Source organism: Bacteroides sp. f07 (genome assembly GCF_042854785.1).
GTDB lineage: Bacteria > Bacteroidota > Bacteroidia > Bacteroidales > Bacteroidaceae > Bacteroides.
In genome coordinates this window covers 346,029-576,714 of record NZ_BAABXI010000002.1, presented here as the reverse complement: position 1 = coordinate 576,714, position 230,686 = coordinate 346,029, and the positions used below count along the sequence as shown (strand labels likewise).

General features: G+C 43.2%; 171 protein-coding genes, 1 tRNA gene and 3 pseudogenes (2 of these 175 only partly in view). 67 read left to right on the top strand and 108 right to left on the bottom strand.

The genetic code is table 11. The annotated features are described in order from the left end of the window. The 7 genes from ACGHVY_RS17265 to ACGHVY_RS17235 form a co-directional block, all read left to right on the top strand. Nucleotides 1-1,377: the final stretch of a SusC/RagA family TonB-linked outer membrane protein gene (locus tag ACGHVY_RS17265; RefSeq protein ID WP_390600189.1), read on the top strand. It extends 1,689 nt beyond the left edge of the window; 1,377 of the gene's 3,066 nt are visible here — the last part of the coding sequence; the start codon falls outside the window, past its left edge; its stop codon occupies nucleotides 1,375-1,377. Between the two features lie 12 nt (nucleotides 1,378-1,389). Beyond that, the gene (locus tag ACGHVY_RS17260; RefSeq protein ID WP_390600186.1) at nucleotides 1,390-2,919 is read left to right on the top strand and encodes a RagB/SusD family nutrient uptake outer membrane protein; all 1,530 of its coding nucleotides are present in this window, start codon (nucleotides 1,390-1,392) and stop codon (nucleotides 2,917-2,919) included. 32 nt (nucleotides 2,920-2,951) lie between these two features. Continuing rightward, complete coding sequence (gene bglX, locus ACGHVY_RS17255; RefSeq protein WP_390600183.1) at nucleotides 2,952-5,261, top strand: beta-glucosidase BglX; 2,310 nt, start codon at nucleotides 2,952-2,954, stop codon at nucleotides 5,259-5,261. 51 nt (nucleotides 5,262-5,312) lie between these two features. Next, complete coding sequence (locus tag ACGHVY_RS17250) at nucleotides 5,313-6,716, top strand: glucoamylase family protein (RefSeq protein WP_390600180.1); 1,404 nt, start codon at nucleotides 5,313-5,315, stop codon at nucleotides 6,714-6,716. Nucleotides 6,717-6,799: 83 nt separating this feature from the next. Then, nucleotides 6,800-7,141: a DUF6932 family protein gene (locus tag ACGHVY_RS17245; RefSeq protein WP_390600177.1), complete on the top strand. Its 342-nt coding sequence runs from the start codon at nucleotides 6,800-6,802 to the stop codon at nucleotides 7,139-7,141. A 105-nt stretch (nucleotides 7,142-7,246) separates the two neighbouring features. Beyond that, on the top strand, nucleotides 7,247-7,741 hold the full coding sequence (locus ACGHVY_RS17240; protein WP_390600174.1) for a helix-turn-helix transcriptional regulator: 495 nt from the start codon (nucleotides 7,247-7,249) through the stop codon (nucleotides 7,739-7,741). 5 nt (nucleotides 7,742-7,746) lie between these two features. After that, entirely contained in the window at nucleotides 7,747-9,393 is a 1,647-nt protein-coding gene (locus ACGHVY_RS17235) for a KGGVGR-motif variant AAA ATPase (RefSeq protein WP_390600171.1), read from the top strand. Between the two features lie 12 nt (nucleotides 9,394-9,405). Here ACGHVY_RS17235 and ACGHVY_RS17230 read toward each other — a convergent pair whose 3' ends face one another. Continuing rightward, entirely contained in the window at nucleotides 9,406-11,973 is a 2,568-nt protein-coding gene (locus ACGHVY_RS17230) for a TonB-dependent receptor domain-containing protein (RefSeq protein WP_390600168.1), read from the bottom strand. 242 nt (nucleotides 11,974-12,215) lie between these two features. Then, a complete protein-coding gene (locus ACGHVY_RS17225) occupies nucleotides 12,216-12,674 on the bottom strand; it encodes a hypothetical protein (RefSeq protein ID WP_390600166.1) in 459 nt (152 codons plus the stop codon). Nucleotides 12,675-12,913: 239 nt separating this feature from the next. Here ACGHVY_RS17225 and ACGHVY_RS17220 point away from each other — a divergent pair, with 239 nt between their 5' ends. The 4 genes from ACGHVY_RS17220 (at nucleotide 12,914) to ACGHVY_RS17205 (ending at nucleotide 18,882) form a co-directional block, all read left to right on the top strand. Beyond that, on the top strand, nucleotides 12,914-13,246 hold the full coding sequence (locus tag ACGHVY_RS17220) for a hypothetical protein (RefSeq protein WP_390599314.1): 333 nt from the start codon (nucleotides 12,914-12,916) through the stop codon (nucleotides 13,244-13,246). After that, on the top strand, nucleotides 13,212-14,207 hold the full coding sequence (locus tag ACGHVY_RS17215; RefSeq protein WP_390599313.1) for a transposase: 996 nt from the start codon (nucleotides 13,212-13,214) through the stop codon (nucleotides 14,205-14,207). Before ACGHVY_RS17220 ends, ACGHVY_RS17215 begins: the two co-directional genes overlap by 35 nt. A 987-nt stretch (nucleotides 14,208-15,194) precedes the next feature. Beyond that, the gene (locus ACGHVY_RS17210) at nucleotides 15,195-17,306 is read left to right on the top strand and encodes a BT4734/BF3469 family protein (RefSeq protein WP_390600163.1); all 2,112 of its coding nucleotides are present in this window, start codon (nucleotides 15,195-15,197) and stop codon (nucleotides 17,304-17,306) included. 277 nt (nucleotides 17,307-17,583) lie between these two features. After that, nucleotides 17,584-18,882, top strand: coding sequence for an ATP-binding protein (locus tag ACGHVY_RS17205; protein ID WP_390600161.1), 1,299 nt, complete (start codon nucleotides 17,584-17,586; stop codon nucleotides 18,880-18,882). Between the two features lie 92 nt (nucleotides 18,883-18,974). On the opposite strand, the pseudogene ACGHVY_RS17200 reads toward ACGHVY_RS17205, so the two are convergent. From ACGHVY_RS17200 to ACGHVY_RS17180, 5 genes and pseudogenes are all read right to left on the bottom strand, one after another. Beyond that, nucleotides 18,975-19,142, bottom strand: a pseudogene (locus ACGHVY_RS17200) (endonuclease/exonuclease/phosphatase family protein); the annotation flags it as partial. 54 nt (nucleotides 19,143-19,196) lie between these two features. Beyond that, nucleotides 19,197-20,051, bottom strand: coding sequence for a DNA/RNA non-specific endonuclease (locus ACGHVY_RS17195; RefSeq protein ID WP_390600158.1), 855 nt, complete (start codon nucleotides 20,049-20,051; stop codon nucleotides 19,197-19,199). A 115-nt stretch (nucleotides 20,052-20,166) separates the two neighbouring features. Continuing rightward, nucleotides 20,167-22,203 (bottom strand): DUF6359 domain-containing protein, encoded by a 2,037-nt coding sequence (locus tag ACGHVY_RS17190; protein ID WP_390600155.1) that lies wholly within the window; start codon nucleotides 22,201-22,203, stop codon nucleotides 20,167-20,169. A gap of 20 nt (nucleotides 22,204-22,223) precedes the next feature. Next, nucleotides 22,224-23,066: a DUF5689 domain-containing protein gene (locus ACGHVY_RS17185; protein ID WP_390600154.1), complete on the bottom strand. Its 843-nt coding sequence runs from the start codon at nucleotides 23,064-23,066 to the stop codon at nucleotides 22,224-22,226. Nucleotides 23,067-23,113: 47 nt separating this feature from the next. Next, complete coding sequence (locus tag ACGHVY_RS17180) at nucleotides 23,114-25,642, bottom strand: TonB-dependent receptor (protein ID WP_390600151.1); 2,529 nt, start codon at nucleotides 25,640-25,642, stop codon at nucleotides 23,114-23,116. A gap of 200 nt (nucleotides 25,643-25,842) precedes the next feature. Here ACGHVY_RS17180 and ACGHVY_RS17175 point away from each other — a divergent pair, with 200 nt between their 5' ends. Both ACGHVY_RS17175 and ACGHVY_RS17170 read left to right on the top strand, forming a co-directional pair. Next, on the top strand, nucleotides 25,843-26,868 hold the full coding sequence (locus ACGHVY_RS17175; protein ID WP_390600150.1) for an endonuclease/exonuclease/phosphatase family protein: 1,026 nt from the start codon (nucleotides 25,843-25,845) through the stop codon (nucleotides 26,866-26,868). Continuing rightward, on the top strand, nucleotides 26,865-28,058 hold the full coding sequence (locus ACGHVY_RS17170) for a DNA/RNA non-specific endonuclease (RefSeq protein WP_390600148.1): 1,194 nt from the start codon (nucleotides 26,865-26,867) through the stop codon (nucleotides 28,056-28,058). Before ACGHVY_RS17175 ends, ACGHVY_RS17170 begins: the two co-directional genes overlap by 4 nt. A 76-nt stretch (nucleotides 28,059-28,134) precedes the next feature. On the opposite strand, the gene ACGHVY_RS17165 is transcribed toward ACGHVY_RS17170, so the two are convergent. The 14 genes from ACGHVY_RS17165 to ACGHVY_RS17100 form a co-directional block, all read right to left on the bottom strand. Beyond that, a complete protein-coding gene (locus ACGHVY_RS17165) occupies nucleotides 28,135-31,167 on the bottom strand; it encodes a hypothetical protein (protein ID WP_390600146.1) in 3,033 nt (1,010 codons plus the stop codon). A 22-nt stretch (nucleotides 31,168-31,189) separates the two neighbouring features. Next, nucleotides 31,190-33,490, bottom strand: coding sequence for a hypothetical protein (locus ACGHVY_RS17160; RefSeq protein WP_390600145.1), 2,301 nt, complete (start codon nucleotides 33,488-33,490; stop codon nucleotides 31,190-31,192). Nucleotides 33,491-33,540: 50 nt separating this feature from the next. Next, a complete protein-coding gene (locus tag ACGHVY_RS17155; RefSeq protein WP_308744788.1) occupies nucleotides 33,541-34,107 on the bottom strand; it encodes a DUF3575 domain-containing protein in 567 nt (188 codons plus the stop codon). Nucleotides 34,108-34,114: 7 nt separating this feature from the next. Further along, entirely contained in the window at nucleotides 34,115-35,176 is a 1,062-nt protein-coding gene (locus tag ACGHVY_RS17150) for a fimbrillin family protein (RefSeq protein WP_308744787.1), read from the bottom strand. Nucleotides 35,177-35,181: 5 nt separating this feature from the next. After that, nucleotides 35,182-36,255, bottom strand: a complete 1,074-nt coding sequence (locus ACGHVY_RS17145; RefSeq protein WP_308744786.1) for a fimbrillin family protein — start codon at nucleotides 36,253-36,255, stop codon at nucleotides 35,182-35,184. A gap of 18 nt (nucleotides 36,256-36,273) precedes the next feature. Next, nucleotides 36,274-37,497, bottom strand: a complete 1,224-nt coding sequence (locus ACGHVY_RS17140; RefSeq protein WP_390600141.1) for a fimbrillin family protein — start codon at nucleotides 37,495-37,497, stop codon at nucleotides 36,274-36,276. A 45-nt stretch (nucleotides 37,498-37,542) separates the two neighbouring features. Beyond that, entirely contained in the window at nucleotides 37,543-38,874 is a 1,332-nt protein-coding gene (locus ACGHVY_RS17135) for a hypothetical protein (RefSeq protein ID WP_390600139.1), read from the bottom strand. A 31-nt stretch (nucleotides 38,875-38,905) separates the two neighbouring features. Then, nucleotides 38,906-40,210 carry a hypothetical protein gene (locus ACGHVY_RS17130; RefSeq protein WP_390600138.1) on the bottom strand — a complete coding sequence of 435 codons (1,305 nt, stop codon included), beginning with the start codon at nucleotides 40,208-40,210 and terminating at the stop codon, nucleotides 38,906-38,908. After that, complete coding sequence (locus tag ACGHVY_RS17125) at nucleotides 40,207-41,439, bottom strand: DUF3575 domain-containing protein (RefSeq protein ID WP_390600136.1); 1,233 nt, start codon at nucleotides 41,437-41,439, stop codon at nucleotides 40,207-40,209. The genes ACGHVY_RS17130 and ACGHVY_RS17125 overlap by 4 nt, the downstream gene beginning before the upstream one ends. A 408-nt stretch (nucleotides 41,440-41,847) precedes the next feature. Then, a complete protein-coding gene (locus tag ACGHVY_RS17120; protein WP_390600962.1) occupies nucleotides 41,848-43,140 on the bottom strand; it encodes an MgtC/SapB family protein in 1,293 nt (430 codons plus the stop codon). A 55-nt stretch (nucleotides 43,141-43,195) separates the two neighbouring features. Next, on the bottom strand, nucleotides 43,196-43,663 hold the full coding sequence (locus tag ACGHVY_RS17115; protein WP_308744781.1) for a CYTH domain-containing protein: 468 nt from the start codon (nucleotides 43,661-43,663) through the stop codon (nucleotides 43,196-43,198). 106 nt (nucleotides 43,664-43,769) lie between these two features. Continuing rightward, nucleotides 43,770-44,822, bottom strand: coding sequence for a porin (locus ACGHVY_RS17110; RefSeq protein ID WP_390600133.1), 1,053 nt, complete (start codon nucleotides 44,820-44,822; stop codon nucleotides 43,770-43,772). 450 nt (nucleotides 44,823-45,272) lie between these two features. Then, nucleotides 45,273-46,389 (bottom strand): peptide chain release factor 2 gene (gene prfB / locus ACGHVY_RS17105; RefSeq protein WP_308744778.1). Its coding sequence is split into 2 segments (ribosomal slippage): nucleotides 45,273-46,325 and nucleotides 46,327-46,389, totalling 1,116 coding nucleotides; the frame shifts between segments, so codons are not numbered across the junction. Nucleotides 46,390-46,473: 84 nt separating this feature from the next. Then, nucleotides 46,474-48,285 (bottom strand): AMP-dependent synthetase/ligase, encoded by a 1,812-nt coding sequence (locus ACGHVY_RS17100; RefSeq protein ID WP_390600130.1) that lies wholly within the window; start codon nucleotides 48,283-48,285, stop codon nucleotides 46,474-46,476. A 110-nt stretch (nucleotides 48,286-48,395) separates the two neighbouring features. Here ACGHVY_RS17100 and ACGHVY_RS17095 point away from each other — a divergent pair, with 110 nt between their 5' ends. Continuing rightward, nucleotides 48,396-49,463, top strand: a complete 1,068-nt coding sequence (locus tag ACGHVY_RS17095; protein ID WP_390600128.1) for a M20 family metallo-hydrolase — start codon at nucleotides 48,396-48,398, stop codon at nucleotides 49,461-49,463. Here ACGHVY_RS17095 and ACGHVY_RS17090 read toward each other — a convergent pair. Together ACGHVY_RS17090 and ACGHVY_RS17085 are read right to left on the bottom strand one after the other, a co-directional pair. Continuing rightward, nucleotides 49,460-49,600, bottom strand: a complete 141-nt coding sequence (locus ACGHVY_RS17090; protein ID WP_390600127.1) for a hypothetical protein — start codon at nucleotides 49,598-49,600, stop codon at nucleotides 49,460-49,462. The two genes, ACGHVY_RS17095 and ACGHVY_RS17090, sit on opposite strands and share 4 nt — an antisense overlap. An 18-nt stretch (nucleotides 49,601-49,618) precedes the next feature. Continuing rightward, complete coding sequence (locus ACGHVY_RS17085) at nucleotides 49,619-50,254, bottom strand: HU family DNA-binding protein (RefSeq protein ID WP_308744770.1); 636 nt, start codon at nucleotides 50,252-50,254, stop codon at nucleotides 49,619-49,621. Nucleotides 50,255-50,586: 332 nt separating this feature from the next. Here ACGHVY_RS17085 and ACGHVY_RS17080 point away from each other — a divergent pair, with 332 nt between their 5' ends. Further along, a complete protein-coding gene (locus ACGHVY_RS17080; protein ID WP_390600125.1) occupies nucleotides 50,587-51,945 on the top strand; it encodes a VapE domain-containing protein in 1,359 nt (452 codons plus the stop codon). Nucleotides 51,946-52,145: 200 nt separating this feature from the next. On the opposite strand, the gene ACGHVY_RS17075 is transcribed toward ACGHVY_RS17080, so the two are convergent. The 5 genes from ACGHVY_RS17075 to dut form a co-directional block, all read right to left on the bottom strand. Beyond that, a complete protein-coding gene (locus tag ACGHVY_RS17075; protein ID WP_390600124.1) occupies nucleotides 52,146-53,276 on the bottom strand; it encodes an aldose epimerase family protein in 1,131 nt (376 codons plus the stop codon). 179 nt (nucleotides 53,277-53,455) lie between these two features. Beyond that, nucleotides 53,456-54,763: a murein hydrolase activator EnvC family protein gene (locus ACGHVY_RS17070; protein ID WP_390600121.1), complete on the bottom strand. Its 1,308-nt coding sequence runs from the start codon at nucleotides 54,761-54,763 to the stop codon at nucleotides 53,456-53,458. After that, the gene (locus ACGHVY_RS17065) at nucleotides 54,760-55,326 is read right to left on the bottom strand and encodes a DUF4292 domain-containing protein (protein ID WP_308744766.1); all 567 of its coding nucleotides are present in this window, start codon (nucleotides 55,324-55,326) and stop codon (nucleotides 54,760-54,762) included. Before ACGHVY_RS17065 ends, ACGHVY_RS17070 begins: the two co-directional genes overlap by 4 nt. After that, complete coding sequence (locus tag ACGHVY_RS17060) at nucleotides 55,323-57,167, bottom strand: tetratricopeptide repeat protein (protein WP_374047368.1); 1,845 nt, start codon at nucleotides 57,165-57,167, stop codon at nucleotides 55,323-55,325. The genes ACGHVY_RS17065 and ACGHVY_RS17060 overlap by 4 nt, the downstream gene beginning before the upstream one ends. Then, the gene (dut, locus tag ACGHVY_RS17055; protein ID WP_308744765.1) at nucleotides 57,164-57,598 is read right to left on the bottom strand and encodes a dUTP diphosphatase; all 435 of its coding nucleotides are present in this window, start codon (nucleotides 57,596-57,598) and stop codon (nucleotides 57,164-57,166) included. Before dut ends, ACGHVY_RS17060 begins: the two co-directional genes overlap by 4 nt. A 124-nt stretch (nucleotides 57,599-57,722) precedes the next feature. Here dut and ACGHVY_RS17050 point away from each other — a divergent pair, with 124 nt between their 5' ends. Next, nucleotides 57,723-59,069, top strand: coding sequence for a deoxyguanosinetriphosphate triphosphohydrolase (locus ACGHVY_RS17050; protein WP_308744764.1), 1,347 nt, complete (start codon nucleotides 57,723-57,725; stop codon nucleotides 59,067-59,069). On the opposite strand, the gene ACGHVY_RS17045 is transcribed toward ACGHVY_RS17050, so the two are convergent. Together ACGHVY_RS17045 and ACGHVY_RS17040 are read right to left on the bottom strand one after the other, a co-directional pair. Beyond that, nucleotides 59,041-60,054, bottom strand: a complete 1,014-nt coding sequence (locus ACGHVY_RS17045) for a GNAT family N-acetyltransferase (protein WP_390600118.1) — start codon at nucleotides 60,052-60,054, stop codon at nucleotides 59,041-59,043. The genes ACGHVY_RS17050 and ACGHVY_RS17045 overlap by 29 nt on opposite strands. A 26-nt stretch (nucleotides 60,055-60,080) precedes the next feature. After that, nucleotides 60,081-60,899: a 1-acyl-sn-glycerol-3-phosphate acyltransferase gene (locus ACGHVY_RS17040; RefSeq protein ID WP_390600116.1), complete on the bottom strand. Its 819-nt coding sequence runs from the start codon at nucleotides 60,897-60,899 to the stop codon at nucleotides 60,081-60,083. Nucleotides 60,900-61,157: 258 nt separating this feature from the next. Between ACGHVY_RS17040 and ACGHVY_RS17035 the strand changes: the two genes are divergently transcribed. After that, nucleotides 61,158-61,661, top strand: coding sequence for an RNA polymerase sigma factor (locus ACGHVY_RS17035; protein WP_073346814.1), 504 nt, complete (start codon nucleotides 61,158-61,160; stop codon nucleotides 61,659-61,661). Nucleotides 61,662-61,702: 41 nt separating this feature from the next. Here ACGHVY_RS17035 and ACGHVY_RS17030 read toward each other — a convergent pair whose 3' ends face one another. Next, the gene (locus tag ACGHVY_RS17030) at nucleotides 61,703-61,981 is read right to left on the bottom strand and encodes a hypothetical protein (RefSeq protein ID WP_308744763.1); all 279 of its coding nucleotides are present in this window, start codon (nucleotides 61,979-61,981) and stop codon (nucleotides 61,703-61,705) included. 30 nt (nucleotides 61,982-62,011) lie between these two features. On the opposite strand from ACGHVY_RS17030, the gene mraZ reads away from it, so the two are divergent. The 14 genes from mraZ to ACGHVY_RS16960 all read left to right on the top strand — a co-directional run bounded on the left by mraZ (nucleotide 62,012) and on the right by ACGHVY_RS16960 (nucleotide 78,353). Then, nucleotides 62,012-62,482, top strand: a complete 471-nt coding sequence (gene mraZ, locus ACGHVY_RS17025) for a division/cell wall cluster transcriptional repressor MraZ (RefSeq protein WP_308744762.1) — start codon at nucleotides 62,012-62,014, stop codon at nucleotides 62,480-62,482. Further along, nucleotides 62,469-63,383 carry a 16S rRNA (cytosine(1402)-N(4))-methyltransferase RsmH gene (gene rsmH, locus ACGHVY_RS17020; protein ID WP_308744802.1) on the top strand — a complete coding sequence of 305 codons (915 nt, stop codon included), beginning with the start codon at nucleotides 62,469-62,471 and terminating at the stop codon, nucleotides 63,381-63,383. The genes mraZ and rsmH overlap by 14 nt, the downstream gene beginning before the upstream one ends. A 6-nt stretch (nucleotides 63,384-63,389) precedes the next feature. Then, the gene (locus ACGHVY_RS17015) at nucleotides 63,390-63,746 is read left to right on the top strand and encodes an FtsL-like putative cell division protein (RefSeq protein WP_007756538.1); all 357 of its coding nucleotides are present in this window, start codon (nucleotides 63,390-63,392) and stop codon (nucleotides 63,744-63,746) included. Nucleotides 63,747-63,818: 72 nt separating this feature from the next. Continuing rightward, on the top strand, nucleotides 63,819-65,948 hold the full coding sequence (locus ACGHVY_RS17010; RefSeq protein ID WP_308744801.1) for a penicillin-binding transpeptidase domain-containing protein: 2,130 nt from the start codon (nucleotides 63,819-63,821) through the stop codon (nucleotides 65,946-65,948). A gap of 29 nt (nucleotides 65,949-65,977) precedes the next feature. After that, complete coding sequence (locus tag ACGHVY_RS17005) at nucleotides 65,978-67,426, top strand: UDP-N-acetylmuramoyl-L-alanyl-D-glutamate--2,6-diaminopimelate ligase (RefSeq protein ID WP_390600112.1); 1,449 nt, start codon at nucleotides 65,978-65,980, stop codon at nucleotides 67,424-67,426. Between the two features lie 54 nt (nucleotides 67,427-67,480). After that, nucleotides 67,481-68,749 carry a phospho-N-acetylmuramoyl-pentapeptide-transferase gene (gene mraY / locus ACGHVY_RS17000; protein ID WP_308744760.1) on the top strand — a complete coding sequence of 423 codons (1,269 nt, stop codon included), beginning with the start codon at nucleotides 67,481-67,483 and terminating at the stop codon, nucleotides 68,747-68,749. Nucleotides 68,750-68,864: 115 nt separating this feature from the next. Then, complete coding sequence (gene murD, locus ACGHVY_RS16995; RefSeq protein ID WP_308744759.1) at nucleotides 68,865-70,199, top strand: UDP-N-acetylmuramoyl-L-alanine--D-glutamate ligase; 1,335 nt, start codon at nucleotides 68,865-68,867, stop codon at nucleotides 70,197-70,199. A gap of 79 nt (nucleotides 70,200-70,278) precedes the next feature. After that, a complete protein-coding gene (locus tag ACGHVY_RS16990) occupies nucleotides 70,279-71,604 on the top strand; it encodes an FtsW/RodA/SpoVE family cell cycle protein (protein WP_308744758.1) in 1,326 nt (441 codons plus the stop codon). 54 nt (nucleotides 71,605-71,658) lie between these two features. Continuing rightward, on the top strand, nucleotides 71,659-72,780 hold the full coding sequence (gene murG / locus ACGHVY_RS16985; protein ID WP_390600109.1) for an undecaprenyldiphospho-muramoylpentapeptide beta-N-acetylglucosaminyltransferase: 1,122 nt from the start codon (nucleotides 71,659-71,661) through the stop codon (nucleotides 72,778-72,780). Between the two features lie 80 nt (nucleotides 72,781-72,860). Continuing rightward, nucleotides 72,861-74,237, top strand: coding sequence for a UDP-N-acetylmuramate--L-alanine ligase (murC, locus tag ACGHVY_RS16980; protein WP_390600107.1), 1,377 nt, complete (start codon nucleotides 72,861-72,863; stop codon nucleotides 74,235-74,237). 5 nt (nucleotides 74,238-74,242) lie between these two features. After that, entirely contained in the window at nucleotides 74,243-74,980 is a 738-nt protein-coding gene (locus ACGHVY_RS16975; protein ID WP_390600104.1) for a cell division protein FtsQ/DivIB, read from the top strand. A 78-nt stretch (nucleotides 74,981-75,058) separates the two neighbouring features. Further along, nucleotides 75,059-76,510: a cell division protein FtsA gene (ftsA, locus tag ACGHVY_RS16970; RefSeq protein ID WP_390600102.1), complete on the top strand. Its 1,452-nt coding sequence runs from the start codon at nucleotides 75,059-75,061 to the stop codon at nucleotides 76,508-76,510. Nucleotides 76,511-76,556: 46 nt separating this feature from the next. After that, nucleotides 76,557-77,867 (top strand): cell division protein FtsZ, encoded by a 1,311-nt coding sequence (gene ftsZ / locus ACGHVY_RS16965; RefSeq protein WP_390600100.1) that lies wholly within the window; start codon nucleotides 76,557-76,559, stop codon nucleotides 77,865-77,867. 36 nt (nucleotides 77,868-77,903) lie between these two features. After that, on the top strand, nucleotides 77,904-78,353 hold the full coding sequence (locus ACGHVY_RS16960; RefSeq protein ID WP_390600098.1) for a GatB/YqeY domain-containing protein: 450 nt from the start codon (nucleotides 77,904-77,906) through the stop codon (nucleotides 78,351-78,353). Between the two features lie 265 nt (nucleotides 78,354-78,618). Here the strand turns inward: ACGHVY_RS16960 and ACGHVY_RS16955 are convergent, their stop codons facing one another. The 7 genes from ACGHVY_RS16955 to ACGHVY_RS16925 form a co-directional block, all read right to left on the bottom strand. Next, nucleotides 78,619-80,100, bottom strand: a complete 1,482-nt coding sequence (locus tag ACGHVY_RS16955) for a glycoside hydrolase family 30 beta sandwich domain-containing protein (protein WP_390600095.1) — start codon at nucleotides 80,098-80,100, stop codon at nucleotides 78,619-78,621. An 81-nt stretch (nucleotides 80,101-80,181) separates the two neighbouring features. Then, nucleotides 80,182-81,732, bottom strand: coding sequence for a sulfatase (locus tag ACGHVY_RS16950; RefSeq protein WP_390600093.1), 1,551 nt, complete (start codon nucleotides 81,730-81,732; stop codon nucleotides 80,182-80,184). A 293-nt stretch (nucleotides 81,733-82,025) separates the two neighbouring features. Beyond that, entirely contained in the window at nucleotides 82,026-83,699 is a 1,674-nt protein-coding gene (locus ACGHVY_RS16945; protein WP_390600091.1) for a RagB/SusD family nutrient uptake outer membrane protein, read from the bottom strand. Between the two features lie 22 nt (nucleotides 83,700-83,721). Then, nucleotides 83,722-86,484, bottom strand: coding sequence for a SusC/RagA family TonB-linked outer membrane protein (locus ACGHVY_RS16940; RefSeq protein WP_390600089.1), 2,763 nt, complete (start codon nucleotides 86,482-86,484; stop codon nucleotides 83,722-83,724). 38 nt (nucleotides 86,485-86,522) lie between these two features. Further along, a complete protein-coding gene (locus ACGHVY_RS16935) occupies nucleotides 86,523-88,355 on the bottom strand; it encodes a RagB/SusD family nutrient uptake outer membrane protein (RefSeq protein WP_390600088.1) in 1,833 nt (610 codons plus the stop codon). 17 nt (nucleotides 88,356-88,372) lie between these two features. Continuing rightward, a complete protein-coding gene (locus tag ACGHVY_RS16930; protein WP_390600086.1) occupies nucleotides 88,373-91,516 on the bottom strand; it encodes a SusC/RagA family TonB-linked outer membrane protein in 3,144 nt (1,047 codons plus the stop codon). A gap of 362 nt (nucleotides 91,517-91,878) precedes the next feature. Further along, entirely contained in the window at nucleotides 91,879-93,090 is a 1,212-nt protein-coding gene (locus tag ACGHVY_RS16925) for a glycoside hydrolase family 88 protein (protein ID WP_279120234.1), read from the bottom strand. Between the two features lie 250 nt (nucleotides 93,091-93,340). Between ACGHVY_RS16925 and ACGHVY_RS16920 the strand changes: the two genes are divergently transcribed. Next, nucleotides 93,341-97,396, top strand: coding sequence for a two-component regulator propeller domain-containing protein (locus tag ACGHVY_RS16920; protein ID WP_390600084.1), 4,056 nt, complete (start codon nucleotides 93,341-93,343; stop codon nucleotides 97,394-97,396). Nucleotides 97,397-97,429: 33 nt separating this feature from the next. On the opposite strand, the gene recO is transcribed toward ACGHVY_RS16920, so the two are convergent. Continuing rightward, complete coding sequence (gene recO / locus ACGHVY_RS16915; protein ID WP_308746258.1) at nucleotides 97,430-98,158, bottom strand: DNA repair protein RecO; 729 nt, start codon at nucleotides 98,156-98,158, stop codon at nucleotides 97,430-97,432. Between the two features lie 140 nt (nucleotides 98,159-98,298). Here recO and ACGHVY_RS16910 point away from each other — a divergent pair, with 140 nt between their 5' ends. From ACGHVY_RS16910 to ACGHVY_RS16875, 8 genes are all read left to right on the top strand, one after another. After that, the gene (locus ACGHVY_RS16910) at nucleotides 98,299-99,258 is read left to right on the top strand and encodes a tyrosine-type DNA invertase cluster 3b (protein ID WP_308746259.1); all 960 of its coding nucleotides are present in this window, start codon (nucleotides 98,299-98,301) and stop codon (nucleotides 99,256-99,258) included. 350 nt (nucleotides 99,259-99,608) lie between these two features. Continuing rightward, the gene (locus ACGHVY_RS16905) at nucleotides 99,609-100,232 is read left to right on the top strand and encodes a DUF3575 domain-containing protein (RefSeq protein ID WP_308746260.1); all 624 of its coding nucleotides are present in this window, start codon (nucleotides 99,609-99,611) and stop codon (nucleotides 100,230-100,232) included. 22 nt (nucleotides 100,233-100,254) lie between these two features. Continuing rightward, entirely contained in the window at nucleotides 100,255-101,307 is a 1,053-nt protein-coding gene (locus tag ACGHVY_RS16900; protein WP_390600081.1) for a DUF3868 domain-containing protein, read from the top strand. A 12-nt stretch (nucleotides 101,308-101,319) separates the two neighbouring features. After that, on the top strand, nucleotides 101,320-101,883 hold the full coding sequence (locus tag ACGHVY_RS16895) for a DUF3575 domain-containing protein (protein ID WP_390600079.1): 564 nt from the start codon (nucleotides 101,320-101,322) through the stop codon (nucleotides 101,881-101,883). 11 nt (nucleotides 101,884-101,894) lie between these two features. Further along, entirely contained in the window at nucleotides 101,895-102,086 is a 192-nt protein-coding gene (locus tag ACGHVY_RS16890; protein ID WP_308746263.1) for a hypothetical protein, read from the top strand. A gap of 47 nt (nucleotides 102,087-102,133) precedes the next feature. Continuing rightward, complete coding sequence (locus ACGHVY_RS16885; protein ID WP_390600077.1) at nucleotides 102,134-103,549, top strand: hypothetical protein; 1,416 nt, start codon at nucleotides 102,134-102,136, stop codon at nucleotides 103,547-103,549. Nucleotides 103,550-103,574: 25 nt separating this feature from the next. Next, complete coding sequence (locus tag ACGHVY_RS16880) at nucleotides 103,575-105,068, top strand: Mfa1 family fimbria major subunit (RefSeq protein ID WP_308746265.1); 1,494 nt, start codon at nucleotides 103,575-103,577, stop codon at nucleotides 105,066-105,068. A gap of 34 nt (nucleotides 105,069-105,102) precedes the next feature. Then, the gene (locus ACGHVY_RS16875) at nucleotides 105,103-106,077 is read left to right on the top strand and encodes a FimB/Mfa2 family fimbrial subunit (protein ID WP_390600075.1); all 975 of its coding nucleotides are present in this window, start codon (nucleotides 105,103-105,105) and stop codon (nucleotides 106,075-106,077) included. Between the two features lie 1,143 nt (nucleotides 106,078-107,220). Here the strand turns inward: ACGHVY_RS16875 and ACGHVY_RS16870 are convergent. Beyond that, nucleotides 107,221-108,456: an acyloxyacyl hydrolase gene (locus ACGHVY_RS16870; protein WP_390600959.1), complete on the bottom strand. Its 1,236-nt coding sequence runs from the start codon at nucleotides 108,454-108,456 to the stop codon at nucleotides 107,221-107,223. After that, nucleotides 108,449-109,393 (bottom strand): hypothetical protein, encoded by a 945-nt coding sequence (locus ACGHVY_RS16865; protein ID WP_390600073.1) that lies wholly within the window; start codon nucleotides 109,391-109,393, stop codon nucleotides 108,449-108,451. Before ACGHVY_RS16865 ends, ACGHVY_RS16870 begins: the two co-directional genes overlap by 8 nt. 149 nt (nucleotides 109,394-109,542) lie before the next feature. On the opposite strand from ACGHVY_RS16865, the gene ACGHVY_RS16860 reads away from it, so the two are divergent. The 4 genes from ACGHVY_RS16860 to gyrB all read left to right on the top strand — a co-directional run bounded on the left by ACGHVY_RS16860 (nucleotide 109,543) and on the right by gyrB (nucleotide 114,320). Continuing rightward, nucleotides 109,543-111,282, top strand: coding sequence for an ATP-binding protein (locus ACGHVY_RS16860; protein WP_390600071.1), 1,740 nt, complete (start codon nucleotides 109,543-109,545; stop codon nucleotides 111,280-111,282). A 511-nt stretch (nucleotides 111,283-111,793) separates the two neighbouring features. Further along, nucleotides 111,794-111,865: transfer RNA gene (locus tag ACGHVY_RS16855), tRNA-Glu, on the top strand. A gap of 43 nt (nucleotides 111,866-111,908) precedes the next feature. Beyond that, complete coding sequence (rpsT, locus tag ACGHVY_RS16850) at nucleotides 111,909-112,163, top strand: 30S ribosomal protein S20 (protein WP_077152561.1); 255 nt, start codon at nucleotides 111,909-111,911, stop codon at nucleotides 112,161-112,163. 198 nt (nucleotides 112,164-112,361) lie between these two features. After that, nucleotides 112,362-114,320, top strand: a complete 1,959-nt coding sequence (gyrB, locus tag ACGHVY_RS16845; RefSeq protein ID WP_390600069.1) for a DNA topoisomerase (ATP-hydrolyzing) subunit B — start codon at nucleotides 112,362-112,364, stop codon at nucleotides 114,318-114,320. A gap of 174 nt (nucleotides 114,321-114,494) precedes the next feature. Here gyrB and ACGHVY_RS16840 read toward each other — a convergent pair whose 3' ends face one another. From ACGHVY_RS16840 to gpmI, 9 genes are all read right to left on the bottom strand, one after another. Further along, entirely contained in the window at nucleotides 114,495-116,744 is a 2,250-nt protein-coding gene (locus ACGHVY_RS16840; protein WP_308746396.1) for a glycoside hydrolase family 3 N-terminal domain-containing protein, read from the bottom strand. A gap of 41 nt (nucleotides 116,745-116,785) precedes the next feature. Beyond that, nucleotides 116,786-118,297, bottom strand: coding sequence for a fimbrillin family protein (locus tag ACGHVY_RS16835; protein WP_390600067.1), 1,512 nt, complete (start codon nucleotides 118,295-118,297; stop codon nucleotides 116,786-116,788). Nucleotides 118,298-118,320: 23 nt separating this feature from the next. Continuing rightward, on the bottom strand, nucleotides 118,321-120,066 hold the full coding sequence (locus ACGHVY_RS16830) for a fimbrillin family protein (RefSeq protein ID WP_390600065.1): 1,746 nt from the start codon (nucleotides 120,064-120,066) through the stop codon (nucleotides 118,321-118,323). Between the two features lie 30 nt (nucleotides 120,067-120,096). After that, entirely contained in the window at nucleotides 120,097-121,044 is a 948-nt protein-coding gene (locus ACGHVY_RS16825) for a family 16 glycosylhydrolase (RefSeq protein WP_390600063.1), read from the bottom strand. Between the two features lie 12 nt (nucleotides 121,045-121,056). After that, the gene (locus ACGHVY_RS16820; protein WP_390600061.1) at nucleotides 121,057-122,355 is read right to left on the bottom strand and encodes a hypothetical protein; all 1,299 of its coding nucleotides are present in this window, start codon (nucleotides 122,353-122,355) and stop codon (nucleotides 121,057-121,059) included. Nucleotides 122,356-122,382: 27 nt separating this feature from the next. Continuing rightward, nucleotides 122,383-125,517 (bottom strand): glycoside hydrolase family 2 TIM barrel-domain containing protein, encoded by a 3,135-nt coding sequence (locus tag ACGHVY_RS16815; RefSeq protein WP_390600059.1) that lies wholly within the window; start codon nucleotides 125,515-125,517, stop codon nucleotides 122,383-122,385. Between the two features lie 289 nt (nucleotides 125,518-125,806). Continuing rightward, complete coding sequence (locus tag ACGHVY_RS16810; protein ID WP_390600057.1) at nucleotides 125,807-127,513, bottom strand: DUF6377 domain-containing protein; 1,707 nt, start codon at nucleotides 127,511-127,513, stop codon at nucleotides 125,807-125,809. Nucleotides 127,514-128,033: 520 nt separating this feature from the next. Next, nucleotides 128,034-128,615, bottom strand: coding sequence for a DUF3109 family protein (locus ACGHVY_RS16805; RefSeq protein ID WP_308746403.1), 582 nt, complete (start codon nucleotides 128,613-128,615; stop codon nucleotides 128,034-128,036). Between the two features lie 66 nt (nucleotides 128,616-128,681). Beyond that, nucleotides 128,682-130,196 carry a 2,3-bisphosphoglycerate-independent phosphoglycerate mutase gene (gene gpmI, locus ACGHVY_RS16800; RefSeq protein ID WP_308746404.1) on the bottom strand — a complete coding sequence of 505 codons (1,515 nt, stop codon included), beginning with the start codon at nucleotides 130,194-130,196 and terminating at the stop codon, nucleotides 128,682-128,684. Nucleotides 130,197-130,346: 150 nt separating this feature from the next. Here gpmI and ACGHVY_RS16795 point away from each other — a divergent pair, with 150 nt between their 5' ends. Together ACGHVY_RS16795 and ACGHVY_RS16790 are read left to right on the top strand one after the other, a co-directional pair. Beyond that, nucleotides 130,347-132,257 (top strand): TlpA family protein disulfide reductase, encoded by a 1,911-nt coding sequence (locus tag ACGHVY_RS16795; protein ID WP_390600053.1) that lies wholly within the window; start codon nucleotides 130,347-130,349, stop codon nucleotides 132,255-132,257. A gap of 228 nt (nucleotides 132,258-132,485) precedes the next feature. Beyond that, the gene (locus ACGHVY_RS16790; protein WP_390600050.1) at nucleotides 132,486-133,415 is read left to right on the top strand and encodes a magnesium transporter CorA family protein; all 930 of its coding nucleotides are present in this window, start codon (nucleotides 132,486-132,488) and stop codon (nucleotides 133,413-133,415) included. Between the two features lie 114 nt (nucleotides 133,416-133,529). On the opposite strand, the gene ACGHVY_RS16785 is transcribed toward ACGHVY_RS16790, so the two are convergent. From ACGHVY_RS16785 to ACGHVY_RS16775, 3 genes are all read right to left on the bottom strand, one after another. Then, the gene (locus tag ACGHVY_RS16785) at nucleotides 133,530-134,981 is read right to left on the bottom strand and encodes a DUF5723 family protein (RefSeq protein WP_308746407.1); all 1,452 of its coding nucleotides are present in this window, start codon (nucleotides 134,979-134,981) and stop codon (nucleotides 133,530-133,532) included. Nucleotides 134,982-135,161: 180 nt separating this feature from the next. Beyond that, entirely contained in the window at nucleotides 135,162-135,764 is a 603-nt protein-coding gene (locus ACGHVY_RS16780) for a ribonuclease HII (protein ID WP_308746408.1), read from the bottom strand. Nucleotides 135,765-135,876: 112 nt separating this feature from the next. Next, complete coding sequence (locus tag ACGHVY_RS16775; RefSeq protein ID WP_390600048.1) at nucleotides 135,877-138,081, bottom strand: sodium-translocating pyrophosphatase; 2,205 nt, start codon at nucleotides 138,079-138,081, stop codon at nucleotides 135,877-135,879. Between the two features lie 279 nt (nucleotides 138,082-138,360). On the opposite strand from ACGHVY_RS16775, the gene ACGHVY_RS16770 reads away from it, so the two are divergent. After that, nucleotides 138,361-140,550 carry an alpha-galactosidase gene (locus ACGHVY_RS16770; protein WP_390600045.1) on the top strand — a complete coding sequence of 730 codons (2,190 nt, stop codon included), beginning with the start codon at nucleotides 138,361-138,363 and terminating at the stop codon, nucleotides 140,548-140,550. Between the two features lie 229 nt (nucleotides 140,551-140,779). Here the strand turns inward: ACGHVY_RS16770 and ACGHVY_RS16765 are convergent, their stop codons facing one another. The 8 genes from ACGHVY_RS16765 to rimP form a co-directional block, all read right to left on the bottom strand. Then, a complete protein-coding gene (locus ACGHVY_RS16765) occupies nucleotides 140,780-141,991 on the bottom strand; it encodes a cysteine desulfurase (RefSeq protein ID WP_390600043.1) in 1,212 nt (403 codons plus the stop codon). 19 nt (nucleotides 141,992-142,010) lie between these two features. Beyond that, entirely contained in the window at nucleotides 142,011-143,354 is a 1,344-nt protein-coding gene (gene sufD / locus ACGHVY_RS16760; RefSeq protein ID WP_390600041.1) for a Fe-S cluster assembly protein SufD, read from the bottom strand. An 89-nt stretch (nucleotides 143,355-143,443) separates the two neighbouring features. Then, nucleotides 143,444-144,196, bottom strand: a complete 753-nt coding sequence (gene sufC / locus ACGHVY_RS16755) for a Fe-S cluster assembly ATPase SufC (protein ID WP_024986010.1) — start codon at nucleotides 144,194-144,196, stop codon at nucleotides 143,444-143,446. 109 nt (nucleotides 144,197-144,305) lie between these two features. Continuing rightward, entirely contained in the window at nucleotides 144,306-145,760 is a 1,455-nt protein-coding gene (sufB, locus tag ACGHVY_RS16750; protein WP_308746413.1) for a Fe-S cluster assembly protein SufB, read from the bottom strand. After that, nucleotides 145,738-146,268 (bottom strand): CvpA family protein, encoded by a 531-nt coding sequence (locus ACGHVY_RS16745; protein WP_308746414.1) that lies wholly within the window; start codon nucleotides 146,266-146,268, stop codon nucleotides 145,738-145,740. Before ACGHVY_RS16745 ends, sufB begins: the two co-directional genes overlap by 23 nt. A 113-nt stretch (nucleotides 146,269-146,381) precedes the next feature. Next, nucleotides 146,382-149,519: a translation initiation factor IF-2 gene (infB, locus tag ACGHVY_RS16740; RefSeq protein ID WP_390600039.1), complete on the bottom strand. Its 3,138-nt coding sequence runs from the start codon at nucleotides 149,517-149,519 to the stop codon at nucleotides 146,382-146,384. 55 nt (nucleotides 149,520-149,574) lie between these two features. Next, nucleotides 149,575-150,867 carry a transcription termination factor NusA gene (gene nusA / locus ACGHVY_RS16735; RefSeq protein WP_390600037.1) on the bottom strand — a complete coding sequence of 431 codons (1,293 nt, stop codon included), beginning with the start codon at nucleotides 150,865-150,867 and terminating at the stop codon, nucleotides 149,575-149,577. A gap of 2 nt (nucleotides 150,868-150,869) precedes the next feature. After that, nucleotides 150,870-151,337 (bottom strand): ribosome assembly cofactor RimP, encoded by a 468-nt coding sequence (rimP, locus tag ACGHVY_RS16730; protein WP_390600035.1) that lies wholly within the window; start codon nucleotides 151,335-151,337, stop codon nucleotides 150,870-150,872. A 172-nt stretch (nucleotides 151,338-151,509) separates the two neighbouring features. Between rimP and ACGHVY_RS16725 the strand changes: the two genes are divergently transcribed. Then, on the top strand, nucleotides 151,510-151,905 hold the full coding sequence (locus ACGHVY_RS16725; RefSeq protein WP_390600033.1) for a hypothetical protein: 396 nt from the start codon (nucleotides 151,510-151,512) through the stop codon (nucleotides 151,903-151,905). Nucleotides 151,906-151,944: 39 nt separating this feature from the next. On the opposite strand, the gene ACGHVY_RS16720 is transcribed toward ACGHVY_RS16725, so the two are convergent. After that, nucleotides 151,945-152,646, bottom strand: coding sequence for a SprT family zinc-dependent metalloprotease (locus tag ACGHVY_RS16720; protein ID WP_390600031.1), 702 nt, complete (start codon nucleotides 152,644-152,646; stop codon nucleotides 151,945-151,947). A 129-nt stretch (nucleotides 152,647-152,775) separates the two neighbouring features. Between ACGHVY_RS16720 and ACGHVY_RS16715 the strand changes: the two genes are divergently transcribed. After that, nucleotides 152,776-153,558, top strand: coding sequence for a head GIN domain-containing protein (locus ACGHVY_RS16715; RefSeq protein ID WP_390600030.1), 783 nt, complete (start codon nucleotides 152,776-152,778; stop codon nucleotides 153,556-153,558). A gap of 94 nt (nucleotides 153,559-153,652) precedes the next feature. On the opposite strand, the gene ACGHVY_RS16710 is transcribed toward ACGHVY_RS16715, so the two are convergent. Further along, the gene (locus tag ACGHVY_RS16710) at nucleotides 153,653-155,398 is read right to left on the bottom strand and encodes a tetratricopeptide repeat protein (RefSeq protein ID WP_390600028.1); all 1,746 of its coding nucleotides are present in this window, start codon (nucleotides 155,396-155,398) and stop codon (nucleotides 153,653-153,655) included. Between the two features lie 512 nt (nucleotides 155,399-155,910). Between ACGHVY_RS16710 and ACGHVY_RS16705 the strand changes: the two genes are divergently transcribed. Further along, a complete protein-coding gene (locus ACGHVY_RS16705; RefSeq protein WP_390600026.1) occupies nucleotides 155,911-156,246 on the top strand; it encodes a hypothetical protein in 336 nt (111 codons plus the stop codon). 188 nt (nucleotides 156,247-156,434) lie between these two features. Here ACGHVY_RS16705 and ACGHVY_RS16700 read toward each other — a convergent pair whose 3' ends face one another. The 9 genes from ACGHVY_RS16700 to ACGHVY_RS16660 all read right to left on the bottom strand — a co-directional run bounded on the left by ACGHVY_RS16700 (nucleotide 156,435) and on the right by ACGHVY_RS16660 (nucleotide 167,019). Beyond that, nucleotides 156,435-156,914 (bottom strand): hypothetical protein, encoded by a 480-nt coding sequence (locus ACGHVY_RS16700; RefSeq protein WP_390600023.1) that lies wholly within the window; start codon nucleotides 156,912-156,914, stop codon nucleotides 156,435-156,437. Further along, nucleotides 156,904-157,413 carry an RNA polymerase sigma factor gene (locus ACGHVY_RS16695; protein ID WP_390600022.1) on the bottom strand — a complete coding sequence of 170 codons (510 nt, stop codon included), beginning with the start codon at nucleotides 157,411-157,413 and terminating at the stop codon, nucleotides 156,904-156,906. Before ACGHVY_RS16695 ends, ACGHVY_RS16700 begins: the two co-directional genes overlap by 11 nt. A 61-nt stretch (nucleotides 157,414-157,474) precedes the next feature. Continuing rightward, entirely contained in the window at nucleotides 157,475-158,248 is a 774-nt protein-coding gene (gene argB / locus ACGHVY_RS16690) for an acetylglutamate kinase (RefSeq protein ID WP_390600020.1), read from the bottom strand. A gap of 57 nt (nucleotides 158,249-158,305) precedes the next feature. Next, nucleotides 158,306-160,198: a biosynthetic arginine decarboxylase gene (gene speA, locus ACGHVY_RS16685; protein WP_308743930.1), complete on the bottom strand. Its 1,893-nt coding sequence runs from the start codon at nucleotides 160,196-160,198 to the stop codon at nucleotides 158,306-158,308. Nucleotides 160,199-160,268: 70 nt separating this feature from the next. Further along, a complete protein-coding gene (locus ACGHVY_RS16680; protein ID WP_390600017.1) occupies nucleotides 160,269-161,339 on the bottom strand; it encodes a hypothetical protein in 1,071 nt (356 codons plus the stop codon). Between the two features lie 10 nt (nucleotides 161,340-161,349). After that, a complete protein-coding gene (locus tag ACGHVY_RS16675) occupies nucleotides 161,350-163,116 on the bottom strand; it encodes an HSP90 family protein (protein WP_390600015.1) in 1,767 nt (588 codons plus the stop codon). 9 nt (nucleotides 163,117-163,125) lie between these two features. Continuing rightward, the gene (locus tag ACGHVY_RS16670; protein ID WP_390600013.1) at nucleotides 163,126-165,627 is read right to left on the bottom strand and encodes a tetratricopeptide repeat protein; all 2,502 of its coding nucleotides are present in this window, start codon (nucleotides 165,625-165,627) and stop codon (nucleotides 163,126-163,128) included. 221 nt (nucleotides 165,628-165,848) lie between these two features. Beyond that, nucleotides 165,849-166,376 carry a shikimate kinase gene (locus tag ACGHVY_RS16665; RefSeq protein ID WP_308743926.1) on the bottom strand — a complete coding sequence of 176 codons (528 nt, stop codon included), beginning with the start codon at nucleotides 166,374-166,376 and terminating at the stop codon, nucleotides 165,849-165,851. Between the two features lie 40 nt (nucleotides 166,377-166,416). Next, nucleotides 166,417-167,019, bottom strand: coding sequence for a nitroreductase family protein (locus tag ACGHVY_RS16660; protein ID WP_390600011.1), 603 nt, complete (start codon nucleotides 167,017-167,019; stop codon nucleotides 166,417-166,419). A 139-nt stretch (nucleotides 167,020-167,158) separates the two neighbouring features. Between ACGHVY_RS16660 and ACGHVY_RS16655 the strand changes: the two genes are divergently transcribed. Together ACGHVY_RS16655 and ACGHVY_RS16650 are read left to right on the top strand one after the other, a co-directional pair. Further along, nucleotides 167,159-167,794, top strand: coding sequence for a viroplasmin family protein (locus ACGHVY_RS16655; protein ID WP_390600009.1), 636 nt, complete (start codon nucleotides 167,159-167,161; stop codon nucleotides 167,792-167,794). Between the two features lie 81 nt (nucleotides 167,795-167,875). Next, a complete protein-coding gene (locus ACGHVY_RS16650; protein WP_390600007.1) occupies nucleotides 167,876-169,576 on the top strand; it encodes an ArnT family glycosyltransferase in 1,701 nt (566 codons plus the stop codon). 36 nt (nucleotides 169,577-169,612) lie between these two features. Here the strand turns inward: ACGHVY_RS16650 and ACGHVY_RS16645 are convergent, their stop codons facing one another. From ACGHVY_RS16645 to ACGHVY_RS16620, 6 genes and pseudogenes are all read right to left on the bottom strand, one after another. Further along, on the bottom strand, nucleotides 169,613-170,563 hold the full coding sequence (locus ACGHVY_RS16645; protein WP_308743922.1) for a glycosyltransferase family 2 protein: 951 nt from the start codon (nucleotides 170,561-170,563) through the stop codon (nucleotides 169,613-169,615). Then, on the bottom strand, nucleotides 170,560-170,940 hold the full coding sequence (locus ACGHVY_RS16640) for a GtrA family protein (protein ID WP_308743921.1): 381 nt from the start codon (nucleotides 170,938-170,940) through the stop codon (nucleotides 170,560-170,562). Before ACGHVY_RS16640 ends, ACGHVY_RS16645 begins: the two co-directional genes overlap by 4 nt. Before the next feature lie 9 nt (nucleotides 170,941-170,949). Further along, nucleotides 170,950-172,926 (bottom strand): LTA synthase family protein, encoded by a 1,977-nt coding sequence (locus ACGHVY_RS16635; protein WP_390600004.1) that lies wholly within the window; start codon nucleotides 172,924-172,926, stop codon nucleotides 170,950-170,952. A 16-nt stretch (nucleotides 172,927-172,942) separates the two neighbouring features. Next, the gene (locus ACGHVY_RS16630; protein WP_308743919.1) at nucleotides 172,943-174,778 is read right to left on the bottom strand and encodes an ABC transporter ATP-binding protein; all 1,836 of its coding nucleotides are present in this window, start codon (nucleotides 174,776-174,778) and stop codon (nucleotides 172,943-172,945) included. A 190-nt stretch (nucleotides 174,779-174,968) separates the two neighbouring features. Continuing rightward, nucleotides 174,969-175,109 (bottom strand): annotated as a pseudogene (locus ACGHVY_RS16625) (ATPase); the annotation flags it as partial. A gap of 60 nt (nucleotides 175,110-175,169) precedes the next feature. Continuing rightward, a complete protein-coding gene (locus ACGHVY_RS16620; protein WP_308743918.1) occupies nucleotides 175,170-177,257 on the bottom strand; it encodes a BT4734/BF3469 family protein in 2,088 nt (695 codons plus the stop codon). Nucleotides 177,258-177,865: 608 nt separating this feature from the next. Here ACGHVY_RS16620 and ACGHVY_RS16615 point away from each other — a divergent pair. Continuing rightward, nucleotides 177,866-178,477: an HU family DNA-binding protein gene (locus tag ACGHVY_RS16615; protein WP_308743917.1), complete on the top strand. Its 612-nt coding sequence runs from the start codon at nucleotides 177,866-177,868 to the stop codon at nucleotides 178,475-178,477. A gap of 280 nt (nucleotides 178,478-178,757) precedes the next feature. On the opposite strand, the gene ACGHVY_RS16610 is transcribed toward ACGHVY_RS16615, so the two are convergent. From ACGHVY_RS16610 to glf, 15 genes are all read right to left on the bottom strand, one after another. Next, nucleotides 178,758-179,732: a glycosyltransferase gene (locus ACGHVY_RS16610; protein ID WP_308743916.1), complete on the bottom strand. Its 975-nt coding sequence runs from the start codon at nucleotides 179,730-179,732 to the stop codon at nucleotides 178,758-178,760. Nucleotides 179,733-179,747: 15 nt separating this feature from the next. Next, on the bottom strand, nucleotides 179,748-181,553 hold the full coding sequence (locus tag ACGHVY_RS16605; protein WP_279096590.1) for a thiamine pyrophosphate-binding protein: 1,806 nt from the start codon (nucleotides 181,551-181,553) through the stop codon (nucleotides 179,748-179,750). Between the two features lie 18 nt (nucleotides 181,554-181,571). Beyond that, complete coding sequence (locus ACGHVY_RS16600) at nucleotides 181,572-182,510, bottom strand: glycosyltransferase family 2 protein (RefSeq protein WP_308743915.1); 939 nt, start codon at nucleotides 182,508-182,510, stop codon at nucleotides 181,572-181,574. A 185-nt stretch (nucleotides 182,511-182,695) separates the two neighbouring features. Continuing rightward, entirely contained in the window at nucleotides 182,696-183,271 is a 576-nt protein-coding gene (locus ACGHVY_RS16595; protein ID WP_390600000.1) for a hypothetical protein, read from the bottom strand. A gap of 161 nt (nucleotides 183,272-183,432) precedes the next feature. Then, the gene (gene tnpC, locus ACGHVY_RS16590; RefSeq protein WP_195473342.1) at nucleotides 183,433-185,022 is read right to left on the bottom strand and encodes an IS66 family transposase; all 1,590 of its coding nucleotides are present in this window, start codon (nucleotides 185,020-185,022) and stop codon (nucleotides 183,433-183,435) included. 73 nt (nucleotides 185,023-185,095) lie between these two features. After that, entirely contained in the window at nucleotides 185,096-185,464 is a 369-nt protein-coding gene (gene tnpB, locus ACGHVY_RS16585; RefSeq protein ID WP_167511782.1) for an IS66 family insertion sequence element accessory protein TnpB, read from the bottom strand. Further along, complete coding sequence (gene tnpA / locus ACGHVY_RS16580) at nucleotides 185,448-185,780, bottom strand: IS66 family insertion sequence element accessory protein TnpA (RefSeq protein ID WP_390597428.1); 333 nt, start codon at nucleotides 185,778-185,780, stop codon at nucleotides 185,448-185,450. The genes tnpB and tnpA overlap by 17 nt, the downstream gene beginning before the upstream one ends. Nucleotides 185,781-186,653: 873 nt before the next feature. Further along, nucleotides 186,654-187,040 (bottom strand): GtrA family protein, encoded by a 387-nt coding sequence (locus ACGHVY_RS16575; RefSeq protein WP_308743913.1) that lies wholly within the window; start codon nucleotides 187,038-187,040, stop codon nucleotides 186,654-186,656. Nucleotides 187,041-187,051: 11 nt separating this feature from the next. Next, the gene (locus ACGHVY_RS16570) at nucleotides 187,052-188,827 is read right to left on the bottom strand and encodes a hypothetical protein (RefSeq protein WP_390599998.1); all 1,776 of its coding nucleotides are present in this window, start codon (nucleotides 188,825-188,827) and stop codon (nucleotides 187,052-187,054) included. 1 nt (nucleotide 188,828) lies between these two features. Then, nucleotides 188,829-189,719, bottom strand: a complete 891-nt coding sequence (locus ACGHVY_RS16565; RefSeq protein ID WP_279096601.1) for an NAD(P)-dependent oxidoreductase — start codon at nucleotides 189,717-189,719, stop codon at nucleotides 188,829-188,831. Between the two features lie 10 nt (nucleotides 189,720-189,729). Continuing rightward, a complete protein-coding gene (rfbG, locus tag ACGHVY_RS16560) occupies nucleotides 189,730-190,803 on the bottom strand; it encodes a CDP-glucose 4,6-dehydratase (protein WP_279096602.1) in 1,074 nt (357 codons plus the stop codon). An 11-nt stretch (nucleotides 190,804-190,814) separates the two neighbouring features. Continuing rightward, nucleotides 190,815-191,594 (bottom strand): glucose-1-phosphate cytidylyltransferase, encoded by a 780-nt coding sequence (rfbF, locus tag ACGHVY_RS16555; protein ID WP_279096604.1) that lies wholly within the window; start codon nucleotides 191,592-191,594, stop codon nucleotides 190,815-190,817. Between the two features lie 26 nt (nucleotides 191,595-191,620). Beyond that, nucleotides 191,621-192,964, bottom strand: a complete 1,344-nt coding sequence (gene rfbH, locus ACGHVY_RS16550; protein ID WP_308743910.1) for a lipopolysaccharide biosynthesis protein RfbH — start codon at nucleotides 192,962-192,964, stop codon at nucleotides 191,621-191,623. A gap of 137 nt (nucleotides 192,965-193,101) precedes the next feature. After that, nucleotides 193,102-194,133 carry a galactofuranosyltransferase gene (locus ACGHVY_RS16545; RefSeq protein ID WP_390599995.1) on the bottom strand — a complete coding sequence of 344 codons (1,032 nt, stop codon included), beginning with the start codon at nucleotides 194,131-194,133 and terminating at the stop codon, nucleotides 193,102-193,104. 1 nt (nucleotide 194,134) lies between these two features. Continuing rightward, nucleotides 194,135-195,256, bottom strand: a complete 1,122-nt coding sequence (gene glf / locus ACGHVY_RS16540; protein WP_279096611.1) for a UDP-galactopyranose mutase — start codon at nucleotides 195,254-195,256, stop codon at nucleotides 194,135-194,137. A gap of 113 nt (nucleotides 195,257-195,369) precedes the next feature. Here glf and ACGHVY_RS16535 point away from each other — a divergent pair, with 113 nt between their 5' ends. Then, complete coding sequence (locus ACGHVY_RS16535) at nucleotides 195,370-196,512, top strand: glycosyltransferase family 1 protein (RefSeq protein WP_308743909.1); 1,143 nt, start codon at nucleotides 195,370-195,372, stop codon at nucleotides 196,510-196,512. Here ACGHVY_RS16535 and ACGHVY_RS16530 read toward each other — a convergent pair. Beyond that, on the bottom strand, nucleotides 196,502-197,494 hold the full coding sequence (locus ACGHVY_RS16530; RefSeq protein ID WP_390599992.1) for a polysaccharide deacetylase family protein: 993 nt from the start codon (nucleotides 197,492-197,494) through the stop codon (nucleotides 196,502-196,504). The two genes, ACGHVY_RS16535 and ACGHVY_RS16530, sit on opposite strands and share 11 nt — an antisense overlap. 105 nt (nucleotides 197,495-197,599) lie before the next feature. Between ACGHVY_RS16530 and ACGHVY_RS16525 the strand changes: the two genes are divergently transcribed. Genes ACGHVY_RS16525 through ACGHVY_RS16515 form a run of 3 tightly spaced genes read left to right on the top strand, consistent with a single transcriptional unit; the run spans nucleotide 197,600 to nucleotide 200,654 of the window. Beyond that, on the top strand, nucleotides 197,600-198,577 hold the full coding sequence (locus tag ACGHVY_RS16525; RefSeq protein WP_279096618.1) for an SDR family oxidoreductase: 978 nt from the start codon (nucleotides 197,600-197,602) through the stop codon (nucleotides 198,575-198,577). 7 nt (nucleotides 198,578-198,584) lie between these two features. Continuing rightward, a complete protein-coding gene (locus ACGHVY_RS16520; RefSeq protein ID WP_279096620.1) occupies nucleotides 198,585-199,874 on the top strand; it encodes a nucleotide sugar dehydrogenase in 1,290 nt (429 codons plus the stop codon). Between the two features lie 9 nt (nucleotides 199,875-199,883). Further along, entirely contained in the window at nucleotides 199,884-200,654 is a 771-nt protein-coding gene (locus ACGHVY_RS16515; RefSeq protein WP_279096623.1) for a lipopolysaccharide kinase InaA family protein, read from the top strand. On the opposite strand, the gene ACGHVY_RS16510 is transcribed toward ACGHVY_RS16515, so the two are convergent. Genes ACGHVY_RS16510 through ACGHVY_RS16495 form a run of 4 tightly spaced genes read right to left on the bottom strand, consistent with a single transcriptional unit; the run spans nucleotide 200,644 to nucleotide 204,198 of the window. Further along, nucleotides 200,644-201,615, bottom strand: a complete 972-nt coding sequence (locus tag ACGHVY_RS16510) for a glycosyltransferase family 4 protein (RefSeq protein ID WP_279096625.1) — start codon at nucleotides 201,613-201,615, stop codon at nucleotides 200,644-200,646. The two genes, ACGHVY_RS16515 and ACGHVY_RS16510, sit on opposite strands and share 11 nt — an antisense overlap. A gap of 12 nt (nucleotides 201,616-201,627) precedes the next feature. Then, nucleotides 201,628-202,539, bottom strand: coding sequence for a glycosyltransferase family 2 protein (locus ACGHVY_RS16505; RefSeq protein ID WP_279096628.1), 912 nt, complete (start codon nucleotides 202,537-202,539; stop codon nucleotides 201,628-201,630). A gap of 18 nt (nucleotides 202,540-202,557) precedes the next feature. Beyond that, the gene (locus ACGHVY_RS16500) at nucleotides 202,558-203,589 is read right to left on the bottom strand and encodes a glycosyltransferase family 9 protein (protein ID WP_308743907.1); all 1,032 of its coding nucleotides are present in this window, start codon (nucleotides 203,587-203,589) and stop codon (nucleotides 202,558-202,560) included. A 3-nt stretch (nucleotides 203,590-203,592) separates the two neighbouring features. Next, on the bottom strand, nucleotides 203,593-204,198 hold the full coding sequence (locus tag ACGHVY_RS16495; protein ID WP_308743906.1) for a DUF4254 domain-containing protein: 606 nt from the start codon (nucleotides 204,196-204,198) through the stop codon (nucleotides 203,593-203,595). Nucleotides 204,199-204,315: 117 nt separating this feature from the next. On the opposite strand from ACGHVY_RS16495, the gene pdxB reads away from it, so the two are divergent. Continuing rightward, nucleotides 204,316-205,362, top strand: a complete 1,047-nt coding sequence (gene pdxB, locus ACGHVY_RS16490; RefSeq protein ID WP_390599988.1) for a 4-phosphoerythronate dehydrogenase PdxB — start codon at nucleotides 204,316-204,318, stop codon at nucleotides 205,360-205,362. A gap of 29 nt (nucleotides 205,363-205,391) precedes the next feature. Here pdxB and purN read toward each other — a convergent pair whose 3' ends face one another. After that, on the bottom strand, nucleotides 205,392-206,015 hold the full coding sequence (gene purN, locus ACGHVY_RS16485) for a phosphoribosylglycinamide formyltransferase (protein ID WP_390599986.1): 624 nt from the start codon (nucleotides 206,013-206,015) through the stop codon (nucleotides 205,392-205,394). 98 nt (nucleotides 206,016-206,113) lie between these two features. On the opposite strand from purN, the gene ACGHVY_RS16480 reads away from it, so the two are divergent. From ACGHVY_RS16480 to rnc, 3 genes are read left to right on the top strand one after another with little or no spacing between them, the layout of a single operon-like run. Further along, nucleotides 206,114-206,350 carry an acyl carrier protein gene (locus ACGHVY_RS16480; protein WP_002558672.1) on the top strand — a complete coding sequence of 79 codons (237 nt, stop codon included), beginning with the start codon at nucleotides 206,114-206,116 and terminating at the stop codon, nucleotides 206,348-206,350. A gap of 15 nt (nucleotides 206,351-206,365) precedes the next feature. Beyond that, a complete protein-coding gene (fabF, locus tag ACGHVY_RS16475) occupies nucleotides 206,366-207,628 on the top strand; it encodes a beta-ketoacyl-ACP synthase II (RefSeq protein WP_308743901.1) in 1,263 nt (420 codons plus the stop codon). Next, nucleotides 207,594-208,511 carry a ribonuclease III gene (gene rnc, locus ACGHVY_RS16470; RefSeq protein WP_308743900.1) on the top strand — a complete coding sequence of 306 codons (918 nt, stop codon included), beginning with the start codon at nucleotides 207,594-207,596 and terminating at the stop codon, nucleotides 208,509-208,511. The genes fabF and rnc overlap by 35 nt, the downstream gene beginning before the upstream one ends. A gap of 13 nt (nucleotides 208,512-208,524) precedes the next feature. On the opposite strand, the gene ACGHVY_RS16465 is transcribed toward rnc, so the two are convergent. Continuing rightward, nucleotides 208,525-209,535: an ATP-dependent 6-phosphofructokinase gene (locus ACGHVY_RS16465; RefSeq protein ID WP_308743899.1), complete on the bottom strand. Its 1,011-nt coding sequence runs from the start codon at nucleotides 209,533-209,535 to the stop codon at nucleotides 208,525-208,527. A gap of 136 nt (nucleotides 209,536-209,671) precedes the next feature. On the opposite strand from ACGHVY_RS16465, the gene ACGHVY_RS16460 reads away from it, so the two are divergent. Further along, nucleotides 209,672-211,183 (top strand): GH3 auxin-responsive promoter family protein, encoded by a 1,512-nt coding sequence (locus tag ACGHVY_RS16460; protein WP_308743898.1) that lies wholly within the window; start codon nucleotides 209,672-209,674, stop codon nucleotides 211,181-211,183. A 161-nt stretch (nucleotides 211,184-211,344) separates the two neighbouring features. Here the strand turns inward: ACGHVY_RS16460 and mnmA are convergent, their stop codons facing one another. Next, nucleotides 211,345-212,457, bottom strand: coding sequence for a tRNA 2-thiouridine(34) synthase MnmA (gene mnmA, locus ACGHVY_RS16455; protein ID WP_390599983.1), 1,113 nt, complete (start codon nucleotides 212,455-212,457; stop codon nucleotides 211,345-211,347). 52 nt (nucleotides 212,458-212,509) lie between these two features. Here mnmA and ACGHVY_RS16450 point away from each other — a divergent pair, with 52 nt between their 5' ends. From ACGHVY_RS16450 to cysS, 3 genes are all read left to right on the top strand, one after another. Beyond that, nucleotides 212,510-215,560 carry a DEAD/DEAH box helicase gene (locus ACGHVY_RS16450; RefSeq protein ID WP_390599982.1) on the top strand — a complete coding sequence of 1,017 codons (3,051 nt, stop codon included), beginning with the start codon at nucleotides 212,510-212,512 and terminating at the stop codon, nucleotides 215,558-215,560. A 94-nt stretch (nucleotides 215,561-215,654) separates the two neighbouring features. Beyond that, nucleotides 215,655-216,467 carry a Cof-type HAD-IIB family hydrolase gene (locus ACGHVY_RS16445; RefSeq protein ID WP_390599980.1) on the top strand — a complete coding sequence of 271 codons (813 nt, stop codon included), beginning with the start codon at nucleotides 215,655-215,657 and terminating at the stop codon, nucleotides 216,465-216,467. A gap of 59 nt (nucleotides 216,468-216,526) precedes the next feature. Further along, nucleotides 216,527-218,008 (top strand): cysteine--tRNA ligase, encoded by a 1,482-nt coding sequence (cysS, locus tag ACGHVY_RS16440; RefSeq protein ID WP_390599978.1) that lies wholly within the window; start codon nucleotides 216,527-216,529, stop codon nucleotides 218,006-218,008. A 139-nt stretch (nucleotides 218,009-218,147) separates the two neighbouring features. On the opposite strand, the gene ACGHVY_RS16435 is transcribed toward cysS, so the two are convergent. From ACGHVY_RS16435 to ACGHVY_RS16425, 3 genes are all read right to left on the bottom strand, one after another. Further along, a complete protein-coding gene (locus ACGHVY_RS16435; protein ID WP_390599976.1) occupies nucleotides 218,148-221,009 on the bottom strand; it encodes a chondroitinase family polysaccharide lyase in 2,862 nt (953 codons plus the stop codon). Between the two features lie 41 nt (nucleotides 221,010-221,050). Continuing rightward, on the bottom strand, nucleotides 221,051-222,601 hold the full coding sequence (locus tag ACGHVY_RS16430) for a sulfatase (RefSeq protein ID WP_390599974.1): 1,551 nt from the start codon (nucleotides 222,599-222,601) through the stop codon (nucleotides 221,051-221,053). 127 nt (nucleotides 222,602-222,728) lie between these two features. Next, nucleotides 222,729-223,931 carry a glycoside hydrolase family 88 protein gene (locus ACGHVY_RS16425; protein ID WP_308743891.1) on the bottom strand — a complete coding sequence of 401 codons (1,203 nt, stop codon included), beginning with the start codon at nucleotides 223,929-223,931 and terminating at the stop codon, nucleotides 222,729-222,731. 141 nt (nucleotides 223,932-224,072) lie between these two features. Between ACGHVY_RS16425 and ACGHVY_RS16420 the strand changes: the two genes are divergently transcribed. Beyond that, complete coding sequence (locus ACGHVY_RS16420) at nucleotides 224,073-224,483, top strand: PaaI family thioesterase (RefSeq protein WP_175631231.1); 411 nt, start codon at nucleotides 224,073-224,075, stop codon at nucleotides 224,481-224,483. Nucleotides 224,484-224,598: 115 nt separating this feature from the next. On the opposite strand, the gene ACGHVY_RS16415 is transcribed toward ACGHVY_RS16420, so the two are convergent. Continuing rightward, nucleotides 224,599-225,468 carry a DUF3108 domain-containing protein gene (locus tag ACGHVY_RS16415; RefSeq protein WP_390599973.1) on the bottom strand — a complete coding sequence of 290 codons (870 nt, stop codon included), beginning with the start codon at nucleotides 225,466-225,468 and terminating at the stop codon, nucleotides 224,599-224,601. Beyond that, nucleotides 225,419-227,329, bottom strand: a complete 1,911-nt coding sequence (locus ACGHVY_RS16410) for an Ig-like domain-containing protein (protein ID WP_308743886.1) — start codon at nucleotides 227,327-227,329, stop codon at nucleotides 225,419-225,421. The genes ACGHVY_RS16415 and ACGHVY_RS16410 overlap by 50 nt, the downstream gene beginning before the upstream one ends. Nucleotides 227,330-227,668: 339 nt before the next feature. On the opposite strand from ACGHVY_RS16410, the pseudogene ACGHVY_RS16405 reads away from it, so the two are divergent. Further along, nucleotides 227,669-228,272: pseudogene (locus ACGHVY_RS16405) on the top strand (DNA-binding protein). A 204-nt stretch (nucleotides 228,273-228,476) separates the two neighbouring features. Here ACGHVY_RS16405 and ACGHVY_RS16400 read toward each other — a convergent pair. Further along, nucleotides 228,477-230,006 (bottom strand): right-handed parallel beta-helix repeat-containing protein, encoded by a 1,530-nt coding sequence (locus ACGHVY_RS16400; RefSeq protein WP_390599971.1) that lies wholly within the window; start codon nucleotides 230,004-230,006, stop codon nucleotides 228,477-228,479. An 84-nt stretch (nucleotides 230,007-230,090) separates the two neighbouring features. Then, nucleotides 230,091-230,686, bottom strand: partial view of a RagB/SusD family nutrient uptake outer membrane protein gene (locus ACGHVY_RS16395; RefSeq protein WP_390599969.1) — the final stretch only. 1,000 nt of this gene lie beyond the right edge of the window; 596 of the gene's 1,596 nt are visible here — the last part of the coding sequence; its start codon lies off the right edge, out of view — the gene reads right to left on this strand; its stop codon occupies nucleotides 230,091-230,093.

Here is a 230,686-nt window from a genome sequence, read left to right as displayed (position 1 = left end):
ACTGCCACCAACGGAAGTACACAATGGGAACGTAGCACTTTATCCATGCTCGCACGTGTCATTTACAATTACAAAGGCAAATACCTGTTCAACGGGTCGTTCCGCCGGGACGGTTCTTCAGCGTTCTCCTACACGGGCAACGAATGGCAGAACTTCTTCTCACTGGGCGGCGGCTGGCTGATGAGCGAAGAAGAATTCATGAAAGATATCAAGTGGCTGGATATGCTGAAGATTAAAGCATCTTACGGTACGCTGGGAAACCAGAACCTGGACAAGGCCTACCCTGCCGAACCGCTGTTGAGCAACGCTTACTCTGCCGTATTCGGCAAGCCTTCCATCATCTACCCGGGATACCAACTGGCATATCTACCCAACCCGAATCTCCGCTGGGAAAAGGTAGAAGCCTGGGAAGCCGGATTTGAGACGAACCTGCTCCGCAACCGTCTGCATTTCGAGGGTGTTTATTACAAGAAGAACACCAAAGACCTGCTGGCAGAAGTTCCCGGCATCTCCGGAACAGTTCCGGGCATCGGCAACCTTGGACAGATTCAGAATAAAGGTGTGGAAATGGCAGTAACCTGGCGTGACCAGATAGGCGAATGGGGATATACCGTCAGTGCCAACCTGACCACTATCAAGAACGAAGTAAAGAGCCTCGTGCAGGAAGGATATTCCATCATTGCCGGAGACAAGCAGCAGAGTTATACGATGGCAGGTTATCCTATCGGCTATTTCTACGGATACAAAGTGGCGGGAGTTTACCAGTCACAGGCCGACATCAACTCATCCCCTGAGAATACGCTTGCCACAGTCACCCCCGGCGATTTGAAATTTGCAGATGTCAACGGTGACGGCAAGATTACCCCGGAAGACCGTACGATGATAGGTAATCCTACCCCGAAAGTAACTTATGGTTTCTCTCTCGGAGTGAACTACCGCAACTGGTCGCTGGACATCGACATGATGGGACAAGGCGGAAACCAGATTTTCCGCACATGGGACAACTACAACTTTGCCCAGTTCAACTACATGGAACAACGTCTGGGACGCTGGCACGGTGAAGGAACCTCCAACAGCCAGCCATTGCTGAACTCCAAACATTCCATCAATATGCTGAATTCGGATTATTACATTGAAAGCGGTCGTTTCTTCCGCATCCGTAATGTACAACTGGCTTATGCATTTGACAAAAGCCTGCTCGCAAAAATCCGCCTGCAAGCTCTCAAAGTATATGTCAACATACAGAACCTGAAAACGTGGAAGCATAACACCGGATATACCCCCGAACTGGGCGGCACCGCCACCGCATTCGGAGTAGACAACGGCAGTTACCCTGTACCGGCAGTTTATACATTCGGAATCAACTTAACATTCTAAAACTATAATCATATGAAACTGGATAAATATATATTTTCAGCCCTTATTGCCGCTACCACACTGTTTCTGGGCAGTTGCAGCGACTTTCTCGACCGCAGTCCGCAAGGACAGTTCACCGAAGACGACAATCCCAACGCACTCGTCAACGGTAAGATTTACAATGTTTACACAATGATGCGTAATTATAACATTACTGCCGGGCCTCCCGCATTCGCCATCCACTGCTTCCGTTCCGAAGATTCGGAGAAAGGAAGTATAGCCAGCGACGGTTCCGACGTAGCGGAAATGTACGATGATTTCATATATACTGCGAACAATGGCCTGCTGGGCGCCTACTGGGGACAGAATTATGCCATCATCTACCAGTGCAATGACATTCTCAAATCCATTGCAGATAAAGAGACTGCCGGACAAACGGAAGCTGAAGATATTATCAACAAAGGCGAGGCCTCTTTCTTCCGTGCTTACTGCTACTTCAATCTGGTAAGGGCTTTCGGCGAAGTGCCTCTCGTGACGTACAAAATCAACGACGCTTCGGAAGCCAATATTCCGAAAACAACCGCCGATAAAATCTACGAGCAGATTGACAACGACCTGAAAACCGCTGAGGAATCACTGCCGGAAACGTGGAGCACCGAATACCTCGGACGCCTGACCTGGGGAGCCGCACGTTCCCTGCACGCCCGTACCTATATGATGCGCAACGACTGGAACAATATGTACACAGCCTCTACCGATGTCATTAAAAAAGGGCTTTACAATCTGAGAACCCCGTACAATGAGATATTTACGGACGAAGGCGAAAACAACGGCGGCTCCATCTTCGAACTGCAATGTACCGCCACCGCCGCCCTTCCTCAAAGTGATATTATCGGCAGCCAATTCTGCGAAGTACAAGGTGTGCGCGGAGCAGGTCAATGGGACTTGGGATGGGGATGGCACATGGCAACAGAATATATGGCGGAAGCCTACGAACAGGGCGACCCGCGTAAAAACGCCACCCTGCTCTACTTCCGTCATTCGGACGACGACCCGATTACTCCCGAGAATACCAACGAGCCTTACGGCGAATCCCCGGTTTCTCCGGCAACGGGCGCTTACTTCAACAAGAAGGCTTATACCGACCCGGCTTTGCGTAAAGAATATACCAACAAAGGTTTCTGGGTAAATATCCGTCTGATCCGTTATGCAGACGTATTGTTGATGGGAGCCGAATCCGCCAATGAAAAAGGCATCCCCGGCGAGGCCATCGACTATCTCGAACAGGTACGCGCACGTGCCAGGGGCACGAATACCAACATATTGCCAAAAGTAACGACTACCGACCAGGGAGAACTGCGTGAAGCCATCCGTCACGAACGCCGCGTGGAACTGGGCATGGAATTTGACCGTTTCTACGACCTGGTTCGTTGGGGCATCGCCAAAGAAGTGTTACATGCAGCCGGAAAAGTCAACTATCAGGACAAGAATGCCTTACTTCCATTACCTCAGACTGAGATAGACAAGTCCAAAGGAGTGCTGGTACAAAACCCGGATTATTAATATAACATGAAACAATAATATAATAGAACGATATGATAAGTAAAAAAACAATATTGTCACTTCTTCTTCTCGCTACCGGATTCCTGACTGCCACGGCACAAAAGTCGCCGCAGGATATGAACCGTTTCATCGACGTATTGATGAAGAAGATGACGCTGGAAGAAAAGATAGGTCAATTAAACCTTCCCGTCACCGGAGAAATCACCACCGGACAAGCCAAGAGCAGCGATATTGCCGCTAAAATCAAAAAGGGCGAAGTAGGCGGACTGTTCAACCTGAAAGGAGTGGAAAAAATACGCGAAGTACAGAAACAGGCAGTGGAACAATCCCGTCTGGGCATTCCGCTATTGTTTGGCATGGACGTTATCCACGGATATGAGACAATGTTCCCTATCCCGCTCGGTTTGTCTTGTACCTGGGATATGGCAGCCATCGAAGAGTCTGCCCGCATTGCAGCCGTAGAAGCCAGCGCCGACGGAATTTCCTGGACATTCAGCCCGATGGTGGACATCTCGCGCGACCCTCGCTGGGGACGTGTATCCGAAGGGAACGGCGAAGACCCGTTCCTCGGCGCCATGATTGCCGAAGCAATGGTACGCGGCTATCAGGGAAAGAACATGCAACGCAATGACGAAATCATGGCGTGCGTGAAACACTTTGCCCTGTACGGTGCAGGTGAAGCAGGACGTGACTATAACACCGTGGATATGAGCCGCCAACGGATGTTCAATGACTATATGCTGCCTTATGAAGCAGCCGTCGAAGCCGGTGTAGGCAGCGTAATGGCATCGTTCAACGAGGTGGACGGAATACCTGCCACCGCCAACAAATGGCTGATGACGGACATCCTTCGCGGACAATGGGGATTCAACGGCTTCGTTGTAACCGACTATACCGGAATTTCCGAAATGATAGACCACGGTATCGGCGACCTTCAGACCGTATCCGCCCGTGCCATCAATGCCGGAGTGGATATGGACATGGTCAGCGAAGGTTTCGTAGGAACATTGAAGAAATCCGTCGAGGAAGGCAAAGTATCTATGGAAACATTGAATACCGCCTGCCGCCTCATCCTGGAAGCCAAATACAAACTCGGTCTGTTTGACAATCCTTATAAATATTGCGACCCGAAACGTCCGGCACGCGACATCTTTACGAAAGCGCACCGTGACGCAGCCCGCAGAATAGCTGCCGAAAGTTTCGTCCTCTTAAAGAACGACAGCCCCGACGGAAACCCGAACGGGAATCCGTTATTGCCATTCAACCCCAAAGGGAATATCGCCGTTATCGGCCCGCTGGCCGACAGCCGCAGCAATATGCCGGGTACATGGAGCGTAGCTGCCGTGCTCGACCGTTGTCCTTCATTGGTAGAAGGACTGAAAGAGATGACCGCCGGAAAAGCGAATATCATGTATGCCAAAGGAAGCAACCTGATTAGCGATGCCGCCTACGAAGAACGTGCAACGATGTTCGGCCGTTCACTGAACCGTGACAACCGCACAGACCAGCAGTTGCTGGACGAAGCCTTGAACGTAGCCCGCCGGTCGGATATTATCATCGCAGCCCTCGGCGAATCTTCGGAAATGAGCGGTGAAAGCAGCAGCCGTACGGATTTGAATATCCCCGACGTGCAACAGAACCTGCTGAAAGAATTATTAAAGACAGGCAAACCGGTAGTACTTGTACTATTCACCGGCCGGCCGCTCACGCTGAACTGGGAACAGGAGCACGTACCTGCCATCCTGAATGTATGGTTCGGTGGTAGCGAAGCTGCTTATGCTATCGGCGATGCCCTCTTCGGCTACGTCAACCCGGGCGGCAAGCTGACCATGACTTTCCCGAAGAACGTCGGTCAGATACCTCTTTACTATGCGCACAAGAATACCGGACGCCCGTTGGGACAGGGCAAATGGTTCGAGAAGTTCCGCAGTAACTACCTGGATGTGGACAATGACCCGCTTTATCCGTTCGGATACGGACTTTCTTACACCACTTTCTCTTACAGTGATATTGACCTGAGCCATTCCAGCATGGATATGAACGGTTCACTGACCGCAGCAGTGGAAGTTACCAATACCGGCACATGGCCCGGCTCGGAAGTCGTGCAACTCTATATCCGTGACGTAGTAGGCAGCAGCACCCGTCCCGTGAAAGAGCTGAAAGGTTTTCAGAAGATATTCCTGCAACCGGGAGAAATGAAAATTGTCCGCTTCAAGATTGCACCGGAGATGTTGAGGTATTACAACTATGACCTGCAACTGGTAGCTGAACCGGGCGACTTTGAAGTGATGATTGGCACGAATAGCCGGGATGTGAAAACCGCTAAATTCACGTTAAACTAAACTTGTAGGCACGGTAATCCGTGCCTAATTTAATAAACTATTACCCTGATTATGAACGATAAATATAAAAGACTCGCAACAATGAGCGCACTCCCTCTCATGCTGCTGTTCTTGTCCGCCGTTGCCCTGACTTTCCAAAACTGTAAAGGGAAAAGCAAAAGCGACAACCTTTCCGCCGTCACCGATTCACTGTCGGACGATGCCTTGATGGATACCGTCCAACGACGTACCTTCCTCTATTTCTGGGAAGGCGCGGAACCGAACAGCGGTCTTGCTCCCGAACGCTATCATGTAGATGGTGTATACCCGCAGGACGATGCCAACGTAGTCACTTCCGGTGGCAGCGGCTTCGGCATCATGGCTATCCTTGCCGGAATAGACCGCGGCTACGTCACCCGTGAAGAAGGACTGGCACGCATGGAACGCATCGTCTCCTTCCTCGAAAAAGCCGACCGCTTTCACGGGGCTTATCCGCACTGGTGGTATGGCGATACCGGAAAAGTGAAACCTTTCGGACAGAAAGACAACGGCGGTGACCTCGTAGAAACCGCCTTCCTTATCCAAGGACTTCTTGCCGTACACCAATATTACGCAGACGGCAACGAGAAAGAAAAAGCACTCGCCCAACGCATCGACCAAATCTGGCGTGACGTCGACTGGAACTGGTACCGGAAAGGCGGGCAAAACGTCCTCTACTGGCATTGGAGCCCCACTTACGGCTGGGAAATGAATTTCCCCGTACACGGTTACAACGAATGCATGATTATGTATATCCTTGCCGCCGCTTCGCCAACGCACGGAGTACCTGCCGCCGTCTATCATGACGGATGGGCACAGAACGGCGCCATCGTCTCTCCACATAAAGTAGAAGGAATCAAACTTCATCTCCGCTACCAGGGAACAGAAGCCGGCCCGCTTTTCTGGGCACAATATTCGTTCCTCGGACTCGACCCCGTCGGGCTGAAAGACGAATACTGCCCCAGCTACTTCCACGAAATGCGCAACCTGACATTAGTCAACCGTGCCTATTGCATCCGCAACCCCAAACATTATAAAGGTTTCGGCCCCGATTGCTGGGGACTGACCGCCAGTTACTCCGTAGACGGATATGCCGCCCACTCACCCAACGAGCAGGACGACAAGGGAGTCATCTCTCCTACCGCCGCCCTCTCATCCATCGTCTATACACCGGAATATTCCATGCAGGTGATGCGCCACCTCTATAATATGGGCGACAAAGTATTCGGTCCCTTCGGATTCTACGACGCTTTCAGCGAGACGGACAACTGGTATCCGCAACGCTACCTCGCCATCGACCAGGGCCCTATCGCCGTCATGATTGAGAACTACCGTACAGGCTTGTTATGGAATCTCTTCATGAGCCATCCCGATGTACAGGCAGGACTGACGAAGCTGGGTTTTAATACCAACAAACAGGATGTGAGACAGAAATAGATGTGAGACAGAAATAAAACTATCCATCCTTCAATATCCTGGTATTTTTTTCTATATTTGCACAACAGAAATGATGTGTGATTATGGAATTTAATAAAGAAGGATATTTGCCTGAAGGAATTCACACGCTCAGTTGGGAAGAATTTGAAATAACCTTCGGATTCAGCCCCAAACGTAAAGAACTGCTGGAAGGTTTACTTCAAGTTATAAATATACTAAAGATTTGCGGTTGCGAAGCTATCTATATCGACGGTAGCTTCGTCACCGACAAACTGGAACCCGACGACTGGGATGCCTGCTTCAAAGGAAGTGCACAATCTCTTAAGACACTGAAAAGACAAGAGCCTTGCCTGCTCCTCACTGACGATTATAAACTGCGGGAAACGCAAAAACAAAAATTCAAAGGAGAGCCTATTCTTCTATAGCCTTTATGCAGGCTTGAATATCAAGCCTATCTGGATTTCTTTCAAGGAATAAAAGGAGCAAAGAGGAAGAAAAAGGGAATAATAAAAATAAATCTGAACTAAGATATGATTAAGAACGAAAGCCAACTGACACGCGCCAAACAGGAAATGGAAGAGTTGCTGGATGCCTTGTATCAGATAAAAGGAGAAGAACTGACCGACCGTATGCAAAAAGCAGCATACTACTGCCGTTTGAAAGACTTGAGTTCGGAAATCGAAGAATTCGAGAAACTAAGAAACCGGCAATACCTGTCTTTCACAAACGAAAACCTTCCTAAATCTATCATAGCCTTGCGTATAGCTTCCGGATACACCCAAAAGGAACTGGCAGACAAAATAGGAGTGCCGGAACAACAAATCCAACGCTATGAACAACAAGAATATGGTAAAGTTAAATTTGAACGAGTCGTACAAATCATACGGGCACTCGCTAAAAAATGCGAATTGAACTTTCAACTTAGTGCCTCCGGCCAAATTCCTGCTCCATTCCAACAGACGGAAGAATCAGCCAGAGCCACTCGCATCGCCAAAGAAAGAGCTTCACTCATGCTAATCATATAAGAGTTATGAAAACATTTACTTTTTATTCATACAAAGGAGGAGTCGGACGAACATTGGCGTTAGTCAACATAGCCAATCGCTTGGCTGAATTTGGAAAGAAAGTGTGTATCCTCGACTTTGACTTGGAAGCTCCGGGGTTGCAAAGCAAATATGCCAAAGAACTTCAACAGCCTATCGACAAAGGATTGGTGGATTATATTTATTCATATGCCGTGGAAAATGTACAGCCCCGTCATATATCAGATTATATGGTTGACATTCGTTTAACCAACGCAATAAATACCATCCATTTATGTGCGGCAGGCAATGTTGACTCAAGTGATTACTGGAAAAAACTCGCACGCATCAATTGGTGGAACTTATTCTACGCAGAAAACAGTTACGGCATTGATTTCTTTCTGAACCTGAAGAAACAGATAGAAGAGGAACTGGCTCCCGACTTCTTACTGATAGACTCCAGAACAGGAATCACGGAAATGTCCGCTATCACGATGTCCTTGCTTGCCGACGACGTTGTCTTTCTAGCTGCCAATAACGAAGAAAACATCAAAGGCTGCTGTAAAGTCCTGAACTCGCTCTCGGCACCGGAAAACAACCTGCTGGGAATCAAGAGGACCTATCATTTTGTCCTGACCCGTATCCCTCTACCGGACAGTCCCGATGAAAAAGTAAAACATAATATCATTGTAGAGCAAAAGACAAATATCATCAAAGAATGTCTAGCACAGAATGGCATCACCCTCGAAAGTGCGAATGTAATCCATTCGGACCGCTGCCTGGAAGAGAACGAGCTTTGCAACACTTCTTATATATACGAAGTCTCCAAAACTTCTTCCGTCAAAGAATATATGGCCTTGTATGATTCTTTGGTAAAGAATTATTTCTCAAAAGAAGACCTTGTCACTTTTGACGGATACAAGCAGCTTCAGTTAGAAGTAGACAAAGCATTACGCTACTATAAAGAAAACGATACCCGTTTCATAGAACAAGCAGAATTGCTGATTGAGAAATATCCCAATTTTTCTTATGGATATTCATTCCTAAGCAACTATTATTATGCTCGTTTCGAACTTCAGAAAGCATTGGAATTTGCAAGTAAAGCGACTAAGACCCTTGGTCCTGAACTGTTCTCTATCCAACTAAAAGAGGTTTACTTGAACTTTCTGTTAGGAAATTATCGGAAAAGTGAAACCCTCCTGAATAAGATTTATGACGAAGGTTATGAGCTTGCACAATTTCTCAAGATACAGATAGAGCACGTCCTCTATCACAATGAAGAAAAAGACATGGAAGCGATTGCCCAATTAATAAAAGCCCATCCGGATAATGCAATATATTATAACGAAGAGGCAGCAATGTACAATTTCTATAAGAAATACGACAAAGCTCTGGAATCGGTCAACAAAGCCTTCGAAATCGACTCGGAACTGGATATAATATATATCACTCTTGCAGAAATCAAATATCGCATGAATGAGAAACTTGACTTCTACAGAAATATAGAACTTGGCCTGAAATACAACTACGACCTGCGTTGGGTGAAGTATGATGCAATGTTCTATATTTACAAAGAATGTCTCGAAGATGAAAGATTCCTAGCCATACTGGATAAATATGACATAAGACACATCATATCCTTCTGGCTAAGTTGAGCAGTGGTGGTCTTACTGACCACCTCCGCCACCGGCACTTCCTCCACCGCCCTCACCACCTCTCACATCATCATTACTGATGCTGCGGGCAGCTTTCTTCACGCTGGCTTTCAGCTCTCCAATCCGGTAGCCGATACTGAACCCGACATAACGGTTCGGATACTTTCCGCTACTCTTCGATATAAAATTGTCGCCTTTCGTATGGCTGTTATACGTTCTGTACTTCTCAAAGACATTGCTGCAATATAGGTTCAGGCTGAGACGGTCGTCCTTCAGGAACGAACGGTTCACTCCGATGCTGTAATACTGGTAGCCGGAACCTTTTCCCTGTAAACTGATATACGGAGTCCCCCCGCCTCCATTCAGGCTCAAACGAATTTTCAAAGGAAGCGTATGCTGGATACCTCCGTGGCAGGAAGCGTTCCATCCATAATTGTGCAACCCTTGCGCCTCACTCTTCAAATCCCTGTAACTTCCGCGCCCGTTCACGTAAATACGTGTTTTGGAAGAAGCGTTCCAGTTCAGATAAAGGGACAATCCGGTATCCCGATTCTTGCCGATATTATCATAAGTGCTGTACATAGCCCCGTCCGGCGCCCTGTGTTCCGGATTATTGTCAAAGATTTCTCCGTCCTCATTGTTTATCAGCCGGCTTACCCTCTCTATCCCGTTATTGCCGAATGAATGGCGCAACGAAACGTTTATATTGAACTTGGCACTGAAATTACTGTACGCAATATCAAAAGCATGGCTTTTCTCACTCTTCAAGTCCGGATTTCCCTGACTGATAGACATCGGGTCTTGATTATTAAAGTAAGGATTCAGACTCCAGATTCCCGGACGCCAGATGCGCATATTATAACCGGCACGCAGATTCTGCGTCTTGCCGATTTTCATCCCCAAAGAGACGGACGGAACCAAATCGCTGTAATTCGTATGGAAATTCTCACCCGGCCCTACGATATATTTCACCCGTTGTATGGTCTGTTCATAACGTACTCCCGGTTTGAAAGAGAAGTCCTTATACTTCAATGTATATCCCACATAGGCTGACAAGATATGGTTCAGATGACGGTACTCACTGCTTCGGTTTTCATTGTACACATAGTCGTCGCTCCCGCCTGCCGCCTCATAGAGCGCGTTGTCACTGCTATTACGGCGGAAAATATATTTCGCCCCCGTCTCAACGGTATGCAATTTCCCTATCGGAGTCGTATAATCTACCTGGAAAGTCTGCTCCATCGTATTCGTCTTTCCGTCCGAATGATAATTTTCCAACCGCAATCGCTCAGCCAGTTCGTCTTTCTGTTCGTCGGGAAATATATCCAGATAAACATTGTTAGAATTATCAGTTTGAGGTTGCGTATTTATCTTATAGGATAAGGTAAGCATCCGTTGTTTATTCTTCCGGGAAGTACGCTGATAATCTATATTCCCATTTATGGAATACCACGAATTTTCACTATGCCCATCCGTCCGGTAACGATAAGCAACGTCCTCATGATCCGTCCTATACATTACCGTATTTCCGTTATTGTTGCTCTTATCACTGCTGCCATACATCCCGAAAGCCACCGTCAGCAGCCTCAACGTATCAATCTCATAGCTCGCTTCCAAATTGCCATACTGAAAATTCCCTTTTGACTTGGAACTGCTTTGAGATTCGAGAAACTTCTCGTCCCTCGTTCCCGGCTCGTAATTCTCACGGTAACTGTCCGAGTAGCTGCGCGGACGATTATTATAATCATAATTATAATTGACGGAAACAGTCATCTTACCCTGTTTCACCATCGCATAAGTACCGGCCCCGACTCCGTTATTACTGGCATTTCCCCGAAATGTAGCCGTATATCCCTCGAATCCGCTACCCACCGTAACGATATTCAGAATACCGCCTACGCCTTCCGCATCGTACTTCGCCCCCGGCGAGGTAATCACCTCAATATATTTAATAGTATTTGCCGGCATACTTTTCAGTACTTCTTTCGGATTATTGCTCATCATGTTATTCGGCTTTCCGTTCACATGTATCTTGAAACTGCTGCTTCCGTTCACCTGCACATTATCTTCCCCATCTACCGTCACCAAAGGAACTTTGCGCAGCATCTCCAGAATACTGTTCGACTTGGAGTCAGGGTCATCTTCAATATTATATTCAATCTTATCCACATCTACCTTCACCAAAGGTTTCTGGGCGACAACTTCCACTCCCTTCAGCTCATTATTGGCTTCCGAAGAATACAACGTCCCGAAGTCAACGACTTTCGTAGACGACTTCAAAGTAAAGTCCCTCACAACCGGCGCTTTACCAATCGAAGAAATGCTAATCACATAATCTCCGGCAGGTATATTCAGTTTCTCCTGAAATTTACCACTCGCCCCGGTCACCGCCATTTTTACAGCTTTGTCGGGAGCATTTTTCTTTGTAATCCTGATAGTTGCATACGGTTCTCCCTCTTGGCTTAACGAATCCAAAAGCACGCCTTTGATTGTAAAAGAAGGGTCTACAGCTTTTTGCGCCCACCCCGTCGCAAATGTAGCAAACACGAATAGTAATAGTAGCAACAGTCTGTGTTTCATGACTAGAATTATTTAGTTTTTTTATTTATTAGACGCAGCATATACTCAAATGCTGCAAACGTGGGGATAAAAGTAGATGGTTTTCCGCCAGTTACGAAACATTCGGAGTTAAGAAAATAAAACGAATAGATAAAATATATTACTACAATCTTGTTCCCAACTATTCTAAATCATTCCGAATCCCCCTAAAATCAATCCAAATCATCCTAATGCTTCCAAGACTCCTAATGCTTCCAAGGCTCCTAAGATTTCCAAGACTTCCTGTTTGCCAATAACCGTTTCAGACTTCTATGCAGTTTTTCCGCCCAACCGTCCCGAAAAGTGTCTCCATATTCTGCAAACACTTTCTTACAATCCCTTATCCGGTCGTTCTGCATTTTCATTGCCACCTGTATCTGGTCTATCTTGGCTATTTTCTCTCTTTGCCGCAGAAGTTCTTTATCTTGGTCGCCAATGATTTCGACATACAAATCGCAAATCCTCGTTTTCTGCATGCATAGCTCTTCCAATGTGTCGACATACTCGGACGTAATTCCTTTCTTCATCCGGCACAGAAATTCCTGAAAACTTCCTTCGTCAATGACAGGGGAAGGCTCACCATACCCCACAGAAAATCTTTTCATTTCCGCCCAAAGCAAAATAACTTCTTTATTGAATCCATACTTCGCTGCTGCTTTCTCTACGCTAATCCATTTCGGCATAATGCATTTGTTTTAATGTGTTCCACAATAAAAATAAAGAGTATTGTTTGTTTATGTGGGACAACGAGCATCCACGATTTCTGTATTTCGGACGGGTGGGGATTGGTTAGGTTAAGTTTTGGCGCATGGTAATAAACCTGTGTATGTGAGATGAAATTTTTACCTTTGCAGAAGTAAAAAGAACTGCAATGGAAAAGAATCCGTATATAGAACTGGCCGAGTGCCTGCTGCCCGAGGAAATGGTTGAATACTTTGAAGTGGTCAAGGTTGAAAAAACCAAAGAAACACTTGATGTGACACTGGAAGAACGTGACAATGGAGTTGACGGCTATGAGGCCGGACAGCTACGTCCCAACGGGTTCTACGAGGAAAGCACAGTGCGGGACTACCCGGTCAGAGGCCGGAAGATGACCTTTCACGTCAAGCGTCGCCGTTGGGTTGAGATTGAGACAGGTAAGAGCGTTTCAAAACGCTGGGACATAGTAGCTGAAGGCACCCGCTTCTCGAAAGAGTTCGCGGCTTTTTTAAAAGGTATGCTTGGACAGATACCCGATTACGGGCCGCTCTCTTGAGTGGTTCTTCGATATTGACGGAGACCTGTTCGAGCGTCAGTACAAACGCCATCTGAGCGGTTACTGGCAATGGAAAGACACCGCAGAGGGACTACATGCCGAGCAATGGCGTGTCTTCCCTGAAAACATCGGAGAACACCTGAGTATTGATGAGACATCATTGAGTAATGGCGAACTATATACGATTGTTACCAACAAAGCAGCTCACGGGCGAAAACATTCCATAGTGGCCATAGTACTTGGAACTGACTCTGATACGGTACTGCACGCATTAAGACAGATTAACAGTCGTCTGCGCAACAAGGTGATTGAGATAACTCTTGATCTGGCCGACAGCATGCACCGTATATGCCGCTATGCTTTCCCTAGGGCAAAGCGCGTTATTGACCGCTTTCATGTTCAGAAGCTGGCGCTGGAAGCCGTGCAGGAGATACGCATCAAGCATCGCTGGGACGCCGTAAATGCTGATACCGAAGCGCGTGAACAAGCAAAATTATCAGGCGAGAAGTATGTGCCTGAACGGCTTCCAAATGGCGACACTCTCAAGGAGCTACTTGCCCGTGGACGTTATGCATTGTTCAAATCCCCTGATAAATGGACTGAATCCCAACGGCAGCGCATTGATCTGATGTTCTCGCTCTATCCTGATCTTAAAGAGGCATACTGGTTATCTCAGCATCTCAGAGCAATATTTTCTAGCAAGAAATCCACTCCCGATACCGCCCGGCTCAATCTTGCTCGTTGGTATAATAAGGTGGCTGAATCAGGTTTTAAGTCTTTCAACACCATCGCTGCTACCTTTTACGAACACTCCGATGAAATAATAAACTTCTTTGATAACCGATCTACAAACGCATCCGCCGAGTCCATCAACTCTAAAATAAAGGCATTCAGAGCCAAACTACACGGTGTCAACGATACTAAATTCTTTATCTTCCGCCTTTGCAATCTATACGCATAAACACAGGTTTATTACCATGCGCCTAAGTTTTTGGGGTAAACAAACCGGCCGGATACAAGAAAGACGTGAATGCTGTTGTACCATTATCCAGAATCAAGGCTAGCGACACCCTCCTAAAAGATAATGATGACAACAGACATCCACGCCAGTTGTTTATATATAACACATCCGTTACGGATATGTTGATATAAGCCGTTCGCGTGGAATATCTGCCGCATCATCTCTCTTTAGTAAAATCGCTAAATTTTGATTCTGAGAGATGAAACTTTACATATTCCCTAAATAATAAAAACCGCTTTCCGCAAGTTTCACCACGCTGATGAGCAGAAAGCGTATTGCAAAGATAGATGTTTTTTTTGAAATGCTGTGGAAATATGGGAATAAATGCAAGAAGTTCCGTATATTTCCCCTCTCTACTATATACAAAAGTGAGAATCCTCTTTCAACCTATCACCACCGTCCTGAAACTCCTTATCCATCGTACTTACAGAACGGTGATAGGTTGTCGGCAACCTATCACTTTATCTATCACCTATCACCGTCCGCCAGAAACAAAACCGGCATGCAAACAGAAGCCCACGTGCAAATAAAAGTATCAACAAGGGCTACATTCCGTTTCCTGCCGTGAAACCACTATTTCCCCGGCAGGAAACTTTAGTTTCCAGCGCTTGACACTGTAGTTTCCAACCCTTGAAACTTTAGTTTCCAAGGCTTGAAACTAAGTGTTTCATTACTTGAAACGAAGTGTTTCTCGGTGAGAAACAAAGTGTTTCAAGCCTTGGAACACTTTGTTCCACTACATGATGCAACCAACCCCTCTGTACAAAACAAACAATAGGCAAGCACTAAGGAATATCTGAAAGAAGCGAATGAAGATTATAAACATAACCGAGCAATAATAAGTGCGAAATAACTTGGCAGACTGGATAATAAAGTCTACCTTTATCAGCCTTTAATGAAAAAGGAGAAACAACAAATACATTTAACATGAAACTTACTTTGATGCGGGACTACGGCGAAACGTCAACTATGCGGACGCTGGATATAAACCTACAAATAGAAGCGATGAAGCATGAGACGAAAGCCCGCCCGATTAGCAATCTTCGGACAAATATACGTTACGCATCACCCGACTCTACACTGGAAGAAGCCCAGCGACTGACCAAGGTCATCCCGGCAGCCAACTTCCGCAAAACAGCCAATGGCGCACAAATGACCGAATACAACGGTATTGTGCAAATAGAAGTCAACCACCTGGCAAACCGGACGGAAGTAAACCGCGTGAAACAGGAAGCGGCAGAACTTACGCAAACTTTCGCCGCCTTCATGGGTTCCGGCGGACATTCCGTAAAAATATGGCTGCGCTTCACACGCCCGGACAATTCACTACCCAAAAGCCGGGAAGAAGCGGAAATATTCCAAGCCCACGCCTACAGAAAAGCAGTCAGCCTGTACCAACCGGCTCTCTCCTACTCCATCGAACTTAAGAACCCTACTTTGGAGCAATTCTGCCGGCAAACCTACGACCCGGAACTTTATTACAACTCTGATGCCACCGTCATCTACATGCGTCAACCGCTGGAAATGCCGTCGGACACCACCTACAAAGAATCCGTACAAGCGGAAACATCGCCATTCAAACGGTTGATTCCGGGCTACGATAGTTTCGATACCTTGTCCGCCCTCTTCGAGAGCGCCCTAAGCAAGGCTTATCAATCATTAAGCGAACTCCAGCCCAACGTACATCTCCATTCTGACGAAGACCTCAAGCCACTGTTAGTCCGCCTTGCGGAAAATTGTTTTCAGGCAGGCATACCGGAAGAAGAAACTGCCCGTTGGGCCATCGCTCATTTCTACACCAAAAAGAAAGAGTTCCTTATCCGCCAGACCGTACAAAACATATATACCCACGCCAAAGGATTCGGACAGAAATCTCCCTTATCAACAGAACAGGAACTGGAGCTTCGCACGGAAGAATTTATGCAACGCCGATATGAATTTCGTTACAACACAATGACAACCGTAACGGAATATCGCGAACGGAACACTTTTTGTTTCTGTTTCCGCCCCATCACCAACCGGGTACAAAACAGCATCGCCATGAACGCCCGCTTGGAAGGACTCAGCCTTTGGGACAGGGACGTCGCCCGCTACCTGAACTCCGACCGCATCCCGATATTCAATCCTATCGAGGATTTTCTCTTCGGAGTGGACGTCCGTTGGGACGGTCGCGACCGGATTCGTGAACTGGCTGCCCGCGTCCCTTGCAACAATGGCTACTGGCCTGACTTGTTCTATCGTTGGTTTCTAAGCATGGTAGCGCACTGGCGTCACACTGACCGCAAGTACTCCAATTGTACGGTACCATTGCTTGTCGGTCCGCAAGGCTATCGAAAATCTACTTTTTGCCGGAATCTGTTACCGTCCGAATTACAGATATATTACACGGACCACATCGACTTCAGCAACAAAAGGGATGCCGAACTATCTCTAAACCGTTTTGCGCTCATCAACATGGACGAATTCGACCAGAACGGAGTGCATCAACAGGCTTTCCTGAAGCATATCATCCAAAAACCGGTGGTCAACACCCGCCGCCCCCGTGCCACAGCCACGCAGGAGATGCGCCGCTATGCTTCATTCATCGGCACAAGCAACCACAAGGATTTACTGACCGACACTTCCGGCAGCCGGCGCTATATCGTCGTCTACTTAACTGCTCCCATTGACTGTTCCCCCATTGATTATGAGCAGCTTTATGCGCAAGCGATGCACGATATTTACAGAGGAGAGCGCTACTGGTTCGACACCGAGGACGAAAAAGTGATGACTGAAGGCAATCAAGAATTTCAGGTTATGCCTATCGCGGAGCAATTATTCCACCAATATTTCCGTGCTGCCCGGGAAGACGAGGAAGAATACGAGCAACTTCTCGCCATTGAGATACTGGAACAGGTACAGCATGACAGCAGGATACATATATCAAATTGTAATATTATTCAGTTCGGAAGAATATTGCAAAGGAATCAAGTGCCTTCCGTGCATGCCAAACGGGGAAATGTCTATAAAGTGGTCCGAATCAAGCCAAAAAGAGAATAAATATACAGTTTTCCAGGACGGTGATAGGTGATAGATGAGGTGATAGGTCAGAGACAACCTATCACCGTTCTGTAAGCACGATGAACAGGGAGTTTCAGAAGGGTGGTGATAGGTTGAAAGAGGAATTGGTGAAATCACTATGAAGCGAAAGTTAGAATATGGCAAATCACAGAAGTTTCCTTCTCAGACGGAAACTTTTCTCAAAATCTTTCCTTTTCAAACGGAAACTTTTTGCTATCTTTATCCGTTGAAAACGAAAACTTAAAATATTTGCCGTATGAGCCTAAGACAAATTCTCCAATCACTTATTGCCCTCAAGCAAAAAGAACTTCCTTTTGAAGTCATCCCACGTGAACTGGAATTACCCTTAAACAGTAAGAAGATTATTACAATCCCCGGAGTTAGACGTTGTGGCAAATCCTCTTTAATGATGCTGGCAATTAATGCACTAGTAGAAAGTGGTGTCCGTAGAGAACAAATTCTATGGATAGGCTTTGATGATGAACGTCTATATGATATGCAAACTAAAGATTTGGACGAAATCATCCAGGCTTATATGGAAATGTACCCAGACATCCCTATCGATACTGTCTATATGTTTTTTGACGAAATACAGATGATCAAAGACTGGGAACTTTTTGTCCTCCGCCTGTTCAAGACTTACTGTAAGAATATCTACGTATCCGGCAGTAATGCACAAATGTTGTCGGAAGAACTAGCTACCGCTCTTCGGGGATGGCCACTCGAATATGAGGAATTCCCTCTTTCATTCAAAGAATTCTGCCTGTTTAAGAAAATCGATATAGACCCTTATACGGAAAGCGGAAGGGCTAAGTTGAAAGTTACTTTTAAGGAGTATAATGGCGGAAGTGCTTTTCCCGAAGTTGTTCTCCAAAAAGAACAATCCATAAAAGATCGAGAATTGCAAAGTTATTTTAATACAATGTTATTCAGAGATTTGATAGAGCATTATGAGCTGAGTAATCCGAGCATGATCCGGTACTTTTTAAAAAGAGTCATGTCCAACCTGACAAAACCGACTTCGACCAATAGTGTTTTCAATGATTTGAAGTCGCAGGGGATAAAGGTGGCTAAAGATACTTTGTATGAACTATTGGAACATGCCTGCTCCATCTTTATGTTTTTTAAGGTTCCCAAATATACTTCTTCTATAATACAGGAGAATAACTCTCTTTCCAAATATTACATAATAGATAATGGTTTGCGCTCATCCGTATTGTTACCCCAAAGTGGAGATGAGGGAAAGCTATTAGAAAATTCTGTATATCTTCATTTACGTAGAAAAAAGACACCGAATGAGAAAATATACTATTACAAAGGAGAAAAAGAATGTGATTTCGTAATTCAAACAGAAGAGCATATCTCCTCACTGATACAAGTCACCTGGCTACTAAATTCACATAATACCGCACGGGAAATTGGCGGAATATTAGACGCTTACAAGACTACCGGTTGCAAGAATTGTATAATTGTCACCTTCGAACAGGAAGAAAAGATAGAAACAGAAGGGATAACAATCTCTGTTGTTCCCGCCTGGAAGTGGATGTTACAATAGTTGTTTTCATACTTAGGGATACTGTAAATGCATAGATTCAAACAACACCAAGTTATTCAAATCTATGCATTTACAATATAATAAGAATACTATTAACGTATTTCTTTCACAAAATAAATCAAGGCCGGCAAGTGGTCACTATATCCATTTATAAAAGTATTACTGGAGAAAGTACGCCACGGGTATCCTTTGCGTTTTCCTTCTTGTGTTGTCAGGAAATCACGGTTAAATATTTCCGCTTTCCAGAATTTCAAAGAACTTTCCTTATCAAACGGAAACTTTTTATTATCTACGGTGATAATAAAATTAAAAAATTATTCTAACCCAGGCCAGGCTTTTGTTGAGTAAGTGGCTTCAAGTGCATTTTCCAAGTTATCATTAAGATTGGGAAAGAAATCAATTCCTGTTTTTTCTTCCAGTTCATCTATAGATAATACATAGTCGGCTAGCTTTATTGTTTTTGATGGTTTGCTGTCGGTGTGTTCCATCCAAAAGGCTATCGCTTTAAAAGAATCTCCCTTCTTAAACAACAAAGCCATATAATAGTATTTTGGAACGGGCTTACTACGGTCACCACCTATATACTCTTTAACCTGTTCTTCTTTATCAATCGTTCCACCTTTTACCACATACAAAGTATCCGAAGCTGTGCAACTACGCCCCCATGACTGTACTTGCCCTTCCAACGCTAACCAAACACCTGTATTGAATGCATTCCGTTGCGGACTCATATTGGTGTAATAGAATGTTTGTTCATTTACTTCACGAGAATAAAGTCGGTCGGCGGATGCGCAAAGATGTCCCCGGTCATAACCTTTTCTTCCAAAGTCTGCTTGTACACGCTGATACTCTGAAGCAACAGAAGGGTCTGCGTCAAACGGTTCATTACTACGATCTACATTTTGCTGTTTTGTTTGGTTATCAAACCGAAAGGCAATCCAACGGGAGTGTTTCTTACTTTTATCATATTCCATACTAAAAGTGGTTATTTTCTGCCCGTTGAAAGTAGTAGAGTGAGTTATGAATACATCATTTGTACCATTGCGAAGAGCCGGAAGTTCTACGATGCCGGTGGCGAAATTATTGGAATCGTAATTGTCATCTTTATCACAAGAAAATAAGCTTATGCATAATAAACTTAACAAAAAATACCTTGTTAAATACCTCATCTCTCTATTTTTAGAATAATCCATCATACATATATTTTCTATATAAAAGAAAAAATCTCAAAGAGAAAAGTTACATTCTCCCTTTGAGATCTTTTCGCTATATTACCCTATGCTACTACTTAAGTTTTACTCCAAAGACTGCACCACGCTCTTTGTCAGTCGAGAACTTAATCTTAGAATTAGCAGTAGTACCAATCAAAGTATACTCATGATAGTCTGTATCAGCAACGGGAACAATTGTAAAAGCACTTCCCGAACCTGAAAAGCCTGTATTTGCAGTCAGACTTACTGTCTTTGACACTTCACCACCTTCAAAAGAACCTCCTCCTACAATCTCTACAGTTAGGCTTGTACCGTTCTTACCTGTCCATCCAACAGAATAAAAAGACAGATGTGTTTTCGCCGCTCCTAGAACATCAGAAGTCCATGTTCCAGCAACACCATTTTTTCCTAATTTCAAAGCAGCAAATTCATTTACAGTACAAGTATAATAGAAATTGTCTTTTGAGTCAGAAGCAGCAGGCATAGATATATTACTTTCATATGGAGCTAACTCAGGAGAGGGTTCTGTTCCTCCACCATCTACAATCCCTCCATTCTCTGTTTTTAAACTAGCATCATCAACCAAAAAATCGATTCCAATCGTTTTAGAATTCATAATCACCAAACATATCTTTTGTTCCTCTTCCAAAGTAAATGTATAACTTTTTGCAATCCATTCTGTATTAGTTATATTATTCACATAATCATCATACTTATAATCGCTACCACCAATTGTTCCATCAGCACCAACTATTGCATACCCTAAACGGGCACTTGCATTTTCTACTGTAGCAGCTTTCAAATAGGCACTAAATGTATAAGTACCGGCTTTCAATGTCATTTCTGTACTACCTAAACGTTTATTTGCAGTAGTAGTTCCTTTTACCAAAACAGAATAATTTCCATTTCTTTTATCAGTAGATTGTTCAAGGGTTGCATTGCTTGCCGTAGATGCAGATTTCCAATTTACAGGATAACCTTCTGCCCAATCTTCAAAACCTCCATTCGTCAATAATTCAGTACCACCTCCAGGTTGTTCAGGTCCAGGACCTTCACTCGGTTCTACACCCACATACAAATTATCAATCTGATAAGTTCCGCTAGCTACTTCACCACCAACATATTTAAAGCCAATGAAACCTACTTTATCACCAATGTTTGTAAGATCAGCCGTCAAAGTCTTAGCGTCAGAATACCCCTCAGCATTTTGAGGCAAAGTACCAACATCCAATAGAGTCTGTTTTAAATTATTGCCATCTTTTTCAAGGAAATAAACTTCCAACTTATTACCATCTTTATAATAAGCTGATATACAATCAAAAGTAACTTTCTTCACATCCATTTGAGCTATATTCACAGCAGGAGTAACAAACCATGAAATAACCGAAGCCACTTTACTTCCGTAGGCAGTTGCCTGAATCAAACCATTACCATTAAAAGGTTTACCCCGCCAAGTTCTAGCACCAACTTCTGCAAAATTCACATATCCTTCTTTTACATACTCTTTATCATTTTCCGCATCGTCAAACGTATTAACCACTTGGCTTACCGGATTAGACGGATCAAGTAACTCAGCTAAGCTACCACTCGGTTGTTCAGAACCTCCTTCTCCTATCTCAGTTCCATCCAACACAGCCGCAGTAGCCGACTTCAGTCCTGCTACACCAAAATATTTTTCCAATGAGCCATAAATCATTACGATCTTACCCAAATTTCCTGCATTGTCCTTCAAGTTCAATGCTGTACGAACATCAGAGCCACCTACCAATTGTACAGGAATACAATTTTTATAATTAGTTTCATTCGGTGTATCTGCAATCAATATATTTGAAGCTATTGTGAAAGGAGCCTCAAACTTGCTCTCCGTAGCAATAGTTTTTCCTTCTCCATCTACACAACCTACAATATATCCTTGTACCCAAGCAATAGAACCATCCTGTTTTTTCTGTGCAGTTTCAATATTATATGGATCTTCCTTAGTGCCACCACCTGTAAGCCCCGGAACATCACCTTCTCCCAATATATCATAAGGAGCAGGAACATCACTACATGAACTAAATGTAAACACCGCAAGCAGTGTTAAGAATAAAGCATTTAGAATCTTTTTCATAATTATATGTGTTAATTGAATTAATTATTTCGTTTGATATCGCTTAAAGTACGAACAACAACCTCCCACTGGTTATTATAACGTAACAAAATACCTGTAATATTCACACTACCTTGCGGCATTATCTCCATTGAGAAGTTTGCGTAAGCACTAGTATAAAGGAACAAGTTACTTCCACTCTCTGTACCATCAGCATAAGTGAAATAACGCTTTACGGAACCTTCATCACCAGGAGCGTAGGTTGCTGTTCCGTCTGCTTCGGAAAGCTTTACGTTTTTAAAAGTCACCAATACCGGTGCTGCCTTTAAATCAATAGCAGCAAGCTCGGCAGGTGTACTAACCTCAATCGGTTTCAATTCCTCATAATACAGCTTCGGTTCATTAATCAGACGAACATGCTGTTTCCATACATACTCAGGCATACGTCCAACTGAGTTATTATAAACAGTACCAATTTGCGCCTGCTTACGGTAGCTACCTATCTGCAAACCTTTACAATCGATTACCACTTTCTGACCTACCGGACAAAATGCATACAAACCGGTTGCATTAACGCCAATAACAATAGCACCAGTTTCGTCGGCCACGACCAACTTCTTGTACAGATTACCACTCTCGTCATCACAGGTAATTACACCTTCAATACGGGTTTCACCTTCAATAGTAGTATAGGTATCTGTACTCGTATCTATAAAGTCATTATATTTTTCTTTCAATGCAGCGATTGAAATTGTGCGCCCTTCCGGAATAGAATTATTGCCATAGGCATTACCTGTTACCGGGTCATCATAATTCTCGCAAGAAGTAAGAACTGCACCACATAACAGCAATCCGGTACATAATATAGATAGTAATTTCTTCATAATCGTTTCTTCCTTTCTTTTTGTTTTGGATTGATAACTACACATTCTTAAAATCTATAACCAATATTCAAGAAAGCATTGAACGGGAACGCATAGAAATACTTGGAGTTCTTAGAGAACTTATAAATACGCGCGTCACCGTCTTTGTAATTATCATCACGGTTTTGTTCAAAGCCACCCGTACGGAGATCTGTATTATTCAAGATATTAGTCAGACTCAGGTTAAGGCTAATACTCTTGCCATTACGCAAACGAATAAATTTTCCGATAGAAGCATCAAGCATAAATCCTCCGTCCAGTTTTTCCTGTCCCGGAACATTAAGAACCGGATTACCGTTAGCATCTACGCCTGCACCATTCTTATCCAATACACTTCCAAGGCGACGATAGCTTGAGAAGTCAATGTATACACGATCATAGTAGTTACCTGTCAAGTTAAAGAACCAACCATTTATGTTATAATCCAAGGCAAGGCTATAAGCAGATAACGGTGTACCATTTGCATGTAGACCTTTTGTATAAACACGATCTAGATTTGACTCGTTTTCACTTTCGTATGTCAACACAGCATCAGGGTTATTTGTATATTTAGCGTCACTCCAAGTACCAATAGCGGTCAATGAAAGTTCACTTGTCAGCTTAAATGTAGCTGCCGCTTCTACACCCCAATGTTCCTTTTCAATACCGTTCATAGAAAGATAAGTAAAACGTGCTTCACTGTCATTATAGAATGCATCCATTTCCACCTGATTCTGGAAGCGTGTATAATAACCGGTCAAACGTCCCATTACCCATGAAGTATTGAAATTGTAAGTCAGATCACCACCGAAAATACGTTCTGTTTTCAAATCTTTCACAAAATCATTCTTAATACGCGGAGCAATGAAAGAGTTATAGGCAAGCGGTGCACGATCTTCATAGCCTGCATTCAATGTAAATGAATGGTTGCCATTGATAGCCCAACTTAATCCTGCTTTTACTCCTCCTTCCAGAAACTTGGCAGTACCACTACTACCCAATGACTTCAATGGAGCACGTCCGTTTCTCATTTGTCCGTCACGGAACATTTGTGTAGACCCAATCTTACCGGATACGAAATAATTGAGCGAACCGGCATTGTTTCCTTGATAACGTATCCAAGCACTCTGTTTATTTACATAAATATTATAATCGTAACCAAACTTATCGCCTTCACCGATACGACGGTTCGGATTATCGAGGTCATTCTGTACCATAGTAGAACTTGCGCCATGATCACGCACTGCAAACTTATCAACATCAGTATAGAGTTGCGCACCCAACAAATCCTTCATTTTTTTATAGTGCATACCTTTCGTTGTATTCACCGCGATTCCCGCAACATAACTGTTACGTTCATTCCATTGATGATTGAATACTGAGCTAAAGTTGAATGCCAACTGGTCATCATGACGTTCTTCCACATAATAGAGTGCTTCCTTGCCCAATGAATTGGCTTGTTTATTGGCAAAATAAAGAGCATCCCAATCCAATTGACGATAAGCCTTATTATTCTTCCAATTATCAGTTACTTCATTAAATTGCTGCAACTCGTCAGGAGTAGGAACTGATTCCCATACGTCAAAGATAGAACTAGGTAACTTCTTATAATAATCCGGACGTGGATCTGCCGCATTACCATTCCACCCCAAAGCACTCTTGCCATAATTAGAATACTTGAATCCTGCACTTGTCACCAACTTCTTATTATCATCAATATTGAAGTTCCAAGAAGCGATAGCCGACGGTTCAAACTGACGCACAATGCGTGCATTTCGTTTCTCACCATTTTGATACCCCCAGTTTGGATTGTAATAATGGCTATTGGCCAAATAATAAGCTTCCTCAGTCGCTGCCATTTGTTGACCTCTCTCTGTAGGTGTTCCCCATGTAGCTAAAGAAAGACTGTGGCGTTCATTAAAAACTTTCTCTGCACCAAGGAAATAAGAGAAAGAGTTATACTTAATACCTTCAATATTACCTTCATTCCCCCAACGATATCCCAATGAACCGGTAAACGCCCAGCCATTGTTCATCAAACCAGTGGAATAAGTGTACATTCCACGCAAAATGTAATTACGGTTACTACCTGATAATGTGAGTTTTGATCCGGCTGCATACTGACTGGCACGTAAATTAATATTAGTAGCTCCCCCTATCGCGCCAAAAGTAAAATTATTGACTTCAAAAGGACCGATACCTTCTTTATTACGGGTCGCGTCATTTAATCCCCCGATTAATCCGTAGCTGAAACGTCCTGTTTCTACATCATTGAATTGTACCCCATTGATGTACATATCGCTATATTGGGAATCATATCCCCTTACGCGAAATCTCATTGGGCTAAACAGATAACCTACATTTGACAGATAAACATCATTGTTGGAAGTGACCAACGCAGAGGTACTCTGAGCTGCATCATCATCTTCGTTCAATTGTGATTCTGTAAACATGAAAGAAGCATTGTCTTCACGGGCATTTTGCTTCGCCTTTTGCTGAGCCAAAAGTGCTGGTGTTAAGCAAAATAGCACGATCGCTAACCCTAGTCGTTGTTTCATAATTTAATTTATATTAATGTTAATTGGTCTTTTGTTTTGTAACGCTAAAGAAATAAGCGGAAAGGCAAAATAACAAAGAATTTTATAAATATCAATGTTTTTTTTGAAAAAAGTCACTCGAAAGGGTGGTTTTTCCGTTTTCTTTTTAGATATTTGTCATACGAATGTCAAATAACCCACTTTTAAAATCAATTTTAAAGATGAAAAAAAACTTAATGATTCTCAGCCTACTTGTCTTTTTTGTCCTAATGGCTTATGGACAAGAAAAGAAATATGCCCTCTACAGTGTAGCTTTCTACAACATGGAGAATTTATTCGACACAATCCATGATGAAGGTAAGAACGACTATGAGTATTTGCCCAATGGAACGAACCAATGGAATTCGATGAAATATAAGGCAAAACTGAAGAATATGTCGGAAATTTTAAGTAAACTTTCAACTGACAAGTTACCAATGGGACCTGCCATTATCGGTGTATCTGAAATTGAGAACTACAGAGTTCTGGAAGATATTCTGAAACAGCCAGCTTTAATTGACAGAGATTATAAATATATTCATTATGAGGGCGAAGACAGGCGTGGCGTAGATTGCGCATTCTTCTACAACCCTAAATTATTTGAACTTTCAAACAGCAAACTCGTTCCATACGTATATATAAATGATACAGTACATAAAACACGCGGCTTCCTTATTGCCAGCGGTTATATAGCTGGAGAAAAAATGCATTTTATTGTCAACCATTGGCCTTCACGCGCCGCTGCGTCTGCTGCTCGCGAACGTGCGGGTGAACAAGTCAGAGCAATAAAAGATTCTTTACTAAGGGAAGACTCTGCTGCAAAAGTGGTTATCATGGGAGACATGAATGATGACCCGATGGACAAAAGTATGGCTGTGGCACTTGGAGCCAAGAGAAAACCGGCAGATGTTGGTCCGGAAGATTTATATAATCCATGGTGGGACACACTGAAAAAAGGCTACGGAACATTAATGTATAGAGGTAAATGGAACTTATTTGACCAAATTGTATTTACCGGAAATATGTTAGGTAACGACCGTAGTTCATTGAAATACTATAAACATGAAATTTTCCGTCGGGATTTCATGTTCCAAAAAGAAGGGAAATATAAAGGATATCCAAAACGAACGCAAGCAGGTGGTGTATGGCTAAACGGATATAGCGATCACTTACCTACCATAATTTATTTAATTAAAGAAGTAAAATGACAAAAGGATTATTTAAACTATTTATTCTGTTCATAGTTTGTAGCACAGCTATATCTTGTAGCGAACAGAATATTCCGGACCTACCAGAAAACCCGGGTAATACCAATCAAGGTATCGCCTCCATTGACCAAACACAAATCAATGCCAACGGTGGTGGATTTATCATTCGAGTAAAAGCAAGCGGAACATGGGAAGCTTCAAGTAGTGAGCCATGGTGTACATTAAGTAGGGCATCCGGTAGCGGGAACGGGGCTATCACTGGCTACATGAAAGCAAATACCGGTGCAGAGCGTAATGTAACTATTACAATAACTTCAGGAAAAGAAAAGGCAACATTCACCATCAAGCAGTTGGCCGGCAACGGTTCTAATCCTGATCCAGATCCAAACCCTGATCCAGATCCAAACCCCGATCCAGATCCAGAGAGACCTTCGGGATATGCAGGAAGAATTGAGATTCCTGTATTAAAGGGAGGAAGTATGAACATATTTCATACATGGACTACCAAAGAAAATAACAAAGAGATAATTACTTATAGTTATGAATATGACTGTACGAAAAAGCATATACGCTGGGTGGCGTTTACTTTCGACAATTATACATGTCAGTCAAATGTAAAACGCTCTGATGCATGGAAAGAAGACACCAATATCCCTGCGCAATACAGAACATCAAAAAGCGACTATAACCCAGAGTATACAAGAGGGCATATGGTTGGTTCCGGTGACAGAGTATATAGCAGAGCTGCAAATGAACAAACATTTTATTATTCCAATATGAGTCCGCAACAACAAACCGGTTTCAATACCGGTGGAGGTGTTTGGAATAATGTAGAAGACCAAGTACAAGCATGGGGACAAATCAACAATCCTGCAGACACTCTATACGTTGTCAAAGGTGGTACTATTGATAAAGAAGAAGATATACGCGCTCGGACTAGCACAGGAGTAGCTGTTCCTAAATATTATTTTATAGCAGTTCTGTCATATAAGAACAAACAATATAAAGGTATTGCATTTTATGTAGAACATACAAATAATAAGACTAATCTTATTAAACGCTACTCTATGTCTATTAGAGAATTAGAGCAGAAAACCGGAATTAATTTCTTCCACAATCTTGAAGATGCAATTGAAAACAACGTAGAAATTAACTATAATCCCAGTGATTGGAGTTGGAGAGAAGGTTAACCCCCAACATACTGAAATATAATAAAAGCCAGCGAAATGCTGGCTTTTATTATATTTCAATTGTCATTTCAATCTATCAGAACCGATAAGAAGTCCCCACCGAAAATGCAGCATGCACAGGAGTAAGATCACCGCCTGCCAAAATATTCTTAGTATACATACGCATACGGGGTTCTGCAAATACTCCGAACCCTTTAACCAATTTATAATAAAAATGCAAGCCACCTTCTACACCAAAGGTTGTCTTATTAGGTTCTGAGCCGAATGCCAGAACCGGACCTGCCAGAATTTCTACTCCAAATTTACGTTCAGGATTATAGCCACCCATGAAATGAGTTATATCAAAGAGGTAATCAGCCGACACACTAATCAGTTTACGTGCATCCCCACCGTTTCTACCCGGCAAGGCAGTATAATCCAAACCGACACGCGCTCCGGAACACGGGAAGAACTGCCGTCCCCCCGATACACCAATCAGCACTCCAAGACCTGCATTCGAATCATACTTTACACGATGGACGGGCATATTGGCACCTACATTCCATGAAGCAAAATAATAAGGTTCGAATTCTCTTCTGAGAGCCGCCAGTTCCTTCAATGCCTTACCACCCGCATGACGGAATTCCAGGCCTATCTGAACACTCATTACATTATCCGCTGCCGTAGTACGCGGGCCAATATAACCGGACTCTACATTTACGTCTCTATAAGAATAAGGTATACGCGAGAAACGGGGCTCTATAAATAATGCCATATGATCGGAAACATAATATTTGCATTGTAATCCGGCCGTTACACCTGCATATGCCGCTCCCGCCGCACTAACTTTGGCTTTCTCACTCTGCCTACGGACTTTTCCCAGTTCCAAACCAAGCATCGGGACAATTCCCCATCGCCGCTCTTTATCATATTTCCAGAAAGAAAGAACATCAAACATACTTTCCACCCGTATTCCTCCCTGCATCGTCCGCTTGTCAGAAAGGGTTCCATATTCACTCAAAGCCTGTCCCCAACTGCTGATTCCCGCAAAACCGGAAAAACGTACTCCCCAATAAGGTAACAACCACTTACCGACAGACACACTCATCGTCGGACCCGCCGAAGCGAAAGCATCCATAGAACGACTTGGGCCGACCAAAGACTGGAAACCGACTCCTCCACTAATAAATGTATTCCCCCAGATTGTGCCATCCCCGAATCCGCTTTCCGTCAAATTCTTACGTAAAGCCGGACTAAACCGGTAAGATGTTCCCAAAGCAAAAGACAGTTGCAAAGGAGTCCCTTTCGCCCCTCCACGGGAATTCATATAGCGTTTTGTATAAAGCCGTAATTTAGACTCTGCAAAAACATCAAATTGCTCTCCCAGTCTCCAATAAGGGCGTACCCCGCCTTCTCCTCCTACATAAGTTTTCCCAGGATCGAAGCAACGGGTAATGACAGGTCCGGCAAAGACTTCCGTACCGAACTTGCGTTCCGGGTCGTAACCTATCACCCAATTGGATATATCAAACATATAATCCAAAGAAAGGCTCGTAAAAGTATAACGATCAGTCTTGTCATCTGTCGTACGGGTAGCCGCATTATTAAAATCAAGTCCCAGACGTACTCCGGAAAGTGAACTGAACTGACGTCCGACTGCAGCTCCGATTATAAATCCCGGACGTCGTGAAGTAGGCCGGTTCAATTGCTGCGGCATTGTCATACCGACAGCATAAGAGGTATAATAATAAGGTGTAAAATCCCCCCTCAGTTTTGTCAACTGTTGCCATTGCGGACGAGTAGGACGACGCAGTTCAACACCTACACTTACATTCATCAATTTATCCATGAAAGAATATTCATTCACCTTCCCGGAAATCGTCTTCTCCGTAAATGTATAAGGTACAAATGACATACGGGGTTCTACAAAGAAAGCGAGATTCTCTGTCGGATAGTACTTAAATTGAAGCCCGCCGGTCATTCCGGTATACGATTTGGATACAAGCTCACGTTCATCCTGTTTCTTCATTACCCCCAGCTCGACACCGAACATCGGGACGATTCCCCATTTCATCGAACGCACATCTTTCTTAAAAAAGGCGAAAGGATTCAGCATCACTTCAGCCCGTCCACCCGCATACAAAGTCATTCTGTCAATTCCAGTCTTTTGATTTGCTTTCCATACATCATAAGAGCCAAACGCAGACAGACGAAAACCGAATAAATCGAGAAACCACTTACCTGCCGCCACGCCAAAAATAGGTCCTGTAGAGCCTAACAACCCTTGTTCTCTGGCCAATGAGGAATTCTGCGCCTGCAATCCCATTCCCGCACTGACAAATGTATTATCCAAGAAATTTTCATCCCCAGCTTCCGTACTTCCACGCGGAGTAAAAGTACCTAAGCGATAATTCATACCCACCCGGGCATTGAAACCTATATCATAACCATGTGAGTTATTGTTTCCGGAAATATCAATTCCATCTGTATAAAAAGAAACTCCCGGCTCCATGAACACATCCAGACGAGTCCCGGTGGATATTTTCATTTGCAGCCCCAGATGAAAATCAACAGCTTTCTGCTTCTCTCCCGCCAATGAAGCGAGATGCACCCCAAGCCCCTCTACCGTAGAGAGTTCGAACATACGATAAGGGTTATAACCGGCAAAGGCAGTACTAAGATTGAAAATATGATCTATCCCAAGCGTATAGTTAGTCCACTTCTCATTATCACTCTGCCGGTTGGCAGACTGCCAGCTTCCATATAACCGCATCCCGTTTTTAGAAGAAAAGAATTTTGATGCAGCCAAGCCGATTTCCGGTCCGCCGGAAAGATTCATTCCACCCTGAGGAATGATACGGTTATATCCACCCCAGAAACTGACAAAGAAGTTATCCAAGAACTTTTTATTGACAAACTCCAGACCTTGAGGCTGATAACGTTTCTGCATCGAATATTTCAAAGCGTTGTATTTCACACGATAGGCTGTGTCAGCCTGACTTCTTCGTTGCATAGCGGAATCCTGAGCAGCAGCGGCATCTCGCATTTTTGCAATGGAATCCTGCTGCTGAGCCATTACACTTCCGGCAAGCATTCCACCACAAACACACGTCAATATATATCTTTTCATCACCATTAATTATCTATTTAAGCTACTCATTTCCTCCTGTAGCCATTTCGTCTTCATAACCCATTTTGGCATATTTGAAACAGTCTTCACTAATATCCCCGTCCCATTCGGCTATCGAGATATAGCTGCTGTCTTTCTTGAAACAGTTTGTCAGTGCCTCTTCCGCCTGCATAGCAAAAAAGTCACCTTTCCGGCAATAAAGGACTGCTTTCAAATAAAGTGTTTTCGGATCGTCTGCCGGTAATTCTTCCAGCACTTTCTCTGCCTTCTCATTCCATGCATGTGTCTTCATTGCCAGACACATCACCACGTTATTAATAGGCGAACTATTTCTGACCAGTTCGAATGTCTCTAGTCGACGGGCAATTTCAGCGTCATTCAATCCGCTGGTTACTTTATAATATCCCCCCAGGCAGAAAGCAAATGCTTTTATCTTTTTATTCTTTTCATTATCAGGCAATAACTGAGCCAGACGGCTGGCTTCCGAGAAATCCCCTTTTTTCAGATACATGGCAAGTTGATTGGCCACTATCTCTTCCACATTATCTATTCCGATCACACGTCCGTCAAAAGTACGTTCTACGTTACAACCTCTTACTGAAAAGTCTACCAGTGGTTTCAGCACCTCGGTATCCACCGTATCACGTTTCAGATAAGATACAGCCAGATTATTGGCTGCCAGTACCCACGGTTTTCCGTTAGTCAGTTCTTTCGAATAGTTGTATGCACGACGATAAAGCTCCTCCAACTCATTGGGGTCTTTCACCATGTTAAACAAGTGCCAATATTCATATAAGGCGAAATTTTTCTTTCCCGAACGATAATCAGGATCATTCTGATAACGATTCAGTATTTCTTCTTTTGTCAGCGCACGATAAATTTCAGCAGTATATTCACACTTCATTGAACGCAATTTAGGAAGATGCGCTTTAATAATCGTACTATAATAAGGCAGAGCCGCTACTTGCCGATACTGTAAATCCTGATTTTTCGGATACTTTTCAACAATCTCGCGAATGGCAGCAGCTTCATCGGGCAGAGTGTCCTGCTCCAGCAAATCTGCGACTTCCAGCCAGGTGGCTACCCGTGAGTCGTTCGGTGTATAAGTGTACAATCGTTTCATCGTATGCGCCGGAATGACTGAATAGACCAACGAACGGGCATATGCCAGACGACGTTGGGACAAAGCAACGTTAGACGCATAAGACCCTTCCGGAGATGAAACACTATACAGATGGAGTTCTTTCAAAGTAGAGCTTTCTCCATTCACCACTTCCAGCAGCTTTGCCTTCAGCTTATCCAGTTGCACTTCATTGTTCGGGTCTTCAGGATCCAGCTCCGCTTTTCCCAATAAGAAACTCAGAGAAATGTCCTCCACACCAGTCCGGCGTTCTACTTTCGGTTTTTCTTCGTACTTCTTAGGATCCAGTTCATATTGGTCGAGCGAATATTCCAGAAAACGTAACGGACGTCTCGGACTACGTGTAGAAAGTTCCAACAGACGTTCGTAATAAGGACGTGTATAGTCCTCCATCTGCATGAGGGCTAACACTTGAAAATTGTCTTGCGCATTGGAAAGCTTGATTGTATCGTTCCACATATAGGAAGCCTTTTCCGCAGAAAGCGGTTCATTCTCCACTATAAAATTAAACAGTGAATCGTGCTTTATATCATAGCCCATCCGTCTTTCTTGCGTCAGTGCATACTGAGCACCATCATATACACGCGGCAACCGATACATCTCCACTTTCTTTCCTTTGCTGTTATTTATCACATACGGTTGCACAATCATCCGGGCATTGTCTTTGCCAATCATCTGGGGCACAGCGACCTTCGCCCCGTTCAGGATAATCATATCTCCATACTGGTCAGGTGTTTCGGGCATGGACGTCACCTCCGTACGCTGTCCTACAACTGTTACCTGACTAATCATGTGCCCCATATCTACATATGTAGTAATCTCACGCCGACCATTGATCGCTTCAAATACGGCAGGCGCCGTACTTACTTTAATAACCAACGAACCGGTCTCCGGTAAAGTAATCTGATAAGCTCCCGTAGCATCGGGCACTTCATACATGGCAGAAAGGGTAAGGCTGATATTGTCCTGGTTCAAGGCAGTTTCCATATCTTTTCCTTCCTGAACGGTATTAAAATAGTAAATCTTTATGTCGCCAATAGAAGATAGATCAAACGGGACCGGTTTTCTTTTCTTCTCTGACGCTTCTTTGTCCAGTACACGTCCCATTACCAGCTTGGGTGCCTGCGCATTCATCTGAATACAAGCAGCTAAATAACAGATCAAAAGAAAAGCTATTCTCATGGCTCTGCTTATTCTTATCAAACTTACTTTCATATCCACAATCTTACTCTCTATCTAATAATATAAGAAATAGAAACCGCCAGTTTTGCCGGAAACAGTTTATATCCGTGCGCATTCGTCTTTCCCGGATTATTAATTGCATAATCCTCAAAGTTGTCATTCTCGAAATATTGCTGATGCCAGAAATGGACAGCTCCGAAACCTGCCGAAAATTCAAGGTTAAAACGTTTGCCCAGTGCCATCGAATATCCCATCGTTATGCCGATTCCTACTGCATCCCCTTCGTAAATATGTTTCCCCCAATGAATGTCATAATTCGCTCCCAAGGCTGATATACCGATATATTCGCGTACCATAGGACGACCATTGAACCAATAACGGTATTCCGGTTGCACACCGATGATTTTAATATCTGTTCCATAGGGTTTATATCCCCCATAGACACTTAAATCAACGCTGGAACGTTCACCCACTACCAGTTCACATCCCAAGTTGGGTATTCCTGCCAGAAGTGACAAGCCGTTGGTTTTTACCGCCACTTGCTGGGCACACAAGTTCTGTGCTCCTGCAAGAAGCAGAAAAACAAGGGAGAATAGATATTTTACGATTCGTGTCATGTCGTTATTATTGTAACTTTACATTTTCGTCTACAGTATTACCTCCCGTCCAGGAATCCACATTGGCCGGTCCGGAAAACGTGGCATCTTTCGGCAAAAAGTTAATACGCATTAATGTAGTCTTGCCTTTCTTTATTGAGATATCATAACCGTAATACTTGTAATCATAGATAGTATACTCACGCAAATTGTTACCGCCATCTTTTACCTGACAAGTAATCTTCTGTATCAAGGTCTGTTCAGGTGGAAACATAAACTTTGCGACAGACTCTCCCGGAGTATTATAAGTAATTCCGGCATTATTTGTCGAATGAAGACACACCAAATCCTTAGGAGAAAAAGAAAGTGCCCCATCTGTCAAAGCCATCCAGCCGGATTCACCTGTATTGCAATACACAGTTACCGACTGAATCCGATACCCTGCATCACATACCTGCTTACTGGTAGAATAGAAACAGAAATCCAGACGTCCGAATGCATGCTGGAAGTTCAACACGACCGGATTTGTTCCGACTTCCGAATACCATGTCGGTGCTTGACCTGTGAACATATAGTCTCTCGTTTCAGACATATCACGCGGATTCAGTTTCCAAGGTATGGCCCATTGTGCCACTCTGTTCACTTCACGCCATTCCGCTTCTTCTGTATAAGGGTAATAACCATACATCATCAAGCCCGCATTACTCGTATTAGGGAAAGTTGCCAATTTCTCCGTCTGTAACGTTTCATAACCCGGCACATACGTGTAGCAAGCATTAAATAAATTCGGCTGGAAATCACTCTCATTTTTTTTGTTGAACAAGTCACAATCTTCGTTACGCCCACCTTGAATGGCAGGAATCCCAAAAACACCCAATTGTGCATTTGATTCAAAAGCCGTTATCGGTGCACGAGTGCCCGGCCCTGTTACCTCAACCACAACAGAAGCGAAAATGTTGGAGCTGAAAGATACAACAGCTCCACCATTTACATTAGTATTATTTCCTGATTGAGGCGTATTATCGTCATCTTTACTACACGATGCCAATAAAAACGACAACGCTACGCCTGCTATCATCCATTTATTCATAAGAATTAGTTTACTTCCTGATCAATAGTCTGGTCTGCATCCTTCCATTCTTCCAGTGTAGCATTGATATCAACCACACGCAAACCATAAATTGTCAATTTAACTTTATAAGCCTTACCTGCTTCAAACGGTGACACCTGACCTTCTGCATTCTTATAAGTAATGGTAACCTCATTCTTCTGCGTTCTCTCCTGACCATTTACCATAGCAGCCAAAGTAACGTTAAGAATATAAGAACCGGATGCTGAAGGCAATAACATTACATTTCCTGCATCTTTTTCTACTTTTGTCTCCAAATCTACATTTGTTGTATATTTATTATCACCGAAATATGCCGGAATTTCCGAAACGATACCTGTGGCAGTCAGAGTTCCTTTGTTAGCCCCTGCAACAGCCAAAGAAGCTCCATTCGAAGAAGTTACAGTGATATTCTTAATGCTCACAGGCCAAACCTTACCATCTTCAACCAGTCCTTCGTCACCGCCAATACCCAAAAGCTGCAACTGGGTCAACAAGTGCTTGAACTTCAACTCCGGTGTAGTCCCCCCTTTACGGAAATAGCGGGCATTGTATCCGGAATAAGTTTTACCATCGGCAGAAAGAACATCTTCTGCTATTGCTTCTCCCCAAAGAATATCTACATTCCCAGCGATATTATAAGTAACAGCAGCACTATTTGATGACAAAGAAGGATTAGTCGGAATCGGACTACAAGCATAGAATGAGAAATTCACATCGCTATTCAAAGGATAAAAATAAACATCATTTTCACCCCCCAGCTTGACTTTTCCGTCCGCTGCCACTTTTCCATCTACATAATTAGCCGGTGAGAACAAGTTACCGGAAGCTGTATTCCAGCCGGTACCTGCATTGTCTAATCCCCACACACGAATCGGAGTATCCTGCCATTTACTAACAACGGCTCTTGTTTGAGTAATAGAGATATTAGAGCCGGCATTCAATGAAACTGCTCCGTCAAAAGGAATATTTACCTCTTCCTTTTGATCTACTACGTCATTATTCGAGCAACCCGCCAATATTGCTGCTGCTCCCAGTATAAATAGATATTTTTTATTCATATTCAGATATTTAATTTATTATTCTGTAAATGTATCGTCTGGATTAATATTGATATCACCACCATTTATCCACTCACCAAGTTCTGCTGTAAGTTCTATTTCCTTAATACCATAAACAGCAATTGTAACATTATAAGAAGTAGATGCAGCGAAAGTTGTAATACCAGCATCAGTGCCATTTTTAGTTACATCACTAGCTTTCAAAGTCAACTCGTATGTTGCTGTCTGCTGTGCAACAGGCACTGTATTACCTGATTCATCAATTTCTTGTTTAACAACAACCTCGATATCGTAAGTCTCAACACCCGGTTCAACCAACAAAGCTTCACCCACAGCGGTCGGAGTTTCTGCATCGGCTGCCGAAGCATAGTACGTTTTGTCTGTTAATGGCTGCATTACGTTACCTTTTCTTTCCTGAAGAGACAATAAAGTACCCTCATCATTTCCATCCCATTGGATACCTTTATTAGCATCGGCAGCATATACGAATACCAACTTTCCTGTAGTTTTTGATTTCACTTTAATAGACTGTACATATACATTCTCAGGTTTAGAGGTACCCATACCTTTGATATTGAATACAAGACGGGTCAACAAGTGTTCAAATTTCATCGAAGGCTGCACATCTCTACGAGCAGTATAAGAGCCGAATGCTTTATTTATGTCTTCAGGAGCAAGTTTCGCCTTATCAGCATCAGAAAGCTCAGCTTTTGCAATCATCAAGTCTTGAGAACCATTAATCACAAAAGATTTATATAGCACATTTGTACCATTCATTGCTTCAGTTTTTGCTTCGCCAATTACTGCATCATCTCCATAATAACCAAAGAAATCATAAGCGCCACTACGTGGGAAATAACGGGATTCGTTATTTTTCCATTTAACACCTGAAATCTTAGCGCCAGTTTCAACCGTACCCTCTTCGTCACGCAAAGCATAAGTATTCAAATCTGCAATTCTATCGCTCATTGTTATACCAGTCTTAGAATCCTTCTGACAAGCATAGATATACAATTTCTGTCCACTCCATGTATTAGAGATAGTAGCACCATCACCTCCGACAGTACCGGCGCTTCTGGTAGCATTGACTGTAACAGAAGGAGCAGCGGCATAAAGCAAGATAGCGTCTGCGCTAGGTGTCAGATCCACAGGTTCATTTCCCGGTACACCCTCATTTTCGCTCTGCGAACAAGATGTCAACACTCCGGCTGCCACCATTGCATAAAGAAAAAATCGTTTCATAAATCACACAATTTTAAATTAATAATAATATGTAAGTTTCACTTTTTATTCATCCTCATATTTATCGTCCGGACTAATGTTTATATCTCCCCCGTTCGTCCAGACTCCACTTTCGACAGCAGAGCTGATATCAGACAAACTATTAATTGTCAAATAAATAGTATATGCTTTCCCCGGACTAAAGACCTTGTTATCATTTGTATTTTCCAAGTCTACCTCTACCTCCGTATATAGCGCTCCCGTTAATCCCTGCTCCGCACTCAAAGTAATTTTCGCCCGATAAGAGTCAGCCGGTGCCACCAATAAACTTGTACCACTATCACGGTCGTTCTCTTTGTCTTTGTCAAGAACATAGCGATAACGCTTTTTATCATCATCCGTCACATTCTCATAGATAGGGCAATCAGCTACCAAGCACCATCCGGAATTTCCAATGAGTTCTCCGTTTTTCTTTTTCAGTTCAAAATACTTATAATCCTCACTATCAAAAGATATCCCTCTCTTGAGATTCGTCATACCATCCGCATCAGGAGCACTCACCGCCACAGTAAACCGTCCTTTATATTTTGAATTCAATTCAACCTTCTTTACTGCCAAAGTCGGATCCAAAGAAGGAACACCATTTCCCTTTTTATTTGAACTATCATCCGGTCTACAAACCACAAACCGGAGAAGAACCAAATGATGCTCAAACTGAAATACCGGATTTAAACCATGATTGGCAGAATATGCACTGAATGCACGACCCAGAATCTTATCACAGTACGGATTGCCCTCGTATTTATCTTTCTGAGCCTCAGGATCCGCCATAGCAGACATGAAATCCCTGCGCCCGTCCAACTCAACATCATAATAGATATGATCTTTCTCACGATGGCACTCACCCATCCAATCATCCAAATAGTAAGCAAAGAAGTTATAAGGCTGATTGGTATTCTTCATATTATAATAGATTTCCTGAGACTTCTCATCCGGATAGAAAAGCAGTAAATTGGAATCCTCTTTCTTCACCCCCACTTCTTTCCCGTGATCGGAAGCCTGTGCATTTACCCCTCCCGTCCTATGACCATCCAACAAACAGAAATCCTGATTTGCCTCACTCCAGGGTTTAGACAAATCGGTTTGCGGATCCTTATTGAAAGCATACACATAAAATCTTACATTGTCCCAAAAATCCGCATCATTGCCATTATTGACCTCGCCGCTTCCGCGTGTCAATATCTCAAAATCAGACATACCCAAGCTCAACACGATAGGAACCGGTTCCACCAAAGGCGCATCATCATCTGTCGTCAGTTCCCCTACATACGTATCTCCGGAACAATTAAACAACAGTATCGAACAAAATCCGATTAATAAGCATTGCTTAATCTTCATATATATTATCTGCTCTTTTCTCATCATCCCATTATATGTCTACATGAATATCACCTACAACTTCCCATCCACATACACCGTCACTTCCCATTTCAGGATTTAGTCCAACAATACGGAAAGGCGTTTCAATCCTCAATTCAGCCCGGTCTTTCACTTTCTTGCGCTCATTCACCTGCCCGGTCTCTGCCGTAATCTCCTGTTCTTTGATTTGTTTTGACAAATTGGATTTCGCATGAATAGCCCGAACATCTGTAGAAGTCTTCACATACAGAACGATACAACAAACACCCGGTCCTGTAATCGTATAGCTATCCACACCACCTATCAATCCGAATACTTCCAAAGACGCTTTGCATAAAAGAGTCACAACAGGTTTTTCCCCTTCGGTGGATTGGGAAACTTTCTGCTCCGTCACTTTTACAATCACCCTTTTCAGTTCTGAAATATTTAAAATACCAGTAGACAAAGATACTTCCGGCGCGATACCGGCCATTTCTACATAAATATCCTGAATATCCTCTTTAGTCAACTGATTATTATTCTCATCTGCCGCTAATTGAACAGTAAACTGAATATCAATATGTTGGGTAAGAGATGTAAAATCAAAAGGCTGTATATAATTCTTTCCCGCATCCAGTTCCAGATAATCACGGCGGCCCACAAACAGCCTCCGGCCGGCATCCCTTACATAACCGATGCCGGGATTCAAATCCGCCCACTTCCGATTGTCTACCAATACTTTACTCACATCTTTCTGCTCTACAACCGCATGGCGCATTTTAACTTGCTTGACAGGAATAGCATTATCGGATTTAAACTCATCCAAACCATCCAAAGATACCCTTTTATCTTCCTCCTCAACCTCTATAACCTTGCCATCATTATCTTTCAGGTCATTACCTTTATCGTCTTTCTTCGTTACTTTTACCTTCGGATATTTCGGATCAGTAAAAGCCATCATAAAATACTCTCCACCAGGCAGTTTGATCTCGGATTGGTATTCACCTTCCGGTTCAATATTGTCATCAGGAGTTTCAGTGCCGCTGTTATCATCATGAGTCACAGGTCCGTCTCCGGGAGTTTCCTCCACCCAAAACTTACCGTCTTTATTCGTTTGATAAACCATATGACGGGTATTCAAAATACGGGTTGCCACGAAATACAGACGTTCAGGTGTCTCATCATCCGACAATCCTAAACCGTTCCAGTTGTATGTAACAGAGAAACCTTCCACTACGTGAGGATGCGTCCCCTCGTCACATAAATCCACCTTCGTACAGCCAACCAGCAATAATGATGTAAATATGATCTGATATATAATAGTTGCTTTCATCATTCTTCACCTCCCGCATTTGTAAATTCCGGACTCTCCTTCCGACTCCCGGAAAATTGTGGATCCACAGCCTGCGGAACAGATGATTCTGACTCCGTAGACTGCTTCTCCCGAACAGGTTGCTGTTCATCTGGGGATTGTTGTTTTATTTGTGTTTCCACACTTTCTTCCGGTTCTTTATCTTTCTTCTTTTCTTTCGCACGTTTCTTTTCTTCTTTGGCAACATTCCCCAAAGAATCCTTCATCAACTTAGCTTGCTCTTTCTCCAGTTTCTGAACCTGTTCCAATGAATCCTTCATCAACCGAGCCTGTGCTTTATCCAGTTTCCGTACTTGTTCCAATGAATCCTTCATCAATTTTTCCTGTTTCTTTAACGAATCCTTCATTTGCGATAAAGAGTCCTTAGCCAGATTCAAAGAATCTTTCTGCAGCTTTTTCTGTTCTTTTATCTTTGTTCTGGCCTCGCCAATGGAATCACGCCTCAACTGCTTCTGCCGCTTGGCTTCCGTACGGGCATTGATTTTATCGTAATCAATCAACTTATATTTATTTTTGACTGAAGTTGAGAAACGATAGACAAACGCCACACGCAAGTCACTAACGACCGGGAATGGCACCAGATGCCCGCCTTTACTCTTTTCGGGCAAACGGGGATAGCAATTGCTTTCCTCATCATGCCGGTAAGCATCATACTTAGTATAGACAAACCCTACACTAGCTCCCAATTCCAAATCCACAAAATTTTCACGATAACCATATAAAGGAATACTGAAACCACCCGACACACCAAGTCCCAAAGCAGAACCCTGCATACCGCGCTTGCCAAACTTAAAATTATAATTGGCATAATCAGCATATACGCCCCAATAGTAAGCACGCCAATAACGGGGATGGAAACGTTTGACCGTAAACACCTCTTCTTTTAAACGCTGAAAAAAACCGGCTGAATCCAAATGATGGAAGTTTCGCTGAGTAGTACGGAAATAATTCCGAAACTCCAAGCGGGTATCAAACAGATTATAAACGATACTAGGCTTGTAATTTTGAGAAGTGCTCCAATTACCTTTTACACCAAGACTTAATGTATAATGTTTATAAGGAGAACCGAACAGATCGACTTCGGCAGTAATGTTAGGTAATAACACAAGCCAATCGACCGCATTTGTCTTAAATGCCAGCCGAGACTTGAAAGGCATGATTGAATCTTTATTCTCTACTGCCTTTTTACGCATAGTTGGAGACTGAGCATTACACTTCACTCCTGAAAGGAAAAACAACGAGAATAAGATACAAGACAGTATTTTTATCCAACGGCATTTCCCCTTTTTTACGCATTTTTCTATAAATAACACCTGCTTCCCTTTTACAAGGAAAGCATTATGTTCGCCCTCATTTCCCATAATCCGCGTTCGCGCCCTTATTTTTGTTCATTCGTTTGCATTGTTCCCTAATACAATGCTAATCAGTCGCAAATGTATAGTAAATATTATTATATAACAAATAAAAATTAAGATTTAAAATAAAGAATTTTAAATTATAACTCCATACTTCCTTTTAATTGCACTTTTTCACTCCTGAAAAGTTGCAATTAAAAGAAAAAGAAAGAGTTAATATGAAATATAGGGCTATAAATGTTTTTTCTAAAGATAGAAGAATAATAATAAAACAAGATTACATGCAATCACGACACCGAACCCAACCAAAATCCAGGGACGAAGCTTGCTTCCCTTTCCAGCAAAAAACAGCGCATAAAGCATATTGACCAGTATATTACTGATGATGGCCTGCATACTACAAGCCGTAATAATCAGTACAGCAACACTGCCTGTATTTTGCAACAAGTTCAAAATGAAAGGAGTGATATCACTAAATCCGGATACAAAAGAAAGCAGATTCAATCCGCCCGTACCTGCATAAACTAATGTATAATGAGTCAGAATAGTAAAGACTACAAAAAGTACGGCAAAAATCAACGCCACCTTGAACTCTAACGGATTACTGCTATCATCATCTTCTTCAATAGCCAGTTGATCTTTCGGACGTTTCTGCCGGGAATGGATAAACCATCCCACAACGGCTGCTATAACCGACATAATCAACAGATACGGATAAATAGTAAGAAAGATTTCTCTGCTAAAGATAAGTATCAGTATCATAAAACGCAGGAACATCATACTAATAGCCAACAACATGGCGGCAACATATTCGGTAGCTTCCTGCTCCGAGGCTTTCCGGCTCTTACGGGCGAGCACGGAGATAGTGGCAGTACTACTATATAATCCGCCAATAATGCCGGAGACTAAAGTCCCGGATTCATGGAATACATACCGTTTCAGCAGATAAGAAAGGTAGGAGATGCCGGATACCACAACCGTTGCCAGCCAAATAGAATAAGGAGTCAGGTTTATATCAGGAATCAGGTTCTTATTCGGAAGCATAGGCAATATAATACCGCTGATGGCCAGGAATTTCGCCAACGTAATCATTTCATCATTCTTCATGCGTTGGGCAAATTCGGTAAAGGTATGTTTGAGCTCAGTCAACAACAGCACGGTTACTATCACCATAACATAAAACCAGGAAGGCTGCGTAGCTACAATGGGAGCCATACAATAAGTAATCAAGGCAATAATAATAGTCGTAACGCCAAAGACATGGAATTGGGACTGTTTCACGTAATAGTTTAATCCCAACAATAAACCCAGCACTGCGCCTCCCCCCATAAACAAACGCATATCGACAGGATCCAGTATATAAAGCAGGTACCCCAGGATACCTATAAAAGTAAAAGTGCGGTCAGTTCCGAAAAGAGTAGTCTCCCCCTCACGCTTCAAGCTGATCCGACGTTGCGAGAGTCCGATTAATAAAGAAAACAAAGTCACCAGTATAAAAGTAACCAATTCCCGCGGCACATAATTGTACAACTGTTCCATATCCATACATTGCTCTTTTTAGATAAGAACAAATATACAGTTTATTTGTTAACGTTCACCACGTTTTATACGGTTTTTTCATTAGTTGGGAGTTGTAATAGCGTATATCTCCCGTCACCTCTTCACCGATAAAGTCCGGTTTTACAAAAGCCTCATCCTCAGATTCAAGCTCCACTTCCGCCACGATAAGACCGTCGTTCTCACCATAAAACTCGTCAACTTCAAATATATGTTCGCCGCTGCGAACCAGATAACGGGTTTTATCAATGATACCCGGTTCGCAAAGTTTCATCAGTTCTTCCGCTTCAGACAGAGGGAGTTCCTTTTCCCACTCATAACGGCTGGTGCCGGAAGCATTGGAAGCCCCCTTGATAGTCAGGTACCCTTTATTATCGCGGATACGAACCCGAACAGTCCTCCCGCGAGCACTGCTGATATAACCTTGCACAATGCGACTTTGCGCAAATGCAAAAGACTTGAAGTCTCCGGAAACCAAAAATTTACGTTCTATTTCTTGTGCCATGACACAAAGATAAATTAAAAAATTGGAAATAGAGAATTAAAAAACGATAGTTTAATACCTCACATTACCCACAAAAGAAACGTAGCACCTTAATTCTCAATTCATTTCAAAACCTCGTCATAAACTCAATTACGATTTTATCCCGCTCCGATTCTTTAGGTACACCGGACTTCTTATAGAAATACTTCTCGAAGTTCAGCCGCAGGTCGGCGATAAAAGCTTTGGATAGACTTAACGTGATTCCACCAGTCACACGATGCCGGGCATAATCATTGATTATCAACGCCTTGGTTGTTTCATCTTTCTTACCGTCACTATGATCCGTCATCATGTCATAACGGGCAAGAAAGGAAATCTTATTAAATACCTTTTTCAGCGGCAAATCGTAATTAATGAAACTATTCACTGCGTGCACGTCCTTGAATGCGCCGTGCCCATACATCTTATATAAGTATTCCGCTTCGACATGAAAACGGCTGTTCTGATAATAGATACCGGCATCATACATATTAATCCGTACATCTTCCGGTTTTATCATCTGGGTGCTGAGTGTTACATTCCAGCTCTTATTGAGTAACAACTGCGCTTTCACCGAATAGTTCAACGTCTTATGCCATTCCTTCTGGTTCGTCAGGCCGGAACCGTTGAACAATCCCCCTTCAAGAACAAATGGAACGCCCCCTTTATCGGTATAAGCAGCAGTAAAACCCACATCACGCACATTCCCCACCTGCTTGGCGATAAACGAACGGTTTGCGAAGTATTGCTGATGAGGAGAACGATGGGCATCTATCGTGAAAGGAACCCGCATCTGTCCAATCGTGAAATTCAAGTCTTTCACCGGAAAGACACGCGCATAGGCATCAAGCATCTTGATAGAGCCTTCGTCCGAAAGGTCGATTTCAGCTTTATAAGCCACCAGCGGATGCACATTCCCTGAAACGCTGAAACGCGCATTACGTACCTCGAAGCGACTTTCCTGCGTTTCTGTCTGGTACTCATATTTCCCCCGGATGGTTCCATGAATCTCAGGCAGATAATCTTTAAACTCCATTGTTTCCTTATCCAATTTCTTGCCATCACCGGCATCCTCTTTAGCCTGTCCGAAGACCGATGTCGCCAGCAAAAGTGTAACGACCGTTGTTGTAATTCTACTCATTTCAGTTGTTTGCTACTTAATTCGTGGCAAAAGTACAACTGCGAGGATACACAAAAATGACAATTTGAATACGGATAGATTACAGAAAAGTTACATTCCCGTTACACGGACTACAAATACGTTACAAAACAAAATTCACCACAGATTATATGACTTGCCGGAGTTTCTTAACGAGTGAAACACGAACATTTCAGTCTCTCCGTACAATCTATATAATCTGTAGTGAATCAATCAGCCGAAAAAGGAAAATGCAATCAGCATAATCAGTGCCAAAATAATCAATGAGACAAATACTATTCTGACAACTTTCCGGGCCTGCTCTTCTTCCTTCTTGCTTATTGCTGCTTTTTTCTTACCCTTACCCATAATAGTTAGCTTTAAAGTTCAACGCTAACAAAGTAAGAACAAATCTTTTAACTTTCCAAGAATAACACTTGCTAATTTTGCATTTTATGATTCCTGTGAAGAAAATTCCATCAGATAGGCTTTGATGAACCCGTCTATCTTGCCATCCATCACTCCGTTCACATCCGAAGTCTGATAGTTGGTGCGATGGTCTTTCACACGGCGGTCGTCAAATACATAGCTTCGTATCTGCGAGCCCCATTCAATCTTCTTCTTACCTGCTTCCACCTTCGCCTGTTCGGCCATACGATGCTGCAACTCCTTATCATATAAGATAGAGCGCAATTGGCGCATTGCATTCTCACGGTTCTTCGGCTGGTCACGGGTTTCGGTATTTTCAATCAGGATTTCTTCTTCCTCGCCTGTATACGGGTCTTTGTACTGATAACGCAGACGCACACCGGATTCCACCTTGTTCACATTCTGTCCACCGGCACCACCGCTTCGGAATGTATCCCATGAGATATTGGCAGGCAGGATATTCACCTCAATGCTGTCATCCACCAGTGGAGTAACGAATACGGAGGCAAAGGAAGTCATACGTTTGCCTTGGGCATTGTATGGAGAAACGCGAACCAGGCGGTGTACGCCATTTTCCCCCTTCAGATAACCGTAAGCAAAATCTCCTTCGATATTGATTGTACAGGTTTTAATTCCCGCCTCATCACCTTCCTGAAGGTTGGCAATGGTAGCCTTATAACCGTTCGTCTCGGCATAGCGCAGATACATACGCATCAGCATGGAAGCCCAGTCCTGGCTTTCCGTGCCACCGGCACCGGAATTGATTTTCAATACGCAAGCCATCTGGTCGGCTTCATCGCGAAGCATATTTTTGAGTTCGAGCGCTTCTACAGCTTCGTAAGCTTTCGCATAAGCTGCGTCCACATCTTCCTCAGTCACCAATTCTTCCTTATAGAAATCAAAAGACAGTTCGAGTTCGTCTGCCAGCGTCTTGACTTCATTATAGCCGTCAATCCACTTTTGCAGGTCTTTCACCAGTTTCATCTGGGCTTCGGCTCTCTTCTGGTCATCCCAGAATCCTGGAGCTTGTGTCCTTAATTGTTCTTCTTCGACTTGAATTTTCTTCCCGTCGATGTCAAAGATACCTCCTCAGCGCATCAGTGCGCTCTTTCACGTCTTTAAGTTGTTCAATAGTAATCATTTGATTTACAATTTTATTATTTACAGATTTCAGATATCGGGCACAAAGATAAGCAAAATTCCGCTACTAAAAAGAAACAGCGGACTATGCGTTTTCTTCATACATCTTTTCAATCAAGTCCTTATAATTTCCCGAAACAACCGAACGCTTCAACTTCAACGTATTAGTCAGTTCCCCACGTTCCATGCTGAATGGTTCAGGAAGTAAAGTGAAACGTTTGATTTGCTCGTAATGCGCAAACTGCTGTTGCAAGGTCTCTATCCGCGCACGGAACAAACCTACAATCTTAGGATGCTGCAACAAATCAGCCATATCTTTGTATTCGATACCCTTCTCCTTTGCATACTCTTTCACATATCCATATACAGGAACAATCAGAGCAGACACAAACTTACGCTGATCGGCAATAATGGCAATCTGGTCGATATACCGGTCGATGACCAACTTCGTCTCTAAGGCCTGCGGAGCGATATACTTACCGTTCGAGGTTTTGAACAAATCCTTGATGCGTTCCGTCAGGAAAAGCTGGCCATTCTTAAAGTAGCCGGCATCACCGGTGTGGAACCATCCATCGGAATCAATGGCAGCAGCCGTAGCTTCCGCTTTCTTATAATATCCCTTCGTGATAGTCTTGCCGCGAAGCAGAATCTCATTATCTTCGCCTATCTTCACTTCAATTCCGGGTAATACGACACCTACCGAACCAATGTCATAACCTACCGGCAACGTACAGGATACAGTCGCCGTAGATTCCGTCAATCCGTATCCGACTATCATATTGATACCTACCGAATGAACAAATTCATTGATTTCATCGGGCACAGCGGCACCGGCAGTCGGAAAGAAGTTACCGTTCTCAATGCCGATCGTCTTCTTCAGTAAAGAATAAATAGTCTTTTCGTAGAACTTATACTTCAGTTGGTTCATCATCGGCGGAGTCTTGCCCTGACGCAGATAATCCAAATTATGGATTTTGCCTACCCGGATAGCGTCCAGCATCAACGCTTTCTTCACTCCCGTCGTTTCATTTATCTTCTCCTGTACACCGGCATACACCTTTTCCCAGAAACGGGGAACGCTGCACATCAGTGTCGGACGGATTTCCTTGATTGTTGTCTGAATATCCGCCGGGCGAAGATTAATGCAAATCTGCACTCCCTTATGGATGCAGAGATAACACCATGCCTTCTCGAACACATGCGTCAACGGAAGGAAGTTCATGGATACATCCTTATCCGACATCGTTGTCAGACGGTCATCGTGCGTACGGAACTGATCCAAGTAGCAGGAATGATGAAGCATTACTCCTTTCGGCTCGCCCGTCGTACCGGACGTATAAAGGATATTCGCCAAGTCATCATAAGAAGCACGCCCCGTACGCTCTTCCACCGTATCATTATGCGGCAATCCCTCTCCCATTGCCATAAATTCATCAAAATAGATAGAGGATACGTCACGAGGATCCTTCACCACCGAACGGTCAAAGATAATCAGTTGTTGCAGGGAAGTACAGAAACCGAAGATACTGAAAGCAGCATCATACTGGAATTGCTCACCTACAAAAAGATAACGTATTTGTGCATCGTTGATGATGTATTGTGCTTGCGCCGGGGAACTGGTTGCATAGAACGGAATAGTAACAGCCCGGTTGGCGAATGCCCCAAAGTCTACATAAAACCATTCGGGTTTATTCTGCGAAAAGATTCCAATATTTTCTTGTTCCTCTACTCCCAGTGCCACAAGTGCGTTGGCTGCCTGCCTCACTGTTCCGGAGAATTGATTCCAGGTAATCGGAATCCATTGTGCTGTCTCGTAGTCACGGTATTTCAAAGCTACCCTGTCGCCGTATTTTTCGGCCTGACGATGGACTAAGACAGATAAATGATGATAAGTCATACTCTTTGTATTAGTAAATATGGCACAAAGGTATTGGTTTTATTTGAAACTATTGCGCAAAACGACTATCTTTGTGCAAATATTATGGTAATGAATAAAAGCTTTGCACTATGAAATATGATATTCCAACCATGACAACAGAGGCTGTAAGCCTCCTCAAATCATTAATCAGTATCCCCTCAATCAGCCGGGAAGAAACGCAGGCTGCGGATTTCCTGCAAAACTATATTGAAATGGAAGGTATGCAGACCGGACGTAAGGGAAACAATGTATGGTGTCTCAGCCCGATGTTCGACCTGAAGAAACCGACTATCCTGCTGAACTCCCACATAGACACGGTGAAACCTGTCAACGGCTGGCGAAAAGACCCGTTCACTCCGCGTGAAGAAAACGGCAAACTGTATGGTTTGGGAAGCAACGATGCCGGTGCCAGCGTTGTTTCTTTATTACAGGTGTTCCTGCAACTATGTCGTACTTCGCAGAAGTATAATCTGATTTATCTCGCTTCCTGCGAAGAAGAAGTTTCGGGTAAAGACGGAATTGAAAGTGTACTGCTGGGGCTTCCGCCCGTTTCATTCGCCATCGTAGGCGAACCGACGGAGATGCAACCTGCCATTGCCGAAAAAGGACTGATGGTATTGGATGTCACCGCAACAGGCAAAGCCGGACATGCGGCACGCAATGAAGGAGACAATGCTATATATAAGGTATTGAACGATATTGCCTGGTTCCGCGATTATCATTTTGAGAAAGAATCTCCGTTGCTGGGACCGGTAAAGATGAGTGTGACTGTAATCAATGCAGGTACGCAACATAATGTTGTCCCCGACAAATGCACTTTTGTTGTCGATATTCGCAGCAATGAGCTTTACTCCAACGAAGAACTATTTGCCGAAATCAAGAAACATATCTCTTGCGATGCCAAGGCTCGTTCGTATCGTCTCAATTCTTCACGGATTGACGAAAAACACCCGTTCGTACAGAAAGCGGTAAAATTAGGATGCGTTCCATTCGGCTCTCCTACCCTGTCCGACCAGGCATTAATGTCCTTCCCATCAGTAAAAATAGGACCGGGACGTTCTTCCCGCTCGCACACTGCAGATGAATATATCATGTTGAAAGAGATAGAGGAAGCTATCGGAATCTATCTGGAGTTATTGGACGGGCTTCTGATTTAACAGAAGCCTATTACAGGCTTCACCGCTTCCACCTTTTTCCTGAGACTGCCATCCAGAACAGGAAAGCGGGTGAAAGCGATACTACAAATCCTTTTATATCCCCCTCCGCCGCTTTCACTTCCATACTGCAAATACATCCCTAAAACCAGTTCAATTTACCGCCGCACCAATTCGCGCGACACCCCGTAATACCCTGCCGCGGGCACATAAATCGGCTGCATAAGTTTACCTATATTCCGCAATTTTCCTTCTTCCTGCAATCGTCGGAGATGACGGTTCGCCGTAGTCCGCGTCATGCAGCACACTTCCTGAAAATCATAACGGAGCATTACATCGTGATCGGCAAAATATTCCTTCAACCGCATATCTATCTCTACTTCCGACAAGGATTCCGAGTGGCGCGCATACTTGCTCCGGCTGACCTTGATACCTCTAAGCTCACCCTTCAGACGGGCATCGGGACGGAAACCGATTGTTTTCAGTTCCATTTTTGACGATTTGTTCTTAGTGCTGCGAGTCACTTTCTGTGTGCTTCTCAAGATAGGGGCAAAATAGCCGAGCCCTTCAATATGCACTTCACGCCCTTCGCGTAGTTCCTCGCCACAAATTTGGGCAAGCATCTCGAATGCGTTTTTCACATCACCCACAGAAAGGGAACTGCGGTTGTGAATCATCCGGCACAGTTTGTCCATCCCCAGCTTTCCGTTCAAAAAAATGCGGGGATGCAAGCCTTTCTCTTCCGAATCGTCGGACTCACCGGGATTCTCATACCAATCGTAAAGTATAGCCATAAGCAGTTAACGTCTTTATAATGAATACTTTTCATGCAAAGCCTTTAGATTTATCAATAAACCACTATTGTGGTTCATTCAAACTACTATTGTTATTCAATTAAATAACCTTCGTTATTTAATTAAACGACGTTAGTGAATCATTGACAACTCTACGGCAAAGATACGATAAATAGTAGTGAAAAGGATGATAAAAAGCCGACTTCTTCCGTTAAGGAAAAAAATATCTTTTTTCTAGAGAAATACTTGCAAACCGGTACCGTCCTATTGTAGATTTGCAGTATCAGCGCTGATAAACAAACCTATTTTAGTCACTTAAAAACAAAAAAATAATGAATGCAATGACATTAATGTGGAAACAGATACTGAAAGGACTGAAACTGTTCCAGATGAAGGAGAATAAAGAAGACGCAACAGAGAAAGTGGAGAAAACCCGGACGAAACCGGCAGAATGTTGTGGAGACATACATATAGACAGTCTCACGGACACCGAACTGTCTGCCGAGAAGGAGAAAAAAGAGAAAAAGGAAGAGACGGAACGAAAACAACCCGTCCGGCTGACACAAGAGGTACGCGCATTCCTGCAAAAGCAGTATGATTTCCGTTACAACTTATTGACAGAAGAAACGGAATATCGTCCCGCAGGCAAACGTGGTATTCCCTTCGAGCCCGTAGGCAAGCGGGAACTGAACACTTTCTGCATGGAAGCACACGACCAAGGCATACCTTGCTGGGACAAAGACTTGAGCCGTTATATCTACTCCACCTTTATTCCTGAATACCACCCCTTCCGGCTTTACATGGAAGAATTGCCCGATTGGGACGGGAAAGACAGATTGGAGCATTTGGCACGGCGTGTCTCCGACCATCCGCTCTGGGTGAAGAGTTTCCACACATGGCTGCTGGGGCTCGCCGCCCAATGGTTGGGCATGACGGGCATACATGCCAACAGTGTGGCACCTATACTCGTCAGCAGCGAGCAGGGGCGGCAGAAATCCACCTTTTGCAAGGCACTGATGCCGCCGGTACTGTCACGCTATTACATGGACAACCTGAAACTGTCGGCACAAGGTAAACCGGAAAGGTTGCTTGCCGAGATGGGGCTCTTGAATATGGATGAGTTTGACAAATACGGGACGCAGAAAATGCCGTTATTGAAGAACCTGATGCAAATGGCGAACCTGAATATCTGCAAGGCTTATCAGAAGAATTTCCGCAACTTGCCGCGCATCGCTTCTTTCATCGGCACAAGCAACCGCTTCGACTTGCTCACCGACCCTACCGGCAGCCGGCGGTTCATTTGTATTGAAGCGGAACATTTTATCAATTGCGAAGGCATGGAGCACGACCAGATATACGCGCAACTGAAAGCAGAACTACTCTCCGGAATCCGCTATTGGTTCACTAAAGAAGAGGAACGGGAATTGCAACGCCACAACACCGCCTTTTATCATCCTTGCCCGGCGGAAGAAGTTTTCCATGCCTGTTACCGGACAGCCGAAGACGATGAAGAAGGAAGCGAACGGCTTTCGGCTTCGGACATATTCAGGAGACTGAAAATGTATAACCCGGCTGCCATGCGCGGAAGTAATCCGGCTACATTCGCACAAGTGTTGCTCGCAGCAGGAGTCACCCGCAAACATACCAAATACGGGAATGTATATCTGGTGAAACCGTTGAAAGCGGCATAAGCCTTAAAAACGGACAAGGGTTCACCCGTAACAAATTGTATCAAAATGGATTAGGCTCCCAATGAAGAAGGTGGAGACGCCAATAAACATCAAAGAGAAAGGTACCGTTTTCACAAACAAAAACAGTGAAAACGATACCTTTCTTCTATGGAATATCTGTTTTTGGGCATCACCCGTTTGCTGTCAAGACAAATATTACATTATTTGTCCACAGAGAACTTAAAAATACATTGACTCATATACTTTTCGCCCAGACGAAGCACAGCCGAAGGCCATTCGGGTTTGTTCGGAGTATCCGGATATTTTTGTGTTTCGAGACATACGGAAGCACGCTGGTTGTAAGTAATGCCTTTCTTTCCGGTCAACGAGCCGTCGAGGAAGTTTCCGGCATATACCTGAATTCCCGGCTCGTTGGTATATACGTCCAGCACAATACCCGTTTTCGATGATTTCAATGAGGCGGCTTTCCGGCTGATATCCCCTTTGGTGTTCAATACCCAGTTGTGGTCATAACCATTGCCGTTCTTCAATTGGACAAAGTCATAATCATTGATGCGCGCACCTACCGGAGTCTGTGTACGGAAATCCATCGGAGTGCCTTCCACCGGAGCTATTTCGCCCGTGGTCATGAATGTACTGTCCACCGGAGTGTAATAATCTGCGTCAACAGTCAGCAAATGGTCGGCATTGCTGCCGGCATCTCCGTCAAGATTGAAATAAGAGTGATTCGTCATATTCACGATAGTAGGCTTGTCGGTTTCCGCTTCATACCGGATATCAATGGCATTATCGTCTGTCAGTTTCATCAACACCTTGCAGGTGACATTTCCCGGAAAACCTTCTTCACCGTCTTTTGCGACATAGGTAAGTTCCACTTCCTGAGGATTCGGCTGTACTGCGTCAAACACGCGGTATTGGAAACCTTGCGGACCGCCGTGCAGGCAATGCCCGTAATTATTGCGCGGCAACTGGTATTCAACACCGTCCAACGTAAACTTACCCTGATTGATACGGTTGGCATAACGCCCGATGCTCGCACCGAAATCGGAAGGTTTGTCGATATAGTCCTGAATAGAATCGAAACCAAGCACTACATCACGCATCTGCCCGTCTTTATCGGGAACCATTACGGAAACAATGCGCCCGCCGAAGTTTGTGATACAAACTTCCATATTTTTCTGATTACGCAAAGTGAACAGCCCGGTTTTCTTTCCATTCACTTCAGCTTGGAATTTACTCTGCAACAAGCCGGAATCCGTTGTCTTTTCGGTCTTCGGCGTACAAGCCGCCATCAGAAAAGCGGCAACTCCCCATACACATAATTTTCTCATGTCCCTTTGTTTTATCGGGAGAACGGTTTTAAAATTCATATCTATTCTATTTAAAGTTTATGCCGCAAATATGGAGAAAAAAAAGGAGTTCTTTTAGCACAAACTATTCAAAATAGGATAAAATAATGCCAAATACCTATCCGGAAAGATATAAATGAGGGGAAGTACGGCCGTCTGTTTTACCGATTGAGCCAAGGTTCCGGATTCAGTTTTTCCTTTTCCCGCCGTAGCTGGAAATGCAATACTGTCCGTCCATTGTCCGTCCCGTCGGAAAAGACTTGACCGATAGATTGCTTCGTTTTCACCGTATCACCAATCTTGACCGAGGCCGAAGAAAGGTTGCAATAAACAGAAATGTAGTTGCCGTGACGGATAAGTACATTGAATAACCCGTTCAACTGGAATACAGCCGCCACTTTGCCATCAAAGATGGCACGCGCCTGGGCACCGGGTTTTCCCTGAATATCAATTCCCTTATTATCCAGTTTTACGTTGCGGAGCCCTTCCACTGCATATTGCCCGTAATGACTGGTAATGATATAAGCACCGGATATAGGCATAGGAAGTTTCCCGCGGTTGGCGGCAAAGCTGCCGGACAGTTCCCGGTCTGCCTTGCTCATGGTGTAGGCTTCGAGAGGTTTCGAGTTCGTTTTTGCCGCCGCCCCTGTTCCGGCGGATTGGCTTTCCTTGCCTTCCGCCTTCTTACGTGCAGCCGCTTCACGACGGGCTTCTTCCTGAGCACGCTTGCGGGCGCGCTCTATCTCTTCGGCAATGAGCTTGTCGATACGGTCATTCAGTTGGTTGGCTTCTCTCCGCTTCTTATTTATTTCACTCTGCAGACCTTTCTGTTTCTTCTGCAGGTTAGCAACCAGCGTCCGTTTTTCCTTCTCCTGAGCTTCCAACTTTATTTTTTCGCCCTCTCGTTCTTTCAACAGGCTCTCTTTGGCAGCTTTCACTTGCTGGCGTTCCGCTTTTTTCTTGCGTATCTGCTCCTGCTTCTTCAGAATCTCTTCGCCTTGCAAACGTTGGTAGGTGGCATACTCACGCACATAGCGCATACGGCGATACGTCTGCCCCAAATTCTTGGCAGAGAAGATAAACATCAGTTTTTCCTCTATCGACTTATTCTTATAAAGATACTGTACGGAGGCTTCGTATTTCTTCTTCTTGTCTTTCAAGTCCTTCTCCAATGCCCGCAACTGACGTTCCAATGAGTTCAATTCACGTTCAATGGCTTCCACATCATTATTGATAGCGAGGATATAACGCTTCCGCTCCTCAATCTGCCCTGTCAATGCAGCCAGGCTATTCAACTGGCTGCCTACGTCTTTCTTTGTATCTTTCAATATGGATTCCGACTCGGCAATCTGCTTTTGCAGCGCACCGCGTTTGCTTTCCAACTCACGAATCAACTTATTCGACTGAGCGGAAAGTGGAACTGCCAACCACAGGCAACTGATAAGAATAACAAAGAAACGTTTCATCATAACAAAGCCGTCAGCATTTTTACTAGTTCTTCCAAAGGAACTTGCCTGTATTTAGAAGTCAGTTCCGTAGGAGTCATGGAAAACTCTTTCGTGGAAAACTCATAAAGTTGTACTTTTGCTTTCTCCAGCGAAGGGATACCTACATCTTTTCCCGTCAGTTCCGTCTTGCCGCCGGGCAGGGAGGCATCCATCAATATCTTTTCCAGACGGGAATACTCCGCGTTCTTCGGCAACATTCCTTTCAACTCCTCTTTCGTCGCACGGACAAATCTCCTATTCATCCGGTCTACCAGCAACACCTCGTCAGGAGTAATCTCGATACGGGCAACTTCCGTACGCAGAATAGGCATCAGCAGAGAGACTTGTACCCGTTCGTGAGTTTTCATCTTCATTGTTCCTCCTACGGACATGCTCCCCCCTTTTTTGTTGGGAATAGTCAGTTGAAGCTTGGAGGTCAGATAGCTGGATACGGGAGCCTTCGTTTCCGAAGTCGCCAGGCGCTTCGAACTCTTACAGCCGGCCAGCACGACTACCACCAGCAATAGATAAACTATCCTTTTCATTCGGCAATATATTTCTTCTTTTCTATTTTCTGTTTCAATGTTTTCGACTCACTGCCCATTTTCTGTGCCTGCTTCCAGTATTTCAACGCACCTTCCACATCACCGGTCATAAAGTAAATATCTCCGCAGTGCTCTACAATCACATCACTTTTCTCTCCGTCGCTCTTCATCGCATTATCAATGTAGATACGAGCTTCCGCATAATTTCCCTTTTCAAAAAGAATCCAGGCATACGTGTCGAGATAAGTGGAGTTATTGGGTTCCGCCTTTACGGTCTTGTAACTCATTTCTTCCGCTTTATCCAAATCACGGCGTTCCACCGACAGATAATAAGCGTAATTATTCAGTGCGCCGATATTAGAAGGATTGTACACCAAAGCTGAATCGTAAGCTGCATAGGCCTCTTTCATCTGCTTTTTTGTATGATAAATATCCCCCATTATCGAATAGAAATCCGAGATGATTTCTTTTCTGGTATCGGGAGTTATGTGCTCCAGCGCCCTATTGCAGACACTTAACACACTGTCTGCCTGCTCCGCCTGATGATAGGCAATAGCCAGATAATAATAAAGGTCCAAAGCATCCGGAGTAGCCTCAATGCCCGGTTCGCACACTTTTATAATCTGCTTGTAATCCTCCTTCTTCACGGCAGCGCTGACCAGCATCAGGCGGGCAGCCTTGTTGGTCGGGTCTAAATCAACGACCTGTTCCAATACCGGGACAGCTTCCTGTTCCATATTCTTCGACAGCAGATACTGCGCATAAAGCATCGGCACCTGCGGGTCATCCTGATCCTGCTTCATCATCCGGTCAAACAAAGCAATCACCTGAGTACTGTCCTTGGCCGAAGACTGCTCGTTCTCCACAATTATCTGACGCATGACGTTGATTTTCGTATCAGGAGTCACTTTCTTGTTCAACAACAATGTATCCAGTTGTTGCTGGTACAATTCTTTCTGCCCGGTCTGTTCATAATAAGAAGCCATTGAAAAAAGAGCCATCGGATTGTCCGGCTCTGCCGCCAACACTTTCTGATATGTCTCGTAGGCTTCCTCTTTCTTTCCATTCTGTAGATATACATCCCCCAGGATTACCTGATAGCGCATATCCATCGGATATTCCTGCACCAGGCTCTCAATCTCCTGAAATGCTTTCTTATCATCTTTCATCTGGAGATAGATACGGAATTTCTCCATAGACAACTGTTCGTTCTTGCCCAAACGCTTCTCCAAACGGTTCAGAGTGGAAATCACATCAGTATACTTTTCCTGACGACTGTAAATGTCAAGCAGACTGAACAAGGGCTCTTGTTTCGCCGGAAAGCGGGTAACCATTCCTTCGAGTAAAACAACCGCTTTATCCAATTCATTCTGCTGCTGATATAAATTGACCAATCCCTGACTATACCAGTAATTGTCGGGTGCATAAGCCACTGCCTTCTCCAACGCATCCTGCCCCTGCGGAACCTGACGGAGAAACATATAATACTGGGAAACCTCGTAAAGCGCGGAAGAAGCATTCGGATTGATATCCAAACAATGCTGCAACAAACCAAAAGCAGCATCGTATTCTTTCTTTTCCTTCATCCGCATGGCTTCCAGAAAGAAATAGTCATATTTGCGCTGTTGTTCCGCCGTTAATTGCGGAACAACAACATTCTCTTTCCGGAGTTTTCTTTTCTTATCCTTCTTTTTCTTTACTTTCTTTGCTACTGCATTCGTACCAAGAGCATATCCCGACACCACAGCCGTGCCGCCGGCTACACTCCCTACCACCTGCGCAGCCATACAGGAAGTAAGCAGCAAAGTACTTAACAGTATGAATGACACTATCCTTTTCATTTTTTTCCTGTATGACCGAAGCCGCCGGCTCCCCGTTCTGTTTCGTCCAACACTTCCACTTCCTGCCATGCCGGCTGCTCATGTTTTGCTATCACCATCTGCGCAATACGTTCACCGTCTTCAATCACAAAAGGCTCAGAAGACAGATTAACCAGGATAATGCAGATTTCCCCCCGATAGTCCGCGTCAATCGTCCCCGGAGAGTTGAGCACGGAAATACCTTTCTTGATAGCCAGTCCACTACGGGGACGGATTTGTGCCTCAAAACCCTTCGGAAGAGCAATATACAACCCTGTCGGCACCAGGCAACGCTGCAGTGGTTCCAGGGTGACAGGCTCAGAAAGATTAGCGCGGATATCCATTCCTGCAGACAATTCGGTGGCGTAAGCCGGAAGCGGATGCTTCGATTTATTGATAACTTGAATATTCATAAGTGCATGTTTACTATTTAACGGGCGAAAATACACATTTTGAACTGAAAAATAGTTAAGTTTGCAGTTAAATAATGTACCGTTCCCCAAATTGTAAACCGTAAATAGTCAAATCGTAACTAAAATGATGAATTGGAATCAACTAATATCAGCCAAACGCTTCGGAATGGAAGAATTCCACGAAGAGCGTCAGGAGAACCGCTCGGAATTTCAACGGGATTATGACCGTCTTATCTTTTCCGCGCCTTTCCGCAGACTGCAGAACAAGACACAAGTATTTCCTCTGCCGGGCAGCGTCTTCGTGCACAACCGGCTCACGCACAGCCTCGAGGTTTCCTGTGTAGGCCGTTCGTTAGGCAACGATGTAGCCAAAGCCATCCTGCAACGGCAGCCGGAACTTCAAGAGTCTTTTCTGCCGGAGATTGGTTCTATTGTATCCGCTGCTTGCCTGGCACATGACTTGGGCAACCCGCCTTTCGGACACTCCGGCGAACGGGCTATATCCACTTTTTTCTCCGAAGGAAAAGGGTTGCGTCTGAAAGAAAAACAACCGGACGGAACTCAACTTTCTGCGATGGAATGGGAAGATTTGACACATTTTGAAGGAAACGCGAACGCATTCCGCCTCTTGACTCACCAGTTTGAGGGACGCCGGAAAGGTGGATTTGTATTGACGTATACCACATTAGCATCTATTGTAAAATACCCCTTTTCATCGAGCCTGGCAGGTAAAAAATCGAAATTCGGCTTTTTCGTCAGCGAAGAAGAGAGTTTTCATAAGATTGCGACAGAGCTGGGATTGACCTTGCTGAATGAGCATCCTTTAAAGTATGCACGCCACCCGCTGGTCTATCTAGTCGAAGCCGCAGATGACATTTGCTATCAGATGATGGATATTGAGGACGCCCATAAGCTAAAAATACTCACTACGGAAGAGACAAAAGAGTTGTTAATGGCATATTTCGACGAAAAGCGGCAGGAGCATATCCGGAAAACGTTCCTGATTGTCAACGACACAAACGAGCAAATCGCTTACCTGCGTTCTTCCGTTATCGGGTTATTGATCCGTGAATGCACCCGCGTGTTCCTCGAACACGAACAAGAGATATTGTCCGGCACTTTCGAAGGGGCACTTATCAAGCACGTCTCCGAACGCCCGGCAGAAGCGTACAAGCACTGTGCCGAAGTCTCTTTGAAGAAGATTTACCGTTCGCGGGACGTATTAGACATTGAGCTGGCCGGTTTCCGTGTCATCAGCACGCTGCTCGAACTGATGATAGACGCCGTGACTTCCCCCGGAAAGGCTTACTCCGAGCTTCTGATTAACCGGGTTTCAAGCCAGTATAATATAAAAGCGCCTGCACTCTATGAAAGAATACAGGCGGTACTTGATTATATATCGGGAATGACCGATGTCTTTGCGCTTGACCTTTACCGAAAAATTAACGGCAACAGTCTGCCTGCGGTGTAACCACCTTGGGAGTAAACGCTTCATCATCCTCACAAGGCATTTTCAGCGCATCCGGATGGCTTTCTATAAACGTCTGGATGTGCCGAATCCGTTTATCTTCCAGTATTTCATCCACGGCAATCAGTATTCCGGTTTCTTCCACATTGCCGAATTCATAATTGATGGCGGTCCCGAACATCCGCATAGTAGGACTCAGACTCATATAGGCATTCACTAGAGGCGGAATGTTATACCCCAGTTTACGAATCTCACAATTCAGGATTTTATAGTCTTCCTTAAAGGTATCCTTGCAGAATAAAGCCCGCAATTCTTCTTCTGAAGTCTCCGGTATCAACGGTTTCATCGGAGTGACAAGCTCATCCCTGTCACAGAAATGCTTCTTGAGGAAATAAAGAATCATATCGCGCCCACGACGGTGGTAACTGGGATACATGGTCACCTTTCCGAAGAAATATTTCACATTCGGCATTACTACCGTCAGTGCCCCTAATCCGTCCCACAGATTGTCCAAAGCAAACAAGCCTTTGCTTCCGGCACGGGTAGACTGATATTCGAGCGTGACAAACGAACGTCCCAGTTCAATCGTCTGCGGCAAATATTCTTTGATAAAAGGCTCTGAGAAATGAAACATATGGGAAGTAGCCAGAATCGGAGCACCTTTTTCATCGAAACGCACGTCTGTCCCAAGCAGATACCGGTAACCACCCAGGATTTCTTCGGCTTCCGGATTCCAGACAATCAACTGCTTGTACGGATGTTCCATTATGTCGTATTCGTCTATATCCATCGACAGACCTGTCCCCCCACCAGCAGCACGGAAAGCTATTTCACGCAAACGACCAATCTCTTTCATCACATTGGGAGCATTCTGATGAGTAATAATATAAATCTGATTATTACTCTTATTTGTCATTCGTAAGCGTCTGTCTTCCGTCAACTCGGCTTTCAGCAGTTCCTTGCTTATCGGCTTGATAATCTCTTCCATATTTCTTGTTATAGTTGTTCTATCAGTTACAGTTTATATACAATATCCTTTACGTATTCGGCCCATTGTGCCGGCGTTTTCGACTTATCGAAAGTCTGCCAGGGTATCGGCTTGCCAAAGGTGACAGTAAAAGTCTTGTGGCGGTTCTTAAACATTTCATCCGCAAGATACAACATGGCTATGTTAAACTTAATACCCAGTGCCTTACAAATATTAGCCAGATTGTAGAAGAAATCAGAGTTTCTGCCTCCAAAATGCACAGGTATCACATCACGTTCTGCTTGTATGCTCTTTACTACAAATGTCTTTTTCCATTCCAAATCACGGATTACTCCATTCTGCCGGCGCGAACACAGCCCGGCAGGAAACATGATAAGCTGATCGTCAGACTTGAATCCGGCTTCCACCATTTTCGGGAAATCCTTCGCCTGTTTGCCGGTCTTATTGATAGGAATACAAAGCGGAGCCAATCCGCGGAGATTCATCAACAAATCATTCACCAGGTATTTCACCTTTCCGTCATAATGACGTCCCAGCACATAACCCAGCGCAACACCATCCTGTCCGCCTAAGGGATGATTGGAAACAAAGGTATACAGACCATCTTTGGGAAGATTCTCAATACCTTTCACATCTACTTTCGCATCCAAAAATCCCATGCATGCCTCCAAGAAGTCCACCCCTACCTTATCTTTCGACTCATCCAAAAACACATTAATCTCATCCTGATGAACTATTTTCTTCAGATAAGAAACCACAAACTTAGGGATGTACTTATATTGCTTCGGAGCCTTCGTCCGAAGTATCTTATCGACATCGATTAAAAATAAAGAGTCATCAGTCATTCTTTTCAAATAAAAATGATGCCACAAAATTAGCGGTTCTTTTTTATTAATTGCAATAATTCGGTAGAAAATGCAGGATTTAAGTTCAGAAGGCAAAAAAATACCACCCAAAAACTATCAAATACCACCTAAAAACTATCCGCGGATAGTTTTCGGGTGTTTTTTAGTCGGATTCCCTCCCGTCCGGTTTTCGAAAATGCCGTAAACTTGCAACATCAAAATTTACGAACGAATATTCACAATTTAAAAGCAACGCATATGAAAAGTTTAAGCTTCAGAAAAGATTTAGTAGGAGTACAGGACGAGCTACTTCGCTTCGCTTATAAACTGACAACCGACCGCGAAGAAGCAAACGACTTGTTGCAGGAGACCTCATTGAAAGCATTGGATAATGAAGATAAATACATGCCTGACACGAATTTCAAAGGATGGATGTACACTATCATGCGCAATATATTTATCAACAACTACCGTAAGGTGGTTCGCGACCAGACTTTTATTGACCAGACCGACAACTTATACCATCTGAACCTGCCGCAAGACGCAAGTTCGGAAAGCACCGAAAGAGCGTACGATCTGAAAGAGATGCACCGCGTAGTGAACAAACTTCCCAAAGAGTACAGAGTTCCGTTTGCCATGCACGTTTCAGGATTCAAATACCGTGAGATTGCGGAAAAGCTGAACCTCCCGCTAGGCACAGTGAAAAGCCGCATCTTCTTCACACGCCAGAAATTACAGGAAGAATTGAAAGACTTCCGCTAAACCAACCTTAACTATATAACTCTTGATTTCAGAATAAATATTCAGATGTAATTTTTTAGTTGTGTCAATGATTCAAAGGCAGAAAGGTTTCTATCACCTTCTGCCTTTTTTCTTTGCCGCCAAGAAAAAAAAAGATTTATCGCCTGACAATCTATTTTTCCTATACAGACAAAACCTTCTGATTTCCAAAGTCGATTGCCCCACCAGCAAAGCCTTCTCAAAGCACCGTCATTTTCAAGCAAATAGACATTTAACAATCGGTTGAAAACTTCTCCAAAAGTTTTCCATGGAAAATTGTGGGGAATTGTGGGGAATTTCATACTTTTACAGTCGCTTATTATAATAAGGTAATGATACGTTTTTTAGGTAATATTGAAGCCAAGGCGGACACCAAAGGAAGGGTGTTCATCCCCGCCATCTTCAGGAAGCAACTGCAAGCTGCTTCTGAAGAGAGACTCATCATGCGTAAAGACGTATTCCAGGACTGCCTGACTCTGTACCCCGAGAGCGTGTGGAACGAGGAGTTGAACGAGCTTCGCAGCAGGCTCAACAAATGGAACAGCAAACATCAACTCATTTTCAGGCAGTTTGTGAGCGACGTTGAAGTGGTGACACCCGACAATAACGGCCGCATACTCATCCCGAAACGATATTTGCAGATTTGCAATATCCATGGGGACATACGCTTTATCGGCATTGACAACAAAATAGAGATTTGGTCGAAGGAGCGGGCGGAACAGCCGTTTATGTCACCCGAAGAGTTCGGAGCGGCATTAGAAGAAATTATGAACGATGAAAATAGACAAGATGGAGAAAGATGAACTGACATATCATGTGCCTGTACTGTTAAAGGAAAGCGTTGACGGAATGAATATCCGGCCGGACGGAACGTATGTAGACGTTACTTTCGGAGGAGCGGGACATTCGCGCGAGATTCTTTCACGGCTCGGCGAGGGCGGACGGCTTCTGGGATTCGACCAGGACGAGGATGCCGAACGGAACATTGTCGACGACCCCCATTTTATCTTTGTGCGCAGCAACTTCCGTTATCTGCACAACTTCCTACGCTATCATGACATCGAGCAGGTAGATGCAATTCTAGCCGACCTCGGCGTATCTTCCCACCACTTCGATGATAGCGAACGCGGTTTCTCTTTCCGTTTCGACGGAGAGCTGGATATGCGTATGAACAAGCGTGCAGGACTCACAGCGGCAGATATCGTAAATACCTACGAGGAAGAACGCCTGGCAAACATTTTCTATCTGTATGGAGAACTAAAAAACAGCCGCAAACTGGCTTCCGTCATACTCAAAGCCAGAAGCGGACGCACTATACGGACGATTGGTGAGTTTCTGGAAGTCATCAAACCGCTTTTCGGCCGTGAACGCGAGAAGAAAGAACTTGCGAAAGTATTTCAGGCACTGCGAATTGAAGTAAACCAGGAGATGGAAGCATTGAAAGAGATGCTGCTGGCTGCTACCGAAGCGTTAAAACCGGGCGGCAGACTGGTAGTAATCACCTATCACTCACTGGAAGACCGTATGGTAAAGAACATTATGAAGACAGGTAATGTGGAAGGCAAGGCAGATACCGACTTTTTCGGCAATCTGCAAACCCCTTTCCGTCTCGTCAACAACAAGGTGATTGTGCCCGACCAGGCAGAGATAGAGAGAAACCCACGGTCGAGAAGCGCCAAATTACGAATTGCCGAAAAGAAATAAGAAGAAATGGAAGAAGAAGTAGTAAACAAGAAAACAGAAGAGGGCAAGAAGAAAAAACGCACCTCGCTGAAAAGCATTCTGGGTGGAGATATTCTGGCTACCGACTTTTTCCGTCGTCAGACGAAGTTGCTGGTACTTATCATGGTATTCATCATCTTCTATATCCACAACCGTTATGCCAGCCAGCAACAGCAGATTGAGATAGACCGGTTAAAAAAGGAACTGATAGATATTAAATATGATGCGCTGACACGCAGCTCGGAACTGATGGAAAAGAGCCGCCAGTCACGCATTGAAGATTATATCTCAAGTAAGGAGAGTGATTTGCAGACATCTACCAATCCCCCTTACCTTATTAAATAGGTGGAGAGTTGAAAATTGAGAGTTGAGAGTTTTTAAAAGACAAGCACTGTGGCAGTTAACAAAAAGAATATAATGACCCGTTACTTCTTCGTCATCCTTCTGATGGCGTTGATAGGCGTGGCAATTGTCGTGAAGGCGGGCATCATCATGTTTGCCGAACGTCAATATTGGCAGGACATAGCCGACCGTTTCGTAAAAGAGAACGTGACGGTAAAACCCAATCGCGGAAACATTATCTCTTCCGATGGCAAACTGATGGCTAGTTCCCTGCCCGAATACAGAATTTATATGGACTTTATGTCCGGTGAAAAGGACGAAAAACGCAGAAAGAAGGACCAAGCACGCAGGGATTCCATTCTCAATGCCAATATGGATTCAATCTGCATCGGACTGAACAAAATATTCCCGGACAAAAGTGCAGCCCAATTCAAGGCACATCTTAAAAAAGGACGTCAGGCAAAGAGCCGCAATTATCTGATTTATCCCAAACGTATCTCTTATATACAATATAAAGAGGTAAAGAGATTGCCAGTTTTCTGTCTGAACCGTTACAAAGGAGGATTCAAGGAGTTGGCTTACAATCAGCGGAAAAAGCCTTTCGGTTCGCTGGCTGCCCGTACGCTGGGTGATGTATATGCCGATACGGCAAAAGGAGCGAGAAACGGTATCGAGCTTGCTTTTGACACGATTCTGAAAGGACGGGACGGATTGACGCACCGTCAGAAAGTAATGAACAAATACCTGAATATCGTAGATGTGCCGCCGGTTGACGGTTGCGACCTGATTACTACCATCGACGTAGGCATGCAGGATATTTGCGAGAAAGCATTGGTAGACAAGTTGAAAGAGTTGAATGCCAGCGTAGGCGTAGTTGTATTGATGGAGGTAGCTACCGGAGAAGTGAAAGCCATCGTCAACATGATGCAGGGTAAAGACGGCGAATATTACGAGATGCGTAATAATGCCATCAGTGATATGCTTGAACCGGGTTCCACTTTCAAGACTGCTTCTATCATGGTAGCTCTTGAGGACGGGAAAATCACTCCTGATTATGTAGTGGATACCGGCAACGGACAAATGCCGATGCACGGCCGTGTGATGAAAGACCACAACTGGCATCGCGGGGGATACGGAAAATTAACGGTTACCGAGATTCTGGGAGTTTCTTCCAATGTCGGTACATCTTATATTATAGACCATTTCTACGGCAGCAATCCGCAGAAGTTCATTGACGGATTGAGACGAATGAGTATCGACCAGCCTCTCCATCTGCAAATTGCGGGAGAAGGCAAGCCGAATATTCGTGGCCCGAAAGAAAGAAGCTATTTCTCCAAGACTGCTCTCCCGTGGATGAGCATCGGCTATGAAACGCAGGTTCCGCCGATTAACATTCTTACATTCTATAACGGAATAGCGAACAATGGGGTGACAGTGCGTCCGAAGTTCGTAAGAGCCGCCGTGAAAGACGGAGAGATAGTGCAGGAATATCCGACAGAAGTTATCAATCCAAAGATTTGTTCGGACAAGACATTGGCACAAATCCGTGAGATTCTGCGGAAAGTGGTAGGCGAAGGACTTGCCAAACCTGCGGGAAGCAAGCAGTTCCACGTCTCCGGAAAGACCGGAACGGCACAGATTTCACAGGGAGCAGCCGGATACAAGACAGGAAGAACGAACTATCTTGTCAGTTTTTGCGGGTATTTCCCGTCGGAAGCGCCTAAATATAGTATGATTGTCTCCATCCAGAAACCGGGTTTACCGGCATCGGGCGGTTTGATGGCAGGTAGCGTATTCAGCAAGATTGCCGAAAGAGTGTATGCCAAAGACCTGCGTTTGCCGCTTGCCAACGCGATTGACACGAATGCCGTAGTCATTCCGAACGTAAAAGCCGGAGAAATGAGAGAGGCACAACGCGTACTGGAAGATCTGAACATTCAGGTACAGGGCAAAATTGCTGATGCCGGAAAAGAAGTCTGGGGAAATACCCATTCGGCTCCGCAGGCGGTGGTTCTTGAAAGCCGGAGCAATATGCAGAATTTCGTTCCGAGCGTCATCGGCATGGGGGCGAAAGATGCCGTATACCTGCTGGAAAGTAAAGGATTAAAAGTCCATTTGATTGGAGTCGGCAAGGTGAAAAGCCAGTCGATAGCCAACGGGACAATAGTAAAGAAAGGACAGACGATTACCCTTTCAATGCATTAAAAGTAAAATCAAGTATTAAAAAAGAGACTATGTTACTAAACAAGTTACTGAAAGCAATTCAACCGGTGCAGATAACCGGAGATTCAGACATAGAAATCACCGGAGTCAACATTGATTCCCGTTTAGTCGAAGCCGGACAGTTGTTCATGGCGATGCGCGGCACGCAAGCCGATGGTCATGCTTATATCCCCGCCGCCATCAGCAAAGGAGCTGTCGCCATCCTTTGTGAAGATATGCCGGAAGAGCCCGTGGCAGGAATTACCTATATACAAGTTAATGACAGCGAAGATGCAACAGGCAAGATTGCCACTACATTCTATGGCGATCCGACTTCCAAGCTCGAACTGGTCGGCGTCACCGGAACGAATGGCAAGACAACAATCGCCACCTTATTATATAACACATTCCGTTATTTCGGATATAAAGCGGGGCTTATCTCTACCGTCTGCAATTATATCGACGATGAAGCCATACCGACCGAGCATACCACGCCCGACCCTATCACACTGAACCGTCTGTTGGGACGAATGGCGGATGAGGGGTGCAAATATGTGTTTATGGAAGTCAGTTCACATTCAATTGCGCAGAAGCGTATCAGCGGGTTGAAGTTTGCGGGAGGTATCTTTACCAACCTGACCCGCGACCACCTCGACTATCACAAAACGGTGGAGAACTATCTGAAAGCCAAAAAGAAGTTCTTTGACGATATGCCGAAGAATGCGTTCAGCCTTACCAACCTCGACGACAAGAACGGACTGGTAATGACGCAGAATACGCGTTCCAAAGTATATACCTATTCATTGAGAAGCCTCAGCGACTTTAAAGGCCGGGTACTGGAATCTCATTTTGAAGGAATGTTGCTTGATTTCAACAATCACGAACTGGCTGTCCAGTTTATCGGCAAGTTCAATGCTTCCAATTTACTGGCCGTGTTCGGAGCTGCTGTTCTACTTGGCAAGAAAGAAGAAGAGGTACTTGTTGCTCTCAGTACACTTCATCCCGTGGCAGGACGCTTTGATGCTGTTCGTTCACCGAAGGGCGTTACGGCGATTGTGGACTATGCCCATACTCCGGACGCGCTTATCAATGTGCTGAATGCCATCCACGGAGTGCTCGAAGGAAAAGGAAAAGTCATCACTGTGGTAGGTGCGGGCGGCAACCGTGATAAGGGTAAACGCCCCATCATGGCAAAAGAGGCAGCCAAAGCCAGCGACCGCGTCATCATCACTTCGGACAATCCACGTTTTGAAGAGCCGCAGGATATTATTAATGATATGCTGGCAGGACTCGACGCGGAGGATATGAAGAAGACACTAAGCATCGCCGACCGTAAGGAAGCAATCCGCACGGCTTGCATGCTGGCAGAAAAAGGAGACGTAATACTCGTTGCCGGAAAAGGACACGAGAATTACCAGGAGATAAAAGGAGTGAAACATCACTTCGACGACAAGGAAGTACTCAAAGAGGTATTCCAATAACGTCGCCTGCATAGTAAATTGTAAATAGTAAATTGTAAAACAGTAAATTTCATCATGCTATATTATCTGTTTGAATGGCTACATAAGCTCAATTTTCCCGGAGCGGGAATGTTTGGTTACACCTCATTCCGTGCTTTGATGGCTGTTATCCTCGCACTGCTTATTTCAAGTATATGGGGAGATAAATTTATCAACCTGCTGAAGAAAAAGCAAATCACGGAAACACAGCGTGACGCGAAGACTGACCCGTTCGGCGTCAACAAGGTAGGTGTGCCGAGCATGGGAGGTGTCATTATTATCATAGCCATTCTCATCCCCTGCCTGCTGTTGGGCAAGCTGGAAAACATATATATGATATTGATGCTGATAACCACCATATGGCTGGGCTCACTCGGCTTCGCTGACGATTATATCAAAATCTTCAAGAAAGATAAGGAAGGACTGCACGGCAAGTTCAAGATCATCGGTCAGGTGGGTCTGGGATTAATTGTCGGGCTTACCTTATATTTAAGCCCGGACGTAGTAATCCGCGAAAATATCGAAGTACATACTCCGGGACAGGAGATGGAAGTGATACACGGGACGAATGACTTGAAATCGACCCAGACGACGATTCCTTTCTTCAAGAGTAACAACCTCGACTATGCCGATCTGGTCGCTTTCATGGGCGAACACGCACAGGCAGCCGGATGGATACTGTTCGTCATCATCACCATCTTCGTAGTTACCGCCGTTTCCAACGGTGCGAACCTGAACGACGGAATGGACGGAATGGCGGCAGGAAATTCCGCCATCATCGGTGCCACACTTGGAATATTAGCCTATGTGTCATCGCATATCGAATTTGCGAGTTATCTGAATATCATGTATATCCCCGGCTCGGAGGAACTGGTTATTTACATCTGTGCCTTTATCGGTGCGCTTATCGGTTTCCTTTGGTACAATGCTTATCCGGCACAGGTTTTCATGGGCGATACCGGCAGTCTGACAATCGGCGGCATCATCGCCGTATTCGCCATCATTATCCACAAAGAGCTGCTGATACCGATTCTTTGCGGTGTATTCCTTGTGGAGAACCTGTCGGTCATCCTGCAACGGGCTTACTATAAGGCGGGAAAGAGGAAAGGAGTGAAACAACGGCTGTTCAAACGGACACCGATTCACGACCACTTCCGCACTTCCATGAGCCTGATAGAACCGGGATGCACAGTGAAGTTCACCAAACCCGACCAACTGTTCCACGAATCAAAAATTACCGTCCGCTTCTGGATTGTAACGATTGTACTGGCAGCCATAACGATTATAACGCTAAAAATCAGATAGGATTAAGGCACGGATTAAAAATATAGAGAGTATTAACCCGATTATTAACTTTTAAAGGATGTGCACAACTAATAAAGCAATTCAGCATATTGGAAACAAGAGCACATTATTGTAGATGAAAAGAATAGTAATTTTAGGAGCTGGCGAAAGCGGCGCAGGTGCAGCCGTACTCGCCAAAGTCAAAGGATTTGAGACATTTGTTTCGGACATGTCCGCCATCAAGGACAAGTATAAGGAACTTCTCGACAGCCACAACATCGCCTGGGAAGAAGGACACCACACCGAAGAACTCATTCTGAATGCCGACGAGGTCATCAAAAGCCCCGGTATCCCGAATGACGCCCCGCTCATCCTGAAACTGAAAGCTCAAGGTACTCCGGTCATATCAGAGATTGAGTTTGCCGGACGCTATACGAACGCCAAGATGATTTGTATCACGGGCTCGAACGGGAAGACGACCACAACTTCCCTGATTTACCATATCTTCAAGAGCGCAGGCCTGAACGTAGGTCTGGCAGGCAACATCGGCAAGAGCCTCGCTTTGCAGGTAGCCGAAGATCATCATGATTATTACATCATCGAACTGAGTTCTTTCCAGTTGGACAATATGTATAACTTCCGTGCGAACATCGCCGTATTGATGAACATCACCCCGGATCACCTCGACCGTTACGACCATTGTATGCAGAATTATATCGATGCCAAATTCCGCATCACTCAGAACCAGACTCCGGACGATGCCTTCATCTTCTGGAACGACGACCCTATCATCAAACGCGAATTGGCAAAGCATGGCCTGAAAGCCCATCTGTATCCTTTCGCCGCAGTGAAAGAGGACGGAGCTATCGCCTACGTTGAAGACCACGAAGTGAAAATCAACGAACCGATTGCTTTCAACATGGAGCAGGAAGAACTGGCCCTGACGGGACAACATAACTTATACAACTCCTTGGCAGCCGGTATCTCAGCCAACCTGGCAGGTATCACCAAAGAGAACATCCGCAAAGCCCTCTCCGACTTTAAGGGAGTGGAACACCGCCTGGAAAAAGTGGCACGTGTCCGCGGAATTGACTTTATCAACGACTCGAAAGCCACGAACGTCAACTCCTGCTGGTATGCCTTGCAAAGCATGACCACCAAAACAGTATTGATTCTCGGCGGCAAAGATAAGGGAAACGACTATACGGAAATTGAAGAGCTGGTACGCGAGAAGTGCTCGGCACTCGTCTATATGGGACTGCATAACGAGAAACTTCACGAATTCTTCGACCGCCTCGGCCTGCCCGTGGCAGATGTGCAAACCGGCATGAAGGATGCCGTAGAAGCCGCCTACAAACTGGCAAAGAAAGGAGAAACCGTATTATTAAGCCCTTGCTGCGCTTCTTTCGACCTCTTCAAGAGCTACGAAGATCGCGGCGACCAGTTCAAGCAATGCGTGAGAGAACTTTAGATAACGTTTAACGGATTAGTGATTAGTGATTAACGGCTAACTGTTACTCACTTATCACTAACCACTAATCACTAACGAAGTGGATTTATTAAAGAACATATTCAAAGGCGACAAGGTAATCTGGATTATCTTCCTCTGTCTCTGCCTCATCTCAATTGTCGAGGTGTTCTCGGCAGCATCGACACTGACTTACAAAAGTGGCGACCATTGGGGGCCGATTACGCAACACTCCATCATCCTGATGGTGGGTGCCGTGGTGGTGGTATTCCTGCACAACGTACCCTACAAATGGTTCCAGGTATTTCCGGTCTTCCTCTACCCGATATCCCTGGTGCTGCTGGCATTCGTCACGCTGATGGGTATCATCACAGGCGACCGTGTCAACGGGGCAGCCCGCTGGATGACCTTCATGGGATTACAGTTCCAGCCTTCGGAACTGGCAAAGATGGCTGTCATCATTGCCGTCTCCTTCATCCTGTCCAAACGGCAGGACGAATATGGAGCCAATCCGAAAGCCTTTAAATATATCATGATTATCACCGGACTGGTCTTCCTGCTCATCGCACCGGAGAACCTTTCGACAGCCATGCTGCTGTTCGGTGTGGTATGCATGATGATGTTCATCGGACGGGTATCATCGAAAAAGCTGTTCGGTATGCTGGGAATACTGGCACTTATAGGCGGCATAGCCGCAGGAATACTAATGGCCATCCCCGCTAAGACACTGCACAGCACCCCCGGTCTTCACCGCTTCGAGACCTGGCAGAACCGCGTTTCCGGTTTCTTCGAGAAAGAAGAAGTGCCTGCCGCCAAATTCGATATTGACAAAGACGCACAGATCGCACATGCCCGCATCGCCATTGCCACCAGTAATGTAGTCGGCAAAGGGCCGGGCAACTCCATACAGCGTGACTTCCTCAGCCAGGCATTCTCCGATTTTATCTTTGCCATCGTCATCGAAGAGATGGGACTGATAGGAGGCATCTTCGTCGTATTCCTTTACCTATGGCTATTGATGCGCGCCGGGCGAATCGCGCAGAAATGCGAACGGACTTTCCCCGCTTTCCTCGTCATGGGTATTGCCTTGCTACTGGTGTCGCAGGCGATACTGAATATGATGGTTGCCGTCGGGCTGTTCCCCGTTACAGGACAACCGCTGCCTTTGGTCAGCAAGGGAGGAACAAGTACATTAATCAACTGCGCCTATATCGGAATGATATTGAGCGTAAGCCGATATACCGCTCATCTGGAAGAATTGAAAGAGCATGACGCACAAGTCCAGTTGCAGATAGCAACAGATGCGGCAGCCAATTCCGAAGCACAAGCTGCGGCCGAGCCGACCGCTCCGATCCTGAACAGCGATGCCAAGTTCGAAGACGAGAACGATATGAACAAGAAGGGCTAATGAATGATGAGTGTACCGGAAAAGGTGAACAACGGATAGAAAGAAAGGAATAGGATGGAAAAAGAACTTAGAATTATTATTAGCGGTGGAGGTACGGGAGGACATATCTTTCCTGCTGTCTCTATTGCGAACGCTATAATGGAACTGCGTCCCGATGCAAAAATACTTTTTGTAGGAGCCGAAGGACGTATGGAAATGCAACGGGTTCCCGATGCAGGTTACCGGATTATCGGTCTGCCGATAGCCGGTTTCGACCGCAAGCATTTATGGAAGAATGTATCGGTAGTAATCAAGCTGCTGCGCAGCCAGTGGAAAGCACGCAGCATTATCAAGAACTTCCGCCCGCAGGTAGCGGTGGGCGTAGGCGGTTATGCCAGCGGCCCTACCTTAAAGACTGCCGGAATGATGGGTGTCCCGACCCTGATACAGGAACAGAACTCGTATGCCGGAGTAACCAACAAACTGCTGGCACAGAAAGCCCGGAAAATCTGCGTGGCCTATGACGGAATGGAAAAGTTCTTCCCCGCAGACAAGATTATCATGACGGGAAATCCGGTACGGCAGAATCTGACAAAGGCGATGCCGAGCAAAGAAGATGCATTGCGTTCCTTCAACCTGCAACCGGGCAAGAAAACAATCCTCATTGTAGGCGGCAGTCTGGGGGCACGCACCATCAACAACACATTGACGGCCGAACTGGCGACTATCAAAGCCAACAGCGACGTGCAGTTCATCTGGCAAACGGGGAAATACTATTATCCGCAAGTGACCGAAGCCGTGAAAGCGGCAGGAGAGCTCCCGAATCTGTATGTTACGGATTTCATCAAGGATATGGCAGCCGCCTATGCAGCCGCCGACCTCGTTATCTCCCGTGCAGGAGCCGGTTCCATCTCCGAATTCTGCCTTTTGCATAAACCGGTTGTCCTCGTGCCTTCGCCCAATGTGGCAGAAGACCACCAGACCAAGAATGCACTAGCCCTGGTAGACAAGCAGGCAGCTATCTACGTCAAAGACAGTGAAGCGGAAAGCACCCTGATGGATGTAGCCCTATCCACCGTCAACGACGGACAAAAACTAAAAAAATTAAGCGAGAATATTGCCAGACTGGCTTTACCCGATTCTGCGAGAATCATCGCGCAAGAGGTGATAAAGCTGGCTGCATCAGCAACCGACTAATATCTCTGTCATTCAAAGCAGAGACTACGGACTAACATATTATAAACATAGATTAGAGAATATATTTAGCAACTGAAGAAATGAATATCGAAACAATAAAATCAGTCTACTTCGTAGGTGCCGGCGGCATCGGTATGAGTGCGCTTGTCCGCTATTTCCTCTTCAAAGGAAAAGTAGTGGCAGGATACGACCGTACCCCTACTCCATTGACTGAAACCCTGATCGCCGAAGGCGCGCAAATACATTACGAAGAAAATGTCGACCTGATTCCCGAAGCCTGCAAGGACAAGGAAAGTACCCTCGTCATATTCACACCCGCCGTTCCGCAGGAGCACGAAGAATTGGTCTATTTCCGCAACAACGGATTCGAAATACAGAAACGGGCGCAAGTACTGGGCACAATTACCCGTTCGAGTAAAGGACTGTGCGTAGCCGGTACTCATGGCAAGACCACCACTTCTACCATGACCGCCCACCTGCTCCACCAGTCGCACGTAGAATGTACCGCCTTCCTCGGAGGAATCTCTAAGAACTACGGAACAAACCTGCTGCTTTCCCAAGAAAGCCCCTACACGGTTATCGAGGCCGATGAGTTCGACCGTTCCTTCCACTGGCTGTCGCCCTATATGTCCGTCATCACCTCGACAGACCCCGACCACCTCGACATCTACGGAACAGCGGAAGCCTACCTGGAAAGTTTCGAACACTACACCACCCTTATCCAACCGGGTGGCGCACTGATAATCCGCAAAGGTATCTCCCTGCAACCGAAAGTGCAGCCCGGCGTACGTGTCTACACCTACTCACGTGACGAAGGCGACTTCCACGCAGAGAACATCCGTATCGGCAACGGAGAGATATTCATCGACTTTGTAGCCCCGGACACCCGCATCAACGACATCCGACTGGGAGTCCCGGTAAGCATCAACATAGAGAACGGAGTAGCCGCCATGGCACTGGCACACCTGAACGGAGTGACTGCCGAAGAGATAAAAAGAGGTATGGCAAGTTTCCGCGGAGTAGACCGCCGGTTCGACTTCAAAATCAAGAACGACCGTGTTGTCTTCCTAAGCGACTACGCACACCACCCCTCTGAAATCAAGCAGAGCGTGCTGTCTATGCGCGAGCTCTACAAAGACAAGAAAATCACAGCCATCTTCCAGCCGCACCTCTACACCCGTACGCGCGACTTCTACCAAGACTTTGCCGACAGCCTGTCACTGCTCGACGAAGTAATCTTGGCAGACATCTATCCGGCACGCGAAGCCCCGATTCCCGGTGTCACGAGCCAGTTGATATATGACAATCTCCGCCCCGGCATTGAAAAAAGTATGTGTAAAAAGGAAGATATACTGAACATTCTGAAAGATAAAAACATTGAAGTATTAATAACTCTGGGAGCCGGAGACATCGACAACTATGTCCCCGAAATATGTAAAATCCTCGAAAACCGATAAAGCTTATGGTAAAGAGAATCCTTCTATCCATCGTCATGCTGGTGCTCATAGCCTACCTCGTCGTAGCCGTCAGCGCCTTCAACCGCAAGCCCGCCGACCAGACTTGCCGTGACCTGGAACTAGTCATCAAGGATACCGCTTACGCCGGCTTCATCACCAAGGACGAACTGAAAGGTATCCTTCAGAAAAAAGGCATTTACCCTATCGGGAAAAAGATGGAACGCATCTCCACCAAGTCGTTGGAACGGGAGTTGGGCAAGCATCCGCTGATTGACGAAGCGGAATGCTACAAGACCCCCAGCGGCAAAGTCTGCGTGGAAGTGACACAACGTATCCCCATCCTGCGGGTGATGAGTGCCAACGGCGAGAATTACTACCTCGACAACAAAGGAACCGTCATGCCGCCGGAAGCAAAATGCGTCGCCCACCGGGTAATTGTCACCGGAAACGTAGAAAAGTCGTTTGCAATGAAGGATTTATATAAGTTTGGTGTATTTTTGCATAACAATAAGTTCTGGGATGCTCAGATAGAACAAATTCACGTATTGCCCGACCGCAATATCGAATTAGTGCCGCGTGTGGGAGACCACCTTATCTATCTCGGCAAACTGGACAACTTTGAAAGCAAACTGGCACGTCTGAAAGAGTTCTATAAGAAGGGACTCAACCAGGTAGGCTGGAACAAGTATTCACGCATCAACCTCGAGTTCAGCAACCAAATTATCTGTACGAAGAGAGAGTGATGAGTAATAGATTATGAGTGATGAGTGACAAGTCTCTCTAAATAGTAAATTGTAAATAATTAAATTGTAAATAAAGAGATGGCAACAACAGAATTTATCGCCGCTATTGAACTTGGTTCATCGAAGATAACCGGTGTGGCCGGAAAAAAGAACAGTGACGGAAGTATGCAGGTATTGGCATATGCCCAGGAAGACTCTTCTACATTCATCCGTAAAGGGGTCATCTTCAACTTGGACAAAACGGCACAAAGCCTGACTTCTATCATCAACAGACTGGAAGGTGAGTTGAAAAACTCAATCGCCAAAGTATATGTAGGCATCGGCGGACAGTCACTCCGCACAGTCCGCAACGTGGTAAGCCGCGATTTGGAAGATGAAGCCATCATATCGGAAGAGCTTGTAAGCGCTATCGGTGACGAGAATATCGCCATTCCGGTAGTCGACATGGATATATTGGACGTAGCCCCCCAGGAATATAAGGTAGGCAACAACCTGCAAGCCAATCCGGTGGGTTTGGTGGGAAGCCATATCGAAGGCCGTTTCCTCAATATCGTAGCCCGCGCTTCCGTACGAAAGAATCTGGAGCACTGCTTCCAGCAGGCTAAAATCGACATTGCCGACCAACTGATTGCCCCGCTCGTGACAGCCAACGCCGTACTGACGGAAAGCGAACGCCGTTCGGGTTGCGCATTGATTGACTTCGGAGCGGATACGACCACCATCTCTGTCTACAAGAACAACATTCTCCGCTTCCTGACCGTATTACCATTGGGCGGTAACAGCATCACCCGCGACATCACCACCCTGCAAATGGAGGAGGAAGAAGCGGAACGCCTGAAGAAAGCCTACGGCGACGCCCTCTACGAGGAAGACCCGGAACAGGAAGAAGCTACCTGCAAACTGGACGACGACAGCCGCACCATCAAAGTGGCCGACCTCAATAATATCATCGAAGCCCGTGCCGAAGAAATCATCACCAACGTATGGAACCAGGTACAGCTATCCGGCTTCGAGGACAAGCTGCTGGCAGGAATTATCCTGACGGGAGGAGCCGCCAACCTGAAAAACCTCGACGAAATGCTGCGCAAACGTAGCAAAGTAGAGAAAATACGGATGGCTAAACTCCCGCGCAACCCCGTCCACGCTCCAAGTAACATCCTGAAAAAAGACGGTTCACAGAATACCCTGTTCGGACTCCTGTTTGAAGGAAACCAGAACTGCTGCCTGACAGAAACTGCTCCGCAGCCTGCATCAATTCCGGTGACTCCGAAACCGGAAACGGAAATCCACAGGACAGTAGATATGTTCGAAGACGACCAGGAGCTGAAAGAACAGGCACGCCTTGCCCGTCTCAAGAAAGAGGAAGAAGAACGCGAAGCGAAGATAGCAGCCAAAGAAGCAGAACGGCTTCGCAAGCAGAAGGAGAAAGAAGAGAAGGAAAGACGGAAACGGGAAGCCGGTCCGAGCTGGATTCAGCGCAAGATTGACTCGCTGACAAAAGAAATCTTCTCGGACGATGATATGAAGTAAGTGATTAGTGTTTTAGTGATTAGTGATAAATAAAAATAGATAGGATATGGACGAGATAGTACAATTCGATTTCCCGACAGATTCGCCGAAAATCATCAAAGTGATTGGTGTAGGCGGTGGCGGCGGTAACGCCGTGAACCATATGTACCGGGAAGGTATCCATGATGTAACGTTCGTTCTTTGCAACACGGACAACCAGGCATTAGCCGAATCACCCGTCCCGGTGAAACTGCAACTGGGCCGTAGCATCACACAAGGGCTTGGAGCCGGCAACCGTCCCGAACGGGCACGCGACGCCGCTGAAGAGAGTATAGAAGACATCAGAAACCAACTGAACGACGGCACCAAGATGGTGTTCATCACCGCCGGAATGGGAGGAGGAACCGGAACCGGAGCCGCCCCTGTCATTGCCCGCATCGCGAAAGAAATGGATATTCTGACTGTCGGCATCGTCACCATCCCATTCATCTTCGAAGGAGAAAAGAAAATCATTCAGGCACTGGACGGCGTAGAGCGCATCGCCCAGCATGTTGACGCCCTGCTGGTTATCAACAACGAACGCCTGCGCGAAATATACGCCGACCTCACCTTTATGAACGCTTTCGGCAAAGCCGACGATACCCTTTCCATCGCCGCCAAGAGTATTGCCGAGATTATCACCATGCGCGGTACGGTCAACCTTGACTTTGCCGATGTCAAAACCATCCTGAAGGACGGTGGCGTAGCCATCATGAGTACCGGATTCGGTGAAGGTGAAAACCGTGTCACCAAAGCAATCGACGATGCCCTGCATTCTCCGTTGCTCAACAACAACGACATCTTCAACGCCAAGAAAGTAATGTTGAACGTATCTTTCTGTCCGTCGTCCGAACTGATGATGGAGGAAATGAACGAGATACACGAGTTCATGAGCAAATTCCGCGAAGGTGTGGAAGTTATCTGGGGTGTCGCCATCGACAACTCTCTGGAAACAAAAGTGAAGATTACCGTACTGGCCACCGGATTCGGTGTGGAAGACGTTCCCGGTATGGACAGCCTGCACGCTGCACGCAGCCAGGAAGAGGAAGAACGCCAGTTGCAACTGGAAGAAGAGAAAGAGAAGAACAAAGAACGTATCCGCAAGGCATACGGCGAAAGTGCCAGCAACATCGGAAGCAAGAGTCTCCGCAAACGCCGCCATATCTATCTCTTCAACACGGAAGACTTGGACAATGACGATATCATTGCTATGGTGGAAGACTCCCCAACCTATATGCGCGACAAAACGACTTTGACCAAAATCCGCACGAAAGCCGCCCTCGAAGAGGAAGTGGCGACGGAAGAGGCGACAGACGATAACGGTGTCATCACTTTCTGATAACTCATAACATATAAACATCTAACATATAAAGATATGGATTTATTCGAACAAGTCAGCGAAGACATTAAAAACGCAATGAAGGCAAAAGACAAAGTTGCCCTGGAAACTTTGAGAAATATAAAGAAGTTTTTCCTGGAAGCCAAGACTGCTCCGGGAGCTAACGATACACTGACAGATGAAGCAGCACTCAAGATTATCCAAAAATTAGTGAAACAAGGAAAAGATTCTGCCGAAATCTATATCGGACAGGGACGTCAGGATTTAGCTGACGTGGAATTAGGTCAGGTAGCCGTTATGGAAAAGTATCTTCCGAAACAGATGTCCGCTGAAGAACTGGAAGCAGCATTGAAGGAAATCATCGCTGAAGTAGGCGCTACCAGCGGTAAAGACATGAGTAAAGTGATGGGAGTTGCCTCTAAGAAATTGGCAGGACTTGCAGAAGGACGTGCCATTTCCGCTAAAGTGAAAGAACTTCTGGGATAATCCGCTCTCACTCAAGCTCTGCAAAAGTTTTTGGTTCTTCTTCAAATTTGCTGGTAAAGTTAATTAGGAAAATAATAAATTAATACTATCGACCTACTAAATTACCACCAAATTTAAAGAAGAACCGTTTTTTCTTATTCGATCAACATTTTCAATTTTTATACATCTATAATCAGCTAGTCATAGCGTTCCAGATACCTTTATCTGCAACATATCCGCAAAAGTCTTTTATAGTTCGGAACAATTCACTTACAAATGCTAAAAATTATTTCATACTAAACGTATTGAACGAATGTGCCTCTAAAGTTACATCCAAATACTTATCACCTAACCTCACAGTTAAATTCTTCGGATCGTCATTGAAGTTGGCGGCTACAACCAAATATTTATTCTCCGGTGTAAGGAATATAATAGCAGGTAGTTTATCTTCACCTTTTTCTTTATACTGTAATACTTTAGTTCCCGAAACCACCTTGTTACTGAAATGTTTTACTGCATAATATTCAGGAGTATAAGTGACAGAACCGGTCTTTGAGTCTACACGGATTAATGCATTCTGTTTCCAGCCCCAGCCACTTGTTCCTGCATCACACAAGATAGCATTCCAGAAAGTATATTCCTCACAGCCATTTCCTAAATAGTGATTGATCAAGTTGAAAGTATGTTCGGCCGCTTTCCAGTCGAATGTACCGGAACCACATTCATTCTCAGTTTGCATATACTTATAATTGGGATACTTTTTGCGGATTTCAGGAAGAATTTGTCCACCCCACCATTGGAAACCGATACCTTCAACAGCATCCTCCATGCGAGGATCAGAAAGCACCTTTTCCACCAATTCAATGCGGTTTGTATTGAGCGTACCCAAATACACCTGAACATCGGGGTGCTGTTTCTTCATAGTCGGTGCAAAATATTCCACGTTGAAACGAATAATGCCTTCCGGAGTCCACGCACAAGCCGGATAGATGGAATAAGCCCACGGCTCATTCTGGAACATTACACGAGAAATAGTAACTCCTTCTTCCTGATAAGCAGATACGAATTTGCAGAAGTAATTGGCATAAGTTTGCAAATAGCGAGGATCTTGAATAAAATAGTCGTTGACAGCTACTTGCTTGGGATAAAATGTCTTATTCACATTGTCAGTACCTTCATAAAGAGCTACTTCATGCTTAGCCGGCAATTGGTTCACTTCGGCATTGCTTCTCACAGAATAGTAATGATTGACTTTCATCCAAGAAGGAGGTGACCAGGGAGAAGCCCAAAAAGTCATATCAGGGTTAATACGTTGAACTCTTTTTATATAGGGTATCAATGTTGTTTTATCACGGTTTATATTAAAGTATTTCAATCGGAAGTCTCCTGGCACCTCATCACAACTGTACCAGTTGCGGGCATAGTCATTAGCATTCATAGGAATACGTCCCATGGAAAAGCGCAAATCTCCATCAGGAGAAAACAGCTTGTTTAAAATAATATCCTGTTCTTCAAGAGCCAACATATTGAGAGCATCCCAACCTAATTCATTAAAGCAAGTTCCCCACTTCTTGAATATCTGAATGTTTTCAGTACCGTTTGCTGACAATAAAGGGATATTTTGACTATTTGCTTGTAACTTGGTTTTGGCTTCTTTCCAGACATTATTATCTGTACTGCTAATCCAAATAAAGGATTGAGCGTATATGTTAGAAAAACTGGCTAACAGGCTTCCTAACACACATAATTTCTTTAAACTCATTTTCATTAGTATTTTATTTAGCAATGATTCAAAGCAGGTTAGATAGATGATAATTTATGCAATATTAGTTTTTACATCATATCATTTTTAGTACGTTATCCTATCAGGGAATTTTTGTTCCTTACCCCAACTGTCCTCTGACACTTTCAGCCAGTTTCCAAGTTCCTTTCTCAGTAACTTCGCTTGCTTTGCCGGAATCTCTTCCATCTTCAAAGAATGCATTTGGTACGGATCTTTCAGATTATCAAAAAGCTGATAATTTCCATCTATTGTCACCAAATACGAATAACGGTCGGTACGCACACCTTTTTCTTTCTGCTGATAGAAGAATTGAGAAACAGGTTTCTTTACATTCTTATATTTACCAGTAAGAATGCCTTGCGAATAATCCTTTCCTTTCACAGTTTCAGGAAGTTTGTCTTCGAGATTCATCATACCCAATAAAGTCGGCATAATGTCCGTAGCACCTAACATCAGATCGTTTACCCCCGGATTCAATCGACCGGGATAACGTATAAAGAACGGAATAGAGAACGATTCATCGTAAATCACACTCTTCGCCATACGTCCGTGGCTACCCATCATTTCTCCGTGATCAGCGGCAAATATTAAAATAGTATTGTCCGTCAAACCTTCTTCGTCCAAAACCTTTAACACACGACCTATTTCTTCGTCCACACTCTTCACTAAAGAGAAATAAACTTTAGCCTGAAATGTCAGTTGTTCCAAGTTTTTCACTTGTGTACCCTCACCAAACTTCACATTGGGACGAAGCAAGACTTCTTCCGATTTCAAATCTTTGTAATATTGGTTAAACACCTCTTCCTTACAATCCGTAAGTCTATGATAAGGTGTGTGAGGCGGATTTATACTCCAAAATAAGCTGAAAGGTTTAGAAGCATCCCGCTCCCCTTGTTTATTCCGCAGATAGCCTATCACTACATCCGCCTCCACTTCCGAAGTAAACCGACGATAACGAAACGGTTCACCATCCTTCTGTCCACCCACCAGTTCCGGGCGATTGGAATAGGCTGTAGCGTTAAAGTGACTGTCTTTCAACTGCTGAAACCAATATTTATTACTCTTGCGTCCTCTTCCTTCGGGAATATAGGTATCGTATGGATATACACAATGTCCGCCGGGCTCCTTGGTTGTACCCACATAATTGTTTTCCTTGTCAAACAAAGCTTCTGTACGATGCCAATGCGTTTTTCCCACGTAGGCCGTTTCATAACCGGCTGTCGCAAGTACATCTGTGAAACAAACCAAACTGTCGGGAATACCATTCTGGTTATTCACATGGCAATTACCCGGCACTCCATTCTTCTCCGGAAATGCGCCTGTCATCAACATGGCACGATGAGGACTACTCAACGGACAAGTACTGCACGCCCGATTAAAAACAACACTCTGTTTTGCCAACCTGTCCAGGTTAGGAGTATGAACCGGATCACCTACCGTATTCAGCACATTGCGATATGCCGGATCGCTCCATAAGCTCAATGCATTCAACCGATATTGATCCGGGAAAATATAGACTAGGTTCGGTCGTTGTTCCTGTCCAACAACCTGTGTACACGTTCCTGTAAAAAGAGTTACAGGAAGACTCCAAATAAGTTTGTGTAAAATTCGTTTCATTTCTATTTTAATTTAGACAAAGACTATTCCATATCACTTCTTCTGACTAAAGCTAACTCAACGAGGAACATTCTGTAATTCAACAATCTTATCAAGGTATTGAAAAGCGAAATTCTCACTTCCCACCATTTAATCTACTTGCACTCCAAATGAAGGAAGTCGTACCAATGTGTATACTATAAACTAATAACACAGCCCTATACCCTATAAAAGTAGCGTAGGGCCGTGTTATATACATCTTGTCTTGAGATTCCAAAGACAATCTTACCTATTATCACACATTCAAAAAACTATTACCAACCCGGATTCTGTCCCAGATTAGGATTTTTGTATTTCTCCGTATTAGAAATCGGATAGAAATACAAGTTGTCCGTAATGGTTCTGGTTTCCATCAGGAACTTGGAATATTCAAACTTACCAGCTTCGTTCTTTATGACTTTCACACCATAAATATCAGCAGTCTTATCCAAATCCTTCCAACGACGCACATCCCAAAAACGATGTCCCTCAAAAGCAAATTCCACCCGTCGTTCGTTCTTCAAGCGTTCAATGAAATCAGCTTTTCTCATACCTGCAGGATAAGGAGGCATTTCTACCTTACCACGCGCACGCACTTTATTCACAGCTTCGCGGGCAGTCATAGGATAATCCGCATCTGCATAATCAGGATTTCCAAAAGCATTTATCATTGCTTCCGCATAGTTCAGCAATATTTCGGCATAGCGGAACAAGACCCAGTTATGTTGCGCTTTAGTAGTAGTAGAACCTGACGCAAAGCTGATATTGGGATTAAGATACTTGTACAGATAATACCCTGTAGTAGTAGCGTTAGTCAGAGGAAGTCCATTAGCACCGCCTTCCCATATCTGAAGAGGGGCGCCACACCAATTCATATTATTGTAAACCACGGTTCTTGCCAGACGCGGGTCACGGTTACTGTAAGGATTGGCTGCCATAGTAGGATCATTCCAGTCAAATTTGGAACCGTCTTTCATCTCGAAAGCATCTACCAAATTCTGTGTGGGACAAGTAGAAGTTTTTCCACCCTCTACTCCCATGGGGAAATTGGCTTTCTCAAAATCTCCCGTTTCACCTACACCACGGGCTAAGATCACTTCAGCGCATGTGTTGTTCACTTTACGGAACTGAGCCGTAAGATCATCCACCAGTGTATACCCCAACTCTGAAACATTACCGATGATTTCATAAGCAGCGGACGCAGCTTTCTTCCATTTTTCGGCATTATCTTCCGAATAGAGGGGACTTGCCATGTAAAGCGTAACTCTGGATTTCAAAGCCAAGGCTGCTCCCCGAGTGATACGGCCAATATCTTTGCTGGCAAAACCTTCTGTATAAGTAATAGGCAGTTTGCCTTCAGCAGTAATTTCTGTAAGCTCTTTTACAATGAAGTCCGCTACCAAATCACAACTTTCACGCTTCAAGTTATTCACCTCGTCCTGAGTGAGAACAGTAGTAACCAACGGCACATCATGATAACGCTTAATCAATTCAAAATAATAGAACGCACGAAGAAAGCGTACTTCATAAGGAAAGTTGTTGAATTCCTTCATCATGTCCTTATACTTCTCTGCATTTTCCCAGTCCTCGAAAATTTGCCCCTCAGCCTCCTTCAGATAAAGGTTGGCGGCACGAATGGCTGTGTAGTATTTACTCCATACATCATCTACGAGTCGATTAGCCGACCAAGTACCGTTTACAAAATAATGAATAGCTGAAGACTTGTACACATGTACGGCATCATCTGTAGCCGCATCCTGCATAGCACCTTCCGTATTACAAAAATCTTGAGGCAAATAACTATAAATATTGGTCACCATCTTCTTGGAACGTTCAAAGCTCGTAAAGATGTTTTCCTTTTGGTAATCGTTTGACTCATCGCAGTCCATGAAGTCACATCCGCCCAATATGCAGACCGACATAAGTAATGCTATATGTTTTAATTTCATAAGTTTCATTTCGCTTAAATTATTAGAAACGTAAATTAACGCCAAATGTATATTGAGTCATCAACGGATGGCCGGTAGTTGTCATTTCGGGGTCTATCACACCGTCCATTTTGTCAATGCTGAACAAATCGTGTCCACGGGCAAACAGTCTCATGTGATTTACACCGGGTAACTTGTTTACCCACCTTTGCGGTAAATCATAATACACTTCCAATGTACGCAACTTCAGGTACGAGGCGTCAGCTACCCACAAGGAATTAGTATTATAATTGTTCTTGGAACCATTATAAGTGAGACGAGGATACTTTCCATCGGGATTACCGTCCGTCCAACGATTGTCATAATAATGCTGAGATACGGTATTATTGTTTACCAGCGGACGATAGATACTACGTGTATCAAGCATTTGACTATAATTGGCAACCCCCTGGAACAAGGCAATAAATCCTAATCCTTTGTATTCGGCACCAAGACTGAAACCGTAGTAAATCTCAGGACAAATTTTATTATATCCCAATGCTACCTGATCATATTCATCAATTACTTTATCACCGTTCTGATCTTTGAACTTCAAGTCACCGGGACGTACTTCATCCAATATCTGCTTCACTTCACGTTTTTCAATATCATCCCAACTCTGATAAATCCCTTCCACTTCATAACCAAAATACTGGTTTACAGAGTGTCCGGTACGTTTTAAATAATCATATGGACGATATACTTCATTCATCTCCTTAATTTTATTACGATTGAAGCTGAATTGACCGCCTAACTGATAAGTAACATTTCCTATTTTATCATTCCAGTTAGCCGCAATTTCCACACCATAGCTGTTCACAATACCACTGTTTATATCAGGAGCTGCAATACCTAGTACGGAAGAAAGAGCACCATCACCATCTACCAGAATATCTGTACGATGGTCATAATAGCCATCTATTGATAGAGAAAGACGATTCCATGCCATAAAATCAATACCCGCATTCAACTTATGTGACTTTTCATAAGTTAACCCATCTACAGCGAGACGAGCTTCTTTCATACCGCTGATGGAAGCCGGTGTTTCACCAAAATAATAACTTCCACCACCACTATATGAACCACGGAAAAGTTGTACACCATAGTCAGCACGGCCTGCAGTACCATACGAAGCACGAAGTTTCAACATATTCAGCCAGTCAGCCTTCAAAGCATTTTCTTCTGAAAGGATCCATCCTGCACCTACCGAAGGGAAAATCCCCCAGCGATCATCCGGATCAAGAATACTGGACGCAGAACCCGCCAAAGAGAAATCCAGCAAGTAACGGTTCTTATAAGTATAATGGACTTGCCCCACAATATCCATAAAGGCTCTACCCGTATTCTGACCACGCTTCATCAGCTTGTCCATGCTATAAAGCACAGTAGCGTTCAGCTTATGTTCAGTATTCCAGGTACAGTCATAATTCACCTGCGCATTAATAGTCAGACGACGAACTACATCCTTGATACTGCTACTAAAGTCCAAAGCAGTCTCTTCGGTCAACTTCTTATAAGAATTTTCTTCACCGTCCCACCCCATAGTAGCCTGTTCGGTTGCGTACTTATGCTGGTTGCGTTCCCAATACCGTGCCTCGTTGTCAAAGCCCAGACGTGCGGTAGCAGACAAACCTTTAGTAATAAAACTCAAGTCCTGTGCAAAGTTTATGTCTGCATAAAGGTTACGAGTCTGCCCACGTTCATAACCCGTATCAGAAATCATAGCTATCGGGTTGCTGCCATAAATAGAAGTTGCTCCCCATCGACCACTGGAAGTCTTGACAGGCATAGCACCCGACGGAACTTTATACAACATATCGAATATGTCAGCGGTAGTGGTATAGGGACGATTATCCTCCGCAAAGTTACCACGCATATTAAGTTGCAATTTAGTGGTATTTCCCAACTTAATGTCGAGATTGGTCATAAAGTTCAGTTTAGAGTACTTAAACTGCGTAGAATACCCTTCATTCTCCTCGGTTGGTTGCAAAATACCTTTGTCGTTCAGGTAATTCAGCTGAGTAAAATACTGTACAACATCACCACCTCCACGGAGGGAAAAATTCACATTGTTACCGAAACTATGGTCTCGAAGCGCTTCGTCCATCCAATCCACATTAGGATAGAACTCCGGATAAGTTTGGTCACGGAAAGCATCCAACTCACGCTGGCTGTAACGAGGTGTCGTGGTACCGTCATTTTTCAAGCCTTCATTCATGGCCTGAGCATAAGTATAACCATCCACAAATTCCGGTAAACGGTGTGGTGTACCCATCTTAAACTCATAGTCGAAGGTAATGACCGGTTTCCCCACATGACCACGTTTGGTAGTGATAAGAATCACACCGTTAGCGCCACGCATACCATAAAGCGCCAGTGAAGCGGCATCTTTCAGTACACTGACAGACTCGATGTCTTGCACAGCAAGATTATCGATGCTACGTTCATAACCATCAATCAATATCAACGGACTCTTACTACTAGTAGTACCTACACCGCGTACATAAAGTGTAGCACCGTTTTCCCATTCATTCCCTCCATTCTGCAAAACCTGAAGACCGGGAATCAGTCCAAACAAAGCGTTGGAGGCTACCGTACTGGTACGGTGACCCAATTCATCAGCCGTAGCCATGCCACCGGCGGTAGTCGCTTCCTTCTTGCTGAACGAGATACCCCGTCCGTAATGCTGTATGCTGTCTGCTACCTGAGCTGCCGCAATGGAAGAACACAACAGCCCTGTAATGATTAGCTTTATACTTTTTTCCATAAGGATAGTATGATTACTTTATTCAATAATATATTATGTTATTCCCAACCAGGATTTTGAACCAATCCGTACCCTTTGTTCACCTCTTTGGGAGGGAATGCACTCAAATACCACTTCGGAGAGAAGCCACCGGCCTTCTGCCAAGCTCTTTCTTTCAGTTGCGGGAACTCAAACAGATATTCTCCTGTTTTCTTATGCTTATAGAAATAAAGACCATGCAGATGTTTAGTAAAGTCCGTCTCACGTTTCCAGCGAATAAGATCATAGAAACGAACTTCCTCAAAGCCAAATTCACAGGCACGTTCACGAAGTACTGCTTCACGGAATTCGTCCTTGTTCAAACCTGCCTTCAAATCACCCAGACCTACACGATTTCTCACCGCATTGATATAAGAATAAGCCTCACCGGTACGATTACATTCATTCAACGCCTCAGCATATGACAAATAGACCTCAGCCAAACGCAACAACGGCCACTGAATGACACGACCACTCCATTCCCCTTGACGGTCGAGTAAAAACTTACGTGCTGTCAGACCGTTAGTAGTTAGCCCTTTATCATCCAGGTTGACACTTTTATTATTATAATGTTCACCTTTCGGATAATTTGTCTTATCTTTTGAATATTGCCGATATATAGCAGCCACACCGCTACCGAACTTGTCACCATCCAACAGAATAGTTTCACACAGACGAGGGTCACGATTAACAAACGGATTTTTAGCATGTTCTTGATTATTCCAGTCAAAATCGCTTCCATCTGCCATAGGGAACATATCGAAGTACTCCTTGGTAACTCCCCAAGCACCCCAACGTGCACTTTGCATGATCCCCCCGATATTGTTGGTCTTATAATGGCGGCGTACCGAAATCAATGATTCTGTCGTACCTCGTGTATAGTAAGCGTCACGGAATGCCATACGCGGTTCTCCCCCTTTCACCAAATCGTAGAAACCTTCCTTATTCAATGCCTTAAAAAAGTCTTCGCCTGCTTTTGCGGCATCTTCCCAACGTTTTTGGTCATATCCCCCAAACCAAGTCATCAATTTTTCGGAAGCTTCGCCCTCATAATAAGGCATCTCATTATTAAACAAGGGACTTGCAGCAAACAAAAGTACACGCACTTTCAATCCCATAGCAGAAGCACGGGTCAGGCGACCACTCCAGTTGTCAGATTCTTCTTCAGTAACATTCCAGGGAAGCTCTTTACAATCAATAGCCTCATCCAGCAATCTCACGATAAAATTTACGGTCTCCTGCAAAGTGGCACGGGCAGGAAATCCCAAACCATCTTCTGCGGAAATAGCTCGGTCTACAATAGGCAGACCACCAAAGTGACGAAGCATCTCGGCATATTGAGTAGCAATCACAATTTTAGCCTCCGCTTTCAAACGCAACTTCTCAGCTTCATCCATATCAGGCACACGGTCTACATTCTCTATAAACACCCAAGCCATGCGGATACTTTTCCAGCTATTACGCCGGGTAAAGCCGTATTTGGTAGCTCCGTCTCCATCGGACGCCTCTTCCGAACCGGCATTGTAAGCACCACTGTAATAAACTTTATTAGGACCATCCCAGGTCAAAGCTGAATTACACAAATCCGTCAAATCTTCCTGAATTCCAAACCACATATTGGTAGAAAAACCATAACTGTTACTTGCCCAAAATGCGTATGGCAAATTACCATAACTATTCCACAGCACCCGACGCGCATATACCGCTGTAGAAAAGATGGTATCAATGGTAACATCCGAACTAGGAGGTTTCTGAAGGAATTTTTCACCCAGCGCAAAGTCCTCGCATGATATTGTGGTAATCAGTAAAGTCCCCAACATCAATCCTTGAAAATATCTTGTAAGTGATTTCATATCATTCTATTTTTTAATTAAAAACCTACTTTCAAACCAAAGTTGATAACCATCACCAATGGATAATTAGCTCTTGCAGCAGATTTCGACTCCGGGTCTATCACGTCCAATTTATCAAATGTAAGCAGGTTATAACCGGTAGCATATACACGCAAACTGCCTAAATGCATCTTATTCAAAATTTTCTTGGAGAAACTGTAACCCACTTCCACATTCTTCAGACGTAAGTAAGAAGCATCACGCAACCATAAATCAGAGTCATAGTAATTGTTACTTCTGTTCACAAACGAGATAGCGGGATATTTAGCCGCACTCCCCTTTTGTGTCCAGGTATCGGTAACAAAATATTTCATCAGTGAACGTTGGTTAGTCTGCCCAAAAGGATAACGGAAAACGTCGTCCAACATACGTGAAGTCTTGGCAGCCCCCGCCCAAGTCATGCTGATGTCAAATCCCTTGTAAGAAATACCATAGTTGATACCATATGACAACTGCGGATAGTTAGTATTACCGATAGCGGTAATATCATTCTGGTCTATCTTTTTATCACCGTTCAAGTCCATATACATCACATCGCCAGGCTTGGGAGTAATGCCATGATCAGGAATACCTCCATGTCCTTCGGTGGCATATCGTTCCACATCCTCCTCGGAGAAATACCCGGCAAACTTACGACCAAAATGCTGACCGACAGATTTACCGGTACGTTGCATATAAGCATACGGATAAGTCACCTCGTCCATATAAATAATCTTGTTTTTGGTACGCGAAATATTAAATCCGATATTATATCTCAATTTGTTAATTTTATCTCTCCAATTCACATTGATTTCATATCCCTTATTGTCTACCTTACCGATGTTAGCGGTAGGAAGCGTCACAGCCAAATAACCGGGGTCAGTTCCACGGGAAGTCAGGATATCACGGCGGTGTTCGATGAAGTAGTCAAAGTTCACCTTCAATTTGCTATTAAAGAAATAAGCGTCAACACCATAATTCTGTTTAGCAGCCGTTTCCCAAGTCACATTAGGATTTCCCTTCTTTGCCTCGTTGGCACCTGTAGTAATAGAACTGCCACTACCGAAGTAGAAACCACCATTGGAAGCATTGTATACGTCCGGCAGATAGAGGAAACGGGACTTATCACTCACACGATCATTACCTACGATACCATAAGATACACGCATTTTCAGGTAGTCCATAAAAGTTTTTACCGGCTTCATGAAATTCTCTTCTGATATCACCCAACCCACAGAGAACGCGGGAAACAAACCGAAACGTTTGCCCGGAGCAAAGTTCTCCGATCCGTTGTATCCCATATTCACATCGAACATATAACGGGTGTTATAGTCGTAAGTAGCACGTCCCACCAAACCGATATAACTTCTCGGAATTGACAAAAACGCCGAAGGGCCGCTAGGGTAATAAGTGATAGATTGATTATACATTACAAGTCCCGAAACGTGGTGTTTGCCAAAGTCACGTTTATAGTTCAGGGCAGCTTCCACATACCAGTCCTTACCACGGCCGATAGCTTCTTCATAGCCTAATATATTTTCTTCATCCACACGGCGAAGCAGTACCGATCCGTCGGATTGTATCAACGGCTCGTAATGAGGAGTTTTACCACGTCTTTTTTTAGTAAGAGAAACAGAACTATTATAAGCACCTTTCACATGAGCTTTCAAGCCTTTGGTTATAAAGTTCAACTTCTGTTCTAACAAGAAGTCGAAATTCAGCGTATTACCATAAGTCACATCATAACCTCGTCCGTAATAAGTGTACATGGCATCACGCATATCACCGAAAGAACTAGAAATATTACGCGCATCCGCCCACACCCATTTTCCGTCCACGATACCTGAACCGGAAAATGGAACAGCCCAATAAATACCACGGAAAATAGTCTCAATACTGGACAGACCCGATTCTCCATCCACACCTGGAGTGTGTTTGTCATTGACACGTCCACCCACATTCACACGAAGCTGTGTAGTCTTTGTCAAATCCACATCCAAATTCAAACGATAATTGTAGCGATTGTAGCTGTAATTGTCATCATAATCTTTTTGATAACAGTTAAAGAGCCCGTCCTGAGTAAATACACCGAGTGACGCGAAATAGCGCACTCTCTGCGAACCGCCCGAAATGGTCAAGTTATGTTGCGTTTGTAGAGCCGTATTACGTACCAAATAGTCCATCCAGTCCGTATCCGGATAAGCCAACGGATTGCTGTGAGTGCGAAACCCTTCAATAGCTTCCGGTTTGAACGCCAGTTGGGCTTCGGTGTATCCATCGTGAAGCTGGGCGTTATTATATGCCGTGGCATATTCATAGCTATTAGCAAAATCAGGTAATCGAGTAGGTGTCTGTAAGGCAAATGAAGTAGAGAAGCTAACTTTCGCTTTCCCTTCCTGCCCGCGTTTGGTTGTCACCAAAATAACGCCATTAGCACCACGTACCCCGAACACAGCCGTTGCAGAAGCATCTTTCAATACCGTAATATCTTCCACTTCATTAGGATCGAGTTGGAAGAAACTGCGTTCTACTCCATCCACCAAAAACAAAGGCTGAGACATGGATTCGTTCAATGATCCCACACCACGCACATATACTGTGGGATCGTCACTACCCGGCTGACCGGAAGTCTGGATGGCAGACAAACCTGGCATTTTACCTGCCAATGCATTACCAATACTTGATACCGGACTTTTCAATACGTCTTTTGTTGTAATAGACGACATTGCTCCTGTTACCGTCACTTTCTTGGTAGCACCATAAGCCACCACCTGTATTTCCTGTAACTCTTGAACATTTTCATTCAGTTCGATTTTTAAGGTGGATTCTCCGGTATACTTTATTTCTTTATCCTTATATCCCACATAAGATATAACGATAGTAGCACCTATCGGAACTTCCAGTTTAAAGTTACCATCCACATCAGTAATAACCCCACTGGTAGTTCCCTTTACAATTACACTGGCACCAATTACCGGACCGTGACTATCAGTCACTGTTCCGGTAATCATTCTGCGGTTCTGTTGCACAATAGAACTTGCAACAGAGGCCTCTCCCGACACACTATTTCCTATAGGGAAAGCCATTTGCCCAAATGACAAAAACGTCGCCAATAGCCATACCTGTCTCTGAGGTATCTTCATTGGAAAGAAGAAGTTTTCCATCTCTTTTAAATTTAAGAATTATAAAATATATTATTAAAAAGGTTCTATCAATAATTCACAAAATTAAATAGATTTTAGACATTGAGAGCCATCTATTATTCACAAGAAGGTAGCATATTATACACAATCAACAATAAGGTATTTATGTACAAAAACACCCCATAACCAAACAATAATACCCCATATTACAGCAAGTCTCCTCCCATCATCAAGTACGCAGAGTTGTAGTTATTTCGTTGCAAATCCATAGTCCCCCGGTTTATAGCGCTTTGCACAGAGAAAGCACAACTCTATTACAACAGAAAAAAAGATTTAAAACATGTTTTCACAATTAGATATATTCACCCTTTTTCCAAATCTCTTTTACGTCTCAAAGCCTCCAGATAATAATAGTCGGCATAACTAAGAGGAACGTCTATCTCAGCGCAGTCCGGGAAACTACCCACTGAATGCATCAGCAGAAAATAATGATTCTCACCAATTTCAGCACGATAAGCCGGAGAAGACAGCGTTTTCATTATCTTATCTGCTGTTTCTTTATATTCCTTATTATTTGAGAAGGCACTTAGCTCATACAGTGCGGAAGCCGTAATAGTAGCAGCCGACACATCCCTCAGTTCCTTTGGAATATTCAAGGCATCGAAATCCCAGTAAGGTATCAAATCTTCGGGAAGATTTGAGTTGGTAAATATAAACTCATACACCTTCTTCGCCAGATTCAGATATGCCTGACAGTGTGTGTACCTATAACACATTGTATAACCATAAATAGCCCAAGCCTGTCCTCGTGCCCATGCCGATTCATCGGAATATCCTTGTGCCGTGCAACGCTTAAGCACTTCTCCCGTTTCCGGATCATAGTCTACCACATGATACGAACTTCCATCCTTCCGGAAATGGTTCTTCAAGGTCTTATCGGCATGTGAAACAGCTATATTATAATAGGTAGAGTCACCGGACAACCGGGTGGCTTCAAACAGAAGTTCCAGATTCATCAGATTATCAATAATCACCGGACATTTCCATCCCATCTTTAACGGACGTCCTTTGTCGGTATTCCAAGACTGAATGATCTCCGCATTCGGACGAAAACGGGTAGACAAGGATTTGGCCGCCTGTACTACGACCGGCTTATATTCCTCTTTACCTCCCATACGCAAGCCGTTGAGGAAGCTGCAACCTATGATAAAACCGATATCATGATGTGAAGTATTATATTGTTCCTTATATAAATATTCGGTACATTTCTCTGCTTTCTGCTTCCAGTATTCATTATCGGTAAGATTATACAAATACCAAAGGCTTCCCGGGAAGAAGCCGAGAGTCCAATCCCAACCACGACGTGCATACACCATATCTCCTTTAGCGTTCACTGTACGAGGTATTAAGATTTTATCATTCTTTTCAAGAGCATCTATTTGTAAACCATATTGGACAGCGGCATACTCTATATTCGTCGAAAGGAAATCTTTCTGTCTTTCAGCTCCCACACAAGCAAACACAGAAAAGAGGAAAAGACCAATACACGTACGAGTTAAAATATTATTTTTCATAAACAATCAATATTTCATTAATTTATCAACTTTACCAAACAAAAATAAAAAATGAAATAACATTGGAGGGGTTATATATATCCATGAAAGGAATCCCAAACATACAAAACGAGCCCAATGGGGCAAAATGGACAAAATAATACATAAATTGAACAATAATACACCTAACAACACAACATCACGTTTTCCTCCTCACGACAAAAAAACTATATTTGCAAATCTTAAATAATGATTACTATACCTAAAGATTATGAGAAACAGAATCTTTTTAATCTGCTACTTCTTATGTGTACACATACTTACATGTAGTACACAAAGCATATCTTTCCGGCATTTGACTACCGACAATGGTCTATCACACAATTCCATTATTTCCATTTATCAGGATGAACGTGGATTTATGTGGTTCGGCACACGAAATGGAGTCAGCTTATACAATGGAAAAGATTTCAAAATCTATCAAAAAGAGAAAAACAACTCAAATAGTATTCTATACAATGATATTTATCACATCACAGGAGACCAAAACGGCCACGTTTATATCATGACCAACAGGGGTATTTCCGCTTATGACATAGAAAAAGGGCAATTTACTCCTATCATAAAGAAAAGCACACGGGCAGAATTCTTTTCTGAATATCTATACGCTGCCACTTCAAACCAGATATTCAAGTACGATGGAACAAAATTCGATTTGTTCTATAAGATGCCTCAAAATAATAGCATTATCCAAAGATTATACGTATACAACGACTCTGTTCTCATAGGAACCAACAAAGGACTCTATATACTCAACGCACAAAAGGAACTGACCCAGCCTATCAAAGAAGGAAACATTTCCGATATCATCAGAGATTCTTCCGGTTGCTATTGGATAACTGCCAAATCAGGCCACGGAGTATACTGCATACAAGGCAAACAGATTAATAATTTCTTATATGAAGCAGATGATCCTTCCACCATCAGTTCCAACTATACACACAGGTGTTGCGAAGACAAGCAAGGAAATATATGGATAGGAACTTTCAACGGACTTAACAAGTATGACAAGCAAACCAGAAAGTTCACCCGTTATGTGAAAAAAGAAAACAGCAAAAGTCTAAGTAACTCTTCCATCTGGGGATTACATTGCGACTTACAAGGAACCATTTGGATAGGGACATATTCCGGAGGAATTAACTATTTCAATCCACAGAAACAGATTTATCGTGAATACCAGACTTCTTCCAAGGAAAAAGAAGGTTTAAGCTCTCCTATCGTTAAACGTATGACCGAAGATGACGAGGGGAATTTATGGATAGGTACAGAGAAGGGCGGAATTAATAAATACGACCCGGTCACCCAAACCTATCAATGGTATACTGATAAAAATACTCCCAACAATTATAGACAAGGAAATGTAAGAGCAATCTACTACGACTCCATCCAAAAAGTAATGTGGTTCGGCATTCATCTGGAAGGACTTAACAAATTAGATTTAAAAACCGGCCGCTCCACCAATTATAAATATAAGAAGGGGGATAGAACATCTATTCCATCCAATCTTATTGAAGATATTTTACCCTATCAAGGGCGATTAATATTAGCAACCAACAACGGAATCAGTTTGTTCAATCCTGAAACCGGAACATGTAAACCGTTATTCCACGATGAAGTGGCATTCAACAATACCATATCCAGTTTCGGATTAACCCTCGACCACAAAGGTATTTTATGGATAGCCAATAACAACAATGGGGCCTGCGCTTACGACTTTGGCACTCAAAAACTGTCAATATACAAGTATAAGAGTGCCAATGAGCACAGCATCAGTAGCAACAGTATCAATTCCATCTATGAAGACAGTCAGAACAGATTATGGTTCTGTACTAATGAAAATGGATTGGATTTATACCGCAGAGAAACGGATGACTTCGAGAACTTCGATATGAGCAAAAACGGCTTGGCAAGTAACATTATTTACAATATCTGCGAGCTATCGCCAAACAGACTACTTGTAACTACCGACAAAGGATTCTCCATATTAAACTATCAGCAGAAAAGATTCAAGAATTATGAAGAACTCCCGCTAAGTTGTATCAATGAAAATGCACTTTACAAAAACAAAAAAGGAGAAATATTCATTGGAGGAACCACCGGAATTATTTCTTTCTTCGAGAAAGAACTTGAAGAATCTCCTCGTTCTTACCGCATCTATCCATTCCGACTTATCGTGAACGGAAAGGACATCAATGTAGGAGATAAAGACAGCATATTGACTAGAGACATAACTTATACCCCAAAAATCACTCTTAAACCTAATCAAAATATATTCAGCATTGAATATACCACAACCGACTATATACCTTTCAATAAAGATAAAATCATATACCGCCTGGAAGGTTTTTCTAATACATGGAACAGTCTGGAACAAAATGTCATTACATACACCAACCTAAATCCCGGTAAATATACATTAGTTGTCAAGGCCAGAAATATCAATGAAAGCCTGGTTCCACCAAGCAGATTGCAAATAGAGATCTTACCTCCTTTCTATCATACGATTTGGGCATACCTACTATATTTTATATGTATTGCGGGTATTGTATGTTACCTCATACGTACCTACCATCGCCGAATCCAACTTCAAGAATCGCTGAAATATGAAAAAAAGCATGCCGAAGATATCGAAAAACTCAACCAAGCCAAATTACGCTTCTTCACCAACATTTCACATGAATTCCGTACTCCTCTTACACTCATCATCGGACAAATGGAAATGTTACTACAGATGCGTTCCTTTGCTCCCAACGTTTACAACAAAATACTAGGGGTATACAAAAGCTGTTTACAGTTGAGGGGGCTGATCACCGAACTACTTGACTTCCGCAAGCAGGAACAAGGCTACATGACTATCAAGGTCAGCGAGCATAATATTGTGGACTTTGTATATGAACATTATCTCCTTTTTCAGGAATATGCAGTACAACGCCAGATTACTTTCAACTTCGAGAAGAGTAGTGACAATATCAGTTTATGGTACGATGCCAAGCAGATGCAAAAAGTGATAAACAATCTTATCTCCAATGCCTTTAAACACACAAAAGCCGGAGGAATAATTTCCATATCCATCCGGAAAAGGAATCAGGAGGTTCTCATTGACGTAACGGACAATGGCTCGGGAATAGCTGCCAAAGACATCAGCAATATCTTTACCCGTTTTTATCAAACGGAACAGTTGGATTCGTTGTTCTATGTAGGTACCGGCATCGGCCTTTCGCTTTCTAAAGGCATAGTCGAACTACATCATGGAAGTATTGAAGTTTCCAGTGAATTGGGAGAAGGCACTACCTTCTGCATACATCTGAAAACCGGAAAAGAACACTTTACCTCCGAACAAATCTGTGACACAAAAGATACATTTACATCTAATGAAGTTAATGAGTTAAGTGCAGAGTTCCAACAATATCTGTTGTCGGAACAAACAGCTTCAAACAATGACACCCGACTAAAGGAAGGAGAGTATAAAATTCTTATTGTGGAGGACAACGACTCATTAAAAGAAATGTTGACCAAAATATTCGAAGAGTTCTATATTGTCATTACCGCTTCCAACGGCAAGGAAGGGCTGAAGAAAGTACGTTCCGAAAATCCCAACATCGTGCTCAGCGATATCATTATGCCGGAGATGTCCGGTACGGAACTTTGCCAAGCCATTAAAACCGATTTTGATACCTGCCATATACCTGTAGTTCTGCTGACGGCCAAAACCGCCATCGAGCACAACCTGGAAGGATTGAGAATGGGAGCGGATGATTATATTACCAAACCGTTTAACATCAATATCTTGCTGTCCCGCTGTAACAATCTGGTCAATAACCGGATCATAATGCAAGAGAAGTTCAGCAAACAGCCACAAGGAAACGTACAAATTCTGACCAACAACATAATGGACAAGAAGTTCATGGATAAAGTGATGGAAATTATCGAACAGGAAATGGAGAATGGAGATTTCAATGTAGATATGCTGGCAACGCACATGAGTATTTCCCGCACAAAACTTTTCTCCAAGTTAAAAGCCATTACAGGGCAGACACCTGCTGATTTCATTATGACTCTCCGCTTGAAACGTGCAGCATTCTTACTGAAGAACAACATGGAACTGAATATTGCGGAAATATCAGACCAGGTAGGTTTCAATGTTCCCAAATATTTTAGCAAATGTTTTAAGGAGAGATACCACGTCACCCCACAAACTTACCGGAAAGGAGACACCAGCCCCTCCGAGGATGAGGAAACGACCAATGAACCTGGATTCAAGACGTAAAACTAAAATTATCTAATACAATTTCAGCGATGCTTAATCAAACAATTCCCTCAATACCTCCAGTGATTTCAAAGCCGGGAAGTCCGGCAGGTGCAGACTATAATAATCATTTATAATCGTCAGGCAGCGGGCACGTTCCGCACGGCTCATGCCGAAGAGATGCATCGTCTCATAATTCATACGCATCAGTTGCCGAAGCCGCCCGGCATCTTCGGGATTGATATAAGATGAATGCAACTGGGGACGAATGGAAGTGAAGCAAGCATTCAGCAAGTCGAAATAATCGCCGGCATGATAATCGTCGAGATTGGGATAAAGCCCCAGGAAACGGGAAAGCCTCATCAGAAAGACCAGATGAAAATTGGCAAAACCCTCACTGCACTCGTCCAGCCAAATGATAGAATGTTGCAGATAGGCAAACAACGGACGGTTCTCCGCTTCTTCACGGACAGCCCGATAAAGAAACTCAGCCAGGAAAAGCGCCATCGAAGACTTGTACGGGTCATACGGAATAGACGAAAAAGGATAAAAAGATTTCGCTTCCTTCACCCGATAGAGTGTAGCGTTCGGCCTGTAATCAGCTTCAAATTCAATAAAAGACAACGGTTGGAACAGAACGGACTTCACTGCCGCCTTTCGCGAACGAGGCACTGCCACAAGGAAAGAAGCCCTGCCGGACAACTCCGTGTACATATCTACAATGATAGACGTATCATTATATTTCAACGTATGAAGAACAATTCCTTTCGTTTTTTGCAACATAGCAGACTACCTCATTATCAATCCGGAACAAAATTACAAAAAATTACATGGCAATCGGAGAGTTTTCATAGGCATTAACAACAAAAAAGATAACTACTTTTGTTATTGTTCCTGACTAACATATAAAGATAAACAAGCTTATGAAACAAAAAAGTAACAGAAATGGATTTACCGTATGTGCCAAAGCGTATATACGGAAGCTACAAGAGGAAGGGCGCTATTCGACAGCACACGTGTATAAGAACGCCGTTCTTTCATTCACAAAGTTCTGCGCTACGCCGGGCATATCATTCGCGCAAATCACACGCGACAGCCTGAGACGGTACGGACAGTATCTTCACGAATACGGGCTAAGACCGAATACAGTCTCTACTTATATGCGTATGCTGCGCAGCATTTACAACCGTGGCGTGGAAGCAGGTATCGCCCGCTTTATCCCGCGTTTGTTCCGCGATGTGTACACAGGAGTCGATGTACGGCAAAAGAAAGCATTGCCGCCCAACGAATTGCATACCCTTCTTTACAAGACTCCCCCGTCCGAACATCTGAGCCGCACACAAGCCATCGCACGACTGATGTTCCAGTTTTGTGGTATGCCGTTCTCAGACCTCGCACATATAGAAAAATCGGCGTTGGAGCAAGGCGTTCTCAGATATAACCGTGTAAAGACAGGCACGCCGATGAGCCTTGAAATACTGGATATGTCGAAAAAAGAGATGAACAGACTACGCAACAACAACGAACCGAGGGAGGATTATCCGGACTATCTGTTCAATATCATGAAAGGCGACAAGCCACGGAAAGACGAGGGTGTTTACAAAGAATACCAGTCGGCTCTGCGCCGGTTTAATAACCAACTGAAAAGCCTGTCGAAAGAATTGCACCTGAAATCACCCGTCACCTCATATACTATCCGTCATTCCTGGGCAACAAACGCAAAGTATCAGGGAATCTCCATCGAGATGATTAGTGAATCACTAGGACACAAATCAATCAAGACAACACAGACTTATTTGAAAGGTTTCGGATTAAAAGAAAGAACAGAAGCCAATAGAATAAATTGTTCTTACATCGAATCTTACAGAAAAAGCAATCACTAATCAATAACACGCTATAAACAAGCACCTTAACACATCTGTTACTTCTTAGGTAACGGATATAAATACGGCACAAAGATATATAAAAAGAATCCCATAATCCAAATAAATCAGTTCTTATTTTATTCTTTTCCTTTAAAAAAATAAAATAACAGGTCAGAACATGAAGCAGACTCCTTTCATGTTCAAACTATTTATTGCTGACTACCAGACATTTTTTCGTCCGAAAGCATTCAAATACATTTTATTCATAAAAGACCGCTGTCTTTTTCCTGTTTTGACTCTGCACATTCCTGTCATGTTAATGGGATTCCGTTACCTAAGAAGTAACGGACACACATAAACAAATATTTATGACACACAAACCCGATATCAGTAAATATCTATGGCTGTCGACCGACAGCAGATGGAAGTATACGACGAGTCACAGGCTGGTCGTCCTTTTCATCTTTATTGCTTCTATTCTGCCTGCCCCGAACCTCTGCGGGCAGAACATAGCTATCAAGAGTAATCTGCTTTACGACCTCACTACTTCACTCAATCTGGGTGGAGAGATTCGTTGCGACGATACACATACCCTCAGTCTGTCCGTCAACTATAATCCGTGGAGCTTCGGCAACAACAAGAAAATAAAGCATTTCCTCATACAGCCGGAATACCGCAAATGGTTCAACGAAGCATTTGCAGGGAGCTTTATCGGTCTGCAGTTTCACTATGGACTGTTCAATTCCGGTGGGATATTTCCCTCTGCCAACAACCGATACCAAGGCAATCTGGCGGGGTTCGGCATCTCCAGCGGTTACCAATGGATGATTAGTCCCCAATGGAATCTGGAAGCGGGAATCTCATTGGGATATGCCCACCTCAACTACAAACGCTACGGACAACCCGCAGGTGCGCCCCTGATAGAAAAATCCAGTTACAACTACTGGGGGCCCACGCAAATAGGAATATCAGTCGTGTACTTCATCCAATAAATCAATCTAATAAACGCATAAAATGAAAACGAAAACATTCATCCTGCTCTGCCTGTTGACATGCAATCTGCTTCCGGCGCAAAATGTCAAGCTGGATATCACCCCCCATTTTCTGGGAGTACGGGCAGACTCACTACTTCTTTCGATGGACATATCGGTAGAGATAGAGGACATGAACCCGAAAAACGCCGTCATACTGACACCTGTCCTAACCTGCCAAGACCGGAGAATGTTGCTGCCCGCCATCCACCTGAACGGTAAGCAGAAACAGAAATTATACCTGCGCAACCAGATACTGCGTAAAAAAAGAGACGGTAAGGAACACAGTCCGGCATACCTCGTGGCGGTCATTGATGACGAACATCCCCGCACCATTGCCTATCGCACGGCATTGCCGGCGGAAAACTGGATGAACGATGCCACAGTGTACCTGCGAAGAACAATTGTCAGACCCGAAGGCGAACAGACGCTAAAAGATACGTTAATCATCGCGCCACAGTACGCAGTGCTTCCGCCCGATGTGAACGTGACCGGTACGACGGTTCAGCAAGCACCTCCGCCGGCAACAGCAAGCGGCAACGTAACATCTCCGGCTCCGGCCAACAGAAAACTGAAATACAAAGGTTCGTATGTTTCACCGGCATCGGATGATGTGGATATTCGCAACCAGAAAGAGCTGAACTTCAATCTTGAAGAAGCGAAGATTATGGCGGATATCAATCCGCAGATGTTATCGCTACGCGAACTTTATACGGTGGCACTGTCATACGCGGACAACAAGGCGAAATTTTATCAGATTATCAATATCAGCGTCAAGTTGTATCCGGTGCATCCTGCCGCCAACCTTAATGCAGCCGCAGCCGCCATCGAACAGGGGGACACGAAATCGGCTAGTAAATTTCTTTCGATGGCATTGCACGAAGGACTGGCCTACAAGAGTTGCCGGGGTGTATATGAACTAATGACAGGAAATACATACGAAGGCATCCGCATATTGAAAGCCGCCAAAGCGGAAGGTTCCGAGGAAGCCGCGTACAATTTGAATGTCTTTTTCGAGAATAACAAACGGCCTTAACCGACAGATACAATGAAATATTTCATACTCCTGCTCATATTATCCGGTTGCCTTGACAGCTATTCACAAAAAGTATCCGTCAGGCTCAACACGCTTCCGGCCATCGACGGGGCTTTCGGAGCCGGAATCTCTTATGCCATAGGAAACAAGAACACCGTCGAACTGGCAGGAAGCCTGCGACCGTGGAAACGGAGTGAAATGTACGTGAACCGCTACTGGCTGATACAGCCCGAATATAAATACTGGACTTGCCAGAAGTTTAACGGCTTTTTCTGGGGAGCTTATCTCAATGGGGCACAATTTAATGTCGGCGGGAAGAAGCTACCTTTCGGCATATTTTCCCATCTGAAGAAATACCGATATGAGGGCTGGCTTGCAGGAGGTGGCATCAGTTGCGGCTACCATTGGATGCTGAACGACCATTGGAATGTAGAGACGAGCTTGGGAGTGGGGTACGATTTCATTCATTATAAACAATACAACTGCGTCAGGAAATGTGCCGGATTACGTGATAAAGGACACTATCACTATATAGGCCCCAGCAAAGCATCCATAAGTTTGGTTTATCTATTTTAAAAGAACGAAGTATGAAGAATATATGGAAAGTTTGGTTTTCGAAAAGAAGAAGCATCTACCTCCGGATAGCACGCAAATACCAAAGCACTCCCTGGCGGGTATATCACCTGGGACATGGCGGTATCAGCAAAAACAAGAAGGATATAAAGATATTGGAAGAATTACAACAACATGGAATAATCTCCCAAATTTATCCCTGGTGACATACACCACACCGGTATGAAATGAAGAAATACAGATTATTGCAACTATGAAGACAAGAGGATTTTTTATTATTGCGCTCATTCTATCCCTTTCGATACAAGCTCAAACGGTTGTAACGAAAGAGCAGGGCTCCGTTCGCACTACTTCCTCTAGCCTGTATAAGATGGGGAAAGAGTTAGTGGTTTCTATTTCGATAGACATCACCCGCGACTTCTCGCCCAATGAATCAATGGTGCTCGTTCCTGTTATCACTGACAGTCCGGAGCATCAGTTGGAGCTGCCGCCTATTTATATCAACAGCCGGAAACAACATATCATTTTCCAGCGGGAGACAAGTAAAAAAGAAAAGGAAGCCCAAGCCCTGCAAAGAAGAAACGGAGTCAGGCAGACTATGCATTACCTGCAATCCGTTCCGTTTGAGAAATGGATGAACCGGGCTGCGCTCTCACTGATAGAGAGGAGTTGCGGTTGCGGTATTCCCGGTACGGAAGACTTCACCTGCATCGCCCGCCTGCATCCACAGCCAATGCCTGCTCCGCAACTTGCATTCCTGACTCCGCAAATCGAGAAATCGAAAATCAGAAAGGAGAAAGGATCGGCGTTCATTGACTTTCCCGTCAATGTAGCTGTCATTAATGACAAGTACAGTAATAATGCAGCCGAACTGAATAAAATCATAGAGACAATCAACACCATCAAAAAAGACAGTAATGTAAGCATCACACACATCAGTATTCACGGTTATGCATCACCGGACGGGCCGTTGCGGATAAACGAACGACTGTCCCGCGAACGCACGCAAGCATTGAAAGAATACGTAAGCCGGTTATACACATTCGAAGGAAAGGATATTCACACATCCTATACGCCCGAAGACTGGGAAGGGTTTGAGGCGCTTCTTGGCGATACGGTTTTTCAGCAGAAAGAGGCAATCATGAGAATTGTGACAAGCGACCATCATCCCGACCATAAAGAAAAGATGATAAAGAGCCGGTTTCCGGCGTTCTACCGTTTTGCATCGAGACACTGGTTCACTTTACTCAGACATTCCGACTATACCGTCGAGTATCATGTACGCCCGTTTACGGTAGAGGAATCGCAGAAGGTATTCGATACGAATCCTAAGAATTTGAGTCTGGAAGAGATGTTCCGTCTCGCACTCACACACTCTCCGGGAAGCGAAATGTACAACAGGATTTTTATGACTGCCGTACAACTGTTTCCCGATAATCCTACTGCGAACCTGAACGCTGCCTGCATAGCCCTGATGCAAAAAGACACAAAGACTGCCACCACTTTTCTCCGGAAAGCTCCGGCAGTGCCGGAAAAGACATTGGCAGAAGGGGTCGCCTGTTTCCTTCAGGGAGATTACGAGAAAGCAGAAACACTATTCCGGCAGGCCAAAGACGCAGGATTGCCGCAAGCGGATGAAAACTTAAAACAAATTGGGGAATTTAAATAATTTATTTAATTAAAATCAAAGTAAGATGAAAAGATTCAATCAGTTAATGTCGCTGCTTTTATTTGCAGCAGTCACACAGTACAGTTGCATCAATGATGCAGACGTAGCTTTTTCCGATGAGACTCATTCGGATTCTAACGGCAACCTTGCCCTGTTCTTCGAAATTCCGAACGTAGCCCTCAGCCGCAGCGCCGAATCATCGGGCGTCACGGAAGTAGGGTCGAAAGAGGAATATGCTGTAAAAAGCCTTACTGTCTATCTGTTCGACTCGACAACTAAAACTCTCAAAGACCAGCAGGAACTGAAGAACATCAGCCAGACCGGTGTGGACGGTCAGAAAATACAGTACACTGCCGACAAAATCACAGTCAATCCGGGGACTTACAATATCTTCGCCATCGCGAACGGAAAGGCCGTCACCGGAGATATCAGCACACAAGATGCTTTCCTGAACGCTGTCGACGGCATTACGTACAGTGAAGGAAAGATTCCAAGCGTACCCGCAAGCGGATTTGTCATGACAAACCGTGGTGCCGCCAATCTGAATGTAGAGGTAAACAAACCTACTGACTCTGACAAGGTGACCAGTGTTTCCATCGGCCTGGAGCGTGTGGTCGCAAAAATCGAGGTGGCTCAAAAGCAGGAAACATTCCCGCTGAAAGACCCTGCCGGAAAGGTCTATTGCACCATCAAGCTCAATAATTTCAGAATGTTGAACCTGGCGACACAGTTCTATACATTCCGCCACACGGCCGTACTGAATGACTTCCGGGAACCGGGTGCATACACGGACGAAAACTTCGGCGACATCAATGATAACAACGGGTATGTAATCGACCCTTATTTCTTCAAGAAGACAGTAGAAGGCGCCAAAGACTTCACCAATGCCGACGGATTCTTCGCACAGGCGTTAGTAGACCTGGACATCAACGACAGCAACTGGGCAGGCATGGCGCAGGCAAACAGTTGGTCGCACATCTACTGCCTGGAGAACTGTACATACATCAATGCACAATTGAATGCGTACAGCACCGGAGTGATGTTCAAAGCGAACATGGATATTGCCGCCGACCGCGTTTTCGACGAAAACGGTGACAATGTAAGCAATCCGTCCAACTGGCCGACCAAGCTGTTCTACTTCAACTACAACTTCTACACCGGCGTGGATGCTATCCGCAAGTTGGTTCTGAACAACTTGCCTGAAGACATTACCGATGATTCAGCTACGGAGATTCTTGCCCAATATAGCATCAAGCGTTTCCAGAAGACAGAAAACTACTCATGCTACTACAACTACTGGATCAAGCACGAGGATAACAATTCAACGGAAATGGGCGTAATGGAATTCGGCATCGTACGTAATAACATATACCGCCTGTCTATCAGCAAGGTGGCAGGTCTTGGCAGCGGTGAACCTTTCATCGACCCGGAACAACCGGACGAATACAAAGCCGAACTGGATATCAATATCAATGTTTTTCCGTGGGCCGTACGTAATCAAGATGTAGAACTTGAATAAATAGCGTCGGCCACCTGAACTAAAACCAATCTAAATGCGTTCATTTCTACTACATATTATTTGCGTTGTCGCGTTGTTCTCGTCCTGTGACTGGGTGAACGACGACTTGTCAGACTGCCCTTCGGGAACCTGGCTGAAAATCTCGTACACCTATAATATCCTGAACGTGGACGCCGCGTCTACGCAGGTAGGCGACATCACCATTCTTGCCTTCGACAAGAATGGCAAGTATGTGGACCGGCTGGACGTAGACAGTATTACACTACATCAAGGCTACTGCATGGTAAAAGTGCCGTTTCCCGAAGGGACTTATCATCTGCTCATATGGGGAGGGGCATCCGACAATCTGTATCAGCTCCCAAATCTCAAAGCTGGACAGACGGAACGAAAGTCCCTGAATATATCGCTGGCATGTGACGAAAAGAACCAATCTGCCAGAAAACTGAATGCACTCTTTCACGGTAGCCTTGAAAATATTACTATCAGTAAGGAATATCAGGTCATCACCGCCGGATTGGTGAAAAACACGAACTATTTTTCGTGCATTCTTCAGGATGAAAACAATCTCCCTCTACGACAAGAGGACTTCGTCTTCACGCTGGAATCCGCCAACGGCGTAATAGACTACACGAACACCCCTGTCGGCATGACTCCGGTCTGCTACCTGCCGTATCGGCAGGAAGTATCTACAATGTCCGAACAGATTCCCGTCATTCATGCCAGATTGAATACGCTGCGCATCATGAAGGGAGACAACACAACATTATCTATAAAGCATATACCCAGCGGACAGATTATCCTTCGCCTGCCCCTCACCCAATATTTATTGTTATCCAAAATCTACAATTATATTGGTGACATGGACGACCAGGAATATCTCGACCGTCAGGATTCTTATACACTCCTGTTCTTTATCAAATCATCGGATACGGGGATTCCACAGATATGTCCGCGAATGAAAGTGAACGGATGGACCATACGCCTGAACGATTCAGAACTGGAGTCATAAAGAATTTGACTAAATAATATTTTGTATGGGAATATAGGTGAGATGTTTAAAGAAAGGCTACTGTGAAGTACCCGAGCGGGCTTATTGCCCTCTTCGCATATATGTTTCCCACTATATGCAAAATGCCTGATAAAACGGTATATCCCTAGAAAAGCCGTTTTATTTATTTGTTTGTTTTGTTTGTGTTAAGTGCGTCCATTCCGAGCGAGGAATGGACGCACTGCTTATTTATAGATAACTGAAATGATAAATCATTAGTGTCCCGTTAAAATCGGAACACTAATGATTTGAAATATATTATGAGAATATCATGTACTACCTTCTTCTTTATCATTTTTACCTATACAAGCATTTCAATTTCATTTCTCATATTCTCATGATTTTTAGATAAAGCATAGATAATCAGAGCAATAACGTATGAGAAATACTTTTAAGGAACAGCATTTCTCATACGTTATCCTGCATTTTACCCTAAAACAGATCCATTTATCATTGTATTTCAAGGTATTTCTCATAATCAATGCAACTACGCTTTTTCCACGATGGATAACCTTACTTTATGCGCAATCAAGCCGTTGTTTATATGCAAACGACTAAGTGCCCGTTTGTATTTCACCTGACATCATCGTATTTTAGAAAGGACATCCCAACCGTTCCACTCTAGTGGATAGTACCGTTTACTCTAGTGCACAAGCCTGTTCACTCAAGTAGACAGACTTGTGCACTAGAGTGGAATAATACAGATGCTGATAGGAAAATAGCATAATGAAGGCAAGATGTAACAACAACATAAGTAACATAACCTATAAACCAGCATTAAATCAGACGTCATCGACCTATAAATCAGCCGCAAAAAGCACAAGATAATCGTAAAGAATATCAAGAAATCCACACCCCTACTATGTGACAGTTCATGCATCTATGAGAAATGCACCAAACGAGTATGAGAAATAACCAAAATTAAAGCCATTTTGCAGGAAAAGCTATGAGAAATACCTGTTTAGAAAAACATTTCTCATAGTTCAACACGCTATTCAACAGTGATTTAGATTAAAATCATGAGAATATGATAAATGAATTTGTTTTTTCTTTTTCAGAGGCCCCAAAAGCATGATAACAAGAATGCAACAAAGATAATTCTTTTCACCGTTTGTCATGGAATCTATAGCCAAGACCCAGCATCAGATTATTGGGATCTTTAAACTTGCTCAACTGGTATCCTACATGCAGAAACAAATGGCGCGTGACGTAAGTTTTGAGAGCGAGAATCTGGTAGAAGCCCTGCGTATCATCTCCACTACATATCAGGTTTCGCCCAAGTCCGGCATTGATTGAAAAAATAGGCATCACGAGTTCCGCCCGAAGGGACACCCCCACTGCAAATTGTTTCCGGAAAGGAGGACGATGAAACTTTAATTCATCCGAGTAGGTTCTTTCCAATTTATAATCTTTGATATTGGCACTTTCGTCATACTGCGCATCCACGGAGAGTCCCGCCCGGAAATAGTTGTTGAGATTGTACATCGGAGCAAAATTAAGACCTATAATACCAAATGAACCGGGAACCAGACTCGGCACATTATCTTTGACGAATCCTTTTTTGCGAGTGGCACCATATACTACCAAATCATAGCTGACATGTGGCTCTATAAAAAGTCGCTTGGAGCCCGCTGCTCCTGCTGCACCATCCGTAGCGTCAAAAGTACGTACGACACCGATTCTACCACCGATAGCATTGAGTCCGCCATTGGGATAATGCGTATTTCCGTTGGAAAAATGAGTAAAATCCACACCTGCCGCCAGTTTCCATTGCGGATGAAGCTGCCAGTTCAGGAAAAATCCCAGGTTGATGTATGCATTGATTTCAGAACCAATAGCCATGTTCTTTTGATTGTATAGTTCGTCATATTTCTTCCAACCGAAAGAAGCCCCGAAATTCCACTCGTAGTCTAACGAAAGGCGACGGGAAAACTGCATAAGAGGCGCACCCTGAAATACATACACAGTCACCGGACTTCCCAGTTCGTCAGGGCGGGAGAAAGTACTATACGAGACACCGATGCCCTGATAAGCAGAAGGATACAACTTGCCCAAACAGGAATTTGGGCTAAACCGGAAAGCGTACTTCAGATGTAGGGAAAGTGATTGGTCGATGGCTTTCTGCTGCGCATTGTCTCCCGCAAGGAAACTGTTTGTCGGAACCACATAGCCCGGACGGATATCAAAACCAATCTGATGGATAAATGCATGGCCCACACTGTCATTCCGCTGCCTGACAGGCTCCGCAACAGTCTGAGCATCCAGTTTCCCGCCAACAGCCGGAAGTGCCAGTAAACAAAGAATGCATAGTAAGCGTCTAGTGTTCATATTTCTATTTATGGATATTTTCGTGTATTACCTTATAGCTTACCGGCATTTTGCTTTCCAACATACCAGTTATAATCCGCTGTTTCCCAGTCTTGGGATGAGTGGCATAAAGGGTGTATTCCGTTTCAAACCATTCATAAACTATCAGCAGGCTGATACGCTGGGCGGTAAAAGGTGGAATAGGAACCTCTATCTGCTCCGTATTCGGGAAAGGCAACATTTGCTGTATAGAAGTATATTGCGCCTGTTTACCGTACATCGCCAATTTATCGTTCTCAATGCTTGGTATGTCTACTGTCAGGTTTCCTTCTCCCAGTAGCTGAAAAGCCTCAGGCTTATAGCTTTTGAATACCACCTTATAATCAACATTCTCGTAAGGCATCAACGGATATGGATAATCAATATCCCAACCGTTATATTGTACAAAACTCTTTGTCATCTCTATTTTCTGCGCATGAGAATATCCATTTAAAGAATAAGTGATACGATCGAGCACATATCTGTCTGACGGTGAGATGTTGACGTATATTTCCTGCGACTCATACTCGTTGCCCGCTATGAGTATGAGATGAAAATGATCAGGGCGGATATTTTCACCCACTATAAATTTCAGTTCTTTGGGATTACTGCGCTCGATGATGAAACCGGTCTGATTCTCATCACACACAATCTTACCCAATCCTTTCAGGTACGGGACTTGTTCTTCCGTTATCAGGTTATTATCCGCATCGTAAACTTTATATTGACAGGAAAAGCTGCCATCATAAGTATGTACCTGCAGCAAGTCCCAATTGGAGGATGCAAATTGAATGATTGCGGCATCACCGTTCCCGTCCAAAGCCAGTTCGGAATCGGAAGAACGAAAATCGTCGACAAATACGTCACCGTTACAACTATAAAGTTCAAGTAGAATGAGAATATATGTTGCGAAGTTCAGGTATGTTTTCATGTAGTTTTGTCCTTGTCATTTCATTGGGAACAAAGGTAATATATATTTTTAAACTCAATAGCTATAAGAAGTGTTATTAACATTCTGTTTAATTGCTTGATAAAAGAAAATAAGCTATTTTTGTTCTCAACTATAAAAACAGAGTGGTTATGGATGCAGCAATAAAGAAAATACCTTATGGAATGACAGATTTTGAGTCTATCATATGTGATAACTATTACTATGTAGACAAGACACGTTATATTGCCTTAGTAGAAAATACAAGTCGTTTTTTCTTCTTCGTTCGTCCACGCCGTTTCGGAAAAAGCCTGTTTCTGAATATGCTCAGCCTATACTACGATATCAATAAGAAAGATAAATTCGAAAATATCTTCGGTGGATTATATATAGGGAAGCACCCTACACCCAACCGTAATAAGTATCTAGTTTTGACACTCAATTTCAGTAGTGTAGCCGCCAATATGGAACGACTGGAAGAGACATTCAATACCTACTGCAAAATAGTAATGGATGGATTTGCAGAGAGAAATGCTCATCTGTTAGGAAAAGAGGCTGTCGAGAAATTACGTGGATTAAATACGGGAACCGCCTTATTGGGTTCCCTATGCCAAAGCGCACAAAATAAGGGATACAAAATATACCTTATTCTTGATGAGTATGACAATTTTGCCAACAATATTCTGGTAGATTATGGCAACGAACGTTATCACAGTATCACACACGGAAACGGTTTCTTTCGTGGATTTCTCAAAATAGTAAAAGATTACTCAAATTCCGTGATTGAACGTATTTTTCTTACCGGAGTTAGTCCCGTAACGATGGATGATCTTACCAGTGGATTCAACATTGCAGCCAATTACAGCAGTTCACCTGCCTTTAATAATATGTTAGGGTTCAACGAACAGGAAGTGCGCAACCTGATAGACTACTACAAAAGTCATCTGGATTTGCCTCATACGACAGATGAGCTGATAAGCATCATGAAACCATGGTATGACAATTATTGCTTCGCCACAAAAGCATTAAAAGAACCATCCATGTACAACTCTGACATGGTACTCTATTTCATGAACCATTATATGCTGAATAAAGACATTCCCAACAATATGCTTGATGCCAACATTCGCACCGACTACAACAAACTGCGCCACCTCATCCACGTTGACAAGACTTTTGGAGAAAATGCAAGTGTCGTTCAGGAAATAGTGGAAAAAGGAACTACTACCGGAATCATCGCCGACAGTTTCCCTGCCGAAGATATTATCAAAGCTGAAAATTTCAAAAGCCTGCTCTATTATTATGGCATGCTCACCATTCATGGGACACGAGGACCGATGAATATACTTTCCATTCCCAACCAGACTGTGCGCGAGCAACTCTATGGATATATGGTCGATATCTATCAACAAGCGACAAACCTCAGTCTGGACTTAGATAAACTGAATTTCCTAATGTACGATATGGCTTACGAAGGTAATTGGAAACCCTATTTCAAGCATATTGCCGAGCGGCTGGACAATCAAAGCAGTATCCGAGAATTTATCGAAGGAGAAGCACACGTGAAAGCTTTCATTCTCGCTTATCTGGGGTTGAACAGCTACTATATCGCCCGCCCCGAATATGAAAGCAACAAAGGATATGCAGATATATTTCTGCAACCCCGCTTGCTGCAACTTCCCGACATGGCGTACAGTTACTGCATCGAAGTTAAGTATGCCAAACGTGATGCCACCGATATGGAAATAGAGAAATTGACAGTCGATGCCAAAACACAACTGAAACAGTATGCAGCAAGTGAATGGATTCTACAAGATAAGGGAACCACAGAATTAAAGAGTATCGTTTTAGTGTTTAAAGGCTGGAAACTGGTTTTACATAAGGAGCTGTGAGAGATGTCCGAATATAAAAACGTCGGAATCCCTAAGGAGATGCCTTCATAGCACAACTACTTCTTATAATTGGTCATTCTCTTTTTAGCGAGCATCTGTTCAATCTGCCTGCTTTCTACAAACGCTTGTTTTGCAGCAGTATGTCTATAAACTCTTTATTGTCATTCATCTTTTGCGGGTATTTGCCCCGTTAGTCGTCAAAATAATCATTTAGTTATAAATAAAAGCCACAAATATGAAGTTTTTTCATTTCCTATATATAATAAGGTATATGTGAAAACATATCTGCTGTCTTTCTTTCAAGAGAACGAAATTTTTTCATTCAAAACAATACTATTTATCCCATTGAATATCAGCATATAATAGAGTACGCTTAGAAGAAATGTGAAATTTTCTTCTATTTTTTTTCGCAAATTGTTTGTCAGTTTCAAAAAAGTTCCTACCTTTGCATCCGCAATCGAGAAACAAACACTGATTCGAGAAAGCAAAAGCAGAAATGCAACAACAGGATGGCCCGTTCGTCTATCGGTTAGGACGCAAGATTTTCATTCTTGAAAGGGGGGTTCGATTCCCCCACGGGCTACAAGTTAAAAGAATAAAAGAACTAAAAAAACAGATTAGTCGAGATGGCAAATCATAAATCATCACTGAAAAGAATCAGACAAGAAGAGACAAGAAGACTTCACAACAGATATTATGGCAAGACCATGAGAAACGCTGTTAGAAAGCTTCGCGCAACTACCGATAAAGCAGAAGCAGTTGCAATGTATCCGGGCATTACAAAGATGTTGGATAAGTTAGCTAAAACAAATGTGATCCACAAGAACAAAGCTAACAATCTGAAATCTAAGTTGGCTCTCTACATCAACAAGCTCGCTTAATAACAAGAATTTAACAATTCTACATAGCATCAGGCTGAACTTTAAAAGTTCGGCCTTTCTTGTTTATAAACATCTGACTATCAGTTCTGTTAAGAAAGCAGAGAATACACTTTCATTCGTCATTTTTCCCGGTTTATTCTTCGCCAAATCGACATTTTTCACTATATTTGCTCTGTTATTAAAGTTAGAAAGGCAATTATGAGCGAAGAACAAATCACTCCCAATAACGGGTCTTATTCTGCGGATAGTATCCAAGTATTGGAAGGTCTTGAAGCAGTAAGAAAACGCCCTGCGATGTACATCGGTGACATCGGCGTAAAGGGACTTCACCACTTGGTATACGAAATCGTTGACAACTCTATCGACGAAGCACTGGCCGGCTACTGCGACCATATCGAAGTGACTATCAACGAAGACAATTCAATCACAGTACAGGACAACGGACGCGGTATTCCGGTTGACTATCACGAAAAAGAAAAGAAGTCGGCATTGGAAGTAGCCATGACAGTTTTGCACGCCGGAGGTAAGTTCGACAAAGGTTCTTACAAAGTATCCGGAGGTCTGCACGGTGTGGGTATGTCATGTGTGAACGCATTATCGACTCACATGACAACGCAAGTATTCCGCAACGGTAAGATCTACCAGCAGGAATACGAGATTGGTAAACCGCTTTATTCTGTAAAGGAAGTCGGTACGGCTGACATCACGGGAACAAAGCAACAGTTCTGGCCGGATGGCAGCATCTTTATTGAAACGGTCTATGACTATAAGATACTAGCTTCACGCCTGCGCGAACTGGCTTACTTGAACGCCGGTCTGCGTATCACCCTGACCGACCGCCGGGTGGTGAATGAGGATGGCAGCTTCAAGAGCGAGCAGTTCTACTCAGAAGAAGGTCTGAGAGAGTTCGTACGATTCATCGAGTCTTCCCGCGAACACTTGATTAACGACGTTATCTACCTGAATTCGGAAAAACAGGGGATTCCTATCGAAGTAGCAATCATGTACAATACCGGATTCTCTGAAAACGTTCACTCGTACGTCAATAATATCAATACCATCGAAGGTGGTACGCATCTGGCAGGTTTCCGTCGTGCACTGACTCGTACGCTGAAGAAATATGCCGAAGACAGCAAGATGCTGGAAAAGGTGAAAGTCGACATTTCGGGAGATGACTTCCGCGAAGGTCTGACTGCCGTAATCTCCGTGAAAGTTCAAGAACCCCAGTTTGAAGGACAGACCAAGACGAAGTTGGGTAACAACGAAGTGATGGGAGCTGTGGATCAAGCAGTAGGTGAAGTTTTATCATATTATCTGGAAGAACATCCGAAGGAAGCGAAAACAATCGTTGACAAAGTGATTCTGGCTGCTACCGCACGTCACGCTGCAAGAAAAGCCCGTGAAATGGTACAACGCAAGTCGCCGATGTCAGGCGGTGGACTGCCGGGCAAGCTGGCGGACTGTTCGGACAAAGACGCGACTAAATGCGAATTGTTCCTCGTCGAGGGTGATTCGGCAGGTGGTACTGCCAAGCAGGGACGTAACCGTATGTTCCAGGCTATCCTTCCGCTACGCGGTAAGATTCTGAACGTAGAAAAAGCAATGTATCACAAGGCTTTGGAAAGTGACGAAATCCGTAATATCTATACAGCTCTAGGCGTTACAATCGGAACGGACGAGGACAGCAAAGAGGCCAATATCGAAAAGTTGCGTTATCACAAGATTATCATCATGACCGATGCCGACGTCGATGGTTCTCACATCGACACATTGATCATGACGTTCTTCTTCCGCTATATGCCGCAAATTATCCAGAACGGTTATCTGTATATCGCTACTCCGCCACTCTATCTTTGCAAGAAAGGTAAAGTAGAAGAGTATTGCTGGACAGATGCACAACGTCAGAAATTTATCGATACGTATGGTGGCGGTTCGGAAAATGCAGTTCATACACAGCGTTACAAAGGTTTGGGTGAAATGAACGCCCAGCAATTGTGGGAAACAACTATGGATCCCGAAAACCGTATGCTGAAACAGGTAAATATTGACAACGCAGCAGAAGCCGACTATGTATTCTCCATGCTGATGGGTGAAGACGTAGGACCACGCCGCGAATTTATTGAAGAGAATGCAACGTATGCAAATATCGATGCATAATTATCATATTACGTTTTTATAAACCAACCTCACATCTTACAACGAGGAAACGCCGACGGCGAAGGAGAATCCTTCGGTCGGCGTTTTTCTTTTATATGGAGATTCTAAAAGGGATGAAAGAAGCTATTCCGGTTTTATGCTTGAATAGGATAAAACCGAAATAACACAGAATAATTATAAGGCCGATACAGTAAAGTCTGCAGACAAACCTTCGGCACTATTCGTTCCCACCCATAATTTAAAATCGCCCGGTTCTACACCGTAAGTCATATCATAGCCCCAAAAGGCCAGTTCAGACACAGGCAGCGAAAATGACACACTCTTTGACTCACCGGCCTTGAGTTCCACACGTTGGAATGCTTTGAGTTCCTTCACCGGACGAGTTACAGAACCTACCTTATCCTGTACATAAAGCTGAACCACTTCTGTGCCGTCATACTTTCCGGTATTCTTCAAATCTGCTGTTACATGTATTTGACCGTTAATGGCAAACTTGTCGGAGGATAATTTCAGGTTACTATATTCAAAGGTAGTATAAGACAATCCATAACCGAACGGATATAACGGAGAAGTACCAGCATCCAGATAGAATGAACGACAGCCGACCGATGTTTGTCCCGCCTCAACAGGAATCTCGTCTATCAGCATCTCGGTAGGATTCGCCGGACGGCCGGTATTATTATGCGCATAATATATAGGAACTTGCCCTGTCATACGAGGGAATGTAACCGGCGTTTTTGCACTTGGATTCACTTTTCCGAAAAGGATATCAGCAATGGCCGGTCCTCCCATAGTACCCGGATGGAAAGAGTAAAGCACAGCATCAGAAACCTCAACCTCATCAGCGATAGCAAGCTGACGCCCGGCCATCACTACCACTACCAACGGTTTACCGGTGGCGGACAATGCTTTTATGAGCTGGCTCTGCGCTCCTTGAAGAGCAAGATTTGCCAAGGAGTGAGCTTCGCCCGAAAGGATGGACTCTTCGCCAACGAAAGCAATAACCACATCTGCACAGCGTGCTGCACTCACTGCCCTGGAGATGCCACTTTGATTTTTGTCACGGCTGTAGCTCAATGCAGGTTCAAAGAGAACATTAACTTTATCACCATACATCTCTTTGATAGCCTTGAGCGGAGTCTGTGTATGTTCTTTTTCCCCATCAAATACCCACGTACCCAACTGTTCATATGGAGCGTCGGCCATAGGACCCACCACAGCCACTGTACGAACCTTATCCGTGAGCGGCAATGTCTGAGCATCATTTTTCAAGAGTATTACCGATTGTTCTACCGCTTCTTTGGCCATCTTCAAATGTTCATCCGCATATTTCACACTCTGAGGCGTAACAACATATGGATTCTCGAACAACCCCATACGGAACTTCAGACGGAGAATATTTCTCACCGCATCATCTATCGATTTCATTGAAACCTTTTTCTCATCCAAAGACTGCCGAAGATTCTTGATGTAAGCCTCACTTACCATATCCATATCAACACCCGCATTGATTGCTTTCTCAGCGGCATCTTTGGCGTCCATACAAAAACCGTGGTTAATCATCTCGCCAATCGAAGTCCAGTCGGACACAACCATGCCGTCATATTTCCATTCATCACGCAAGATATCTTTCAACACAAACTTGTTTGCCGTAGAGGGAACGCCGTCATTATCATTAAACGAAGTCATGAAAGTAGCGCAACCGGCATCTGCCGCAGCCTTGAAAGGAGGTAAATATACATTACGCAATGTTCTTTCGGGAATAAACGTAGAATTATAATCTTTTCCACCTTCAGAGGCACCGTAAGCCACAAAGTGCTTGGCACATGCCGCAATCGAAGTAGGATCATTCAACGAATCTCCCTGAAACCCTTTAACCATAGCCGCACCCATCACCGAAGCCAAATAGGGATCTTCACCGCAACTCTCAGCGATACGCCCCCAGCGAGGGTCGCGCGAGATATCTATCATAGGAGCAAACGTCCAACGAATACCGTCGGCAGAAGCCTCTACAGCAGCTACGCGCGCGCCATTCTCCACTATCTGAGGATTGAACGTGGCAGCTTGCCCCAATGGAATAGGAAATATAGTCTTGTAACCGTGGATTACATCGCGAGACACCAACAGAGGAATACCCAAACGCGACTCTTCCATCGCCACTTTCTGTATCTTGTTTACCTCTTCCGGGTTTGTATAATTCAATATAGAACCTACTTCCCCATTACGAACCTTGTTTGCCAGTTCATCCGGATTCCACGGGCTCAACTGGTTCATCTGTCCCAATTTTTCTTCAAGAGTCATTTTGCCGAGCAATGCCTCTACCCTACTTTCTATTTCAGAATCAACACTCGCATTCTTTGTGCCACAGGCTGTCAACAGACTTGCCACTGTAGCCGTAGCGAATAATAGTTTACTTATCTTCATAACTACGTATTCTTATAGTAATTTATTTTCCAAATATCATATTAAAAACCACAAATTGGAATGAAAGACTCGCCAGGCATGCCAATCCAGCCATCAACCCCATTTTGCATAGTTTGAATCCCTTTGTCTCCTCCTCTTTCGCGATAAGTGACAGAAGGAAGAGTGCCTCCCAGTTGGACGCCGTTAATCTTGCCCAATTGTCCATTGATATAGACCTGCCCGGCAGTCGATACTTCATTATATTGCTTGCCTCTTATTAAGTATTTAAGTTCATTGAATGAAGGTGCATACCATGAAGTGGCATTTTTTAATACATCATCCGCATGATTATCCAAAGCCGTAAAATTTACTCCCTCAGCTCCTTTCAGCGCCTGTGTCAATTTGTAACCGTTTGAAACATCCAGGCTATTGTAGTCTGCAACAGCCCCAAGTGCAGCCTGTATCTTAGCGATGTCATTATTCGCACCAAATGGTTGTCCATTCTTAATCGAAACAACCAGACCGTGACTTCCCTCATACCCCGGCAACTCATCTGTCAATCCGTTTATTTCCTTGTAACTATCAAATGCAGCACCATCCATTACATGAAATACAACTCCCTTACAAGTAAGGCTCTCCGGAATGGCAGCCGCATTACCCGGAATTATTACGATATTATCAGTGCTGTTAGATACACAGAAGAAATCACCAACGGCAAATCCTTCTGTTCCTTCGGACAATGTAGGACAAGGGAGAACATAACATTGGTTGGGCGCCAGCGCCATAGTCTTTTTCAGTGTCTTTACATAAGCAGTGTTGTCAATCGTATAAAAATAGCGGAAGTTGTTCTGAGGCAATTCGGCCTCATCTATAAGGCAAACGTATTTGCTATCCACCAAATCGGGAGTATATTGCCTGTCACCAATAGAAAAAGCGATATTGGCAATATCCAGAAAATAAGAAATCTCTTCGCCGGCTATTTTAATGGTTGCTTCTGCAGAGAACGTCAGCAACGAGAAGGCATGCTTAAAACCAATTGTCAACTGCGGAGATTGGATATCACTGATTTCTGCTATTAACAAGTCTTTATCCTTGAATTCCGCAGCTTCTTCCTTCTTTTTAAATTCCTTCAGTTCATCGACAGACGACGGAATAAATTCTTCACCGTCTTTCATCATTCGGGCATAAGGGAAGTAAGCAATAGCTTTCTTTATCTTGCTGGTATAGCTCACACCATCCTTATTTACCCATTTGTTTGCCCCGTTTTCGTTGATGTATTTAAAGGATACGTTAGCAAATCCTTTTTCATCATCGCCTATCAGCAGGATACCGATTTCATCACCTTTGACATCCTCCAAACTGTTTCCGGCTTCGAAACTCACCGTGACAGCATCATTGATTACCCGGGTAGCAGTTCCGGTAGTAAAATTTGCAACGTCCACCTTCCGGATAGCCAATACATCAGAAGCAGCGACGTTTTCACCGATTTGAGCCAACTCCTCGTCTTGCGCACAAGCCGAGAACACCAGTAGCGACAGAATTGCCAGTCTGAGGTGTAAATATACTTGTTTCATAGTTTTCTTTTCTTAATAATTGATTAAAATGTAAGGATGAGACGAACCTTATTTGTAGAATCTACACTTTTATAAAAATCAGGGCTGCTTATTGCCCCATTCTCACCAAAAATGACGACATAAGCATTCGGGTCACTATCAAACGAGCTATCCCAATAAGTTCTATTCAATACCTGATAGTTCTCGATTGTCTTGTTTGCAAGAGTTGCCAAATCCTTTAGCTGGGTATGAGAGGGGAGATACCAGCCCGATGTGCCGGATATAAGCCCACTGCCATTCTTTCGGGTAGAGGTCGATGCAGCCGGTACTGCAGTTGCTTCTGCCGCTGCTGCTTTTTCTATGAGATATCTGGTATTAGAATAGCCTATATATAGACTTGTTTTTCCATCCCCTATATGACCATTTTCCGGAAATTCCGCCCCATACAGTCCTGCACTGCCATCTTTCCATTTAAAGAATTGTGTTTCACCGTCAACTTCGTCTGCCAACGCCACCACATAACCGTGAATAGTCTTAAGCCCTGTTCCTTCATAGTTCGAAGCATCGTCGGTCTCATGCTTTCCTACCTTGTAGATGACTCCTACAGTTCCATCAGCTTTATACTTTGCCCCATACGTGCCATCTTTATAGAAGTAATAACCTATTTCCATATACTCTTCCGTATATGTCAACTTAAGGTCCGAGCAAATATTACTGAAAGTGAAAGTAACAGTGCCATCGCTGCCAACTGTACGCGTTCTGTCCGCTAATCCTTCATAAGCAATGCCACCACTTGCTTTTTCTTCTTTATAGGTAATAGAAAAACCCCGGACCTTATCAGTGATAAAGTCTGCCTCCAAACCTTCAACTTTGTAATTTGGCAATGCTGATACATCGTCAGATATGGCAGCCTTAAACATTGCATCGGTAATTTCATCACCACTGATGTTGTTGTTGTCCCAGCCCACTTCATCGGCTTCCATTTCCACAGTCAATCCCTTTTTGCTAACAGACAAATAATATCTTTGCCATGTATTGGGAAGCAGTTTTCCTGTATTCTTAGCCACATCATTCTGATTGTCCTTGCTCGGAGTGTAGATATATGTATCCCCTCCAATCTCCACCTGTATCAGTGGTTTGCCCCACATCTCGCCCGGAACCATCATCGCCTCTCCATTTCTGTAATATTCCCCTTTGGAATTACGGGTGGAAATCAATTGACCTGCATCACCTATCGGTGTAACTTCACCAGCCGCATACGTTACAGCCCCATAGCCTATAAACGAAATTCTAGCCTCATTCACCTGTGACTCTGTATATCCCTCGAATTTCTGAAGTTCCCACCACATTCTGGTCATCCGATGAGTGAATGCAAAACGTACATTTTTTGATTCTACCTTGGCGCTGCTCACCAGCAAATCGCACGCAAAGAATTTCTCCGTTGTAGTCTGATCTTTCAGATTTATCTGCTCCGTAGTCAATGGACTCCACGCCAGCACATCGTAGCTTGTTCCGTCCCATGTGTAAGGTTCATCCTCGGTAGACATTTTTCCTGTGGCAGTCACTTTATAAGTCTTCACCGTTTCGCCCGCTTTCACGCCCACCAATTCACCACCGTCCCACTTATTGTCAGTTATCCTAGTGACAACCTTATCCACCTGAGCCGAGAAGACAACGTCACCCCTCTCCTGTGCACTGTCCAATTCTGCCTCATTCGTACATGAAACAGCTCCGAGGCTTACTACCGCCATAAGCCCTAAACAATATTTTTGTATATTGAATAATCTCATAATCCTAATCTTTAACAGTTACATTGTTATTTATTGAAGTCCAGGCTCTAAAAGTCCTTTGTCTGAATCCGCCCCGTTAAAATTCCAGTCACCAATTAAACCGTTGGAAGAAGTGTTTCCGAAGTTGGAACCGGGCTGCACGTATGTCGATTTCTGATAAACCCGTACATAATCCACATACATGCTTTGCGGAAATACAGTATCTCCTGTAGGATTACCGCCAAACGTACCTCCCACCGCTACATTCAAGATAATAAAGAACGGATGATCGAATACCCACTCCCCGTCTGTCACATCAGCAGCCTTCACTCTCTTATAAAGTACATTATCTACAAAGAAATCAATTTTTGATTCATCCCACTCCACCGCAAACAGATGGAAACCTGTGTCAAATCTTTGTTTCTCATACCCGAAAGTCTGAGTTATAGGATTTCCGCCTGAGTGTCCCGGAAAATGCAAAGCACTTGATACGATATTGGGCTGATACCCTTTATTTTCCATAATATCAATTTCACCACACCCAGGCCATTCGTTGGTGTCATAATTTGCTCCCAACATCCAAAATGCAGGCCAAAGGCCAGGGCCGTACGGAAGTTTCAGCCGTGCCTCAAAACGCCCATACCGCTGTTCAAACAATCCTTCGGTCTTAATCCTGGCAGAAGAATAAGCCACTCCGTCATAATTATCATTCAATGCGGTTATTTTCAAGCAGCCCAGTCCTTCGTGGATTGTATAAGAAGCATTCTCTACCCTGTCAGTATAGTTCTGCAACTCCTGATTACCATACCCGGAAGCTCCCAATTCATACGTCCACTTTAAAGGATCAGGCCTATTATCGGGAGTCGGGATATTAAATTCGTCCGACCATACCAGCACCCATTCCGTATTTTCGATTGTTTCTTCTTTCTCGCAGCTTTCAAGCAGTAGCGGCAAAGAAAAGCCCAATAAAGCAAGCAATATGATTTTATATCGTTTCATAAGTCATCATTTTTAATAAAAGTAAATATTATCCAAAAGGATATTCGGAATATCCTCACTGCAAGCCAATACTATTTGTGCTATTTGCTTGCCATTTTCGTTTAGAGGAATATCAAGCGAAAGCCATTGCTTCGATTCAAAGTCAGCATGCGTGTCCCGCCTTACCAAGTACACGACATTATTGCCGTTTCTGTCATGTATTTCAATCTTAAGTTCTGAGTTGGCATTAATCTCATCCATGCATAATACATCCAAATGAAGATAATTCTTCGATGAGCAGTCTGCTACCGCATTGAATACGATTCCGACAAAATTCAAACCGCTATACTGCGCTATATGATTGTCACCGGTATTTATTTCCGTATATTCGGCAGTCGAATACTCCCATCTCGGATTCCAGTTTGCAGTAATCTTATTGGTATAGGAATCACTAAACAAGGAAAGCACTTCCGAGGCATTTCTCTGTGGCACCGGAGCCAGGTCAAAGCAATTTACCCTTATTTTCCCTTCGGCTTCCTTCAAAGAAATAACAGCCTCTCCCTTTTTCTGAATCGTTATGACATTATTTGTTATTGAAGCCACACTGGCATCGGACGATTCGAAAGTGAAATAATTTGGAGAAACCAACATTTTCTGATTAACCCCATTCGGGAGATTGATGATTTCCGTGAGAGTCCCTACATTTAGCCTTCCCTGAAATCCGGGGATTTCTATATCTTCTATTTTTGCGTGAGCCAATGTGCCGAGACGTTCAAACCGTACCTCATCAAACCAAATCGTATATCCCTCGCCGTCTACTGCACCGGCAGAATAATAGAACAACCCTTTTTCCGACAACAGTTTCGCCGGATTAGGGATAGGAATTATAATCTTATTCCAGTTTGTATTCAGTTTTACATCCTGGACTTCAACCAGATACTCCACTTTGTCATAATTACCTAATCCTACTTCAACTTTGGTGGGTATGGAAGACTTTGCATAAAAAGTCAACGCATCATAGTCCGACAGGTTTCTACCCGTTGTAGAGTAGAAAGTTCCTCCCGCCCAACTTCCCATAGGATCGCCCGGGTTAGGAACTTCTATTTTCATAGACGATGTACCATCATACTTGGTGTCAGTATCCACACTGAAATTTGTCACCTTTCCCCATGCCTGATACTGCAAGTCAGACGCAAATTCATCAATAAAGACGTCGGACAAAACAGGATAAGTTGCCAAAACATCCGTATCTATATCCCGCGTACAGCCTGTCAATGAAAATACAGCCGCGGCAACCAAAAGTTTACCTGATAGATTATATTTGTTGCTCATAACATATCTTATTAATTGATTCATGGATTAAAAAAGACTAAATGTAATATAGGTTCTCACTTCCCATTCGTTGCCATTGCCTGTACCGATGATATCCGTATTTGACTCAAAATTACCGGCTCCGCCCGGAGTATATCCGGCAACGTAACGAGGAGAATAGTGGTTCAGAGTCCTGTATGTTCCTCTGATACCGACACGGGTTGATATTTTGCCAAGCCATTTAGGTTGGGAAAGATGAGTTGACAAGTCTAATATTCCCTGGAAAGGGAAAGTAAGGTTAAAATCCCGGTGATAATCATATGGTCCCCAGTCGTTGAACTTGACCATTGCATTCAGTTTCAGTTTCTTATAAATCACTCTGGCATCCGCACCTACCCGTTTAATGAGACGGGCATCGTCCCCATTAGCTTGGGCAGTTCCAAAATACACACTTGATATAATACCAAAATCGCTTGACACTCTGGATGCCACCTTCAAGTTTGTTTCCCATAAATCATGCGCAGGAGCAGCCCCACCGAAAGCAAAGGTAGAACGTCCGTTGGCCATGATACCTATAGCCGCATCTTGTGAAGTAGGATGATGACGATAAATAAAACCGAGCGAAGCTGCAAATGACGCATCTTCATTGTCGTCATTCTCCCAGTCATACATCCAAGTGGAAGGTGTGGGATCATAAGTCAACAATAATTCTCCGGCAGTTGTCTCTCTATTGCTTCTCACTGCAAAAGGATCATCAATAATATTCCTCAATTTTCCAGGAGCATCTACGCCATTAGGCATAGGGCCCACAAGTGGCTTCTGCCACAAGAAATTGGGCGCAATCTGGAAATTGCCTATCTGATAGGTAAAACCGGCAAGAAAGTTTGACTGGTTTCCACTGCCGCTATCCTTCAGCCTCCATCCCGTAAGGGTCTGAGTATAATCGACTCCGCCGTTAGCAACCAACCCCATCATCGCACCTTGTGCATAAGCGTTAAAGTTTCCTCCGCTGTAAGTTACCTTCAACTTACCGCCAAATGTATCGGACGTCTTTACTACATCCGAATATACGACAGCGTCTCTCTTATACTCCTTAGTAGCTTGAAAATTTCTTCCAACCAAAGTGGTTCCTGACCACAATCCGCCTACCATAACATCGAAACGTCCGAAATGTCTTCCTAGCATAAGAGAAGCTCTAGTATTCTTAGGCAAAGGAATAGCATAAGACGTTGTAGTTCCTTCACGCTGAGCTATATCATAATGGAAAATACCAGCCACATCTAATTTACCTAACTTTCGTTGGTACTTGACAAGCAAAGCCGGGTTTGCCCCCCACCACAGTTCCGGACCAAAAGCAACTTTAAGGCCTTTAAAGAATTTCTTTCCTTCAATCTCAGTCCCCACAGAAGCTTCACCGCCATAAATATCCATATAATCCCCGTAGCTGGCTTCAGGATATAATCCGAAAAAGTCTCCTTCATATCCCCAATGGTAGTGACCTTTACGGAAGAATGCTTTCATATTAAATAATTTACCGTCCCAGTCAAAACTAGCGCTGTAAATCTTAACGCGTTCCAGCGGTCCTAAATCTACAAACTCTCCTTTTCCGTCCACTATATATCTAGAACGTCCCCTATTCTCATAAAATATCTCGTCTATCGGGTTTTCTGCCACATTTCCAAGAATATTCACTGTAACTTCCGCCTGTACATTTTCTGCCGGTTTGGAGGCTACACCTACATAGAAAGATTCCATATGGTCAAAGCCCTTTGAACTAGGAAAACTTGTAGGATTTTTCGGTCTGGAACCCGGAGTAGTCGTATTCTTCCCACCTGTATAGAAAGTAGTTAAGTCACCTCTAAGTTCACTTAAACGTATCAACTTAGTCGTTTCACCCTGTAAGGCAGCTTTATCACTTCTGGCCAACAAGACAGAAGACATTACATTTATATCAGAAACCTGGCTTATTATCGAAGAAGTAGTGCTTCCTAAAGCATAGGGATTAATCTTGTGGACATCTCTTAATACATAATATGCGGCACGCGGATAAAGTTCGTATAATCCTCTGCTATCAGAAGCACCTTTGGCACATATACCAAACCACTCCTCATTCATGTTATTTTCACCATCCACATAGTCAAATACATATCCACCGTTGCTCCATGAGGCATTGGTATCGTGTACACCCAAGTTTGTGGTCTGTCCGAACTTCCACCACCCGTCAGCAAATTGGAAAGTAAAACCTCCAAGAGAATTATTGTTGTTACCCAACCCTGCCGCATTCAAGTATATTTCAGTCCAGTTCTTCAGCAGGATTTCCGCTTGTTCTTTTTGCGCTTCGCTTTGAGTAATAGCATTAAATGCGTCTGAGCCAAACTCAGTAAACAAGACCGGCTTTCCATATTCCGCTTTTACCCTGCTAAACAAATCACCGAAAGAATCACCGCGATAACAATTGATACCCAGGATATCCACATCCTTACATTCTTTGGATATTATATCAAGAAACAGAAGATCCCCATTACAAATGGCTATGGGAGCCGAAGCATTCATCTTCTTCATCTCAACCGTCGCTTCATTGAACAATTTATACAGATGAGTTGCCTGAATGGTGGATTTACGGTCTTCCACAGGAATGTCCTCTGTTTCCGCTCCTTGCCAGAACAGACCGTAGTTATTCTCATTTCCAAGTAGATAAAGGAGTATCCCCGGTGTATCATTATACTTTTCCACTAATTCCCTAGCCTCAGCCAAAAGTACCTTTTTGGCTCTCGGATCAGAATAGTCCGTATTAGCCACCCATGCGCCATCCAATGCCAATCCATATCGCCCAAAGGAACTATATATCATCGTATAAATGCCATATTTCTCATAGATGTATCTCACCCATCTAGACGGCACACCTGCATGTTGCCTGATAGCATTGACCCCCATATTCTTTAATAAAGACATATCCGTATCAAGGGCGGCCTTAATAATATCATCAGGTTTTGTCCATAGAGAATAGGAAAAATTGGTACCGATTGGGAAATAATCCCAGTTCATACCATTCACCATAAAAGCCTTGCCGTTGACAAGCAACTTACTGCCTGTCCGGTCATTAACAACAGAAATAGTTTCCTTTTGTGCCCAAAGAGAAGTAGACAAAAGGATTAACAAAGATAATACTACTACATTTTTCATGGTAAGTAAAATAACAAATTAGCACTCTGTGAAAAAAAGACATCAGAGACCAACATAAATGTGTGTCCCATAGTTACTTTAATCTTAGTTGTTCTGGTTTCATTAATCAATTCCCAAAAGTTAATACTGTATTAATTTTCTGAGGACAAAGGTAATATAGGATTATATATAATGTTTATGCAGGTAAACAATAGAAGTAAACAGTTCAATCTACATCATATTGATTATCAACTATATAAGTTTTCAATAGAGTAAACTGTTCCGGATATTAAATGATTGGATTATTTTCTTATTTCTGCATTTTCCCCAATGAACGTACCTTTTCAGCAAATTCTTCCTTAGGAATAATTCCCTTATTTCTAGTCCTTAAACGATTGTTGTAAACCGTTTGAGGCGAACAATGAAGAAATTCGGCAATCTTTACGCTATCATTAATTCCCAATCTGACGAGAGCATATATTCTCAGCTCTGTATTAAGAAGTTCTCCTTCCTTAAGGACAATTCTTTCCTCGGGACGCAAGAGAGTATTAAAATCTTCCACAAAATTGGGATACACATGAAGAAAAATAGCATCGAAGCTATGGTAAAACTCCTTCAATTCGCTCTGAACCATAGTGGTGCTGGAAGTCAAAGATATGATATCATCTATCTGACCAGCCTTGAGCTTCCTACTGATATTTTTTCTATATTCCTCAAGTTTAGTGATATAACTGGAACATATAGAAAATACATATCCTATATATTCTTCTTTTACATAATTAGACTCAAGCAGCTCATCATTGCTCACTTTTAGTTTTTCGTTAATCTCACTAAGCTCTCCGTTGACTTTGCCTAACATTCTCTGAGCTTCAGAAAGTTCGCTGACATGCAAATTAAGCAACCTGTTACTCTCATCTATTTTTTTGCGGGACTGAAATAATCTTCTGAACTGAAAATAGATGAACAACACGGATATGAGTAAAACAACAGACAATACACTCACAGTATAGAGTGACTTGCGCAGTTTGCTTTCCTGCATTTCATTCCTTTTACGGTAAGCCTGTTGGAGCTTGTCCATCACTGTGGATATGTTCATCACACGCACCCTGTTAGGATATAGCAACGCGGCTTTAAGACAATAACTTATATAATCATAACCTCTGTCTATATCGTCCTGCAAATACAGGATATTGGAAAGCTCCTCCAATGAGGCTATGTCGCGGTTACAAATCTTGATATCGGCTATGGCCGAATTAATAAGATATTTTACATAATTAAATTCGTCGCCTTCATTACGAAACATAATGGCAAGCATATAAGCATTAATGGCATCAACCCGTGTGGACAGTGATGAGTTATCTACGATTTCCCTTAATTTTAATTTAATGCTGTCTCCTTCTGCAGAACGGGGATACTCTCTATGCAATGACGCGCAAAAACTATAGTACGAAGGATGATTCGGAGCTATATGATTTTTAGCCTCATACCTTAATTCCGTCTCGAGATTACAATAAGAATTTATCAGTTCCATACGTCCTCCGATGAACTGCACCAGATGTGAGTATAGATAGATTCTTGTATCATAGTACTGATACATTATTTCTTCACTCAACGAAGATACATCGACATTTAATAATTCCTTTTCAGCCTCATTCAGCAGGCCTTGAGCCGTAAGAAGAAAAATCTTATTCAGTATCCACTCTTGTTTTTTGTCTTTCCTGTCCAATTGGCCGGCTATATCTATATTATCATTTACGTAAACCATAGCCGAGTCTGCGTTATAGACATAATATTCATCATACAACATTTTGTTAAGCCATAGCTTCTCTTCCAATTTCAGAGGCAAAGAGTGTTTCTTACGCAATTCTCCTATCTTTTTTTCTTTCTCTAAAATATATTTCTCACTGTTTGCCAATACAGAATCCAGCCGGACAAGCAATAGTTCCATTTCTTTGTTCCCGGAATAAGTATTTCCAGAAACAACAAGCAGCAATATCAACAATAATATATTTTTCATAATAAAGGAAATCGTTACATTAAATACTCCTTAATCTTTCAAATATCACTCCCGAAACTTGAGACTATCATTAATAAAAGTTAGTGCATAACAAAAAGGACTATTCCCAAGGCTCACTACAAAAATAGTGATTTATTGAAATAATAGAAAACCTTCCGGACAAAAAGTCCGAATAAGGTTTATAACTCGGATGATACCGGCTAACATGTATAGAAGATTCAGCCCAATAAAATGCCATCTCTTAATAAAACCTAACAACAGAATCGTTTTCCGGGCAAAATGACTATCTTGCATAAAAACGAAATACAACAGCAACTATGAAATTGAAAACTACGATTCCCAACCCCTTACTTGCAAAAATGAGATTGTTTCTTATTGTTCTGACTTCCTGCGTTATCGCCACTTGTATTTTCCTGATTATCATTCATCCGGAAGCGTGGGTTGCACCGTCATGCGGAATAGTAATAGCCTTGTGCATATTGCTATATCAGGTATATTGCATCCGTAAGAGACGAAAATCCTAGATGAGATGTTGCTTCTTCAGCTCTTCGGCAACAACTTCCAGTTCTTTGTACCATTCTTCACCGAACTTACGGATTAAAGGCTCCTTCAAAAACTGATAGACAGGAAGATTCTCTTTTTTCCCCAGTAAGACTGCTGCCTTGCATACATCCCAACGATGATAATTCACTGCCTTATAAGGCCCGTAATCCCCGATCCGGATAGGATAAAGATGGCAGGACACTGGTTTGTAAAAGTCAGTTTTCCCTTCACGGTATGCCTTTTCAATAGCACAGTAACAACATCCTTTTTCATCATAACAAGTAAAGACGCAGTCCTTATTATTGACAATTGAAGTTACTAGGTCACCTTCCTCATCTGTATATACCACTCCTTGCTTCTCTATTATCGTACGAGCTTCCGGAGCCAGTTCATCCCATATGACCGGCAACACCTCTTCCAATTTCTCCACTTCCTCCAATTCGACAGGCGCACCCGCATCACCCTCAATGCAACATTCACCTTTACAAGCATCCAGGTTACAAAGAAACTTTTCTTGAAAAACATCAAGAGATACTACTACATCACCAATCTGTATCATACTAAAACTTATGTGAGACAAAAAGGGCGGAGTACTACTCCGCCCTCCCGGTTATAAAAATCTAAATTACTTAATCAATACGTTTCCGTCCATTTCAGCCGGAACTTCCAGCCCCATGATTTTCAATATAGTCGGAGCAACATCAGCCAAACGACCATCCTCTACTTTCGCAGCCTTGTTTTCCGTTACGTAAATACAAGGAACAGGATTCAGGGAGTGAGCGGTATTCGGAGTGCCGTCTTCGTTCAAAGCATGGTCAGCGTTACCATGGTCGGCAATGATGATTGCTTCGTAATCCTGAGCTTTAGCAGCTTCGATAACATCTTTCACGCAAGCATCTACAGCAACAACCGCTTTCTCGATAGCTTCGTAAATACCGGTGTGACCTACCATATCACCGTTAGCGAAGTTCACTACAATGAAATCATATTTGTTTTCGTTGATGGCAGCCACCAATTTATCTTTTACTTCGTAAGCACTCATTTCCGGTTTCAAGTCGTAAGTAGCTACTTTCGGAGACGGAACGAGGATACGGTCTTCTTTGTCGAACGGAGTTTCACGCCCGCCGTTGAAGAAGAATGTCACGTGAGCATACTTTTCCGTTTCGGCGATATGAAGCTGGCTCTTGCCGTTAGCAGACAGATATTCACCCAAGGTGTTGGATACGTTTTCTTTATCGAACAGGATATGAACACCCTTGAAAGAAGCATCGTACGGAGTCATGCAGTAATATTGCAGACCCGGAATTGTATGCATGCCTGCTTCCGGCATATCTTGTTGAGTCAGTACGACAGTCAACTCTTTTGCACGGTCGTTACGGTAGTTGAAGAAGATAACGACATCGCCTTCCTTGATTGTTCCGTCAACGTTCGCATTGACAATCGGCTTGATAAATTCGTCTGTTACGCCTTCGTCATATGATTCCTGCATTGCCTGAACCATGTCGGCAGCTTTCTTTCCCTCACCGTTTACCAGCAGGTCATACGCTTCTTTTACGCGTTCCCAACGTTTGTCACGATCCATGGCATAGTAACGGCCGATGATAGAAGCAATCTTTCCTGCTGATTTCTCGCAGTGTGCAGAGAGTTCTTCGATAAAGCCTTTACCGCTCTTCGGGTCGGTGTCACGACCATCCATGAAGCAGTGGATGAATGTATTGTCGATATTGTATTCTTTAGCGATGTCGCAAAGTTTGAAGAGGTGAACGAGTGAGCTGTGTACGCCACCGTTGGAAGTCAATCCCATGAAGTGAACGCTCTTTCCGTTTTCTTTTGCATAAGAGAAAGCTGAAACGATTTCAGGATTCTTCAGGATGCTGTTGTCCGCACATGCACGGTTGATTTTCACCAAATCCTGATAAACCACGCGTCCGGCACCAATATTCAAGTGACCAACTTCAGAGTTACCCATCTGTCCGTCGGGCAAACCCACGTTTTCACCACTTGCCTGAAGCTGAGAGTGAGGATAAGTAGTTGTCAGATAATCCCAATAAGGAGTGGGAGTGTTGAAGATTACGTCGTCTTTCTTTTGGTCGCCTAGTCCCCAACCATCGAGGATCATTAAAAGGGCTTTCTTGCTCATAATATTTCAATATTTAAATTATCACTCTGATTTTCGGGCGCAAAGGTACGAAAAAGATGGTTATGTAAACGTTTAATCTATGTTAAGTTACAATGGCTGAGCGAAGGAAGTCTCAAACATTTTCCTTTCTTTGTGAAACAACCTCCAAACATGAAAGTTATGAAAACAATCCTGGCAAGCTTTGCATTGTTATTATCCGTCGTTTCAACAGCACAGACCATTAATGGTTCTCCTGCCCAAACAACCGGCAATGCCCATTTCACGAATGAGACATCTCCTCTCCAATCAATCAGAGGCAACTGGTTCAGAGCGGATATTCCTAACCAATGGGAGTATGGTATCTACGATTCCGTATGCATCATACAAAACCGGATGTTTACCAATAAAAGCATACACAAAAGAGGCGATTGCATCGAACTGACTGTACAAGACAAGAAAAATTCCGGTATAGAGACGCTATTATTCACCCCTCAGCCAAACGGAGATTATCTGATTAAATTCAAAGGCACCGATGAACTGCCATACACAAAAGAGACAAACAACAAACCTCTGATGACAACTGAAGCGGACTTTAAAGAATTCATACGCAAAGATACCGCTTATCTACAAGGTTATATAGACAAGCATGATTCTGAAACGGCTACTACCAGCCTATTGATAAGTAATGAACTTACAAGAGAAGACTACCCCACAATAGTCAACATAAATCCTGACGGCAGCTTTGAATGTAAACTTGTACTCAATTATCCGATAGAAAATCTCATGCAGATAGGTAACCATCACATTTCATTTTATATAGAACCCGGAGAGACATTATCCATATATGTTGATGACAAAGGCAGTTATGATAACATTAAAATGATGGGACCTTCTGCCGCCCTTTCACAAATGTATGATAGGCTGAATGATTTAATAAGATACGATAATGACGTATTTACAAAAGGAAGAAACGGATTTTCACCTGACCTGTTCAAGAAAGAGATACAAGCTGCATCTGCCAAACTCAACCAGACCGGTGACTCATTAATACAAATCTACACAACATCTCCCAAAGCGATTCATCTGATTAAAAACAAGTTAGCATTGGAGAAAGGGAAGATTCTTTTAAACCTTATGGCATATAGGAGTACTTTTGCGGAACGGGATACCGCCAATCAGGCATTGAAGATAAAAGTGGGAAATGATTATTATGATTTCCTGAAAGATATATCCTTGAACGACGAATCATTGCTTGCAGATAAGGGATATAGAGAGTTTATCAATCGGTTTGAGTTCATGCCTCCACTGCGTGAAGTTCAGAACGATGCTTATGAAAAAAAGTTTTTCTCTCCTTCTACAGACAAAGAGGAACCGAACATTTCGAACAGGAAACAGGATGGGCAAACGCTTGATAAAGCCAAAGAATATCTGACAAAAGGAGATTCAGTAATCAACCTGTTAAGCGGTCAGACAAATAGCTTTCTTTGGCAAACCACGCTCGTACGCCGTTTGCAATTCGATTTAAAGGCATATAATACCTTTTCCGCAGCAAAGAGACATATAAATATTCTGAATAAGTATCTCACATACCCTATTCTGATTGCTGAGACGAATCGTATATTCGACAGCATCTTTTCAAAGAAAGCTGATAAGACCTATCAGTTAGCGGAAGGAAAAGCTACTGAAATTTTTCGGAATATCATCAAAGCACATTCCGGCAAGATGTTGTTTATCGACTTTTGGGCTACAAGTTGCGGCGGATGCAGGGAAGGTATCGAAGCCACCGCACAATTACGTGAAGACTATAAGAACCATCCCCAATTCCAGTTCATCTATATCACGGACGAACGTTCATCCCCGAAGAAAACATACGATGAATATGTAGCAAAGAATCTGCAAGGAGAAAGTTCATACCGGATCAGTGAGAGTGAATTCATATATCTCCGCGAATTATTCAAGTTCAACGCCATCCCCCATTACGAATTGATACAAAAAGATGGTAGTGTGACAATTAATCCTCCGACAGCATGGGAACTTGAGGAGTATATACAGAAACATTTCAAGAAATCCAATGAATTGTAAGATATGACAGAAAAATCCTCGCTTGTATTGAAAGAAAGTATAAAAAGATGACGCAAAGCAAATAATCGGTTAGATTTTGCCTACCTTTGCACCGCTTTTAAATTAAATCATAGAAATATGGACGATTCAAACCCACGAACGTGCACAACTAGTATTAATTAAAGCGGACAGAGTCATTGGAATTTTGATGTCTCTGCTCGTGCTAAACAAACGAAAGGAGACAATAAGATGAGAACGTATCTTTATTGTGAGGCTGGCTTTGTGGAAAAGACACAATGGCTTCCCAACAGTTGGGTAAATGTAGTATGCCCGAATGATGATGACTTTGAATTTCTGACTAAAACACTCAATGTTCCCGAATCATTTCTTGATGATATTGCCGATACGGACGAACGTCCGCGCACGGATACGGAGGGTAACTGGCTGCTTACCATTCTGCGTATTCCTGTGCAAAACAAGGAGAACGGCAGTCTACCTTTCGGTACTGTACCGATTGGTATTATCACAAATAATGAAATCATTGTATCCGTATGTTATTACAACACTGATTTACTGCCGGACTTTATCGAGCATACCCGCAGAAAGGGAATCGTTGTCCGTAATAAGCTCGATCTGATTTTCCGGCTTATCTACTCTTCTGCCGTATGGTTTCTGAAATATCTGAAACAAATCAATCTGGATATCAGTGCCGCAGAAAAAGAGTTGGAGCGCAGTATTCGCAACGAAGACCTACTTCGCCTGATGAGGTTACAGAAGACATTAGTTTATTTCAATACTTCCATCCGAGGAAATGAAGTAATGATAGGCAAGTTAAAAACGATTTTCCAGGATACGGATTATCTGGATACGGAATTAGTGGAAGACGTAATTATCGAATTGAAACAGGCGCTTAATACGGTAAATATTTACAGTGACATTCTCACGGGAACAATGGATGCTTTTGCCTCTATTATCTCGAATAATGTGAATACAATCATGAAACGCATGACCAGCTTGTCAATAGTCCTGATGCTTCCGACATTGATTGCCAGTTTCTATGGCATGAATGTGGATATTCATTTGGAAGAAGTACCTTTCGCTTTCTCTCTGATTGTACTCTTCTCCATCGGATTATCTACGCTGGCATTCGTGATATTCCGGAAGATTAAGTGGTTCTGATATAAAAAAACAGCCTGTCATCTAATCACAGATAACAGGCTGACATTATACGTTTTTACTTCGATAGAGAATTAATTAAAAGAGAATGTTTAGAGAGAGAAATTAAATTCTATTTTATCCTTGTTTGCTTACTTTTCTTTTATTCAATGGGATAGAAACTCCCAAGAAAGCATTACAGCATTTTGTATTATTTCCAAAGAACATATAATCAGTTCCTACAAAAAGAGGACCTAACTTCAACGCCAAACCGACAGACTTACCTGCACTCTGAATCATAGAATAGCTTACAGCAAAATTGAAATAATTTTTCGGGCGGATATTAGCAGACAAAGTCAGTTCAGACATCGTTTTCGGTTTTGTAAAACGTGTTGTAGAAAGGGCACCTACTACCAACCAATTATTCAATAGAGCATATTCAGCACCAAACACCATCGTAGAATGCAACCAAGTCTTACGGGACTTTGCACCTGTTTCGTCCATTTCCATATGTAACATGTCATAGTTCAAGATTTCACCGCTAGACACAATATCCGCGAATTTCTCAATGTCACCTTCATTACGACTATCAAAAGAAAGGCCGTCAGTATTTGCTCTTGCCACACTTGTGCTCCCTTTAGACCAAGAAATAAAGCCTAAATCAAGCAGAGCAGCAGATACCGTCAAGTTATCCAACAGTTTATACGATGCCCCCAAGTCGATGGCAGCACCATAACCTGCGATTCCCATGTCACCTGTTTCAAAATCGAAATCATCAATATACCCCTCATCACCTTTGCGCAAATTCAATCCCTTGAAGGAACTCTCCAATGACGCTTCTACATCAATATTGGCAGTACCATGAATCTTGGCAATCTGTTCTGGAGTCAAATTACTCCAATCTGTATCCGCAGTTACACCACTAAATTCAGTGTTCACTCCAATACTCTTAACATCCAATTTCAAGTTACCAATACCCAATAAAGCTTTTAGCTTACCACCAACAGTTAATCGATCATTTATTTGGCGAGCATATCCTAGTCCAATTTCAGCATAAGAATTGATTTCCAAACTTTCTTTCCCAATCTGGCGGTCAAAATTGCTCCAATCAAGACTTTCAAAATCCACTCCATTCATTTCACGCATAAAAGAGAACATAGATTTAGGAATAGAAGCACCCATATCCATCCTTAATCCTACATTAAAAGACCAAAAGTTCCTTCCTTTATACCAACCAGCAGACAATATATCTGTATTTAAGTTTATATTTAACTGGTTGTCATCTTTCAGTCTTTTCATAAAATCATCACTCGTAAAGTAATCACTTCCTTCGCTATTATCTATAATATCCTTAATATCTTGATATCCAAAAGATTTAGAAGATGCTGAAACATTAAAAGAACCAATTACAGGAAGATTAAAGTATCCACGCCCCGGTGATAAAGCCGGATTTAGTTGTTGCCGATAATGAACACCTTCCATAAAATAAGAAGTACGTAAGAACTGTGCATTTGCAGAAAGAGCGCAAATCAACATGATAGAAAACACCCCAATAATTCTAAAAGAGCATAATAGCTTGTTTGTTGCCATGATTTTAAACTTTTTAATTCTTGTTACCGTTTGCAAATATATAGCATTTTAATAACAATTAAAAGCACTAAACAACACTTTTTCATCCTAAACAGGACAAAATCACGGTTATGTGTAACAAAATCGTGCTTATTCTGCAAAAAAATGTAGAAATTATAAGTTCGGAGAGAACAAATAGCCCTAGAATCCCAAAGAAAGTTGTCCGTCTCCCAACAGATTAAACGTTAAACGATGATAAGGAGTTGTCCCACGTTCGGCAATGGCAGCACGGTGTTTCTTAGTCGGGTAACCTTTATTATGATTCCAATCGTAAAACGGATATTCCTTGTGGAGACGGTTCATATAGTCGTCTCTATAAGTTTTGGCTAAAATAGATGCGGCTGCAATCGAAAGATATTTCCCATCTCCCTTTATTACTGTGGTATGAGGAATATCAGGATATTTATTAAAACGGTTTCCATCAATTAACAAATGCTGCGGACGGACAGCCAGTTGGTCGACAGCACGGTGCATAGCCAAGAAAGAAGCACGCAGGATATTTATCTCATCTATTTCTTCCGGTGAAACGACACCAACCGCCCAGGCTATTGCTTCCTTTTCTATTACCTCACGCAATGCGTAGCGTTGTTTTTCCGTCAATTGCTTAGAGTCATTCAACAACTCATTTTTAAAGTCTTTCGGAAGAATCACAGCAGCGGCATATACCGCACCTGCCAGACAGCCACGACCAGCCTCATCGCATCCTGCTTCAATCAGATTCTCATTTAAATAAGGTAATAGCATCTTTATTGTTTTTTATTCAGGTACAAATTATTTTTATTCAAGCACAAAGGTAAAGGAAATAAAAAAAGGAGACTCGTTTTCTGTCTCCTTTTTCTTGGTTATTCCTTACTTTTTAAAACAAACTCCAGGCAACAGTGAGCCCTGCCATCACAATGGCCACCATGCTCATCAGCTTTATCAGGATATTCAAGCTGGGGCCGGATGTATCTTTAAACGGGTCGCCTACCGTGTCACCGACTACGGTTGCTTTATGGACTTCGCTGCCTTTGCCGCCGAAATTGCCTTCTTCCACATATTTCTTTGCGTTATCCCATGCACCGCCGGCATTAGCCATGAAGATAGCCAATACGAAACCACTGCTCAGACCACCAATCAACAGACCGAGTACACCGGGAACGCCGAAGATGAGTCCTGTCAAGATAGGAGCAATAATAGCAATCAGAGAAGGGACAACCATTTCGCGTTGTGCCCCCTTTGTTGAGATTTCGACACAGCGTTCGTAATCCGGTTCCGCTTCTCCTGTCAGGATACCTTTTATTTCACGGAATTGGCGGCGCACTTCGTCCACCATATGCCCTGCAGCACGTCCTACCGCATTCATCGTCAAGCCACAGAACAGGAAAGCCATCATCGAACCTAGGAACATACCCGAAAGGACTTTCGGATTCATCAAGTTCACTTCATAATAGTTCATAAAGTCAATGAAAGTAGCATTTGCCACACTGATTGAATTTCCGTCCGGGAAAGTCAAGTCCACACTCCCGAGACGGGTCAATCCGATGCGTATTTCTTCAATATACGATGCCAACAAAGCCAGACCGGTCAATGCAGCAGATCCGATTGCAAAACCTTTTCCTGTCGCAGCAGTCGTATTTCCGAGAGAGTCGAGTGCATCAGTACGTTTGCGGACTTCCTCACCCAAGCCTGCCATTTCCGCATTACCGCCTGCATTATCGGCTATCGGACCGTAGGCATCCGTTGCCAATGTAATACCTAGTGTGGAAAGCATACCGACAGCAGCAATACCGATTCCATACAAGCCCATACCGACATTGTCGAAATCACCGCCGGAAGCCAACAAATAAGAAGCAATGATGCCCACGACCACGGCAATCACAGGAATAGCTGTAGAAAGCATACCCAGACCGATGCCGGAGATAATCACCGTGGCAGGGCCGGTCTTGCCGCTTTCACTCAGTTTCTGAGTGGGACGATAAGACTGGGAAGTATAATATTCCGTAGAACGTCCGATGACAATGCCGACTACCAGACCGACTACTACGGCACAAGAAATCAGCGCCCAGTTATCGAGTTGCAAAAGCCACAGTATAAGGAACGTAGCAATGACGATAAGCACAGAACTTAGGTTTGTACCGAATGCCAACGAGCCCAGCAAGTCTTTCATCTTCGCGTTCTCTTTGGTACGGACAGAAAATATACCTATAATAGAAAGGATAATGCCCACAGCCGCAATCAACATCGGAGCAATAACAGCTTTGAACTGCATCACTGTATCCGCAGAATGGATAAAGGCGGCAGCACCCAAGGCCGCCGTTGCCAGGATAGAACCACAGTAAGATTCATATAAATCGGCTCCCATACCGGCTACGTCACCTACGTTATCACCTACATTATCGGCAATAGTGGCAGGGTTGCGCGGGTCGTCTTCGGGGATTCCGGCTTCCACCTTACCCACCAGGTCGGCTCCGACATCGGCAGCCTTTGTATAGATACCACCACCGACACGGGCAAAAAGTGCCTGAGTAGAAGCTCCCATACCGAAAGTAAGCATTGTAGTGGTAATCACACAGAGTTTATGAGTAGGCGTGAGCGCATCGGCAGGAATCACTGCGTTCAGCAACAAGTACCAGAAAGAAATATCGAGCAAACCAAGACCGACTACAACAAGCCCCATCACCGCACCGCTTCGGAAAGCGATTCTCAATCCTGAGTTCAACGAGCTACGCGCTGCATTGGCGGTACGTGCCGATGCGTAAGTTGCCGTTTTCATCCCCAGAAAACCGGAAAGACCGGAGAAGAAACCACCTGTCAGGAAAGCGATGGGAACCCATGCATTCTGAACGTGAAAGCCATAAGCCATAATTGAGAACAAAATTACCAGTCCCAAGAATACCCAGCCTACAATCTTGTATTGCTGTCTCAGGTAAGACATAGCGCCTTTGCGCACGGCAGCGGCAATTTTTATCATTTGGGGAGTACCTTCACTCTCCTTCATCATTTGCTTATGAAAATAATAAGCAAAACAGAGGGCTAACACGGAAGCAACCGGAACCAGCCAGAAAAGAATGCTATCCATAGGATTAATTTTTAAAGGGTTTACGGTGGCTAAAATTATGAAAATCAAACGAAAAAAGCAAGTAAGAAAGAATATTTCTGATAGAATACCGCCCGTTTCCAAAGAGGAAGCAGAGCAATATGCCTGAAACAATATGAATGGGAATTATTTACGCCCATTTACCATAGAATTTAGCGCCAGTATTAAATTCGAACTCATACATTATAAATTATTCCTATCTTTGAGCATTTTTATGTCCGTAAACTAACTAATACCCTATTAATTATTACTCAAAACACCATGAAGAAACTATTTCTACTACTAATGGCCTTGTTTACAATGGCGCAAGTGAACGCCCAGGAAAGAAACGTTATCCACATCTCAACGGATAACACGGATTTAATCCTTCAAGTGGCTCCCAACGGACGGCTTTATCAGGCTTACCTGGGCGACAAATTACTGAACAAGCAGGATATCAATAATTTCTCTCCTTACGTAAAAGGCGGCAGCGACGGCAGCGTTTCTACACGAGGTTGGGAAGTATATCCGGGCTCCGGCGCCGAGGATTATTTTGAACCGGCAGTAGCTATCACCCATAGCGATGGTAATCCGAGTACGATTCTCCGCTATGTATCTTCGGAACAAAAAGCTGTGACAGGCGGAACGGAGACCATTATCAACCTCAAAGACGACCAGTATCCGGTAGAAGTAACGCTGCACTACATCGCTTATCCGAAAGAAAATGTCATCAAGACATGGAGCGAAATCAAACATAACGAAAAGAAGCCCGTCACTCTGTGGCGCTATGCTTCCACAATGCTTTATTTCTCCGATTCCGACTATTTCCTCACTGAATTCAGCAGCGACTGGGCAAAAGAAGCTCAAATGAGCAGCCAGCAGTTGCAGTTCGGCAAAAAGGTGATTGACACGAAGTTGGGCAGCCGTGCCGCCATGCACACACATCCGTTCTTTGAACTCGGATTGGGACAACCGGCACAGGAAATGCAAGGGCGCGTGATGCTGGGCACTATCGGATGGACAGGAAACTTCCAGTTTACTTTTGAAGTAGACAACGTCGGTAATCTTCGTGTTATCCCCGCCATCAATCCTTATGCATCCGATTATGAATTGAAAGCGAACGAAGTATTCACGACTCCCGAGTTTATGTTCACTTTCAGCAATAATGGTATAGGCGAAGCCAGCCGTAACCTTCACGCCTGGGCTCGCAACTACCAACTGAAAGACGGACAAGGCGACCGCCTTACCCTACTGAACAACTGGGAAAATACTTACTTCAAATTCAATGAAGAATTACTCTCCGAACTAATGAAGGAAGCCAAACACCTCGGCGTAGACATGTTCCTGCTCGACGACGGCTGGTTTGGGAACAAGCACCCTCGCAACAGCGACAACGCCGGACTGGGTGACTGGGAAGTGATGAAATCCAAACTGCCCGGCGGTATCCCTGCTCTTATAAATTCGGCCAAAGAAGCCGGAGTGAAATTCGGTATCTGGATTGAACCGGAAATGGTGAACCCGAAAAGCGAACTCTTCGAGAAACATCCCGACTGGGCTATCACCCTGCCGAACCGTGAAACTTATTACTACCGCAACCAATTGGTTCTCGACCTCAGCAACCCGAAAGTTCAGGACTTTGTTTTCAGTGTAGTAGACAATATCCTGACCGAGAACCCGGAAGTCGCCTATTTCAAATGGGACTGCAACTCACCTATCACCAATATCTACTCTCCTTACCTGAAAAACAAACAGGGACAGCTTTACATCGACCATGTACGCGGCATATACAATGTGCTGAAACGTGTAAAAGAGAAATACCCCAATACACCGATGATGCTTTGCTCCGGCGGCGGCGCGCGTTGCGACTACGAGGCCTTGAAATATTTCACTGAGTTCTGGTGCAGTGATAATACCGACCCGATAGAACGTCTGTTTATCCAATGGGGATTCTCACAAATCTTCCCCGCTAAAGCGATGTCCGCACACGTGACTAGCTGGAACAAGAAAACAAGCGTGAAATTCCGTACCGACGTAGCCAGTATGTGCAAACTTGGCTTCGACCTCGGACTGAAAGAACTGAATGCGGACGAACAGGTTTACTGCCAGGATGCAGTTGCCAACTGGACACGTCTGAAGAAAGTAATCCTTGACGGTGACCAATACAGGCTGGTTTCTCCTTATGACAGCAATCATATGTCGGTGATGTATGCCTCCCCGGATAAGAATAAAGCCGTTCTTTATACTTATGACATTCATCCGCGTTATGCCGAGAAACTGCTTCCTGTGAAACTTCAGGGATTGGATGCGAAGAAAATGTATAAGGTGAAAGAAATCAATCTGATGCCAAACAAGAAGTCGAGCCTGTCCGCCAACGAACAAACTTACTCCGGCGACTATCTGATGAAAGTGGGCATCCATGCTTTCACTACCAATCAGGCTTTCAGTCGTGTGATTGAGCTGACTGCGGAATAAAAAGAAACGAAAACAAAAAAATTGCAGCTATACCGTAACTTTTTACGATATAGCTGCCATTAATGTTAAAGAGAGAGAATTTATAATATAAGCATAGTCTCACGACCCTCCGAATATTCTTGTTTTTACCATTAGACGCTCGAAACTTCAAATCACTGCACTTGAAGGCTTCTTTTTTAGTTAAAGAATAAAAAAATCGCCATTTCTCACAGAAACAGCGATTTATATCTTAAAACATACGGCTGACGCGTTCGATTCCCGACACTAATGTGTCAACTTCTGCTTTCGTATTATACATGGCGAACGAAGCCCTGACTGTACCTTCAATGCCGAGCCTCTGCATCAAGGGCTGCGCACAATGATGTCCCGTACGGACGGCAATTCCCAAACGGTCAAGCAAAGTACCCAAGTCGAAATGATGGATATTACCTACCAGAAAAGAGATAACCGCTCCCCTATCGGCGGCTTCACCGAATATACGCATATCCGGTATTTCTTTCAGGCGTTGCAGGGCATAGGTGGTCAGCTCGTGTTCGTGCTTCGCAATCTGCTCCATACCGATACCGTTCACATAGTCGAGTGCTTTTGCCAGTCCGGTGGTTCCTATATAATCGGGCGTACCGGCTTCAAACTTGAAAGGCAGTTCGTTGAAAGTCGTTTTCTCAAAAGAGACGTGCTGAATCATCTCTCCGCCACCCTGATAAGGCGGCAGGCGATCCAACCACTCTTCTTTTCCATAAAGTACGCCGACACCGGTCGGTCCATATACCTTATGAGCTGAGAATACCAGAAAGTCGGCATCCAAATCCTGTACGTCCACTTTCATGTGAGGGATGGATTGGGCGGCATCTACCAGGAAAGGTACGCCGTGGGCGTGGGCTGTCGCAATCATTTCCTTCACAGGATTTACCGTACCCAAGACGTTGGAAACTTGGACTACGCTGACAATCTTCGTGCGTTCAGAGAAAAGTTTCTCATATTCGTCCAACAACAGTTCGCCTTTGTCGTTCATCGGAATCACTTTGATAGCGATACCTTTGCGGGCGGCCAGCAGTTGCCAGGGGACGATATTGCTGTGGTGCTCCATCACCGAGAGGATGACTTCATCGCCCTCTTCCATAAATTCATCACCAAAGCTGGAGACAAGCAGGTTGATGCTCTCCGTCGTTCCACGGGTAAATACGACTTCACTCGTGCTACCGGCATTGATAAACCGACGTACTGTCTCGCGGGAATCTTCATGCAGTTCCGTAGCCTGTTGGGAGAGATAATGTACGCCGCGATGCACATTGGCATTCACGGAATAATACTCGTCTACCAACGCATCGACTACCAGACGGGGTTTCTGCGTCGTCGCACCGTTGTCGAAATAAACCAGAGGCTTACCATAAACCGTACGGCTCAATATCGGAAAGTCCTCACGTATCTTTTGAATATCCATGTTTCTTAGTGATTAATCATCATTTACAGATTGCACAACCCTGACATCTGTTCAACTCGCCACGGAAACGCTTCTCCACCAACAGATGCAGGCGGTCTTTCAGTGCATCCATACGAATCGTATCAATGACTTCATTGACAAACGCAAACATAAGCAACAAACGGGCTTCTTTCTCTGCAATTCCTCGCGAACGCATATAAAACAATGCATTTTCATCCAACTGGCCTACGGTTGCTCCATGTGAACATTTCACATCATCGGCATAGATTTCCAACTGAGGTTGCGTGTACATACGGGCATCGCGCGTGGCACAGAGATTCCGGTTGGTCTGTTGGGAGTTTGTATGTTGCGCGTCAGGACGTACCAGTACCAGTCCGGCGAATGCGCCTACCGACTGGTCGTCGAGAACATATTTAAACAATTCGTTGCTGGTGCAATTCGGCACGGCATGGTCAATACTTGTATTGTTGTCAATATGCTGGTTCTTATCGGCAATTGCCATACCGCAAAGGTTTATTTCAGCACCTTCGCCTGCCAGCAATACTTCGGTGGTATTGCGGGTGGTACCATTGTGAAGAGTCATGCCATTCAGCAGAACATTGCTGTTGGCTTCCTGTTTCACATACAGGTTGCTGATGCGGACGGTACTTGTATGTGTTTCTTCCAACTCGTACATATCGAATACCGTATTTTCTCCGGCAAAAACTTCAATCACTTGCGTGGCAAGGAAATTCACATTGTCCATCGCATGGTCGCAAATCAGCAGACGGGCTTGTGCTCCGTCTTCCAGAATAATCAACACACGGCGGTTTACCATAAAGTTAACGTCCGCACGCAGGATATTCACTAATTGAACGGGCTTTTCCACGACTACATTCTTCGGCACATAAAAGATAACCCCGTCTTGTGCAAAAGTCGTATTGAAAGCGGTTACGCCATCCTTGGACGTATCCGCCAGTTTGCCGTAATACTTCTTCACGAGTTCCGGATGCTGTTCGGCTACCTCTTTCAAGCTGCCGAAAATAACGCCTTCCGGCAAATGAGTTTTAGGAAGCGCTTTATTATAAAATGCATCGTTGACCACGAAATAAAGAGCGGTACTCATATTCGGGACGTCACACTTAAACACTTCATACGGGTTGACCGGAATAGGCAGACGGTTCAGATTCAAGCCGAAATCCGGCTCGAAATACTTGCTCACATCCGTATATTTGTACTTTTCCATCTTACGTGTCGGAAACCCTATTCGCTCAAAATCAGCAAAGGCAGCAGCACGAGGGGCATTCAGCGCTTCGGCGCTATGCTTGCAAATCATGGCTTCCGTCTGTGAGAAAAGTTCTATATATTGCTGTTCAACTATCATAGTTTACATTTTTTATCTTCAGGCACAGATTACACAGATTTCATGGTTTAAAAACACATAAGCGAAAACGATGTAATCCGTACCTAATATTATTCTCCTACTTCTTTCTTAATCCAATCATATCCCTTTTCTTCCAGTTCCAGAGCAAGTTCCGGACCGGCAGTTTTCACGATACGACCTTTATAAAGTACATGTACAATATCTGGTTTGATATAGTCGAGCAGACGTTGGTAGTGAGTGATGACAATCGTGCTTGTATCGGGAGTCTTCAACTTATTCACCCCTTCCGCCACGATACGGAGCGCATCAATATCCAGCCCGGAGTCTGTTTCGTCAAGAATACTCAGGCGCGGCTCAAGCATTGCCATCTGGAAAATCTCGTTCCGTTTCTTTTCACCACCGGAGAAACCTTCGTTCACCGAACGGTTAGCCAGTTTGTTGTCCAGTTCAACAACCGCACGTTTCTCACGCATCAGTTTCAGAAACTCACTGGCAGTCAGTGCGGGCAGACCTTTATATTTGCGTTGCTCGTTCACGGCAGCACGCATAAAGTTCACCATGCTTACTCCCGGAATTTCCACCGGATACTGGAAACTAAGGAAAATACCTTCGTGGCTACGGTCTTCGGGACTTAGTTCCAAGAGATTCTTCCCATAAAAAGTGACTGAACCTTTCGTTACCTCAAAAGCAGGATTACCTACCAGGACAGAAGAAAGTGTACTCTTACCGGAGCCGTTCGGTCCCATGATTGCGTGTACTTCGCCCGGCTTCACCGTCAGGTTGATACCTTTCAATATCTCTTTGCCATTAATGCTGGCATGCAGGTCTTTTATTTCTAACATGATTATATTTACTATTTATCCATTTACTATATAAAAACCTATACTACCGACAATTTACCTCCAATAAGCGCGCAGCCAAATAGTAAACCGTAAATTGCCAAATAGTAAATTACCCCACACTTCCTTCCAACGAAATGGCAAGCAACTTCTGTGCTTCTACTGCAAATTCCATCGGAAGCTTATTCAATACTTCTTTCGCATATCCGTTCACAATCAGTCCGATAGCATCTTCCGTGGGAATACCGCGCTGATTGCAATAGAATATCTGGTCTTCACTAATCTTGCTTGTCGTAGCTTCATGCTCCACTACCGCCGTCTCGTTGTGAACGTCCATATAGGGGAAGGTATGCGCACCACACTTGTCTCCCAGCAACAGAGAGTCACACTGGCTGTAATTGCGGGCATTATCCGCTTTCTCCGCCACACGTACCAGTCCGCGATAAGAGTTTTCGCTATGTCCGGCGGAGATACCCTTACTCACAATCGTACTGCGGGTATTCTTGCCCAAGTGAATCATCTTCGTGCCGGTATCTGCCTGCTGATAGTTGTTCGTCACTGCTACGGAATAGAATTCGGCCGTCGAGTTGTCTCCTGTCAGGATACAGGAAGGATATTTCCAGGTAATCGCCGAACCGGTTTCCACCTGCGTCCAGGACAGTTTGCTGTCCACCCCTTTACAGTTGCCGCGCTTTGTCACAAAGTTATAGACACCACCCTTACCCTCGGCATCTCCCGGATACCAGTTCTGAACAGTACTGTATTTCACTTCGGCACGGTCGTGTACAATGATTTCCACAATAGCGGCATGCAATTGATTTTCATCACGCATCGGGGCCGTACAGCCTTCCAGATAAGAAACATAAGAATCATCATCCGCCACAATCAACGTACGTTCAAACTGTCCCGTATTGCGGGCGTTGATACGGAAATACGTAGAAAGCTCCATCGGACAGCGCACACCTTTCGGAATATATACGAAAGAACCGTCCGAGAACACAGCAGAGTTCAATGCAGCAAAGAAATTGTCACGGTAACCCACTACCGAACCCATGTATTTCTTCACCAAATCAGGATGCTCCCGCACTGCTTCGCTGAACGAGCAGAAAATAATCCCTTTCTCCATCAGCGTCTCCTTGAAAGTGGTCTTTACGGAAACGGAGTCCATCACGGCATCCACCGCCATTCCGCTAAGGGCCATCTGCTCTTCCAAGGGGATTCCCAGCTTATTAAATGTTTTTATCAGCTCAGGGTCTACTTCTTCCATACTCTTCGGACCTTCCTTTTTCTTTGTCGGGTCGGCATAGTAAGAGATAGCCTGATAATCAATCTCAGGAATACGGAGATGTGCCCAGGCAGGCATCTCCAGCGTCAGCCAATGGCGGTACGCTTTCAGGCGGAACTCCAGCAGCCACTCCGGTTCGTCCTTTTTCGATGAAATCAAACGAATCACATCCTCATTGAGTCCACGCTCAATGATGTCTGTATGCACCTCCGTAGTGAAGCCGTATTTGTACTTCTCCTGCGTCAGTTCCTTTACATATTTATTGGGTTCTTCTTGTTGCATCTTTATTCTCTAATATATATTGTTGCGTCATATTCTTTGCGGCAGGGAAAAATATCCCCGCAAACGTTTCCATCGGATAATATAACAAAGACTCCTCCTTTTTTGTTGCACTAATTAACTTATTATCGCCATCTATGAACTCTATCGCACCTATCACTACACTTGTTAACAGCAGGAATTTAAGTGCTCCGAGTCCGCTTCCCAGCCAGCGGTTCAGCCAGTCCAGCGAAATTGCTTTCATAGCCCTCGTCAACAACGAAGCAACCAGTACAAAAATCAACGGAACAGCAATCCAAATCATAATAAAAGCCAGCACCTGCGCAACCGTCATCGAATCGGTCACTGTCGGGCAAAGTTTCTCCGCCAAAGAAGCGTACAAAGCTTTTGCCGCCATCAGTCCGACTATCAATCCCAAAATAGAAGCCAACTGGCGAATGAAGCCTTTTATAAAGCCCACTATCGCCCCTGCACCTACTATAATAAGGATTACTATGTCAATCGTTGCCATATTGTTCTGCTCTATTATATAATTCAGGCACGGATTTCACGGACTACACGGATTTATTAAAGAACCGTGAAATCCGCGTAACCCGTGCCTGATATAGATTCAGTACTGCTTTATTACAGTGTCTGTTTCACTTCAATTTCTTCGAATGTCTCAATCATGTCGCCTACCTTCATGTCGTTGCAGTTCACCAGACTGATACCGCATTCGAAGTTCGTACCTACTTCCTTCACATCATCCTTGAAACGTTTCAACGCATTGATGTTTCCGGTAAAGATAACGATACCATCGCGAATCAAACGAGCCTTGTCGCTGCGTTTCACCTTTCCAGTCTTCACCATTGCACCGGCCACAAGCCCCACTTTCGTGATGTTGAACACCTCGCGGATTTCGATTGTCGCAGTAATCTGCTCCTTCACTTCCGGTGCCAACATACCTTCCATAGCAGCCTTCACCTCTTCAATTGCATCGTAGATGACAGAGTACTTACGGATATCAACACCTTCCTGATCCGCCATCTTGCCGGCAGCTCCCGAAGGACGTACCTGGAATCCGACGATAATCGCATCCGAAGCGGCAGCCAGAGAAACATCCGATTCGGAAATTGCTCCTACACCCTTATGGATAACATTTACCTGGATCTGTTCTGTAGACAACTTAATCAACGAGTCGCTCAATGCTTCGACAGAACCGTCCACGTCACCCTTGACGATGATGTTCAATTCCTGGAAGTTACCCAAAGCGATACGACGGCCCAACTCATCCAGAGTAAGGATTTTCTGCGTACGCAAGCCTTGTTCACGAGCCAACTGTTCACGTTTATTGGTGATTTCACGAGCTTCCTGGTCACTTTCTACTACGTGGAATGTGTCACCGGCAGCAGGAGCGCCGTTCAATCCCAAAATCAATGCCGGTTCGGAAGGACCTGCTTCCTTGATGCGCTGGTTACGTTCGTTGAACATAGCCTTCACACGTCCGTAGCTTGTTCCCGCCAAAACGATGTCTCCTACCTTCAAAGTACCGTTGGATACCAGCACGGTCGCCACATATCCACGTCCCTTGTCCAGTGAAGATTCGATGATGGAACCCGAAGCGTTACGGTTCGGGTTTGCCTTCAAGTCGAGCATTTCAGCTTCCAGCAATACCTTCTCCAACAGATCTTCTACCCCCATACCTTTCTTGGCTGAGATATCTTGTGACTGATACTTACCACCCCATTCTTCAACAAGGTAATTCATAGCAGCCAGTTCTTCTTTAATCTTATCCGGATTTGCAGTCGGCTTATCCACCTTATTGATAGCGAATACAATAGGCACGCCTGCTGCCATCGCATGGTTGATCGCCTCCTTCGTCTGCGGCATCACGTTATCATCGGCAGCCACAATAATGATGGCGATGTCCGTCACTTTCGCACCACGGGCACGCATGGCGGTAAACGCCTCATGACCCGGTGTATCGAGGAATGTGATACGGCGTCCGTCTTCCAACTTCACGTTGTATGCACCGATATGCTGTGTAATACCTCCGGCTTCACCGGCAATTACATTCGCTTTACGGATATAATCGAGCAAGGATGTCTTACCGTGGTCAACGTGTCCCATCACCGTAACAATCGGAGCACGCGGCTGCAAGTCTTCCGGAGCGTCTTCTTCTTCGACGATGGCCTGCGCCACTTCCGCACTTACATATTCGGTCTTGAATCCGAATTCTTCGGCCACCAGATTGATGGTTTCCGCGTCCAGACGCTGGTTGATAGACACCATGATACCGATGCTCATACAAGTAGCAATAACCTGATTGACAGAAATATCCATCATCGTAGCCAGCTCATTAGCCGTTACGAATTCGGTCAGCTTCAATACCTTGCTGTCTGCCATTTCCTGATCTTCCAGTTCCTGCATACGGTTGGAGACCATTTCACGTTTTTCCTTACGATATTTGGAAGCCTTATTCTTGCCTTTGGTAGTCAGACGGGCCAAAGTTTCTTTTACCTGCTTGGCTACGTCTTCCTCGCTTACCTCCTGTTTGATAACCGGTTTCTTGAAACGATCCTTATTGTTGTTATTTCTACGGTTATTATTGTTTCCCTGGTTGTTTCCACCACCATTGTTTCCGCCATTACCGCCTTTTCCTTGTACATTCGGTCTCGGAGCAGCAAAGTTGGAAGTTGCCACGTTGTTCACGTCCACCTTCTCCTTGTTGATACGATTCCGCTTTTTCTTATTGGCAGCATCAGCGCTATCTTTCGCACCGTTCTTCTGCTGTTTAGAGTCATCTTTGCGGATTTCCTTGATGATAGCTTCCTTCATCAACTTTTTCTGATCCTGACGGATTTTCTCTTTCTCTTCCCGTTCGCGGCGTTTCTCTTCCTTCGATTTCTTCTTGGGACGGGTGGACTGGTTCAATGCAGCCAAGTCAATCTGACCGATTACATTAATCTTCGCACCCAATTCCGGTTGACGGATCTTGAATACTTCATCGTCCTTAGACGCCACCTTTTCTGCCGGTACTTCCGGGGTTACTTCCGCCGGTGCTGCTTTTACAGGTCTTTCCACTCTGTTATGTTCCTCCGCCTTCACAGGTGCAGCTTCTACCTTCGGCTCTTCTTTAATCACTACTTCCACTACTTTTTCAACTTCTGCCGGTTTCTTTTCTACTGCAGGTTCCGGTTGTTTCACAGGTTCCGGTCTTACAGACTCCGGTTGTTTCACAGACTCAGGCTGTTTCACAGGTTCGGCTTGTTTCACTTCTACAACCGATTCGGGCTGAACAGATGCCGTCACCTCTTCTACCTTCACTTCCGGTTCTTTCTTTACTTCCGGTTTAACAACGGGACGCTCTACAACAGTCTCTTTCTTCTGTTCCGGTTCTTTTTCGACCTTTTCAGTCTTCCGACCGCTCAAGTTATTTAAATCAATTTTCCCGACAGGTTTAAACTTCGGACGTGCATCCTCAGGTACGACTGTCTTGATCACATCTTCCGACTTCGGTTTTTCAGGCTGCTTTTCGAAGCCCTCAATCGATACCGATGCCTTGTTACGTTCCTTATTCTGACGTTCCTGAATGAAACGCTCCGATTCAAGTCTAAGGTTCTTATCTGTACTAAACTCTTTTACGAGTATCGCGTACTGCTCCTCGCTAATTTTTGTATTAGGATTAGCCTCAACGGTATACCCTTTCTTTTGCAGGAACTCAACAACCGTCGCGATTCCTACATTCAAATCTCTTGTAACTTTGTTTAACCTTATCGTCATATTTTAAATTTAATGAATAAATGGAGCGAAGAAAAAAATCAATCGTAATCAGCAATTACTCTTGTCCTTGTTCCGGTTCTTCTTCCGGTTCTTCTTCTTCAAACTCCGATTTCAAAATGCGTATTACCTCGTCCACTGTCTCTTCTTCCAGGTCTGTTTTTTCAATCAACATCTCACGAGGAGCATTCAACACAGCCTTCGCCGTATCGATGCCGATAGCCTTGATTGCATCAATCACCCATCCGTCGATTTCGTCTCTGAACTCGTCAAGATAGATATCCTCATCAGCAACATTCTCATCCAACTCACGGAACACGTCGATAGTGTACTCAGTTAACATACTGGCCAGCTTGATATTCAAACCGCCTTTACCGATAGCCAGCGATACTTCTTCCGGTTTGAGGAACACCTCAGCTTTTTTCTCTTCCTCATTCAGACGGATAGAAGAAATTTTTGCCGGGCTCAAAGCGCGCTGTATAAACAATGAGATATTCGATGTGTAATTGATTACGTCGATATTCTCATTGCGAAGTTCACGAACGATGCCATGAATACGACTTCCCTTTACACCTACACAGGCTCCTACGGGGTCGATTCTGTCATCATAAGATTCTACCGCAATCTTGGCGCGTTCACCGGGGATGCGGGCAATCTTCTTGATGGTAATCAAGCCATCATTGATTTCGGGCACTTCCATCTCAAACAGACGTTGCAGGAAAACGGGAGAAGTACGTGACAAGATAATCTTGGGATTATTGTTCTTGTTGTCCACGCGGGCAACTACTGCACGGGCCGTTTCACCTTTGCGGTAGAAATCGCTCGGGATTTGTTCGGTCTTAGGCAACAGCAGTTCGTTTCCTTCATCGTCGAGAAGCAACATTTCCTTTTTCCAGATTTGATAAACTTCCGCATTGATGATTGTACCTACCTTATCTATATATTTATTATAAATACTGTCTTTTTCTAGTTCCAGAATCTTGGAAGCCAGTGTCTGGCGGAGATTCAAGATAGCGCGACGACCGAATTTGGCAAAGATTACTTCGTCAGTCACCTCTTCGCCCTCTTCGTAAGAAGCATCGATTTTCTGTGCTTCGCTCAACGAAATCTGCATATTCGGGTTCGTCAAGTCTTCGTCGGCCACAACTTCACGGTTACGCCATATCTCGAAGTCACCCTTGTCCGGGTTCACGATTACGTCGTAATTCTCATCGGTGCCAAACATTTTCGCGATAACGCTACGGAACGACTCTTCGAGTACGCTGACCATTGTCGTTCTATCGATATTCTTCAGTTCCTTAAATTCCGAAAATGTATCAATCAAGCTGATTGTTTCTTCTTTTTTGGCCATAACTATTTAAAGCTAATTAAGTATTTAGTATATTTTATTTGCTCATAAGTGAAGGTTTCGTCCTCTTCTACCAGCTTCGGACGCTTGGAACCTTCCAATTTTACTTTCTTTTGTACAGATACTGTAAACTTCTCTTCATCGGCATCTTTCAGGATACCCGACAATTTCTGTCCGCCTTTGGTCATCACTTCCACTTCTTGCCCGATGTGGATGTAATACTGTTGCAGCACTTTAAAGGGCTGTCCGATACCGGCCGAACCCACTTCCAGTTCATAATCTTCCTCTTCCCGGTTCAGTTTCGACTCTATGTAGCGGCTAAGCTCCACGCAATCTTCAATCCAAACGCCTTCTGCATGGTCGATTTCGACCACAATCTTGTCATCCGGGCTCACGGTTACTTCTACTAAAAAGTAGTCTTTTCCTTCCAGCCACTCTTCTACAATCTGACAAACAGTTTTCTTTTCTATCATTTATTAACTATATAAGAACAAAAAAAGGAGCTTAATTGCCCCTCCACCTTTCATCCGTTTCCGGTTGCAAAGATATAAATAATCTGTTCGACTACAAAACATTAAAGAAAAAAAGTATGAATTAACAATCTTATCTTCGTATCTTTACACCGCAATTAAAAAAACAGGCACTATGGCACATCGTCTCAACACCAATAAACAGTTCATGGTAGGCAACGGAATCCTTGCTTTCGCAGTTATATTCGTAGTGGTTATTTTTGTCTACATGAGTATGCGTCTGCAACGGGAGAAACAGGAAGAACGGCATTTTATCGAAACTTACACTATCAGTCTGGTAAAAGGATTCGCCGGAGATTCTGTCTCTTTGTTTGTTAATGACAGTCTTATAGTTAATAAAGTTATGCAGGAAGAGCCTTATACTGTGGAAGTAGGTCGTTTTGCCGAACAAAGCGCATTGTTGATTGTGGATAATAAAACTGAATTGGTATCCACTTTCGACCTCAGCGAAAAAGGCGGAACGTATCAATTCGAGAAAGAGGCGGACGGGATTAAGCAACTGGCGAAGTAACAGACAAAGTCCGGCAGCATCAGTCACTCCTTATATTTCTTATATTTCCGTACGATACTTCTTCAGTTCTCCCCGCAAAGCGAGCGCTTTCCCTTCTGTAAATTGGTTCAACAGAGCCCAGAAGCGTTCGCTATGATTCATTTCACGGGTATGACATAATTCGTGCAAAAGTACATAGTCAATCAAATGAGAAGGGAGCAGGACGAGATAATAAGATAAATTTATATCCTTCTTTGCCGAGCAACTCCCCCATCTCCCCTGACTGGAATTTATTTTCACATTAGCGTAAGATAATCCATTTTGCTTCGACAAACGCTCTAAACGAGGTGGAAGAATGCTCTTTGCATTCCGTCTCAACGACTCTTCAATGACTTTACGCAACCAGTTCTGCAAATTCTCATCGGCAAAGTCAGCATCAGGCGGACAGATGATTTGCATAAAGCCCAATCTGGAGTTAGCCAGAAATTGGTCTTTCTCCCCAGATACTAAAGATAATTTAAAATATTCCGCATCAATCTTATAATTCAAATCAATCAATGGACGGCTCAATCGTTGACGGGCAGCCAGCAATTTACCACGTAGATTCTCAATAGCTTGTTTTACTTCTTTCATCGTTGTCCCGGATGGAACCGAAACATATACGGCATCACTCTTGGTACGAAAGACAAGACTTTTAGCACGCAGATTAACACGCACCACTAATCGTCCCAATTCCTCATCTTCTATGATTGCTTCCTTCATCTTAAATATCCTAACTATCACCACAAAAGTAATAAAAAAGAAGATTGCACCTAGAAATTCTTATCCAAGATGCAACTTTTAAAAAACACCAACCGTCTAACCCATATAACACCATAGAAATTCAAAATTATGAAAACAAGTTTATTAGTCTTATTTACAACAGGATTGTTCCTAATACTAACCGCTGGTTCCTGCTTACAGGGAAAACACGTAACCGGCAGTAAAAACTATCTCACTAAAAAAGTTGAAGTCGGGCAGTTCAACGAAGTTAAGTTATCGAGTAGTGCAAATGTCACGTATCATCAAGGTTCTCAAAATTACATAGAAATTTATGGTTCCGACAATATCATTCCACTTTTAGAGACTTATGTCGATGGCAATACACTTATTATAAAGTATAAAAAGAACGTCACTATCTGGAAAGGTAAACTGGAAGTCAAAATATTCTCACCGGAACTGAATAAATTAACGATTAACGGTTCAGGAGATATACACTTCGCCAATGGCATACAGACCAAAGAAGATATATCACTCAGCATCAACGGTTCGGGAGACATTAAAGGCGAAAAGTTCAAATGCCGGAGAATGACTATATCCATCAATGGATCGGGAGATGTGAAGCTTCAACAAATAGAAAGCAAAGAATGCATTGCCAGTATTGCCGGTTCCGGCGATATCGGTCTGAGTGGTAAAACGACCAATGCCGAGTATAAGATTGCAGGTTCGGGGAATATTGAAGCCGGCAACCTGAAATCGAAAAATGTATCGGCCAGTACAGCCGGTTCCGGCAGCATCAGTTGCTACGCCACTGGAAAACTGATAGCACGCGTGACAGGAAGTGGAGATATAGCCTATCGGGGAAATCCTCAAGAAATAGACGCTCCACGAAAAAATATACGGCAGATTAAATAATCAAATAAGCTTCGAAAACATAAATGGGCTACTGCATCATGCGGTAGCCCATTTATTTAGTAAAGCGGATTCGTTATTAAAAAAATAACTTTCACTAAAATGATACAATAAACTCATCAAGCTTTGCCGGAGCTCCTTCTTCATGAAATATCTTCTTATAAAGCTGCTTTCTACTCATAGAAACAGCACTTTGGGTACGGCATATCAATTGAGAGATTGCAGAAGCAGGCAGTCTGATTTTTAACAACATACAAATACGCAACTCTATTGTAGTAATAGAAGGATGCAAAACAAATAACCGGTTTGTGAAATTGTCATAAGTCTCATTGACTATTTGCTCCAGCTTCTTCCAATCAGTACTAGTCAATGCAATTATCGAGTCCTCAATCGCCCGATAACAATATACATAAATATCTGATTTCCGAAGCGCTTCCTCCAACAAGGTCTGCTGCCTTTGCGCAGTTTCCACCGCTCGATTAGTCTGCTCCAATTTCTCTTTTTGCACTAAAAGCAGTTCCTTGCAAAGCACATCTTTCTCCTGTTGAATGGATTCTATTTTTTCTTCCAGTTCCTTAATTATCTGTTTATTGCTTTCTATATACTGTTTACTCTTTCGATATTGTTCCTCATATATATTTCGCAGTATATCTTCTTGCCGCCGGGCCTTCTCCTTCTTCATACGGCTATACTGAATAGCGACACCAATAACAACTGCCATAGTAATCATTACATAAATAATCCACGCACGCTGCTCTATATTTTCCTGCCGCAATTCCTCTTTTTCTTTTTCGGCATGATGCAAATCATACAATACTTTTATTTTCTGCAACGACTTGATATTAGACTGCACATAAGTACTATCAGAACATTCTGCGTATTTTTCAAGATAAGCAAGCGCACTCACACAATTCTTATCGCTTTTTTCTATCTGATACAGATTCCAACAAGCATATTTCCTTTCAGTCCAACCCTCATTCTCCAACTCACGTTTGAAATAGGCAACTGCCGAATCTTTTTGCCCGGTACGCAAAAATAGATTTCCCAAAACATTATAGTTCAGTTTATTGCTATCCTTTTCTTCATTTGTTATTTTCTTCAATATTTCCCGTGCTTTATCATTATTACCGGTCTTAATATAAGTACCTGCCATGTTTTGCCAAATATCCACCTTTTTATCTAGTATATCTCCACAGAGTTCCGATTGTTTATACGCTTTCTGATAGTAATATAAAGCACTATCTGTTTGATTTTGCAAATTATAGACATCGGCTAAGTCACATAGCACATCAATGCAAGCTCGCTTGTCATTTCCCGCCAAAGAATAAGAGTAGGCTATTTGAAGTTCCCGTATAGCCTCTTTGAAAAGATTCATATAGACAAACGATTTACCGATTTGATTATATATCCGTCCAGTAAAAGCGTCGTCTTCAACTTTTACAGACTGTTCTAAAGCTCTAAAAGAATAAAGCAATGCAGCAGGATCATCTTCTGCCTTCAGTTCAAGATGCCGCTGTCCCATAAAATAATAAGCTTTCATCAACTTATCACTTTCCTTTCTTTTCTCGTAGTACTGGATTACATCAGTCAATAGTGAATCATATGGGTTGGGAATATCACATTTATCACATGCCTCAGTAACTAATAAATTATAATACATTCTTGTCGACAATGATTCTTTCTGCATCTGCTCTTCTAAAGAATCGAGAATAATCAAAGCACTATCCGGATTCTTTTCTATGATATTTTCAATATGTGATATATACTCCGGAATTGGTTTATGGCATGCGTACAAACAGATTACAACTAGTAATAAATATAATAATAGATATGTGTTTCTCATCCGACTCAGTTTTGATTTGTTATATGTGTCGTACAAATATAAAAAAAATGCAACAAAGAAAAGGATAATTATCCTGTTGGCATATATGAATGATTTCAGAAATAATTAAGTTTATTCATTTAAACCTTTCTGAATTATTTCTGAAGTCGAATTAGATAGCCTAAGTTTTTTTTTGTCGTACATTTAGAGCATTAAAATATATAATCCAAACTTAATTCTTGGTTTAGAAAAAAAGTTGCGCAATACCCTAATATTAATTTAAAATCAGAAATTATGAAATCAATTTATGCAAAATTTATCATTAACATTTTAGTAATTATTTCCTTATTAAGTTACCAATATCAAGAAAAAATGATTGAGCCAGCAACTGACATGAATAATACGACCAATTATTATGACGTATTGGAAGTGCAGTACCGATCATTGGCACTGTTGCTGGAGCAATAGCTGGAGCTATCAGTGGAGCATTTACAGGAGCAGTGGCAGGATGTTAAATCTTAAAATATAAAACAATGAAATGGTATTTTTTAGTATTAGTACTTTATAGTTCCTTTTGGGGATTTATCGGCTGGGGCATTCAGGGAGAAATAACTGGATTGATAATAACCTTAGCATTATATCTAACAAGTATGCTGATTACTATCTTTAATTTCAAAAATCCAGTTTTAAAAGAAGCGACGATAATACTTTATATTCCCAGTATGATTGTTTATGCTATTATAAAAAATTATGGTTCAATGAGTAATTGGAAAGTCATATTTATCATAATCGCGATACTCCTGCAAGCAGGTCTTCTAATTCCATACTATTATTATAAAACTAAAAAGAAGAAGAATACAAAATTCTAAAAGAAAAGAAACATTAGACTCAAAACCTCAAAAAGCATAAAAGGGCTACTGCATCGCGCGGTAGCCCATTTATTTAGTTAGTTTTTATCTAAAAATTTGAGAGAATTGAAAACTTCACAGTTTCGCTTTCGTTGTTGTTTTAATTAAGCACACTAACTATATTATATGTTTAAAGCAAATGAAAATGTCTATTCGTTCATAACCTGCACCTTGTGATTAATCCTCGCCAGACTGTCAGCGAGAACCTGGTCGGCTTTCACATCATTCGAGATGGCGACCGACGGTGCTGTTACTTGTTTACCAATGGTATCCGTTGCCAATATACTTCCGTCATCACCGGAGAAAGAATGTTGTGCCACATTCCCCAGTGAAAGGATGATTGCAATTACGGCAGCGGCCTTAAACAGAGGGATAAAACGACCGATCAGTGTCAAGCGTTTTGCTTTTACGACCACAGGCTCCACCTCTGCCAGAATACGAGCGTCAAAGTCTTCGCCCAGCCCTACTTCCTGCTGAACCTGCTGATAAACAAACAAGTTCTTATAGCGGAGCAAATGAGCCGGTACGTCTTCTTTCGAGAAGAAGTTGCGCAATACCGCTTCCTCCTCGACAGAAGTTTCGCATTGCCAGTATCGCTCCAGGAGCTGTTCTATATCCTTATAATCCATATTCGTCAATTTCTAAATACCTTTGTTTTACCTTTTGCCTGGCTCTGAAGAGATTCACTTTCACTTGTTCCTCTGTCAGATTCAGCAGGGTTGCAATTTTTTTATAGCTCTCACCTTCAATGTCCCTCAGTTGCATGATAAGCCGCTGTTTTTCGGGAAGTTCGTTGACCAGCCTGTTGATGATATTTATTCTTTCATCATGAACCATCCGGTCGTACGGACTATTAGCATCAGGTTCTTCCTCCATTTCGGGGGTGAGTTCCACGTTCTGCGCTTCTCTCTTCTGACTCCGGTCTATCGCCAAGTTCTTTGCCACTGTCAGGCAATAGGCTTCGACGGATTCAAACTGAGACCACTCATCACGCTTGTTCCACACTCTTATCATGGTGTCCTGAACGACATCCTCGGCTTCTGCCCTATCCAGGGTTATTCTGAGCGCCAGTCGAAAGAGTTTGTCCTTCAACGGCAAAATATCGTTTCGGAAGCTGATTTCTTGCATCTCTATAATAATGACGGGCTAGGATACGAAAAGTTACAGTCGCCCACTACTTTTTTTTGAATTATTTTTTTATTCTTGTTCCACCGTTACCGTTAATCGCTGATGCTAAGGTAATTATCACTTCGGACACTCCCGCATTTATTGCATCAAAAGAGTTCTCCAGTTTAGGAATCATGCCACCTTGAATAACGCCGTCAACTATGTATTGTTCGAATTCCGCACGGGTAATCTGAGGAATCACGCTATCATCATCATTCTCGTCACGCAACACGCCTTTCTTCTCGAAGCAATAGACCAACGTTACGTCAAACAGAGCCGATAGAGCCTTTGCCGTCTCTCCGGCAATGGTATCCGCATTGGTATTCAGCATATTGCCTTGTCCGTCATGTGTCAGCGGCGCCATCACCGGAACGACTCCTTTGTGTATCAAGTCCGACAACAAAGTAGCATCCACCTTTTCCACATCACCGACAAAACCGTAATCCACGTCTTTCACCGGACGTTTCACCGAACGGATTACATTCATATCCGCTCCGGTCAGCCCCAGCGCATTGACTCCACGAGCCTGTAGCCCGGCAACGACACTCTTATTCACCAGACCGCCATATACCATCGTCACCACTTTCAGCGTCTCCGCATCAGTAATACGGCGGCCATTTACCATTTTACTTTCTATTCCCAGTTGCGCGGCAATCTTTGTAGCCGAACGGCCGCCACCGTGAACCAGCACCTTATGGCCGTTGATAGCGGCAAAGTCGTTTAACAACTGACGAAGGGTGGCGTCCTCTTCTACGATTTTGCCACCCACCTTAATAACTGTTAGTTTTTCTCTCATTTATTAATTTCTAATAAGTTCACCGAATGGAGAATCCAGTTCCGGCGCCTTGCCGGGTTATTCTAAATACGTATATCCGTAAAGTCCCGAACGATAGTTGGAAAGGAACTCTTTCCCTTCTTCCAGGGAAATCTTACCTTCTTTCACTGATTTCGTAACCCAAGTTTCGAGCGTACGCACCAGCTTCTTCGGATTATACTGTACATAGTCCAATACTTCCGCCACCGTTTCTCCGTCAATAATCTGTTCTATATTATATCCTTTCTCATTCACAGAAACATGCACGGCATTCGTATCACCGAACAGATTATGCATATCTCCCAGAATCTCCTGATAAGCCCCCACCAGGAAAACAGCTAAATAATAAGGCTCTGTTTTCTTCAGACTGTGCACAGGCAGGTAATGAGCCACATTGCGTGTAGAGATAAAGTTTGCAATCTTGCCGTCCGAGTCGCACGTAATATCCTGCAAGGTAGCCGAGCGTTCCGGTTTTTCATCCAACCGCTGAATAGGCATAATCGGGAAAATCTGGTCAATCGCCCAAGAGTCTGGAAGAGACTGGAACAGCGAGAAGTTGCAGAAATACTTGTCTGCCAACAATTTGGACAATCCACGAAATTCATCAGGTGCATGTTTCAAACCACCGGCAATCTGATTAATCTCACGCGTGATAGACCAGTACAGACGCTCGATTTGCGCACGGGTTTTCAAATCCACAATTCCGTGGCTGAACAAATCCAACGCTTCTTCCCTAATCTGCTGGGCATCGTGCCATGCTTCCAACATCTTGTTCTGATTCAGCGAATCCCATATACCATATAGTTCCTGCACCAGTTCGTGCGCGTCAGGAGCAATTTCCTCTTCGTCATCCCATTCCGGCAAAGTAGCCGTTTCGAGCACCTCAAAGATAAGCACCGAGTGATGTGCTGTCAATGCCCGTCCACTTTCCGTAATGATATTCGGATGCGGGATGCCGTTCTTATCACTCACGTCCACCAAAGTAGAGATTGAGTCGTTCACATACTCCTGGATGGAATAATTCACGCTGCCCTCACTGTTTGACGAACGGGTACCGTCGTAATCAACCCCCAATCCGCCGCCAATATCCACAAACTCCACGTTGAACCCCATCGAATGAAGCTGCACATAGAACTGTGACGCTTCACGCAAAGCCGTCTTGATACGGCGGATCTTCGTCACCTGGCTACCGATATGGAAATGAATCAGCTTCAGGCACTCCTTCATTCCTTTGCTTTCAAGAAAATCGAGTGCTTCGAGAAGCTCACTGGAAGTCAGGCCGAATTTGCTGGCGTCACCGCCCGATTCCTCCCACTTGCCACTGCCAGAAGAAGCCAGTTTGATGCGGATACCGATATTGGGCTGCACATTGAGTTGCTTCGCCATCTTGGCAATCAGCTTCAACTCGTTCATCTTCTCCACAACGAGGAAGATACGCTTGCCCATCTTCTGCGCAAGCAAAGCCAGTTCAATATAACTTTCGTCCTTATAACCGTTGCAGACAATCAATGAGTCAGAGTCCGTATTGACAGCAATCACCGCATGAAGTTCCGGTTTAGAACCGGCCTCAAGTCCGAGATTGAACTTCTTTCCATGGCTGATAATCTCTTCCACCACGGGGCGCATCTGATTGACTTTAATCGGATAGATAATAAAATTCTGGGCTTTATACCCGTATTCTTCCGCCGCCTGCTTGAAACAGGACGACATCTTTTCGATACGGTTGTCCAGAATATCCGGAAAACGCAACAGCATGGGAGATGCCACATCCCGCAGTTGTAACTCATCGACCAGTTCTTTCAAGTCGACAGCCACTCCATCCTTACGCGGTGTAACAACAACATGACCTTTGTCATTAATACTAAAGTACGAGGTTCCCCAACCTGTGATGTTGTAGAGCTCCTCAGAATCTTCAATACGCCACTTTCTCATTTTTCTGTAATTCGGTGTTTTTAGTAAATAATTGGACGGCAAAAATACAGATTAATCTACATGTTGCCAATTAATTGGACACAATTTCTTTCAATCGGTCTGTATATCCGCTATTTCCGTTACGGGCATCATATCTTTGTGCCAAATCGGCAGCCTGCTGATAGAAATAATCGCGAAGCTCGGAAACGGCATAGACCCCGTCCGCACGATAAAGAGGAAACTCTTCCGGCAAAGAGAGCCGGACTTCCTGACGGTCTGCATATTTCAAGGTTTCCACCATGTCACACGAGAAACGATATTTCTTCAGCGAATTGCTGCGCAAGCTCCAGTCCGTGCAACGTTCTATATACTCCCAACCCCTTTCCGGCTTCGTCATCATGTTATAAGCGACAAACAGCCCCATGTATGACAATAAGTACTCATCCTTTTCTCTTCCCGCCAGCGCCTCTTCGGCACGTGCGCACATATCGGCGGCAATCTCCGGCTTGCCGGCTTTCAGCGCATAATAAGAAAGTTTCAGATAAGCACGAAGGTTGGCCTCATAACAGGTCACCTGCTTGTTAATCAACGGCTGCGCCCGGCTGTAAGCCTCATCAAACTGTCCCGTCTCCAGAAAATAATCCAGCATAAAGTTCAGTTCACAGGCTTCACACGACTGGCCGTCAATCTTCTCAGCCAGCATCTTGTCGATATACTCTTTCGCCTTGTCATACTGCCGCATCCATACACACTCTACCGACCAGCGGTGGTAATAACTCCGCAGAGAATACCCGTTCCGGAGAATACGCTCTTTATAATCCTCGCCTACCGCTTCCACCTGTTCCATCGGAATGTCCGGCACATCGAACGTGCAGGCCCATATCCACTTATACTTCCACAGCAAATCATCCTCTTTGATGATGTCCTTATGATTTTCATAATCATCCAGGATTTTAGAGAATACGGTAATCTCTTCCGTATCCGCCGAAAGCAGATTCAGTTCATAAATAAGGTCGAGCCGCATCTCCGTGGCCCATTCCACATCTTCATTCTCGTCCGCAATGCGAATCGCCTCTTTCAGCAGGTTCGCTTTCTCACGAGGACGCAGGCTGTCGTTCTGAGTCTGCAACAGCAGTTTTTGTATCTCAAGCGTGTATCTCATATTCTTTCAATTAATTCAGGAAGTTAATAAAATCATTCATTTTCGATGTCATCAGTTCGCTGAGCGAATGATTGAAGAGTTCCATTTCCTCGCTGTTCACCGGATATTTCCCTTGCAGGAGCGACTGCACATACAATATATGCACCACATGCTGGAACATTTTATTGTCTCCTTGTATTTGCAGTAAAGTCCGCACCATCTCATTATCGGCATTGAACGTCAACGTAGGCGGAACCTGCTTTGCGGCATTCACCGACCCCAGCACGGCAGCCAACGGATTATTGGCACTCTTCGTTGTATTCTCCTTCTCCTCAGCCACAAATATCACCGGAATATCCACTGGTGTAAAATGTTTCAGACGGCAAACACAGCCAAAACGCTTCAACAGCTCATTCGCTTTTGCTTCAAAAGCCTGAAACTCCATCCTGCACTCCACTTCTCCAAACTGTTCCAGCAGCCGTGAAGGAGATATTTCATCCAACGTCAGTTCCGGATTCAGACGGACATACTTTCTCAACAACGCCTCATCAAACGTATAGGCGGCATTCACAACCAGCCACCCTTGCGCTCCGGCGATACGCCGTACTTGCCGGAAATCTTCCAGATTCCGGGTAAAGCATATCACATTGCCCGCCGAACGGATACTTCCGAAACTACGTATTCCCTTATTCGTCTCAAAAGGAAGATAATCCATAAACAAGCGGAGCAATTCATTGTCTTCCGAAGCAATCGCCTTGATATGGAAATGATGAACATCCATAATCTTATTGAACATGGTACGGTTATTCTGCACCAGTCCCCGCAAGTAATCCTTGATAGCTGCTCCAATCTCCTTCCGGGCATCCTTCAGCAAATCATTGCTCACCAAAGACTCCCGCGAAGCGGTAGACAACAGCCCGTCCGCATTCACCAGACAACGGATAAAGAATGCCCACGGTGGCAGCAGATTGCAGTCGTCCTCGCTCAGCAGCATACGTTTCAGATATACCTTATGCGAATTGCGCACGGAAAACTGCGTACGGAAAGGCAAGACATAAAGCACTCCTTCCACGCGCCCGCTTTCAGTACGTATCCTGAAAGCATCGAGGGCGGACGACCGGAAAGCCTTCACCCCATAATCGAGCAACTCCTTACGGGTCGATTTCGGATCGAGCCATACAGGCGAAGGCGTATTCACCAGCTCCTCTTCACCTTGATAATGCAGGTAAATGGGATAAGGCAACACCTCGCCATAATTGACCAGTATCTTTTTAAACATCTCGTACTCAAAAAGATGCATCCAGTCACTTTTGGGATGCAACACCACCTGCGAACCGATTGACTGCTCCTCGTCAGACAAAGCCAGCTCGTACGTGCCGTCCACCTTTCCACACCAGCGGACAGCCTGCCCGCCCATTGCAGAACGGCTTTCCACCCTAATCTCATTGGTAACCACAAAACAGGACAACAGTCCGATACCGAACCTGCCTATAAAGTCATCCGCATCGGGCGTATCCCGTTTCGAACTTTCTCCGATAATAGTAAGGAAGCGGTGCACCTCCTCTTCTTTCAGCCCGATTCCATTGTCCCGGAATATCACCGTTTTATCATCATTCAGGAAGACATCAATACGGCCAGCATAATTCTCGTCAATATTGCGCAGTGCCGTGATGGCATCCACACAATTCTGCAATAACTCCCGGACAAAAGTATTCGGATTACTATAAATATGCTCCGACAACAGGGCAATCATCCCCTTCAGGTTGACCTGGAACAATTTATTTTCTTCTTTCTCCATGTTCCTTTCTTATTTTCTCCTTCTTCCGGTGATTTTAAGAGCTTTCTCATTGCCGTTCTCGGCAGCCTTCTCGAACCACTCCATAGCAATCTCGTCATTTTCCTCTACACCATTTCCCATCAAATAGGCGTTTCCAAGTTCGAACTGTGCTTTATCGTTATTTTTTTCGGCAGCTTTCATCAACCATTGTACAGCCGTTTCCGGATCGGGCGTGCAACCTTCGCCGTACATCAGCATCTTGCCGAGATAATAAGTCGCGCCGACATTCTCGTTACCCGCCGCATCCGCAAACCAGCGATAGGCCTCGGCGTAATTCTCCTTCACGCCTACTCCATTATAATAACAAAGTCCGGTGCGATACATACTTGCCACATTCCCGCTATCCGCAGCCAGTGTGTAATATTTGAAGGCTTCCGTCTCATTATCTTCCACTCCGATACCCATCTCATAACAGATACCCAGCCCTTCGCTGTACCATTTATACTCATCGGCAGCTTTTTTGAAATACGAGTAAGCCTTTTCCGACTCATTCAGCCTGTCATAATCATACAGGTAATACTCACCCATACGTATCATAGCCATAGGAACTTGATTGGCAACCGCCTTTTCATACCACTCTACGGCCTTCTTGTTATCTTCCAGGCAGGAGCCGTAACCGAAGAAGTTGTAATCCCCCATTTTAAACTGGGCGTAACCATAATTCTGCTCCGCCGCCTGCGTCATATATTCCACAGCCTTTTGCGGGTTCTCTTCCACTCCGTTACCATTCTCATAAGCCAGCCCCAACTCAGTCAGACAGCGGGCTTCATTCTTTTCCCCCCCTTTGGAGAACCATTCAAGCGCCTTGTCGAAGTCCTCTTCCGTACCGAGCCCATGCTTATAGCAACGTCCCAACGCAAAAATCGCATCCGTATCACCTGCTTCGGCAGCTTTTATATACCATCCGAAAGCCTCTTCCGGCCGCGCTTCACCTAGAACACCTTTTTCCAGATAAAGCCCTACACGGAACATAGCATAAGGATAACCCTCACCGGCAGCCTTGCTGCACAGTTCAAAAGCCTTTTCATAACTCTCCTCCACTCCGTCACCATTCTCATATAAGAACGACAACTCTACCAAAGCAAAACAGGAGCCCAACTCAGCCGCCTTCTCATAATATTCCCTTGATTTCACGGCATCCGTCACACCACCATACCCGTTTGCCAGATAAAGAGCCGCACGGCAGTATCCGTCAGCATTTTCCATCGAAGCCGCTTTCTCATAATACTCCATTGCTTTGACATAATCCGGTTCTTCGGACAAGAAGCCGCGTTCATACATCCATCCCAAACGATAGGCTGCATTTCCCGAACCCAGCCCAACAGCCTTCTCCAGCAACTCTTTCGCACGGCTCATGTCCTCTTCCACCAAGTCACCGTTGAAGTACACGTTTGCCAGTCCCTCGATACCCGGCACATAATCATCTGCCACACATGCCTCAAGACACGCCAGCCCCCGTTTCACATTCTTATAGTCATCATTGTACAAGTAAATCAGTGCCAACTCATACGCGCTGTACAACTCGCAATAGAGCACTCCCTTTTCCAACCATTCAATCGCTTTGGGCATATCCAGCCACTCTTCTTCCTGATAATTATATCCCAGGAAGCCAGCAGCAGACCACACACCGGCACGCCAGGCCTTTTCCCAAAGTTCAAAGGCCAGTTCTTTCGGTTTGCCCAGTTCCGGATAACGGAAATAAAGCGTACCCAGATTTTTAAGAGTATATAAATTCGGAACTATCTCCAATGATTTCTCATAACAAGCAGCTTCTTCCGCCACATTCCCCTCTTCCCTGTCGAGTGCATCTCCCAGCGCAGCATAGGTATGGGCACGCAAACGATGTCCTTCGGGCAGTTCGTCCAACAATTCCTGACGTATCTGCAACGCTTTCTCTTTATTGCCTGTAAATTCCTCGGCAAAAGCACGATAATGTTTTCCCCACAACAGAGCTTCGGGAGAAGAAAGAGCCGCAAAACGACGTTCACCTTCTTCCTTATCCTGTTCGCAATAAAATCCCATAAGTTTCCAATAAGCAACGGTCGCTTCCGCTTCCGCCCACCCCATATCGGCAGCTTTTTCGTAGAATGGGAACAAATAACTCATATCACGTTTTCCGCAGCGGGCTTCGGAATACTGGGCACCTTTCTGTGCCCACCCCGCACCGCTGAATACAGCCACACGGTCGCATACCTGCATCACCTTCTCCCACCAGAATTCATATTCTTCTTCGTTGAGATCGACCTCGACATTACAGTCGAACGCACTGAATATCAGTTCAAAGAAATCTTCCGTCAGTTTCTCGTCTTCCCGGGTATCCAAAGCATATTCGCACACAGCCAATGCCTCCCACCAGTTTTCAGCATTCAATAATGAAGTCGTCGTGTATTGCGGGAACCATGCCGCAGCAGGTTTTCCTGAAGTCTTAATTTTAGCAGATAATCTCTCAAAATTCTCTTTTAATGTTTCCATGATGTAGGTTTTTACCTTGTTTTTATATTATAAATCTCGTAACGAGCGCCAAGGTACAAATATTGACCGAATGAACAAAAAAGAGAATCAAAAAAGATAAAGTCTGATACACGATTCAGGCACGGATTACACAGATTACACTGTCGCTCTACAATACATATATTTAGAGGAACCGTGAAATCCGCGTAATCCGTGCCTGTAATTATGCAAAAATTCTATTTTTATAATCCGAGAAGTTGTTGCAAACGCTGAACGGAAGCGGCAATCTGCCAACGGTCTTCCAATTCGTCGGCATTGAAGACATACTGTGCCTGAGTATAGAAAGGAGCGCGTTTCTCCAACGCCTGCACAATGAACGCTTTCAGTTCGTCATCCTCTTTTCCCTGAAGAATGGGACGTTGCTGTTTGGCTACACGCAAGCGCCTGAACAACACATCGGGATGCACATCAAGGAAAACCGTCTTCCCCACCCGGTTCATAAATTCCATGTTATCAAAAAAACAAGGCGCTCCACCTCCCGTAGAAATTACCACATTCTCAAACTCGGCTACTTCATGGAGCATGCTCCTTTCCAGTTCCCTGAATCCTGTTTCGCCCCGTTCGGTGAATAATTCTCCAACAGTTCTGTGAAAACGCTCTTCGATATACCAGTCCAAATCAATGAACGGTACATTCATCTTACGGGCAAAAGCCTTGCCCAACGTCGTTTTTCCGGCACCCATATAGCCGGTAAGGAAGATACGAACCATAAATGACTAATTTTGCTCACAAAATTAGTCATTTAATTCATTATTTGAAAACTTTCACCCGTTCTTCCAACGGCTGGAATTCTTTTTCCCCCGGTTGGGCGGTAGGAAGCCCGAACGGCATTTCCGCAATCAAATGCCAGTGTTCCGGCAAATTCCATGCGCGGCGCACTTCTTCGTCAATCAACGGATTATAATGTTGCAGCGACGCTCCGAAACCTACATCTTCGAGCATTACCCATATAGCGAGTTGATGCATTGCCGAAGTCTGCAATGACCATCCCAGAAAGTTTTCCTGATAAGACGGGAAAGCCTCCTGAAGTCCTTTGACCGCTTTCTGGTCTTCAAAGAACAAAACGGTTCCATACCCGCAGGCAAATGAATTATCTATTTTCTCTTCTGTCTTTACGAAAGCCTCGGCCGGCACAATCTTCTTCAACGCATCCTTTACAATCTGCCACAATTTCTTGTGAGATTCTCCCAACAGCAAGACTACGCGTGTAGTCTGTGAATTGAATGCCGACGGCACGTGGCGCACTGTCATATTGATGATACACTCTATCTCCTGATCCGGTATAGGCGACTGATTAGCAATTGAATAGTAAGTCCGACGTTGTTTTAAAGCCTCGCTAAAAGATTTTTCCATGATAGCTCCTTTCTTTAGTTCATATTCTTAAACTCTCTTTTTTTTATAACAAGTAGCGCCTCTAACTTGTTCAGTTAGAGAATATATTTGTACCTTCGCACCGTCAATTCATTGACCCTATTTAATTCATCGTCAAAAAATGGCTAAACAGAAATTCTACGTAGTATGGGAAGGCGTCACGCCCGGAATTTACACCTCCTGGACGGATTGCCAGCTTCAAATCAAAGGATACGAAGCCGCCAAATACAAATCATTCGATACTCGCGAAGAAGCCGAGCAGGCACTCACCATGTCTCCCTACGCCTATATCGGCAAAAACGCGAAAGCTAAACCAAGCGGAACAAAAGCTTCTCCGGACACATTGCCTGCTTGCGTGATTGACAACAGCCTGGCAGTCGACGCTGCTTGCAGCGGCAATCCCGGCCCCATGGAATATCGTGGGGTACACATTGCCAGCCGGCAGCAAATCTTCCACTTCGGACCGATGAAAGGGACGAACAATATCGGTGAGTTCCTGGCCATCGTGCACGGACTGGCGCTATTGAAACAAAAAGGATTCGATATGCCTATTTATAGCGACAGCGTCAATGCCATCAGTTGGGTACGCCAGAAAAAATGCAAGACCAAACTTCCCCGTACCAAAGAAACCGAAGAATTGTTCCTGCTGATAGAACGGGCGGAAAAGTGGCTGAGGGAGAATACCTACACCACACGTATCTTGAAATGGGAAACGAAAGAATGGGGGGAGATTCCGGCGGATTTTGGCAGAAAATAAGAAAATCAGACCAAATTCACTCAAATATCTTCCTATCTTTGAACGCTGAAAGTTTTTACATCTAACACATATTATAAATATATGAGAAATAAACAATTTATTCTTCTGACTATTGTTTGTGTCATCACCCTTCTTCCCTTTTTAGGGCTAACCGATTTCCATACAAAAGGAGAACCACGCGAAGCCATCGTTTCGTATTCAATGCTCGAAAGCGGCAATTGGATTCTGCCGGTCAATAATGGTGGAGATATTGCTTATAAACCACCATTCTTTCATTGGTGTATCGCTGCCATTTCTTCTATTACGGGCGAAGTGACCGAATATACAGCCCGTATGCCGTCAGCTCTAGCCCTGATAGCGATGGTATTAGGAGGATTCTTATTCTATGCCAAGCGTAGAGGAACCGGTATCGCCCTGCTCATGGGATTAATTACCCTCAGCAATTTCGAAGTGCACCGTGCTGGGATGAACTGCCGCGTAGACATGATGCTAACCGCCTTTATAGTCCTTGCTTTATACCAACTTTACCGATGGTGTGAGAAGGAGCGAAGAGGCTTTCCCTGGATAGCCACTTTATTGATGGGCTGCGCCACACTTACCAAAGGACCGGTAGGAATTCTTCTCCCCTGCCTGGTGACCGGTGTTTACCTGCTTCTGCGCGGCACCAACTTCTTCAAAGCCTTCTTTTCCATGGCATTGATTGCCATTACCTCTTGCATCCTGCCCGCTATCTGGTACGTTGCCGCTTACCAACAGGGAGGAGACAACTTCATCGCGCTAGTTATGGAAGAAAACTTCGGACGTTTCATGGGAAAAATGAGTTATGAATCTCACGAGAACCCGGCCTACTACAACATCATCACCGTTGTGTCCGGCTACGCACCTTATACATTGTTAGTTTTACTTTCCCTCTTTACGCTGACTTATACCAAAGTGACCGGCAAGCCCCGTGAATGGTGGAATAAACTCACGACCTACATCCGAGAGATGGACAACACACGCCTTTTTTCTTTATTAAGCATTGTACTTATCTTTGTTTTCTATTGTATCCCCAAGAGCAAACGCAGCGTCTACTTATTACCTATTTACCCGTTCATTGCCTATTTCCTGGCAGAATACATCATGTATCTGGCAGGCAGGCACTCCAAAGCAATCAAAGTATATGGCGGCTTTTTGTCTGTCGCAGGTATTCTTCTCCTAGCTACATTCATTGCCATCCAACTGGGATTAGTACCTGATACAATCTTCCACGGCAGACATGCTGCTGAAAACATCGCTTTCTTAAATGCCCTGAAAAATATATCGCTCAATGCCGGTCATATCCTTGTGATATGTTTACCTTTGCTCGGAGCCATCTACTTTTTCCATACAATCAAGCAGAAAGCACCTGATATGAAATTAGTATATGCCACGCTTTTTGTAACGTTCTCGCTCTTTATGTCTTTAGATGGCGCTTATCAGCCTGCCATACTGAATACCAAGTCGGACAAGGGAATGGCTACAGAAATTCAGGAAATTGCTTCCGGCAGTAAGATATACTCCTATATAGCCGTAGATATGCTACGTTTCTATACTGTTAACTTCTATCACAAAGACCAGATAGGTTTGTTTGAAAAGGACATGCCGTCAGAAGGATATTTATTAGTAGGAAAGCATGATTTCGAGGGCTTCAAACCCAGATATGAGTCGCGATACTCCTTTGAAGAAGTATATCAAAGTCCGAAAAGAGGATGTGACATTCGCGATATAATCTATCTATATCACTTTAAAGAGAAAAAATAGAATCAAAAAAGAAGAATATCGGAAAGAAGTAAACCCTTACAGGTTTACTTCTTTTTCTATCAGATAACGCGGACGGCGTTTTACTTCCTTATATATTTTACCGATATACTCACCGATAATACCGACAGCAGTCAGAATAGCTCCACCGATAAACCACACGGAGATAAGCAACGAAGTCCATCCCCTAATAACATCCCCACCGATAAACTCTACCAAAGCGTAAATGATGGCAAAGAAAGAAACCAGCATAAAGATAAGCCCCGAAGTTGTAATCAACCGCAACGGTTTGACAGAGAAAGAAGTGATACCATCCAACGCAAAATTCAGCATCTTCGTGAATGGATATTTGGATTCACCGGCAAAGCGCTCTTTACGGTCATAATAAACAGATGCAGTGGCATACCCCAAAAGACAGACCATTCCGCGAAGGAAAAGGTTACGTTCCGGAAAAGAAACCAATGCTTTCAAAGACCGTTTGCTCATCAGGCGAAAATCCGCATGATTATAGACAATCTCTCCTCCCATTGTACTCATCAGCTTATAAAACAGCTGCGCTGTATGTTTCTTAAAAAATGTATCCGTCTTACGTTCTCGTCTGACGCCGAATACCACATCAACACCTTGTGAAAAATAATCCACCATTTCTACAATAGCATTCACATCATCCTGCAAATCGGCATCAATAGATACAGCGGCATCATAATCACTGCCTGCCACCAGCTCCAATCCGGCCCAAAGAGCCTGTTGATGACCGACATTGTGTGCCAATTTCAAACCAGCCACGCATATATTCGATTCAGACAATTGCTCTATCAATGGCCAGGTCAAATCCTTGCTTCCGTCATCGACATATAATATCTTTCCTTCAGCTATCTTCCCTTCCTCCTCCATTCGGGTAAGGACACCAGATAATTGCCGAGTCGTCTCTTTCAACACTTCTTCCTCGTTATAACAAGGAACCACAATTATAAGTCTCACACCATTCATAGCTTTTTATGTTTAAATACAAACCGTACTAACAGGAAATTCACAGGAATCACTATCGCAAATACCGGAATAGGAGCCCATGTCTTAGAAATACCCAAATATAAGAAAATATTCAGTAAAATCATGTGCAACAGGAAATTTATCAGATGTGCTCCTCCCATTCCTGCCAGTTTCTTCCACGAAGGAGACGTTCCGAAAGTAAAATACGAAGTCAGATAAAAGTTCACGATAAAACTAATTATATATCCAACTGCATAAGCTACATTCACATTGGCGACCGACTTCAAGCAATAATAAATCCCGTAATGCAGCACTGTGGCTATCACACCAACCACACCAAAGCGCACAAATTCTCTAACTACCGATTTTGTTACCATAGAATACATTTATTTAACAGCAGCCCTGTCAATGGTCTTGTGTTCTTTCACCATCTGTTCCGTACACTGCAACATCGAGAAACAATAATTCTTCAGTAGTCCGAAGCCTTCGTCATCGGCAGCAACATGCAATTTTTCATTTTCCAGTTTATACTTAAATTCCTGTTGATTGTCTGGAGAGTAAATAAACAAATGAGTCAAATCTCTTGCTCCAATAAGGTTATCTGCCGTGAAAAACATACACGGACGTTCTTCTTCGAGAAGATTCACACCAAAGTTGTTCTGCAAATAGCTCATATTAAGCATTCCCAATAAAGTAGGAGCTACATCTATTTGCCCTCCGAATCCATTGTGTACAGTCGGCGGAATATCTTTTCCGTAAATCATCAGCGGAATATGGTTATAAGATTGGGGCATCTCACATTCCGGTGTACCCACCATCTTACCGTGGTCACCCAGGAATACAAAGATCGTGTTATCAAACCACGTTTGTTTCTCCGCCGCATCCATAAACTGCCGGATAGACCAGTCGGCATATTCTACAATCTGCTCTTCCAGCTTTTCGCTATGAGGATGGAAGTAAGGGGGAATGACGTAGGGCGGATGGTTGCTGATAGACAGCAATACGGTGAAAAAAGGCTCGCCCGTATCTGCTTTTTCATTTAATATCGGAAGTGCATACTGATACATGAAATCATCCTGCACGCCAAAACTGTTCACCACTTTTTCCGAAGGATAATTTTCCTGCGCATAGATTTCATCAAATCCGTTGGTACGAAGAAACGCATTCATGTTGTCATATTGAGACTCATGCGTCATAAAGAACAAGTTACAGTACCCATTATCTTTCAGCACAGTGGGCAGTCCCGAATAAACAGGAATCACCGAACCTTTCATCGCATTCCGTTTCATTATTGCAGGAAAGGAGAAAAGCGTAGAATAAATGCCGTGATTCGTATGAATGCCCGATGAATAGAAACGTTCAAAGCTCAATGACTGTCGGTATAAACTATCCAGATATGGGGTCAACTTCTTATCAGAACCGAAACTACCCATCAGATCGGCAGACATAGATTCCATAAATATCAAAACCACGTTTTTCCGGTTGGGCACTCCTTCACGCTCCACCTTCCGGGCAATCGGAGAAATATCCGCCACACCTTTTCTTTGCAGGTAGTTTTGTACTTGTTTCAAAGCTTCCTGTTCCGACATCAGATGCAGCGTCCGGTTCTCTTTCCGGTTATCATCCAACGTACTTGTGAGCAAGTTAAAGACTGGATTCACCCCCAATTGATTCAGGAACGGGTCATCACAGTAATACGCCTGACTTACCTTAATCGGATTATACCCTGTGCGCCCCCGGATACCAAACAAACATAGCCCTACACAAACAGCTCCTAGGGGAAGTATTGCCAATCGGCTTTTCCACGAAATCCGAGATATCGTTGTCTCGCTTCGGCGATAAAAATATGAGGCTAAGAAAAACACTCCCCAACCGAATAATACGATAGATAATATGCCCAGAAAGATTGGAAAATAGTAGGAAGATTCACCAAACACCATGCCGGCAGTTGTTCCACCATATCCAAACCAGTTATAAATTGAAGAATTGATAGTCTTAAAGAAATATTCAAAATAGGGAATATTAGCCGCAGCTATGATAAAAGAAAGTGAATAAAACAAAATGAAATAGACAGCTACTGACCGGAACAGCCACTTGGCCGTATAATTGAACAAAGCCGTTATCCATACTGCCACCAAAGGCAGCAACAGGATATAACATGCTATCACATTATCAAACCATAATCCACGCACAAAGGCGACTGCCTTTAAAGCAACATCGCCTTCAATATCTGCCGGGAACTGATAATCAATGGAACAAAATAGTGTAAGTCGAAAAACAAAGAAAAAAAGCAAAGCTACTACATGTATTGACAGTAAATACAAAAGGTAGTATCCAAAACGTTTTATGGAGAATCTTTTCATCTGGTTTCAAACTCCATTACAACTGCTGCATATCATGCAGGCGTTTATAGTAACCGTTCAGTTCTATAAGCTCTTCATGCTTGCCACGTTCTACAATCTCTCCTTCATACAACACGCAAATTTCATCTGCATTCTTGATAGTAGAAAGACGATGGGCAATAGCAATCGTCGTACGCGTCTTCATCAAGCGTTCCAGCGCCTCCTGCACCAGACGTTCTGACTCCGTATCCAAAGCCGAAGTAGCCTCATCAAGAATCAGAATCGGCGGATTCTTCAAAATAGCACGGGCGATACTGATACGTTGGCGCTGACCACCGGACAACTTTCCGCCACGGTCACCGATATTCATATTATATCCTTCCGGTTTCTCCATAATGAAATCGTGCGCATTGGCAATCTTCGCAGCTTCCACAACCTGCTCCATCGTTGCATTTTCCACACCAAAAGCAATGTTATTGAAGAACGTATCATTAAACAGGATAGCTTCTTGATTTACATTACCAATCAAACTGCGTAAATCGGCAATACGTACATCGCGGATACTTGTCCCGTCAATCGTAATGTCTCCTTCCTGCACATCATGATAACGTGGCAATAAATCCACCAAAGTAGACTTACCTGACCCCGACTGTCCAACCAATGCGACAGTCTGTCCTCTAGGAACCGTCAGATTTACATGTTTTAGAATCTCCCGCTTCCCATCATAACTGAAACTAATATCTTTAAACTCTATTTTATCATTCAGTCCTTTCAGCGGTTTCGGATTCGGGATTTCCTTAATCTTATTTTCAGCTTTTAGAATCTTGTCCACACGCTCCATTGAAGCCAATCCCTTCGGGATACTATATCCAGCCTTGGAGAAATCTTTCAATGGATTGATTATACTATACAAAATAACCATATAAAAAATAAAAGTCGAAGCATCAATAGAAGAACTATCACCCAAAATTAATGCACCTCCAAACCATAGCACAATCACAATCAACAATGTTCCTAAAAACTCACTCATTGGATGTGCCAAAGATTGCCGTATGGCAACTTTGTTGGTCGCATCACGTAATTCATTGCTGCATTTCACAAAACGTGCAATCATCTTACTCTCAGCTATAAATGCTTTTATAATGCGTAAGCCTCCTAAAGTTTCCTCTAACTGAGACATCGTATCACTCCATCTCTCCTGCGCTTCAAGTGAATCTCTTTTCAAACGTTTACCAACTTTTCCCATCAGCCATCCCATACCCGGTAACACAAGTATAGTAAACAAAGTCAACTGCCAGCTAGTCACCAATAAGGTGGTAAAATAAAAAAGAATTAATATCGGATTCTTCAACAACATATCCAAAGAACTGGTAACAGAATTCTCCACCTCACTCACATCACCACTCATACGGGCTATAATATCTCCTTTTCGTTCTTCTGAAAAAAAGCCTAATGGCAAATGCATAACTTTTGTATATACTTTTATACGAATATCACGCACCACTCCTGTACGTAAGGGAATCATTATAGCCGAAGAAGCAAAATAACACGAAGTTTTCATCAATGTCATAAATGCAAGGAATAATCCCAAAAACAACAAAGCCATTGACGCTCCATAGGACTGTATGATCTGCGAAACATAATAATAGAAGTTATTTACCACAACATCCTTTACATCTGCACTTCCCCATTCCATAAAAGCATAAACGTTTTCACCCGTTCCTGTCTTGAATAAAATATTCAATATTGGAATTAATAAAGTAAATGAAAAGATATTGAATACGGCAGACAATATATTGAGGACCACGGCCCATCCTATATACTTTTTGTAAGGCGACACAAAACGTCGCATCAGTTGTAGGAATTCTTTCATTATTTATGATAAAATGAGTTAAGATCGCAAAGATACAATAAAACTGATTAACTGACAGCAGTTTCACCTAATTATTAACGCGATTTATCGGGAAGCACCTTCGAGAAAGTGACAGACATATAGCCATTGAAACCCTAGACACCAGTATTTCACACAATAACTTTCTTTCAACCAAATACCTAAAAAGCGTGCGCCGGGTAGAGACAAGAGCCAGACTATTCCCGTTCATCACTTCACGCACCAAACGTTCACTCTCCTGGTGACGATCACAAAAATAATCAGCAGATACACGTCCGCTTGTTATAAAGGGATTTCTTATCATTGTCTTCATACCTCTTCGTTTTATTACGCAAAGATAATTATTATAAAATAATAAAGTCTATATGTGCTGCTAATCTTTTTGAGTAACAGCCACCACATGATAATAAACCCCGTGCGTCTTCCTATACGACTTCACTCCCAGTCTTCGCATAATCCGTCCGAAATAATTAACCTGTCCGGGAGAAAATTTCATTTTACTCGCCTTTTGTATCCGTTGCAATATATCCGCAGCAAGCATCCATTCCCCTTCCTCGTCATCTTCCGCAATCCGATAATACACCAGGAATAACTGCTCTATAGCCGGCGACTGTTCAAACTCCTGATTAGCTTCCATCATAATAGCTTCTTCCTTCTCGTCGAACCAATACCGTTCATTATGATATAGCGCCGCCATTGCCTGTGCATAAAGCTGTTCATAGTCGACAGGACGGACAACATCAATCACGCCCGTCACCTCAACACCTAGATAACGACGACTACCGGAAGTATCCGTCAGCAAATCCTTATGATTACTTGTTCCGATAAAAGAAGCATATCGGCGAAGTTCCTCCACTGCCGAAGCATTCGGACGACGCGTATTTACGACAGGCTTTTGCAGAATATGTTTCAGAAAAGGCTGCTGAGTAATACCAATCTGATCAAACTCATCCATATTAATCAGCAAGAAGCGGTTCAGGTACAACTCCGCATCCCGTTTCCGGCTAAAATCAATACTATCCGTATAGTACGCCTGCAAACACGGCGGAAGAATCAAACGGCAAAACGTAGACTTCCTGTAAGCCTGCGGGCCTACCAATATAGGTGAAGTGCTGTTCGCATGATTTTTTCCCAACCCACGCCAATGAGCCACCATGCTAAGAAACCAACGACGAAACAATTGCGCCCAATGAGGATTGCTACAAGGAACCCGTTTAGCCAAATCACCGATATGATCCTTTCCATCCCAGTGAGGAAGTCCATAAAGAAACTCCTCAACAGGCTGATAGATTGGCACACGATCCGAGTTCAGATAACGCACCACATCTTTGTCCCACAGTTTAAGTCCTTCGTATTGCGCATTCATCGTAATGCTTGCCATCAACCGCCTGTCTACCGGACGAAAATAAAAATCAAAGCTGTTCCGCTGCCGACACTCCACCTGTGAAGTCAACTGATTGAAGCGGAACTCATAGCGCCGTTTCATAAACTCGTCCATCTGCATTACAAATAGCTGTTCCGGCAGCAAACTGCTCTTATCGGCAAATCCTTCGCAAGTGCGATACACATTCTTCACCGTCTCCCGAATCAACAAATCATCATTCGGCAAACGATAATGAGCGCGGGACCACCTCACTGTATCCTCTTCAGGAATACCGGCACGAAAACAATGCCCAGCCAAGCAAACCAATAAAGAATGTATATCATTTCCCGGAGAATAGCTCACCTGCTCATCCAGCGCACGGGCAAAAGCCGCCTCAAAAAGCACAGAAAGCGCATGATGCTTATCATATCCCGGCGCAAGCCGTTGCATGGGCGAAGCTTCCGCCTGTACCTGTTCACGATAAGTCGTTTCTCCCGGCATAGCCATCGGCTGTTTCATATAGATAGGCATCGACTCGGGATTGAAATATAAATCCGGATCAAAAGTCAAACGGCAATATTGTTCCAGCGAAGGTTCTTTCAGCTCAATGTCGAAAGGAAGCTGAGGTTGATAGAACTTCACGGCAAGCCGATAAGCATGTGCATGAAAAAGCTCCGCCTGTTCGCGGTCAGCAGGCAAAAGGTCATTGGGATAGGTGAAGCGCACCCATATCTTTACCGACTTTCCGGACGAACCGGTAAAAGCAAGGTAAGTCTGAGGCAACTCCTTCACGCGTTCTTTCACTTCATCTGCTTCCATAAGCCCAGACAGATTATTCACCTGAATCATCACAACCCCATTGTACTCATCCATCGTCATTATTCCATTCTTGCGGACAAAGGCGGCTGCAGGAAGTAGCTTCGGCACTTTCTGTACATAGTCATTTTTATCACCTGGAAGTATATAAGGCAGGACTTCTCTCATTCCCGAGACGAGTTGCGCTTTGGTTTCCACTTTCATTAGCTCTACGAGCTGTTCGATTTTTAACGTCCGCAGAGTGTTCACTTTGCCGTCGTCTCTGATTTGTGTTATTCTCATTACTTATTTAGTTTGTCCTGCATGTTTTTGTGTAGGGCGATTATTACCACGCACAAAAGTACTGTAAATATTCCACACAAACAAATTTTAAAAGCACTTGTTCCACCTTTCGCTACTAGAAAAGATTTTTCAATTTCATTTCTCATATTCTCATCGTTTTCGGATAAAGCATAGGTAATCAAACAGATACACTATGAGAAATACATTTTCCAGTAGGCATTTCTCATACTTTATCCTATATTCCGACTCATAATCCGCCTATTTCTCATTGTATTTCAGGGTATTTCTCATAGTCGGCACAACCCTATCCCTCTTATGCCAGCCAACCTTATTTTGTATAAAGTCAAGCTATTATTTACGTGTAAACAACTAAACATTTACTTGTTTTTCACCTAATATTGTCGTATCTTTGAAAGGATATCCCAACCGTTCCACTACAGTAGACAGACCTGTTCACTACAGTAAAAAGTTCTGTCTACTAGAGTGCAACAGCCTATCCACTGGAGTAGAACGATAAAGATGCCGGTAAGAAAATAAAATAATGAAGGCAAGATGTAACAACAACCTAAGTAACATAACATATAAACCATTATTAAATTAGAACAGAAATGGCAATACAATTCGAGTTTTATAAGAATCCCCAACCTGCAAAAGAAGGGGAAGAACCAAGTTACCACCCCCGGGTGGTTAATTTCCAGCATGTCACCACCCAAAGACTGGCAAGAGAAATCCATATGGCAACCACTTTCGGAAAAGCAGAAGTAGAAGCTATGTTAATGGAGCTAAGTAGATGCATGAGCAATCATCTTCGCGAAGGTGAAAGAGTACATTTGGATGGAATCGGCTATTTTCAAATCACGTTGCAAGCCACCGAACCCATACACTCACTTACCACTCGTGCGGACAAAGTGAAACTTAAATCCATCAACTTCCAGGCTGACAGAGATTTGAAAAGTTCGTGCATGGCCACCCACCTACGACGCTCAAAATATAAACCGCACTCCGCATCTCTTTCAGAAGAAGAAATTGATCGGGAACTCACTGAATATTTTGCAACGAATCCCGTATTAACCCGTACTAATATGCAGTCAATTTGTTGCTTCACTCAAAGTATGGCCAGCCGACAAATACGCAGATTGAAAGCAGAAGGCAAGTTGCAAAATATCGGGAAACCTACGCAACCTATTTATATACCAGGACCGGGATATTATGAGAAATGAATCCAATAAGTATGAGAAATGAGCAAAATTAGCGTCATTTTGCGGAAAAACTATGAGAAATGCTTGTTTCTGAAAGTATTTCTCATAGTCTATTTCTCTTATTATCTGATGTTTATATTAAAATCATGAGAATATGATAAATGAAATACAATTATATCCCGAGAGGGTGTTGAATACCGTTTGTAAATTACAACATTTTTCAATGCAAGTAGTACGATACATAAATTCAGAGAGAAGTCGGCAAAAGAATGCCCTTACCCAACCTTCTCTCTTAAAATAGTTACCGTCTTTTAAACACACTTCTACGAAACGATTTTAAAGTTGGCAATAAACCACTTCTTTGTAATACTTCCAAAAAACGCCCCTTTATCTTCAAATATTTATAATAAGGAACATTTCCGAAATATTCATTCAAAACGTTTCTTGCAGTTGACATATCAAAAGAAACTTCTTTCTCCAAATAAAGATATTGAATAATTCGGCTACCTACAAAATGCGACAGAACACGATATTTATCATATTCAATAGTTTTTTCTGAGATAAGCCCCCTCTCCATATATATTTTATAAATACCGTAATAGTTCACAACATGAGGAATAAAGAAAGCATAGGACATCTTTTTATTAGGCACAACCAAAGTTTCATAACAATGATAGTTCACAACGAGTGACTTTCGCAATGAGACCTCATGTAAGGTCCAATCCATTTGCGCCAATTGAGTCTTCCATAATTCATCATCATACCGAAGCTCCTCAAAGTTCTTCTTCCAAACACCAAAATTCGTAATCCAAGTAATTTTATTATTAATTATACGCACAAACGAATCCACATTTTCGATTTGGACTTCTTTTGATCTGCGATAAGGCTTCCGGAGATTCGAATAAAAAAACAAATTAACATCTTCACTTTCACATTTGCGTATGTAATCCTTCATTATTCCTAATCCGCCTACCTTGAATAATATATAATCATTCAATAACTTCAGATAGCGACCTCTTCCTCTAGAAAGAGCTAAATAAAAATTCCGGTCTTGAACATTTTCCGAGTTACGATAATATTTAATATTAGGATACTCAGAAGCCATTCTTCGTATTTGTGCTTCTGTATCATCAGTAGAACAATTATCAGAAATTACAATCTCCACTTCCTCATTAAAATCCGGATCATGTACGACTCGTTCCAACATCACAGTCAAAGTTCCCACCCTGTTATAAGTAGGAATACAAAGAGAAAGTAGTATCGTATTATTACTCATAAGTAGCCTGCCTAATTAAATATGACAATATATACATTTCTCCTGAAGTTCATCAGACATAAAAGGAGCCATTTTCTCTAAAGGAGCAGAAGACATTTTTCCATTCTTATCCATAAAAGAAGCAGACTTCGGATAAAGGGTCTGAAGCGGGTGCATCTTTATCTCACAAATATATGCTCCTTCATACTGAAGAACAGCAGCTATTGAACTTTTTAAAGAATTTCCTTCCTGATTTAACCTGACAAAAGGAATACCATAAGCATTAGCTATCTTTTCCATATCAGGACAGACCACTCCACTACCAGGATCACTTCCTATATAATGCCCTTGAAAGAAAGACTGCTGAGTTGTCTTGATAGCCAAATACCCTTGATTCTCCAATATAAATACTTTCAGTGGAATACGATAAGTCAACAACGTCTGGAGCTCTTGAATATTCATTTGAACACTTCCATCTCCCGTTACAAGAATTGTACGACCTTTGCCATTAGCAATTGCCGCACCAATAGCAGCAGGCAAGTCATACCCCATAGCCGCACAACCTTGGTTTGCAAATACACGTACTCCTCTATTTACTTTCATAGCTTGATAGGTCGAAGTATAGGCCGTACCATTTCCAGTCACCACTACATCCCCCTCACGCAACTGTTTAAACAATTCATCAGCAAAAACATATGAACTTATATATTCCGGTATAGAAGGATTATCATCAAACAAAGTCGGCAATTCTTTTTCAATCGCACGTCCCCAACTTCTCCAATGTTCAAAAGACGGAAGGCATGTCCCAGCCAATTTAGTCTGAAAGAGATCCAGAAAATCTCGTAAATCTGCATGAATTGGCAAATCAATAGAAAGAGTAGGTTTCTTCAGTTCATTTTCGTCAATATCGACCATCACTTTGTAAGCTTTGGGAGCCAATAAGTCATATGCATAACTTATCTGCCTGATGCTCAAACGAGTTCCCAACACAATCAACAAATCCGAGTTCTGTACCATTATATTACCGATACGATCTCCGCATATTCCAGGTTTTCCAAAACACAAAGGATGGTCATGCCAAATAATATCCGATCCACTAATAGCAGTCACGACAGGCACATTCAGTTTTTCTACGATCGACAAAAACTGATCTACCCTTCCGGCCAGACGCACTCCATTACCAACATAAACAACCGGACTTTTCGCTGCCTGAATCTTTTGAAGAAGCAATTCTACACATTCTTCTTTTAACAGAGGAGCTTCTTTTTCTATCTCTTCCGATGAGAATTCACGCAATTTTTCTTCGTCAATAACAGCTCCCTGAATATCTAATGGCACATCCAACCATACCGGACCTGGGCGGCCATTCAAAGCTAAAAAAACAGCCTTATCAAGATAGTACTTTATATCCAAAGGGTCAGTCACCATCACTGCCATTTTAGTGATAGGTTTCACGATATCAACTATATCAACCTCCTGATCACCCAATTGCCGAAGATTTAATTCAGGACACGCACAAATTGTAGTACTTTGCTTCACTTGCCCCGATATATATAATGCCGGGATTGAATCACACCACTGTCCTAAAACCCCTGTTAAGGCATTCGTTCCACCAGGTCCCGTAGTTACATTAGTAACACAAAGTTTCCCACTTGAACGATAATAGCCTTCCGCTGCAATTGCCGCTGCCTGTTCATGGTGGTTACAAACATACTTAATATGTTTATTACGTCCAATTGCATCATTAAGATGCATCGCACCTCCACCTGTCACTAAAAATACTTGTTCTACACCATACTGAGCATACAAGTACTCAAAAATAAAGTCGCTTACTTTTACCACAGCCTATTTTTTTAGTTATTAAAAGTTTACTCTTTCGCGTTCTATCACTAAAGGACGTTTTCTTACTTGTGTATAAATAGCACCGATATATTCTCCAATAATGCCTATAAACAACAACTGCACAGAAGAAAAAAAGAAAAGTCCGATTACCAGTGGAGCCATCCCCACACTAAAGCTATCCCAATAAACCAATTTATATACCAAATAGACTAACCCTACCAATAAACTAATTAAAGCTACAATAAATCCAATAAAACTAGCCATGCGGAGAGGAAGTTTTGAGTGATTCACAAACCCCAGCATTGCCATATCATAAAGAGTATAAAAGTTATTCTTGGTTTTACCCCTTTGACGAACCGGCTGAGTATATGTAACAGTACAATAATCAGCTCCTAATTCTGCGACCATTCCTCTAAAATAAGGATATGGATCCTCAATACTCCGAAGAGTATTTAAAAAAGACTGAGCATATAAACCAAAACCTGTAAAGTTACTAATATGTTCCGTAGAAGAAGACTTTGCCATTAGCTGATAATACATCTTCCTCAGCGCAAACATAAGCGGGTTTTCTTTACTTTTACTTTTTACTCCTAATACAATTTGGTGTCCTTCTTCCCACCTTTTAATAAAATCAGAAATTAACGAAGGAGGATCTTGCAAATCCGCAACCATCAATATCGCAGCATCACCAGTTGCCTGTAGCAACCCATAATAAGGAGAACGTATATGTCCAAAATTCTTAATATTCAATATTAACTTAACATTCTTATCACTCTTCGCCAATTCACGCAAAATGTCAATAGTGCCATCTTTAGAAGCATTATCTATAAAAATATGTTCATAGGTATAATCAGTCAAAGCATCAAACTGCTGTTTGACTTGATTATAGAGTTCACGTACATTCCCTTCCTCGTTATAGCAAGGAGTTACAATACTTATTTTTTTCTTTACCTCCATAAGGTTGATATGTTAAAAATTAGGTTAGGTTATATTCAATTATTAAGTCAAACACAACTTGAATCTAAATTGTAAGAAACAAAAGTAGAGAGAATTAACGAATTATCCAAAATGTTTCATGTAAACCTAACCTCAACCAACAGAAAAAGTCTCATATAACATTATCTCAAAGAATAAACAACCAGTCAAACAAGTATTTTCGTATTAACTTTCTTCTCAAACAATAACTCCCGAGTTGCCATTACAAGCAAAACAAGCCAAAGTAATATAGCACCTACATTATTGATTACATGAGTAGCAACATTTATCGAGCTTGGCATTTGTATCGGAAAGAATATAATAATAAACAGAAAAGAAACTAGAAATAGCGTTCTAGGTGCATTTTTTTTCAACTCTACAACAAATTGCAATCCTATAAAAATTGGAAATAAATAAATTACATTATATGCAAAAGCCTGTTGTGGAAACAAACAACAAAACATTGATAGCAAAGCTATTTTAATAAAAGAAGAGTTAACCTTAACACTCAAAAGAAGCGTGTATCCCCCTAAAAAATAGGTCATGTATTTTCCAATAGAATAAAACAGAAGTTTATGTTCCAACGGTAATTTCTCATCAATCTGTAGCAACAGAGGAATTATGCCATAACGATAAACAGAAGAATCTTGTCCATAAGCAGCAGTTTGTGCTACAACATTATTGTATAATTGCCTAATATTATCAAATCCTCCTTCAAAAAAACAAAAGGGCAGCAAAGCCAACAAGCAACAAATAGAAATATAATAAAATAATAATTTATATGATTTTGTACATAAATAATACAGACCAAAAACAACAGAGAAGTAAGCATCCGATAAAGTACACTATAAAAAATGGCTGTATCTCCTTTCCTGGTAAGCAGCCATCTATCGTTGTATCTCCATCATTCTTTATTCTTTTCCTTCCATTTGTGTGGCAACATTTGTAGCAGTTCCTCATAATTTGCCTTCTGCATATATGGCATTCTTGCTATAACGTCATTCAGATAAGTGCGCGGATTTACTTTATGCGCTTTGCACGTAGCCAGTAACGAACAGACGACACTCATGCTGACGGCCGCCTGATGGTCTCCACAGAACAAGTAGTTCTTTCTACCCAATGTGATTGGTCGGATGGCATTTTCCGCCAGATTGTTATCAATATGGATACGTCCATCCTGCAGATACCTCATCATATTCTCCCAGCGGGTATAGGCATAGGTTATCGCCTTTCCGGTCAGGCTGTTTGGGCTGTATTTTATCCCTTCTGTTTCCATCCATAGCTTCAAGGCATCCATAATAGGTCCAGCAAGTTCCTGACGTTTTCCCATTCGTTCATTTTCTGTAAGCTGCTTCTGGTCACAGTCATGTTCTATGCGATATAGAAGCTGTATTTCTTTTAAGGCATGTTCCGCCATCTGCCTGTTTTCAGCAAGTGCCTGCTCAAAATACCTGCGTATATGAGCCATGCAGTTAACAAGGCGCACATTCGGGTTGACCTTGAAAGCCGATTCGTAACCCTCAAAGCCGTCACATTGAAAATAACCCTTGAAGTTTTTAGCCAGTTGCCCTATCACCGTACCTGACCGTGATCCTTTGTCATAATGGAAAAGCACCAGTCGTTCGACTACTGCCCTGACCATCCACAAGTATTCCTTGTTGGTCTGATGTCCTGCCTTGTCCAGTACAGGTACGGTCGTTTCATCCCCCTGTATGTAGTCGGATTTCATGATTTCCTGCCTGAGTACCTCGTAAAGTGGCTTGAGAAGTTCAACCGCAGGCTTGAACCATCCGTCTATGGTACTTTCACTAGCTTTGAAGCCCAGGTGATGCAACTGTTTCACCTGGCGGTAGAAGGGAAGATGATACTCATATTTCTGCAGGAGTATCTCCGCCAAAAGTGTAGGTCCCGCTATTCCTTTGTATATAGGCAACAGCGGCATGGCGGCTATCTCCACTCCTTTTCTGCCGACCGGTGGAAGTGAAGTGTTGTCTTTAAGGGCATATTTGGGCCGTACAATCTCCTTTATATAAAGTTGTCCGGGCTTATGTTCCACCACACGGGTCACTTCCTCACCAATCTTCCTGTACAGTTCCAGGTCAATGTCTTCCGGCTCGATGATTACCCTTTCAAGTACGGGAAGACCTTCCATTATCCTGCGGTTATTCCGTTCCCGTTTCTTGCTCTCCACCGTTTCTTTTGTGATTGTCTGCACCGCTACTTCACGCGCTTTTTCCAGTTCAGCCGCGTTATCAGGAAGAAAGTCACCGAACAGGTCAGGCTGGTTGGAATCAAGAGACGGGAGTTTCTCTGACTTGTGACCGAAAAGCTGGCGGTTCAGCCATGCGACTTGAGCCGTCAGCTCATTGAGACGGTTCTGTAAGGATTCATTCTGCCGGGTAAGCCTGATAATGGTCTCAGCCTGGGATGCGTTCACCTGCTGCAGGGACTGCAGCATTGAGTTCATCTGTGAAAGCATCTCTTCCTGAGTCATAATCCGTTTCTTTTAATTACACTATAAATGTACAAAATATATCCCGGACAGACAAGGAATACGACATCTATTTTTATACAGTATATACATTTCGTTCCGCCCTCAGACGTCTCAAACGCTGCCCGGGAGATTCACGGATTCCTTCCACCATAATGACAAGATCGCGCCATTCCATCGGATAGCTGCGCGATTTCTCGTCATATTCGGGAATCTTGAAATGACCGGCTTCAAGGCGCTTGACATACATCACCAGACCGCCATCCTCGGCATGGAGAAGCTTCATCAATTTACGGCTGCTGCCAATGAAGATGAATACATCACCGTTCCTGACACTGCAGCCCATACGCTCGTGTACCACACCGCAGAGAGAACTGATACCCTTGCGCATATCAGTCCTGCCGGGGCAGAGAAAATACCGCATCGTATCATTCAGGCAGAACATGGCAACAGGCGTATTGGTTAATCAAACGGGAAGCGGCCTCTTCCATACCGGCACCCAAATGGGCACGGACACCATTAGGAAACAACAGGGTCATTCCGGAAACAGAAGAGGAGGAAGCAATACAGGGGGACTTCAGGCTGATGGGGGTTAAGACTGATTGGGGAGCAGATGTCTCGTGATCGGGAACACTGGAAGATTTACGTTTCCAATAATTGTACGTGGAGTAACTGACATGTTCACGTTGCAGAAATTTCAGAAGATTCAGACCGCTTAAACGATGCAGTTCCTGTAAAGAGGTAAATTGTTCTTTTGTCATAATGAAAATATGTTAGAAGTTCATGCAATATTGCACAGGCAAAGGTGCTATGAAAATATGATAGAGAAAACGGGTATTTTATCGGATGCTTACACAGAGAACACTTTCAATACTGAAGCAATAGCCAAACAAACAGCCGCAATCCATCGACAGTTTTTAGTATCCTTAAACAAAAGAAAATAGTTAACGCACGCAGCTGAAAGCAATATCTGATTCCCTCGTTCTAATACGTATAAATTAGCTGCAGAAAAAAAACAATAAATAGAACCTGTGTTACATTACATCCATTTTTTTACATAGCAAATAAAGAGAATGAAAAAAACATAAAGAGAAAACAACATGAAAAGAAATCCACTAACTAATGCTGTCCCATTCGCCCAACAATCTGATAAAGTTATCCCAGAATAATTAATCATTCTAGTAAACGGATATAAAATCAAATAAGCAAATGGCAAATAATTCTTATTCAAAGTCCCATTAAGTTCATTAAAATAGGGATCCTTATCTGCAATATAAATTAATGTATTGAAAAAATCAGCAAAGAAGTCTCCAACTCGCAAAAAGAAAACATTCATTTGTGTTGTTGGATCTACAAATAATAGGATAATCCACATGCATGCTATTAAAGACATGCAATATATAAAATTCTGGTTATTGTTTATTTGTTTCATTTTTAATCAGGAAGTACTAGATCCATTTTTCAATATTTAACAAATTATTATAAATCAAAACAGAAGCTCCCTTCCCTCATATTCTATATAATTAACTACAAGCACAAACAATTAACCATCATTTACATATGATAATTAAAACATCAAAAAGGCTGTTGTATAGAATAGATTCTATATTGTTTCAGTCCTGCCGCAATTCTTTTTAATTGAAAACAAATCGTTTTTGCAGAACAAATGATGCAATCGCAACAATAGGAGTAACAATTATACCTGCAATATACTCATTTAAATCGGACAATTCAAGTAACAAATGTATTAGCCCTATATTTATAAAATAAACAATAACATAAGCTGCTACAAATTTAAAAATCAATCGATTCTTTGTGTTTCTGAAAACAAAAGTTCCGATTGTTTTAAAGTTAAATAACACCCCCAATATAGTACTCAATAAGACAGCAACACGATAAGGTATCCCCCAATAAACAAAAAGACAATATACTCCCACACCAAAAGCTGTATTCAATAGACCAATTAATACAAACCGAATAAATGTAACATCAATAGCATGTGAAAATATCTTCATACTCATTAGTTCACTAATTAAACATCAGGTAATAATATATCAAAATAGCGATTCGTCCAAACTGTTTTATAATGATTCATATCTAAAAAATTATTCATAGCTTTTATTTGATCCGGACGAGATAAAACGTTTTCAGGAAGATGATTAACATCCATAAAATAAGGATCATAGTCCCCCCATAAATTTGTAGCTCTAAAATTCTGTCGCAATACAACAGGAAGTGGAGTTTTTTTTGACATAGCAAATTGCAACTGTCGTTCTAATTCGGCTCCCGAAAGACACCATAGCCAAGCATTCGAAATATACGAGCGTGTATCTGTCATATAATTTAGTCCCGGCATAAAATTATAAACTAAAAGAAAATCGCCAGGCTTCACATATTTTTCTAAAACAGGCAACAAGTCATTCATTAAATTTGCACGATAGGAGCCTGTATAGATAAAACGACAATACTGATTATCAATAGAATGCACTTTTTCCAATCGACTATCCGGATCATAATAAGCCAAATTATCATTTTTATAAATACCACAAGCTATATAGCTCACGAATATAATGCACAAATAACAGCGTACATAACGCTTATACATAGAATATTTTCCTAGCTTCTCATTCCAAATAACCTCATCTTCAAATAAACGACACAAATAAGCTGTCCCTAATGGCAGAGCTAACCAAGCTGATGTCCACATTGTATTAATACCTTGATCACTCCCCAAAGGCATACAGACAATCATAAAAAGAGAAGCTAAAGCCACATATCTCATACGAAGTTCTTCACTCCGGTTATAATTTATTAGAATTAATATAGTGCCAACATAAGATATAAAGTGAGTAAAATACATATCATTATGCCGAAGAGCCTTATTAAAGCATAGACCTAAAAAAATCCAAACAAGCACAAACAAAAGATTCAATACCCATGAGGAATATTTATTTATCAGTTTACTCTGCAACCAAGTATAAACTCCACCCAATAACACAACAATCCCCCCCACAGATATTATTCCCCAATAATTCTTTGCATATCTTACAATTAACCTCCCAAACTGGTGAGAATTAGTCTCATCGGTTGCACTGCTAGCTACCCCTGTCATGGCCTCCATAAAAAAAGCCCAATATCCCCAATAGTACATAGCCGCAATTATTACTGCTACCCCCACAATCGTCCCCCAAGCAGCCGTCCACATTTGACTATTAAAAAAACGCATACTACCGTTCTTCCAATATTGGCAAACCGGAATTAATAATATAATGGGTAAAATAGCTAGATTAGGTATTCGAACAAAGATATTAACACCTAACATAAATCCACCAATAAAGAACCAAACAAGCCTACCAGTTTCAAGTCCCCGCCAAAAAACAATAACAACCCAAAGTACAATAAAAGCAGTCAATGAGTTATAGCCATAAGGTTTAGGATCACCGACAACTATTAACATTTGAGCTATCAAACCAACTAATAACCAACCTGAATTTATACTTTTTTTCAAAAACACATAAGAAAGACAGAATGTTCCTGTCACTATTATTATTCCTAAAATCCGTGTTCCTAAGAAGCCTCCTGCTGGAAACAATAGATTCCATGCTCCACCAATTGCACCAGTAACCCAATATGGCATCTGCGCTACCACACATTCAGGATTCTTAAATATTTGTTGATAAAAATACATTCCCCAACCTTCGTCAGACAAGTCAAAACCCTGTACTGCACACGCAAGTTGATACAATACAACTGCAACTAAAGCATATGCAAATTTATGTTTTCGGATATGATGCAAAATAATTTCCATTTTATTTATCAATCAACAAAAGGTTTCTATCTAATTGCTCTTTATTATCTGAATACCATATATATAAATCACGAATAGCCAATGCCAAAGGAGTTAAGTTAAGGTCAAGTTCACTCTTCAAACGAGAGTTATCCCCACTATATTCTAACCCCATCCCTTCTTGAGATACAACAATCGGATGTAAAGGCTTTCCCGCTACCTCACGTACAATTACCGCTAAGTCATATAATGAGATTGAAGAATCTGGAGTAATATTATAAGCTTTATATTTAGGTTCATTCTGCACAAACCAATCTAATATAGGCATAAAATCATTTACATATAAATAATCAAACTTGCGGTTCTGTTTAATCGAAATTGGCAGATTAAATAAGACTTTACAAATAGCATTTGAAATAAAACGGATAGCATAGTCTTCATATTTACCAAAAATACCAAACACACGTAAATCATAAATATTAGAGCAATGAGCAATAACTTTCTCACATACATACTTACAATATCCATGTTCATCTACAGGTATATGTTCCATCCATGAATCCTCTTTCATTTTAGGCTGATAATTACGATTATCGTATATCGCTCCAGAACCTATTACTAGTATTTTTTCAAAACACTCCTTATATTTCTCCAAATTAAAAAACATACGGGTGTTAATATAAAATATATTTGAGAAATCCTTTGCATTTCTATGACTTGGTTTCACCGCCGCATGTATGACAACATCTACCGTATGTTTATGCAAATAATCAGCAACACTCTTTTCATCCGCTACATTTAACTCCGAACTTGAAGGAGATAATACATTGTATTTATCAACCAAAAAGCTCTCATGTATATTACGCCCGATGAAACCACTACCACCTGTTAAAAGTATCGTTTTACTTCCCATCAATTATATTTCATTCATTTATATATTTATTGATTTGTTCCACACACAAATCATAGACAGCCTCATCGTTATACCTTTTATACCACTCTACTGTCATTTGAATAGTTTGTTCCAAATCAAGTCTAGGTTGCCATCCTAATCTAAAATAAACCTTTGAAATATCAAGCATTAACAGTTTAGCTTCATGCAAGCTATTTGGATCAGAACAATCACAAAGTTCACCCTTACCATAATATTTTATGACACGTTCTGCAATTCCCCACACATTTTCAACAGACTCCAGTTTCGGACCAAAATTCCATCCTTCACAATATTCAGTAGGAGCTTCCCACATTTTCTTCGCCAATAGCATATAGCCTCCTAATGGTTCTAAAACATGCTGCCATGGACGAATAGATTTAGGACTTCTAATATCAATAGTCTTATCAGCTTCCAAAGCTCTTATACAATCAGGAATTATCCGGTCTTTCGCCCAATCCCCACCTCCAATAACATTCCCAGCACGAACACTTGCGATTGCTTTACCATGCATATTGTAATCAGCAGGATTAAAAAAAGAGCGTCTCCATGAAGATATCGCAATTTCGGCACAACCTTTTGAAGAAGAATAAGGATCATATCCCCCCATAGGTTCATTTTCCCGGTATCCCCATAACTGCTCTGCATTTTCATAACATTTATCAGTAGTTATCATAACTCCTACTTTCACACTCTCCGTAGCACGAATCGCTTCTAAAACATGAAGTGTTCCCATCACATTGGTTTCATATGTTTCGACAGGCATCTCATAAGAAAGCCTAACAAGAGGCTGGGCAGCCAAATGAAAGACGATATCAGGCTGATAGGTTTTAAAGATTTCTTTGAGCAATTCTCCATTGCGTATATCACCACGCAAATCGGTTATCATAGTACCAATTCCTGAAAGCACATAATTATCCTTTTCAGAAGTTGGCTCTAATGCTAGTCCAATAACCTCAGCACCCAACTCATGTAACCATATAGAAAGCCAAGATCCTTTAAAACCTGTATGCCCTGTCACCAGAACTCTCTTTCCACGGTAAAAATTATGAAAAATATCGACCATTTCTATCTATTTTATTTCCAAACCTTCCAAGGAGCTTTATTTTGCTCCCACATCTCATTCAATTCCGAGTTATCCCTCAAGGTATCCATCGGCTTCCAAAATCCTCGGTGTTTATAAGCATGCATTTGTCCAGCTTTAGCAATCTCCTCCAAAGGTTTTCCCTCAAAAGAAGTAGAATCACCACCTTTTATAAAACTTAGTACCTCCGGTTCACAAACAAAATAACCTGCATTTATCCAATTGCGGTCACCATCCGGTTTTTCCATAAAAGACTTCACCTTATTGGTACCCAAATCGATTTCTAATGCTCCAAACTTCCCGCCCGGCTTATAAGCAGTCACAGAAAGCAAACAACCAGATTTCTCATGTTCGGCTATAGTATCTGCAATATTTAAGTCTGTCACACCGTCACCATAAGTCAACAAAAATGGTTCATCTTCCAAATACTTTTCGACTCGTTTTATTCTGCCACCCGTCATTGTATTCAATCCGGTATCTACCATCGTAACACGCCAGTTTTCAGAATGATTATCTAAAATCTCGACACGATTATTAGATAAATCTACTGTCATATCGCAATTATGCCGAAAATAGTTAGCAAAATATTCCTTTATGACATATTGTTTATAACCACAGCAGATAATAAAATCATTAATTCCGTAATAACTATAAGTCTTCATTATATGCCACAAAATAGGTTTCCCTCCTATTTCCACCATTGGCTTTGGAATTAAATTTGTAGCTTCACTCAATCTTGAGCCAAAGCCACCGGCTAAAATGACAGCTTTCATAATCTAATTTATTTTGTGTTATAATATTAATGTGAATCCACAAACTGTTTAATCGTATCCACCATAAATTGTAACATTTCAGGTTTCATTCCCGGATAAACTCCAATCCAGAAAGTATTATTCATTACGAAGTCGGTATTTACCAGCTCACCAACAACACGATAACCTTCACCGGATTTCCTCATTTCATTAAAAGCCGGATGTTTCAACAGGTTACCTGCAAAAAGATTACGAGTCTGTATTTTATTCTTTTCCAAATATTCAGATAATTCATTGCGAGTAAAACCGGCATCTTCTTTCACAGAAATAAGAAAACCGAACCAACTCGGATTGGAATTCTTCTCGGCTTCAGGTAAAATCAACCCTCTTGTACCGGCCAGCTTTTCTTTCAGGAAATTAAAGTTCTTTCTGCGGGCTGATACTATTTGGTCCAATTTCTCCAGTTGCGCGCAACCTATAGCAGCCTGCATATCTGTTACTTTCAGATTATACCCAAAATGAGAGTAAACATATTTATGATCATATCCAAGAGGCAATTCGCCATATTGTTTACTAAAACGAGATTTGCAAGTATTATCTACTCCACCTATGCACCAACAATCACGTCCCCAATCACGAAATGAGTTTATCAACCTATGCAACAATGGATCGTTCGTATAAACTGCTCCCCCTTCTCCCATTGTCATATGATGAGGAGGATAAAAACTGGAGGTTCCAATATGCCCGAATGTCCCGGTTTTACGGGTTTCACCTTTTAAAGTATATTCAGTCCCCAAAGCGTCACAATTATCTTCTACCAGCCACAGATTGTGAGTATCACAGAACTCTTTCACAGCCTCTAAATTAAACGCATTCCCCAAAGAGTGGGCAATCATTACCGCTTTTGTCTTGTCTGAATATGCCGCTTCGAGTTGAGTTATATCTATGTTATATTCCGGAACAGTTATGTCTACAAAAACAGGGATAGCACCATATTGAATACAAGGAGTAACTGTAGTAGGGAATCCACAGGCCACAGTTATAACTTCATCCCCCCTTTTTATACAACGTTCCCCAAGCTCGGGAGAGGTTAAAGCCATAAATGCCAACAGATTAGCTGATGATCCAGAATTGGTCAACGAACAATATTTAACCCCCAGCCAATCAGCCAGTCTTTTTTCAAAACGGTGGGCCCACGGACCGGCAGTCAACCAAAAATCCAAAGAAGAATCGACCAAATTTACCAATTCTTCTTCGCCAAAATAACGACCGCCATAATTCACAAATGTTTTACCCGGAACAAATTCTTTAGACTGCCCAAAAGTCTCAGCATAATACTCTTTCACAAGCGAAAGTATTTGTTCCTTCAAATTATTTTCTTTCTGTTCCATAATCACTTTTTTCCTTATTCCTCGTTTCTAAATTCACAAATAGAACCATCAAGACTTATATTAAATGCGCAAAGATACGAATTACTGCGCCATCTTTACATCTTTTATGCAAAAAAGAGGTTCTACCTCTCCTTTTTTTAGCTTTTTAATGCAGTTATGGCCTTGAGAACCGCACTAGAAAAATATTCTCCATCTTGAAGTTTCTGACTGATTTCTGCGACATTTTTTTGCATTTCAGCATATTGCTGTAGCGTTAAATCTGCCAAAACCGCATCCAAATCCTCCAATGAATCAACACATATTCCAATTTTATGTTCACGAACAAAAGACGCTAAAGCAGCCTTGTTCCAAATAATAACAGGCAACCCGCAACGGATGTATAAAGATGTTTTATGAGGATTATTATATTGAAGATATTCTCCCCAGTCGCCTGCACATGTCGAGATAGAAGAGCCGTCCCATACCAGGCCCCAATCCCCCTGTGCAGTAGAAATCAGATCGTCGGACTTGACAAATCCCATATAAGTAAAATGTTCTTTTCCCTTCGCTTTATCCAATTCGAAGCCCGCCCCATAAAGATTGAATCGGAATGACGGACCGGCATATGTACCGATTTCATACAGAAAAGCATTTTTACGCGGATGTAGCCCCCCCGCATAAAGAATCCTAAAAGGTTTTCGCACATCTGAAGGTACATTGGCAACAGAAGTTGAAAGATAATCAAAAATTTCAAGAGTCCCCAATTTCGCCTTACAACCTTGTTCCTCAAGCCATTGTTTCATTCTATCATTATGAGCTATGATATAGTCCGAATGATTCAAACGTTGAATCTCACGTACAACAGTAAGTTTATGTCTACGGAAACTTCCCAAATCATGGATGACCGTTACAACTTTTGCCCCTCTTAAATGAGCCATATTACAAACAAATTCATAATATTTCTTCAGTGGATACTGCAATACCAGAACATCTCCCTTATGCAGACAGAAAGGAGATTTCAAGACTCCCAAAAGAGTCACGACAAACGCCAGTATCTTATTTGAATAAACAGTCTGTTTCAAACCGATATTCTTAAATGACATATCAGACATTATCTGTTCAATATCAGTCTTTGCTTTATTCCCTGCGCTAGAAAGTCCTCTGTAATTTCGTGACAAATAACAATTCATATTACTTTTTTCTTAAATCTATTTCTTTTTTCGCCAAACTTAATGCAGCTTCCACTGTATCGTCCATATCCAAATAGGCATACTTCCCTAAACGCCCTCCAAACAAAACACTACTATCTCGAACAGCCAACTCTTGATATTTACAATACAACTTCATGTTTTTTTCATCATTCACAGGATAGTAAGGTTCTTTTCCAACTCCAAACGAATCCGGGAATTCATACGTAACCACCGTTGTAGGCTGCGTACCAAATTCAAAGTGCTTATGTTCAATCACCCTGGTATAAGGGACCTCACGCTCACAATAATTAATGACTGCATTTCCCTGAAAATTACTGATATTCAAACTATGATTCTCAAAACGTAAACTACGATACTCCAAATTTCCAAAACAGCAATCAAAATATTCATCTATACAACCGGTAAACAAAGTCCTATCCGCAATAGAACCCAATTCTGCCTTAGATTTAAAATAGTCAGTATTCAAACGCACATCAACCCCTTCCAACAAAGCAGCAATAAGCACATTATATCCGCCAATAGGAATGCCCTGATAAGCATCATTAAAATAATTATTATCATATATAAAACGGAAAGGTATCCTGTTAATGATAAAAGCCGGAAGTTCTTTAGCTGAACGCCCCCACTGTTTCTCCGTATACCCCTTTATCAGGCAGGAATAGATATCTTCTCCGCACAGCTTTAACGCCTGCTCTTCCAAATTTCGGGGTTTTTTTATAAAATCAAAAGCTTTACGTTGTTCTGCGATTTTTGCTTGTGCCTCTGCAGGAGTCTTTACTCCCCACAACTGAGAAAAAGTATTCATATTAAAAGGCAAATTATACAATTTGCCCTTAAAACAGGCTAATGGTGAATTTGTGTATCGGTTGAACTTCACAAAACGATTCACAAAATCCCAAACATTCTGATTATCTGTATGAAAAATATGAGCACCATATTTGTGAACACGTATACTGTCTATATCTTCACAGTAAACATTTCCTCCTTTATGAGAGCGCTTATCTATCACCAAACAAGAACATCCCGCCTGACGCATCTGATAAGCAAACACTGCTCCGTATAAGCCAGCACCTACAATTAAATAGTCATATTTCCGTCTCATAAATAGCCTCAACTTATAATAATTTGACAAAGATATGCAAAATCCCCTTAGAAACAGAAGGTATCTTATTATTTTTATTACATTTGCCATATCATTAAAAAAGGTTTCAACATATGAGAATAGGTTTTGACGGTAAACGAGCAGTACAAAATAAAACAGGGCTAGGAAACTATAGTCGCTTCATCATAGATATATTGAGCCGGTTTCACAAAGAAAATCAATACATCATCTACGCCCCAAAGCCAAAAGAGAACAAAGTCCTAGACCGTATCCTTTCAAGAGAAAACATACAGGTAACTTATCCTACATCCTATTTTTGGAAAAAAATCCGTTCATTATGGAGAATTTGGGGAATAAACAAACAGATAAAGGAAGAACAACTGTCACTCTTTCATGGGCTCAGCAATGAACTGCCATTATCTATAAAAAAAAGTAAAACCAAAAGCATAGTAACCATACATGACTTAATATTCATACGCTACCCACAATTTTACAAATGGATTGACAGACACATATATACTTACAAATTTAAAAAAGCATGTCAAAACAGCGACCGCATCATTGCTATCAGTGAAATGACCAAACGCGACATCATTGCTTTTTTTGGAATAGACGCACATAAAATCGATGTTGTCTACCAAAGTTGCCATCCTATTTTTGAACAACCAGCAAGTAGTACACAGAAAAAAGAAATTCAGCAAAAATATCAGCTTCCAAACAAGTACATCTTAAACGTAGGCAGTATAGAAAGCCGTAAAAATCTACTTTTAATTGTGAAAGCACTGCAATATATCCCCGAGGACATATCGTTAGTCGCCATTGGAAAAAAAACGACATACACTAATGAGGTTGAAGAGTATATTAATAAACACCAGCTTAACCACAGAGTGCATATATTACACAATATCCCTTTTCAGGAACTCCCGGTTTTCTATCAATTGGCAAAGCTATTTGTATACCCTTCCTTTTTTGAAGGTTTTGGCATTCCAATCATAGAAGCCATACACTCCAACATCCCTGTTATTGCCGCTACTGGCTCATGCCTAGAAGAGGCTGGTGGTCCGGATTCTATTTACATCAACCCGAATAACGAAAAAGAACTTGCTATAAATATCAACAAAATACTCACCTCACCCGACCTGGCCAGCAAGATGACAACAAAAGGGAAAGAATATATCAAACGCTTTTCCGATGAAACAATAGCCCAAGATATTATGCAAGTATATCAGAAAGCATTATCTGCCACTAAGGCTTAAGGGCTAGCTTCACTTTAAAATCCGGCAAATCAAAACGCGCAGCACAACGAGGTAAAAGGAAAGGGTCGCTATTTCTCTGCAAACGCTCGTTCATTGTAGTAAAAGCAAGTTTGTACCCGGCTTCCTTTACTGCTACACGGGCAGACTCACTGATGTCACCTTGCTTCAAATTCCCATTCGGAAAAGCCAGATAAGCGCATTCACTTCCTATTCTTTGCTGGAGAATATGCCTGCTCTCAAAAATTTGCCGACGAGTCTCCCTTTCCTGTTGGAACGAATTACATATAAAATGATCCAAGCAATGAGAACCTATGATACAGTCATAATCCCGTTTAAGTTTCACAAGTTCATCCCAATTCATCGGAGCGTCAGAAGAATATTTTTCATAAAGTTCATCCAAAACATTGCTTGAAAGATTAGCTTCCAACTGCGAGCAAATCAAATTAACCTTTGCCACATCCGAATGTTTTAAAGCCCTATTTATCCTTTTCATAATTGCCATCCGTTCAGTATCGGTTGGCAAATCACAGTCGATATCAAGACAATCAACCTGAATGTGAGTTAACTGAGCACCTAATAATACAGCTCTGTTTATGAAAGTAGGAAAACGCTTTCTCTTTTCCAAATGCTCCACCGACACAAATACAGTAAAAGGCAAAGACAAAGAAGAAAGAATCGGAGCAGCAACAGTCAGGTTATTTCGATACCCATCATCAAAAGTAATAACTACCTCTTGACCGTTAAATCCCGCAGATACAAACCTTTCATAATATTCATCCATCGAAATTACATCATAATGCTTTCGCAAATATTGCATTTCCGCCTCAAAAACATCCGGCAGCAGATGTAATGTTTGAACCGATGAATCTATAATTGTATCAACTCCATGATAAAACAATACTCTTGGAGTCTTGTTAAATGTCCGCCATAATCCAAGCACTCCAGAGCCAATCATTAAGTTTTTTAAAAAGGCATGCCGCATAAATACTTTTTTTAGAAGAGACAAAGCTATATAAAGTTTTCAAAAGAAGCAATTAATAGTCAAGAAAAGTATTATCTTTGCCCAGACTTACAATATTCAAAAGTAATGGAAAAAGATTCAACCATTTTAGTAACAGGAGGAGCAGGATTCATTGGTTCCAATCTGTGCGATCATCTCCTGAATCAGGGGCATCGTGTTGTATGTTTAGATAACTTCATAACAGGAAAACCAGAGAATATACAGCACCAGTTCAACAATCCTAATTTTAAATTGATAGTAGGCGATATACGTAATCTTGAAGACTGCAGAAAGGCGACAGAAGGAGTAGATTATGTATTGCATGAGGCTGCATTAGGCTCTGTTCCCCGTTCAATAAAAGATCCGATTACCACAAACGAAGTCAATATAGGTGGATTTTTAAATATGTTGGTTGCCGCCAGAGATGCAAAAGTCAAGCGCTTTGTTTACGCCGCCAGTTCTTCTACTTATGGAGATTCACAGTCATTGCCTAAAGTAGAAGAAGTAATAGGCAAACCTTTATCTCCTTATGCTATAACTAAATATGTCAATGAGCTATATGCCGATATTTTTTCCAAAACTTATGGAATAGAATGCATCGGACTTCGCTACTTCAATGTGTTTGGACGACGCCAGGACCCCAATGGGGCATACGCTGCTGTTATTCCTCTTTTCGTAAGGAAGCTTATACAATATGAATCTCCCGTCATCAATGGTAACGGAGAATACTCCAGAGACTTTACCTATATCGATAATGTCATCCAAATGAATGTATTAGCATTATCAACCAAGAACCCTAATGCTCTTAACACTGTATATAACACTGCATTTGGAGAGCGTACAACCCTTAATCAACTGACTGGCTATCTAAAAGATTTTCTAAGTGTTTATGACCCGAAAATTGCTTCTGTTGAGATAAAACATGGGCCAAACAGATTGGGGGACATTCCACATTCCCTTGCCTGCATTGATAAAGCTAAAATGTTATTGAACTATTCACCCAAATTCAGCATGAAAGAGGGATTAAAAGAAGCAATCGACTGGTATTGGACAAATCTTAAGTAAAAGCAGTATGGGAAATATAAAAATAGGTATTATCGGATTAGGGTATGTAGGTTTACCATTAGCACGCTTGTTCGCTACAAAATATCCAGTAATAGGCTTTGATGCTAAAAAGACCAGAGTAGAAGAATTGATGACCGGACATGACTCCACTTTAGAAGTGGATGATGAGACATTACGTTCTGTCTTAAGAAAAAATACACCCGACAAAGAAGAAACCGGTTTATATTGCTCTTACAGCCTGGAAGACCTGAGAAGTTGTAATTATTATATAATATGCGTACCAACCCCGGTCGACAAACATCACAATCCGGATTTAACCCCGCTATACAAAGCCAGTGAAACTGTAGCCAAAGTTATCAACAAAGGAGACACTGTCATTTATGAATCAACAGTATATCCAGGAGTTACCGAAGAAGAATGTATTCCTGTTATCGAAAGAATATCCGGTCTGAAATTCAATATCGATTTCTTTGCCGGTTATTCTCCTGAGCGCATTAACCCAGGAGACAAGCAGCACACTGTCGAGAAAATCAAAAAAGTGACTTCCGGTTCAACACCTGAAATCGGGAAAAAAATAGACCATCTTTATAGTTCTGTAATTACGGCAGGTACACATCTAGCTTCCTGTATAAAGGTTGCAGAAGCCGCCAAAGTCATCGAGAATTCTCAAAGAGACATCAATATAGCATTCGTCAACGAACTATCCAAGATCTTTAACTTGATGGGAATAGACACACAAGAGGTACTGGATGCCGCTGCCACAAAATGGAACTTTCTACCCTTTAAACCCGGGTTAGTCGGTGGGCATTGCATTGGAGTAGACCCTTATTATTTAGCCCAAAAGGCCCAAGACTACGGCTATCATCCCGAGGTCATACTCGCCGGAAGAAGAATAAATGACAGTATGGGTGAATATATTGCCAACCAGGTCGTAAAATGCTTAATCAAGAAAGGAAACTATGTGAAAGGCTCACACATATTAGTTTTAGGGTTTACATTTAAAGAGAACTGCCCAGATGTACGCAATACAAAAGTCTTTGATATTATAAAAGCATTAAAAGACTACAATACCAATATCACAATCTATGACTATTGGGCTAAACCTGAAGAAGTAAAAAGAGAATATAACTTAGAAATAGCCAATGAGCTTCCCAAAGATAAGTTTGATGCAATAGTCCTTGCAGTAGCTCACAATGAATTTCTGAAACTTGACATCAAAAATATGATAAAACAGGATGGGATTATTTATGATGTAAAAGGCCTACTTAAAAGCAATATGGTTGACGGACGTTTATAATCTTTTTTTATGATTGACTATCAGATTAATCCCCAATATGCACATTTAAAAGAATGTATTCTATCTCTACCCGAACGTTTCGAGAAAGAAGGAGAAGTTATATATTCAGGAAGAAATACACTAAAAGTAATTAAATGCGGAGAAGTACCCATGTGCGTCAAAGCATTTAAACTACCACACTTCATCAATAAAATAGCTTATGCTTATTTTCGGAAATCGAAAGCCGAACGTTCTTTCATTTATGCAACCCGCTTCAACAAGTTAGGCATTAATACTCCTGAACCAATAGCCTTTATATTATATAAAGACAAACTTGGACTAACAAAAAGTTACTATATCTGCCGCCAACTGGATTACGACTTTACATTCAGAGGTATAAGTAATTTACCTCGGCAGGAACAGGAAACCGCTCTTCAAGAGTTCGTCAGATTTACCTATGCCTTTCACCAGAAAGGGGTTTATTTCATTGATCATTCGGCAGGAAACACTTTGATAAAGAAGAATACAAATGGGACCTTTAGCTTTTATTTGGTAGATTTAAACCGTACTAAATTTACTAATGTAACCACAAAGGAAGGATTGAGAAATCTTTCCAAATTAGAGGCCTCCCACAATATGCTCACCATAATGGGAAGAGAATATGCCCTTTTAACTCACTGCAATACAGAAACAACAACAAAGAAACTAATTCAGTTAACAGACAGACACAATAAAATAACCGAAAGAAAAAGCTTCATTCGGAACACTCGAAGAAAAATCAAGCGCCTCTTTACTTCATAAGGTACTTTTCTATACTTCGGGCCAATACATACCAATCAAAGTTCTCTACATTTTTACGTGCAGCTTTCCCCAATTGCTCTCTCAACCTTTCATTCTCTATTAAAGTTTTTAACCGACGGCGTATCATAAAAGCATATCTCCATGTATGAAGACCGGTAACGCCGTCTATCAGCAAATCACGTGTGCCTGCTGTTGTCGCAATAACAGGAAGAGCGCACGCCATTGCCTCTGCCACAGTATTTGACCATCCGGCATGCCCCTCCGCAGCCACAAAAACGTCTGCCCGATTAAACAGTTCCGAATTTTTATCAAAAGGATGATTCTGAACAAATTCAAAAGGAACAGAAGTAGAAAAGTTATCTATCAGTTTCTGAGCTTTCTCACTTATAGCCGTATCAAACAAAAGTAATTTTATATCATATCCTTTTTTATATAACTTCTCGCATGCTTTAACAACATACTTTGTACCTTTAACCCTCTCCGCCAAGCGTCCATAAGCCATAACACAAAAAGGACGCCCCTCAACAGAATAGTCTGTTTTTTCCTGATAATTTGAAACATTTACCCCACCCAACGCCTTGAAGGCTTCAATACCATATTTCTTCTTATCATATAAGTAGATATTAGTAGAGCACGCAAAAACCTCAATATCTGAATATTTTAAAGCTTTCCGAAGTTTTTCCGTCATCCTGACGTGATAAAAAATCTTCCTTTTGGTATTAGCAGTAGTCAACTGTTCCAGAAATTTTACCTCCGTTGTAAACAATGCATCAATATCATCTTTCTGCAGAGCTGCAAAGTTCTTTGTTTCTCCTTTAAAATCATACCAAGACGGAGATTTTCCTTCTACTGTATAAACAGTGAAAGTATGGCCCAACTCTATAAAAATATTCCCTAATTCCAAAAAGCGCTTCACTCCACCATAAAGTTTCGTATGAGGCAAAATTACTCCTAAATGCATAATTATCCTAATTTATTTTTCCCATATTTTTTTTGAATGCGGACTTTTCTTAAATAAGCATAAGACTCTTTTTAACCGGCTACGAACTATATCTTTATTTAAAGTCAGACTATCTATCTTTTCTATGGCATTTTCATCAAAACGTTCACCTCGCTTAAGAATATTCCGCATAAAAGAAGCCGAAGTAATTCCCCATTTTAACAAGAACTGCATGCTACCATCATTCTTTCTAACCCGACCTGTTGAACGGGCTTCAAAATGATACACCCGACTTGCAGATACTCCCTTAAACAAACGCACACCCGCCATCCAAAGTTTCGCAGAGAAATCCGGATCACTATACATTCCCGGTGAAAACTCAACACTATACCCACCGACCAAATCCCAAATATCCCGATGCACAACATTAGGCGGCCAAGTAGCTCCCAGCCAGTCTAAATGAGGCAGTAACTGAAACTTACTCAATAGCTCTTCTTCATTAAATGTCTCCACACTTTCTCCAAAATTAGCAGGCGCTATCACACTTTTACAAAAAAAAGGACGAGGCTGAATTAAAGTAGATGAAAAGAAAAATTTATTATCCGGCAAGACCTGAATTTCGTTCCACAAAGCAGCATCCCAGCCCGGACATACATACATATCATCATTCATATACAAAATATAATTGGTCTTTACCAAAGGACGTAGTCCATTTAATGCCCAACAAACCCCGATATTATTCTCACTATAAGTATGTTCATATTCATTCTGCCGTATCCACGCAAGCGTACCATCCCTACCTTCATTTACATGAATTAGAATCTGATGTTTATATACCGAATTTTTATTTATACTCTCAATACATAATTTGAGATAATCTAAATTATTCCATGTGGGAATGAGAATCGAAAATTTACATTCATCTTCTAACAAATCCTTCTGCATTTTAATTCTTTTTTATTATCAACCAATTATCCCTTCAATCTTCGCAATCACCTGTTCAGGCTTTATCTCCCTCAAGCAAGCATAATCTCCTCGCCAGCAAGGTTTCTGTCCATACACCGAACAGGGACGACATAACAAATCGAGTTGCACAGTATTGACCGGCAATTGCTTCCAACCCATAAATCCAGCATAAGGATGAGTTGCCCCCCAAACGGAAACCACAGGAATATTAACCAAAGATGCCAAATGCATATTGGCAGAATCCATCGAAAGCATCACATCCAAATGACTCATCAGATTCAATTCCGTACGCATATTCAGCTTACCTATCATGGAAACGACAGTAGGATATTTGGCAATCCAAGAATCAAAGACTTCCTGCTCTTTTTTTCCACCGCCAAACAAAAACACCTTCACCCCTGGATTAGCGGCAAAATGGGCAACGACCCGTTCTTGCAATTCCAACGGATAAATTTTACCGATATGTTTAGCAAAAGGAGCGATACCAATCCATTTCTGATTTTCTTTCGGGCCGGTAACAGGTTCTATTTCCGCAAAATTTCCTTTCCCCTCTCCATAAATAGAAGAGAAGTTCAACAAAACCGAGAGACCAAGTTTTTCCAGTACATCAGCATAGCGACGGAAAGAACTTTTCTGATTCTCCATCACTTTATGACGACGGCGAACCAGTTTCTTTTTACCGGCTCTCCCTTTGCAAATGGAAGCTACCGGTATATTGGCAAGGCGGAACCGCAGACACAAATATTTTGACCGGAGCACATGATGAAAGTCAGCTACGTAATCGAAACGTATCTTTTTCAGTTCCGAATAAAGGCCATTCAATCCCCACAACCCTTTATGCTTGCCTGTCAAATCAGCTCCGATAAAATTCACATTCTCAGGCAAACCTTGAAAAAGCGGCTGCCACACAGCACGGCTCAACACTGTGATTTCATGCTGCGGATATTGCACAGCAAGCGAATGTATCACAGGTATCGTCATAGCTACATCGCCAAGGGCTGAAAATCGGATAATGAGAATACGCGCCATTTGTTATTTTTTTGCATAAAGCACCGGATTCAAAGCCGGGTCGTTATACATTTTCATCTGTTTATATACTTTCATGTACTTTCTTCCGGATTCGATGTCGGTCAGCAATTGCTCGATAGCGGAAGACAGGTCTTTCTGCTGCTCCAACAGGATATTCAGTTTGGCCTGACACTGCGTACGGTGTTCCTCGGTAGTATCCATACGTTCCACTTCCTGCTGCATGTGGTAAATTTTCAACGCAAGAATAGAAAGGCGGTCGATTGCCCATGCAGGACTCTCCGTATTGATAGTTGCATCAGAAAGTGGTTTGACGGTTTTATATTTATCCAAAAAATAGCTGTCTATCAGTTCAACCAAGTCTGTACGATCCTGATTGGACTTATCAATTCTTCTCTTCAAAGCCAGTGCTTCCACAGGATCAATCTGAGGGTCACGGATAATATCTTCGAAATGCCATTGAACGGCATCGATCCAATTCTTCAGGTATAAATAATACTCTATCGACTTCAACTCGTAAGGATTGTTCATCTGAGCATCCACACTATCCGTTACATGGTAATCATTAGTCGATTTCCAAAAAATCTCGTTGCAAAGGTTACTAAATGTCATAATCTTAACTAGCTTATAGATATATAATAGGGCAAATCTATGTAATATTTTTCAGACAAGCAACCGTTTCTTACTTTTTTATTTGCTACCTTTGTGGATATTAAAGATGAATTGTATATGAAAATTATTATAGATAACAAGATTCCTTTTATAAAAGAAGCGGTTCAGGGAATAGCCGATGAGGTAATTTATGCGCCGGGAAAGGATTTCACACCAGAACTAGTACGGAACGCAGATGCGCTGATTGTCCGCACCCGCACGCATTGCAACCGGGAATTACTAGAGGGTAGCCGGGTAAAGTTTATAGCCACAGCAACCATAGGTTTCGACCATATCGATACGGACTATTGCAAGCGGGCAGACATAAAATGGACGAATGCACCGGGATGTAATTCGGCTTCTGTTGCTCAATATATACAATCATCGCTTCTTGTATGGAAGTCTATCAGGAATAAAAAGTTAGATGAGTTGACTATAGGAATCATAGGGGTAGGCAATGTAGGAAGCAAGGTGGCAAAAATCGCACAAGACTTTGGTATGCGCGTTTTGCAGAACGACTTACCACGGGAAGAGAAAGAAGGAAGCGAATCTTTCACCTCTTTAAATAAGATTGCGGAAGAATGTGACATCATTACCTTTCACGTACCTTTATATAAGGAAGGGGAATATAAAACATTCCATTTGGCAGACGAAAACTTTTTTCGTTCACTAAAACGAAAACCTCTCATCATTAATACGTCCCGTGGAGAAGTTATTGAGACAGAGTCCCTTCTGAACGCTCTGCACAGTCAGGTTATTTCGGATGCCATTATCGATGTCTGGGAACACGAACCGGAAATTAATCGCGAACTGCTGGAGAAAGTCATTATCGGCACCCCACACATTGCCGGCTACTCCGCTGACGGGAAAGCAAATGCAACACGTATGTCACTAGACGCCATATGCAAATTCTTCCAAATAGATGGAGATTATGAAATCAATGCACCAACACCAGCTAGCCCTGTCATCTACGCAAAAAGCCACGAAGATGCCATCCTTCAAATATATAATCCCGTCGAAGACAGCAAGCGATTGAAAGCCCACCCGGAACTGTTTGAGACTTTGCGTGGAGATTATCCGTTAAGAAGAGAGGAAAAAGCATATACTATTAAGTATAAGGAATAAGCAGCACCTTATTCCCTCTTACCTTATCTTTATTTCTCATTCAACAGTTTTTCTATGACCAAAGGAAAGTGCTCATACTCCAAAGCATGTATTTTCTTTGCCACATCATCAGGAGAATCTGTCGGAAATATGGGACAGACAGCCTGAAAGATTGTGTCCCCTTTATCATAATGCTCATTAATATAATGTATAGTGATGCCGCTTTCTTTTTCACCGGCGGCTACCACTGCCTGATGAACACGATCGCCATACATTCCTTTTCCACCATATTTAGGCAGAAGAGCCGGATGTATATTTATAATTTTATCGGGATAAGCATACAAAAGCAAATCCGGTACACGAATCAGAAAGCCTGCCAGCACGATTAAATCAATGCGGAACTCTTGCAATACAGCCAGAATTTCGTCTCCGGCTATCCAATCTTCCTTTGGAAACACGTTACAGGGCACTCCCAGGCGATGCGCACGTTCTAAAACATAGGCATCACTCTTATTAGAAAGTACCAACGAAACCTGAACGGAATCGTTCTTCTGGAAATACCGGATTATATTCTCGGCATTAGAGCCGGAACCGGAAGCGAAAATTGCGATGTTTTTCTTCATAACTCTCAAATTCGATGCACAAAACAGTGAAAAATGTGCAAAACTTTGCATTTATTTAGTCAAATATTTGCGCAAAACGATAAATATTCATTCCTTTGCACCGCAAATTTAAAGAAATAAAACTAATTATTAATTAAAAACTTAAAGTTATGTCTGAAATTGCATCAAGAGTAAAAGCGATTATCGTTGATAAATTAGGCGTTGAAGAATCAGAAGTTACAACCGAAGCAAGCTTCACTAACGACCTGGGAGCAGATTCTCTTGACACTGTAGAACTTATCATGGAATTCGAAAAAGAATTCGGTATCTCTATTCCTGATGACCAAGCAGAAAAGATTGGTACTGTAGGTGATGCTGTATCTTATATCGAAGAACACGCTAAGTAATTCGATTTCATCAATATGGAATTAAAAAGAGTGGTAGTAACAGGTCTTGGCGCCATTACTCCCGTTGGCAACAGCGTTCCCGAATTTTGGGAAAACATTGTGAACGGGGTTAGTGGAGCAGGACCTATTACTCATTTTGATGCGTCGCTTTTCAAGACCCAATTCGCATGCGAAGTGAAGAACTTCGATGCAACAAAATACATCGACCGCAAAGAAGCAAGAAAAATGGATTTGTACACTCAGTACGCCATCGCTGTTGCCAAAGAAGCGGTAGCAGACTCCGGTCTTGACACAGAGAAAGAAGACTTGAACAAAATCGGTGTTATTTTCGGCGCCGGTATTGGTGGTATACATACATTTGAAGAGGAAGTGGGCAACTACTATACTCGTCAGGAAATGGGTCCGAAGTTTAATCCGTTCTTCATTCCAAAGATGATTTCGGATATCGCTGCCGGACAGATTTCTATCATGTATGGTTTCCACGGTCCTAATTATGCGACTTGTTCAGCATGTGCTACTTCTACCAATGCTATTGCAGATGCTTTCAACCTGATTCGTCTGGGCAAAGCAAATGTGATTATATCCGGTGGTTCGGAAGCAGCTATTTTCCCTGCAGGTGTGGGTGGATTCAACGCTATGCATGCTCTGTCAACCCGCAACGACGAGGCTTCCAAAGCTTCACGTCCGTTCAGCGCAAGCCGTGACGGTTTCGTAATGGGTGAAGGCGGCGGCTGTCTGATTCTGGAAGAGTTGGAACATGCTAAGGCACGTGGTGCAAAAATCTACGCAGAAGTTGCCGGTGTAGGTATGTCTGCTGATGCACATCACTTGACTGCTTCTCATCCGGAAGGTCTGGGAGCTAAACTGGTGATGAGAAATGCACTGGAAGATGCAGAAATGGATCCGAAAGAAGTAGATTACATCAATGTACACGGTACATCTACTCCGGTAGGTGATATTTCAGAAGCAAAAGCGATTAAGGAAGTATTCGGTGACCATGCGTTCGAATTGAATATCAGTTCAACAAAATCAATGACAGGCCATTTGCTGGGTGCTGCCGGTGCGGTAGAATCTATTGCAAGTATCCTTGCCATCAAGAACGGTATTGTTCCTCCGACTATCAACCACGAAGAAGGTGACAACGACGAGAATATCGACTATAACCTTAATTTCACGTTCAACAAAGCACAGAAACGCGAAGTTAATGTTGCCTTGTCCAACACATTTGGATTCGGCGGTCACAATGCGTGCGTTATCTTCAAGAAATACGCTGAGTAATATCGTGTTACGTAACCAAATAGATAAGATAAGGCTCCTGTTCCGCAAGGACAGAGAGTCTTATCTTTGTTTTTACCGGATACTCGGGTTCTACCCGCGTAATATCCGGCTTTACGAGCAGGCCCTTCTGCACAAATCAACTTCTGTCCGCTCGGAAAAAGGACGTCCTTTGAATAATGAGCGACTGGAATTTCTCGGTGACGCCATCCTTGACGCCATCGTGGGAGATATTGTCTACAAGCGTTTTGAAGGAAAACGGGAAGGTTTTCTGACAAATACCCGTTCCAAGATTGTACAACGGGAGACTCTGAACAAGTTGGCTGTCGAGATTGGTTTGGATAAACTCATAAAGTATTCTACCCGCTCTTCTTCTCACAACAGTTATATGTACGGAAATGCTTTTGAAGCATTTATCGGAGCCATTTATCTGGATCAGGGGTATGAACGTTGCAAACAGTTTATGGAGCAACGAATCATCAACCGTTACATCGACCTGGATAAAATATCCCGTAAGGAGGTTAACTTCAAATCCAAGTTAATCGAATGGAGCCAGAAAAGTAAGATGGAAGTTTCTTTTGAGTTAATAGAACAATTCCTTGATAAAGACAGCAATCCAGTATTCCAGACAGAAATACGCATTGAAGGGCTTCCTGCCGGGACAGGTACCGGATATTCAAAAAAAGAGTCTCAGCAGAATGCCGCCCAGATGGCTATCAAGAAAGTGAAAGACCCGGTATTCATTACGACCATTAACGAGTCAAAAACATCACAATCGGCAATGACAGATGAATCTGAAGCCGAAACGGATACAGACTCCGAGACGGAACTTGAAAACATATCAAAAGAGAGCCTGCCTGCCGACAGCGAAACAGCTATGGCATAATCATTTACGGAATCTAACCAAAGCAAATCCCCATACGGCGCCCCTGAATCACAAGATCGTGATCTTCAGTAACTAGTTTTAATTTCCCCGCGACTTCCTCGAGAGGGATAGACGAAATATTGTCTCCGTTCAAAGCGACCATACGTCCAAATTCCCCATTAGCAATCAGTTCCGTTGCATGACCGCCCATACGGGTCGACAGATTCCGGTCGAAAGGAGTAGGCGAACCGCCGCGCTGGATATACCCCAATACAGTTTCACGAGTCTCAATTCCGGTTTCATATTCAATCTCCTGTGCAATATATTCTGCAGCACGTTTACGGCCGTCTGTCTGAATCCCTTCGGCTACTACTACAATAGAATAAGGCTTCCCCTTTTTCAGTCTTTCCAGAATTGTATTGCCAATATTCTTTATGCTATAAGGGATTTCAGGGACAAGGATAACGTCTCCCCCACCCGCCATACCGGAATACAAAGCTATCCACCCGGCTTTATGCCCCATCACTTCAATCACCATCACCCTTTTATGGGAACTGGCAGTAGAATGCAGACGGTCGATGGCATCCGTAGCGATGCTTACAGCCGAATCGAATCCGAAAGAGATATCCGTCCCCCAAATGTCATTATCAATGGTTTTCGGGACTGATACTATATTCACGCCCATCGCGGCAAACTTGGCAGCAGTCTTCTGCGTTCCGTTTCCCCCGATGCAGACTACACAATCCAGCCCCATCTCCTTAATATTCTGAAGAATCAGTGCCGGTTTGTCAACATCCGAGATAACTCCCCCTTTTTTAAAGGGCTTTTCACGAGAAGTGCCCAACATCGTCCCGCCAAGATTCAGCAAACCAGACAATGATTTATCCGTAAAAGACTCGACGTCTTTCGTCAGCAACCCCTGAAAGCCGCTGTGAATACCAATCACTTCCATCCCATAATAATTGATGGCTGTCTTACACACGCCACGAATGGTGGCATTAATACCGGGGCAGTCCCCGCCTGAGGTTAAGATTCCGATTCTCATTGTCGCATTTTTTAGTCAAAAACTCGGGGATTCTAGTAAACTCGTCAATTTTAACGATTATTTCCGTCGTAAAGATAGAAAAAAAAGATAAATAAGTTACTTTTGCACGACTAAACATTATTATGTTAAAGCAGAAATGAATATTACAAAAATTATTAGTAAGACTTTTGACTCCCGTTTAAAACAAATAGATCTATATGCTACTCAGGCAAGTGAGATTCAACATCGTGTATTGAATCGCTTGGTGCAGCAGGCTGCACGGACTGAATGGGGGAAAAAGTACGACTACTCCTCTATCCGCAGCTATGAAGATTTCAGAAAACGCCTTCCCATTCAGACTTATGAAGAAATTAAGCCCTATGTGGAACGTTTGCGGGCAGGAGAACAAAACCTGCTTTGGCCGTCGGAAATACGCTGGTTCGCCAAATCATCCGGTACGACTAATGATAAAAGTAAGTTTCTTCCCGTCAGCAAGGAAGCCTTGGAGGATATTCATTACAGAGGTGGCAAAGATGCCGCGGCTCTTTATTTCCGTATCAATCCGGACAGCCACTTTTTTTCCGGCAAGGGATTGATTCTGGGCGGCAGCCACAGTCCGAACCTTAATTCCAGTCATAGCCTGGTTGGAGATTTATCAGCTATTCTAATCCAAAATGTAAACCCGCTTATTAATTTCGTCCGCGTGCCAAGCAAGAAGATTGCTTTGATGAGCGAATGGGAAACGAAAATAGAAGCAATTGCCAACAGTACCATTCCGGTAAATGTAACCAGTTTGTCCGGCGTACCGTCCTGGATGCTAGTGCTTATCAAACGAGTTCTTGAGAAAACCGGAAAACGGACATTAGAGGAAGTATGGCCCAATCTGGAAGTGTTCTTCCACGGCGGAGTAGCCTTCACACCTTATCGCGAGCAGTACAAGCAGGTGATTCATTCACCGAAGATGCACTATGTAGAGACTTACAATGCTTCCGAAGGATATTTCGGCACACAGAATGACCTTTCCGACCCTTCTATGTTATTGATGATTGACTACGGAATCTTCTATGAATTTGTTCCGTTGGAGGAAGTTGGAAAAGAGAATCCGCGGGCATATTGCCTTGAAGAGGTAGAGTTGGACAAGAATTACGCAATGGTGATTTCTACTTCCTGCGGATTATGGAGATATATGATCGGAGATACAGTGAAGTTTACAAGCAAGAACCCTTATAAGTTCGTTATCACAGGACGGACGAAACATTTCATTAATGCTTTCGGCGAAGAACTGATTGTAGATAACGCTGAAAAAGGCCTGGCAAAAGCTTGCGCTGAGACCGGAGCACAGGTGAGTGAATATTCCGCCGCACCGGTATTCATGGATGAGCACGCAAAATGCCGTCACCAATGGCTGATAGAATTTGCCAAAATGCCGGATTCCGTAGATAAATTCGCCGCAATACTTGATGCCACATTGAAAGAAGTAAATTCGGACTATGAAGCGAAACGCTGGAAAGACATTGCATTGCAGCCATTGGAAGTCATCGTGGCGCGCCCGGAATTGTTTCATGACTGGCTGGCACAGAAAGGCAAATTAGGCGGACAGCACAAAGTACCCAGACTAAGCAATACACGCGAATATATTGAAGCAATGCTCGCATTGAACAACAAGTAAAACCATCCGAATAAATTTATTCACATACTTGAAACTATTTGTTTCACTGCTTGAAACACTCTGTTTCACACCGAGAAACAAATAGTTTCACACCGAGAAACAAACAGTTTCACCCCATGGAACAAATCACGGAACTATATGCTCTGATTCTTCGTTGATGATTATTCCATAATAATTCCACCACCCAACAACAAACCATCTTTATAAAACGCAGCAGCTTGTCCAGGAGCAATAGCCGTCAAGGGTTCGTGAAGTTGTACATACAGAAGATTATCAGATGTAACCGTCACTGTACAATGGTTTTCCTGTTTCCGATAGCGGATTTTCACAATAACATCGGTATGCCCCAACAGACGTTCCCGACTAACTATATTCCAATCTTTAAGAAACATCTTCGTTTTCTCTAAAGCCTGCAGGGACGCGAGCACCACTTCATTCTTCTCAGGACGGATTTCCTTCACAAAAACGGGGCGATTCAAATGAATCCCCAAACCACGCCGCTGTCCGACAGTATAAAAAGGATAACCTTCGTGCCAAGCAATAAAAGCTCCCTTTTCATCGACGAATCTTCCACGTCTGACCATTTCTGACCATGGCTGACCATTTCCGACTAACATCTGACCATTCCTGACCAACGTCTGACCATTCCTGACCAACCAGTTTTTCAGAAAGCTCCGATAATCCATCGGACAAAAGCAAACGCCTAAACTATCCTTTTTCACCGCAACTTTCTGAAATCCCCGTTCAGAAGCAAAAGCACGTGCTTCCACTTTGGTTATATCTCCCATCGGAAGTAACATTCTCTGAAGGATATCCTGTTTAAGTCCCCATAAGAAAAAAGTCTGATCTTTATCCGCGTCGGCAGCATAAGTTATGTAGTAGGTACCATCCACCTTTACTTTCCGAACATAATGCCCCGTTGCAATATAAAAAATGCCCATTTCATCGGCAATTTTCGAAAGAAGCGGCCATTTCAGACAGTTGTTGCACAACGTGCAGGGCACAGGAGTATGTCCCACCATATATTCACGCACAAAATACTCGATAATCTGTTCACGGAATACCTCACGGGCATCATACGTAATATGACGGATTCCCAAACGCTCCGCCAGAGCGCGGGCGTCCTCCAAATACTCGGTCGAGTCATTCAGTTCATAAAAACGAAAAGTAACTCCGATCACCTCATATCCGGCATCCAGCAACCGCATAGCAGCCACGGAGCTGTCCGTGCCACCACTCATTCCTAACAATACTCGTTTGTTTTCTTCCATCATGCTGCAAAATTAAGGATTTTCCCGTATCTTTGTTGGTTAAAGTGCAGAGAGAATGAAAGAGAAAGCAACTACCGGACAAGTTATCATCGTTTTAGCCGAACATCCTACGTTTGGTACACTGCTGATTCCTTACAGTGCAGAGAAATCTGACGACGGTACATGGCAACTCATAGAGCAAGCCTTCCATGCTTCCCCCGAAGCAATCTGCCGTATGAGCGAAGCGGAACGGCAAGCTATCGACATCGCTTCCCATTACACGGAAAAATATCTGATGGGAATCTATTCGCGTGAGAAAGCAGTATCCCGCTTTCTACGCAAGCTATCCGAAGATCCGGAACGGGTCAAGAACAATATCCGCCCATTCATCGAGAAAAAGTTGCAAGAGATGCTGACATTGATACGTTACCATAACCTGCCTCTTTATCAGAAACAAGCCGGCAGCAAACTGCTATATGCCCATCATGCCTATCATATCCATCCTCACGATGTGGAAATTCATTTTACGTTTCTTGCTGATGAAATTAACTTCCGTTACCAATTGCAATGCTATTATGACGGACAACCGCTTTCTTTAAGCGAGCAGAAACCTGTTATCGTGCTGACTTCCTCTCCGGCAATCCTTTTATTGGGAATGGAGCTATACTTCTTCCCACATATTGAGAGTACACGCATCCTGCCTTTTACCAAGAAAAAGAAGATTAGTGTCCCCGCCTCCCAGATCGAGAAATATATCGACAACATTGTCATTCCGATAGCACGCTATCATGAAATTACGACTCAAGGATTGAACATCGTTGAAGAAATACATACGTGCGAGGCTCTCCTGTCACTTGAAGCTACCATTTATGACGAGCAGATGTTGCGGCTCGGCTTCCGTTACGGCGACCAGTTATTCACTCCCGATACAGTGACCGAAATGAAGAAAATCATTTACCGGAAAGACTCCGGTGAAATCTTCTTTTTCCGGCGGGATATCATTGCTGAAGAAGAAAAGCTCCGGTTGTTAACCGATTCGGGATTGCAACGAATCAGTGACGTCCACTTCAAGCTATCCCCCGATGCCCCCGAAAAGACCATCACCGAATGGATAGGCAAATACCGGAGAATGCTCCAACAGTCTTTCCTGCTGACCGGAAATATGGGGAATATTCCTTACTGTCTGGACGAGATTCATATTGAACAAAGTTGTGATAACGAACCGGACTGGTTCGAACTGCATATCACCGTAGTCATCGGTAATCTGCGTATCCCCTTCTCACGCTTCCGCAAGCATATCCTCGAAGAGAAGAGAGAGTTTCTGCTGCCGGACGGACGCATGATTCTCTTACCGGAAGAATGGTTCAGCAAATACGGAAACCTATTGGAACTGGGCACTCAAACAGAGACCGGAATTCGCCTGAAACCGACTTTTGTCGGTGCCGTACAATCTGCCTTGGAAGAAAACAGTCCTAAATACCTGACTTTCAAAAAAGAGATACGCAATATTGCCGTTCCTCAAGGGCTGAAGGCGCAACTACGCCCCTATCAGCAGAAAGGATTCTCATGGATGGTACAGTTGAACAAGCTAGGATTCGGCGGATGCCTGGCAGACGATATGGGACTTGGAAAGACACTCCAGACGCTGACACTCCTACAGTATATATACAAGCCTGCCGTTCCCGAAGCAGCCGGTCATTCGGAAATGGTTCCGGCAGCACTTTCCACTTCCGACGACCATCTTGCCCAAAAGCAGACAGCAGACGCCGAGGGACAATTCTCCTTATTCTCATTCTCTTCGGAAGATGAATTACTGCCGGACGCACGGGAAATCAGGGAGAAAAATATACCCAGAGAAGAAGACCGCAGACAGAAATATGGAAGAAACTCCCGCAAACCCGCCACGCTGATTGTTGTCCCCACTTCCCTACTCCACAACTGGCGGAGAGAGGCCAAACGTTTCACCACTCTTTCGGTAGCCGAATATAATAGCGGTACGGCGTTTCCCAAAGGACATCCGGAAAAGTTCTTCAAACGTTTCCATCTGATATTCACGACTTACGGAATGATGAGGAACAATATAGATACACTCCGCTCCTACACATTCGAATACATCGTACTTGATGAGAGCCAGAATATCAAGAATAATGATTCACTTACATTCCGTTCGGTTATCCAACTGCAAAGCAAACACCGGATCGCACTTACCGGTACGCCTATCGAGAACTCACTCAAAGATTTGTGGGCACAGTTCCGTTTCCTGCAACCGGACTTATTGGGAGAAGAAAGTGCTTTCCACAAACAGTTTATCATTCCGATCCGACAAGGGAATATCCGCATGGAGAAAAGGCTGCAACAGTTAATCGCTCCGTTTATCCTTCGAAGAAGCAAAAGCGAAGTGGCCCCGGAACTTCCTCCGCTCACCGAAGAAACAATCTATTGCGATATGTCTGAAAAGCAGGAAGGATGGTATGAACAAGAGAAAAACAGCCTGCGCAATATATTACTCCAACAACCAGAGAGCAGAGACAGATTCCATACATTCAGCATCTTGAACGGTATCCTGCGTCTCCGCCAACTGGCTTGCCATCCGCAACTTATCTTTCCGGAATTTAACGGAGTATCCGGAAAAACGGAACAAATCATCGAGACCTTCGACACACTGCGAAGCGAAGGACACAAAGTGCTCATTTTCTCATCGTTTGTCAAGCATCTGGAGATACTGGCCGAGATATTCCGACAAAAAGGTTGGAAATACGCCTTACTGACCGGCTCTACCAACAACCGTCCTTCAGAAATAGCCCATTTCACCGAACAAAATGACGTTCAGGCATTTCTTATTTCCTTGAAAGCCGGCGGAGTAGGTCTTAACCTGACACAAGCCGATTATGTATTTATCATCGACCCGTGGTGGAACCCTGCCGCCGAAGCACAAGCCATCGCCCGGGCACACCGCATCGGGCAGGACAAACAAGTCATTGCTTATCGCTTTATTACACAGAACAGCATTGAGGAAAAAATCCTCCAGCTACAGGAAGATAAGCGGAGACTGGCGGAAACATTCATCACCGACAGTGACGCACTGCCTGCATTAAGTAATGAACAGTGGGCGGATTTGTTGAAATAAAAATCAGGCAGAAAGCATAAAAGTCACATCTTTACCTACACACATCTTGCAGCAATACATTTTTCTCCTATCTTTGCACACAAAATGACACTACATGAAATACAAACTTATCGTGCTCGACCTTGACGGCACACTCACCAATTCCAAGAAAGAAATTACTCCCCGCAACAAGGAGACGCTGATACGTGTACAAGAACAAGGTGTCCGCTTGGTACTCGCTTCCGGACGGCCTACTTATGGCATTGTACCGCTTGCCAATGAACTGCGTATGAATGAGTTCGGCGGGTTCATCCTGTCCTATAACGGAGGGGAAATCATCAACTGGGAAACACAAGAAATGATTTACGAAAATGTATTGCCGAATGATGTCGTTCCGGTACTTTATGAATGTGCCCGCACCCACCATCTCAGCATACTAACTTACGACGGAGCAGAAATCGTTACCGAGAATTCCCAAGACCCATATGTGCAGAAAGAGGCTTTCCTTAATAAAATGGCAATCAGGGAAACAAACGATTTTCTGACAGACATCACGCTTCCGGTAGCCAAATGCCTGATTGTGGGAGATGCCGACAAGCTCATTCCCCTGGAAGCCGAACTTTGTCTCCAGCTGCAAGGACGCATTAATGTATTCCGTTCAGAGCCTTATTTTCTCGAATTAGTCCCGCAGGGAATCGACAAAGCTCTGTCTCTTGGCGTTTTATTAAAAGAGACAGGAATAGAACGCGAAGAAGTCATAGCAATAGGCGACGGTTACAACGACCTGTCCATGATAAAGTTTGCAGGACTAGGCATTGCCATGGGCAATGCACAGGAACCGGTGAAAAAAGCGGCGGATTATATCACTTCAAGCAATGAGGAAGACGGTGTGGCCGAAGCTATTGACAAGTTTCTCTATCAACAATAGGGCGCATATTCAGATTTTATACTAACTTTGCAGTTCCAATAGAACAAATATAAAATGTTATGGAACATCAACTTACCATTTACAACACGTTAGATAGAAAGAAAGAGTTATTCGTACCGCTCCACACACCTCATGTAGGTATGTATGTGTGCGGGCCGACTGTTTACGGTGATGCACATTTGGGACACGCCCGTCCAGCCATAACCTTTGACGTACTCTTCCGCTATCTCACTCATCTAGGATATAAAGTACGTTATGTACGCAATATTACCGACGTTGGCCATTTGGAACATGATGCTGACGAAGGAGAAGATAAAATTGCCAAGAAAGCCCGCCTGGAAGAACTGGAGCCGATGGAAGTCGTTCAGTATTACCTGAACCGCTACCATAAAGCAATGGAAGCGCTCAATGTGCTTTCTCCGAGCATCGAGCCGCATGCATCGGGCCATATCATCGAACAAATCCAACTGGTACAGAAGATTCTGGATGCCGGATACGCTTACGAAAGCGAAGGCTCCGTCTACTTCGATGTAGCCAAATATAATAAAGACCATCACTACGGTAAACTGTCCGGACGCAATCTGGACGATGTGCTGAATACCACCCGCGACCTTGACGGACAAAGCGAAAAGCGTAATCCTGCCGACTTCGCTCTTTGGAAAAAGGCACAACCGGAACATATCATGCGCTGGCCGTCTCCCTGGAGCGACGGTTTCCCCGGATGGCACGCCGAATGTACCGCTATGGGACGCAAGTATCTGGGCGAACACTTCGACATCCACGGTGGAGGAATGGACTTGATTTTCCCGCACCACGAATGTGAAATCGCACAATCGGTAGCCTCACAAGGTGACGACATGGTTCACTACTGGATGCACAACAACATGATAACCATCAACGGTACAAAGATGGGGAAATCACTCGGCAACTTCATTACGCTGGACGAATTCTTCAACGGTACTCATAAGTTATTGGCACAAGCCTACACGCCGATGACCATCCGTTTCTTCATCCTGCAAGCTCATTACCGCAGCACGGTTGACTTCAGCAATGAAGCATTGCAAGCATCGGAAAAGGGGCTGCAACGTCTGATGGAAGCCATTGACGCATTGGAAAAGATAACTCCTGCGACAGCAACCTCAGAAGGTATTAATGTAAAAGAGCTGCGTACCAAATGTTATGAAGCTATGAACGATGACCTGAATACCCCTATCGTCATCGCACAGCTTTTCGAAGGCGCACGTATCATTAACAATATCATCGCCGGAAATGCTACGATTTCTGCCGAAGACCTGAAAGAACTGAAAGAAACGTTCCATCTGTTCAGTTTCGACATCATGGGGCTGAAAGAGGAAAAAGGGTCTTCCGACGGACGTGAAGCTGCTTACGACAAGGTGGTAGATATGCTGCTGGAACAGCGTATGAAAGCAAAAGCCAATAAAGACTGGGCTACTTCCGATGAAATCCGCAATACATTGACTGCACTCGGGTTTGAGGTTAAAGATACGAAAGACGGTTTCGAATGGAGACTGAATAAATAAGACGAGTAATAGTGCACTTTACAGTGCAGACTAAAAAATAAAGAAGACCGGCTCATCACGAACCGGTCTTCTCTTTTTTCATAGAAACATACAGTAAACTAATACCCTTTAAAAATAGTTTCTCTTTTATATTCACTAATCACTTCTTATTCAGGAGCATTTCAACAGGTTGTCCATGTTGGCAGGTCACCATTAATACGGTATTCTCTCCCTGTTGCTCCAATTGAACATTTTCCATCGGAGCCGTCAATGTCCAGTATCCCTTCAGGCGTATCTCCTTACAGATAGGACGGCTCGGTTCTTTCGTCGTATAAGCCTTCTCTTTGATATTCAAATTAGGGTCACATACACTCAGACGGATACCTTTATCCGATTCTCCCATATACATTAACATCGTTTCCGCAGGAATAGCGGAAATCAGCTTGTCACCATCGGGTTGGTAAGTTTCAAAAGCAGCGTATGCCGTAATACCCGTTTTTTTATCATAAACCACATGAGCTGCCCGGTCGCGTTGCAAGACCTCATACACGGGAGTTTTACGCACTTCTTCCAAATCAGAAGCAGACGGTTGTATCAGCACCATATACTCATATGTTCCATTCTTCGGAGCTTTACCATGCTCTATCCAAGCCGAGGAGAATTTTCCTTTGGTCACCGCACGGGTCTTTTCATGGCGTGACTCCTGTTCCGCCACCTGCGAACGAACCGTTCCGTCCACGACATGATAATAATTATCATAACCATCATGCAACCAATAGTTATCCTCTCCTACTTTAGAATCCACTCCATTGTATTTTGTCTGGAAAAGAGTCGTTTCCGTAGAATAATCCGCATTACTGTTTGTTATACCCGTTCCCAAGCAAATCATCCGGTTATCAAAACAAAATACAGATTTACGGGCTACAAAATCAGGAGTGAAGTTCTCTAAATTACGCTCCATTAACTTCATGGCAAACATGCCATTCGTGCCATTCAAGGAACTGCTACCGGAGAAGTTCTCCTTGGAATGAGCCATGGTAGTACCTTTCAGCGGACTATCCAGCAACTCGAAAGGCAGATGAATAGTCGTTGTACCCGGTAAACGGTTCCAATCCCATCCTTCCTGCACAAAACCGCTTCCGGCACGTGATACGGGATTTCCCTTACCCATAATCTGCACCGAACCATAGCTTTGATAACGTCCGTAACGGTTATCTTTTGTATAGATTTCAGCCCCCCACACATCGGTCGTATATCCTTTCAGCGTCACCATCCAATCCGCACGGCGGAAAATACCAGCCGAACCATAATTATAAACAAAGAATCCTTGCGGAGCCTGCGCAGGCTTGATACCTTCTTTTTTAAAGAAACGCGCATTCGGAGTATCTCCGTTACGCACGAGACGCAAATAATCAGCAGCCAGTCCACGGTCGAATGTATTTCCCTGACCGGACAAGTCGCCGGACAAAGCAATGTTGGCAAACGCTTCTATATCGTCACTTCCCATTTTTCCACCAAAAGGATGACGACCGCTGATGCCGATGCCCCACTCATAAAGATTGCAATAATTGCGCATAGCAATAAAGGCCGACTTCATATGTTGACGGGCATCTTCTGTCAGTTCAAACCCCGTTCCATTAGTGAAAGCGATAAATTGTCCTACTGTGGCCAGTACTCCGGTAGTATATCCCGGATAGAAACCGCCGTGATGGAAAGTAGTGCCGTCCACTTTTATACCGCCAATCGTTCCGGGCGTATAACGCAAGGAAGAAGACAGCCAACGGGACAAACCGCTCAAAGCTTGCTCCTGTTCTCTTGCATCAGGAAACATCATAGCGGAGACGAACTTCGCCATCAATAACGTATGCCATGAATCCAGCAACTCATCACGTGAGGGAGAGCATGGCTGGCGAGTTTCTTGCAAAGCCGCCCAAAAACGCAACGTAGACAGATAAGCATCCCGATGAGGATGTTTATAAATCGCATCACGTATCAGCCAGGCAGTGGTATATATCTTACGAATCTGATAGCCATAATGATGATTCGTTCCCATGCCACTACCAAATGCAAATCCCTGGTCAATGGCATAGTCGAACACAGTGAAGTAATTCTTCTTCGACGTCTCATTCTGATTGTAATACATATCATAGGCAAAGCCGGAAAGCATGGTTTCAATATCATTCCATGACATCTCCCCCTTTTTTCTATTCAACTCGTCAGGAGCAACGATAGGTGCCCCAATAAACCCCGTACCAGCGGCGGACGGAGTAATGCCGGCTTTCTCAAATGTCTTATAGGCAGCGTTAATCTGTCCTTGTGGTGCTTTTTTCACCTCTAAAAAGTCAGTCAGACGTTGTTCGATGGTCTTCAGCTCTTTCTTTTGCTGACTGGTCAGCTTGGATGCCAACGGGATATCATATGATTGCTGTTCCCATTTCCATACGAGACACCAGTGCCAGAGGTCACGATTGGACAAACCGTTATTGGCCGGCAACTGTTGGTCGGGAGTAGTACGAAGATTCATCTTCTTCTCGGGAAATGTCAGACGGTCAAGAAAAATACGCCCTTTTCGTTGTGGAGCAACCAACCGATAAGCAACGATATTCTTATCTTTTTTCTCTCCTTGCATATACTCGAAAGAAATCCAGCACGCACGCCAACCGGCTGCCTGCAAATGATAAGAGAACCAATAAGAGACTTCGCCCGCCTTATTCAGAAACTCGAAACGGATAGAATCCTGCTGTGGTTTCTCATTATAAATCCACAAAGTAATGCCAAACAGCTTCTCTTTCTTCGCATTGAGCGATAAAGGGGAAACTTGAACATTCAAAGCAGAACCGGGCTGAAAGTCCCATTCCAAACTGCTTTCTCCTTCCTTATAGAAGAGAGAAGATGTCTTCACTTCTCCTTTTCCGGAAACTGTGAACGCTTCGGGCACTTCCTCCTCAAAGCCAATGAATTGGGCAAAAGCAGAGGAAATGCTTCCAAGCAATAATAGTATGATAAAACAAGCATTTTTCATTCAATCGCATATTAATTTTCATTTAACTACGTAGGTTCCAATTAGTACGAAATCCTGTCCGACAGAATCTTTTCCGTATACCAAGGATCGTTAATTTCCTTCAGCATGGCTCCCATTTCACGATAAAGTTGCTCCACTACTTCCTTATTTTCTTCCAAAGGGAGATTGTGCAACTGATAAGGATCGTTCAAGTCATCAAACAGAAGACTTTTCTTTAACTGTTTCGTATTACGGTCAATATATAAAGCCAATGTATATTGTGCCGTCTTGATACCTCTCGAAGAAGGGAAATAAGTCTGTACCAAACCGTTTTCGTCCTTTTCACCGTCCAAGTTCTGAATATACAACGCACCCGTCGGACGTACAATTTCCGCCTTTTCATCGAAGAAGAGAGGGGCAAAGTTACGACCTTGCACTTCTGCAGGAATAGAATCACCCAATCCACACAAGCCCAGCACAGTAGGCATAATATCCGGTGATGAAAGCAACAAGTCGTCTACTCTCGGTTGAATCTTACCCGGGAAACGCACAATAAACGGAATATTCATTGATTCGGAGTAAGGCGAGTTCTTCGGGTCGTCGGTGCGTTGGCTACACATCGTTTCACCATGGTCGGAAGCGAAGATGACAACCGTATTCTTATCCAGTCCCAGTTCTTTCAGCGTTTCCAGAATCTGCCCGAAAGCACGGTCAACCCCCGTTACGGAAGCAAAATAATAGCGGGCAGATTCCGCCTTTTCCATCTTCAGGTCTACATTCGGACGAACCAGCAGGCTATCCAAAGGCTTATTCTTGTAAAGGTTGAAATCCTGTTCTTCACAATCATCCAAAGAACGATACGGACTATGAGGCGGGTTCATTCCTACCATGATAAAGAAAGGTTTCTTCGTATCGCGCACGTTACCTTCATTTTTCAAATATGAAACCACCTTACCCGACTCGTGCAAAGGAGACCATTCTTTCGGGTCATGTCTCTTACCGTCCGTATCCCAATAGTGGGGATTCTTATGCTCATCAAACGTACCGTAAGAATACCAGTAGTTAAATCCGTGACGACGTTCTTTCGGAGTATAGGCATCCCATGCCGGACGTTTGGATTCTACATATTGTCCCGGATGTTCGGGGTCATTCGGAGTCGGGAAGTCGGCATGAAGTTTTCCGAAATAAGCACAGTCATAACCAGCTTTACTGAATACATCACCGATACATTCGGCATCTTCACGCAAAAAGCTGATGGGACGTGTAGAATTACAGTTCAAGGGCACGCCGCTCCGGTTGGGATACATACCGGTCAACAACATTCCACGATGAGGACTACTCAGCGGGCAGTTGCTCTGCGCAGAAGACAATACCATGGATTCGCGGGCAAATGCATCCAGATTAGGAGTATGAACAGGGTCGCCCTGAAAGTTTACTTTATCCCGGAATCCGTCTTGATTCCAGAATCCCATCGCCTGGTTACGGTATTGGTCGGGAAATACATAGATAATATTCGGATGTTCAACTTGTACTGTTACTTGTTTCGGGGCTTTGCAACCCTGTGCTGCAAACAAAGTCAGCCCACCTACCAAAAGGTTTACAGGTTTATTCATGATAATGACAGTTAACGATAAACAGTTTATAGTAAGGATGATAAACAAATGAACGGTGAACGATGGACAAGCTATATACAGAAGCCTATGTTCATCATTTACCGTTCACTGTACATATCAATGAGATTTATTTCTTTTCAAGGTCTCTTTTGCGCATCAATGCTTCCAGGAAGTAATAGTCGGCATAGTTCAGAGGAACATCAATTTCCTGATCGTGAGGAATACTGCCAACTGAGTGCATCAAAATAAAGTTGCCATTAGTACCTACCTCTGCACGATAAGCAGGTGAGCCCAGGCTTGTCATAATCTTATCAGCAGTTTCCTTATATTGGTTGCCCGGCAGATAGCCGTCCAGTTCGTAAAGGGCAGAAGCTGTACAAGCAGCAGCGGAAGCGTCACGAGGTTCATTCGGAATGTTCGGTGCATCGTAGTCCCAGTAAGGTACGAGATCTTCCGGCAAGTTCTTGTTGTTAAAGATGAAATTATACACTTTCTGTGCCTGATCGAGATATTTCTTGTCTTTCGTATAGCGGTAGCAGGTAGTATATCCGTAAAGAGCCCATGCTTGTCCGCGAGCCCAAGACGACTCGTCAGCATATCCCTGTGCAGTTTGTCTCTTGCGCACTTCACCGGTTTCGGGATCATAGTCTACGACATGATAACAACTGTTGTCCGGACGGAAATGATGTGCCATGGTCGTATCGGCATGTTTCACGGCAATGTTATAAAAAGTAGAATCACCGGAGAAAGCAGTTGCTTCAAACAGCAGTTCGAGATTCATCATATTATCAATAATCACCGGACATTTCCATCCGCGTGTTCCCTGCCATCCTCTATCGGCATCCCATGACTGGATAACACCGGCATTCGGACGGAAACGCGTAGACAATGATTTGGCAGCTTCCACCACTACATCCTTATATTCATTCTTACCTGCCAGACGGTATCCGTTCAGATAACTGCAACCAATCATGAATCCTACGTCATGATGCCATTTCAGATATTTTACAGAGTCGAGAGCTTCCGTATATTTTTCGGCCAGTGGCAACCATTTCTGATCTCCGGTCAGGTTATAAGTCAGCCACATAGTGCCGGGATAGAAGCCGGAACACCAGTCATCAATAGGTATATAAGAAATACTACCATCTTTGTTGATGGTTCTCGGATTCAGAATTTTACCGGATTTCTCGATAATATCCGTTTGAATCGTGTTTTGCGCCACTGCGTTGTCGATGTTGTCCTGGATAAAGTCTACTTCAACCTTTTTTTGTCCACCGCAACTCGTAAAGATCAAAAGGGAAAGTCCTAACGCGCTAAGAATTGTTTTCATAATACAGGGATTATTTGTTAGTGATTAATTTTCTTGATGGCAAAAATAGTGCATTCAAAAAGAATAGACCGACCTAAATAATCCAATTAAGGGACAATTTTGGTACATTTGCAGAAGAAATACCGAAAAACAATAAATACGATGACCCCACAAGAGTTTTTTAAGAATGACGTATTCGCCGAAAACGCAGGTATAGTTCTGCTGGAAGTAAGAAAAGGGTACAGCAAAGCCAAGTTGGAAATAAAGCCCGAACATCTGAACGCAGGAGCACGAACACAGGGCGGAGCCATCTTTACGTTGGCCGACCTTGCACTTGCTGCGGCTGCCAATTCACATGGCACACTTGCTTTCTCACTTTCATCCACCATCACCTTCGTACGTGCCAGCGGACCGGGCGATACTCTTTATGCCGAAGCACGCGAGCGTTATATCGGACGAAGCACAGGTTGCTATCAGGTAGATATTACCAATCAAAATGGGGATTTGATTGCAACTTTCGAATCCAGCGTATTCAGAAAAGATCAGAAAGTTCCTTTTGAGGTAGAAGAATAAAAGAGAAGTTAAAGCAGATTGTAAAGCTATCCATTTAGGTATGAATTTCGCGGATTACACATTTTTTATTTAATTGAAACTGTGTAATCCGCAAAATCCGTACCTAATTCTCTACTTATTTAACAATAGAAGTCATCGGATGCCGATTTCCCCGAACATCATTCAGGAACGCCTTTGCCGAACCAAAGTTCAGGAACAAATCCAGACGAACCGGAAGATGATTCAAGTCATCCGTCACAAAGAAAGTAATGACTTCTTTTTCTTTCCCTTTCTTATCGTATTCGACTAACGAGAAAATCAGGCAACGATAAGTAACCCCATTCTCGGCTTTTACATTTTCCTTTCCGCGATAGATAAGCGTCTGCTCTTCCACCTTACGCCCCGTAGCCATTGGGAACTTGATTTTGTCTCCCACCTTATAATCTGCAGGGTCGTAAGAACGTGCCTGAGCCAAAATACTCAACATATCATATATACAACGACTGTCACTTGCTTCCGATTCATCAAACGCTCCATCCCGGTACGTACGTTTCTGGTTGACAAAGCAAAGACCGTCCTTATACGAGAACCAAGCCTCATCCACAGTATATCGTTTTCCTTCCTCGGCTCCTTTACGGAAATAACGCGGTTCCAGTTTCTCGCCAATCACGCAAGTCAGCGTATCACGCATCTTGAAAAAGAAATCCGCCCGTTTACTGCCCAAAGCGAGCAGGTTCATCCGGAAAGCAGGTTCCGAGTGGTAAGTAGTCGCATTGGTCGTCAGGCTGGCAAGTCCGGCTTTCACCCAGACAAACTTCCAGTTGAAGTACAAATCGTACATCACGTGTTCGCCGGTTTGAAACGCCTCGTTCTTCGCCTCACATTGGGCATTGGCGGGAAGGGCGAAAATTCCCATCAGTAATGCCACGGTTCCGATAATCAAGCAACGACGAAAGCTAACGGCGCCTGTTCTGATTATTTCTATCTTTTTTCTTCTTGTCTTCATCTGGTTTTTGTTTTTTAAGCTCATCCGGTTTCTGTTTATCTACAGGGGTCGCATGAATATCCCATGGTTGTGTCACATCCCACAACGCTTTATACTCTAATATTGTCGGATAATAGAAAACTGCCTCCGGTTGCAAACCTTTCGCAAAGTCTCCCGTGTCCCATTCTCCGTTTCCATTCGTGTCGTTAATCAGTCTGGCTGCATATTTCCCCGGATTCAGGAAGTAGAAATCAACCATTCCATCCTTCTCCACTCTCCGCTTACGGACTACCTTGTCTTGCGCATCAAGCAATTCGACGAATGCCAGAGAATCAGCTCCTGTCACGTTGAAATGAAGCGTGAAATATTCATCTTCACTACGTACCTTGAATCCCTGTTTTATCTTATCGGTAAACAAGCCGTATATACCGTGGAAAGCTGTAGAATCTACTTCAAACTCATATTCAAAAGTCGGCTCCCAATCATAATACAGATTAAACTTCTTCTGATTCAGAGAATCCCGTCCAAACTCGAATGGTATATCCTGCCAAAGCGTATCCACTTTCTGCCGCAGATGAATGGCCGCACTGTCAAAGCTGGCGATAGGTTCTTCAAAGTTAAGAGAGATATATCCATATACATCCATTGATGAAGGCGCGCTGACATTCACCGGCAGGAATTTCGTCGGTTCCGGTTCGTCCTCTTCGTCTTTCTTTTTCTTCTTTTTCTTCTTCTCCTTTTCCGGATCGTCTTTCTTATACTTCTGTTTCGAAACCAGGTTCAAAGTATCCGTGCGGGGCACTAGCTGATTTAAGGTGTCCGTATAAAGATAAGTCAGGCTCATGGCAAGCGTATCCTGTTTGAAGAGCAAGGAATCCTTTACCCAATAATGAATCGTATCGTTCCGCTGATTCTTCTCGATGATAAAAGCATCCTTTTCGTCGAAGTTTAATCCTTTCAGTACAGGCAAAGTGTCTGCTTTACCTGCAAAATAGAAAGTAAATTTATGCGGAACAAGTCTTTCGGATTTGATAAGGTATTGCGAATAATTCAGTTCCTTGAAGGCCCGGAGAATCACATCGTCCGGCAGATAATGCATATATTTCTTCTCTACAATCGTATCATAAGTCAGCGAGTCCACCCAAGCTGTATCCATACGGGTACGTTCTTCCATGCGGGGGATAATCAGCGAATCATGAAAAGCAATCACCTCGCTCTTCTGATTGAAAGTAAAATTCTGATCGGCATCCATCAATCCGTAAATACGGTACTTGCCAGGAGCTATGCCGCGAATAGAAAATCGTCCACGACTGTCCGTGCGTGCCACGCGATCGAAAGGTAACTTGTTGAAAGCCGAATCGTTCAGGTTGGAATGCAGTCCGACAAGAATGCCTTTGATAGGTTCCAAATTAGAGGCATCAAGTACTGTTCCCGACACTTCCATCGTATCGATCTGTGCACCGGTAGAAAAGGTAAATGCAAAGTTACCCAACGGGTTACCCTCATTATTATCGACAATAGCATCCGAAAAGTCAATGGTGTAGGTAGTGTTCGGTTTCAAAGAATCAAGCAGATTCACCTGTATCCGCTTTCCGGAAGCCTTGATTTCGGGTTGCTGTATCTGAGGTGGAGAAACAACCACTTTCTCAGTCGCTTTCTCCAACTTTATAAATTCATCAAATTGCAAAGAGACTTTCGTCCTTTCATTATTTAATGCACCGGCAGCAGGGGTACTGCCAATGAAACGGGGTGGAGTCTCATCATAAGGCCCCCCGTCCGGCCGCCCGATACTGGCGCAGGAGTATAACATAGCTACCAGCGTTACTACCGGAAGCGCCTTGCGGACTATTTGTTTTATCTTTTGATTCTCAAACTGTAACATGCTGCAAAAATAAGCGTTCTTATCCAATAAACACCACACTTTCTAGCTAATTTATTAAAAAACGAAAGAGTAGCTTAGGGTAATAAACAATCTCAATGAAGTTTTTATTTCTTTTTCCTGCTAATATAATTAGTTTTCTTGCCTAAAGTAATTACCTTTGCTGTCTCTTCTTTTTTCGTTCCACTATGGTGTTCCGCAAAGAGCACTATAGTTTTCCTTACAGAACATTGTAGTGGGACGAAAGAGAAACTATAGTGGAACGAAATAAAAATAACAAGCGAAGTATATCCGACCAGGCAAATGGATATATCCATGTACTAACACAAAATAATTACGAATATGAGCATACATTACGACCTTTACAAGACACCAGATATCCAACAGACAGGCGAAGAGCAACCGCTTCATCCCCGTGTGGTATTCAAGGGAACTGTCGATCAAGAAGAATTTTTGGATCGGGTAAACAAATTCACAGGAATAAGCCGCAGTTTGTTGGCAGGTGCCATGCAGTCTTTCCAAAACGAACTGAGAGATTTACTTGCCAACGGCTGGATTGTAGAACTGGGAGACATCGGGTATTTCTCCGTATCCTTACAGAGACCGCCTGTCATGGACAAAAAAGACGTACACGTGCAATCCATCAAACTGAAGAATGTCAACTTTCGGGCAGGCAAACAATTCAAGAAAGAGGTAGGCTGGCAAATAAGGCCGGAACGTGGAGAGTCAACTACCCGTTCCCACGGGGGAAGGACGCAGTGAAGAAGAATGCTTGACAATAATCAATGAGCATCTCAAAAAATATCCCTGTATAACCCGAACCGACTACAGTCGGTTGACGGGACACAACAAGAAACGTGCACTTAGTGAGCTAAATTCTTTTATTGAACATGAGATACTGTTTCTACTTTTAGACAGGACAGTTTCTCACGTATTTTTTTATTAAAGCAATGTCTGTAAACAGCGGCATACATCATTAAAGACACTGGGGGAAGCCGCGTTTACAGACATAGCAAAGACCAACAGAGAACTTTTGCCACCAATTAATTATGGCTAAGTCTCATTGATAAAATGTTTGTTTGTGTTTTTGGGGTGTTAAGAAATAAACTGCAAACAGGTGGATTTTATATATTTTTCAATACAAACTCTCTCATTCCATCATTTCAAAAAATTCCTCTATCGCCTTCTTATTTACAAAATGACAAGTCTTGCCATCAGCCTGACGTTCGTCCATCAAAGTGTATAAACCTTGATAACCGTTCTTATCAATTTCCAGCACTTTCTGTTGATACAGTTCACTGGATGTTTTCAGTGTTTTATCAGAAGGAAGCACCGTGTAAGTACCCAGATACCAGTTACCACTAAAATCATTATTAGTGGATTCCGTCATCGTAAACTGACTTGTTTCCGCTGTATAAAAGATATTCTTTTTAATAAATGTACTGTCAGCATATCCGTCCCACGAGTCGGAAACGACCATACTCCGGTCTATCGCTGCAGAAGGCTTCACGTTAAGATGAACGATATTCCGTTCAATCAACGTATTTTTCACAGGTCCCGCCAAATGAATGCCGGGTGAGAACATTCCGATACGGGTTTCATTAGGCCGGACACCATCTCCGATACTAATGTTATAGCGTACTATACTGTTCTGATTTCCCAAACTGAAACCTCTTTCACCGGAATCACAAATCAAAACCATACCGCCATAGTTGTCATGGCTATAATTATATTGAATAACGGTGTTTGTGCTATTATAATCGCAATCAAATCCCTGCGCATCCCAAGGTGCTTTATGGTCACTGACTTCATTGAACTGGATGATTGTGTTGTCACAACTCCAAGGCCAGATACCTGCTGCCGCTTCTGTGGCCGGAAGTATTTCCGGACAATCGCGCATCACATTATATTCAATCAGAGTGCTGTCGCAACCTATCGGAACGATACCATCGCCCGGCACCTCCTCTATCAGGTTGTTCCGTACAATCGTATGTTTGCTGGGATGCCAGTTCCGACGGTCGTGATAGCCGTTCCATATCATAGCGTTACGGGCACATCGCAATATATGGCAGTTTTCAATCAGCAGGCTATCAAAACGGGAAACAACCGAGTCTCCCCCATTCACGATATAGATGCCGGAGCCGCCGCCCAGTTCTTTCACCAATGAGCCGTTTACATCACGGATGGTCAAGTTATTAACCGTAATATTATGTGATACTCCATAATTATGACATTCTATCTTCACCCCCGTACGGCCAGGCAAAGGTTGGCTGCCCGTATTTACAATCTCCAGATTCTGCACTGTCACGTAATCGGAATTGAGAATCCGCATGGCATACAATGACTGGTCATTTCCTGCAATGCAAGGTTTGTCTCCTTCACCATAGGCATCTACAACAACCGGTTGCGCGGAAGTTCCTTTACCTGTAACTTCCAGTTCGCCGCCGAATACTTCACCCCGTTTGAGCAACAATCTCTCTCCCGAGCGGAATGTTACTTGATTCGCCCGTTCCAGACTTTTCCACGCTCTGGTGGCGGACAGCCCGTCATTGGCATCGTTTCCGTTTGTCGCGTCAACGTAATAGCATTTTTCTGTGCTACGGGAACAGGAAAACATCAAGACTGAGAGCAGAAGGATGAAGTACTGGAATACCCCCTTTTTTCGGAATTTCATTTTCATGGCAATATGATTATTATAAAAAAGGATGAGACAAGCAATATACGAATAATGTCTGCCCATCCTTTTTACTAACATTTCTGTTTATTATTTCCAAAGGTCATGCTGGAGTAATGCCTTGTTCGTATCTAATTCATCGGTAGGAACAGGCCATACGTAGTCACGTTCACCGTTGTACTGGCGCGGTTCATAAGCCAGTCCCAATGAGGTACGCTCTTTTTCGATGTTTGCAACAGCTTTGTCCAACTCTTTCCAACGGTAAACATCAAACAGGCGTAGTCCTTCAAAAGCCAGTTCTACACGGCGTTCGTGCTTGATGACTTCCAGCAACTCAGCCTTTGTAAGCCCTTTGCCTTCTACATCTTCCACCTTAGGCATCTTCACATCTGCCCGCTGGCGTACTTCATCAACCAGAGCCAACACCTCGTTTTCGTCGTATCCACCCTTCTGAACCAATGCTTCGGCCAGTGAAAGGAGTACTTCCGCATATCTTACAACATAGAAGTCCTGACCATTATCCCATGAATTTCCGGTATCTGTGGGGTCGAAGTATTTCATTACGTACACCGTAGACACTGATGCCGCCGCACCGCCATACCAAGCACCCTCTCCCCCTTTGCCATTCCACTTCATGCCGGGAACGAAAAGTGTAGTATATAAACGCGGGTCACGGTTTTCAAAGT

What these genes read in the sequence shown, in the direction of transcription:
- ACGHVY_RS17260 (WP_390600186.1), top strand. Translation starts at nt 1,390, where the DNA reads ATGAAACTGGATAAATATATATTTTCAGCCCTTATTGCCGCTACCACA.
- bglX (WP_390600183.1), top strand. Translation starts at nt 2,952, where the DNA reads ATGATAAGTAAAAAAACAATATTGTCACTTCTTCTTCTCGCTACCGGA.
- ACGHVY_RS17250 (WP_390600180.1), top strand. Translation starts at nt 5,313, where the DNA reads ATGAACGATAAATATAAAAGACTCGCAACAATGAGCGCACTCCCTCTC.
- ACGHVY_RS17245 (WP_390600177.1), top strand. Translation starts at nt 6,800, where the DNA reads ATGGAATTTAATAAAGAAGGATATTTGCCTGAAGGAATTCACACGCTC.
- ACGHVY_RS17240 (WP_390600174.1), top strand. Translation starts at nt 7,247, where the DNA reads ATGATTAAGAACGAAAGCCAACTGACACGCGCCAAACAGGAAATGGAA.
- ACGHVY_RS17235 (WP_390600171.1), top strand. Translation starts at nt 7,747, where the DNA reads ATGAAAACATTTACTTTTTATTCATACAAAGGAGGAGTCGGACGAACA.
- ACGHVY_RS17230 (WP_390600168.1), bottom strand. Translation starts at nt 11,973, where the DNA reads ATGAAACACAGACTGTTGCTACTATTACTATTCGTGTTTGCTACATTT.
- ACGHVY_RS17225 (WP_390600166.1), bottom strand. Translation starts at nt 12,674, where the DNA reads ATGCCGAAATGGATTAGCGTAGAGAAAGCAGCAGCGAAGTATGGATTC.
- ACGHVY_RS17220 (WP_390599314.1), top strand. Translation starts at nt 12,914, where the DNA reads ATGGTTGAATACTTTGAAGTGGTCAAGGTTGAAAAAACCAAAGAAACA.
- ACGHVY_RS17210 (WP_390600163.1), top strand. Translation starts at nt 15,195, where the DNA reads ATGAAACTTACTTTGATGCGGGACTACGGCGAAACGTCAACTATGCGG.
- ACGHVY_RS17205 (WP_390600161.1), top strand. Translation starts at nt 17,584, where the DNA reads ATGAGCCTAAGACAAATTCTCCAATCACTTATTGCCCTCAAGCAAAAA.
- ACGHVY_RS17195 (WP_390600158.1), bottom strand. Translation starts at nt 20,051, where the DNA reads ATGAGGTATTTAACAAGGTATTTTTTGTTAAGTTTATTATGCATAAGC.
- ACGHVY_RS17190 (WP_390600155.1), bottom strand. Translation starts at nt 22,203, where the DNA reads ATGAAAAAGATTCTAAATGCTTTATTCTTAACACTGCTTGCGGTGTTT.
- ACGHVY_RS17185 (WP_390600154.1), bottom strand. Translation starts at nt 23,066, where the DNA reads ATGAAGAAATTACTATCTATATTATGTACCGGATTGCTGTTATGTGGT.
- ACGHVY_RS17180 (WP_390600151.1), bottom strand. Translation starts at nt 25,642, where the DNA reads ATGAAACAACGACTAGGGTTAGCGATCGTGCTATTTTGCTTAACACCA.
- ACGHVY_RS17175 (WP_390600150.1), top strand. Translation starts at nt 25,843, where the DNA reads ATGAAAAAAAACTTAATGATTCTCAGCCTACTTGTCTTTTTTGTCCTA.
- ACGHVY_RS17170 (WP_390600148.1), top strand. Translation starts at nt 26,865, where the DNA reads ATGACAAAAGGATTATTTAAACTATTTATTCTGTTCATAGTTTGTAGC.
- ACGHVY_RS17165 (WP_390600146.1), bottom strand. Translation starts at nt 31,167, where the DNA reads ATGAAAAGATATATATTGACGTGTGTTTGTGGTGGAATGCTTGCCGGA.
- ACGHVY_RS17160 (WP_390600145.1), bottom strand. Translation starts at nt 33,490, where the DNA reads ATGAGAATAGCTTTTCTTTTGATCTGTTATTTAGCTGCTTGTATTCAG.
- ACGHVY_RS17155 (WP_308744788.1), bottom strand. Translation starts at nt 34,107, where the DNA reads ATGACACGAATCGTAAAATATCTATTCTCCCTTGTTTTTCTGCTTCTT.
- ACGHVY_RS17150 (WP_308744787.1), bottom strand. Translation starts at nt 35,176, where the DNA reads ATGAATAAATGGATGATAGCAGGCGTAGCGTTGTCGTTTTTATTGGCA.
- ACGHVY_RS17145 (WP_308744786.1), bottom strand. Translation starts at nt 36,255, where the DNA reads ATGAATAAAAAATATCTATTTATACTGGGAGCAGCAGCAATATTGGCG.
- ACGHVY_RS17140 (WP_390600141.1), bottom strand. Translation starts at nt 37,497, where the DNA reads ATGAAACGATTTTTTCTTTATGCAATGGTGGCAGCCGGAGTGTTGACA.
- ACGHVY_RS17135 (WP_390600139.1), bottom strand. Translation starts at nt 38,874, where the DNA reads ATGAAGATTAAGCAATGCTTATTAATCGGATTTTGTTCGATACTGTTG.
- ACGHVY_RS17130 (WP_390600138.1), bottom strand. Translation starts at nt 40,210, where the DNA reads ATGATGAAAGCAACTATTATATATCAGATCATATTTACATCATTATTG.
- ACGHVY_RS17125 (WP_390600136.1), bottom strand. Translation starts at nt 41,439, where the DNA reads ATGCGTAAAAAGGCAGTAGAGAATAAAGATTCAATCATGCCTTTCAAG.
- ACGHVY_RS17120 (WP_390600962.1), bottom strand. Translation starts at nt 43,140, where the DNA reads ATGGAACAGTTGTACAATTATGTGCCGCGGGAATTGGTTACTTTTATA.
- ACGHVY_RS17115 (WP_308744781.1), bottom strand. Translation starts at nt 43,663, where the DNA reads ATGGCACAAGAAATAGAACGTAAATTTTTGGTTTCCGGAGACTTCAAG.
- ACGHVY_RS17110 (WP_390600133.1), bottom strand. Translation starts at nt 44,822, where the DNA reads ATGAGTAGAATTACAACAACGGTCGTTACACTTTTGCTGGCGACATCG.
- ACGHVY_RS17100 (WP_390600130.1), bottom strand. Translation starts at nt 48,285, where the DNA reads ATGACTTATCATCATTTATCTGTCTTAGTCCATCGTCAGGCCGAAAAA.
- ACGHVY_RS17095 (WP_390600128.1), top strand. Translation starts at nt 48,396, where the DNA reads ATGAAATATGATATTCCAACCATGACAACAGAGGCTGTAAGCCTCCTC.
- ACGHVY_RS17090 (WP_390600127.1), bottom strand. Translation starts at nt 49,600, where the DNA reads ATGTATTTGCAGTATGGAAGTGAAAGCGGCGGAGGGGGATATAAAAGG.
- ACGHVY_RS17085 (WP_308744770.1), bottom strand. Translation starts at nt 50,254, where the DNA reads ATGGCTATACTTTACGATTGGTATGAGAATCCCGGTGAGTCCGACGAT.
- ACGHVY_RS17080 (WP_390600125.1), top strand. Translation starts at nt 50,587, where the DNA reads ATGAATGCAATGACATTAATGTGGAAACAGATACTGAAAGGACTGAAA.
- ACGHVY_RS17075 (WP_390600124.1), bottom strand. Translation starts at nt 53,276, where the DNA reads ATGAGAAAATTATGTGTATGGGGAGTTGCCGCTTTTCTGATGGCGGCT.
- ACGHVY_RS17070 (WP_390600121.1), bottom strand. Translation starts at nt 54,763, where the DNA reads ATGATGAAACGTTTCTTTGTTATTCTTATCAGTTGCCTGTGGTTGGCA.
- ACGHVY_RS17065 (WP_308744766.1), bottom strand. Translation starts at nt 55,326, where the DNA reads ATGAAAAGGATAGTTTATCTATTGCTGGTGGTAGTCGTGCTGGCCGGC.
- ACGHVY_RS17060 (WP_374047368.1), bottom strand. Translation starts at nt 57,167, where the DNA reads ATGAAAAGGATAGTGTCATTCATACTGTTAAGTACTTTGCTGCTTACT.
- dut (WP_308744765.1), bottom strand. Translation starts at nt 57,598, where the DNA reads ATGAATATTCAAGTTATCAATAAATCGAAGCATCCGCTTCCGGCTTAC.
- ACGHVY_RS17050 (WP_308744764.1), top strand. Translation starts at nt 57,723, where the DNA reads ATGATGAATTGGAATCAACTAATATCAGCCAAACGCTTCGGAATGGAA.
- ACGHVY_RS17045 (WP_390600118.1), bottom strand. Translation starts at nt 60,054, where the DNA reads ATGGAAGAGATTATCAAGCCGATAAGCAAGGAACTGCTGAAAGCCGAG.
- ACGHVY_RS17040 (WP_390600116.1), bottom strand. Translation starts at nt 60,899, where the DNA reads ATGACTGATGACTCTTTATTTTTAATCGATGTCGATAAGATACTTCGG.
- ACGHVY_RS17035 (WP_073346814.1), top strand. Translation starts at nt 61,158, where the DNA reads ATGAAAAGTTTAAGCTTCAGAAAAGATTTAGTAGGAGTACAGGACGAG.
- ACGHVY_RS17030 (WP_308744763.1), bottom strand. Translation starts at nt 61,981, where the DNA reads ATGAAATTCCCCACAATTCCCCACAATTTTCCATGGAAAACTTTTGGA.
- mraZ (WP_308744762.1), top strand. Translation starts at nt 62,012, where the DNA reads ATGATACGTTTTTTAGGTAATATTGAAGCCAAGGCGGACACCAAAGGA.
- rsmH (WP_308744802.1), top strand. Translation starts at nt 62,469, where the DNA reads ATGGAGAAAGATGAACTGACATATCATGTGCCTGTACTGTTAAAGGAA.
- ACGHVY_RS17015 (WP_007756538.1), top strand. Translation starts at nt 63,390, where the DNA reads ATGGAAGAAGAAGTAGTAAACAAGAAAACAGAAGAGGGCAAGAAGAAA.
- ACGHVY_RS17010 (WP_308744801.1), top strand. Translation starts at nt 63,819, where the DNA reads ATGACCCGTTACTTCTTCGTCATCCTTCTGATGGCGTTGATAGGCGTG.
- ACGHVY_RS17005 (WP_390600112.1), top strand. Translation starts at nt 65,978, where the DNA reads ATGTTACTAAACAAGTTACTGAAAGCAATTCAACCGGTGCAGATAACC.
- mraY (WP_308744760.1), top strand. Translation starts at nt 67,481, where the DNA reads ATGCTATATTATCTGTTTGAATGGCTACATAAGCTCAATTTTCCCGGA.
- murD (WP_308744759.1), top strand. Translation starts at nt 68,865, where the DNA reads ATGAAAAGAATAGTAATTTTAGGAGCTGGCGAAAGCGGCGCAGGTGCA.
- murG (WP_390600109.1), top strand. Translation starts at nt 71,659, where the DNA reads ATGGAAAAAGAACTTAGAATTATTATTAGCGGTGGAGGTACGGGAGGA.
- murC (WP_390600107.1), top strand. Translation starts at nt 72,861, where the DNA reads ATGAATATCGAAACAATAAAATCAGTCTACTTCGTAGGTGCCGGCGGC.
- ACGHVY_RS16975 (WP_390600104.1), top strand. Translation starts at nt 74,243, where the DNA reads ATGGTAAAGAGAATCCTTCTATCCATCGTCATGCTGGTGCTCATAGCC.
- ftsA (WP_390600102.1), top strand. Translation starts at nt 75,059, where the DNA reads ATGGCAACAACAGAATTTATCGCCGCTATTGAACTTGGTTCATCGAAG.
- ftsZ (WP_390600100.1), top strand. Translation starts at nt 76,557, where the DNA reads ATGGACGAGATAGTACAATTCGATTTCCCGACAGATTCGCCGAAAATC.
- ACGHVY_RS16960 (WP_390600098.1), top strand. Translation starts at nt 77,904, where the DNA reads ATGGATTTATTCGAACAAGTCAGCGAAGACATTAAAAACGCAATGAAG.
- ACGHVY_RS16955 (WP_390600095.1), bottom strand. Translation starts at nt 80,100, where the DNA reads ATGAAAATGAGTTTAAAGAAATTATGTGTGTTAGGAAGCCTGTTAGCC.
- ACGHVY_RS16950 (WP_390600093.1), bottom strand. Translation starts at nt 81,732, where the DNA reads ATGAAACGAATTTTACACAAACTTATTTGGAGTCTTCCTGTAACTCTT.
- ACGHVY_RS16945 (WP_390600091.1), bottom strand. Translation starts at nt 83,699, where the DNA reads ATGAAATTAAAACATATAGCATTACTTATGTCGGTCTGCATATTGGGC.
- ACGHVY_RS16940 (WP_390600089.1), bottom strand. Translation starts at nt 86,484, where the DNA reads ATGGAAAAAAGTATAAAGCTAATCATTACAGGGCTGTTGTGTTCTTCC.
- ACGHVY_RS16935 (WP_390600088.1), bottom strand. Translation starts at nt 88,355, where the DNA reads ATGAAATCACTTACAAGATATTTTCAAGGATTGATGTTGGGGACTTTA.
- ACGHVY_RS16930 (WP_390600086.1), bottom strand. Translation starts at nt 91,516, where the DNA reads ATGAAGATACCTCAGAGACAGGTATGGCTATTGGCGACGTTTTTGTCA.
- ACGHVY_RS16925 (WP_279120234.1), bottom strand. Translation starts at nt 93,090, where the DNA reads ATGAAAAATAATATTTTAACTCGTACGTGTATTGGTCTTTTCCTCTTT.
- ACGHVY_RS16920 (WP_390600084.1), top strand. Translation starts at nt 93,341, where the DNA reads ATGAGAAACAGAATCTTTTTAATCTGCTACTTCTTATGTGTACACATA.
- recO (WP_308746258.1), bottom strand. Translation starts at nt 98,158, where the DNA reads ATGTTGCAAAAAACGAAAGGAATTGTTCTTCATACGTTGAAATATAAT.
- ACGHVY_RS16910 (WP_308746259.1), top strand. Translation starts at nt 98,299, where the DNA reads ATGAAACAAAAAAGTAACAGAAATGGATTTACCGTATGTGCCAAAGCG.
- ACGHVY_RS16905 (WP_308746260.1), top strand. Translation starts at nt 99,609, where the DNA reads ATGACACACAAACCCGATATCAGTAAATATCTATGGCTGTCGACCGAC.
- ACGHVY_RS16900 (WP_390600081.1), top strand. Translation starts at nt 100,255, where the DNA reads ATGAAAACGAAAACATTCATCCTGCTCTGCCTGTTGACATGCAATCTG.
- ACGHVY_RS16895 (WP_390600079.1), top strand. Translation starts at nt 101,320, where the DNA reads ATGAAATATTTCATACTCCTGCTCATATTATCCGGTTGCCTTGACAGC.
- ACGHVY_RS16890 (WP_308746263.1), top strand. Translation starts at nt 101,895, where the DNA reads ATGAAGAATATATGGAAAGTTTGGTTTTCGAAAAGAAGAAGCATCTAC.
- ACGHVY_RS16885 (WP_390600077.1), top strand. Translation starts at nt 102,134, where the DNA reads ATGAAGACAAGAGGATTTTTTATTATTGCGCTCATTCTATCCCTTTCG.
- ACGHVY_RS16880 (WP_308746265.1), top strand. Translation starts at nt 103,575, where the DNA reads ATGAAAAGATTCAATCAGTTAATGTCGCTGCTTTTATTTGCAGCAGTC.
- ACGHVY_RS16875 (WP_390600075.1), top strand. Translation starts at nt 105,103, where the DNA reads ATGCGTTCATTTCTACTACATATTATTTGCGTTGTCGCGTTGTTCTCG.
- ACGHVY_RS16865 (WP_390600073.1), bottom strand. Translation starts at nt 109,393, where the DNA reads ATGAAAACATACCTGAACTTCGCAACATATATTCTCATTCTACTTGAA.
- ACGHVY_RS16860 (WP_390600071.1), top strand. Translation starts at nt 109,543, where the DNA reads ATGGATGCAGCAATAAAGAAAATACCTTATGGAATGACAGATTTTGAG.
- rpsT (WP_077152561.1), top strand. Translation starts at nt 111,909, where the DNA reads ATGGCAAATCATAAATCATCACTGAAAAGAATCAGACAAGAAGAGACA.
- gyrB (WP_390600069.1), top strand. Translation starts at nt 112,362, where the DNA reads ATGAGCGAAGAACAAATCACTCCCAATAACGGGTCTTATTCTGCGGAT.
- ACGHVY_RS16840 (WP_308746396.1), bottom strand. Translation starts at nt 116,744, where the DNA reads ATGAAGATAAGTAAACTATTATTCGCTACGGCTACAGTGGCAAGTCTG.
- ACGHVY_RS16835 (WP_390600067.1), bottom strand. Translation starts at nt 118,297, where the DNA reads ATGAAACAAGTATATTTACACCTCAGACTGGCAATTCTGTCGCTACTG.
- ACGHVY_RS16830 (WP_390600065.1), bottom strand. Translation starts at nt 120,066, where the DNA reads ATGAGATTATTCAATATACAAAAATATTGTTTAGGGCTTATGGCGGTA.
- ACGHVY_RS16825 (WP_390600063.1), bottom strand. Translation starts at nt 121,044, where the DNA reads ATGAAACGATATAAAATCATATTGCTTGCTTTATTGGGCTTTTCTTTG.
- ACGHVY_RS16820 (WP_390600061.1), bottom strand. Translation starts at nt 122,355, where the DNA reads ATGAGCAACAAATATAATCTATCAGGTAAACTTTTGGTTGCCGCGGCT.
- ACGHVY_RS16815 (WP_390600059.1), bottom strand. Translation starts at nt 125,517, where the DNA reads ATGAAAAATGTAGTAGTATTATCTTTGTTAATCCTTTTGTCTACTTCT.
- ACGHVY_RS16810 (WP_390600057.1), bottom strand. Translation starts at nt 127,513, where the DNA reads ATGAAAAATATATTATTGTTGATATTGCTGCTTGTTGTTTCTGGAAAT.
- ACGHVY_RS16805 (WP_308746403.1), bottom strand. Translation starts at nt 128,615, where the DNA reads ATGATACAGATTGGTGATGTAGTAGTATCTCTTGATGTTTTTCAAGAA.
- gpmI (WP_308746404.1), bottom strand. Translation starts at nt 130,196, where the DNA reads ATGAGCAAGAAAGCCCTTTTAATGATCCTCGATGGTTGGGGACTAGGC.
- ACGHVY_RS16795 (WP_390600053.1), top strand. Translation starts at nt 130,347, where the DNA reads ATGAAAGTTATGAAAACAATCCTGGCAAGCTTTGCATTGTTATTATCC.
- ACGHVY_RS16790 (WP_390600050.1), top strand. Translation starts at nt 132,486, where the DNA reads ATGAGAACGTATCTTTATTGTGAGGCTGGCTTTGTGGAAAAGACACAA.
- ACGHVY_RS16785 (WP_308746407.1), bottom strand. Translation starts at nt 134,981, where the DNA reads ATGGCAACAAACAAGCTATTATGCTCTTTTAGAATTATTGGGGTGTTT.
- ACGHVY_RS16780 (WP_308746408.1), bottom strand. Translation starts at nt 135,764, where the DNA reads ATGCTATTACCTTATTTAAATGAGAATCTGATTGAAGCAGGATGCGAT.
- ACGHVY_RS16775 (WP_390600048.1), bottom strand. Translation starts at nt 138,081, where the DNA reads ATGGATAGCATTCTTTTCTGGCTGGTTCCGGTTGCTTCCGTGTTAGCC.
- ACGHVY_RS16770 (WP_390600045.1), top strand. Translation starts at nt 138,361, where the DNA reads ATGAAGAAACTATTTCTACTACTAATGGCCTTGTTTACAATGGCGCAA.
- ACGHVY_RS16765 (WP_390600043.1), bottom strand. Translation starts at nt 141,991, where the DNA reads ATGGATATTCAAAAGATACGTGAGGACTTTCCGATATTGAGCCGTACG.
- sufD (WP_390600041.1), bottom strand. Translation starts at nt 143,354, where the DNA reads ATGATAGTTGAACAGCAATATATAGAACTTTTCTCACAGACGGAAGCC.
- sufC (WP_024986010.1), bottom strand. Translation starts at nt 144,196, where the DNA reads ATGTTAGAAATAAAAGACCTGCATGCCAGCATTAATGGCAAAGAGATA.
- sufB (WP_308746413.1), bottom strand. Translation starts at nt 145,760, where the DNA reads ATGCAACAAGAAGAACCCAATAAATATGTAAAGGAACTGACGCAGGAG.
- ACGHVY_RS16745 (WP_308746414.1), bottom strand. Translation starts at nt 146,268, where the DNA reads ATGGCAACGATTGACATAGTAATCCTTATTATAGTAGGTGCAGGGGCG.
- infB (WP_390600039.1), bottom strand. Translation starts at nt 149,519, where the DNA reads ATGACGATAAGGTTAAACAAAGTTACAAGAGATTTGAATGTAGGAATC.
- nusA (WP_390600037.1), bottom strand. Translation starts at nt 150,867, where the DNA reads ATGGCCAAAAAAGAAGAAACAATCAGCTTGATTGATACATTTTCGGAA.
- rimP (WP_390600035.1), bottom strand. Translation starts at nt 151,337, where the DNA reads ATGATAGAAAAGAAAACTGTTTGTCAGATTGTAGAAGAGTGGCTGGAA.
- ACGHVY_RS16725 (WP_390600033.1), top strand. Translation starts at nt 151,510, where the DNA reads ATGGCACATCGTCTCAACACCAATAAACAGTTCATGGTAGGCAACGGA.
- ACGHVY_RS16720 (WP_390600031.1), bottom strand. Translation starts at nt 152,646, where the DNA reads ATGAAGGAAGCAATCATAGAAGATGAGGAATTGGGACGATTAGTGGTG.
- ACGHVY_RS16715 (WP_390600030.1), top strand. Translation starts at nt 152,776, where the DNA reads ATGAAAACAAGTTTATTAGTCTTATTTACAACAGGATTGTTCCTAATA.
- ACGHVY_RS16710 (WP_390600028.1), bottom strand. Translation starts at nt 155,398, where the DNA reads ATGAGAAACACATATCTATTATTATATTTATTACTAGTTGTAATCTGT.
- ACGHVY_RS16705 (WP_390600026.1), top strand. Translation starts at nt 155,911, where the DNA reads ATGAAATGGTATTTTTTAGTATTAGTACTTTATAGTTCCTTTTGGGGA.
- ACGHVY_RS16700 (WP_390600023.1), bottom strand. Translation starts at nt 156,914, where the DNA reads ATGGATTATAAGGATATAGAACAGCTCCTGGAGCGATACTGGCAATGC.
- ACGHVY_RS16695 (WP_390600022.1), bottom strand. Translation starts at nt 157,413, where the DNA reads ATGCAAGAAATCAGCTTCCGAAACGATATTTTGCCGTTGAAGGACAAA.
- argB (WP_390600020.1), bottom strand. Translation starts at nt 158,248, where the DNA reads ATGAGAGAAAAACTAACAGTTATTAAGGTGGGTGGCAAAATCGTAGAA.
- speA (WP_308743930.1), bottom strand. Translation starts at nt 160,198, where the DNA reads ATGAGAAAGTGGCGTATTGAAGATTCTGAGGAGCTCTACAACATCACA.
- ACGHVY_RS16680 (WP_390600017.1), bottom strand. Translation starts at nt 161,339, where the DNA reads ATGAGATACACGCTTGAGATACAAAAACTGCTGTTGCAGACTCAGAAC.
- ACGHVY_RS16675 (WP_390600015.1), bottom strand. Translation starts at nt 163,116, where the DNA reads ATGGAGAAAGAAGAAAATAAATTGTTCCAGGTCAACCTGAAGGGGATG.
- ACGHVY_RS16670 (WP_390600013.1), bottom strand. Translation starts at nt 165,627, where the DNA reads ATGGAAACATTAAAAGAGAATTTTGAGAGATTATCTGCTAAAATTAAG.
- ACGHVY_RS16665 (WP_308743926.1), bottom strand. Translation starts at nt 166,376, where the DNA reads ATGGTTCGTATCTTCCTTACCGGCTATATGGGTGCCGGAAAAACGACG.
- ACGHVY_RS16660 (WP_390600011.1), bottom strand. Translation starts at nt 167,019, where the DNA reads ATGGAAAAATCTTTTAGCGAGGCTTTAAAACAACGTCGGACTTACTAT.
- ACGHVY_RS16655 (WP_390600009.1), top strand. Translation starts at nt 167,159, where the DNA reads ATGGCTAAACAGAAATTCTACGTAGTATGGGAAGGCGTCACGCCCGGA.
- ACGHVY_RS16650 (WP_390600007.1), top strand. Translation starts at nt 167,876, where the DNA reads ATGAGAAATAAACAATTTATTCTTCTGACTATTGTTTGTGTCATCACC.
- ACGHVY_RS16645 (WP_308743922.1), bottom strand. Translation starts at nt 170,563, where the DNA reads ATGAATGGTGTGAGACTTATAATTGTGGTTCCTTGTTATAACGAGGAA.
- ACGHVY_RS16640 (WP_308743921.1), bottom strand. Translation starts at nt 170,940, where the DNA reads ATGGTAACAAAATCGGTAGTTAGAGAATTTGTGCGCTTTGGTGTGGTT.
- ACGHVY_RS16635 (WP_390600004.1), bottom strand. Translation starts at nt 172,926, where the DNA reads ATGAAAAGATTCTCCATAAAACGTTTTGGATACTACCTTTTGTATTTA.
- ACGHVY_RS16630 (WP_308743919.1), bottom strand. Translation starts at nt 174,778, where the DNA reads ATGAAAGAATTCCTACAACTGATGCGACGTTTTGTGTCGCCTTACAAA.
- ACGHVY_RS16620 (WP_308743918.1), bottom strand. Translation starts at nt 177,257, where the DNA reads ATGAGAATAACACAAATCAGAGACGACGGCAAAGTGAACACTCTGCGG.
- ACGHVY_RS16615 (WP_308743917.1), top strand. Translation starts at nt 177,866, where the DNA reads ATGGCAATACAATTCGAGTTTTATAAGAATCCCCAACCTGCAAAAGAA.
- ACGHVY_RS16610 (WP_308743916.1), bottom strand. Translation starts at nt 179,732, where the DNA reads ATGAGTAATAATACGATACTACTTTCTCTTTGTATTCCTACTTATAAC.
- ACGHVY_RS16600 (WP_308743915.1), bottom strand. Translation starts at nt 182,510, where the DNA reads ATGGAGGTAAAGAAAAAAATAAGTATTGTAACTCCTTGCTATAACGAG.
- tnpC (WP_195473342.1), bottom strand. Translation starts at nt 185,022, where the DNA reads ATGACTCAGGAAGAGATGCTTTCACAGATGAACTCAATGCTGCAGTCC.
- tnpB (WP_167511782.1), bottom strand. Translation starts at nt 185,464, where the DNA reads ATGTTCTGCCTGAATGATACGATGCGGTATTTTCTCTGCCCCGGCAGG.
- tnpA (WP_390597428.1), bottom strand. Translation starts at nt 185,780, where the DNA reads ATGACAAAAGAACAATTTACCTCTTTACAGGAACTGCATCGTTTAAGC.
- ACGHVY_RS16575 (WP_308743913.1), bottom strand. Translation starts at nt 187,040, where the DNA reads ATGAGTATGAAGATATTTTCACATGCTATTGATGTTACATTTATTCGG.
- ACGHVY_RS16570 (WP_390599998.1), bottom strand. Translation starts at nt 188,827, where the DNA reads ATGGAAATTATTTTGCATCATATCCGAAAACATAAATTTGCATATGCT.
- ACGHVY_RS16565 (WP_279096601.1), bottom strand. Translation starts at nt 189,719, where the DNA reads ATGGGAAGTAAAACGATACTTTTAACAGGTGGTAGTGGTTTCATCGGG.
- rfbG (WP_279096602.1), bottom strand. Translation starts at nt 190,803, where the DNA reads ATGGTCGATATTTTTCATAATTTTTACCGTGGAAAGAGAGTTCTGGTG.
- rfbF (WP_279096604.1), bottom strand. Translation starts at nt 191,594, where the DNA reads ATGAAAGCTGTCATTTTAGCCGGTGGCTTTGGCTCAAGATTGAGTGAA.
- rfbH (WP_308743910.1), bottom strand. Translation starts at nt 192,964, where the DNA reads ATGGAACAGAAAGAAAATAATTTGAAGGAACAAATACTTTCGCTTGTG.
- ACGHVY_RS16545 (WP_390599995.1), bottom strand. Translation starts at nt 194,133, where the DNA reads ATGAATTGTTATTTGTCACGAAATTACAGAGGACTTTCTAGCGCAGGG.
- glf (WP_279096611.1), bottom strand. Translation starts at nt 195,256, where the DNA reads ATGAGACGGAAATATGACTATTTAATTGTAGGTGCTGGCTTATACGGA.
- ACGHVY_RS16535 (WP_308743909.1), top strand. Translation starts at nt 195,370, where the DNA reads ATGAGAATAGGTTTTGACGGTAAACGAGCAGTACAAAATAAAACAGGG.
- ACGHVY_RS16530 (WP_390599992.1), bottom strand. Translation starts at nt 197,494, where the DNA reads ATGCGGCATGCCTTTTTAAAAAACTTAATGATTGGCTCTGGAGTGCTT.
- ACGHVY_RS16525 (WP_279096618.1), top strand. Translation starts at nt 197,600, where the DNA reads ATGGAAAAAGATTCAACCATTTTAGTAACAGGAGGAGCAGGATTCATT.
- ACGHVY_RS16520 (WP_279096620.1), top strand. Translation starts at nt 198,585, where the DNA reads ATGGGAAATATAAAAATAGGTATTATCGGATTAGGGTATGTAGGTTTA.
- ACGHVY_RS16515 (WP_279096623.1), top strand. Translation starts at nt 199,884, where the DNA reads ATGATTGACTATCAGATTAATCCCCAATATGCACATTTAAAAGAATGT.
- ACGHVY_RS16510 (WP_279096625.1), bottom strand. Translation starts at nt 201,615, where the DNA reads ATGCATTTAGGAGTAATTTTGCCTCATACGAAACTTTATGGTGGAGTG.
- ACGHVY_RS16505 (WP_279096628.1), bottom strand. Translation starts at nt 202,539, where the DNA reads ATGCAGAAGGATTTGTTAGAAGATGAATGTAAATTTTCGATTCTCATT.
- ACGHVY_RS16500 (WP_308743907.1), bottom strand. Translation starts at nt 203,589, where the DNA reads ATGGCGCGTATTCTCATTATCCGATTTTCAGCCCTTGGCGATGTAGCT.
- ACGHVY_RS16495 (WP_308743906.1), bottom strand. Translation starts at nt 204,198, where the DNA reads ATGACATTTAGTAACCTTTGCAACGAGATTTTTTGGAAATCGACTAAT.
- pdxB (WP_390599988.1), top strand. Translation starts at nt 204,316, where the DNA reads ATGAAAATTATTATAGATAACAAGATTCCTTTTATAAAAGAAGCGGTT.
- purN (WP_390599986.1), bottom strand. Translation starts at nt 206,015, where the DNA reads ATGCAAAGTTTTGCACATTTTTCACTGTTTTGTGCATCGAATTTGAGA.
- ACGHVY_RS16480 (WP_002558672.1), top strand. Translation starts at nt 206,114, where the DNA reads ATGTCTGAAATTGCATCAAGAGTAAAAGCGATTATCGTTGATAAATTA.
- fabF (WP_308743901.1), top strand. Translation starts at nt 206,366, where the DNA reads ATGGAATTAAAAAGAGTGGTAGTAACAGGTCTTGGCGCCATTACTCCC.
- rnc (WP_308743900.1), top strand. Translation starts at nt 207,594, where the DNA reads ATGCGTGCGTTATCTTCAAGAAATACGCTGAGTAATATCGTGTTACGT.
- ACGHVY_RS16465 (WP_308743899.1), bottom strand. Translation starts at nt 209,535, where the DNA reads ATGAGAATCGGAATCTTAACCTCAGGCGGGGACTGCCCCGGTATTAAT.
- ACGHVY_RS16460 (WP_308743898.1), top strand. Translation starts at nt 209,672, where the DNA reads ATGAATATTACAAAAATTATTAGTAAGACTTTTGACTCCCGTTTAAAA.
- mnmA (WP_390599983.1), bottom strand. Translation starts at nt 212,457, where the DNA reads ATGATGGAAGAAAACAAACGAGTATTGTTAGGAATGAGTGGTGGCACG.
- ACGHVY_RS16450 (WP_390599982.1), top strand. Translation starts at nt 212,510, where the DNA reads ATGAAAGAGAAAGCAACTACCGGACAAGTTATCATCGTTTTAGCCGAA.
- ACGHVY_RS16445 (WP_390599980.1), top strand. Translation starts at nt 215,655, where the DNA reads ATGAAATACAAACTTATCGTGCTCGACCTTGACGGCACACTCACCAAT.
- cysS (WP_390599978.1), top strand. Translation starts at nt 216,527, where the DNA reads ATGGAACATCAACTTACCATTTACAACACGTTAGATAGAAAGAAAGAG.
- ACGHVY_RS16435 (WP_390599976.1), bottom strand. Translation starts at nt 221,009, where the DNA reads ATGAAAAATGCTTGTTTTATCATACTATTATTGCTTGGAAGCATTTCC.
- ACGHVY_RS16430 (WP_390599974.1), bottom strand. Translation starts at nt 222,601, where the DNA reads ATGAATAAACCTGTAAACCTTTTGGTAGGTGGGCTGACTTTGTTTGCA.
- ACGHVY_RS16425 (WP_308743891.1), bottom strand. Translation starts at nt 223,931, where the DNA reads ATGAAAACAATTCTTAGCGCGTTAGGACTTTCCCTTTTGATCTTTACG.
- ACGHVY_RS16420 (WP_175631231.1), top strand. Translation starts at nt 224,073, where the DNA reads ATGACCCCACAAGAGTTTTTTAAGAATGACGTATTCGCCGAAAACGCA.
- ACGHVY_RS16415 (WP_390599973.1), bottom strand. Translation starts at nt 225,468, where the DNA reads ATGAAGACAAGAAGAAAAAAGATAGAAATAATCAGAACAGGCGCCGTT.
- ACGHVY_RS16410 (WP_308743886.1), bottom strand. Translation starts at nt 227,329, where the DNA reads ATGTTACAGTTTGAGAATCAAAAGATAAAACAAATAGTCCGCAAGGCG.
- ACGHVY_RS16400 (WP_390599971.1), bottom strand. Translation starts at nt 230,006, where the DNA reads ATGAAAATGAAATTCCGAAAAAAGGGGGTATTCCAGTACTTCATCCTT.